The organism is Rhodococcus sp. ACS1, from assembly GCF_002300155.1.
GTDB lineage: Bacteria > Actinomycetota > Actinomycetes > Mycobacteriales > Mycobacteriaceae > Rhodococcus_F > Rhodococcus_F koreensis.
The window spans coordinates 1639388-1822329 of sequence record NZ_NSDZ01000004.1 but is presented as its reverse complement, the minus strand read 5'-3'; the positions used below and the strand labels follow the sequence as shown (position 1 = coordinate 1822329).

At 68.3% G+C, this 182942-nt stretch carries 166 protein-coding genes, 4 tRNA genes and 1 pseudogene (1 of these 171 cut by a window edge); 64 read left to right on the top strand and 107 right to left on the bottom strand.

Features of this window, described 5'->3' with window-relative positions:
* From CJ179_RS20710 to CJ179_RS20685, 6 genes are all read left to right on the top strand, one after another.
* Positions 1–222: sarcosine oxidase subunit gamma family protein (locus CJ179_RS20710; protein WP_306454246.1), on the top strand; the 222-nt coding region annotated here is incomplete at its 5' end.
* Between the two features lie 89 nt (positions 223–311).
* Entirely contained in the window at positions 312–1208 is an 897-nt protein-coding gene (gene folP, locus CJ179_RS20705; RefSeq protein ID WP_095862642.1) for a dihydropteroate synthase, read from the top strand.
* The gene (locus CJ179_RS20700; protein ID WP_095862641.1) at positions 1205–1864 is read left to right on the top strand and encodes an aminotransferase class IV; all 660 of its coding nucleotides are present in this window, start codon (positions 1205–1207) and stop codon (positions 1862–1864) included. Before folP ends, CJ179_RS20700 begins: the two co-directional genes overlap by 4 nt.
* A 153-nt stretch (positions 1865–2017) precedes the next feature.
* Positions 2018–2437: a glycine cleavage system protein H gene (locus CJ179_RS20695; RefSeq protein ID WP_072940372.1), complete on the top strand. Its 420-nt coding sequence runs from the start codon at positions 2018–2020 to the stop codon at positions 2435–2437.
* Complete coding sequence (locus tag CJ179_RS20690) at positions 2434–3816, top strand: L-serine ammonia-lyase (RefSeq protein ID WP_095862640.1); 1383 nt, start codon at positions 2434–2436, stop codon at positions 3814–3816. Before CJ179_RS20695 ends, CJ179_RS20690 begins: the two co-directional genes overlap by 4 nt.
* Before the next feature lies 1 nt (position 3817).
* Entirely contained in the window at positions 3818–4510 is a 693-nt protein-coding gene (locus CJ179_RS20685; protein ID WP_095862639.1) for a hypothetical protein, read from the top strand.
* Here CJ179_RS20685 and CJ179_RS20680 read toward each other — a convergent pair.
* From CJ179_RS20680 to CJ179_RS20660, 5 genes are all read right to left on the bottom strand, one after another.
* Positions 4479–7904: a serine/threonine-protein kinase gene (locus CJ179_RS20680; protein ID WP_095862638.1), complete on the bottom strand. Its 3426-nt coding sequence runs from the start codon at positions 7902–7904 to the stop codon at positions 4479–4481. The two genes, CJ179_RS20685 and CJ179_RS20680, sit on opposite strands and share 32 nt — an antisense overlap.
* Positions 7905–7970: 66 nt before the next feature.
* Positions 7971–8783 carry an IclR family transcriptional regulator gene (locus CJ179_RS20675; protein ID WP_095862637.1) on the bottom strand — a complete coding sequence of 271 codons (813 nt, stop codon included), beginning with the start codon at positions 8781–8783 and terminating at the stop codon, positions 7971–7973.
* 74 nt (positions 8784–8857) lie between these two features.
* A complete protein-coding gene (locus tag CJ179_RS20670; RefSeq protein ID WP_072940359.1) occupies positions 8858–10078 on the bottom strand; it encodes a M24 family metallopeptidase in 1221 nt (406 codons plus the stop codon).
* 64 nt (positions 10079–10142) lie between these two features.
* Complete coding sequence (locus CJ179_RS20665) at positions 10143–11477, bottom strand: MFS transporter (RefSeq protein WP_072940358.1); 1335 nt, start codon at positions 11475–11477, stop codon at positions 10143–10145.
* A 297-nt stretch (positions 11478–11774) separates the two neighbouring features.
* Positions 11775–13280, bottom strand: coding sequence for a PucR family transcriptional regulator (locus CJ179_RS20660; protein ID WP_095862636.1), 1506 nt, complete (start codon positions 13278–13280; stop codon positions 11775–11777).
* 108 nt (positions 13281–13388) lie between these two features.
* Here CJ179_RS20660 and CJ179_RS20655 point away from each other — a divergent pair, with 108 nt between their 5' ends.
* Positions 13389–14882, top strand: coding sequence for a cytosine permease (locus CJ179_RS20655; protein WP_095862635.1), 1494 nt, complete (start codon positions 13389–13391; stop codon positions 14880–14882).
* 22 nt (positions 14883–14904) lie between these two features.
* The gene (locus tag CJ179_RS20650; RefSeq protein WP_095862634.1) at positions 14905–15831 is read left to right on the top strand and encodes a polysaccharide deacetylase; all 927 of its coding nucleotides are present in this window, start codon (positions 14905–14907) and stop codon (positions 15829–15831) included.
* 7 nt (positions 15832–15838) lie between these two features.
* On the opposite strand, the gene CJ179_RS20645 is transcribed toward CJ179_RS20650, so the two are convergent.
* Positions 15839–17626 carry a TerD family protein gene (locus CJ179_RS20645; RefSeq protein WP_095862633.1) on the bottom strand — a complete coding sequence of 596 codons (1788 nt, stop codon included), beginning with the start codon at positions 17624–17626 and terminating at the stop codon, positions 15839–15841.
* Between the two features lie 302 nt (positions 17627–17928).
* Here CJ179_RS20645 and CJ179_RS20640 point away from each other — a divergent pair, with 302 nt between their 5' ends.
* The 4 genes from CJ179_RS20640 (at position 17929) to CJ179_RS20625 (ending at position 20106) form a co-directional block, all read left to right on the top strand.
* Positions 17929–18318 (top strand): excalibur calcium-binding domain-containing protein, encoded by a 390-nt coding sequence (locus CJ179_RS20640; protein ID WP_095862632.1) that lies wholly within the window; start codon positions 17929–17931, stop codon positions 18316–18318.
* 128 nt (positions 18319–18446) lie between these two features.
* On the top strand, positions 18447–18935 hold the full coding sequence (locus CJ179_RS20635; RefSeq protein WP_095862631.1) for a pentapeptide repeat-containing protein: 489 nt from the start codon (positions 18447–18449) through the stop codon (positions 18933–18935).
* A gap of 130 nt (positions 18936–19065) precedes the next feature.
* Positions 19066–19557: a DUF4188 domain-containing protein gene (locus CJ179_RS20630; RefSeq protein WP_095862630.1), complete on the top strand. Its 492-nt coding sequence runs from the start codon at positions 19066–19068 to the stop codon at positions 19555–19557.
* An 18-nt stretch (positions 19558–19575) separates the two neighbouring features.
* Complete coding sequence (locus CJ179_RS20625; RefSeq protein WP_095862629.1) at positions 19576–20106, top strand: DoxX family membrane protein; 531 nt, start codon at positions 19576–19578, stop codon at positions 20104–20106.
* Here CJ179_RS20625 and recD read toward each other — a convergent pair.
* From recD to CJ179_RS20605, 4 genes are all read right to left on the bottom strand, one after another.
* Entirely contained in the window at positions 20024–21892 is a 1869-nt protein-coding gene (recD, locus tag CJ179_RS20620) for an exodeoxyribonuclease V subunit alpha (RefSeq protein ID WP_095862628.1), read from the bottom strand. The two genes, CJ179_RS20625 and recD, sit on opposite strands and share 83 nt — an antisense overlap.
* Positions 21889–25191 (bottom strand): UvrD-helicase domain-containing protein, encoded by a 3303-nt coding sequence (locus CJ179_RS20615; protein WP_257015656.1) that lies wholly within the window; start codon positions 25189–25191, stop codon positions 21889–21891. Before CJ179_RS20615 ends, recD begins: the two co-directional genes overlap by 4 nt.
* A complete protein-coding gene (recC, locus tag CJ179_RS20610; RefSeq protein WP_095862626.1) occupies positions 25188–28454 on the bottom strand; it encodes an exodeoxyribonuclease V subunit gamma in 3267 nt (1088 codons plus the stop codon). Before recC ends, CJ179_RS20615 begins: the two co-directional genes overlap by 4 nt.
* 118 nt (positions 28455–28572) lie before the next feature.
* Positions 28573–29670 carry a GIY-YIG nuclease family protein gene (locus CJ179_RS20605; protein ID WP_095862625.1) on the bottom strand — a complete coding sequence of 366 codons (1098 nt, stop codon included), beginning with the start codon at positions 29668–29670 and terminating at the stop codon, positions 28573–28575.
* A 135-nt stretch (positions 29671–29805) separates the two neighbouring features.
* Here CJ179_RS20605 and CJ179_RS20600 point away from each other — a divergent pair, with 135 nt between their 5' ends.
* Both CJ179_RS20600 and CJ179_RS20595 read left to right on the top strand, forming a co-directional pair.
* Positions 29806–30075 carry an ANTAR domain-containing protein gene (locus CJ179_RS20600; protein WP_072940340.1) on the top strand — a complete coding sequence of 90 codons (270 nt, stop codon included), beginning with the start codon at positions 29806–29808 and terminating at the stop codon, positions 30073–30075.
* A 113-nt stretch (positions 30076–30188) separates the two neighbouring features.
* The gene (locus CJ179_RS20595) at positions 30189–30695 is read left to right on the top strand and encodes a hypothetical protein (protein ID WP_072940337.1); all 507 of its coding nucleotides are present in this window, start codon (positions 30189–30191) and stop codon (positions 30693–30695) included.
* 13 nt (positions 30696–30708) lie between these two features.
* Here the strand turns inward: CJ179_RS20595 and CJ179_RS20590 are convergent, their stop codons facing one another.
* Positions 30709–30981, bottom strand: coding sequence for a hypothetical protein (locus CJ179_RS20590; RefSeq protein WP_072940334.1), 273 nt, complete (start codon positions 30979–30981; stop codon positions 30709–30711).
* 54 nt (positions 30982–31035) lie between these two features.
* Between CJ179_RS20590 and CJ179_RS54045 the strand changes: the two genes are divergently transcribed.
* The gene (locus CJ179_RS54045) at positions 31036–31194 is read left to right on the top strand and encodes an Rv1535 domain-containing protein (protein WP_371851548.1); all 159 of its coding nucleotides are present in this window, start codon (positions 31036–31038) and stop codon (positions 31192–31194) included.
* A gap of 53 nt (positions 31195–31247) precedes the next feature.
* On the opposite strand, the pseudogene CJ179_RS54040 reads toward CJ179_RS54045, so the two are convergent.
* The 15 genes and pseudogenes from CJ179_RS54040 to CJ179_RS20515 all read right to left on the bottom strand — a co-directional run.
* A pseudogene (locus CJ179_RS54040) lies at positions 31248–33527 on the bottom strand (cation-translocating P-type ATPase); the annotation flags it as partial.
* Between the two features lie 2003 nt (positions 33528–35530).
* Positions 35531–35854, bottom strand: coding sequence for a hypothetical protein (locus CJ179_RS20580; RefSeq protein WP_072940329.1), 324 nt, complete (start codon positions 35852–35854; stop codon positions 35531–35533).
* Between the two features lie 121 nt (positions 35855–35975).
* Positions 35976–36773 carry a hypothetical protein gene (locus CJ179_RS20575; protein ID WP_072940327.1) on the bottom strand — a complete coding sequence of 266 codons (798 nt, stop codon included), beginning with the start codon at positions 36771–36773 and terminating at the stop codon, positions 35976–35978.
* A gap of 125 nt (positions 36774–36898) precedes the next feature.
* Entirely contained in the window at positions 36899–38632 is a 1734-nt protein-coding gene (gene dhaL, locus CJ179_RS20570) for a dihydroxyacetone kinase subunit DhaL (protein ID WP_095862623.1), read from the bottom strand.
* A gap of 9 nt (positions 38633–38641) precedes the next feature.
* Entirely contained in the window at positions 38642–40588 is a 1947-nt protein-coding gene (locus tag CJ179_RS20565; RefSeq protein WP_095862622.1) for an FAD-dependent monooxygenase, read from the bottom strand.
* A gap of 1 nt (position 40589) precedes the next feature.
* A complete protein-coding gene (locus CJ179_RS20560) occupies positions 40590–41903 on the bottom strand; it encodes an MFS transporter (RefSeq protein WP_095862621.1) in 1314 nt (437 codons plus the stop codon).
* Positions 41904–42037: 134 nt separating this feature from the next.
* Complete coding sequence (locus CJ179_RS20555) at positions 42038–42949, bottom strand: LysR substrate-binding domain-containing protein (protein ID WP_095862620.1); 912 nt, start codon at positions 42947–42949, stop codon at positions 42038–42040.
* Between the two features lie 22 nt (positions 42950–42971).
* On the bottom strand, positions 42972–43799 hold the full coding sequence (locus CJ179_RS20550) for a sugar phosphate isomerase/epimerase (RefSeq protein ID WP_095862619.1): 828 nt from the start codon (positions 43797–43799) through the stop codon (positions 42972–42974).
* On the bottom strand, positions 43796–45520 hold the full coding sequence (locus CJ179_RS20545) for an FAD-dependent oxidoreductase (RefSeq protein WP_095862618.1): 1725 nt from the start codon (positions 45518–45520) through the stop codon (positions 43796–43798). The genes CJ179_RS20550 and CJ179_RS20545 overlap by 4 nt, the downstream gene beginning before the upstream one ends.
* Positions 45517–46608, bottom strand: coding sequence for a Gfo/Idh/MocA family protein (locus tag CJ179_RS20540; protein ID WP_095862617.1), 1092 nt, complete (start codon positions 46606–46608; stop codon positions 45517–45519). The genes CJ179_RS20545 and CJ179_RS20540 overlap by 4 nt, the downstream gene beginning before the upstream one ends.
* Positions 46608–47405: an aldo/keto reductase gene (locus CJ179_RS20535; protein ID WP_095862616.1), complete on the bottom strand. Its 798-nt coding sequence runs from the start codon at positions 47403–47405 to the stop codon at positions 46608–46610. The genes CJ179_RS20540 and CJ179_RS20535 overlap by 1 nt, the downstream gene beginning before the upstream one ends.
* Positions 47402–49351: an FAD-dependent oxidoreductase gene (locus tag CJ179_RS20530; protein ID WP_095862615.1), complete on the bottom strand. Its 1950-nt coding sequence runs from the start codon at positions 49349–49351 to the stop codon at positions 47402–47404. Before CJ179_RS20530 ends, CJ179_RS20535 begins: the two co-directional genes overlap by 4 nt.
* The gene (locus CJ179_RS20525) at positions 49348–50250 is read right to left on the bottom strand and encodes a shikimate dehydrogenase (RefSeq protein WP_072940300.1); all 903 of its coding nucleotides are present in this window, start codon (positions 50248–50250) and stop codon (positions 49348–49350) included. Before CJ179_RS20525 ends, CJ179_RS20530 begins: the two co-directional genes overlap by 4 nt.
* Before the next feature lie 24 nt (positions 50251–50274).
* Positions 50275–51639, bottom strand: a complete 1365-nt coding sequence (locus tag CJ179_RS20520) for an MFS transporter (RefSeq protein ID WP_072940297.1) — start codon at positions 51637–51639, stop codon at positions 50275–50277.
* Between the two features lie 152 nt (positions 51640–51791).
* A complete protein-coding gene (locus tag CJ179_RS20515) occupies positions 51792–52685 on the bottom strand; it encodes a LysR family transcriptional regulator (protein ID WP_072940294.1) in 894 nt (297 codons plus the stop codon).
* Positions 52686–52819: 134 nt separating this feature from the next.
* Between CJ179_RS20515 and CJ179_RS20510 the strand changes: the two genes are divergently transcribed.
* Entirely contained in the window at positions 52820–53512 is a 693-nt protein-coding gene (locus CJ179_RS20510; protein WP_072940292.1) for an SDR family NAD(P)-dependent oxidoreductase, read from the top strand.
* 3 nt (positions 53513–53515) lie between these two features.
* On the opposite strand, the gene CJ179_RS20505 is transcribed toward CJ179_RS20510, so the two are convergent.
* From CJ179_RS20505 to CJ179_RS20490, 4 genes are all read right to left on the bottom strand, one after another.
* Positions 53516–54229: a maleylpyruvate isomerase family mycothiol-dependent enzyme gene (locus tag CJ179_RS20505; RefSeq protein WP_072940289.1), complete on the bottom strand. Its 714-nt coding sequence runs from the start codon at positions 54227–54229 to the stop codon at positions 53516–53518.
* 11 nt (positions 54230–54240) lie between these two features.
* Positions 54241–55068, bottom strand: a complete 828-nt coding sequence (locus CJ179_RS20500; RefSeq protein WP_072940285.1) for a fumarylacetoacetate hydrolase family protein — start codon at positions 55066–55068, stop codon at positions 54241–54243.
* Between the two features lie 6 nt (positions 55069–55074).
* Positions 55075–56154: a cupin domain-containing protein gene (locus CJ179_RS20495; RefSeq protein WP_095862614.1), complete on the bottom strand. Its 1080-nt coding sequence runs from the start codon at positions 56152–56154 to the stop codon at positions 55075–55077.
* A gap of 64 nt (positions 56155–56218) precedes the next feature.
* Positions 56219–57025: an IclR family transcriptional regulator gene (locus tag CJ179_RS20490; RefSeq protein ID WP_095862613.1), complete on the bottom strand. Its 807-nt coding sequence runs from the start codon at positions 57023–57025 to the stop codon at positions 56219–56221.
* 48 nt (positions 57026–57073) lie between these two features.
* Between CJ179_RS20490 and CJ179_RS20485 the strand changes: the two genes are divergently transcribed.
* The 3 genes from CJ179_RS20485 to CJ179_RS20475 all read left to right on the top strand — a co-directional run bounded on the left by CJ179_RS20485 (position 57074) and on the right by CJ179_RS20475 (position 60634).
* Positions 57074–58303, top strand: a complete 1230-nt coding sequence (locus tag CJ179_RS20485) for an aromatic acid/H+ symport family MFS transporter (RefSeq protein ID WP_095862612.1) — start codon at positions 57074–57076, stop codon at positions 58301–58303.
* Between the two features lie 68 nt (positions 58304–58371).
* A complete protein-coding gene (locus tag CJ179_RS20480; RefSeq protein WP_095862611.1) occupies positions 58372–59574 on the top strand; it encodes an FAD-dependent monooxygenase in 1203 nt (400 codons plus the stop codon).
* Positions 59575–59611: 37 nt separating this feature from the next.
* On the top strand, positions 59612–60634 hold the full coding sequence (locus tag CJ179_RS20475; protein ID WP_072940271.1) for a magnesium transporter CorA family protein: 1023 nt from the start codon (positions 59612–59614) through the stop codon (positions 60632–60634).
* Between the two features lie 5 nt (positions 60635–60639).
* Here the strand turns inward: CJ179_RS20475 and CJ179_RS20470 are convergent, their stop codons facing one another.
* The gene (locus CJ179_RS20470) at positions 60640–61245 is read right to left on the bottom strand and encodes a TetR/AcrR family transcriptional regulator (protein WP_072940269.1); all 606 of its coding nucleotides are present in this window, start codon (positions 61243–61245) and stop codon (positions 60640–60642) included.
* A gap of 83 nt (positions 61246–61328) precedes the next feature.
* Between CJ179_RS20470 and CJ179_RS20465 the strand changes: the two genes are divergently transcribed.
* The gene (locus tag CJ179_RS20465) at positions 61329–62264 is read left to right on the top strand and encodes a patatin-like phospholipase family protein (protein ID WP_095862610.1); all 936 of its coding nucleotides are present in this window, start codon (positions 61329–61331) and stop codon (positions 62262–62264) included.
* Entirely contained in the window at positions 62261–63742 is a 1482-nt protein-coding gene (locus tag CJ179_RS20460; protein WP_095862609.1) for an NAD(P)/FAD-dependent oxidoreductase, read from the top strand. The genes CJ179_RS20465 and CJ179_RS20460 overlap by 4 nt, the downstream gene beginning before the upstream one ends.
* A gap of 110 nt (positions 63743–63852) precedes the next feature.
* Here the strand turns inward: CJ179_RS20460 and CJ179_RS20455 are convergent, their stop codons facing one another.
* The 4 genes from CJ179_RS20455 to CJ179_RS20440 all read right to left on the bottom strand — a co-directional run bounded on the left by CJ179_RS20455 (position 63853) and on the right by CJ179_RS20440 (position 69769).
* Complete coding sequence (locus CJ179_RS20455; protein WP_095862608.1) at positions 63853–65034, bottom strand: thiolase family protein; 1182 nt, start codon at positions 65032–65034, stop codon at positions 63853–63855.
* 92 nt (positions 65035–65126) lie between these two features.
* Positions 65127–66683: a GMC family oxidoreductase gene (locus tag CJ179_RS20450; protein WP_095862607.1), complete on the bottom strand. Its 1557-nt coding sequence runs from the start codon at positions 66681–66683 to the stop codon at positions 65127–65129.
* The gene (locus tag CJ179_RS20445; RefSeq protein ID WP_072940255.1) at positions 66680–68239 is read right to left on the bottom strand and encodes an APC family permease; all 1560 of its coding nucleotides are present in this window, start codon (positions 68237–68239) and stop codon (positions 66680–66682) included. Before CJ179_RS20445 ends, CJ179_RS20450 begins: the two co-directional genes overlap by 4 nt.
* A gap of 27 nt (positions 68240–68266) precedes the next feature.
* Positions 68267–69769 carry an aldehyde dehydrogenase family protein gene (locus CJ179_RS20440; protein WP_095862606.1) on the bottom strand — a complete coding sequence of 501 codons (1503 nt, stop codon included), beginning with the start codon at positions 69767–69769 and terminating at the stop codon, positions 68267–68269.
* Between the two features lie 226 nt (positions 69770–69995).
* Here CJ179_RS20440 and CJ179_RS20435 point away from each other — a divergent pair, with 226 nt between their 5' ends.
* Positions 69996–70943, top strand: coding sequence for an aldo/keto reductase (locus tag CJ179_RS20435; RefSeq protein ID WP_072940250.1), 948 nt, complete (start codon positions 69996–69998; stop codon positions 70941–70943).
* Positions 70944–70945: 2 nt separating this feature from the next.
* On the opposite strand, the gene CJ179_RS20430 is transcribed toward CJ179_RS20435, so the two are convergent.
* Entirely contained in the window at positions 70946–71863 is a 918-nt protein-coding gene (locus CJ179_RS20430) for a tyrosine-protein phosphatase (protein WP_072940247.1), read from the bottom strand.
* 224 nt (positions 71864–72087) lie between these two features.
* Here CJ179_RS20430 and CJ179_RS20425 point away from each other — a divergent pair, with 224 nt between their 5' ends.
* The 4 genes from CJ179_RS20425 to CJ179_RS20410 are packed head-to-tail and all read left to right on the top strand — an operon-like array spanning position 72088 to position 74993.
* Positions 72088–72864 (top strand): SDR family oxidoreductase, encoded by a 777-nt coding sequence (locus CJ179_RS20425; protein ID WP_072940244.1) that lies wholly within the window; start codon positions 72088–72090, stop codon positions 72862–72864.
* Between the two features lie 34 nt (positions 72865–72898).
* A complete protein-coding gene (locus CJ179_RS20420) occupies positions 72899–73690 on the top strand; it encodes an SDR family NAD(P)-dependent oxidoreductase (RefSeq protein WP_072940241.1) in 792 nt (263 codons plus the stop codon).
* 45 nt (positions 73691–73735) lie between these two features.
* Positions 73736–74548 carry an SDR family oxidoreductase gene (locus CJ179_RS20415; RefSeq protein WP_072940238.1) on the top strand — a complete coding sequence of 271 codons (813 nt, stop codon included), beginning with the start codon at positions 73736–73738 and terminating at the stop codon, positions 74546–74548.
* Between the two features lie 34 nt (positions 74549–74582).
* Positions 74583–74993: a hypothetical protein gene (locus tag CJ179_RS20410; protein WP_072940235.1), complete on the top strand. Its 411-nt coding sequence runs from the start codon at positions 74583–74585 to the stop codon at positions 74991–74993.
* A gap of 6 nt (positions 74994–74999) precedes the next feature.
* On the opposite strand, the gene CJ179_RS20405 is transcribed toward CJ179_RS20410, so the two are convergent.
* Entirely contained in the window at positions 75000–75611 is a 612-nt protein-coding gene (locus CJ179_RS20405) for a maleylpyruvate isomerase family mycothiol-dependent enzyme (RefSeq protein ID WP_095862605.1), read from the bottom strand.
* Positions 75612–75737: 126 nt separating this feature from the next.
* On the opposite strand from CJ179_RS20405, the gene CJ179_RS20400 reads away from it, so the two are divergent.
* The gene (locus CJ179_RS20400) at positions 75738–77060 is read left to right on the top strand and encodes an HNH endonuclease signature motif containing protein (RefSeq protein ID WP_095862604.1); all 1323 of its coding nucleotides are present in this window, start codon (positions 75738–75740) and stop codon (positions 77058–77060) included.
* A 23-nt stretch (positions 77061–77083) separates the two neighbouring features.
* Here CJ179_RS20400 and CJ179_RS20395 read toward each other — a convergent pair whose 3' ends face one another.
* Positions 77084–78259 (bottom strand): hypothetical protein, encoded by a 1176-nt coding sequence (locus CJ179_RS20395; RefSeq protein WP_072940450.1) that lies wholly within the window; start codon positions 78257–78259, stop codon positions 77084–77086.
* Between the two features lie 95 nt (positions 78260–78354).
* On the opposite strand from CJ179_RS20395, the gene CJ179_RS51390 reads away from it, so the two are divergent.
* Positions 78355–79014: a hypothetical protein gene (locus CJ179_RS51390; protein ID WP_179377615.1), complete on the top strand. Its 660-nt coding sequence runs from the start codon at positions 78355–78357 to the stop codon at positions 79012–79014.
* Between the two features lie 6 nt (positions 79015–79020).
* Here the strand turns inward: CJ179_RS51390 and CJ179_RS20385 are convergent, their stop codons facing one another.
* Both CJ179_RS20385 and CJ179_RS20380 read right to left on the bottom strand, forming a co-directional pair.
* Positions 79021–80256, bottom strand: coding sequence for a type II toxin-antitoxin system HipA family toxin (locus CJ179_RS20385; RefSeq protein WP_072940229.1), 1236 nt, complete (start codon positions 80254–80256; stop codon positions 79021–79023).
* Positions 80256–80504 carry a helix-turn-helix transcriptional regulator gene (locus CJ179_RS20380; protein WP_072940226.1) on the bottom strand — a complete coding sequence of 83 codons (249 nt, stop codon included), beginning with the start codon at positions 80502–80504 and terminating at the stop codon, positions 80256–80258. Before CJ179_RS20380 ends, CJ179_RS20385 begins: the two co-directional genes overlap by 1 nt.
* Before the next feature lie 199 nt (positions 80505–80703).
* Between CJ179_RS20380 and CJ179_RS20375 the strand changes: the two genes are divergently transcribed.
* The gene (locus tag CJ179_RS20375) at positions 80704–81474 is read left to right on the top strand and encodes a deoxyribonuclease IV (RefSeq protein WP_095862603.1); all 771 of its coding nucleotides are present in this window, start codon (positions 80704–80706) and stop codon (positions 81472–81474) included.
* On the opposite strand, the gene CJ179_RS20370 is transcribed toward CJ179_RS20375, so the two are convergent.
* A complete protein-coding gene (locus CJ179_RS20370; RefSeq protein ID WP_072940220.1) occupies positions 81471–82934 on the bottom strand; it encodes a SulP family inorganic anion transporter in 1464 nt (487 codons plus the stop codon). The two genes, CJ179_RS20375 and CJ179_RS20370, sit on opposite strands and share 4 nt — an antisense overlap.
* A 99-nt stretch (positions 82935–83033) precedes the next feature.
* Between CJ179_RS20370 and CJ179_RS20365 the strand changes: the two genes are divergently transcribed.
* From CJ179_RS20365 to CJ179_RS20355, 3 genes are read left to right on the top strand one after another with little or no spacing between them, the layout of a single operon-like run.
* The gene (locus CJ179_RS20365; protein WP_072940217.1) at positions 83034–83822 is read left to right on the top strand and encodes an amino acid ABC transporter substrate-binding protein; all 789 of its coding nucleotides are present in this window, start codon (positions 83034–83036) and stop codon (positions 83820–83822) included.
* A 10-nt stretch (positions 83823–83832) separates the two neighbouring features.
* Positions 83833–84501 (top strand): amino acid ABC transporter permease, encoded by a 669-nt coding sequence (locus tag CJ179_RS20360; protein WP_072940214.1) that lies wholly within the window; start codon positions 83833–83835, stop codon positions 84499–84501.
* On the top strand, positions 84498–85259 hold the full coding sequence (locus tag CJ179_RS20355; protein ID WP_072940212.1) for an amino acid ABC transporter ATP-binding protein: 762 nt from the start codon (positions 84498–84500) through the stop codon (positions 85257–85259). The genes CJ179_RS20360 and CJ179_RS20355 overlap by 4 nt, the downstream gene beginning before the upstream one ends.
* A gap of 4 nt (positions 85260–85263) precedes the next feature.
* On the opposite strand, the gene CJ179_RS20350 is transcribed toward CJ179_RS20355, so the two are convergent.
* Complete coding sequence (locus tag CJ179_RS20350) at positions 85264–85758, bottom strand: GNAT family N-acetyltransferase (protein ID WP_072940209.1); 495 nt, start codon at positions 85756–85758, stop codon at positions 85264–85266.
* A 120-nt stretch (positions 85759–85878) separates the two neighbouring features.
* Between CJ179_RS20350 and CJ179_RS20345 the strand changes: the two genes are divergently transcribed.
* Positions 85879–87126, top strand: coding sequence for a lipase family protein (locus CJ179_RS20345; protein ID WP_095862602.1), 1248 nt, complete (start codon positions 85879–85881; stop codon positions 87124–87126).
* A gap of 3 nt (positions 87127–87129) precedes the next feature.
* On the opposite strand, the gene CJ179_RS20340 is transcribed toward CJ179_RS20345, so the two are convergent.
* From CJ179_RS20340 to CJ179_RS20330, 3 genes are read right to left on the bottom strand one after another with little or no spacing between them, the layout of a single operon-like run.
* A complete protein-coding gene (locus CJ179_RS20340; RefSeq protein ID WP_072940204.1) occupies positions 87130–87981 on the bottom strand; it encodes a patatin-like phospholipase family protein in 852 nt (283 codons plus the stop codon).
* A 17-nt stretch (positions 87982–87998) separates the two neighbouring features.
* On the bottom strand, positions 87999–89798 hold the full coding sequence (locus CJ179_RS20335) for a long-chain fatty acid--CoA ligase (RefSeq protein WP_095862601.1): 1800 nt from the start codon (positions 89796–89798) through the stop codon (positions 87999–88001).
* Positions 89791–90312 (bottom strand): MarR family winged helix-turn-helix transcriptional regulator, encoded by a 522-nt coding sequence (locus tag CJ179_RS20330; protein ID WP_095862600.1) that lies wholly within the window; start codon positions 90310–90312, stop codon positions 89791–89793. Before CJ179_RS20330 ends, CJ179_RS20335 begins: the two co-directional genes overlap by 8 nt.
* 193 nt (positions 90313–90505) lie before the next feature.
* Between CJ179_RS20330 and CJ179_RS20325 the strand changes: the two genes are divergently transcribed.
* Both CJ179_RS20325 and CJ179_RS20320 read left to right on the top strand, forming a co-directional pair.
* Positions 90506–91009: a GNAT family N-acetyltransferase gene (locus CJ179_RS20325; RefSeq protein WP_095862599.1), complete on the top strand. Its 504-nt coding sequence runs from the start codon at positions 90506–90508 to the stop codon at positions 91007–91009.
* A 69-nt stretch (positions 91010–91078) separates the two neighbouring features.
* The gene (locus tag CJ179_RS20320; RefSeq protein WP_072940196.1) at positions 91079–91435 is read left to right on the top strand and encodes an antibiotic biosynthesis monooxygenase; all 357 of its coding nucleotides are present in this window, start codon (positions 91079–91081) and stop codon (positions 91433–91435) included.
* Between the two features lie 10 nt (positions 91436–91445).
* Here the strand turns inward: CJ179_RS20320 and CJ179_RS20315 are convergent, their stop codons facing one another.
* Entirely contained in the window at positions 91446–91961 is a 516-nt protein-coding gene (locus CJ179_RS20315) for an SRPBCC family protein (RefSeq protein WP_095862598.1), read from the bottom strand.
* A 128-nt stretch (positions 91962–92089) separates the two neighbouring features.
* On the opposite strand from CJ179_RS20315, the gene CJ179_RS20310 reads away from it, so the two are divergent.
* From CJ179_RS20310 to CJ179_RS20290, 5 genes are read left to right on the top strand one after another with little or no spacing between them, the layout of a single operon-like run.
* Entirely contained in the window at positions 92090–93406 is a 1317-nt protein-coding gene (locus CJ179_RS20310) for an SWIM zinc finger family protein (RefSeq protein ID WP_095862597.1), read from the top strand.
* On the top strand, positions 93403–94878 hold the full coding sequence (locus tag CJ179_RS20305) for a DUF5691 domain-containing protein (protein ID WP_095862596.1): 1476 nt from the start codon (positions 93403–93405) through the stop codon (positions 94876–94878). The genes CJ179_RS20310 and CJ179_RS20305 overlap by 4 nt, the downstream gene beginning before the upstream one ends.
* Positions 94875–95978: an AAA family ATPase gene (locus tag CJ179_RS20300; RefSeq protein WP_072940182.1), complete on the top strand. Its 1104-nt coding sequence runs from the start codon at positions 94875–94877 to the stop codon at positions 95976–95978. The genes CJ179_RS20305 and CJ179_RS20300 overlap by 4 nt, the downstream gene beginning before the upstream one ends.
* Positions 95979–95989: 11 nt before the next feature.
* Positions 95990–98167: a DUF5682 family protein gene (locus CJ179_RS20295; protein ID WP_072940446.1), complete on the top strand. Its 2178-nt coding sequence runs from the start codon at positions 95990–95992 to the stop codon at positions 98165–98167.
* Complete coding sequence (locus tag CJ179_RS20290) at positions 98164–99324, top strand: VWA domain-containing protein (RefSeq protein ID WP_095862595.1); 1161 nt, start codon at positions 98164–98166, stop codon at positions 99322–99324. Before CJ179_RS20295 ends, CJ179_RS20290 begins: the two co-directional genes overlap by 4 nt.
* An 8-nt stretch (positions 99325–99332) precedes the next feature.
* Here CJ179_RS20290 and CJ179_RS20285 read toward each other — a convergent pair whose 3' ends face one another.
* The 3 genes from CJ179_RS20285 to CJ179_RS20275 all read right to left on the bottom strand — a co-directional run bounded on the left by CJ179_RS20285 (position 99333) and on the right by CJ179_RS20275 (position 102034).
* A complete protein-coding gene (locus tag CJ179_RS20285; protein WP_012688808.1) occupies positions 99333–99536 on the bottom strand; it encodes a hypothetical protein in 204 nt (67 codons plus the stop codon).
* A gap of 185 nt (positions 99537–99721) precedes the next feature.
* On the bottom strand, positions 99722–100849 hold the full coding sequence (locus CJ179_RS20280) for an acyl-CoA dehydrogenase family protein (protein ID WP_095862594.1): 1128 nt from the start codon (positions 100847–100849) through the stop codon (positions 99722–99724).
* 9 nt (positions 100850–100858) lie between these two features.
* Entirely contained in the window at positions 100859–102034 is a 1176-nt protein-coding gene (locus CJ179_RS20275; RefSeq protein ID WP_095862593.1) for an acyl-CoA dehydrogenase family protein, read from the bottom strand.
* Positions 102035–102183: 149 nt separating this feature from the next.
* Between CJ179_RS20275 and pnuC the strand changes: the two genes are divergently transcribed.
* The 3 genes from pnuC to CJ179_RS20260 are packed head-to-tail and all read left to right on the top strand — an operon-like array spanning position 102184 to position 104614.
* Positions 102184–102825, top strand: a complete 642-nt coding sequence (pnuC, locus tag CJ179_RS20270; RefSeq protein ID WP_095862592.1) for a nicotinamide riboside transporter PnuC — start codon at positions 102184–102186, stop codon at positions 102823–102825.
* 5 nt (positions 102826–102830) lie between these two features.
* The gene (locus CJ179_RS20265) at positions 102831–103916 is read left to right on the top strand and encodes an AAA family ATPase (protein ID WP_072940442.1); all 1086 of its coding nucleotides are present in this window, start codon (positions 102831–102833) and stop codon (positions 103914–103916) included.
* 2 nt (positions 103917–103918) lie between these two features.
* Positions 103919–104614: an NUDIX domain-containing protein gene (locus CJ179_RS20260; protein ID WP_174705474.1), complete on the top strand. Its 696-nt coding sequence runs from the start codon at positions 103919–103921 to the stop codon at positions 104612–104614.
* A 32-nt stretch (positions 104615–104646) separates the two neighbouring features.
* Here CJ179_RS20260 and CJ179_RS20255 read toward each other — a convergent pair whose 3' ends face one another.
* Genes CJ179_RS20255 through CJ179_RS20245 form a run of 3 tightly spaced genes read right to left on the bottom strand, consistent with a single transcriptional unit; the run spans position 104647 to position 106243 of the window.
* Positions 104647–105096, bottom strand: a complete 450-nt coding sequence (locus CJ179_RS20255; protein ID WP_072940167.1) for a hypothetical protein — start codon at positions 105094–105096, stop codon at positions 104647–104649.
* An 11-nt stretch (positions 105097–105107) separates the two neighbouring features.
* Entirely contained in the window at positions 105108–105623 is a 516-nt protein-coding gene (locus CJ179_RS20250; protein WP_072940164.1) for a twin-arginine translocation pathway signal, read from the bottom strand.
* Positions 105620–106243: a hypothetical protein gene (locus CJ179_RS20245; RefSeq protein ID WP_306454247.1), complete on the bottom strand. Its 624-nt coding sequence runs from the start codon at positions 106241–106243 to the stop codon at positions 105620–105622. Before CJ179_RS20245 ends, CJ179_RS20250 begins: the two co-directional genes overlap by 4 nt.
* 145 nt (positions 106244–106388) lie before the next feature.
* Between CJ179_RS20245 and CJ179_RS20240 the strand changes: the two genes are divergently transcribed.
* Genes CJ179_RS20240 through CJ179_RS20215 form a run of 6 tightly spaced genes read left to right on the top strand, consistent with a single transcriptional unit; the run spans position 106389 to position 109189 of the window.
* Positions 106389–106850 carry an Asp23/Gls24 family envelope stress response protein gene (locus tag CJ179_RS20240; RefSeq protein WP_072940161.1) on the top strand — a complete coding sequence of 154 codons (462 nt, stop codon included), beginning with the start codon at positions 106389–106391 and terminating at the stop codon, positions 106848–106850.
* The gene (locus CJ179_RS20235; RefSeq protein ID WP_072940158.1) at positions 106847–107161 is read left to right on the top strand and encodes an Asp23/Gls24 family envelope stress response protein; all 315 of its coding nucleotides are present in this window, start codon (positions 106847–106849) and stop codon (positions 107159–107161) included. The genes CJ179_RS20240 and CJ179_RS20235 overlap by 4 nt, the downstream gene beginning before the upstream one ends.
* Positions 107158–107337, top strand: a complete 180-nt coding sequence (locus tag CJ179_RS20230) for a hypothetical protein (RefSeq protein WP_005252219.1) — start codon at positions 107158–107160, stop codon at positions 107335–107337. The genes CJ179_RS20235 and CJ179_RS20230 overlap by 4 nt, the downstream gene beginning before the upstream one ends.
* Complete coding sequence (locus CJ179_RS20225) at positions 107330–108310, top strand: DUF6286 domain-containing Asp23/Gls24 family envelope stress response protein (RefSeq protein ID WP_072940155.1); 981 nt, start codon at positions 107330–107332, stop codon at positions 108308–108310. The genes CJ179_RS20230 and CJ179_RS20225 overlap by 8 nt, the downstream gene beginning before the upstream one ends.
* Positions 108307–108882, top strand: a complete 576-nt coding sequence (locus CJ179_RS20220) for a hypothetical protein (protein ID WP_072940153.1) — start codon at positions 108307–108309, stop codon at positions 108880–108882. Before CJ179_RS20225 ends, CJ179_RS20220 begins: the two co-directional genes overlap by 4 nt.
* 46 nt (positions 108883–108928) lie before the next feature.
* The gene (locus CJ179_RS20215; RefSeq protein ID WP_241031307.1) at positions 108929–109189 is read left to right on the top strand and encodes a YciI family protein; all 261 of its coding nucleotides are present in this window, start codon (positions 108929–108931) and stop codon (positions 109187–109189) included.
* A 69-nt stretch (positions 109190–109258) separates the two neighbouring features.
* Here the strand turns inward: CJ179_RS20215 and tuf are convergent, their stop codons facing one another.
* From tuf to CJ179_RS20145, 14 genes are all read right to left on the bottom strand, one after another.
* Positions 109259–110449: an elongation factor Tu gene (gene tuf / locus CJ179_RS20210; protein ID WP_072940147.1), complete on the bottom strand. Its 1191-nt coding sequence runs from the start codon at positions 110447–110449 to the stop codon at positions 109259–109261.
* Positions 110450–110538: 89 nt separating this feature from the next.
* Positions 110539–112641, bottom strand: a complete 2103-nt coding sequence (gene fusA / locus CJ179_RS20205; RefSeq protein ID WP_072940144.1) for an elongation factor G — start codon at positions 112639–112641, stop codon at positions 110539–110541.
* 161 nt (positions 112642–112802) lie between these two features.
* Complete coding sequence (gene rpsG, locus CJ179_RS20200; RefSeq protein ID WP_005252199.1) at positions 112803–113273, bottom strand: 30S ribosomal protein S7; 471 nt, start codon at positions 113271–113273, stop codon at positions 112803–112805.
* Positions 113273–113647 (bottom strand): 30S ribosomal protein S12, encoded by a 375-nt coding sequence (gene rpsL / locus CJ179_RS20195; RefSeq protein ID WP_005252198.1) that lies wholly within the window; start codon positions 113645–113647, stop codon positions 113273–113275. Before rpsL ends, rpsG begins: the two co-directional genes overlap by 1 nt.
* A gap of 362 nt (positions 113648–114009) precedes the next feature.
* A complete protein-coding gene (locus CJ179_RS20190; RefSeq protein ID WP_095862591.1) occupies positions 114010–114549 on the bottom strand; it encodes a DUF3558 domain-containing protein in 540 nt (179 codons plus the stop codon).
* A gap of 11 nt (positions 114550–114560) precedes the next feature.
* A complete protein-coding gene (locus CJ179_RS20185; RefSeq protein WP_095862590.1) occupies positions 114561–115085 on the bottom strand; it encodes a DUF3558 domain-containing protein in 525 nt (174 codons plus the stop codon).
* Positions 115086–115123: 38 nt separating this feature from the next.
* Positions 115124–115765 (bottom strand): TetR/AcrR family transcriptional regulator, encoded by a 642-nt coding sequence (locus CJ179_RS20180; RefSeq protein WP_072940135.1) that lies wholly within the window; start codon positions 115763–115765, stop codon positions 115124–115126.
* Positions 115766–115824: 59 nt separating this feature from the next.
* Positions 115825–116625, bottom strand: a complete 801-nt coding sequence (locus CJ179_RS20175; protein WP_095862589.1) for an enoyl-CoA hydratase family protein — start codon at positions 116623–116625, stop codon at positions 115825–115827.
* The gene (locus tag CJ179_RS20170; protein ID WP_095862588.1) at positions 116625–117815 is read right to left on the bottom strand and encodes an acyl-CoA dehydrogenase family protein; all 1191 of its coding nucleotides are present in this window, start codon (positions 117813–117815) and stop codon (positions 116625–116627) included. Before CJ179_RS20170 ends, CJ179_RS20175 begins: the two co-directional genes overlap by 1 nt.
* Positions 117812–119806: a biotin carboxylase N-terminal domain-containing protein gene (locus tag CJ179_RS20165; protein WP_072940437.1), complete on the bottom strand. Its 1995-nt coding sequence runs from the start codon at positions 119804–119806 to the stop codon at positions 117812–117814. The genes CJ179_RS20170 and CJ179_RS20165 overlap by 4 nt, the downstream gene beginning before the upstream one ends.
* Positions 119807–119814: 8 nt before the next feature.
* Positions 119815–121413, bottom strand: coding sequence for an acyl-CoA carboxylase subunit beta (locus CJ179_RS20160; protein WP_072940130.1), 1599 nt, complete (start codon positions 121411–121413; stop codon positions 119815–119817).
* Positions 121410–122558: an acyl-CoA dehydrogenase family protein gene (locus CJ179_RS20155; protein ID WP_095862587.1), complete on the bottom strand. Its 1149-nt coding sequence runs from the start codon at positions 122556–122558 to the stop codon at positions 121410–121412. Before CJ179_RS20155 ends, CJ179_RS20160 begins: the two co-directional genes overlap by 4 nt.
* Positions 122555–124261 carry an acyclic terpene utilization AtuA family protein gene (locus CJ179_RS20150; RefSeq protein WP_072940125.1) on the bottom strand — a complete coding sequence of 569 codons (1707 nt, stop codon included), beginning with the start codon at positions 124259–124261 and terminating at the stop codon, positions 122555–122557. Before CJ179_RS20150 ends, CJ179_RS20155 begins: the two co-directional genes overlap by 4 nt.
* A complete protein-coding gene (locus tag CJ179_RS20145) occupies positions 124258–125049 on the bottom strand; it encodes a TIGR03084 family metal-binding protein (RefSeq protein ID WP_095862586.1) in 792 nt (263 codons plus the stop codon). Before CJ179_RS20145 ends, CJ179_RS20150 begins: the two co-directional genes overlap by 4 nt.
* A 91-nt stretch (positions 125050–125140) precedes the next feature.
* Between CJ179_RS20145 and CJ179_RS20140 the strand changes: the two genes are divergently transcribed.
* The 4 genes from CJ179_RS20140 to pepN are packed head-to-tail and all read left to right on the top strand — an operon-like array spanning position 125141 to position 130272.
* A complete protein-coding gene (locus CJ179_RS20140) occupies positions 125141–125995 on the top strand; it encodes an SDR family oxidoreductase (RefSeq protein ID WP_255314964.1) in 855 nt (284 codons plus the stop codon).
* A 57-nt stretch (positions 125996–126052) separates the two neighbouring features.
* Complete coding sequence (locus CJ179_RS20135) at positions 126053–126853, top strand: crotonase/enoyl-CoA hydratase family protein (protein ID WP_072940117.1); 801 nt, start codon at positions 126053–126055, stop codon at positions 126851–126853.
* A gap of 19 nt (positions 126854–126872) precedes the next feature.
* Positions 126873–127727 (top strand): DMT family transporter, encoded by an 855-nt coding sequence (locus CJ179_RS20130; protein WP_072940114.1) that lies wholly within the window; start codon positions 126873–126875, stop codon positions 127725–127727.
* 37 nt (positions 127728–127764) lie between these two features.
* Positions 127765–130272: an aminopeptidase N gene (pepN, locus tag CJ179_RS20125; protein WP_072940111.1), complete on the top strand. Its 2508-nt coding sequence runs from the start codon at positions 127765–127767 to the stop codon at positions 130270–130272.
* Here the strand turns inward: pepN and CJ179_RS20120 are convergent.
* Complete coding sequence (locus CJ179_RS20120; RefSeq protein ID WP_095862585.1) at positions 130262–131704, bottom strand: FAD-dependent oxidoreductase; 1443 nt, start codon at positions 131702–131704, stop codon at positions 130262–130264. The two genes, pepN and CJ179_RS20120, sit on opposite strands and share 11 nt — an antisense overlap.
* Before the next feature lie 104 nt (positions 131705–131808).
* On the opposite strand from CJ179_RS20120, the gene CJ179_RS20115 reads away from it, so the two are divergent.
* Entirely contained in the window at positions 131809–132369 is a 561-nt protein-coding gene (locus tag CJ179_RS20115; RefSeq protein WP_072940105.1) for a TetR/AcrR family transcriptional regulator, read from the top strand.
* Positions 132370–132374: 5 nt separating this feature from the next.
* Here CJ179_RS20115 and CJ179_RS20110 read toward each other — a convergent pair whose 3' ends face one another.
* Together CJ179_RS20110 and CJ179_RS20105 are read right to left on the bottom strand one after the other, a co-directional pair.
* On the bottom strand, positions 132375–132680 hold the full coding sequence (locus CJ179_RS20110) for a hypothetical protein (RefSeq protein WP_072940103.1): 306 nt from the start codon (positions 132678–132680) through the stop codon (positions 132375–132377).
* A gap of 83 nt (positions 132681–132763) precedes the next feature.
* Positions 132764–133966: an adenylate/guanylate cyclase domain-containing protein gene (locus CJ179_RS20105; protein ID WP_072940100.1), complete on the bottom strand. Its 1203-nt coding sequence runs from the start codon at positions 133964–133966 to the stop codon at positions 132764–132766.
* Between the two features lie 89 nt (positions 133967–134055).
* On the opposite strand from CJ179_RS20105, the gene CJ179_RS20100 reads away from it, so the two are divergent.
* The 3 genes from CJ179_RS20100 to CJ179_RS20090 are packed head-to-tail and all read left to right on the top strand — an operon-like array spanning position 134056 to position 136027.
* A complete protein-coding gene (locus tag CJ179_RS20100; RefSeq protein ID WP_072940098.1) occupies positions 134056–134619 on the top strand; it encodes a TetR/AcrR family transcriptional regulator in 564 nt (187 codons plus the stop codon).
* A 4-nt stretch (positions 134620–134623) separates the two neighbouring features.
* Positions 134624–135052, top strand: a complete 429-nt coding sequence (locus CJ179_RS20095; RefSeq protein WP_095862584.1) for a PaaI family thioesterase — start codon at positions 134624–134626, stop codon at positions 135050–135052.
* A gap of 30 nt (positions 135053–135082) precedes the next feature.
* Positions 135083–136027 carry a serine/threonine dehydratase gene (locus CJ179_RS20090; RefSeq protein WP_072940092.1) on the top strand — a complete coding sequence of 315 codons (945 nt, stop codon included), beginning with the start codon at positions 135083–135085 and terminating at the stop codon, positions 136025–136027.
* 12 nt (positions 136028–136039) lie between these two features.
* Here the strand turns inward: CJ179_RS20090 and CJ179_RS20085 are convergent, their stop codons facing one another.
* From CJ179_RS20085 to CJ179_RS20055, 7 genes are all read right to left on the bottom strand, one after another.
* Entirely contained in the window at positions 136040–137017 is a 978-nt protein-coding gene (locus CJ179_RS20085) for a pirin family protein (RefSeq protein WP_095862583.1), read from the bottom strand.
* 19 nt (positions 137018–137036) lie between these two features.
* The gene (locus tag CJ179_RS20080; protein ID WP_072940086.1) at positions 137037–137483 is read right to left on the bottom strand and encodes a MarR family winged helix-turn-helix transcriptional regulator; all 447 of its coding nucleotides are present in this window, start codon (positions 137481–137483) and stop codon (positions 137037–137039) included.
* Positions 137467–138564 (bottom strand): LLM class flavin-dependent oxidoreductase, encoded by a 1098-nt coding sequence (locus CJ179_RS20075; RefSeq protein WP_072940083.1) that lies wholly within the window; start codon positions 138562–138564, stop codon positions 137467–137469. Before CJ179_RS20075 ends, CJ179_RS20080 begins: the two co-directional genes overlap by 17 nt.
* A gap of 145 nt (positions 138565–138709) precedes the next feature.
* Positions 138710–140239, bottom strand: a complete 1530-nt coding sequence (locus CJ179_RS20070) for a DHA2 family efflux MFS transporter permease subunit (RefSeq protein ID WP_072940080.1) — start codon at positions 140237–140239, stop codon at positions 138710–138712.
* Complete coding sequence (locus tag CJ179_RS20065) at positions 140236–140706, bottom strand: MarR family winged helix-turn-helix transcriptional regulator (protein ID WP_095862582.1); 471 nt, start codon at positions 140704–140706, stop codon at positions 140236–140238. The genes CJ179_RS20070 and CJ179_RS20065 overlap by 4 nt, the downstream gene beginning before the upstream one ends.
* A 107-nt stretch (positions 140707–140813) precedes the next feature.
* A complete protein-coding gene (locus CJ179_RS20060) occupies positions 140814–141779 on the bottom strand; it encodes an NADPH:quinone oxidoreductase family protein (RefSeq protein ID WP_095862581.1) in 966 nt (321 codons plus the stop codon).
* 37 nt (positions 141780–141816) lie between these two features.
* Positions 141817–143478, bottom strand: coding sequence for an FAD-dependent oxidoreductase (locus CJ179_RS20055; RefSeq protein WP_072940072.1), 1662 nt, complete (start codon positions 143476–143478; stop codon positions 141817–141819).
* Positions 143479–143629: 151 nt separating this feature from the next.
* Here CJ179_RS20055 and CJ179_RS20050 point away from each other — a divergent pair, with 151 nt between their 5' ends.
* Entirely contained in the window at positions 143630–144409 is a 780-nt protein-coding gene (locus CJ179_RS20050) for an acyl-[acyl-carrier-protein] thioesterase (RefSeq protein ID WP_072940069.1), read from the top strand.
* Here CJ179_RS20050 and CJ179_RS20045 read toward each other — a convergent pair whose 3' ends face one another.
* Positions 144410–145246, bottom strand: a complete 837-nt coding sequence (locus tag CJ179_RS20045) for a helix-turn-helix transcriptional regulator (RefSeq protein ID WP_095862580.1) — start codon at positions 145244–145246, stop codon at positions 144410–144412. It lies immediately after the preceding gene.
* Positions 145247–145380: 134 nt separating this feature from the next.
* Here CJ179_RS20045 and CJ179_RS20040 point away from each other — a divergent pair, with 134 nt between their 5' ends.
* Complete coding sequence (locus CJ179_RS20040; RefSeq protein WP_072940435.1) at positions 145381–146394, top strand: aldo/keto reductase; 1014 nt, start codon at positions 145381–145383, stop codon at positions 146392–146394.
* 9 nt (positions 146395–146403) lie between these two features.
* On the top strand, positions 146404–146916 hold the full coding sequence (locus CJ179_RS20035; protein WP_072940064.1) for a histidine phosphatase family protein: 513 nt from the start codon (positions 146404–146406) through the stop codon (positions 146914–146916).
* A 5-nt stretch (positions 146917–146921) separates the two neighbouring features.
* Here the strand turns inward: CJ179_RS20035 and CJ179_RS20030 are convergent, their stop codons facing one another.
* The 4 genes from CJ179_RS20030 to CJ179_RS20015 all read right to left on the bottom strand — a co-directional run bounded on the left by CJ179_RS20030 (position 146922) and on the right by CJ179_RS20015 (position 156198).
* A complete protein-coding gene (locus CJ179_RS20030; RefSeq protein ID WP_043826362.1) occupies positions 146922–147122 on the bottom strand; it encodes a hypothetical protein in 201 nt (66 codons plus the stop codon).
* A 96-nt stretch (positions 147123–147218) separates the two neighbouring features.
* On the bottom strand, positions 147219–148451 hold the full coding sequence (locus tag CJ179_RS20025; RefSeq protein WP_095862579.1) for a M23 family metallopeptidase: 1233 nt from the start codon (positions 148449–148451) through the stop codon (positions 147219–147221).
* A 165-nt stretch (positions 148452–148616) separates the two neighbouring features.
* Complete coding sequence (locus tag CJ179_RS20020; RefSeq protein ID WP_072940061.1) at positions 148617–152573, bottom strand: DNA-directed RNA polymerase subunit beta'; 3957 nt, start codon at positions 152571–152573, stop codon at positions 148617–148619.
* A 118-nt stretch (positions 152574–152691) separates the two neighbouring features.
* Positions 152692–156198 (bottom strand): DNA-directed RNA polymerase subunit beta, encoded by a 3507-nt coding sequence (locus tag CJ179_RS20015; RefSeq protein WP_012688855.1) that lies wholly within the window; start codon positions 156196–156198, stop codon positions 152692–152694.
* Between the two features lie 409 nt (positions 156199–156607).
* Between CJ179_RS20015 and CJ179_RS20010 the strand changes: the two genes are divergently transcribed.
* Positions 156608–158770 carry an MMPL family transporter gene (locus CJ179_RS20010; RefSeq protein WP_072940058.1) on the top strand — a complete coding sequence of 721 codons (2163 nt, stop codon included), beginning with the start codon at positions 156608–156610 and terminating at the stop codon, positions 158768–158770.
* 109 nt (positions 158771–158879) lie between these two features.
* On the opposite strand, the gene CJ179_RS20005 is transcribed toward CJ179_RS20010, so the two are convergent.
* From CJ179_RS20005 to rplJ, 13 genes are all read right to left on the bottom strand, one after another.
* A complete protein-coding gene (locus CJ179_RS20005; RefSeq protein ID WP_095862578.1) occupies positions 158880–159809 on the bottom strand; it encodes a hypothetical protein in 930 nt (309 codons plus the stop codon).
* Positions 159810–159888: 79 nt separating this feature from the next.
* Positions 159889–160485 (bottom strand): hypothetical protein, encoded by a 597-nt coding sequence (locus CJ179_RS20000; RefSeq protein WP_072940052.1) that lies wholly within the window; start codon positions 160483–160485, stop codon positions 159889–159891.
* Positions 160486–160619: 134 nt separating this feature from the next.
* Complete coding sequence (locus CJ179_RS19995; protein WP_095862577.1) at positions 160620–161867, bottom strand: MCE family protein; 1248 nt, start codon at positions 161865–161867, stop codon at positions 160620–160622.
* Entirely contained in the window at positions 161864–163150 is a 1287-nt protein-coding gene (locus CJ179_RS19990; protein WP_072940048.1) for an MCE family protein, read from the bottom strand. Before CJ179_RS19990 ends, CJ179_RS19995 begins: the two co-directional genes overlap by 4 nt.
* Positions 163147–164403: an MCE family protein gene (locus CJ179_RS19985; protein ID WP_072940045.1), complete on the bottom strand. Its 1257-nt coding sequence runs from the start codon at positions 164401–164403 to the stop codon at positions 163147–163149. Before CJ179_RS19985 ends, CJ179_RS19990 begins: the two co-directional genes overlap by 4 nt.
* Positions 164403–165398 carry an MCE family protein gene (locus tag CJ179_RS19980; protein ID WP_072940042.1) on the bottom strand — a complete coding sequence of 332 codons (996 nt, stop codon included), beginning with the start codon at positions 165396–165398 and terminating at the stop codon, positions 164403–164405. Before CJ179_RS19980 ends, CJ179_RS19985 begins: the two co-directional genes overlap by 1 nt.
* On the bottom strand, positions 165395–166474 hold the full coding sequence (locus CJ179_RS19975) for an MCE family protein (RefSeq protein ID WP_095862576.1): 1080 nt from the start codon (positions 166472–166474) through the stop codon (positions 165395–165397). Before CJ179_RS19975 ends, CJ179_RS19980 begins: the two co-directional genes overlap by 4 nt.
* Positions 166471–167829 carry an MCE family protein gene (locus tag CJ179_RS19970; RefSeq protein WP_072940037.1) on the bottom strand — a complete coding sequence of 453 codons (1359 nt, stop codon included), beginning with the start codon at positions 167827–167829 and terminating at the stop codon, positions 166471–166473. The genes CJ179_RS19975 and CJ179_RS19970 overlap by 4 nt, the downstream gene beginning before the upstream one ends.
* Positions 167826–168686 (bottom strand): ABC transporter permease, encoded by an 861-nt coding sequence (locus CJ179_RS19965; protein ID WP_005258256.1) that lies wholly within the window; start codon positions 168684–168686, stop codon positions 167826–167828. The genes CJ179_RS19970 and CJ179_RS19965 overlap by 4 nt, the downstream gene beginning before the upstream one ends.
* Positions 168687–168690: 4 nt before the next feature.
* Positions 168691–169485 carry an ABC transporter permease gene (locus CJ179_RS19960; protein WP_005252107.1) on the bottom strand — a complete coding sequence of 265 codons (795 nt, stop codon included), beginning with the start codon at positions 169483–169485 and terminating at the stop codon, positions 168691–168693.
* A gap of 9 nt (positions 169486–169494) precedes the next feature.
* Positions 169495–170589 (bottom strand): ABC transporter ATP-binding protein, encoded by a 1095-nt coding sequence (locus CJ179_RS19955; RefSeq protein ID WP_072940034.1) that lies wholly within the window; start codon positions 170587–170589, stop codon positions 169495–169497.
* Positions 170590–170895: 306 nt separating this feature from the next.
* The gene (gene rplL / locus CJ179_RS19950; RefSeq protein WP_005252104.1) at positions 170896–171282 is read right to left on the bottom strand and encodes a 50S ribosomal protein L7/L12; all 387 of its coding nucleotides are present in this window, start codon (positions 171280–171282) and stop codon (positions 170896–170898) included.
* Positions 171283–171360: 78 nt separating this feature from the next.
* Positions 171361–171921 carry a 50S ribosomal protein L10 gene (gene rplJ, locus CJ179_RS19945; RefSeq protein WP_005252102.1) on the bottom strand — a complete coding sequence of 187 codons (561 nt, stop codon included), beginning with the start codon at positions 171919–171921 and terminating at the stop codon, positions 171361–171363.
* A gap of 463 nt (positions 171922–172384) precedes the next feature.
* On the opposite strand from rplJ, the gene CJ179_RS19940 reads away from it, so the two are divergent.
* Entirely contained in the window at positions 172385–174004 is a 1620-nt protein-coding gene (locus CJ179_RS19940) for an MFS transporter (protein ID WP_095862575.1), read from the top strand.
* Between the two features lie 66 nt (positions 174005–174070).
* On the opposite strand, the gene rplA is transcribed toward CJ179_RS19940, so the two are convergent.
* The 11 genes from rplA to CJ179_RS19885 all read right to left on the bottom strand — a co-directional run bounded on the left by rplA (position 174071) and on the right by CJ179_RS19885 (position 178930).
* Positions 174071–174787 carry a 50S ribosomal protein L1 gene (gene rplA, locus CJ179_RS19935; protein WP_005252097.1) on the bottom strand — a complete coding sequence of 239 codons (717 nt, stop codon included), beginning with the start codon at positions 174785–174787 and terminating at the stop codon, positions 174071–174073.
* Between the two features lie 157 nt (positions 174788–174944).
* Positions 174945–175379 carry a 50S ribosomal protein L11 gene (rplK, locus tag CJ179_RS19930; protein WP_005252095.1) on the bottom strand — a complete coding sequence of 145 codons (435 nt, stop codon included), beginning with the start codon at positions 175377–175379 and terminating at the stop codon, positions 174945–174947.
* A 59-nt stretch (positions 175380–175438) separates the two neighbouring features.
* Positions 175439–176326, bottom strand: coding sequence for a transcription termination/antitermination protein NusG (gene nusG, locus CJ179_RS19925; protein WP_095862574.1), 888 nt, complete (start codon positions 176324–176326; stop codon positions 175439–175441).
* Between the two features lie 58 nt (positions 176327–176384).
* Entirely contained in the window at positions 176385–176837 is a 453-nt protein-coding gene (gene secE, locus CJ179_RS19920) for a preprotein translocase subunit SecE (protein ID WP_072940020.1), read from the bottom strand.
* 31 nt (positions 176838–176868) lie between these two features.
* Positions 176869–176941 (bottom strand) — tRNA-Trp (locus tag CJ179_RS19915).
* A gap of 184 nt (positions 176942–177125) precedes the next feature.
* Positions 177126–177551 (bottom strand): (3R)-hydroxyacyl-ACP dehydratase subunit HadB, encoded by a 426-nt coding sequence (gene hadB / locus CJ179_RS19910; protein WP_005252091.1) that lies wholly within the window; start codon positions 177549–177551, stop codon positions 177126–177128.
* Complete coding sequence (gene hadA, locus CJ179_RS19905) at positions 177538–178101, bottom strand: (3R)-hydroxyacyl-ACP dehydratase subunit HadA (RefSeq protein WP_072940017.1); 564 nt, start codon at positions 178099–178101, stop codon at positions 177538–177540. The genes hadB and hadA overlap by 14 nt, the downstream gene beginning before the upstream one ends.
* An 88-nt stretch (positions 178102–178189) precedes the next feature.
* A complete protein-coding gene (gene rpmG / locus CJ179_RS19900; RefSeq protein ID WP_005252089.1) occupies positions 178190–178357 on the bottom strand; it encodes a 50S ribosomal protein L33 in 168 nt (55 codons plus the stop codon).
* Between the two features lie 61 nt (positions 178358–178418).
* Positions 178419–178491 (bottom strand) — tRNA-Met (locus CJ179_RS19895).
* A gap of 45 nt (positions 178492–178536) precedes the next feature.
* Positions 178537–178609: transfer RNA gene (locus CJ179_RS19890), tRNA-Thr, on the bottom strand.
* 238 nt (positions 178610–178847) lie between these two features.
* A tRNA-Tyr gene (locus CJ179_RS19885) sits at positions 178848–178930 on the bottom strand.
* Positions 178931–179129: 199 nt separating this feature from the next.
* On the opposite strand from CJ179_RS19885, the gene CJ179_RS19880 reads away from it, so the two are divergent.
* Positions 179130–179621, top strand: coding sequence for a YajQ family cyclic di-GMP-binding protein (locus tag CJ179_RS19880; RefSeq protein WP_007298080.1), 492 nt, complete (start codon positions 179130–179132; stop codon positions 179619–179621).
* A 68-nt stretch (positions 179622–179689) separates the two neighbouring features.
* On the opposite strand, the gene htpX is transcribed toward CJ179_RS19880, so the two are convergent.
* Positions 179690–180550 (bottom strand): zinc metalloprotease HtpX, encoded by an 861-nt coding sequence (gene htpX / locus CJ179_RS19875; protein WP_072940014.1) that lies wholly within the window; start codon positions 180548–180550, stop codon positions 179690–179692.
* A 143-nt stretch (positions 180551–180693) separates the two neighbouring features.
* Positions 180694–181749, bottom strand: a complete 1056-nt coding sequence (locus tag CJ179_RS19870) for a polyprenyl synthetase family protein (protein ID WP_072940011.1) — start codon at positions 181747–181749, stop codon at positions 180694–180696.
* A 129-nt stretch (positions 181750–181878) separates the two neighbouring features.
* On the opposite strand from CJ179_RS19870, the gene CJ179_RS19865 reads away from it, so the two are divergent.
* Positions 181879–182942: the 5' portion of a geranylgeranyl reductase family protein gene (locus tag CJ179_RS19865; protein ID WP_072940008.1), read on the top strand. The gene runs 199 nt beyond the window's last position; 1064 of the gene's 1263 nt are visible here — the first part of the coding sequence; its start codon is at positions 181879–181881; the stop codon falls past the right edge of the window.

Here is a 182942-nt window from a genome sequence, read left to right as displayed (position 1 = left end):
GCCCGCGACATCCTCGCGAAGGGCTGCTCGATCGACCTGCACCCCACCGTGTTCCGCCCCGGAACCGCCGTGCAGACGATGCTCGGACTCGCCGGCGTCATCCTCACCGCACTCGACGACACCGGCACCGACTACCGCATCCTGGTACGAGCCTCCTTCGCCCGCTACCTCGCGGCGTGGCTCATCGACGCCGCCGAAGAATACGGAACCCGCCCCGAATAAACGCGGCAACGAAGGCAATCCTCGGCCCCGGGGGACGACATGGCGCCGTCCCCCGGGGCCGATTTCCACCCACAAGGAGGTGCACCCCGATGCCGTCCCCCACTCTCACCGCCACCGGCCCCCACCGGCTGCTCGCCGCCCTCACCCGCCACACCCCCCTGGTCTGCGGCATCGTCAACGTCACCCCCGACTCCTTCTCCGACGGCGGCCGTTACACCGACCACCACCACGCCATCGACCACGCACTGTCACTCGTCGCCGACGGCGCCGACCTCCTCGACATCGGAGGCGAATCCACCCGCCCCGGATCCACCCCACCACCGGTCGCCGACGAAATCGCCCGCGTCATCCCCGTCATCGAGGCACTCGCCCGGCACACCACGGTCCCCATCTCCGTCGACACCTCCCGCCCCGAGGTGATGCGCGCCGCCGTCGCCGCCGGCGCCACCCTCATCAACGACGTCCGCGCCCTCCAGCTCCCCGGCGCCCTGCACACCGCCGCCGACCTGCAGGTCCCGGTCTGCCTCATGCACATGCTCGGCGACCCCACCACCATGCAGCACGCACCCCGATACCGGAACGTCGTACACGAGGTCCGACGCTTCCTCCTCACCCGGATCGAGGCGTGTCTGACCGCCGGCATCCCGTCCGAGCACATCCTGCTCGACCCGGGCTTCGGATTCGGCAAAACCCTCACCCACAACCTTCAACTACTCAGCGAACTCCGGCAGATCACCGAGATCGGCCTCCCCGTCATGGCCGGACTCTCCCGCAAAGGCATGCTCGGCGCCATCACCGGCCGCGACGTCGACCACCGCCAGGCCGCATCCGTCGCTGCAGCCCTCATCGCCGCCCAGAACGGCGCCGCCATCCTCCGCGTCCACGACGTCGCGGAGACGGTCGACGCCGTCGCGGTGCTCCGCGCACTCGTATATCGTGGTCCCGCCACCTCCAGTCACGCGCCGAATCGAGACTCCGCCCTGTGAACACTTCCGTGTCCGCCGCAGTGGGGCTCGCGACGATCGACACAGCTGAGGTTCAGCTGATGGAGACGATGTATCACGATCCCCGCACGGGCTTGCGGCATCTCGACCGTCACCTGTCGCGTCTGGCCCGTTCCGCGGCGGTCCTCGGGTACGAGTTCGGGGAACGAGAGGTCCGGCGCCACCTCGCGCACCAGCTGTCGTGCGCCGGAGCGGCCCGGGTCCGGGTGCGCCTGCACCGCGACGGCGGCGTGGACGTCGACGTCTTCGCTCCCCCGGTCGCGCCTGCCTGTGTATCCCTCGTCCTCGACGACGAGCCCGTCGATTCCCTCGACATCCTCCTCGGGCACAAGACGACGTTGCGCGAGCGGTACGACCGCAGGCGTCACCGCAATCCCGATGCCGACGACGTCGTGCTGGTCAACGAATTCGGGCATGTCACCGAGACCACGATCGCGAACCTCGCCGCCCGGATCGACGGCGCCTGGTGGACGCCGCCGTTGTCGTCGGGATGTCTGCCGGGTGTCGAGCGGTCGTGGCAGCTGGACCGCGGGTTGATGCACGAGCACATGCTGACGCCGAGCGACCTCCGGGGTGCCGATGCCCTCGTCGTGATGAGTTCTCTCAAAGGTGTGCTGCCCGCGACGCTCCGGCCGTAGCCGCCACATTTCCCAACGTTTTCCCGATCCCCTCTTGACCCATGTCGCATACTGACCTACCGTTATTGCACTGACTGATATATCAATTTCGAATCTGTTGGATCGCAGACGAGTGGTCCGCGACCGCAAGGCCCGACTGTCAAAGGAAAAGGCATGAGAGCTCGTAAGATTCCCTCGGACCGACGGTATACGGCCACACACAGCTGGGTGGCGCTGACGCCGGGTGCGAACTTTTCCGATTTCCCCTTGCGCGCAGGCGTCACCGACCGCGCACTCGACGACATCGACGTGGTCGGAGTGGACCTGCCTGCCGTGCGAAGCACTGTCGACGCGGGTTCCCCCTGCGCTGTGATCTGGTCGTCGGCGCGGACGGCCATCACGGTGTACGCCCCGATCGGCGGTCTGATCACGATGACGAACCGCGACGCCACCGCTGATCCGGCGCTCGTCGCCGAAGATCCGTTCCACGCCGGATGGTTGTTCGCCATCCTGCCGGTGCCGTCGTCGTCCACGTACGGCCTCCTGACCCCCGCGCAGTACGCGACCGAACTCAACGAGACGGTGACCCTGTGACCATCAGCGTGTTCGACCTGTTCTCCGTCGGTGTCGGCCCCTCGAGTTCTCATACCGTCGGACCCATGCGCGCGGCCGCGCGTTTCGTGTCCGACCTGCACACGCTCGGCGCGTTCGAGGACGTCACCGGCGTCCGCGTCGACCTGTACGGCTCGCTCGCCGCGACCGGCGCCGGCCACGGGACGATGTCCGCAGTCCTGCTCGGCCTCGAGGGGTATCGGCCCGAGACGATCGAAACCGAGGAGATGGAGCAGCGACTCGAGGCGATGCGGACCACGCGGCGCATCGCGCTCGGCGGTTCGCACCACATCGCGCTGGCCGAGGACGAGATCGTGCTTCATCCGCTGACGATCCTGCCGTTCCACCCGAACGGGATGACGGTGACGGCCTATGCGGCCGGGAACGTGGAAATCCATCGGGAGACGTACTTCTCGATCGGTGGCGGGTTCGTGGTCACCGAAGCCGAGAGCACGGAACACCGGCCGACGCCGGCGAGCGGGTCGTCGTTCGGGTCCGCGAAGGAACTCCTCGACATCTGCGCGCGGCACGGATGCCGCGTCAGCCAGGTCATGCTCGAGTTCGAAAGCGAAACCCGCGCGGCCGCGGAGATCCGCGACCGGCTGCTCCACATCCGCGACGTCATGGTCGAGTGCGAGCGACGCGGCATCTCCCGCGACGGACTCCTTCCCGGTGCGCTGCGCGTCCGGCGGCGCGCCCGTGACTGGTATCTCCGGCTCGATCAGGAAGACCCCCATCGTGATCCCGCGTTCGCGGAGGACTGGGTCAACCTCGTCGCGCTCGCGGTCAACGAGGAGAACGCCTCGGGTGGGCGCATCGTCACCGCCCCCACCAACGGCGCCGCGGGCATCATCCCCGCCGTCCTGCACTACGCCGTCCACTACACGCCCGCCGGCCGGGCCGACCCCGACGAGACCGCGGTCCGGTTCCTCCTCGCGGCCGGCGCGGTCGGATCCCTGTACAAGGAGCGGGCGTCGATCTCGGGCGCCGAAGTCGGCTGCCAGGGCGAGGTGGGCTCGGCGGCGTCGATGGCCGCCGCAGGACTGGCCGAGATCCTCGGCGGCACACCGGAACAGGTGGAGAACGCCGCGGAGATCGCCATGGAACACAGCCTCGGCCTCACCTGCGACCCCATCGAAGGCCTCGTCCAGATTCCGTGCATCGAACGGAACGCGATCTCGGCAGGCAAGGCCATCAACGCCGCCCGGATGGCCCTGCGCGGCGACGGGACCCACCGCGTAAGCCTGGACCAGGTGATCGAGACGATGCGCTCGACCGGCGCTGACATGCTGTCGAAGTACAAGGAGACGTCCACCGGCGGTCTCGCCGTCAACGTCCCCGTCAACTACGTCGAGTGCTGACATGATCACAGACGAACTTCGACTTCTCCCGGCCCGCGCCGCTCATTTCATCCGGCAGCACCCGGTTCCGGCGCGCGGCGCGTACGCGCCGGAAACCCGACTGTCGGTGCTCGACATTCTCGTGCATTGCGCGCCGGTGCGCGGCGACGCGTTCGTGGCATTCCAGTTACTGAGCCGAAGCGCCCTGCCGGACTCGTACCTTCTCCGCCTCGATGTGCTGGACGACGCGCTGTCCGCCCTCGACTCGTTCACCGTGACCGAGGACGAATGCGAACAGGCCTTCGGTCCGAACTGGGAGGACGTCGTGCGGCACGCCGTCGATGCGGCAGCACTCGTCGACGAACAGTTCGGAGCACTGACGCGGACGAGCAGCGCCGTCGACGGCCGCCGGCGGCTCGGCGCCTGGATCTGCGCACGAGACGCGGCGTCGGAAGCCGGCCGGATCAGGTCCTGGTACCGCGCCCAGGACGCCGCGTGGGAACGCCACTACATGGACGGGGTGACCCTGCGCGAGGACGAGCGGATGCGTGCCGATCTCGCGACCGCCGTGCGCGACGCGGCGGCTGCGCACGCGGTGTCGGATCTCGTCGGAACACACGATTTCACCAGGGCACACTACGAAACCCTGCTGGAACCGTGGCGCCTCTGTTCGCCGGAGGGCGCTAGTGGACTGCCGCGAGCACTGCATCGGTGAACGTCCGCGGCAGGCCCTGATGACCGCTCTCCCGCAGCGCCGACAGCGCTGCGACGACGTTCGGGCCGCCGTCGGGTAGGAATCGGATCAGTTCGTGCCGAGCGCACTCCACTGCCGCGGGAAGAAGCGTCGCCTGCGCCTCCTCGCGACGTCCGGCCGCCCAGAGACACGACACCAGCAACCGGACCGCCTGCAGCCCGGCCCGGCGCCGCCCGGTGCCGTCGAGTTGCCGCACCCAGTCGTTCGCCCACTCGCACGCCCGATCCGCGGCCGCCGAATCGCCCTGCGCCTCGAGCAACATGATGGCCGCCTCTTCCTCGAGCTGCGCCGTCGCCAGGTCGAGCCCGTCCGTCGGGGTACGCCGGGTCTCGCGCGTGACGGGCACGAACCCGGGCGCCGGGGGCAGCCCGATCCGCACCCGCTCGTTGTCGACGGCGGCCCGCAGACGAGGCAGGGAGAACGTCTCGGCAGTCCGAACCCCCTCGTCGAGCTGTCGTGCCGCGGCGCCGGGATCGCCACGCAACGCCATGATCCGCGCCCTGAGGCAGTAGTGCCGGATCATGAAATCCGCTGCGCCACCGAGCGCGGCGGGGTCGAACGTCTCGTTGAGCAACTCGTCCGCTTCGTCGATCCGGCCCTGCTCGTAGTGGACTTCGGCGAGAAGCGTACGCGTGAGCCGCGCATGCTGCGACTGCGTATTCTCCGCCTCCCGGACCAGCCGGCACGCCTTGCGGTACAGCTCCATGGCACCGCCGACGTCGAGCTGTTCGAACTTCGCGAGCCCGGCAAAACAGTACCCGTACGCGACGGAGTACGGCCCCGTGTTCTGCCGGTGGTACGGGGCCGCCCAGCTCTGCCTGCGGTACGCGTCCTCGAACCGGAATTCACACGTGTCCACGAACGTCTCGATGAGAGCGGCCATCGACACCACGAAGGGGTGATACTCCGTGGGACGGGCGAGGCACTCGGCGACGAGCTCGCGCACACCCTCGATGCGGTCGGCGGTCGCCTCGATGTCGGCCTGCAGGACATCCGCTTCCACCCGGAGCTGGGCGGCGCTCTCGGACATCTCCCCGGCGTCGATCTGCTCGAGTGCGCGGGTTCGGGCGGCCTGCGCGAGTTCGAGTCGCTGGAGTTCGCAGTTCGCCCATCCGATGGTGAGCTGCAGCCGCGGGCTGGCGGCCACCAGGTCGGCGGGCAGTTTCCCGATCAGGCCGAGCAGCGTCGACATCTGCGACCGATCGAGGAGGTAGAGGTCGTCCTCCTCGAGCAGTTCCACCGCTCGCTGCGGTTCACCGGCCGCGAGGATGTGGTCGACGGCCTCGCCCAGCAGGTGCCGCTCCCGGAACCAGTCGTACGCCCGGCGGTGCAGATCGGTGATGCGCCCGGGGTGATCCCGCTCGAGGCGCTGATGAAGGATCTGGGCGAACAGGTGATGGTAGCGATACCACTGACGGTCGTCCCCCGTCCTGCCGAGGAACAGATCGCGTGCGGCGACCTGCTCGAGTCTCGCCTGCCCGTCCCGCACACCGCCCAGCGCCGACGCCAGGTCGCCGCACACCTTGTCGGGGACCGAGGTGGTGAGCATGAAGTCGAGCATGTTCGGCTCGAGAGCGTCGAGCACGTTCTCGGCGAGATACTCACCGATGGCGTCGGTCCCCGTCCGCAGCTGTTCGATCAGGTTCTCCGGACTCCCGGCTTCGCGCAACGACAGTGAGGCCAGCTGCAGTGCCGCGATCCAGCCGTCGGTCGATTCCCGGAGTTGCTCGATCTCGGTGTCCTTCAGCGGAACCTGCACCCGGTCCGCCAGGAAGTTCTGTGATTCACCGAAGTCGAAACACAGGTCTTCGGAGGCTATTTCGTTGAGTTCGTCGAGCACCCGCATCCGGCTCAGGGGCAGCCCCGACCTGTTCCTGCTCGCGACGACGATCTTCAGGTGGTGACAGCCGTTGTCGAGCAGGAACGTCATCGCCTCGATCGGCCCGGAGTCGGAGATGCGATGCCAGTCGTCGATCACGACTACGAGCGCCTCCGCGCTGTCGTGAAGCCGGTTGATCAGCGACGTGAGGACGAACCGTTCGACCGCGTCCCCGTGCTCTTCCAGGGATTGCCCCAGGTCGGTGACGACGTCCGGGCGGACCCGCCGGATCGCCTCGACCAGATGGGAGAGGAACCACACCACGTTGTTGTCGTCCCGGTCCACGGTCAGCCACGCGACCGCGGTCCCGGCCTCGACCAGGTCGTCGCGCCACTGGGCGACGAGACTGCTCTTGCCGAACCCGGCAGGCGCGTGGACGAGTGTCAGCCTGCGGTCCCGTCCCGCGCGCAAAGCGGCGAGCAGCCGGCGGCGAGGCACGAGCTGCCGGGTAGTCGTGGGTGGGCGGAACTTCGTCACCGGCGCGGGCGGGGTCGGCGGCGTCCGCACGTTGTATGGGAGCCCGGGGCGCCGGGACGGGGTGGACTCGCCCGCATGATCGTGCGGCTGCTCGGGCGCCCGCTGAATCGGGATGTACATGTCGTCGACGGCCACACCGTTGCGACGCTCGACGGCGCGGAGCTCGTTGCCGAAGTCGGCGGCACCGCCCGGCCTGTCCTCGACCGCGCGGGCCATGGCATGTTCGACTGCGCTGCACACGTCGTCGGGGATTCCGGCGTCCCGCAGGTCGGGGACCGCCTGCGTGGAGATCCGCAGGAACTGACCGACGACCTGTTCACCGCTGCGGCGCTCGTACGCGGCATGACCGGTCAGCGCGCAGAACAGCGTGGACCCGAGGCTGTAGACGTCCGACTCGACCGTCGGCGGCCTGCCTTCGAGTACCTCGGGCGCAGTGAACGCCGGTGAGCCGGTGATGGACCCTGCCGTCGTCTCGAATCCACCCGAGACGCGGGCGATACCGAAGTCGGTCAACTGCGGTTCGTCGTATTCGGTGAGCAGGATGTTCGCCGGTTTGACGTCGCGGTGCAGCATCCCACCGCGGTGCGCGGTCTCGAGGGCGCCGGAGATCTTGATCCCGAGCCGCAGCACCTCCTGCCACCCGAGAGGGCCCGAACGACGGATCTGCGCGTCGAGGGAACCGAACGAGTGGTACGGCATGACGAGAAACGGGCGACCGCTCCGGGTGACCCCGACCTGGTAGACCGCGACGATGTTCGGGTGCCCGGACGTCCGGCCCATCGCCCGTTGCTCCCGCACGAACCTCGTCACGTTGTCGGGATCGAGGTTCGACGTCAGGACTTTGACGGCGACCGTGCGCTCGAGATCTTCCTGCAGGCAGCGATACACGACCCCGAACCCGCCGCGGCCGATTTCCACGGCATCGTCGAACCCTGCCGCTGCCAGCTCGGACGTGATCTCCGGCTGACGCTGGGTTGCCCACGGATCGTCGTTCGCCATCGGCCTGCACCACCTCCGACACGCTCCACCCAGGATAGTCCGCGGGGACACCCGGAGATCGGGTCGTCAGTCGCGCGTCGCGGCAGGTGCACCGAGCCGCGCGGACACCGTGCGGGCCGACTCGGCGACGGTGCGGCCGAGCGAGTCGAGCATGGTGTGGGGAACCCGGAAACGGGGTGCGGACAGCATCACCGCGCCGACGAGGACGCCGCGGTGGTCGTGAACCGGCGCCGAGATGCCGACCTCCTCGATCGACGTCCGGCCGTCGTTGACGGCGTACCCGCGATCACGGATCTCGCCCAGTTCGTCGAGGTACTCGCTCACCGAGTCGCCGTCGTCGGGCCCCAGCAGCAGCCGCCGTTCGAACAGCCGCTCCACCTCGGCGCGCGGCATGTCGGACAGGAAGACCTGGATCGACGAACTCGCATACGTGTCGTATCGCGTGCCGACCGCGGCCGTGTGCTTGACCTGCTTGGGACTCGGAACCTGTTCGACGACGACGGATTCGTGGCCGTTCCACACCATCAGGGCACTCGTCTCCTCGGTCCGCCGCGTCAGGCCTTCGAGTTCGGGCAGCGCCACCCGCCGAACGTCGAGGTTCGCCAGCAACGGCCCGGCCAGGCCGATCACGCCGAGACCGAGCCGGTACCGCCCGGTCCCCTCCTCCCGTTCGACGTATCCCGCTTTCTCGAGGGTCGCGAGCATCCGGGACACACTGCTCTTGTGCAGATCGACCTTCCGCGCGATCTCGGTGACGCCGAGCACCGGTTCGGTGATCGAGAACGCCTCCAGAACGCGCAGCCCGTTGAGCAGAACCGACGGCGACGGCTTCGTGTCACCGTTCTGATCGCCGAGCTGATCGACGTCGTCCACACTCATGTCCGCTGCGCTCCTTCGACTCGGCTGGTACTTCTGCCGACCCTGCCACACCTGCGGCAGGGTCGGCGTACCGGTCAGACGCCGAGGATGTTGTGTTCGGGTCCGAACGGGAACCGGGTGATGTTCTCCGCGTCGTCCTCGCCGACGACCAGGATGTCGTGTTCGCGGTAGCCACCGGCACCAGGCATTCCCTCGGGAACCATGATCATCGGTTCCATCGACACGACCATGCCAGGTTCGAGGACGGTGTCGATGTCCTCGCGCAGCTCGAGGCCCGCCTCGCGCCCGTAGTAGTGCGAGAGCACGCCGAAGGAGTGCCCGTATCCGAACGTGCGGTTCGGCAGCAGACCCTCGGCCTCGTAGATCTCGTTCAGCTCGGCCGCGATGTCCTTGCAGACCGCGCCCGGCTTGATGAGCTCGAGGCCGCGGCGATGGACCTTGACGTTGACCTCCCACAGTCGCAGATGTTCCGCCGACGGCTCACCGTAGAACAGCGTGCGCTCGAGCGCCGTGTAGTAGCCGGCGATCATCGGAAAACAGTTCAGCGACAGGATGTCTCCGCGCTCGACGCGACGGCTGGTGGCCCAGTTGTGGGCACCGTCGGTGTTGACACCCGACTGGAACCACACCCACGTGTCGCGCAGTTCGGCGTGCGGGAAGGTGGCCGCGATCTCCCGGATCATCGCGTTCGACCCGGCAATCGCCACCTCGTACTCCGGGACGCCCTCCGTGACGGCGTCGCGGATCGCCTCGCCGCCGAGGTCGCCGATCCGGGCGCCGTGTTTGATCAGTTCGATCTCCTCGGGCGACTTCACCATGCGGTGCCGCATCGTGGCCTTGGCGACATCGGTGAACGTCATTCCCGGCAGGACCGCGGCGACGCGGGACCGCAGGTCTGGGGTGAGGTGGTCGTCCTCGACACCGAGCGTGCCGCGCGAGATACCCTGGTTCGCCAGCACCTGCTGCACTGCGTACTCGAAGTTGTCGCGTCGCCAGTCGGTGTAGACGACGTTCTCGCCGAACGTGCGCCGCCACGGCATGCCGGCGTCGATGTTGGCGGACACGGTGGTCGAGCTGTCCTGGGTGACGACGAGGGCGTAGGGGCGGCCGAACGCGGTGTAGAGGAAGTCGGAGTAGTAGTTGATGTTGTGGTAGCTGGTGAACAGCACGGCGCCGACCCCGTTGTCCGCCATGTGCTTACGCAGCGCGACGAGCCTGCGGTCCATTTCCACCGGGGAGAACGTGGGAACGACCTTCTCGCCGTTCGGGATGCTCTTGATGCGCTCCAAGTTCATGATGTTCCTTTCGAATTGCCGGCGGCATCGCGTGATGCCGCATTTCTGTGGGAGGTACGGGTGGTCAGACGTCGGCCAGGGGTCTACGGGAGGTTTCGCGGGCCATAAGCATCGAGCCCATCGCGACGAGGGCTGCGGCGACGAGATACCAGGCGGGCGCCAGTGGGCTGCCGGTGATCTCGATCAGTAGGGTGGCGACGAACGGCGCGGTGCCGCCGAACAGGGCATTGGCGGTGTTGAAGCTGAAGGCGAACCCGCTGTAGCGGACCTGGGTGGGGAAGATCTCGGACAGGAAGGTCGGGAGGGTGCCGTCGTTCATGGTGAGGAACGCGCACAGCACGATCTGGATGACGACGACACCCACGATCCCGACGGCCCCGAGCACGCTGAACAACGGGACGGTGAACACGGCGAAGCAGATCGACGCGCCTATGAGAACTCGCTTGCGGCCGAATCGATCCGAGAGCGCACCCATCCCGAAGATGAAGACGATGTAGCAGGCGAGGGCGATCGACGCGGCGACGAACGAGGCCGTGTGCCCGACGTTCAACACCTCCGACAGGTAGGTCGGCATGTAGCTGAGAATCAGGTAGAAGCCGACCGCGTTGAGGCACGTGACCCCGAACGCGATGACGATCGCACGTCGATGATGGGTGAACAGGATCGACAGCGGCGCGTTGGCCTCCACTTTCTGTTCCATTTCCTGGAACTTCGGGGTGTCCTCGAGCTTCAACCGGATGTAACGGCCGATCAGACCCATCGGCGCCGCGAGCAGGAACGGCAGCCGCCAGCCCCACCCGTTGATCTGTTCCGTCGAGAGCACCGCGGTGAGCAGTGCCGCGATCAGCGATCCGAACAGCAGTCCGGCGGCCGTGGACGCGGGCACGACACTGGTGAAGAGGCCGCGCTTGCGGTCCGGGGCGTATTCGGCGAGGAACGCCGAGGCGCCCGCGTACTCGCCGGCGGCCGAGAATCCCTGCACCATGCGGACGAGTAGCAGCAGGACCGGCGCGACGTACCCGATCTGATCGAAGCCGGGGATCAGGCCGATGCAGAACGTCGACGCCGACATGATGAGGATCGACAGCGACAGCGCGGTGCGGCGGCCGATCTTGTCCCCGAAGTGACCCCAGACCAGGCCGCCGATCGGGCGGATGACGAACGAGATAGCGAAGACGGCGAACGTGGCCAGCAGGCCCGTCGTGGGCGCGGCCTCGGGGAAGAAGACCACCGCGATAACCGTTGCGAGGTAACCGTATACGGCGTAGTCGAACCATTCGACGAAGTTGCCGACGAAGCTCGCAGCGACGACGCGCCGGAGCACTCGGGGCGAGGGGTTCACCGCGCCGGCCTCGTCCGTTTGCTGCGCAGCTGAGGGGGAATTGAGGTTTTGGGCCATGCCCACTCCTTCTCGGGGCGTCGGCGCCTGCCGACTGCGACGAATGGCATTTGTTGCTGTCAGTGCAACTGCAATTCGATTAGTGACGATATTGTGCGCACCGTCACATGTCAACGGATCACGTCGCCATTGCAATCGAATCGGGGTTGTCGAGGATGAATCGGACCTGAAACCGCAGTAAACGCGTCAAATCGGAGATCGAGCCACCTCCGTGCGCGATTCCCGGTGAAGTTCACGAGAATGCAACCCTGTTGCAACAGACGATCCGCTGCGTGGGTTCCGCAACCCCGCAGACTGTCAGTTCGAGTCGACCACACCACCGAGGTAGAGGCGCGTCGCGAGGTGCAGGGCAGCGAGCCGCGGCGAACCCGTCGGATCCTCGCCGAGCAGCGCGAAGATCTGCTCGAGCCGCTGGTACAGCGTCTGGCGCTGCACGTGCAGCCGGGCCGCCGCCTCGGTCTTGTTGCACCCGCACTGCAGGTAGACGTCCAACGTGTCGATCAGGCGGCGACCACGTTCCACACCCACCGCGAGCAGCGGCCCGAGAACTTCCCGGACGAACGCGGCCAGCAACGCAGGATCGTCGATCCGCCGGACCAGGCGTTCGAGAACGAGGTCCGCGGCGACCACCGCGGTGTCGGCGATGCCCAGATCGCCCGCGAGGTCGAGCACGAACCGCGCCTCCGCCAGCGTCCCGGGCAATCCGGTCAGACCGGTGACCACCGGCCCCACCGCCACCCGAGCCTGCTCCGCCCGGGACGTCGTGCGCAACGACGCGACCAGCGCAGCGCACGACCCGGACCGGTCGTCGGCCCGGACAACGACGATCGCGTGCAACTCGTCGCCGGCCACGGACGACACCGTTCCGGCCGAGTACCGATGCAGCGTCGCATCGACAGCGGCGAGAGCCACCGGACCGTCGACCGAACGGCCGACGACCCCGACGTACGACACCCCGTCGGCCAGCCCCGCCGCGCGGGCCGCCGCAACGAGACGCTCGGGCGCAGGATTCGGCTGGCCGGCGATCCGCAGCAACGCCTGCGCGGCGCGGACCGCGGCCGACGGCGGAAAGGATCGCAGGAGCGAGATCGCCAGCGCTGCCGGCGCTCGCTCGACGATCGCCTCCGCGGTGACGTGATCGGCCGGGTCGTCCGGAGACACCACGAGCGTCGCGACGCCGACACCTTGAACCGCCACCGGTACCGAGAACAGCCCCGAATCTGCAGCGGGAGCGGCGATCCCGTTCCCGAGGGCCGCGATCACGTCGCCGGCCGCGTCGAGCAGGGTTACGTCGCCGGGCAGGAGTCGCGCGAGCACCGCAAGCAACTCGTCGGGACCGCCACCGCGCGCCAGTTCCTCCGACAACGCGTGCGCGACGGCGTCACCACGACGCAGTCGCTGCACCGATTCGTTGACCAGCAGGCCGTTGATCGCCTCGGCCACCTCGACGAACGGCACGACCCCCCGCAACTCCACCACCGGCAACCCCGCCGCCGACGCCTCCTCGATCAGTTCTGCGGGGATCCGCGGCAGTTGCGTCCCGGTCTCGATGGCCACTCCGGCGACGCGGCGAGCCGACAATTCACGCACGTAACGCCGCAGTCGGTCCGGATCGGCGGACGCGAGCGCGAACCCTGCGGTCAGCAGCAGTTCGCCGCCGCGAAGAAGGTGCGCGATGTCGATGACTTCGCTCGAATGCACCCAGCGCACCGGTTGCGTCAGAAGCTGGGCGCCGACGCGAACGACGGGGCGTCCGGCAGCCAGGCTCGGGTGCGCGAGGACGTCGGCTAACGACAGCGACATGACATTCCGTTCGTTGACAACCCGATTTTATTGGCAAAGTGTAAATGGTGTGATGTGGGTCACGCACCGGAAGATGGGAAGCCCACATGGCCTCACAAAGGGAGTCCGATGGTCAAGAACATTCCCACCGACAGTCCTCACATCCACGACTTCGAAGAAGTACTGCAACCCATCCCCGAGGAAGCACGCACGACGCGTGTCTCCGGCCAGTTCTGGATCTGGGCGGGGGCGAATATCGCGCCCATCAACTGGGTTCTCGGCGCTCTCGGCATCGGTCTCGGACTCGGTCTCCGCGACACGCTCATCGTTCTTGTCGCCGGAAACATCGTCGGCATGGCACTTTTCGGCGTTTTCGTTCTCCTCGGCCAGCGTACCGGCGTCACCGGCATGGTGTTGTCGCGGGCGGCGTTCGGCCGGCGCGGCGCGTATCTGCCGGCCGCAATCCAGGCCTGCCTGGCGGTCGGGTGGTGCGCCGTGAACACCTGGATCGTCCTCGACCTGGTCATGGCACTGCTCGGCAAGTTGGACCTCGTCGACCCGCACGAGCGGAACCTGGCAGCGAAGGTCCTCGTCGGAGCGGTCATCATGACGATCCAGGTGACCATCGCATGGTTCGGGTACCGCGTCATCGCCGCATTCGAGCGCTGGACCGTTCCCCCGACGCTGGCGGTACTGGTTCTGATGTCCGTCGTCGCCTGGTTCCACCTCGACATCGACTGGTCGTATGCCGGGCCCACCGGTGAAGTCCTGCACGGCGGCGCCCGGATCGCGGCCATGTCGACGGTGATGACCGTGATCGGAATCGGCTGGGGAATCACGTGGTTCACCTACGCCTGCGACTACTCACGGTTCGTGAGCCGGACGGTGTCGCGGCGCAAGCTGTACCTGACCAGCACCCTCGGTCAGTTCGTTCCCGTGGTGTGGCTCGGAGTGCTCGGCGCGAGCCTCGCCACGACCAACGGTTCCGTGGATCCGGGTGAGCTGATCGTGTCGAACTTCGGCGCGCTGGCGCTGCCGGTGCTGTTCCTCGTCATTCACGGGCCGATCGCCACCAACATCCTCAACATCTACACGTTCTCGGTCGCCGCGCAGGCCCTCGACATCAAGGTGCACCGCCGGAAGCTGAACCTGCTGGTCGGCATGTTCGCCCTGGTCGTGGTCGTCTTCTTCATCTTCCAATCGAGCCTGGCCACCGTGCTGGAGACGTGGCTGGCGGCGATCGTGGCCTGGATTGCGAGCTGGGCAGGCATCATGCTCGTCCACTACTTCCGGGTCGAGAAACGACAGATCGACGCACGCCGGCTCTTCGACCCGATCGGATCTCGCCGACTGCCCGACGTCAACTGGACCACGATGGGATGCTTCGTCGCCGGAATCGCCGCGACGTGGCTGTTCATGTACGGCGCCACGAGCCTCACACAGGGCTTCGTGGCACGCGCCCTCGGCGGGCTCGACCTGTCCTGGCTGGCAGGTGGCGGAGTCGCCGCCGCCCTCTACGCAGTCCTCGGCCCCCGCGCGCACCGCCCTTACCGCATCACCGGTCAATCCCCGACACGATCGGCCGCGACCACCGACTCCCTCGACGTCCTCACCGGCAACTGACCCCCTAACACCAGGAGCACTCGTGAACAACGACTTCACATGGCCGCAGGGCCACACCGCAGCCGCCGCCTTCACTTTCGACGTCGATGCCGAATCCTGCGTCCTCGCCCACGATCCCACCTCGGCGAACCGAATGTCGCTGATGAGCCACCAGTCCTACGGGCCCCGCGTCGGCGTCCCCCGCATTCTGCGACTGCTCGAGCGCCAGGGCGTGCATGCGACGTTCTTCGTGCCGGGATTCACCGCCGAGTGTTATCCCGACACGGTTCGCGCCATCATCGACGGCGGCCACGAGGTCGGACACCACGGGTATCTGCACGAACCCATGAAGGGCCTCGACGCGGCCACCGAGGCACGCTACCTCGACCGGGGACTCGACGCGCTCGAAGAGGTCGCGGGCATCCGCCCCGTCGGCTATCGCGCACCCTGGTGGGAAATGAACTGGCACACACCCGAACTCCTCGCCGAACGAGGTTTCGTCTACGACTCCAGCCTGCTCGACGGCGACGAACCCTACCTGATGGCGACCAGCCCGGAATCGGGACGGACCCTGATCGAAATTCCCGTCGACTGGGCACTCGACGACTGGGAACAATACGCGTTCTACCCGGGTGTCACCGGCAGCGGCGTCATCGAAAGTCCCGCCAAGGTCCTCGAGATGTGGACCCTGGAAGCGGAGGCCCAGCACGCCGAAGGCGGGTGCTTCGTCCTCACGAACCACCCGTTCATCTCCGGACGGCCCTCCAAAGCAGCAGCACTGGAACGGCTCGTCGAGAACGTCAAGGCAATGGACGGAATGTGGGTGACCACCCTCGGCGAGATCGCGGCACACGCCCAGCGCGTCTGCACCGAACCCTTCACCCACACCCGATTCGAGATCCCCACCTTCCCCGACGTGCAAATCCGACGGACGCCCCCGGCCCGCGCCACACTCCGGTCCGAACGGTGAGGGATCCTCAATCGTCGACCATCACCCCGTACTCGGTGGCGAGCGTCGCGAGGTCGTATTCATACCCCTGACCCACCGCGCGGAGGCGCCACCGCCCGGCGCGTCGGTAGATCTCGGCGAAATGCATCGTCCGTTCGGTCGTGCCGGCGTCCAGTACGAACGGTGCGATTGTGTGGTCCGGAGCATCCACGGTCACCGAGATCGGACCTAGTTCGCCGAAAGTACGATCGCCTCCGATCGCCGCGGATACGGACACGCACTGGTAGTCGGAGTGCAGGGCAGTCAATTCGATCCGAACTCCCTGCTCGCTGCTGCCGTCGCAGGACAATTCCACAGTGCCGTCCGCGCTCGTCGGCGAGTTGTAGAAGAGGAAGTCCTCGTCGCAACCGACTCGGCCGTCTTCGCCGAGAAGAAGCGCAACCACATCCACGTCGAACGCGTCGCCCTCGACATGGGCGCGCCACGACGCGTTGACCGTCAGCGACGTCGTCTGCGGCGGCAGGTCGATCACCTCTCCGCGAGCGAGCAACGGCGCAACCCATTGTGGTCGGATCGGTTCGAGGGACGCCACCGCCTCGACTTGCGGCACCTCGTCGCGTGGTGCCGCCGGGTCGAGTGCGGTGTTCACATCGGTGGCGGTGAGCAGCGGCAGCTGACGTGCCGAGACTCGGTCCATGCGGGGATCGAGTTCGCCACCATCGAGAACGAGGACATCGGTGACTCCCGCGGAGAGATTGACCGACGGCTTGGCACCCAGCTGCACGATTCGGGAGCGCATCAGAACGGAGTCCGAATGCGAGCCACCGACGATGAGTACTCTCCTTCCGTGCCAGGGTTTCTCGGAGGCGACAGTTTCCGGAGGTCGATACTTCCGGCCTTCGGACGGTGTGGCGGCCGCCTTCGGCTCACCCGGCATCACATGTTGCAACATCTCGCCGAGTTGCGACTCGGTCAGGACCGGGATCCCGTCCGCCACGGCGCGCCGCGCCTTTGCACTCGACGAATGCGGATCGTTGCAGACGACGACACTCGTCTGGCGGCTGACCGAATTCATGACGTCCAGGCCGGCGGCTGCCAGCCGTGCGGCGAGCGCAAGACGGGGAACATCCGTACTGCCACTGATGACCAGTTTCATGCCCTGGACCAGTCCGGTCCCGGGGTCGAGTCGACCCGGATTCCGCCACGGAGACTCCACGCGCGGAATCCGATCCGGGTACACCGCCCGCCGATCGGCGCAGCCGACGACAGGCAGAGGCAGTCGGAGAGACTCTGCCAGCGAGGCGCTGTGCGCGAAGACCTCCGTCAGCACGAGGGCATCGTCGTAGGCGTCGTGTGCCCGGTTCTGACGAACCTTCCAGTGCGCAGCCAGAGTGGACAACTTGTGGTTGGGGACGTCGATCTCGAGGCGTCGCGACAGAGCAAGGGTGCAGAGCCGCTGCCGCGTCGGCATCGTCATCCCCGCCCGCCGTATCTCGGCATCGAGGAAGCCGTAATCGAACGACGCGTTGTGCGCGACCAGCGTCCGACCGTCGAGAAGCTCCAGCAGATCTTTCGCGACCTCTTCGAAGCGAGGTGCCCCCGCCAGACGCTGTGGCGTGAGATTGTGGATATGAACCGGCCCCGGGTCGCAGCCCGGGTTGAGCAGAGTCACCAATTCTCGCTCCACCGAACCGTCTTCACGCAATGCCAACGCCGCGACGCTGAGCACTCTGTGCGTGAACGAACGAAGACCGGAGGTCTCGACGTCTACGACAAGCCAGCGGTGCCCTGTCGGCAATCGCACCGGCCGGGTCATGGTCGAGGAGGCAGATGACAGCACAGAGCGACTATAGAGCGCGTTTCTCACCGTTCTGATCGACGACACGGATATCTCCGGCTCATATCGTGCTTGATCCGAACTTCTCGGTAGTTTTCTGTTCAAGTACAGGTCGAGGGTTGTGTCATTCGCGTGAATGACACAGAGGAACATTGCGCTTCAACGACTTTCGTAGTTCGTTACCCGTTGGCTACTATTCCCACTACACCGAATGAGTTGGCCGCCGTGGCATTTCTCGACCATTCCGCGGAAGCCCTGCCCCACCCCTGAACGAGGTAAATATGAAGGCTCGACGGCTAGTTCTCGGCATCCTCGGCTGTGCCGCCATATCGATGGCGGCCGCACCTTCCGCGCAGGCGGCGACAATCTTCGATCTCCTTCCCCCGGAGATCGCGTCCCTGATTCCGAGCGGATCGGCCGACGCCGTGAACCCACTCCTGCCGCCCGCACCCGCCGCTCCGGCAGCACCCGCTCCCGCACCGCAGGTCGCACCGGCTCCGCAGGCAGCCCCCGCGCCGCAGGTGGCTCCGGCACCGCAGGCCCCCGCACCGCGGGCGGGCTACAAGAACTGCACCGAGGCCCGCAACGCCGGCGCCGCTCCGATCTACCGCGGACAGGACGGCTACGCGTCGCACCTCGACCGCGACAACGACGGCATCGCCTGCGAGTAGCCGATCACCGACCGCTCCACCCGTCTACGCTTCAACGTGCCGGTGTCGCCGTTCCCCGTGCGGCGCAGGGCGGCCGGCACTAAGTTCGGCGATGACGGTTGAGGTTCTACGCGAGGGGGCGGTCCGGCATGGGCAGGACAATTTTCAGGGCGCTGGGCGCGGTCGCGCTGGCCGGAGGTGCCGCACTTTCTGCGGGCGCAGGCACGGCCGGGGCGGACGTTCTCACCGAGATCAACGGCTGCAGGATCGTGGCGAATCCGAGCCCCGAGGACCGCACGACCTGCCCGGGCGCCGATCTGAGTTCCGCGAACCTGGCGGGCCTGAACCTGAGCTTCGCCGACCTGGCGGGCGCGAACTTGAAGCGGGCGAATCTCACCGGCACCAACTTCGCGGCCGCGGATCTGTCGCACGCCGACCTGAGTGACGCGAACATCACCGGCACGAACTTCACGGACTCGCAGCGCAACGCGGTGATCCTGTACAGCACGGACATCGACCTCTTCGGCACGATCGTCGGGGACCTGAACATCACGACCGAACCCGAATGGTCCACCGACGCCCACGAGCGCGCGCTCGCCGCGGTCGTGCCGGTGACACCGCAGGTCCCGTTGCCGTAATCCACTCCGCACCATCCACCCGGGTCGCGCTCTGCGCGGTCCGGGTTTTCGTGTGCCCGCACCCTTGACATTGGATACTGACACTATCCATTATTAGATAGTTCCAATATCCAACCTTGGGAGGCGCCAGATGACGACGATCGAACCCACCCGTTCGACGCACCACTACGACGGCGAACTGGTGGTCTTCCTGATCGGGATGACCATCAACCGGCCGTGGCGGCCCGACCTGTGGTTGCCCACTCTCGTCGCGATGCCGAAGATGCTGCGCGAACTCTCGGAGGACCCCGATTCGGGTCTGCTGGGTTACCGCCTGACATTCGAGGGGCGCGGACCGACGGTGATTCAGTACTGGAACTCCGTCGACAAGTTGTACGCCTACGCCAGTGACAGTCAGGCGAAGCACCGCCCGGCCTGGGCCGCGTTCAACCGGCGGGCCCGCAAGGCGCCCGGTGCCGTCGGCGTCTGGCACGAGACCTATCCGGTGGACCGCGCCGAGTCGATCTACGTCGGCACACCGGTGATGGGCCTGGCCCGGGCCACCACCCGTGTGCCCGTCGCACGGAAGTTCAGCGCCGCCCGCGACCGGCTGTCGCGCAGCGGTCACACCCACGAACACTGATCGATTCAGGAGACTGGCATGGAACCCTTGATCGCCCTCGTCACCGTCACTCTGGCACTGCTCGCCGCGGGCGCGGCCGGCGTGCGCCGGTTCCGGCCGTGGCCTGTCGCCCTGCGGGGTGGGCTCGCGGCCATGTTCACACTGACCGGGATGGCCCACTTCTTCGGACTGCGGGCGGAACTCGTCGCCATGGTTCCGCCGTCCCTGCCGAACCCGGGCCTGCTGGTGACCCTGACCGGTCTGCTCGAACTGGCCGGCGCCGCGGGACTGCTGATCCGGCGCACCGCGCCGTGGGCAGCCGGGTGCCTCACCGCCCTGCTGATCCTGATGTTCCCGGCGAACGTGTACGCCGCCGCGGAAGGACTGTCGACGGGACCGTTCGAAGCGCTGATCCCCCGCACACTTCTGCAGGTCGTGTTCCTGTCGGCGACGCTCGCCGTCGTGATCTCGTCCGTGCGGGGCCGGGCTACGGAATCGCTCTCCGCAGCCCACTCGCTCGCAGCACCCGGCGCTGCACTCCCGCCCGCACCGCATCCTCGGTCCCGATGATCCGCACGTGCTTTCGCGCACGGGTGATCGCGGTGTACAGCAATTCGCGGGTCAGCAGCGACGACGCCGCGCCGGGCAGCACCACGGTCACGGTGTCGTACTGGCTGCCCTGGCTGCGGTGAATCGTCATCGCGTACACCGTCTGCACCGCGGACAGATGCGTCGGATGCAACAGGAACGGTTCGCTGCCCCGAACGAATGCGGCGAACAGCTCATCGTCGTCCCGACGCACGATCACCCCGGTGTCGCCGTTGTAGATCTTCGTTTCGTGATCATTGGCGGTCACCATCAGCGGCTGGCCCGGATACCAGCGATCCGGGTCCAGTCGCTGCCCCGTCGACTCCCCGATCCACTCCATCGCCTGCCGCGCCCACCGCTGCACGCCGTACGGACCTTCCCGGTGCGCGCACAACAGCCGGTGTTTCTCCGAATGCTGCAGTGCAGCAATGACATCGCCGGATTCCGCGGACCCCGTGACCGCGGCAGCCGTCGCCACCACGTCCGTCCGCAGTGCGTCCAGATCTTCGGGACCATGGAACGACACCTCCGGGGCACCGCGCGACAGGATCTCCACGACCTCGTCCGGCTCGCCATCCCGCACCGCGACGGCAAGCTGGGCAATAGCGCCGCCGAAGCGCCGCCCGCGGCTGAGCCGGACCACTCCGCCCCGCAACCTGTCCCGTTCGCCCGCACTCAGGGCGGCTTCGAGTGGATCGTCGGCGGCGTCGAGGTCGTCGCCGACGATCCTGGCGAGCACCGGATTCTCGGTGCCCGACACCGGCCGGGCGACGAGATCGGCCAGGACCGCGCCCGCGTCGACGGACGTCAGCTGATCCGGGTCCCCGACGAGCACCAACTGTGTGTCCGGGCGGACGGCCTCGAGGAGCCGGCACATCATCGTCAGCGACACCATCGACGTCTCGTCGACCACGATCACGTCGTAGGGCAGGTGGTTGTTCGCGTTGTAACGGAAGCGGCTGCCGCGTCCACGCTGCCAGCCCAGCAGCCGATGCAGCGTCATCGCTTTCAGTTCGCGCGGCAATCCGAGTGCGTCGGCCTGCTCGCGCACCGATTCCTGCAACCGCGCCGCGGCCTTCCCGGTGGGTGCGGCGAGCGCGATACGCCGTCCCGGCCCGGGCTGCCTGGTCAGCAACGCCAGCACCCGGGCGACGGTGTGGGTCTTGCCCGTTCCGGGTCCGCCGACCACCACCGACGTCCATTGCGTGGCCGCGACCGCGGCCGCGATCCGTTGCCGATCCGGCGACGGAGCCGGCGCCGTGTCGTCGTGCTGGTCGCGGAACAACGCGTCCAGCCCGTCCCGCAGCGACTGCTCGTCGACGACGGGATACCCAACGGCGCGCTGGTCGAGAACCCGCCGCATGGTCGCCTCCTGCCGGAAGTACCGGTCGAGGTAGAGCAGCCCGCCCTCGGCCGTGTCGACGAGCCGCAGCGGTCGGAGCGGTCCCGCGGGACCACCCGTGACCAGCGGGCTCCGGCGCAGTGCCGCGACGACGGTGTCGTCGTCCGGCCAGGGCAGGGCGTCGAGATCGACCTCGGATTCCTCGTCGACGGTGACTTCCCGGAACCGCGTCAGGTCCAGGCACACCGAACCGGACCGGACCGCACGCACCGCCAGCGCCGTCGCCAGCACGACGTCTTCCGAGGATTCGCCGCCGAGCGCCGACAACCGCAGCGCGACGTGCACGTCCGCGGCGGCCAGGACCCCGGCCTCGTTGAAGATCCGCAGCATGCCCTTGCCGCGCTGCGCCACCTGCACCTCGGTCATCGCGCCGCCTCCGGCGTGGAGGCCGACCCGGACAGCAGGTCGGACAGCTCGGTGATCAGCGCGGCGGGCGGTGCCCAGTCGAAGACTCCGCAGCCCGGTGGCGTGCCGGGCCCGACCATCCCGCGGACGAACAGGTACTGCACACCGCCGAGGTGCACCGCCGGATCGTAGTTCGGCTGCCGCCAGCGCAGGTAGCGATGCAGCGCAACGGAATACAGCAGGGCCTGCAGTGGATAGTGCGCCCGCAGCATTTCCGCGGCCATCCTCTCGCGGGTGTAGTGCGCGGTGGTCAGGTCGCCCTGCGCGAGACGGTTGGTCTTGTAGTCGACCACGACGTACCGCGGTCCGGGCAGTCGCAGCACCGCGTCGATGCTGCCGGTGAGGTATCCGCGCAGCGGTGTCGGTTCGAGTGTCTGCACGGCGTCGGCGTACGACCGCAGCGAATCGTCGTCGGGAAGGTGGGTGCGCAGCAGTCTGCCGACGCCGTCGAGCATCACGGTGAGCGAGGGCGTGTCGCCGCCGGCGAGGGGCAGTTCGAAGTCGAGTTCCGCCAGCAGGTCTGCGGGTGCCAGGTCGGCGAGTGCCCCTGCGCCGAGCGGAGTACGCAGCACCGGTACCAGTGCCGCGGCGAGCTGGGCCGGATCGACGTCCGACAGGGTCGACGCGATCACGTCGCGGCAGCATCGCAGGACTTCGTCGTCCAGATCGGGTGCCGCGGTGTCGACGATCTCGAAGACGGCGTGGACAAGCGTGCCGAATGTCGCGCCGCCCGGCAGTTCGTTCATCGTCGACGGCAATCCCGCGGTGACGTCGTCCGGCGCGTGCAGCGGCGGCTCGTCCGGCTCGTCCGTCTTCTCCTCGACCTCCGCTTCACTGCCGACGGCAGGCGCGTCGTGTGCGGACGCCGTCAGCGCCGAATACGACGTGCGACGCCACCGCGTGTCCAGCAGCCGACGGAAGCGCGCGGCCTCGAGGTCTCCGCTGACCTCACGCTGCGGTGTCCAGCCGACGCGCGGGATGGGTTCGGAACCCACCGCCTCGACGGTCACCGTCTCCGGCGCCGCCGTGCCCCAGTCGGACAACCGTTCCGCGACAATAGGATCCTCGGGGACGGTGACCTTCTGCGGGACGTCCCGCTGCCCGGACTGCCGACCCAGGATCATCCGGTGCAGCGGCGCGCCTGCCGTGGTGAACGCCGGCGCCCACCACATCACGAGCCCGCACATCGCCCGGGTGACCGCGACGTACAGCAGCCGCAACTCCTCCCCCGCCTCTTCGGCGTCGTGCCGGTTCCTGCGGTCGGCGTAGCCGGGGCTGCCCGGGCCGCCGACGTCGAGGACGCGGCGCCCGTTGTCGTCGTGCAGAAGCAGTTTGCTCGGTTTCGAGATCGTGGCGGCGTCCCACGCGTACGGCAGGTAGACGAGCGGGAATTCGAGGCCTTTGCTGGCGTGGACGGTCGCGATCTGCACCGCCGCGGCGTCGCTGTCGAGCCGTCGGCTGCGGTCCACCCCGCCCGAGGTCGGATCCTTCATGCGTTCGGTGAGCCAGCGGGTGACCGCCGTCAGGCCGAGCGACTGCTCGACGGCGGCACCGTTGAGCAACTGCGCCACGTGCCGCAGATCGGTCAGCGCCCGCTCGCCCACCGCCAGCCGGAGCAGTCTCGCCTCCAGCGCGCCGACCGCGGACAATCGTTCGAACAGCGCCGCGAAACCGGACTGCGCGAACACCGAGCCGAGCTCCCTCAGCTGACCGCCGACCTCCGCGACGATGTCGTCGCCGCGGGCGTCGAGTTCCTCGGCCGTGTGGCCGAGCAGTGGGGTGAGCGCGGCCAGCCGCACCCGGTCGGCGCGGTGCGGCTGCTCGATGGCCTGCAGGATCCAGAGCCAGTGCTGCGCAGCGGGAGTGGTGAAGACGCTGGCCCCGCCGGCGAGGACGGACGGCACCCCGGCGCGGTCGAGGGCGTCGTGGACCAGGGTGATCTGGGCGTTGGTGCGCACCAGGACCGCGATGTCGCCGGGCTCGACGAGTCGGACGCTCCCCCCCACGTCGAGTGTCGCGCCGCCGTCGAGGAGGGCCACGACGTCGGCGGCGAGGTCTGCGGCGATCCTCTTCCGGAGCGGCCCCACCGCCGGATATCCCGACTTGTTGATCGGCCCGGCGCCGGTCCGCGGCAGGTATCGCAGTCGCAGTGGCACAGAGCCCGTCAGGCGCGACTTCGGCCTCGCACCGTCGACGCGGTGCACCACGATCTCAGGATGCCCGAGTGCGGCGCCGCCGTGCAGATAGTCGAGGCCGTCGAGGAGTTCCTGATCGCTTCGCCAGTTGGTGGTCAATTCCTGGTGCCGGTCGGCGGAGCGCACCGCGTCCAGGTAGCTGAGCACCTCGGCGCCGCGGAACGCGTAGATCGCCTGCTTCGGGTCGCCGACGAGCACCAGCGTTCCGCTGTCGTGGAACGTTCGGCGCAGGATGTCCCATTGCAGGGGGTCGGTGTCCTGGAACTCGTCGACGAGCACGACGCTGTAGCGTTCGCGGACCCGCCTGCAGGCCGCCGCACCGTGCTCGGGATCGCTGAGGACGCGGTGGAGGAGCATGGGCAGATCGTCGAAGTCCCGCAGCCCCACCGCGCGTTTGCGGCGCTCGACTTCGGCGCGGACCGCCTCGGCGAGCGCGACCCGATCTCCGGCCGGGGTGCCCCGCGCATCCTCCGGGGCGAGCACGGCCTGCGGGTCGAAGATGGCGGCGCGGGCAGCGGTGGTGGCCTCCGCGGGTGTGAAGGGCGCGGAGTCGGCACGACCGTACGCCCGGAGGTACAGGTCGGCGATCACCTCCGTCGTGAGGTCGTCGGCGGCCTCGACGAGCACCGTGTCGGGGTCGCGTTCGCCCGCGATCCCGAGGCCGTCGAGCATGCGCTGGCAGAAGCTGTGGGTGGTGACGATGGTGGCGGCGTCGAAATCCGACAGTGCCTGCAGCAGGCGCCTGCGCCGGAGCGTCACCTCGTCGGCTTCGGCCTCGGCGAGGTGCCGGATCACGTGGTCCGCGCTCAGCCGCGCGGTCGCGGGGTCGGCCAATGCGGCTGCGGCGGAACCGAATCGCTCACGGGTGCGTTGCCGCAATTCCTGCGTCGCCGCGCGGCTGAACGTCACCAGCAACAACTGCGACAAGTCGACACCGCCCTCGGCGACGAAGCGGGCGGCCAGCCCGACGATCGCGTACGTCTTGCCGGTACCGGCGCTCGCCTCGAGCACCGTCGTGCCCTCCGGCAGCGGACCGAGCAGGTCGAAGCCTCGCGCGCCGGTCACGGCTGCGCCACCGTCTCCGCAGCGAGCAGTGGCGCCCACAGTTGCCGGGCGTAGTTCTCGATCGTCACCGCGTCGCCGAGGACGTCGATGCCGGGCGAAGCCCCGTACACGTACGTGATGTGGCGGTCGCGTGCGTCACCGAAATCACTGCTCCATTCCTTCCGGGCCGCCTCGATCGCGTCCTCCATGCTGCTGCCGCCGAACCGTCGCTCGGCGTAGGCAGCCGACGCGCCCGTGGCGATCGGCAACGGCGCGTGCAACCCGAGATCGCGCAGTTCGACCAGTCGCACGAGTTCCTCCAGCGCGTTCTCCGGCGCCGTCAGAGTCGAGCGCCACGCCGGGCGGCTGTACGAGCCGCGGCCGGTCGTCACGGCCGTCCAGTCGGTGTCGCCGTCGCGGTCGGAGGCCGCGACCGCCAGCAACTGGGCCCACGCGGTGAGGCGGTGTTTCGGACCCAGCCTCGAATACGTGGTGCTCGCGATCACCGATCCGTGCACACCCCCCACGGTGCCGGTGAGGCGCCGTCCGTTGCCGAGATCGACGTCGACGTCGACGGTCTCCGCGCGTCCGACGTGTACGGACCCGCTGACCGCGACGAGCGATTCGACCGCGTGCTCGATGTCGCCGAGCACCGCCTCCCCCAACTTGAACGGCGGCAACGTGCCCCGGCGCCACTCGGCGGCGCGGAAGTCGGCCGGTTCGGTTCCCGACAGGCGCGCGACGAGCATCCTCTGGCCGAGGTCCCAGCGGGCGAGCGGATCGGGCGCCACGTCCAATGCGTCGGCGAGGTCCTCGTCCACGTCGGGGACCCGCAACCCGAGCCGTTGCCGCAGGAACGCCTGCGTCGGGTGCACCAGGAACGCGACGAGTTCCGCGAGATCGACGTCCCCCGGCGTCGGCGGCACCAGCGGCGACCGCAGGAACGCGGGTTCCGGTTCGGGTGGGTGCTGCGCGGCGCGGGCACCGGCCAGCGCCGCCCGGTCGAAACTGAACGGACGCTCGGGCCGGAAGTTGCGGGCGTCGAACGGCTGCAACGGATGCCGGGTCACGATGCCGGGGAGGGCATCGCTCCCGACGGTGGCCGCGACCGCGTCGAGCAGTTCGGACAGCGGGATCGCAGGAGGCCGGGACATGCCGGTGACGGGGTCGGCGCCCGTGTAGAACAGCAGGAGCTTCTCACTGGCGGACATGACGGCGTCGAGCAGCAACTGCCGGTCCTCGCTGCGCGGATCACGTTCGCCGAGAAGAGGATTTCGGGCCAGCACGTCGTCTCCGTCCACACTCACGCCCCGCGGGAACACCTCGTCGTCGAGCCCCAGGAGGACGACGACGCGGTGCGGCACCGAGCGCATCGGCACCATCGTGCACACCGTCAGCTCCCCGGTGCGGAAATTCGCGCGGGTGGGTCGTCCCGCGAGCCGGGTGGCGAGCATGGCGCGCACGTCCGACAGTCGCAGGACCGTGTCGCCGCCGTGCTCCGTCGCCGCCCCCAGTTCCCTTCCGGCCTGCGCCAGTTGCCACGTGTCGGCGGCGCCGACGTCGACGAGCAGGTCCAGCGCCCGGGTGAGCGCGCTCGACCAGTCCGCGACCGACTGCGGCCCGGCGAGCCCGCGCAGCGCGACGTCGAGGCGGTCGACGAACTCGGCCAGCCTCCCGGTGAGGTCGATGTCGTTGCTGTCGACGTCGTCGAGCGGAAGAGCCAGGGCGAGCCATTCGCCCGCGGACTCGTCTGCCGCGGCGCCGAGCAGGATGCGGTCGAGTGCGGTGGTGAACGTGTTCTGAGGGAAGTCACCGAGACCGAACGCCGCGCGCTGTCGCGGCCCGATTCCCCAGCGGGCACCCGTCGCGGACACCCACTCCCGGATCCGTTCGAGGTCGTCGTCGCCGAACCGGAACCGCCTGCGCACCGGGGCGGCCGCCGACAGGTCGAGAATCTGACTCGCCGTCACCCTCGCGTCGGCGAGTTCGAGGAGGCCGGACACCACGGCGAGCACCGGGTTGGTCTGGTGCAGGGCCCGATCAGCGAGGCGGACCCGCAGACGGTGACCGGGGTGCCCGAGCACGTCCTGCCCGAACGCGGCCCGGATCAGCGGCGCGTACGACTCGACGTCGGGGCACATGACGAGCACGTCACGCGGTTCGAGAGTCGGATCGTCCTCGAAGAGATGCAGGAGGCATTCGCGCAGGACCTCCACCTGACGGGCAGGCCCGTGGCACGCGTGGACCTGCACGGACGCGTCGGCGGTGCACTCGGCGAGCGCCGGCGCCCGGTCGTCCCGGACATCCGCCTGCAGGCACCCCAGCAGAGAGTCCGACGGCGGGGGTCCCGCGTGGTGGAGGTCCTCGACGTCGAGGCGGGTCAGTCTCGACTCGAGTTCGCGGACGTCCCGCGCCAGGCTCGACAGCAGCGGGTGGGCGACGGACAGGGCGGTGTGGTCGTCGGCGCGCGCGAGGACGCCGTCCGCCGTCGACAACGACGACCACAACGCGGGACTCGGATGCGGAAGCCACAGGTGCACATCACGATTGACGGAAAGGGCGGCGAGAACGGCGATCTGATCGGTCGCGAGGCGGGTCGGGCCGAACAGCGACAGCCTGCCGGGCAGTTCGACGCGGCCCGGTTCCTCACGCAACCGGGCGCACGCGGAGTCGAGGCGCTCGGCGGGCGCGGGGCCGCCGATCCTCGCACGCAGCCGCCGCCACAATTCGGCTTGCCAGAGCAGGTCGTCGTCGAGTGGGCCGCTCGCACCGTCGGTGTCCCGGCCTGCCGCCCAGTCGACCAGCATCGCCGGCCGCTGCGCGGCGTAACTGCGGAACAGTTCGGTCAGGTGCGAGGCGGTGGCGTAGCGCCTGCCGGGCCGGTGATCGTCCGGGTCGCCGTCGGGGCGGCCGTGCCCGAGGTGTTTCGCGAGGACGGCGCACCAGGGCTCGCCGAGGCAGTCGTCGACGACACGGAGCAGCGCCCACAGCACCCGGGACGAATGCCACGGGTCGTCGTCGGCGGACACTCCGGTGGCGGCGGCGAGGCACTCGTCCACGAGCCGGGCGGGTGACGGGAAGTCGATGTTCGCGGCCACCCCGTCGCCGACGCCGGGCCGGGCACCGAGCGCGGTCGAGAGTCGCTGGGTGAGCCAGCGCTCCACACCCTTCGCCGGGACGGCGACGACCTCACGGGCGAACGGATCGGACAGCGGGGTCGCGAGCACGTCGCCGAGAGCCGACGCGAGAGTGGTGGAACGCTCGGCGCGATGCAGTACGAGCACGTGGCCTCCCTTCGCTCCCCAACTCCGGTCGGCTCAGACTTACCACACCCCACCGACTCGGGAGGCCCACTCCGCAGGTGAGCGGCAAAGTGTGCCGGGGCACGCTTTGCCGCTCACGTCAGCGGCCGGGGCGGGCCTGGGTGAGGTGCGGGACCCAGCCGTGGGTGGGCCACTTCTTCAGGCCGACCTTGGCGGGGACGATCCGCTTGTTCACGAATTGGCTCTCCAGTTCGGTGTCGGACTCGCCCGTGAACCGCCACAGCGCCGCATCGCCGGGTCGTGCCACCGACGACCAGGACCTGGCGCGGTACGCGGCCCGAACGATGTTGTCCGCGAACACGATCACGGGGATGTCGTCGGTGTTGCGGACGGCGGCGCCCGCCGCCCAGGCACCGCGGGACAGTTCGTACACCTCCTCCGACGTCACGCCGCGCCGGGACGCGGCGGGCACCTCGAGGACGACGCACGGAGTGGGCAGGTTCGGCACGGGTTCTGCTGCGTACTGCAACACGAGGTCGTCGACGGGTACGGCCCGCTGCTCGCCCGCGCCGCCGGCGAGGTTGCCGAGCTCGGCGCCCTCGACGAGCCCCAGCGCTCCCACGACTCCACCCCGCACCGCGTCGGCGACGCCACCGGTGTCCGCGACGCGATGCGCCACGATGTAGTGCTCGACCTCGTGGCCGGAGTCGTAGATCTCCCGGATGCGGGCGATCGTCGCCGCCTTCACCTCGGCGCCGTCGGTCTCCGGATCCTCGAGCGTCTGCCGGTGCTCGTTCTCCGCGAGCGCCTCCCACACGTAGCCGTACACCCGGGTGCCCCGTCCGGAGCCGACGTAGAACACCGACCTGTTGCGGGGGTCGAGGAGCGCGTAGACGTAGGTGCCGAGTTCCTCACCCACCCGCTTCGGGAACGGCTGCGGCGCATGGCGGGTCTGATACACCTCTTTGAGGATCAGGCGCAGCGCCGCCAGTTTCAACGCGACGGGAGTACCGCCGTCGATGCCGTCGAACAGTGCGGTGGCGGCGCCCTGCACGGAGGAGAAGGTGTGCCCGATGTGCCGTTCGAGGGACTTCGTGACGTCCGCGAACTGCGCGAACCGCACCCGCGGGTCGGGGGACGCGTTGTCCAGGTCGTTGGACGCGAGGAAGGTCTGGACCTCGGCATTGTCGAGCCAGCGAGAAGTGATGTCGATCGGGATCGTCCAGACGGTAGCCATGCCCCTACCGTAAGGGAAAACCTCGGTGAAGAACTCGGACGACTAATACACCGGGCGATTCGAACTCTTTCGACGTCGTACCCGGTGCGGGAAGATGGAGTGGTACCCGTTCCGACGCAGGTTGGGAGAACATTCATGACGACGCCCAGCTACTCCACCCGCACGGCGGTCGACATCGCTGTCGGCATCCTCATCGCCTTCCGCGGCTGCTCCGAGAACGACGCGTTCACCGAACTCGCGGAGACGTCCCGGCAGCACAAGGTTGCCCTCGCCCGCACCGCCCGCGCGTTGATCGCGTTCATCCAGACCCATCACGACGACCTTCCCGCGTCCGACGTCACCGTTGCGGCCCTGCAGTGGAGCCACGCCACGCCGTACCGCGGCGCGTTCGGCACGGCGGCATGAATTCGGGCGAAGTCTGAGAATTCTCTGGCTTCGACGGCGCGACGCTCCGCAAACCTTCAGACTCGATGTGAGACCGAACGACCTGCGCACCGAGATACGAAGAGGTAACTGAGTTGACGATCCGCAAGATCACGGTTGCCGCGGTAGCGATCGCCGCAGCCCTCACGATGTCCTCCTGTGGTTCCGACGAGTCGTCCGGCTCGAGCGGGACCACCACGTCCACCACCACGTCGGCGACCGAAACGACGGCCGACCTCGTTCTGCCGACAGCCGCCGACCTCAACGCCCTGCTGGCGAAGGGCCTCGACCCGGCCACTCCGCTCGACCAGAAGATCGCCATGGTGGAGGGTTCGGAGCAGGATCCGAACCTGTTCAACCAGGTCGCGGCCGCCGCTCAGCAGGCGGGTGCGCAGGTTCAGGTGCTGGACCCGGTCATCGACAACGGCGACGGCAGCGCCAGCGCGCAGCTGCAGTTGACGATCAACGGCCAGGTGCAGCAGAACACCCTGCCCGCCATCTTCGTGCCCGGCGAGAACGGGACGTGGAAACTGTCGAAGGCGACGGCCTGCTCGATCGTGGCGATCGCGCAGTTGACGTCGCCGGCCTGCCCGCCCGCCTGAGCCGGATTCCGCGTCACACGCCTTCCAGCGCCTCCCCGATCTCCTGGACGGCCCGGTTGTGCTGATCGGTGATCAGCACGTGTCCTGCTGCGATGGTCAGCGCAACCGGCCATTCGATGATTTCGACGGCGGCGAGCAGGCCGATCGCCGCGAAGAATGCCAGCTGCTCGGGGCGCGGCAGCGGCACCCTGCCGAGGATCGGCAGCTGCACGGCGAAGCTGTGGGCCGCCTGCACCCGCTGGACGGCATCGCTGTGCGACTGCGCCTCCGACGTTCGTTGGGCCATAGTTCGTCTCCCTTGTGCGTGCCGTTTTCCGGTCAGCCACCTTGACCGTGAACCGTGTCGGGTGTGCTGAGTGCCGTCGCCCAGACCGCTGCCGGTGTTTTCTCCGGCGCCGCGGACCCGTTGACCGGGGTGGTCACCCGGGTACTCACCCCACCGCTCCGGGAGGTGTACGCCGTGCTGCTGCGGGCGGGCGTGATCGAGATCGTCGACTGATCGCCCGCAAGCTTCTCCACCAGTCCCGGTGCGAACGCGGCTGCCGCGGTCGCCGCACCCGCGCACCCCAGCGCCTGGGCCCACCCGATCGGTCCGAGCGGGGTGCATCCCAGGAGCTGACTGACCCCGGGCGTACTGACCATCACGGTGAGCGCGGCGAGTGACCCACCCGCGGTGAGGACGACGAGCGGGCTGCGCGAATCGATGAGCGTCTGCCCCAGCTGCGTTCCGACCAGCGCGACCAGCCCGACCGTCGACGCCCGGCGTTGCCTGCCGGTCACGCTCGCCAGCGCCCACGCCGTCGTCGCGCCTGCCGCGGTGGCGGCGCCGCGGATCGCGACGGTCCGCCACAGCGCCGCACTGTCCGGTCCGCGGCCCTCTCCCCGGGTCTGTTCGTTGGGCGGGCTCACCGCGAGTGCGGCTGCCGGCAAAGCGTCGGTGAGCACGTTCACCAGCAGAAGCTGACGCGCGGTGAGCGGTGACCGTCCGGCGATCGCGCTGCCGATCAGGGCGAACGCCACCTCCCCGGCGTTCCCGCCGAGCAGCACCGCCACCCCGGCCTGGACCCGCCGCCACAGCTGGCGGCCTTCATCGAGGGCGTCGCGCAACGCGTCGACGCGGCCGTCGAGGAGCACCACGTCCGCGGCGCTGCGGGCGGGGTCGCTACCGCGCGAGCTGACGCCGATCCCCACACTGGCGGCCCGGATCGCGGCGGCGTCGTTGGCACCGTCGCCGACCATCGCGCAGACGTGACCGACACGTTCGAGGGTCTGCACGATCTGCACCTTGTGCTCGGGCGTCATCCGGGCGAAGACGACGCACTTCTCGACGGCGTTCTCCTGCCCCCGGTGCGACAGGGTGTCCCATTCGGTGCCGCTGATCACCTGCTCGGACGACACGGGCAGTCCCAGCTCTCGCGTGATGGCGGTGGCCGTGACGGGATGGTCGCCCGTGATCAGCCGGACCCCGACCTGGAGGCGTTCGAGGTCGGGAAGCAGTCCGGCCGCCTCGGGGCGCGGGGTGTCGGCCAGCCCGAGTAGTCCGACGAGTTGCAGCCCGCCGCCGCACAGTTCGTCGAGTACGTCGGCGTCGTCGGCCGCGCGTCGCGATTGGAATGTCGTGACGGTCCGGCGGGCGACGGCGATGACGCGCAACCCGTCGGCGGCCATCCCGAGCACGGTGTCGTGGACCTCGTCGGCGTCGATTCCGGCGCAGGCGGCGACCACGACCTCCGGTGCACCCTTCAACGACAGGTGCGTCCCCGACAGCGAGGCCGAGTAGGGCCGTCCGGATCGGAACGGAAGATAACTGCGGTGCTCGCCCTCCGGTGGCAGCAGGTCCGTTGCGGCGTCGGCGATCGCGACGTCGGTGGCGTGCGCGGCCGGACTGCCGTCGCGGGTGACGGCGCTGCGGCCCGCGCACGCGAGCACGTCGTCGCGGTCGAAACCCGGCTGCGGAACGGCGGAGACCACCCGTAGGCGGTTCTCGCTGAGGGTGCCCGTCTTGTCGAAGCACACCACGTCGACGCGGCCGAGCGCCTCCACGGACCGCGGCGCCCGCACCAGCGCGCCCGATCTCGTCAGTCTGCGTGCCGCGGCCTGCTGTGCCAGGGTCGCGACGAGCGGCAGCCCCTCCGGAACCGCGGCCACCGCGACCGCGACACCACTGGTGACGGCCTGCCGCAGTCCGGTGCCGCGCAGGAATCCGACGGCGGTCACCAGCGCCCCGCCCCCGACGCTGACGGGCAGCACCCGGTCGGTGAGGCTTCTGAGCTGCGCCTGCAGACCGACATGCGCCGCACTCGCCGGGGTGATCGCACCGGCACGTCCCGCTTCCGTGGCGTCGCCGACGGCGGTGACGATCGCCGTCGCCGTGCCGGTGAGGATTGTGGTGCCCGCGAACACCATGCAGGCACGTTCGCCGATCGGTGCGCCCGGGGTCGGCGACGTCTGCTTGCTCACCGGCAGCGATTCCCCGGTGAGCGAGGATTCGTCGACCTCGACCCCCGAAGCCTCGACGAGCCTGCCGTCGGCGGGCACCACCTCGCCGGGGCAGATCTCGATCACGTCGCCCGGCCGCAACCGCGACGCCTCCACCCGCTCCGTCACCCAACTGTTCGGGGATCCGGCGACGCGGTGGGCGGGCGGATCCCCCGCCGCCAGCAACCTGTTCAGCAGTCGTTCCGCGTGCAGGCGTTGCACGGCCGACAGCGCGGCGTTCCCCGCGAGCACCGATCCCACGAGCACCGCGTCGATCGGCGAACCCAGTAGCGCGCTCGCCGCCGATCCGGTGGCGAGGACGGGGGTCAGCGGATCCGACAGCTCCGTGCGCATCGCCCGCCCGAAGTCCCAGGCCAGGCCGACCGGCCACGCGGTGAGCCGCCCGATCGCCTCCACCGGGGTCAGCACCAGACGCACCGAGCGGCGGCGGGACGTCGCGGCGTCCACGTCGTTTTGCACGGGCAGTAGCCGGCGCACCTCCGTCGCCGGCATCTCGTGCCAGGCGTGAACCGGGGCGGCCGGGGGAATTTCGGCCCGCAGCACACTGCGCGCGAGAGAATGTCCCGTCCACAATCCTGCCGCCGCACCGACCGTGACGGGCCCGGGTCCGCGGCCGCGCACTCCCGGCAGCATCACGAGCGCACCGAGCATCGACGCCGCCGTGGCGATCTCGACGCCGCGCCGGCTCGCCGTCCGGGCGTCGGGCAGGGACCGCAGCACCCGCCACACCCCGGCGAGGTCGTCGACCAGCAGGTCCGCACACCACGGCGGCGGGGCGCCGCCGGCGAGAACACCGATGCCGACGTCGGCCGCCGACAGGGCGTGCGGCGCGTGGCCGGCCACCACCGCGACCGTCGCGCCGTTCGCCTGCAACTGCGCGACGGCGTCACGGAGGTCCGCATCCGGCGATCCGCTCGACGGGAGCAGGTCGTCGAAAGCCGAGCGGAGTCCGCCGAGTCCGTCCACGTTCACCGACATCACCTGGGCGCCCGACGTGCGGGCCTGCGCGAGCACGGCCGCCGCGTTCGCGTGGTGGGCGGGCGTCACGAGGACGGCGGAATCCTCGTCCACGGCGGCCGAGGCGACATCGCCCGGCAGGTCGGAGAGCGCGTGCCAGCCCACCCCGAGCGCGCCGGCCTCGACGGCGGACCTCGCGGACTCCCACACCCGCGTCCGGTCGGCGTCCCGAACGGCACGGAGTCCGCTCACCCGCAGTTCCGCCGTGTGCAGCACCGACGGGTCCACGACCACCGCGTCGACCCGGTCCAGGCGGCGCAGCGCGGCGGGTCGCAGCACCAGCACGGAGTGCCGGTCGGCGAGTCCGCGCCCGAGCGTCGCGGCGAAGGTCTCCCGTGCGGTGCGGGCCGCCTTCGGCGCGGCGACCAGGGCCGCGTCCGCGGCGCCCGCGACACTGCGGGTCGCGACCCCCACCGCCGTCGCCCCTGCGAACTGCGCGATCGCCGCCCGGTCGACGTCCCGCTCCACCGGTCCGGACGTGCCGCGCACGCGGGGGCGGCTGGCCGAGTCATCCGCGGGGTCCCGGGCCAGTTCGGGTTCGCGGCGGTGCCACACCCGCCGGCCGGACCACGCCTCCGCCGTGATCGCCGACCGCAACGCCACGTCGACGGCGAGAGACGCCGGCGCGCGCCGCAGCACGTCGCCGACGGCCTGAGCGGTGGCGAGCAGCAGTTCGGCGGCGTCCGGCCCGAGCCGGTTCTCGACCATGCCGCGCAGTCGCGGCTGATAGTTGACGAACGTGACCGCGGCGGCGGGCACCGCCGCCGGCAGGCTGGGCATCGGAAGCAGCCGGACACCGACCGCTGCGACCAGGCCCGTCGTCGCGGCGGCCAGTGCGAGAGCCCGTTCGGCGAGTGCGACGTCGTCGCCGGGCAGTTCCCTGGGCCGGTCCCGGACGCCGCCGCGAACGAGAGGGCGGGCGGCATCCTCCGCGCGCGCGACTACCTGGCACAGCACGGCGACCGACGGTCCGTGGTCGCCGACCGTCACCACCAGGCGGGACAGCGCGCAGTTGAGTTCGGCTCCGTCCACACCGGCGGTCGCCCGGACCGCGCCGAGGACGGACGCGGCCACGTCGGCGCCGCGCGGTCCGTCGAGTCCGCGGATCTCGATCCAGGCACGGCCGTGTCCGGAACTCGTGCGACGGGCCGGGGTTCCGCCCAGCACCTCGGTGGTGATTTGAGTCGCGGTCCGCGCGGTGGTGGCCACCAGATCGGCGGCGACGGCGCCGCCGTAGGACGCCACCCCGAGTCCGATTCCGGCGCAGCGCACCGGCAGGGACGCGGCAGCGGAGACGTATCGACCGAGTCCCACGGCAGCTACTGTGCGGCCGACGTCGGGGCTTCGGTGTCGCGTGAGGTCCGGGACCCCGCGCCGAACTGTCGCAGCACGAGCGCCGCCCCGCCCGCGGTGACCAGCACCGGCCACTCGACCAGTCCCGCGGCGCCGACGGCGGCCAGGGTCAGCGCTGCGGCCGGTGTGGAATGACTTCCGCTCTCCATGCCGGCCCGGGCCCCGCTCGCCGCCCCGCGGACTCCGCCGACCACACCGCCGAGTGCCGCTCCTCCGACCGCGCCGACCGCACTCGTCGTCGCGTTCGCAGCACCTGTCACGGCGTTCACTGCGCCGTCGACGATTCGCATGATGAGCTCCCATCGGCCGTGGCCACTCCCGCCGGGGCACGGCGGATCATGTCTGCGATACCCACCTCAGGGTATTCTCAACCGCCGCGCACCGGAACAGATTTCAGGGAACTCTCAGATATTACCGAATAACGTTCTGCTCCAGAGGAATTCGTTCACCCTGTTCGGTGCGCCAGAATTCCCATCCGTCGCGGGTCTCGACGTCGCCGCTGATGTGACTGGCAACGGCGGTCGCCGCGGTCGTGGGGTCGGGGAACCGGCGGCCCTGCATCGGACCGCGGGTGATCTCCAACGTCCCGGTGCCGGAATCGAACCGTCCGACCAACCGATATCCCTCGAAGTCGGCGACCACCTCGAGCCGGGCATCGACCAGTTCCTCCAAGGCTGCGGTCGCCTTGGCCGGCTTCTTCCTGGCGGAGGCGCGGGCGGCGGCGTCGGCACGCAACGTGGCCGCCGTGGTGGCGCGCTGCGCGTCGCTGTAGCGGCTGGGGTCCTTCTCACCGGCGAGCCCGAGCAGGTCCCAGCGCCCGCGGCCGTGCGCGACCCGGCTCAGCGGAATCGCGTGATGCCCGGTCCGCGTGCGCCCCGGGGTGTCCATCATCCACAGGTCCACCTCGGCGCGGATGTCGTCGGCGACCTCGGACGAGGGCACGACGAAGAACTCCTCCGGGGAACTCGCGAGATCCACGAACACCCAGAATTGCGATCCGGTGTCGTCGTCGTCGAGCGACTCGTCCTGTTTGCGGGCCTGCCAGTCGCCGCTGAGTTTGGAACGCACCCGCACGATGCAACTCGTGCCGTCGTCGCCCCACACCTGGACGGGGTTGCGCCGCGAGTGGGTGAGCCGGACCGCTTTGCCACCCCGCTCCACGACATCGGCGATGAAGGCCTGGATTCCCCGGCTGGCGGTGTCTTCCACTGTCTACTTGTCCGTCCGTGATTCTGCGTCCCGTACGCAGGTCGGGAGAGGTGTGGCGACGGGATTGCGCAGCACGACTCGGCGTTCTCCTCCTCACCCTACGTGCCGTGCCCGGTGCGCGGTGACTACCCGGCGCTGCGGGCCGCTTGCGCGCCCTCGGCGAAGAACCACGACAGCACGAGGGCGCCGGGGTCCACGACGCCTCGCGCCGCCTCGCCGATGTAGCTGGCCCGGCCGCGTCGCGCGGTGATGCCTGCGGTCGCCTCGGCGCCGTGGCCGGCGGCGTCCGCGGCCTCGGCCAGGGCGTCGGCCGGATTCTTGCCCTGCTCGACGGCCGACTCGAGGGCGGTGACGGCGGGGTCGACGGCGTCGATCATCGTCTTGTCACCGGGTTGCGCCCCGCCGAGTTCCTGAATCGTGTCGAGGCCCGCCCGTGCCGCGGCGGCGATCGCTTTCGTGTCCAGACCCTGCGGTGCGTCGACGGCCGCCCGGTAGAACTGCCGGAACCAGACCCCGAACAGCGCGCCCGACGTGCCGCCCGCGTGACCGAGATAGGCGTCGGACAGCGACTCGAACACCGTCGCCGGGGAGTACCGGTCGCGGATCCCGGCGACGTCGACGTGGTCGAGTGCGGCCACCATGTTGGTGCCGAAGTCCCCGTCGCCGGCGCGGCGGTCGAGGTCGGTGAGGTTCGGCTCCTCGGCGAGCACCTTCTCCACGAACGCGCCGAACCACGCCCCCACCGCCGCCCGGCCCAACGTGTCGGCGGTGCCGGACACCTCCGGTTCGTCCTCACGGGAGGCGACATCCGACCGAAACTGCACCGCGGATCGGTCTGCGATGCCGCGGAATTCACCGGCCGGGGCGTTCGGCCATCCCGGTGCGGCGGTCGGTGCGTCCCACAGGTCGAGGAGTTCGTCGTCGCAGCGCACCAGCGTGACGGACGCGCCGTCCATGTCGAGGGCGGTGACGAAACTGCCGACCAGCGACCGCCGGATCGCCACGCCCCGCTCCGCGAGATGGTCGGCGAGTTCACCGAACAGCAGTTGCAACTCCAGCGGATGGGCCGCGCCGAGGCCGTTGACGATCGCGATCACCGACTCGCCCCGCTGCACGCCGAGCGAGTCGAGCACGGGGTCGGTGAGCCGGCGGACCAGTTCGGCGGCGGGCAGTGCGTCGACCCGTTCGGTTCCGCGTTCGCCGTGGATGCCGATCCCGAGTTCGATCTGCCCCTCCGGCAGGTCGAACGACGGCGAGTCCGACCCCGGCACGGTGCACGCTCGCAGTGCCACCGCCATGCTGCGCGAATTCCGGGCCGTGCGTCGCCCGAACTCCGCGACGGCGGCGAGGTCGTCTCCGCGTTCGGCCGAAGCGCCGCAGATCTTCTCGACCGCGATCGTGGCCGCGGTGCCCCGACGTCCGGGTCCGTCGTCCCGTTCGGATGCGACGTCGTCGTCGACGAGCACGTGCTCGACCGTGATGCCGTCCTCTGCCGCCAGGTCACCGGCGATGCGGAAGTTGAGGACGTCGCCGGTGTAGTTCTTCACGATGTGCACGACTCCGCCGCCGGCGTCGACGGCCCGGGTGGCGGCCCGCACCTGCAGCGCGTTGGGCGAGCTGAAGATCAGGCCGGGGCAGGCTCCGGTGAGCATGCCCCGGCCGACGAACCCGGCGTGCAGCGGTTCGTGCCCGGACCCACCGCCCGACAGCAACGCGACCTGCCCGGACGGCAACGGTTCCCGGCGGGTGAGATAGCCCGGTTCCGGATGCCATTCGAGGTCGTCGGTGGTGGCGACGGCCCCGCGGAGTGCGTCGACGACGAAGGTCTTGGGTGAGTTCAGGAACTGTGCGTGCGCCATGCCCCCAGGCTAAGCGCCCACATGTGAGTGCCGTGGCGTGCCGGAGCACACTTTGCCGCTCACGTGGGTGGCGGCGGCGAGCGCTTCCTCGAACTCCCGCCTGCCCGACTGCGATCCGAGCAGCAGCGCGAGCCGGGTCAGGAATCCCTCACGGTCCGACTCCTCCGCCTGGTCCATCGCCTCCGACAGTCCCGTCCACACGTTCTCGCGCAGCAGTTCCTGCGGCGTCGCAATCGTCTCCGTGTGTGCGGGGACGACACCGTGCGCGGGGGCGGTCGCCGCCCGCAGGTGCCCGGGCACGTCGCCGAGCAGCGACAGGTCCCGGACCCGGCACAGGACGAGCCCGTCCGGACGGATCACGAAGCATTCCCCCGCGGACGCGCCGAGGGCCGTCGCCAGCGTGCCGTCGGGGTCGTCGAGGACCGTCAGGTCGTCCGCCGCGTCCACCGCCACACCCGGCGCCGGGACGACGACCGCGCGCACCGACTCGGGCGCCAGCGCCATCGACATCGCGGCGGCGTGGGCGGCGACGACGTCGGCACCGGCGGCGTCGACCCCGATGCCCAGCACCGCGAAACCCGTTCCGCGGACACGGTTCAGCGAAGACTCCACCGATCCCCCGGCGGTGACGACCCCAACGCGGCGGTCCTCCATCGGATCCCCGGGCAGCACACCGGTCGTCCCCTCGGCCACCGGCCAGGTGAGCGGCGACAGGTGCGCGTGCGTGGCACTCGACTGCCGCGGGTTGATGAGGTGACCGAACTCCGGGCGGGTCGTGGCCAGCGCCAGTACGGCGTCACGGGTGGTGCGGTAGCCGTGGCTGCCGGGCGACATGATGAGCGTCGACTTGCCCGCGTTGTCGACGTTCTGCTGCCAGGCCCCGCGACGCTCGGCCGAATACGCCTGCAGCAGTGAATGGTCCGCCGTTCCGTGGACGACGGCGGACAGGGTCCAGGCGAGGGTCTCAGCGTCCTCCATGCCGGAGTTCAGCCCGCGGACGCCGAAGATCGGAACCAGGTGGGCGGCGTCGCCGGCGAACAGGATCCGACCATGGGTGAAGTCGTCCAGTGCGAGCGCATGCGCGCGGTAGAAGCCGTGCCATTCGAGGGTCCACGGCACGTCGTTCTCGAGCCAGTCGAGGTGCCGGGTGATCCGGTCGCGGATGCGGTCTTCCTGCGTCTCGAGTTCGGCGTCGTCGGAACTGTCCAGTTGGTAGTCGATGCGCCAGATGTCGCGGGGCTGCCGATGCATGATGATCGTCGAGCCGGGGTTGCTCGGCGGGTCGAACCACACCATCCGCTCGGCGGGCAGCGCCGATTCCCAGTGGATGTCGGCGATGACGTAACTGCCCTCATAACTGTTTCCCTGCAACCGGATTCCCGCCAGTTCGCGCATCCGGCTGCGACCGCCGTCGGCGGCGACGACCCATCGTGCGCGGAGCCGGCGCACACCGAACGCGGTGTCGACGTCGAGGGTCACGTCCTCGTCCGACCGCAGGACCCCGGCGACACTCGACGACCAGTGGAACGTGATCAGCGGGTGCGCGAGCAGGGTGTCGGTCATGATCTGCTCGATCTCGGACTGCGACACGTTGACCATGGGCCCGCGGACGTCATGCTCGCCGTGCGCCATCTCGAAGTGCAGCACCTGCTCGTCGCGGTAGAAGCTGCGCCCTCCCACCCACGGGAGCACGATCTTCTCGAGTTCGGGTCCGAACCCGAGCCGGGCCGCGACCTCGAGGCTGTGCCGGGAGATACAGATGGCGCGGCTGCCGAACGACACCTGGTCGGCGGCTTCGAGCACGGTGACGGGGATGCCGCGCTGCGCGAGGCCGAGCGCGACACCCATGCCGACCGGGCCGGCGCCCACGACGACGACGGGCAGGGCCTCGTCGGTTGCGGTGGTCGACGCGAAGTCCGTCGCCGCGTATTTCCGGGGTTGGAAGTAGGTGGACATGTCAGGCTGCCTCCGCATTTCGTGCGATCTTGTTCGTTTCCGGCAGCATCAGGATCGAGCCCAGGCTGACGACCGCGATCACCACGAAGTACGCGCTGATCGCGACGGAGGTCCCGAAAGCCCCGAACAGCCACGTAGCCAGGAACGGTGCGAGCCCGCCGCCGAGGATGGCGCCGATCTGGTAGCCGAGCGACGCACCGCTGTAACGGATGTGGGCGGGGAAGAGTTCCGCGAACAGTGCCGACTGCGGCCCCGCGGTGGTGCCGAGCACCGCCGCCATCACGATCATCGCGAGCAGCATGACGGGAATCGACGCCGTGTCGATCAGCGGGAAGAACACCGCCGCGACGATCACCAGCGCGATCGAACTCCACGTGTACACGCGGCGCCGGCCGAGGACGTCGGACTTCCAGGCCGACACCGCCATGCCCGCCATCCAGACCGGGCACGCGACGATCAGCAGGGTGAGCATCGTGGCGCGGCTGTAGCCGAGTTCCGTGGTGCCGTACGTCAGGACGTACACCATGAACACGTAGGCGATGCCGTTGGTCGCGATGAACGTGCCCGCCGCGAGCAGCACCGTCCGCCAGTTCTTCGTCAGCACCTCGACGATCGGCATCTTCACGATCGTGTCGCTCTCCTTGGCCTCCGCGAACGCCGGGGACTCGAAGACGCCGAGGCGGATCCACATCGCGACGCCGACGAGCACGGCGCTCATCAGGAACGGCACCCGCCAGCCCCACGTCTGGAACGCGTCGTCGGACAGCAACTGGGTGACGGCGAGGAACACGACGTTCGCCATGATCACTCCGGCCGGAACGCCCATCTGCGGCGCGGCGCCGTACAGTCCGCGCTTGCCTTCCGGGGCGTGTTCGGTGGCCATGAGCACCGCGCCGCCCCATTCGCCGCCGACGCCGATGCCCTGCACGAACCGCAACGCCACCAGCAGGATGGGTGCGGCCACCCCGATGGCCTCGAAGTTCGGGAGCAGTCCGATGCCGACGGTCGCGGCGCCCATCATCGTCAGCGACAGCACCAGCATCGACTTGCGTCCGATGCGGTCACCGAAGTGACCCATGACGACGCCGCCGATGGGGCGGGCGACGAAGCCGACTGCGAAGGTGGCGAAGGCGGCCAGGGTTCCGGCGAACGTCGACGCGCCGGGGAAGAACTGCGGTCCGATCACCAGGGCTGCGGCGGTGCCGTAGATGAAGAAGTCGTACCACTCGATCGCGGTACCGACGAAGCTCGACAGGACTGCCCTGCGTGCTTCCTTGTGAGACACCGGCGGTGTCGCCTCGGTGATTGCCGTCATCGTCTGCCTTCCCGGTTCTGCTGCGCCACACTCATCGCGCTACGGAAAACAATGACCCCACTCACATACGTCTGAAAAGCGGGACTATCCCCACATGAATTGCAGAAAATCCGTGGAAGACCCGAAGGCGCAGTTCAGGCCGTGACGAACCGGATGAACGCCCGCGCGACCCGGCTCAGCGTCGTTTCCTGATGCCACGCGACGACGACGGCCACCGACGCCGGTTTCGGTTCGGCGATCGGTTTCACGACGACGGGCAGGCCTTCGTACGTGACGTCCACCCGGGGCCGTTGCAGCAGCAGCGTCCACCCCAGGCCGCGCCCGACGAAGGCCCGCGCCGTCTCGAAGTTCGCGGTGCGGTACGCCACCCGGGGCGCGAACCCGGCCTGCCGGCAGACGTCCATCGCATGGTTGGTGCTCGGCGGCGCGTCGAGGAGCACCATCGGGTGCTCGGCGAGATCCGCGAGGCGTACCGGCCCGTCGACGCCCGCCAGCGGATGTTCCGCCCCGAGCACCACCATCGGCTCGCGGGTCATCAGCGGCACGGTCTGCCAGTCCTGGGGCAGGTCGAGGTCGTAGACGATGGCGACGTCGAGTTCGCCGCCCTCGAGCTGCGTCCGCAACCGGTTCTGGGTGTCTTCGCGGAACTCCACCGACGCGCGCGGGTACTCGGTGGTGAACGCGTACAGCATCGACGGCAGGATCGTCGGGCCGAGTGCCGGGTAGCAACCGACGGCGATCGGCCCGGCGACGACCCCGCCCGCACCGGACGCGTCGGCCTGTAATTCCCCCGCCTGCTGCAACAGGGCGCGCGCCCGCGACAGCACCGCCTCCCCCGTCGGGGTCAGCTGCACACCGCGGGCCCGCCGGCGGACGCACAACTGCGCCTTCAGTGCCTTCTCCAGATCCGTCACCGCAGCGGACAACGCCGACTGCGACAGGTGCATCCGCTCGGCCGCACCACTGATCGTCCCGGTCTCCGCTACCGCGACGAACGCCGCCAGCTGGCGCATCGTGTACACGGGGACGTTGTCGGGGCGCGGCATGCAAGAACGGTAGCGCGGACGATCAGCCGCCGGTGGCCGCCGGAACCTGCGCGAGCACCTCCCGGGTGGCGGTGACCAGCCGCTCGAGCCACGCGTCCGTGCCGACGGCCCGCCGGAGCGGCTCGTTGGGGAGTTCGATGCTCACCGGCAGGCCTGCCGGCAACGTCGACCAGATGTCGGCGAGCGGGATGCCACCCGCCCCGGGAACGAGGCGCTCCTCGCGCGCCTGACGGATCAGTTCGGCGTCGTCCGTGGGCGCGGGCACCGAGCCGTCGCACATCTGCGCGTAGTGCAGCCACTCCCGCGGGATCGCCGCGAGGTCGGCCGCAGTGGTGCTCGACCGTCCGACGTGCAGGGCGTCCACCAGCACGCTGCGGGCAGGCCCGTCGGCCTGCGACACGATCTCGACCGCGGCGGTCGCGTCGGGTACGGCCGTCCACGGCATGAACTCGAGGCTCGCGACGATGCCGTAGTTCGCGCACAGTTCCGCCAGCCGCGCGTAGGAGTCGGTGAGCCGCGAGCGGTCGCGGTCGTCGCCGCCGACGAGCACGGCCTTCGCGCCGAGCCGTGCGCCCGCCTCGAGCAGAGGAACGTACGACTCCGGAGCGAAATCTGTTCCCAGCCGGATGATTTCGAGGTCAAACACCTCGATCGGCGAGTCGTCGAGACGGCGCACCAGCGCGTCGAGGGCGGCCGGGTTCTCATGCAGCGGGTAGGCGGTGGTGCCGGGTGCGGCGGGCAGCAACCGGATGCCGATCGTGTCGAAACCGTGTTTCTCGGCGAGGTCCACCTGCTCGAGCGGCGCGGTGTCGAGCACCGTGAGCGCGGCAAGGCCGAGTGGGGCGGTCATCGCAGTTCTCCTGTCGTCGAGGCGAGGCGGCGACCGGTGAGGTAGCCGAAGGTCATGGCCGGGCCGAGGTTGATGCCGCCGGACGGGTAGTGACCGCCCATGACGCTGGACTGGTCGACGCCGACGGCGAACAGTCCGCCGATCGGCTGGTCGTCGTCGTTCAGCACCCGGGACGTCGAATCGGTGACCAGGCCCGCGAATGTGCCGAAGCTGCCGGGGACCACCTTGACCGCGTAGAACGGGCCCTCCTCGAGCGGTGCGAGGGCCGGGTTGGGCCAGGGGTTGTCGGCGTCTCCGGACCCGACGGTGAACGGTGTGGTGCCACGGCCGAATTCGGGGTCGACGCCGTCGCGGGCGCCCTCGTTGAACGCCGCGACCGTCTTCTCCAGGCCGTCCGGGTCGACGCCGATCTTCTCGGCCAGTTCGCGCACCGTGCGGCCGCGGGTGAGGTAGCCCGACTTCAGGTACGGCCACGTGGGGATCGGCAGCGGCTTGGCCATGCCGAGCGGGAAGTACCGCAGGTACCGCTGGTCGGCGATCAGCCAGGAGCACACCTCCTCGCCGTCGGGCACCTGCTCGACCATCGCGAGCGTGTAGTCGTGGTAGCCGAGCCCCTCGTTGACGAAGCGTCGTCCGTCCGCGAGAACACCGATGGCGCCGGGCTTTCCGCGGTCGAGGATGTGCGGGAACACGCCCTCCTTGCCGTTGCGGTACCGGATGATCGACACCGGGCAGTACGCGACCGGGGAGGCGACCGAGTCGTCGAGTCGGCCGCCCGCGGATTCGCCGAGCGTGATGCCGTCGCCGGTGGTCGTGGACGGGGTCAGCGTCCAGTGCTCGCGTCCGGTGGGGGTGCGGGGGAACAGTTCGCGGCGCCGGTCGACGTCGCGACTGAAGCCGCCGGTCGCGAGGACGACGCCGCGTCGGGCGTGCACGGTGTAGGCGCCGTCCGGGCCCGCCAGCCGGACACCGGTGACGCTGCCCGCGGAGTCGGTGGTCAGTGCGGTGGCCGCCGTGCTCACGCGGATCTCGACGCCGGCGTCGAGCGCCGACCGCAGCAGCCTGCCGACGAGCGCGGTGCCGTTGACGAGTTGCTGCCCGCGACGCTTGGTGGCGAGGTCGAGCAGGTGGGTGGACACCCGTTTCGTGCAGTGGAGAAACGCCTTCGCCGACCGGGTCGAGTGCAGGAACGCCTGCAGGTCGGGGCCGGCCATGATGCCCATGCCGAGGAACGACGTCTCGTAGAGTTGCCGCCGGAGCAGGGCCGCGACGTCGGGGCCGAGTTTCCGCAGGCTCACCGGTTTCGGTCCGACCGAGCGGTGGCCCGTTCCGGCACCGGGTGTGTCGCCGTGGATGTCGGCGATCTTCGCGCCCGGAACGAACTGCAGCGCCGTCTTCTTCTCGAAGAACTCCACCATCTCGGGCGCGCCGTCGAGCAGGGCGTCCACCTTGGCGGCGTCGAAGTTCTCGCCGAGCCGGTGTTCGAGATACGTGCGCGGCGCCGAGCGGTCCTCGTTGACACCGTCCGCGTGCGCGAACAGATTCCGCGGCGTCCACATCCACCCGCCCGACCACGCCGTGGCGCCGCCGCACGTGTCCGCCTTCTCGACGACGAGGACGGACGCTCCCCCGTCGGCGGCGGCGACGGCGGCGGACAGGCCGCCCGCGCCGGAGCCGATGACGACGACGTCGTAGGCCGGGGTGGAAGGGTCGGGGGTCATGCGTTCTCCTTGGTGGTGACGGGGGCCGGGGTGGGCGTGAGGTCGACGACGCGGCCCGTGCGGGACGACTCGTAGACGGCGGCGACGATCGCGAGCGAGGCGCGGGCGTCGCGTCCGGTGACGGCAGGCGCCCGGCCGGTCAGGACGGCGTCCGCGAAGTCCTGCACCTGGAGGGTGTGGAAATCGGCGAGTCCGGCGTTGACCTCGGTGACGTCGAGGTTGGCGCGGACGTCGGAGGTGTAGGGCGCCCGGAACTCGTTGTCTCCCGGCACGGTCCAGATTTCGTTGACACCCTCCTGTCCTTCCGGGAACTCGAGGACGCTCGCGATCGCACCGGTCTGTCCGAGCACGGTGACACGGTTGCCGAGGTTGTGGTTGGCGCCGGTGGTCGCGGTGACGGTGGCGGTGCCGCCCGACGCGAACGACACGACCGCCGACGCGCTGTCCTCGGTCTCGATGTGCTCGCCATGCGTGTGGGTGCGGATGAAGCCGCTCACCTGGACGGCCTCGCCCATGAACCACTGCAGCATGTCGATCTGGTGCACGGCCTGCGTCATGAGGACACCGCCGCCGTCGGTGTCCCACCGTCCGCGCCACGCGTCGGCGGAGTAGTAGGACGACGGGCGGTGCAGGATCACCGACGCCTCACCGAGTACCGGAACACCGATCCGGCCGTCGTCGATCGCATCCCGGATGCGGCGGGCGGCGGGCCAGAAGCGGCGCTGGAACAGCACCCCGAACGTGATGCCCGCGCGGTCCGCGGCCTCGACCATCCGGTCGGCGGCGGCGACGTCGACGGCGATCGGCTTCTCGCACAGCACGTGGATGCCCGCCTGCGCGGCCGCGACGACAACCTCCTCGTGGACGGGATGAGGCGTGCACACGGTGCACGCGTCGAGCCCGAGGGTGAACAGTTCCGCGACCGACCCGACGGCCCTCGTGATGCCGTGCGCCGCAGCGAATGTCCGGGCCCGTTCCAGGTCGGGGTCGCAGCACCCGACGACCTCGACGCCGGGCACCTGCTGCAAGGCCCGGGCGTGGTTGCCGGCGATCTTGCCGCAGCCGACGATGCCGATTCGTAGTGCCATCAGAAGTGCTCCTCGGTTTCGACGTCCCGGGCGGCGGACTCGCCGCGGTCGAGACGGTTCAGGGCGTCGACGTCCCCGGCGGTGAGCCGGACGTCGAGGGCAGCCAGGTTCTCGGCCTGACGTGCGGGATCGGCCGACCGGACAATCGGGACGACACCCTGCGCGCGATGCCAGGCCAGGACCACCTGCGCGGGCGAGTGGCCGAGGCGTTCGGCGATCGCGGTGACCACGGGTGCGCCGAGCACGTCGCCGCGGCCGAGCGGACTCCACGACTGCGTGGACACCCCGAGTTCGTCGTTCGCGCGGCGCACGGGCAGCCGGGCGAGCGACGGATCCATCTGAATCTGGTTGACGGCCGGGGCCTCTCCGGTCTCGGCGACGACACGGCGCAGGTGCGTGCCCAGGAAGTTGGAGACGCCCACGTGCCGCACCAGCCCGGCGTCCCGGCAGGCGAGCATCGCCTCGAACGCCGCGACGTATGTGTCGTGGCGTGGCAGCGGCCAGTGGATGAGGAACAGGTCGAGCCGATCGAGCCCGAGACTCTTCAGGCTGCGTTCGACGGCACCGCGGATGTCACCCGACACGTGATCGCTCCCCCGCAGTTTCGTGGTGACGAACAGTTCGTCGCGGGGCAGACCGCACTCCGCGAGGGCGGCGCCCACGGCGTCCTCGTTCCCGTAGATGGCGGCAGTGTCGATCAGCCGGTAGCCCGCCTCGATGCCGGACAGCACGGCCCGGGTGGCGTCCGGACCGGTCAGCGGCCAGGTCCCGAGACCGAGGGGCGGGATCGCCATCATGCGCTGACCACCTCGCAGGCCTCGGCGGCCGCCGTGATCTTCGCGGCGACGTCGGCCGCGGTCACCAGAGCGGCATGGATGGAGCCGCCGTCACCGCTCGCGTCACCGACCGGGTGGACGCCGAGCCGGGGTGCCAGCCCCCTCAGCGCGGCGAGCAGGTCGGCGCGGGGCTCGACGCCGTGCGAGATCAGCAGTTCACCGGGAGCGTCGACCACCCGCTCCTCGCCGCCGGTCGAGATCACCACCCGGTCTTCCTCGATCCGCGTCACGATCGACGACAAATGGGTGGTGAGGTTCTCGCTCGCGGCGAGCCGCGGCAGCAGCACGATCTTTCCGCGCCGGCCGACGTCGTGGGCGATGGCCTCCTGCGGGCCGATCATGACGACCGTCGTGCCGTGCTGGAGCAGGTCGTCGGCGACCGCGGCCGCTTCCCGGTCGGCGCCGAAGATCGTGATCGCCTCGGGGGCAGGGTCACCGGATGCCAGGAACTCCCGGACGTCGCGGACCCTGCGGGTGCCGGCCCCGGGGAGGTCGACCGCGGGTCCGCGGCCGCCGGTCGCGAGCACGATGGCGTCGAAATCCAGGCCGGCCAGTGCGGCGGCGTCGACCCGCGTGCCGGGGTGGCAGGTGACGTCGAGGTCGGTGAGTTCGGCGAGGTACCACTCGACGATCCGCGAATACTCGGGGTACTCGTGGAGCCGGGACGCCAGCGCGAAATCCCCACCGAGGCTGCCGCGTTCGTCGTAGAGGTCCACGCGGTGCCCGGCGAGGGCGAGGTCGCGGGCGGCCGCCATGCCGGACGGTCCGGCCCCGACCACCGCGACGCGCACGGGCACGTCCGCCGGCGTCGACGGCTGCTCGAGTTCGCGGCCCACCCACGGGTTGACCGAGCACGGGACGGGTCCGGCTGCGAGGCTGTCGATGCAGTAGTTGCAGGCGATGCACGGCCGGTACCGGCCGCCGTCCAGCGCGCGGTTCGGGAAGTCGGGGTCGGCGTGCAGCGTGCGGGCCATGCTCACGAAGTCGGCCTGCCCGGATTCGATGATCTGCGCGGCGATCTCGGGTGAGCTGATCCGGCCCGCGACGCCGACCGGGATGTCGAAGTCCCGCGTGTACTGCCGGGAGTAGGGGGCGAGGAGGCCGCGCGGCCACTCACCGGGCTGGATGATCCACTGCCCGGATTCGTAGTTGCCGGCGGAGACGTCGAGGAAGTCGAGGCGGTCGGTGTCGATCGCGTCGATGCGGGCGCGCGTCGTCTCGGCATCGAGTCCGCCGTCGATCGCCTCGAACGCCGAGAACCGCAGTCCGAGAGCGATACCCGGGGCCATGGTGCGGACGGCGTCGATGACGCGGTTGACGAACAGCGTCGGGTCGGCCCACTCGTCGTCGCGGTGGTTGTACGCCGGTGAGAGGAATTGGTGGATGAGGTAGCCGTGCCCGCCGTGCAACGAGATGACGTCGATTCCGGCTTGCTGACAGCGCGCGGCGGCCTCGCCGAAGCATTCGACGATGTGCTCGATGTCGTCGCCGTCGAGTTGCTCGGGCATGTCACCGCCGACCACCGCGCACGGAATCGGTGACGGTGCGACGGGGACGAATCCGCTGACGGCGCCCTGCGCGGTGCGGCCGCCGTGGTTGAGTTCGACACCCACCAGCGCGCCCTGCGCATGGATCGCGTCGGCCAGCTTCGCGATGCCCGGGAGGCGTTCGTCGACGTCGACGCCCATCTGCCGGATGCGGCCCTTGCCGTCGGCGCGCACGTAGCTGGCCTCGGTGAACACGACAGCCGCGCCGCCCGCCGCGCGGCGTTCGAGATACGCGATGTACTCGTCGGTCATCGTGCCGTCGACCTCGCAGTAGTTGCGTTCCATCGGGGCCGACACGAAGCGGTTGCGCAGTCGCACGTTGCCCAGGTCGAGGGGCGCGGCGAACGGGTGCGCGGTCATCGGGACTCCTCCAGGACGGTCGGGGCGGACTGCTCGGCGAGCAGGTCGCCGAGGTGGCGTCGCATGCGGTCGGGGTCGGGGGTGACGCCGGTGAGGAGGGCGAATGTGTCGGCCGCCTGCGCGACGAGCATCTGGCCGCCGTCGAGGACAGCGCAGCCGAGAGCGGATGCCGCCAGAACGAGTTCGGTGCGCAGCGGGCGGTAGACGATGTCGGCGACCCACAGCCCGGGATGGAGCGCGCCGGTGTCGAACGGCGTTCCCGGATATCCGACCATGCCGATCGGGGACGCGTTGACGACGCCGTCGCAGCGCGCCAGGTTCGCTTCGATCGCGTCGAGTCCGATGGTCGTGACCGTCGTCTGCGGGAACGCGGCCTCGAGGCGGGCGCAGACGTCCGCGGCACGGGACGGGTCGACGTCGGCGATCCGCAGGTCCCGCACCCCGGCGGCGGCGAGCGCGTAGGCGACGGCCGAACCGGCACCGCCGGCACCGGCGAGAACGACGCGTCCGAGCGCGGCGTCGGGCAGTCCGCGGCGCAGCGCCGAGAGGAATCCGCTGTGGTCGGTGTTGTGCCCGATCAGGCGGCCGTCGCGGACGACGACGGTGTTGACGGCACCGAGAAGACGTGCGTTGTCGGACAATTCGTCGAGGGACTCGACGATCGCCTGCTTGCACGGGTGGGTGATGTTGAACCCGGTGCAGCCTGCCGCGACGGCACGCCGCAGTGTGTCACCGGACCTGTCGACGGGGATGCCCTCAACGGCGACGTCGATCAGGTCGTAGCGGTAGTCGGGGAGGCCGAGCGCGGCGGCCTCGTGTTCGTGCAGCGCCGGGGACAGGGACGTGGCGATCCCTGCCCCGACGAGGCGGATCCGGTGCCGGGTGGATTCGGGGTGCATGAAGATCTCCTGCAGAGGTGTCGGTCAGGCGTCGTTGCGGACGAGCGCCTGCTCCCGCGTGCCGGCCGTCGTCGCGTCGGGTTCGCCCAACTGCTCGGTGGGGGTGCGGTAGGTCTCGGGACCGGTGAGCGCGGCGGCCGAGGACAGCAGGGCGAAGCCCAGGCACATCCAGGCGACCGGCGTCCAGTTCGCGGTGTCGCCCGCCGACAGCCACTGCGCGATGGCCGGAGTGAAACCGGCGACCAGCAGTCCGAGCATGAGGCTCACGGCCATTCCGGTGTACCGGACCTTGGCAGGGAACTGCTCGGGGAAGTACGCCGGGTACACGCCGTTGGGCATCGCGTAGAACAGGCCGATCAGGACGATGCCGGCCGCGAACACCATGGGCGCACTGCCGGTTCCGATGGCGTGGAAGAACACGAACACCATGCCTGCGGCGCCGACGGCGCCCGTCACGAACACCGGCTTGCGGCCGATCCGGTCGGCGAGGATGCCGAACAGTGGCTGGGTGAGCACCGCGACGAAATTGGCGGTGGCGATCGCCCACAGCATGGTGGAGCGTTCGAGCCCGGCGACCTGCACGGCGTACGCCAGCGCGAAGACGTTGACGATCGTGTTGATCATCGCGAATGTCGCGCTGAGGCTGATGCGGATCACGGTGCGCCAGTGCGAGCGGAACATCTCGACGACGGGAATGCCTGCCGTGTCGTCCTGTTCCTTCAGCTCCTCGAAGACTTCCGGCTCGTCGAGCTTGCGACGCAGCCAGACCGCGACGCCCGTCACGACGATGCTCAGCAGGAACGGCACCCGCCAGCCCCACGAGTAGAGCGCGTCGTCCGGCAGGGCCGCCACGGGAATGAACACCAGACTCGAGATGACGATGCCGAACATGATGCCGCTCATGGTGAAGGAGGTGAAGAATGCGCGGCGACCGTCGGGCGCGTGCTCGAGGGTCAACGCGGAAGATCCGGGAGATTCTCCGCCCGCGGACAGGCCCTGCAGCAACCGCAGGAGCACCAGGATGATGGGCGCGGCCATTCCGATCTGCTCGTACGTGGGAAGGCAGCCGACGACGACCGTCGCGATGCCCATGAGGAGCAGGCAGGCCAGTAGGGAATTCTTGCGGCCGTATCGATCGCCGAGGTGCCCCCACAGCACGGCGCCGAGCGGACGCGCGATGTACGCGACGCCGAGCGTGCCGATCGACAGCAACGTCGCCGTCGCTCCTCCGCCGGGGAAGAAGATCTTCGGGAAGACGAGCGCTGCCGCGGACCCGTAGATGAAGAAGTCGTAGTACTCGAGCGTGCTGCCGAGGAATCCCGAGACGGCGGCCCGGCGGGCGTTCTCGTTCGGTTGTCCCCCGGTGTCGCGTGTAGACGTGCTTGCCATGGTGTTCCTTTCGTCCCAGGATCCGGTGTCGCCGCGAGGCGTTCTTCGGAGGTGACTCACCTCACACGAAGTTCCGGACCGTGACGAGCGTGTCATGGCGGACTATGCGCAGTCCAGCGCAAAAAAAGTCTTAGATATAGATCGAAAACGTCCTAATCGGGAGTCGGCAGGATCTCCTCCGACACCGCGAGCGCCACCCGGAGCGCGTCGGAGACACGACGGGGCGACCAGGCGAGGCCGTGGTTCATGTAAATGGGCTCGCCGGTGAGGGGAACGAACACCGTGCCCGGGGGCGTGATCGCGGCGATGCCCGACGTCATCAGCGCCACGCCGACACCCGTCGCCACCAGCATCAGGATCATGTACGGGTCGGTGATCTCCTGAACGACGCGGGGACGGAACCCCGCATCGACGCAGGCGCGCATCGCCACCTCCTGCAACGCCGAACCGGCCGACAGCGGCGTCGTCACGAACCCGTCCTCGGCGAGGTCGCGCAGGTCGATCTCCGACTCCGACGCGAGCGGGTGATCCGCGGGCAGCACAGCACCGAACGGCTCCCGGCGGATCAGCCGCGTCGACACCGATGCCGTCTCGACGGGAAGCCCGACGAACGCGAGATCGAGTGCACCACTGTCCAGTTGGGTGATGGCGTCGCGGGTCATGATTCGCCCGACGAGGGTGAGTTCGATGTCGGGGTAGCGTTGCCGGAGCGCGCGGGTGAGCGGCGGCAGAGACAGATGGTTGAGCACACCGGTGAAGCCGATCTTGATGCGGCCGTACACACCCCCGGCGGACGCGCGGGTGGCCTGACGCGCGATGTCGACGCTCTCGAGAATGCGGTAGGCGTGTGGCAGGAACGTGTGGCCCGCCGACGTGAGCGCGACGCTGCGGGTGCTCCGCTCGAACAACGGCACGCCGATGTCCTTCTCGAGTTTGCGCACCGTCTGACTCAGCGGCGACTGCGCCATCTGGAGTCGCGCGGCGGCCCGGCCGAAATGCAGTTCTTCGGCGACGGCGACGAACGCCTGCAGCCAGCGAATCTCCATCGGATTCCCTTCGGCGAGTTTGACGAGTGTGGCTCAGCCCATATATTCCAATTCGTACACAGTGCGAAATAGATCATTCCGATTTCGCACATAGAACAAGACTAATGCGCACACAGTCGCGAGGAGAAACCACCATGGTCACGTATCCCGAGGGCGCGACCGCGCTCGTCACCGGCGGCGCGAGCGGAATCGGTGCGGCGTGCGCGAAACGCCTCGCCGGCGCCGGGGTCCGCGTCGTCACCGCGGACGTCGCCGCCGGGGCCGACGAGCGCCTCGACGTCACCGATGCCGACGCCGTCGAGAACCTCGCCGCACGCCTCGGCCGCGTCGACATCCTCGTCAACAGCGCCGGTGTGGTGGGACCGTCGGCGCCACTGGTCGACGTCGAACTCGAGGACTGGCGCCGCACGTTCCGCATCAACGTCGAGGGGACGTTCCTCGTGTGCCGCGCGTTCGTGCCCGCCATGACCGACGCCGGCTGGGGACGGGTCGTGAACATGGCGAGCATCGCGGCCAAGGATGGTAATCCCGGGCAGAGCGCCTACTCGGCGTCCAAGGCAGCGGTGATCGCGTTGACGAAATCGCTCGGCAAGGAGGTCGCGACGACCGGCGTCCTCGCCAATGTGGTCGCCCCGGCGGCGGTGGAGAGCCCGATGAACGCCGGCACCGACCCGGCGATCCTCGCGCGCTCGCAGAGTCTCACCCCGATGGCCCGGATGGGACGGCCCGAGGAGATCGCCGAACTCGTCGCATGGCTGTGCTCGGAGGCGCTCAGTTTCTCGACCGGTGCCGTCTACGACGCCAGCGGTGGCCGGGCGTCGTACTAGCGCTCACAACCAGTGCGGCGGCTCGGGGATGTCCGGGCCGAGCCCGACCGCGCCGCGGCCGGCGGCCCACCGCACCACTGCGGCGAGAGGGCCGGACACCTTGCCGGCGGGTGCCGAATCCGGCTGCACCGCAACCGGTTCACAGCCGTCGACCGTGAGCACGAGGCCCGCGCCGAGGTCCTTGCGACGCCACATGCCGGTGATGTCGGTGAGCAGCGACTCCAGCACGACGTCGGGGAAGTCGCCGAACCGGCCACCGTTCCCCAGGTCCACGGCATGGATCCACACCTCCCGGGTACGCATCCACGCCGTCTCCGACACCGGCACCGTACGGCCCTGCGCGGTCCGCACCTGCGCCTCCCACGCCGAGTCCGGCAGGTTCCGCCACTTCTCGTCCAACCGGGCGACGGTGTGGTCGAACAGGTTCCGCAACGCCGCCGCCGACAGGGTGGCGCCCTCGGCGATCTCCCGCCCCCGCTGCTCCGGCGACGCATACATCGGGGTCTCGATCCCGGTGGCCGCCCACTCCAGCAGCCGGCACAACGCGGCCGCGTTGTAGCCGACGTGCGCCACCAGGTGCGCACGCGACCACCCGGACAGCGCCGTCGGCTCGTGCAGTTGCTCATCGGTCAGCTCGGCAAGACGCTGCGCGAAATACGCCGTGCCGCGGCGCGCGACCAGCAGCCGCTCGGCCAGGGGAAGGTCGTGTAAACCCACTGGGTGCGTCCTTACTTGACGATCGTCTTGTTACGCACCGAACCGAGGCCCTCGATGGTGACCTCGACCGTCTGCCCGTCCTGAATGTAGAGACCGGGCTTGCGGGCGTGCCCGACGCCGCCCGGGGTTCCGGTGATCACCACATCACCCGGCTGCAGCGTCACGATGTGCGAGATGTACTCCACCAGCTTCGCCGGGGTGAACACCAGATCGTCGGTGGTGGTGGTCTGCACGACCTGCCCGTCGAGCTTCGTGACGAGTGCGCCGCCGAACGTGTAGGAGTCGGTGGTCGTCAGGAACGGCCCGAAACCGCTGGTCTTCTCGAACGTCTTGCCCTGATCCCACTGCAGCGTCCGGTACTGGTAGTCGCGCATCGTGTAATCGTTCATCACCGAGTACCCGGCGATATACTGCTCGGCGTCCGACTCGGACACCTGGTATGCCTGCCTGCCGACGACGAACGCCAACTCCCCTTCCCAGTCCAGCTGGGCGGCGGCGTAGGCGGGGACGATCACGTCGTCGTACGGGCCGGTCAGCGCCTCCCGGAACTTCGCGAACAGGGTCGGGAACTCGGGCAGCTCCCGGCCCATCTCCTGGATGTGGTTGGCGTAGTTCAACCCGACGCAGATGATCTTCCCCGGATTCGGGACCACCGGGGCGTAATCGGCGTCGTCGAGATTCACGGTGTCCCCGGACGCGTTCTCCGCGATCGACTTCCAGTCCGGGTCGTTCAACAGCACGGACAGATCCGGGTAGCCGTCGATGACGGTGGCGGCGGTGTCGGAATCGACACGGACGGCGACGGTCGCACCGGCGCGGCGCAGGGTGGCAAGCTTCATGAGATTTCAGGCTCCTTCGGAAATGTACGTGCGATGAAAGTGCAGGCGCTCGACGATGGGGGCGTCGGAGAACGCGAACAGGTCGAACTCGGTGCCGGCCTCGATCGACCACTCCGTCCAGGACGGGACCACCACCATGTCGCCCTTGCCGACGGTGCGGGTCTGCCCGCCGAGGACGAACCGGCCGGACCCCTCGAACACCTGGTAGACGGTCGATCCGACGTCGCGGCGGGGCCTGGTGCGGGCGCCGGCGCGCAGGCGGTGGAACTCGGCCCGGATGGTGGGCATCACGTCGCCGCCGGTGGTCGGGTTGGTGTAGCGGACCGCGGCGTGACCGGGTTCGGTGGTCGCCGCGTAGCCCTCGTCCTCGAGTGCCAGCTGCTCGCGCAGCGCGGCGTCGGTGTGCTCCCACCGGTACGCCGCGATCGGCGACGACGTCTTCGCGTCCAACCCGACCAGCGGTCGCAGTCCCGGATGCGCCCACAACCGCTCCGAGCGGGACACGTCCGGGGTGGAATCGTCGGTGACGTTCTCGGACCCGAATTCGAAGAACCCGGTGTCGGTGTAGTGCACGAACGGGATGTCGAGGCCGTCGATCCAGGCCATCGGCTGATCGGTCTCGTTGTGGTGGCCGTGGAAATGCCAGCCCGGGGTGAGCAGGAAGTCGCCGCGTCGCATCGCGACCGGGTCCCCGTTGACGACCGTCCACACCCCCTCGCCCTCGACGACGAAGCGGAATGCGTTCTGCGCGTGCCGGTGCTCGGGGGCCACCTCCTTCGGGCCCAGGTACTGGATCGCCGCCCACAGCGTCGGCGTCACGTACGGAACCCCGCCCAAACCGGGGTTGGCCAGGGCGATCGCCCGCCGCTCCCCGCCCCGGCCGACCGGCACCAGGTCCCCGGCCCGCTGCGCCAACGGGTACAGCGTCGACCACTTCCACACGAACGGCACCGCCCGCGACGTCGGCGTCATCGGCATCAGATCGCCGAGCTGAGTCCACAACGGATTCAGGTGTTCGCTCTCGAAATCTTGGTAGAGCTGCTTCAGCTCCGGGTCGTCGTCGACGTGCGGTTCGGTAGCGGTCATGTCATCGACGCTAGGAGTGCCTGCCGCCCCGTCGATACAAAATTCTTGTGTGCAGAATCATCGGTCAGGGTTCGAGGTCCGCGATGTCCACCTCGAGTTCGCGGATCGCGTTCTTGATCTGCGACACCAGCGGGCCCTGCGAGTGCTGACGGAAGCGGGTGATCGGCACGGCCACGGTCAGCGCTCCGACGGCGGTTCGGGCCCGGTTCCGGATGGCGACACCGAATGCGGCGACGCCTTCCTCGGTCTGCTGCACGTTGACGGCGAACCCGACGGCGCGGGCGGCGGACAGTTCCCGGTAGAACTGCTCGAACTCGTCGGCAGGCAGACGGCGGTCGCCCCACTCGCGTTCGTCGTCGGCCAGATCCGCGGGCCGCAGGTACAGCTGCGCGAGGGTGTCCCTCGGTAGCTCCGCCAGCAGAATCCGTCCTCCTGCAGTCAATTCCGCGTCGAGGACCTGCCCCTGGCGGTCGCCGACCCGCAAGATTCCCGCCGACTCGGCGGACGACAGGAAGCGGGCCTGGGTGCCGACGCGGATCACGAGGTTGACGGTCTCGCCGCACAGGATCGCGAGCGCCTCCATGTGGGGCCGGCAGAGGTCGTTGAATTCTCGGGTCCACCCCCGCTGCGCCGGGCCGGCCCCCATCGCCGCCCCGGGGTGGTACCGGCGTTTCTCGCCCTGAACAGCGAACCCCCGGTACACCAGCATCGCCATCAGCCGATGCGCGGTCGACGGTGCGATGCCGAGTTCCTCGGCGGCGTCCTTGATCCGCAGCGCTCCGACGTCGCGCAGCATCTGCAGCAGGCGCAGCGCGTTGTCGACGGACTCCAACATGTACGCCGGCTTCTCGATGGTCTTCTTTTTCTGCACAGCAGAACTTTATTGCACGGGTGCTGTGCGCCGCATCACCCTCGATTCATGCCCCTCACCGCCACCACCGCGGCGCCGACGACGAACCGCGTCGGACTGGACCGCACCGCCACGATCGCCGTCGTCGTCTGCTGGCTCTTCGTGGTCTTCGACGGCTACGACCTCATCGTCTACGGCAACGTCATCCCGAGCCTCCAGAACGAATGGGGCATCAGCGCCGCGACCGCGGGCACTCTCGGCAGTCTCGCGTTCCTCGGGATGATGATCGGCGCCGTGCTCGCGGGCCGCCTCTCCGACGTCGTGGGACGCAAGCGGGCGGTGATCGGCTGCGCGATCGTCCTGTCGGTGTTCACCGCGCTGTGCGCGCTGGCGACCGGACCCGTCATGTTCGGCGCGTTGCGTCTGATCGCCGGGCTCGGCCTGGGCGGCCTGGTTCCGACGTCCAATGCGCTTGCCGCAGAACTGGTCCCCGCGAAGTGGCGCGCCGCGGTGGCCACGATGATGATGTCCGGGGTTCCCATCGGCGGCTCGATCGCGGCACTGCTCGGCATCCCCGTCATCCCGAACTGGGGCTGGCAGCCGATGTTCGCGTTCGCGCTCGTCCCACTGATCCTGCTGGTGCCGATCGCGTGGAGGACGCTGCCCGACCACACTGCGGCGGTGACGTCGACGGAGGTGCGGCCGGCCACCGGCTTCAGCGCACTGCTCGGTACCCGATTCCGTTCCGTCAGCATCATGTTCGCGCTCGCCACGATGGTCACCCTGCTCGCCTGGTACGGCCTCGGCACGTGGCTGCCCAAACTCATGCAGGGCGAGGGCACCGACCTCGGCAGCGCGCTCACGTTCGCCCTCGCGCTCAACCTCGGCGCCGTCGCGGGCTCGTTCGTCACCGCCTGGGGCGGCGTCCGGTTCGGCACGATCCCCACCAGCATCGTCGCCGCGCTCCTCGCGGGCCTCGCGCTGCTGTCGTTGCTGACGAGCCCGCCGGTCGCGCTGGTCTACGTCATCTTCGTCCTCGCCGGCGTCGGGACCCACGGAACCCAGTGCCTCGTCATCGCCGCGGTCGCATCCCACTATCCGGATTATCTGCGCGGCACGGCCCTCGGCTGGGCGCTCGGCGTCGGCCGTGTCGGGGCCGTCGCGGCACCGCAGATCGGCGGCTTGCTGCTGGCCGCCGGGCTCGGCGCGGATTCCAACTTCATCCTCTTCGGCGTCAGCGCGCTCGTCGCCGCACTGCTGCTCACCGTGATCTGGCGCCGCTTCCCCTCCCCCACGTGAGTGCCGCCGTGTGCCCCGGCACGCTTTGCCACTCACCTGCCCCGAACGCTCGAAACGAAGGAACTGTCATGTCGAACCTGCAGGACGCACGCATCATCATCGCCGGAGGCGGGATCGGCGGCGCGGCCAACGCCCTCGCCCTCGCCAGGAAGGGCGCGAACGTCACGCTGTTCGAACGGGCCACCGAATTCGGTGAGGTCGGCGCCGGACTGCAGGTCGGGCCGCACGGCGCCCGCATCCTCGCCTCCTGGGGCGTGCTCGACGACGTTCTCTCCCGAGCCTTCCTGCCCAAGAACATCGTGTTCCGCGACGCGATCACCGCGGAGGTGCTCACCAAGATCGACCTCGGCGCCGAGTTCCGGGCCCGCTACGGCGGACCGTACTTCGTGACCCACCGAAGCGACCTGCACGCGACGCTCGTCGACGCCGCGCGGGCGGCGGGCGCCGAACTGCACACGGGCGTCACCGTCTCCGACGTGGTCACCGACGGCGACCGGGTGCACGTGAGCACCGACGACGGCCGCACCCACGAGGCCGACATCGCCCTCGGCATGGACGGCCTCAAATCCCGCCTGCGGGCGAAGATCTCGGACGACGAACCGGTGTCGTCCGGCTACGCCGCCTACCGCGGCACCACGCCGTACGCCGAGGTCGACCTCGACGAGGACATCGAGGACGTGGTCGGGTACATCGGACCGGGATGCCACTTCATCCAGTACCCGCTGCGCGGCGGGCAGATGCTCAACCAGGTCGCGGTGTTCGAATCGCCCGGCTACAAGAACGGGGTCGAGAACTGGGGCGGCCCCGAGGAACTCGAGCAGGCCTATGCGCACTGCCACGAGAACGTCCGCCGCGGTATCGACTACCTGTGGAAGGACCGCTGGTGGCCGATGTACGACCGCGAGCCCATCGAGAACTGGGTGGACGGGCGGATGATCCTGCTCGGCGACGCCGCGCACCCCCCGCTGCAGTACCTGGCGTCGGGAGCGGTGATGGCGATCGAGGATGCGAAGTGCCTGGCCGACTATGCCGACGAGGACTTCTCCGCCGGTGGTGGCAACTCCGCGTGGCCGCAGATCCTGAAGGAGGTCAACACCGAACGCGCACCGCGCTGCAATCGCATCCTCACCACCGGACGCATGTGGGGCGAGTTGTGGCACCTCGACGGCACCGCCCGCATCGCACGCAACGAACTGTTCCGCACCCGGGACACGTCGAGCTACAAGTACACCGACTGGCTGTGGGGTTACTCGTCCGATCGCACGTCATAATCGCCTCCCCGCCCCGAGGGTTCGGCAGACTGGGTGAGTGACCCTCAACCTGGTGCGAACCCGTGTGTGGCGTGATGGCGAGTGCGTGGGCAAGGACTTTCCGCTTGCCGACGTGTCCGAGAAGGTGCGGGACGAGAACGCGCTCGTGTGGGTCGATCTGTGCGACCCCGACCACGAGTGCCTGACCGAGTTGGCGAACGAATTGCTCCTCGATCCGAACGCCATCGAGGATGCCGTCGCCCGCGGTGAGCGACCGAAGGCGACGCGTTACGCCGGCCACGCATTCGTGACCGCGTACGCAACCTGGTTCGACGCCGACGACGTCAGCACGCTCGGAGTCCTCGACTCACGGCTTCGGCTCAGCCGCGTCTCGGCGTTCGTACTGTCGAACGGGATCATCACGGTGCGGCGGGACGACCGGTTCGACATGTCGCAGGTGGTGGAGCGCTGGGAGGAGGACCCCGCGCTGCTCACACCGGGTTCGGGCGCACTCGCGCTCCTGCACGGCCTGCTCGACGCCGTCGTGGACGGCCAGTTCGAGACGATCGAGACGATCGACGACGCGATCGAAGCGCTCGAGGAGGGACTGTTCGACGAGTCCGCGCGGACCAAGGAGATTCAGCAGCGCACGTACCGGTTGCGGAAGGAATTGGTGCAACTGCGTCGCGTCGTGCTGCCGATGCGGGAGGTGGTGGGCGCCGTCATCCGGGGGCGCGCCGAATCCGAACACGATCGGTCGCCGGTTCTCGACAGCTTGTACACCGACCTCTACGACCATGTGACGCGTGCGGCCGAGTGGACGGAGTCGTTGCGTGACATGGTGGTGACCGTGTTCGAGACGAATCTGTCGCTGCAGGACGCCCGGCTCAACACCGTCATGAAGAAGCTCACCGGCTGGGCGGCCATCATCGCGGTCCCCACCGCGGTGACGGGGTGGTTCGGTCAGAACGTCCTGTTCCCTGGGGTCGGGCAGGTGTCGGGGACGATCGTCAGCACCGTCGTGATCGTGACGTCCGCGAGCCTGCTGTATGTCTTGTTCCGACGGCGCGACTGGCTCTGACGGATCTAGAGTTCGCTCGGCTGCGACACGGCCAGCAGCACCCGGAGGTTGTCGGTGACCACCCTGGCCGAGATGGTGGGATCGATGGCGCGCTGAATGCCCAGTCCGACACCGAGACTGAGGATGCTGCTGGCCGCGTCCTGCGCGGGCACGGGCAGGACGACCCCGAGTGAGTCGGTGAACGATTTCAGCAGCGTGACCGTGATCTCCCGCGCGACACCGAGGGTGGCGGTGAGGGCGTCGCGGAGTTCGGGGTCGTGACGGGACAGCACGATCAGTTCGAATTCCAGCATGGTCCATCCGACGTCGCCGAGCGTCTTCTCCGCCCAGGCCTGGAACGCCTCGAGTCGCTCCTCCATCGTCTCGCCGCCGCCGAGCGCCTCCGCGATCTCCTGCCCCTTGGTGGCGTGGATGAGCCCGAGCACCTCGAGGCACAGTTCCTTCTTGTTCTTGAAGTTGGAGTACACCGCGCCCTTGGAGTAGCCGGCCTCGTCGGCGACTTTCTCGAGTGAGGTGGCCGCGTACCCGTCGGCGAGGAAGAGGTCGCGCGCGGTCGCGACGAGATGCGCCCGCGTCCGCGCCTGACTCTCCGACCTGGTCAATCGCGCCATGCTCACCCTTTCTCCGAAGCCCCTGCGAGAATATTCTACTTTTCATATACCGCCGGTATCTGGTTTCTGATAGCTTCCTAGGTATGACTTCGAGTGACACACAAATCAGCCGCGGGCTGGTGCTCGGTTGCGGCGGCACGCTCGGCGCAGCCTGGACGGTGGCGGCCCTGGTCGCCGTGAGCGACGCCCTGGGATGGGATCCACGCGACGCCGACGTGCTCGTGGGCACGTCCGCGGGCGCCGAACTCGTCACCATGCTGGGCGGCGGCGCCGGCGTCGACGAACTGCTCGCGATGCAACTCGGTGGGGCCACGCATCCGGCGCTCGACGGGCATCTCGCCGCCGCACCGGGACGGTTCCCGCCGCTCCCGGCGCCAGGCCTCGGTTCGCCCGGCCTGCTGCGCCGCGGACTGCCGCCCGTCACCGCCGCGAGCGGACTCCTTCCCCGCGGCCGCGGCGACACCGCCTGGCTCGACCGGCTCGCACAGCGGTTCACGGGCGCGCCCGGCTGGGTTCGCCACCCGGCGACATGGCTGGTGAGCATGGACTACGACACGGGCGAACGCGTCGCATTCGGCTCACCCGGCGCACCGGCCGCGACCCTGTCCGAAGCGCTGCGGGCGTCGTGGGCGATTCCCGGCTGGTTTCCCCCGGTCCCCATCGGGCCCCGCCGGTTCGTCGACGGCGGGGCGGCGTCCACCGCATCCGCCGACCTCGCGCTCCCCCTCGCACTCGACGAGGTGATCGTGCTGGCACCGATGGCATCGACCGGCCGCATCCCCGGCCGCCGGGCGGCCCGCATCGAACGCCGGATGCTGCGGAACTGGATGAGTGCGGGCCTGGACGCCGAAGTCGCGAGGCTGGAGGCGGCCGGTACGCGGGTGCTCCGGCTCGACGCGACCGCCGAGGACCTCGCCGTCATGGGCCCGAACTTCATGGACGGCCGGCGCCGGCTCGCCACCCTCGAACATTCCCTCGTCACCACCCGAGCCCAGCTCGCGAACGGAGTCCGCGCATGAACCACTACGACATCCTCATCGTCGGTGCCGGGATCTCCGGCATCGGGGCCGCCATCCGCCTGAAGCAGAGCGGGATCGACAACTTCGCCGTTCTCGAGAAGGGGGACGCGCTGGGCGGGACGTGGCGCGACAACACCTACCCGGGCTGCGCGTGCGACGTCCCCTCGGCCCTGTACTCCTATTCGTTCGCACCGAACCGGGAGTGGTCGCGGTTGTTCGCCGGGCAGGAGGAGATCCGCCGGTACATCGAGCGCACCGCCACCGATCACGGGGTACCCGCCCACGTGAAGTTCGGAACCGAGATGCAGCGCGCCGAGTGGAGCGAGCAGACGAGGCGCTGGACGGTGGACACGTCCGCGGGCACGTTCACCGCGAACGCCGTCATCGCCGCCGCCGGGCCGTGGAACGAACCGCTCGTTCCCGCGATTCCCGGTCTCGACACATTCACCGGCGAGGTCTTCCATTCCTCCCGCTGGAATCACGACTACGACCTCGCAGGCAAACGCGTGGCGGTCGTCGGAACCGGTGCGTCCGCGGTGCAATTCGTCCCGGCCATCCAGCCGAAGGTCGGGGAACTCCATCTGTATCAGCGGACCGCGCAATGGGTGCTGCCGAAACCCGACCACTCCCTGCCCGGCGTCGAGCGCACGATCCTGCGCCGCGTACCGGGCGCGATCCGCGCGTTGCGACGCCTCGAGTACGCGATCATGGAATCTCTCGGGCTCGGCTTCCGGCACCCGTGGATCCTGCGGGTGATCCAGCAGGTCGGCAAGGCGCAACTGCGTACCCAGGTGCGGGATCCGAAGCTGCGCAAGGCGTTGACGCCCGACTACACGCTCGGATGCAAGCGGCTGCTGCTGTCCAACACGTACTATCCCGCACTCACCCGCCCCAACGTCGAGGTGCACGCCACCGCCGTGCAAGCGGTGCGCGGCAACGTCGTCGTCGGCAGCGACGGCGCCGAACGGGAAGTGGACGCCATCATCTTCGGCACCGGCTTCCACATCCTCGACATGCCCATCGGGTCCAAGGTGTTCGACGGCGAGGGCCGCAGCCTCGACGACCACTGGAAGGGCAGCCCGCAGGCGTACCTCGGCACGACCGTCGCGGGCTTCCCCAATGCGTTCGTCCTCCTCGGACCGGCCCTGGGCACCGGCCACACGTCGGCGTTCATGATCCTCGAGGCACAACTCGAATACCTGATCCAGGCCGTCACCGCGGCCCGAAGCAACGGATGGACCAGGATGGAACCGCGCCGGGACGTGCAGGACGCGTTCAACGCCCAGGTCCAGGAAGCCCTGGCCACCACCGTCTACAACGCCGGTGGCTGCCAGAGCTACTTCCTCGACGTCAACGGCCGCAACAGCTTCAACTGGCCGTGGTCGACCGACCGCATGCGGCAGCGACTCGGCCGGTTCGACGAGGCGGCGTACGACGTGTCGCGTGAGCCGGCGACGGCTACAGCGACTTCGCGATAATTCCCTTCATCACCTCGTTCTCGCCCGCATCGATCTTCTGCACGCGGGCGTCGTCACCTGACGTGAGTGGCAAAGCGTGTGCGGGCACGCTTTGCCACTCACATGCGGGGTCAGATGCGCTTGAAGAGGGCGGCGAGGGCCTGGCCGCCGCCGATGCACATGGTGACGATGCCCAGTTCGAGGTCGCGGCGCACCATGTCCTTCGCGATCCGCAGACTCAGGATCGCCCCGGTCGCCCCGACCGGGTGACCCAACGCGATCGCCCCACCGTACGGGTTGGTCTTCTCCGGGCTGAGCTTCGCGTCCCGGATCACCGCGACCGCCTGCGACGCGAACGCCTCGTTCAACTCGATCACATCGATATCACCCGGGGTGGTCCCGGTCTGCTCGAACAGATTCTGCAACGCCAGCACGGGGGCGTATCCCATCAGCGCCGGGTCCATCGCCGCCGTCGCGACCGCCTCCAGCGTGACCAGCCCGGTCAGGCCCCTCTCCCGGGCGGCGGACTCGGTGGCCAGCACCAGCGCCGCGGCGCCGTCGTTGATCCCCGACGCATTCCCCGCGGTCACCGACCCGCCCTCCTCGAACGCCGGCCGCAACTTCGCCAAGGTCTCGAGGGTGGTGTCGGGCTTGGGGTGCTCGTCGACCTCGACCGTCTGGGGACGCCGGCCCCCGATCTGCACCGGGGTGATCTCCTCCGCGAACGCCGCCCGCGCGGCGTCGGTGGCGGCGCGGCGCTGGGATTCGACGGCGAACTCGTCCTGCTGCTCCCGGCTCACGTCGTACGTGCGGGCCACGGCCTCGGCGGTGCGGCCCATGTGCACCCCACCGAACGGGTCGGTCAGAATCGCGACCGTGCCGTCCACCAGTGCGCGGTCACCGAGCTTGTACCCGGAGCGCGCCGAGAAGTCGTAGAACGGCATCCGCGACATGCTCTCGTCGCCGCCGGCGAGGGCGAAGTTCACCCCACCCCACCGCATCTGCTGCGCCGCCGACCACACCGCCTGCAGGCCGGACCCGCACAGCCGGTTGACGGTGTACGCCGGCGTCTTCTCCGGAAGTCCGGCGGCGAGGGCGACGCGGCGGGCGTTGTAGGCGTCCGGCCCGACCTGACCGATGCAGCCCATCACCACCTCGTCGATGTCCGCACCCGGCACCCCGGCACGATCCAGTGCCGCCTTGACGGCGGTGGCACCCAGTTCGTGGGCGGGCACGTCCTTGAACGCACCACCGAAGCTGCCGATCGGGGTCCTCGCGCCGTCGACTACGACGATCGGTTCGGGAGAATTCATGACGTGCCCTTCCGTCTCTCTGCCAGTACGGGGAGATAGTAGGACTTCAAAGTACCTGGCGGTTCACGCAGGGCCTCCCGCACGTCACCGGGTCAGCGTCCGCGAATCAGATCGGCGCACTTCTCGGCCATCGTCATGACCGTGATGTTGGGGTTGACGTACGGCAGTTTCGGCATGGCGGACGCATCCACCACCCGCAGATTGCGCACCCCCTTCACCCGCAACTCCGGGTCGAGGACGGCCGCCGGGTCGGTGGCCGCACCCATCCGGGCGGTCCCGGCGGGGTGATACACCGTGTTGTGGGTGCGGTGCGCGTAGTCGATCAGTTCGTCGTCGGTCTCCGCCTCCGGCCCGGGAGCCAGTTCCCTCCTGATCCAGCCCCGGAGCGGTTCCTGCTCGGCGATGCGGCGCGCCAGCCGGAACCCGGCGAGCATCACGGCCTCGTCGTGACCGTCGGGGTCGGTGAAATACCGGGGGTCCACTCGCGGACGATCCCGGAAGTCGCGGGAGCGGAGCCGCACCGTTCCGCGGGAGAGTCCCTGCGTGACGTTCGGGGTGAGGCAGAAACCGTTGTCCGTGGTGGGGTAGCCCCATCGAAGGGTGTTCATGTCGAACGGCACGCTGCCGTAGTGCATCATCAGGTCCGGATGATTGAGCCCCTCCTCGGTGGTGGCGAACAGTCCGATCTCCCACCACTGCGTCGACTCGGTGACCATCGGCCGGGACGCCTCCCAGAACACGAGGCCCTCGACGTGATCGTCGAGGTTCTGCCCCACGCCGGGGGCGTCGACCCGGACGTGCACGCCCATCTCACGCAGGTGCACCGTGGGGCCGATACCCGAGAGCATCAGCAGTTTCGGGGTGTCGATGGCCCCGGCGGTGACGATCACCTCGCGGCGCGCCGAGACGGTGTCGTATCCGGAGAGGTCGGGACGCTGGTAGCGCACCCCGGTCGCCGCCATCTCATCGTCGATGACGATCTCGGCGACCCAGCAGTCGGTGCGCACGTCGAGGTTGGGCCGGGATCCGAGAATCGGGTGCAGGTAGGCGTGCGACGACGACATGCGGGTGCCGTCCTCGGACGCGTTGATCTGGAACCACCCCGCGCCGTCGAGGACGCTCGTGCCGCGGTTGAACTGCACGGTCGGCAGCCCGACCTTCGCCGCAGCCTCGAGCAGGGCGACGCCGCAGGGGTCCTTCGGGGGGACGTCACGCAACCGCACGGGACCGCTGCGGCCGTGCTGGTCGCCGGGGGCGTCGTTGTTCTCCACCCGCGCGACGAGCGGTAACACGTCCTTTGCGCCCCAGCCCGTCGCACCGGCTTCCGCCCAGTCGTCGAGCGTCTCGGCGGGTGGCCAGAACGCGATACACGAATTGTGCGACGAGCAGCCGCCGAGCACCTTGGCCCTGGCGTGCCGCATGAAGCTGTTGCCCCGCTCCTGCGGCTCGACCGGGTAGTCCCAGTCGTATCCGGAGTCGAGCAGGTGCATCCACTGCGACAACTCGAGGATGTTGCGGTCACCGACGTCGGACGGCCCCGCCTCCACGAGGCACACGGTCACCGACGGGTCCTCGCTGAGCCGGGCGGCGAGCACGCATCCCGCGGTTCCTCCGCCGGCGATCACGTAGTCGAACACGGTGTCCGTCATGGCAGTTCACTCTCCGCCTCGTCCTTCGTCGTCGCCGCGTGCGAGGCGAGGCAGCCGATGTGGTTGCGGCCCTTCACCGCGTACCAGAGGAGGCCGAGCCCGAGGATGATGCCGATGTAGACGAACGCACCCCACGTGTTGTACCAGGGGGTTCCGTAGACCTCGGGGCGTGGCCACGCCAGGTTGAGCGCCATTCCCACGCCCCACAGCACGGCGAAGATGTTCACCGGAAGCCCCCAGCGGCCCATCGTGAAGTAGCCGCTCTCGGCGAGTTCCTTCGGCGGCCACTGCCCCTGCAGTCGTTTCTTCAGCAGCGGACCGGTGACCATGAGGTACGCCAGGTAGATCATGATGATCGCGATCGACGTCAGCACCGTGAAGATCTGCGGCTGACCGATGTTGATGACGAGGATGAACGCCGCGAGCAGACCGATGACGATGGCCGGGACCACCGGCGTCTGATGCTTCGGGTTGACGTGCGCCAGCCGCTCCCCGAAGGGCAGGGCGTTGTCGCGGGCCATCGCGAACGTGAGCCGGATGGCCGCGGCGTGCACGGCGAGCGAACACACGGTCACCGCGACGACGATGCAGACCAGGAAGATCTTGCCGAGCGGTCCCCACATCACCTGCTCGACGATGTACTGCAGGCCGCCCTCGCTGCTGCCGATCAGCGGATCGTCGAGGTCGGGGGCCGCCATGACGGCGAACACCAGGATCGCCCCGCCGATCACGAAGGACGCGAGGATCGCCCGCAGGATCGCCTTGGGTGCCGTCCGCCGCGGGTCGACGGTTTCCTCGCCGAGCGAACTCGCGGTGTCGAAGCCGTACATCACGTACCCGGACGCGAGGGATGCCACGAGGAAGACGGTCAGATACCCGCCGGCCTCCCCGGCGCCGTACCCGTGGGTGGAGAAGAACACCTCCGGGCCGCGGGTGATGTTGGCGGCGAGGATGACGGCAATGAGGACCGCGGCGATCAATTCGACGAACACGCCGGTGCTGTTGATGAGGGCCATCAGCTTGACGCCGAATGCGTTGACCGCCGTGGTGAACGCGATCATGATGGTGCCGAGAATGACGGCGTTGGTCGCGAAGTCGTACTCACCGCTGCCGTCGCCGACGATCTGGAAACCGCTCCACAACCGCGGCAGGTTGAGTTGCAGCGCAAGCACGACCGCGGAGAGGGTCACGATCGACGCGGTGAGCATCAGCCAGCCCGACGACCAGCCCACGATCCTGCTGCCGAGCAGCTTGGCCCAGTTGTAGACCGAGCCGGCGACGGGATACTTGGCCGCGAGTTCCATGAAGCACAGGGCGACGGCCATCTGCCCGACGAACACCATCGGCCACGACCACAGATACGCCGGCCCCGCCGTGCCGAACCCGAAATAGAACAACTGGAACGTGCCGGTGAGAATCGAGATGTAGCTGACTCCCGCCGCGAAACTGGCGAACTTGCCCAGACTGCGGTCCAATTCTTGTTTGTACCCGAGTTCGCCGAGTCCACTGTCCCCCGGCTCATCTCCGTCACCCACTGCTCCGTGCCGAGTAGCCATCGTTCTCTCGCCTCTCCGTGCGCCGGACTAGCCGTTGTCGAACCACCCCGCCGCCGTGGGCGAGGTGTTGTGCCAGATGTGTTTGGTCTCCTGGTATTCCGCCAGACCGGCGGGGCCGAGTTCGCGCCCGTTCCCCGACATCTTGAAGCCGCCCCACTCGGCGGCCGCGGTGTAGTAGCCGAAGTCGTTGAGCCACACCGTTCCGTGGCGCAGGCCCCGCACCATGCGCTCGCCCCGGGCGCTGTCGGCGGTCCGGACGCCCGCGGCGAGGCCGTACTCGGTGTCGTTGCCCAGTCGCAGCGCCTCCTCTTCGGTGGTGAAACGCTCGACGGTGAGGATCGGCCCGAACGTCTCCTCCTGCACGAGGCGCATGGTGCGGTCGCAGTGGTCGAAGATGGTGGGCAGGTAGAAACTCCCGTTCGCCAACGCGGGACCCGACGGCCGGGCTCCCCCGGTCACCAGCCGGGCGCCCTCGGAGCGTCCGAGTTCCACGTACTTTTCGACCTTCTCCCGGTGGGCCTCGGATACCAGCGGACCCGTTCGGCTCGCCGGGTCGAGACCGTTGCCCATCCGGATCTTCTCCGCCCGGGCGGCGAGCGCGGCCACGAACCGGTCGGCGATGGATTCCTCGATGATCAGGCGGGTTCCCGCCGAGCACACCTGACCGGAGTGCAGGAACACTCCTGTGAGCACCTGGTCGACGGAGTCGTCTCCGTCGGCGTCGGCGAAGACGATGTGCGGATTCTTGCCACCGAGTTCCACGGCCACCTTGGTGACGTTCTTCGCCGCGGTCTCGAGGATGACGCGTCCGGTGGCCAGCCCGCCGGTGAAAGAGATGAAGTCGACGTCGGGGGTTCCCGTGAGGGCGGCGCCCAGGACGGCGCCGCTGCCCTGCACGAGGTTCACCACCCCGGCCGGAACACCGGCTTCGGCGATCAGCGCGGTGAACGCGATGGTGCTGAGCGGGGTCACCTCGCTCGGTTTGAGGACCATCGTGCACCCGGCCGCCAGTGCGGGCGCCACCTTCCACGAGATCTGCAGGAGAGGGTAGTTCCACGGTGCGATGAGCACGCACACACCGATCGGCTCGCGCACCACCCGGCTGATCACGTCGGGACGGCCGACGTCCACCAGACGGTCCGCCTCGACCGCGGCGAGTTGCGCGTAGTACCGGAACACCGACACCACGTCGTCGATGTCGATCCTGCTCTCCTCCAATGTCTTTCCGGTATCGAGCGTCTCGATGCGCGCCAAGGTCTCCTTGTCGCGTTCGAGCAGATCGGCGATCCGCGCGACGATGGCGGTGCGCTCGGCGACCGGCGTGTGCGGCCAGGTGCCCTCGTCGAACGCTGCGCGGGCCGCGGCGACAGCGCGGGCGGCGTCGTCCGGGGAGGCTTCGTCGACGGTGGCGACCACCGACCCGTCGGCCGGATTGATGCAGTCCCGGGTCTCGCCGGAGCTGGAGCGGATCCACCGCCCGTCGACGAACAGGCCCGTGTTCAGAAGGTCATCGATCGACTGGTCCCGCATCACTCAACTCCGTGTCTCGCCGGAACGAACGCACCCCCTCCACGGTATGCCGTCGGAGTCGCGGTGGGCGGGGTTCGCCCGACACATGTCCGATTCGCCTGGGAATCCGCGACCGGGAAGGGTGTGTCCGGTAGCCGGACGCGCGTGCGCCTAGCGGCTGCGATAGCGTCGTCAGGCGAACTCTTCGCACATTCCCGGACAGGACACACCTAGAAACGGAGCACCCGTGGTCGCGATCGGCAACTCGGATCTGGACATCTTTCCCCTGGCCCTCGGTGGCAACACCTTCGGCTGGACCAGTGACGAACCGACATCGTTCGACATCCTCGACGCGTTCGCCGCGGGCGGCGGCAACTTCGTCGACACGGCGGACTCGTACTCGGCGTTCGCCGACGGCAACTCCGGCGGCGAGTCCGAGACCGTCCTCGGCAATTGGATGGCGTCCCGCCGCAACCGGGACCACATCGTGATCGCCACCAAGGTCAGCCAGCACCCGGAGTTCAAGGGACTGGCCCCCGCCAACGTGCGGGCAGCGGCGGAGGCGTCCCTGAAGCGGCTGCACACCGACTACATCGACGTGTACTACGCACACTTCGACGACGCCGACACGCCCCTCGTGGACACCCTCGGCGCATTCGACAAACTGGTCCGCGACGGACTCGTCCGGCATGTCGCCATCTCCAACTACTCACCCGAGCGCATCCGCGAGTGGCTGTCGCTGACTGCCGAGCACGGTTTCGCCGCGCCGATCGCGCTGCAGCCGCATTACAACCTGGTGCACCGCCACGACTACGAGCCCGAGGTGGCCGCGATCGCCACCGAGAACGGCCTCGGCGTCTTCCCGTACTACTCGCTCGCGGCGGGTTTCCTCGCGGGCAAGTACCGCACCCAGGCCGACCTGGACGGTCAGCCTCGCCAGCGGATGGCCACCCGCTACTTCTCCGAGTCCGGCCTCGCCGTCGTCGACGCCCTGGCCGAGATCGCCGAAACGCACTCCGCCGAGATCTCCACCATCGCGCTCGCGTGGCTCCTCACCCGGCCCGGCATCACCGCACCGATCGCGAGCGCGAGCCGCCTCGAACAGCTTCCCGCCCTGCTCGACGCCCCGACCGTGACGCTGACCGCGTCCGAGATCAGCCGGCTCACGACCCTCTCGGACGCGATCGGGGCCTGACCTCAGCCCAGCAGCTTGCTCCGGAGCCGGTCGACCGTCGCCGAACTCAGACCCAGCCCGTCGGTGAGGTACCGGTCGACCGTGCCGTACTGCTCCGCGAGCCGGCCGAGCCCGGCCTCGAGGTAGCTGCGGTCCACACCCAGCAGCGGCTGGTAGATCTTCGCCACCGCCTCGCCGCGGCTGGCGGCGATCTGGTCGTACGTGACCTTCATCGACGCCGCGGTGTATTCGTTGGTGAGCAGATAGTCGTCGAAGATCGTGTCCTGCGAAACGCCGGCGATGGAGAGCAGCAGCGCGGACGCCCAGCCGGTGCGATCCTTGCCCGCGGTGCAGTGGAAGATCTGCGGTCCGTCGGTGTCGGCCAGTGACGTCAGGAGTTGCGCGAACCCGGCCCGGGTCGCCGCGTCGTCGACGAAGCTGCGGTTCATCTGCTGCATGAACGCGACGGCGTCGGCGGGCGACTTCAACTGCGCGACAGCGGCACCCAGGTCACCCGACAGGATCGGGATACCCTGATACCGCGGCCCGGCCGGGAGCCGGTCGGGTTTCGCCGCCACCTCTTCGACGGTCCGCACGTCGTACACCGCGGTCAGCCCGAGCCCGGTGAGGACGGCGAGATCCTGATCGCTCGGAACCAGCGCGTTCGAACGGTAGAACAGCCCCCGCGTGACGTGTCCCCCGCGGGGGGTCGCATACCCCCGGCCCGATCCCCCGACGTCGCGGAAGTTGTCGACCGACGCCAGTCGCGGCGTCTCGACGACCGGGCCCGCGCTCCCGAAATCGGACGAACCGAAATCCGGGAGGCTGATTCCGGGCAGCGAGAACGGGTCCGCCGACGCGAGCGCCGGCGCGCCGAGGCCCGCGAACAGGACGCTGCCGGTGATCAGCACCGCGGCGGTGGAAGTGACACGTCGAGACATGGGAAGCCTTTCGATGGTCTGTCGGGGAGATCCGCTCATCCGGCATGTCCGGAACGTCAGCGGGTAATCCACATCACAGTGGTCCGGCGTTTCCCGTGGCTACGAGTTGTTCCGATCACCGGGAGAACCCGTTTCCCGCGGAGGCCGACCACAGCAGACTCGGGCCGTCGGCAGCCGAGGTGCCCGACGAACGTGACTTTTCGACGACGAGGATGTGAGCTGAGATGACCGAGACCGCACAGCAACTGGCGGGGAAGGTTGTGATCGTGACCGGGGCGGCGCGGGGGCTCGGCGCAGCCTTCGCCCAGCGCATCGTCGACGAGGGCGGCAGCGTCGTCGTCGGTGACGTCCTCGACGACGACGGCCGCGCGACGGTCGACAAGCTGGGTGACCGGGCGCGGTACTGCCACCTCGACGTCACCGACCCGCAGCAGTGGCAGGCCGCGGTCGACGTGGCGACGAGCGACTTCGGACGCGTCGACGGCCTCGTCAACAATGCGGGCATCTCCACCGGCCAGTACATCGAGCACGAACCGCTCGAACACTTCCGGACGGTCCTCGACATCAACCTGACCGGCGTGTTCAACGGCCTGCAGGCCGTCATCGGCCCGATGCGCGCCGCCGGCGGCGGATCGATCGTCAACATCTCCTCGGCCGCCGGGCTGATGGGACTCGCCCTGACCGCCGGCTACGGCGCATCCAAGTGGGGCGTGCGCGGGCTCACGAAGATCGCCGCCGTGGAACTGGGCACCGACCGGATCCGCGTCAACTCCGTCCACCCCGGCATGACGTACACCCCGATGACCGCGGGTCTCGGAATCCAGCAGGGCGAGGGCAACTACCCGAACACCCCCATGGCAAGGGTCGGGGTACCCGAGGAGATCGCCGGCGCCGTCGGATTCCTGCTGTCCGACGCGGCCACGTACGTCACCGGGGCCGAACTGGCCGTCGACGGCGGCTGGACCGCCGGACCGACCGTGAAATATGTCATGGGCCAATGACATCGAATTCGGAACCACACGAGGAGCACAGACGATGAATCGATTCGACAACCGGCGGATCCTGGTGACCGGCGCTGCGTCGGGTATCGGCCAGGCCACCGCCCTCCGCCTGCTCGAGGAAGGCGGCACCGTCGTGGCAGCCGACGTCTCCGAGGACGGCCTCGCGCGGACGACGGAACTCGCCGAAGCGGCAGGCACGGCGGGGCGCCTCAGCGTCGCCGCCATCGACATCGGCGACGAGACGTCCGTCGTCGACGGTGTGAGCCGCAGCGTCGAGAACCTGGGCGGATTGGACGTGCTCGTGAACGCCGCGGGCATCCTCCGCGCCTCACACACCCACGAGACGCCCTTGGACCTGTGGAATCAGGTGATCGGGATCAACCTCACCGGCACCTTCCTCATGGTTCGCGAATGCTTGCCCGCGCTGCTGCGCAACGAGCGCAGCGTGGTCGTGAACTTCAGTTCCACGTCCGCCGCGTTCGCGCATCCCTACATGGCCGCGTACGCCGCGAGCAAGGGCGGCATCCAGTCGTTCACCCACGCGCTGGCCCTCGAATACGGCAAGCAGGGCCTGCGCGCAGTCGGTGTCGCCCCCGGCAGCATCAAGACCGGAATCACCGATGCCACCTCCGGATACGTGCCGTCCGACGCCGATTGGGGCCTGTTCTCCAAGCTGTCACCGATCCTCCCCACCACCCTGGAATCGGGTGGCGCGGCCATGGGCGGACCCGAGCAGGTCGCCGGAGTCGTCGCCATGCTCGCCTCCGACGACGGCGCATTCGTCACCGGAACCGAGATCCGCATCGACGGCGGCACCCACGCCTGAGCGGTGAACCCTTGCGCCGGCGACGGCGGCACGTAGGTTGGACGCATGAGCCTCCCCACTCCTGCCGCCGATCGCACCGCGCTCGTCACCGGAGCCTCGTCCGGGATCGGCACGGCCCTCAGCCGTGAACTCAGCCGACGCGGCCATCAGGTGGTGCTCGTCGCCCGCCGGGCCGAGAAGTTGGAGGAATTGGCCACCGAACTGCGGGCCGCGGGCGGCCGGGCGCACGTGCTGGGCGCCGACCTCTCCGACCGCTCGACCCGGGCGACCCTGCTCGACCGGGTCGGCGAACTCGGACTGACCCTGGACATCCTCGTGAACAACGCCGGCCTGTCCACGCTCGGCCCGGTGGCCGCATCCGATCCGGACGCCGAGATGAACATGATCGAGGTCGACGTGACGGCCGTCGCCGACCTGTGCAGCCGCGCCCTGCCCGGCATGGTGCACCGGCGCCGGGGAGCGATTCTCAACGTCGCGTCCACCGGGGCGTTCCAACCGCTGCCCGGCCAGGCGGGGTACGGCGCCTGCAAGGCGTTCGTCCTCTCCTACACCGAAAGTCTGACCGGGGAATTGAAAGGCACCGGGGTCACCGCGACCGCACTCTGCCCCGGACCCGTGGACACCGGATTCGGCGAGACGGCAGGTTTCGCGAAGGAGGACGCGGAGGCCGCGCTGCCCAGCTTCATGTGGGAGAGCCCCGAATCCGTGGCCAAGACCGGTATCGACGGACTCGACAAGGGACAGATGGTCGCCATCCCCGGTTTCGCGAACCGGGCGGCGTCCGTCTTCGCACGCCTCGCGCCGAACAAGTTCCTCGTTCCCGTCCTCGCCAGCCGTCATCCCGGTTTGCGGCCGTAGGCGCCGCCCGTCGGTTTACTGTGGGCTGGTGGAGATGACTACCGCTACGCGCCGATTCGCCCAGATCACCGCGACCGTGGCTGTCGCCACCGCCGCCGTTCTCGGGTGCGCCGGTGTGGCCGCCGCCGACGAATGGCCGCCGATACCCACCGAGCCCAGTCCACTCGCGCCGTTCGACAACCAGAACTTCCTCACCCCGACCGATCTCGACTACTGGAATCCGTTCGTCAGCGCGAACCGCCTCACGTCGCCGTTCGGGACCGCCAACCGCATCGTCTGCACCGGATTCCACGGCGTGCTGCTCGATTGCTGGCAAGCCGACCAGAACGGGCAACCCCACAAACTCGTCAAACTGTCCCTGGACTTCCCCGGGTCGCTCGGCGCCTCGCTCCCCGGCGGAGGTCCCGGGCACTTCGTCTACCCGGGTTTCATTCCGGGCAGCTGAGACCGACTACAACGGGTCGCCCTCGACCCGTCCGGCCGGAAGCGTCCGGCCACAGATCGTGAGAGCGAGATCCTCTCCCGCTCCGCGCAATTCGGCACCCGACCCGTACGACCAGCCGAGGTCCGTGGCCCGCAGTCGGCGACCCTCGATGTCGACACCGAAATTCGAGTGCCCACCGCCCGCCGTGAGGTCGTTGAGGACGATGCGGATCGTCGCCTCGGGTACGCGTCGCGGCACCCCCAGCGGCACCGTGACGTCGAGGCCGTGGATCACCACATGGTTGAGCGCGCCGTGATAGCCGCCGCCCGGCGGAGTCCACGCGCGCATGGTGTCCGAACGCAGGTCGGCGACAAGATCAGACGTTGCCAATTCGGCGTCACTACGGGCGATCTCGTTGGACAGCCGGGTGAAATCGAACTCGCACTCGCGCAGGCGCGTCATGAACTGCTCCTCGGAGTAGCGCGCCGCCATCGTGACATGTGCGACCACTTCGCGAATCCGCCAGCCCTCGCACAGCGAAGGCGTGTCCCATTCCGCATCCGAGATCCCGTCGAGGACGTCGGCCAGGGCCGAGAACTCGTTCGCGACCGCACGCTGCAGGACGGCATCATCGGTCATCGCAGTCAGCTCCCATCAGATGTGTTCTCCAGGATCACCGTAGACCGAAACCGCCGAGTATTGCGCCAGTCGAACATGATTGATAAAGTCGAACGTATATTCGAATGACCTCGGGGGAGGCTGGTCGTGGGGGATGTGGTGGCACCGGATCTGGAGGAGTTGCGGGCGTTCACGGCGCGGCTTCGTGTGGTTTCTGCGAGTGGTGATCCCGGGTTGGGGATCGAGTGGATCGACGCGGTGGAGTCGTTGAAGTCAGTGGGGTGCGCGGTGCAGGCGGTGGTCACCGACGATGTCGCCACGTGCATGCGGGAGGACCGCAAGGCCCGGCGGTTGCCGCGGGCGGAGTGGGACCGCGGTATCGCCTCACAGATTGCGTTGGCGCGCAGGGAGTCCCCGAACCGCGGTGGGCGGCATCTGGGGTTCGCTCGGGCGGTGGTGCACGAGATGCCGCACACGTTGGCGTTGTTGCGGTCGGGCCGGTTGAACGAGTGGCGCGCCACGCTGCTGGTGCGGGAAACAGCGTGTCTGTCGGCGGCGGATCGCGCGGTGGTGGATCGCCGGTTGTGTTCGGACCCGAACAGTCTCGACGGGGTCGGGGACCGCGGCCTGGTCGCGAAGGCGAAGGCCCTGGCGGTGGAACTCGACGCGGCCGCGGTCGTGGCCCGGTACTGCAAGGCCGTCTCCGAGCGGCGGGTCACGACGCGGCCGGCGCCGGATTCGATGGCGTATCTGAGTGTGCTGATGCCGATGGAACAGGCCGTGTGCCTACACGCCACATTGGGGCGGGGTGCGGACAGCCTCATCGCGACCGGGGACAGCGGTGGCCGCACCCGCAACCAGCTGATGGCGGATCTGTTGTTCGACCGCGGCACCGGGGCATCGGTCGCCAATGGTGTGCCGGTGGCGGTGAACCTGGTGATCTCCGACGAAGCACTGCTGGCGGGTGAGAACGAGGCGGCGGATCTGGCGGGGTTCGGGCCGGTGCCGGCGGGGATCGCCCGGAAACTGGTCGCCGACGCCCTTGATAGCGATACCGCGGTGACCTTACGAAACGTGTACTCGTGCCCGGTGTCGGGGTCGTTGACGGCGATGGAGTCGCAGGCGCGGACGTTCCCGAAAAGTCTTGCGAAGTTGATCGATCTCCGGGACCGGACGTGCCGCACCCCGTGGTGTGATGCGCCGATCCGCCATCACGATCACATTCTCTCGCGCCGCAAGAAGGGGGCCACCACCGCACATAATGGGGCCGGGTTGTGCGCGGCGTGCAATTACGCGAAGGAGGGCGACGGCTGGACCGCGCGCCCCGTCAGGAGGCATGGCCGAACGCATCTCTTCGACCTCGGCACTCCGACGGGGCACCATTACCGGTCCGCGGCCCCGCGATTGCCGTCCGCGGCGCGGCGGTCGGAGATCGAAGCGATCCTCATCGCACACCTCCGTGCGTCATGAGGTGGTGGAGGTTAGCCCTTCGGTCATCCTCGTCCCCCCGACCACGATGTGAGTTCGGCGATGTCTCCGTGCAGGGCCGACTGGTACGTGAGCATCAGCTCCTCCACGCCGCCGAACTGGTCTCCGACGTTGTGGGTGTTCTCCGCCGACAATTCGCGGTCGCCGGAGCGTGCGATGAGTTCGTCGATGCGGCTGTCGAGGCTCATCGCCCGGTTGACGGCCAGCACGGACCGCAGCTGCACCTCGGCCCGGGACAGCAGGTCGCCGATCCTGGCGAGTGCGGCGACGCGGTCGACCAGTTGATCCCATACCGGCTTCAGCGCGTTGCTCCTGGCCTCGATCTGTTGACGCGCGCCGTCGGAATGGGTGGCGCGCAGCGCGTCGTCGAGTTCGATCCGGATTCCGCGCAGCGCGACGGTGTCGACGGCGATCTGGGTCAGTTCCTCGGCGAGGTCGAGTTGGTACCGCTGGATCGCGAAGTGCTCCGAATGCCAGACCGGGGAGCCGTCAATCCTGTCGAAGAGCATCCCCGCCAGGTAGAGCAGGGTGTCGTACGAGTCGGCGAATCTGTCGTTCTCGAGATCGGCGCCCTTGCCGATGGCGTCGGCGACACGTCGCCCGACCGCGGCCATCGGGGTGTTCTCCGCTGCGTGGACGAGGCGTTCCGCCGCGGTGCCTCGGGCGTAGTTGCCCGCGCGTTCGAGCGCGGTTCCGGCAATCGGCGCCGGTGTGCGTTGCAGTGCCCGGAACAGCGCCTCACGCTGATCGAGATCGAGATGGACCCCCTCGCGCCGATCCCGGCGCATCGCTCGGACACCGTTCCCGTAATGGGCGGGCGACATCACCACCGCAGACCGATAGGACTGCAGTTTGCGGCCGAGTTCGGTCGCACGGTATTTGAACAGCAGCTGCGCAGGTCCGGGACGCAGGCTGTCGGTGCGGCGCCCCATCTGGTGGTATTCGTCCGTGAGCAGACGCAGCGCTCCGAAGCCGCCGATCGACGGAATGGTGCGACCCGCGCGACGCCGGTTGGTGAGCACCTGCCGGGTGGGCGGATCGAGATGTCCGACAGCGATCAGTACGGCGGCGGCGTCCGACAGCGGGGCATGCGTGCCCGCGATCGTGGACCGTTCACACCAGTCGCGGACCTGGAAGGAGATGCGGGCACGACGCTCCTCGTACTGGGCGCTTTCCGACATCGGACCTCCTGGCAGTTCGCTGATCACCACTGTCCCAGAATTTCGTCGGACGCGCCGCGACCGATCGAGACGGGCGCGGTTCTAGGCTCTCCACCATGACCTACACGGTGCGTGCGGTACGTCTGTTCGCGGCGGTGGCAATGGTGGCAGGGGTAGCCGGTTGCGCCCGCTCCGTCGACGGCTCCCCCGAGACCGGCGCCGTCGCGGGGCCCGCGACCACATCCGCAACCACATCGGCTGTGACGACCGCCCCGAAGACCACCACCACCACCACGAGGTCCACAACGGGCACCACCACCGCAAGCGCACCCCCGTCGACGACCAAGACCACGACGAGCACCCCGACCCCGGCCGACCCGCAGGCGTTCGCCGGCGCCGCGGCGGGGAGTTACTACTTCACTACGCCGAGCACCAAGTTCCACTGCGCGATCCTGACGGGCGGCGACCTCCCGACCGCCGGCTGCCACGGCCCGATGCCGGCGTCGGCGCCGAAGGTCCCGGGCGCGGGTGCGTCCGGGACCGCGGTCACGCCCAACGCGATCGAGGTCACCGGCGGTCGCCCCGGTCAGTTCGCCAGTGCCGGCGACCCGCGGTTCTATCCCCTCGACGGATCGGCCGCCCCCGCACTGTCGTATGGACGTGCGTTGCAGGTGAACGACCTGACGTGTCTCGTCGACGAGGCCGCCGGGGTGACGTGCCGCAGCGACGCCGGTCACGGATTCACGCTCTCGGACAGCGCGTTCCGGGTGTGGTGAGCCGGTTCAGCCCAGTTCGTCCGAACGCCGTTCCATCAGTGTGCGCAGCAGCGTGTTCTCCTTCGAGGCGAAGCCGATCGACTCGATGTCTCCGATTCCACGCCCGATGCCCTTGCGGACGCCGTCGAGCATTCTGGTGACGGCGCGTTCGGGAACACCGAGCCTGCCCCCGCATTCGACGAAGTGCCTGCGGTTGAGTTTGTTCGCCTTGCCGTAGAAGTCGAGGGCCATCGGGTCGCGCCACCCGAGGTACGGCTGGGTGCAGAGCAGGTCGTAGGCGGGTGTGACGCTCCACAACCCCGATTCGGCGAGTTGCACCGAGAAGTTCTTGCCGTGCAGGTCGCCGTTGCCGATCGCGTACGAATAGGCCACCAGCCGAAGTAGTTCCAGGGTGGCGACCCGCGCCGAACCGCCGCCGCGCTCACACACGCCTGCGAGTGCGGTGATCACGTTCTCGGTCTTCAGCCGGTACTTGGCTGCGGGGAACATCCCCATCACCTGGCACGCATCCTCCTGCGGGGTGCGGATGACACGGCCGGACGCATCGACTCGCCGGTCGAAACGCGCGACGAGCAGGCCGGCATTGCCCTTGCCGTCGTGCACCAGTTGGTGGTCGGCGACGGGCAACCCGCACTGCGCGGCGAGTCCCATGAAGAAGTGCTCGTTCTCGACCAACTGCGGGTACCCCTGCGGGGGTGAGAGTTTGAGAATGGCCGGACCCTTCTCGGTCGCGATCGGTGTCGAGTACATCTGGGCCGACACCTTCGCCTGCACCCCGGGCAGCGAGGTGGGGTCCAGTTTCACGGCCTCGTGCCCCGACATGTGCTCGAACAGCGCCCGCAGGTCCTGTCGTTCGACCGCGTCGGGGTCGAACACGGGTGCCGTCTCGGGCGGCGGCACCCCGGCGGGCAGGACGCGCACGTCGCCGATCGTGTCGGCTCCGACCGCCATCAGGATCGTGAGGTGATCGTCCTCGGACGTCTTGGTGGCCGCGACCGCTCCCCGGAGCCGGATCCCCTCCGGGAGCAGACCCGCGAAGAACGGCGGGACGCTGCCCCCGCTGGCACGCACCTCGGCCGACGTGGTGGGGATCGTCCACGCGACCTGCGGGGCGCCGGGGTCCTGCAGGTAGGAGGGGTCGTAACGGAAGACGACGTCCCCGCCCTCCCGCACGAGAGTGCCCGCGAGGCGGTCACCCTTGTAGACGTCGGCCCGGTCGACGCCGCTGAGGTTCTCGACCATCAGACTGTCACCTCCACGCCCGCGCGAGTGACGAGCGCCAGGCGGCATCCCATGGCGTCTGCGACGGCGTCGACGAGATCCAGCTGGACTGTCCCGCGGCCCGATTCGATCGACTGCACACTCGACCTCGACACTCCGGCCAGGTCGGCGAGCTCGGCCTGCGTCAACCCGAGCTGGTGTCGCCGTGCCACGAATCCGTCGGAGATCCCGCCGGTCTCGGTTCGCTCGCGGCGGCGTGGGGTAGCCATGGCAGCCTCCTGATCATGTCAATGCTTGTCGTCGGATGCTTAACGCCAGTGTGCGCCGATTCTGCCCCGAAGTCCATGTCTATGACTGCGAACGCAGGCTTAACGCTGGAAGTCGATGAAAACAAGCACACACCTCCCCTTTACGCTTGCGATCGCAAGCACAGGCATTGTCGCGGCACCCACCCCCTACCCTGGTTACATGCGCATAGGAGCACACGTCCGCCAGGACGAAGATCCGATCGGATACGGCGAACGGCTCGGCGCCGACGTCATTCAGTTGTTCCTCACGGACCCGCAGAAATGGGAGAAGCCCCCGACGCATCCGCGGACCGACGAGATCCGCGACAGCCCCATCGACGTGGTCGTGCACTCGTCGTACGTGATCAACGTGGCCAGCCTCAACAACCGGCTCCGGATGCCCTCCCGCAACGCCGTCGCGCAGCAAGCCCAGGCCGCCGCCGACATTGGTGCGTTCGGACTGGTGGTCCACGGCGGGCACGTCCGCGACGGCGAGGACGTGAACGCGGGAATCATAAACTGGCGCAAACTGTTCGAACGCCAGGCCGACAAGGGCGGATTCCCCGTCCCCATCCTCATCGAGAACACCGCCGGCGGCGACTTCGCGATGGCGCGGCACTTCGACGCCATCGACCGGCTGTGGCAGGAGGTCGGCGATTTCGGCGCCGGCTTCTGCCTCGACACCTGCCACGCGTGGGCGGGCGGCGAGGATCTGGTGGGAGTCGTCGAACGCATCAAGGCCATCACCGGCCGCATCGACCTGGTGCACCTCAACAACTCCCGTGACGAGTTCGACTCGGCACGCGACCGGCACGCCAACCTCGCCGACGGAACCATCGACCCCGAACTGCTCGCCGAGGTCGTGCGGACCGCCGGCGCACCCGTCGTCCTCGAGACGCCGGAGGAGGGGCTGTCCGAGGACCTCGTGTATCTGCGGGAGACCGTCGGTTAGTCGCCCAGCCGGCCGGTCAGCCTGCGGTACCGCTCCTCGCTGACCGGATTCAGGCCCTCCACGGTGACGTCGGTGCCGCGGCTCGCGTACTTCGTGGTGATGCCATCGAGCGCGGCCACGGTGGAGGCGTCCCAGATGGTGGCGCCCGACAGATCGATGACCACGCGGCCGGGGTCGTCCGCGTAGTCGAACGAGAACACGAGGTCGTTGGACGAGGCGAAGAACAGCTGACCGCTCACCCGGTACGTCTTCACGTCGCCGTCGAGTTCGCCGCGCACGTCCACCATGTGCGCCACCCGGCGCGCGAACAGCACCATCGCGACGAGCACACCGACACCCACGCCGATCGCGAGATTGTCCGTCGCGAGGGTGCCCGCGACGGTGCTGAGCATCACCAGCGTCTCGCTCAGCGGCATCCGCCGGAGTGTGCGGACGCTGTGCCAGTCGAAGGTCGTGGCGGCCACCAGCACCATCACGGCGACGAGCGCCGCCATCGGAATGGTTCCCACCACGTCGCCGAGACCGACCACGAGAATCAGCAGAAACGCACCCGACAGGAACGTCGACAGCCGGGTTCGCGCCCCACCGGTCTTGACGTTGATGATGGTCTGCCCGATCAGCGCGCACCCGCCCATGCCGCCGAAGAGCCCGGTCACGATGTTCGCGACGCCCTGCCCCCACGACTCACGCGTCTTGTCCGAATGCGTGTCGGTGACCGAGTCCACGAGTTTGGCGCTCATCAACGATTCGAGGAGTCCGACGACGGCCATCGCCAGCGCGAACGGCGCGATGATGCGCAGGGTGTCGACCGTGAGCGGAACGTCCGGCAGCCCGATGAGAGTCGGCAGGCCGTCGGGCAGTTCGCCCTGATCCCCGACGGTGGGCACCGCGACACCGGCGAGGACGGTGAACGCGGTGAGTCCGACGATCACGAGCAGCGGCGCGGGCACGGCCGTGGTCAGCCGGGGGATCCACACGAGCAGCGCGAGACCGGCGGCGAGGAGCGCGTACACCGCCCACGGCACGTTCGTCAGATACGGGAACTGGTGCACGAAGATGAGGATTCCCAGCGCATTGCAGAAGCCGACCATCACGCTGCGGGGCAGGAACCGCATGAGCCGCGCCACGCCGAGGACGGCGAGGACGATCTGCATCGCACCGCCGAGGAAGACCGCCGCAATGAGGTACTGCAACCCGTGCGACGCCATCAGCGGGGCGAGCACCAGCGACACCGAACCGGTAGCCGCGGAGATCATCGCGGGACGGCCGCCGGTGAACGCGATGGTCATCGCCATGATCGCGGCGGTGAACAACCCCACCCGCGGATCGACCCCCACGATGATGGAGAACGACAGGGCCTCCGGGATAAGCGCCATCGCCACGACGAGCGCGGACAACGACTCGATACGAAACACTGTCGGATGCAGCCACACCGGCCGTCGGAGAGCGAGAGAGGGCACGGTGAGACAATCCTTCTTCCTGAACGGGACTCGGAAGATCCTATCCGGGCGGCGTTCGACCAGTACGGTTAGCTGATCCGCCGACAGAGGAGGAACACCGTGCGACGCACACTTCCGGCCGCCCTGATCGCCGTCCTGACCGCGCTGTCGCTGGCGGGGTGTGGGAACTCCGATTCGGGGCCGGTCATCGACCAGGTACGCGAATCGGGCGTCCTGAAGGTCGGCACCGAGGGCACGTACACACCGTTCAGCTACCAGGGTCCCGACGGTCAGCTCACCGGGTACGACGTGGATGTCATCCGCGCGGTCGGCGACAAACTCGGCGTGTCCGTCGAGTTCACCCAGACCCCGTGGGACTCGATCTTCGCGGGCCTCGAGGCGAAACGCTACGACCTCGTCGCCAACCAGGTGACCGTCAACGACGAGCGCACCCAGAAGTACGACCTGTCGACGCCCTACACCTACTCGGAGGGTGTGATCGTCACCCGCGCCGACGACAACGCCATCACCTCGCTCGCCGACCTGAACGGCAAGACGACGGCGCAGTCCGCGACGAGCAACTGGGCGCAGGTGGCCAGGGACGCGGGCGCGAACGTCGAATCCGTCGAGGGCTTCGTGCAGGCCATCACGCTGCTCAAGGACGGCCGGGTGGACGCCACCGTCAACGACAATCTGGCCGTCGCCGAATACCAGAAGCAGACCGGCGACACCGGGGTGAAGATCGCCGCCGAGACCGGGGACACGAGCGAGCAGGCGTTCGCGGCCCGCAAGGACAGCGGCCTGATACCCGACATCGACAAGGCCCTGGACGAACTGCGCGCCGACGGAACGCTCGCACAGATCTCGCAGAAGTACTTCGGCACCGACGTGTCGGCACCGACCAACTGAGAGCCTGCCCGTGGACGACGCAACGGTCCAGCTGATCCTGGACAACCTGTGGCCGATGCTGAAGGCCACGATCACCATGACGATTCCCCTGACGATCATCAGCTTCACCATCGGTCTGGTGATCGCGTTGCTGGTGGCGCTCGCCCGGATCTCGTCGATCAGACCGCTGTCGATGCTGGCCCGCTTCTACGTCTCCATCATCCGCGGCACCCCGCTGCTGGTGCAGTTGTTCATCGTGTTCTACGCACTGCCGCAGTTCGGTGTGACGCTCGAACCGTTCCCGGCCGCGGTGATCGCGTTCAGCCTCAACGTCGGCGGCTACGCGGCCGAGGTGATCCGGGCGGCGATCCTGTCGATCCCCAAGGGACAGTGGGAAGCCGCGCAGACCATCGGCATGGGCTACACCACCACGCTGCAGCGGATCGTGCTGCCGCAGGCCACGCGGGTGGCCGTCCCGCCGCTGTCCAACACGCTGATCTCACTGGTGAAGGACACATCGCTGGCGTCGACGATCCTGGTGACCGAACTGCTGCGCGTCGCCCAGCTCGCGGCCGCGCCGACGTTCGACTTCTTCGCCCTCTACGGCATCGCGGCGCTGTACTACTGGGTGATCTGTATCTTCTTGTCGGCCGTCCAGGTCCGGCTCGAAGCCCGACTCGACAGGTATGTGGCCCGATGACCGACACCCCTCCCCTGCTTCAGGTATCCGGCGTCGAGAAGTCGTTCGGCGACCATCACGTTCTGCGCGACATCAGCTTCGACGTCGGGGCGGGCACGGTGACCGTCATCATCGGACCGTCGGGCTCCGGCAAGACGACGGTGTTGCGGACCCTCAATGCCCTGGACGTGGCGGACCGCGGGGTGATCTCCATCGGTGACGAGTCGGTGGACTTCGGCGCCGAGGTGGGCCGGTCGGCGCTGGCCAGGTTCCGCGCGCAGAGCGGCATGGTGTTCCAGGCCCACAATCTGTTTCCGCACAAGACGGCGATCCAGAACGTCACCGAGGGCCCGATCGTGGTGCAGAAGCGGCCCAAGGCCGAGGCGCGTGCGGACGCGATGCGGTTGCTGACGCAGGTCGGTCTCGCGGAGAAGGCGGACCAGTACCCGTACGAGTTGTCGGGCGGTCAGCAGCAGAGGGTCGGTATCGCCCGCGCGCTCGCCCTGAAGCCGAAACTGATGCTGTTCGACGAGCCCACGTCCGCGCTCGACCCGGAACTGGTCGGCGAGGTGTTGCGGGTGATCCGGGATCTCGCGACCGAGGGCTGGACGATGGTGATCGTGACCCACGAGATCCGGTTCGCGCAGCAGGTGGCCGACCAGGTGCTGTTCGTCGACAACGGTGTCGTACTCGAACGCGGCACCCCGAAAGACGTACTCGTCAATCCGACCAGTCCACGACTACGACAGTTCCTTCACCGGATCCTCGACCCGCTGTGAACGGTCAGCGCAGCGATTTCTCCATCAGCACGACGCTCGGCCACTCCACATCGAAGTCCCGGCGACCCACCAGGAAGAATCCCTGCTCCTCGTAGTAGTCGCGGAGCCGGGCGTTGGTTTCGACGCATTCGATCCGCACGACGGACGCGTCCTCGGAGCGGGCGTGCTCGTCGACCCACCGCAGCAACTGGGCGCCCAGTCCGGCGCTGGCGTGCCTGCGGTCGGTCATGACCCGGGCGACGTAGGCGGCCGGAATGTCGTCCTCGAGCCACACGTCCGGATCGGATCGCAGCACCCGGAGCGCCCCCACCACGATCCCCGCGAACAGCGCGACCCGCCATTCCCCGAACTCGATCTGCTCACGCACGTCGGCGAGCGAGACCTCACCGCGGGCGGGCGGATCGATTTCCCTGGCCAGGAGCCAATCCTCTGCGTCCCAGTGCATCTGAACGATGTCTTCAGCCTGCTCGAGTTCTGCCCGCTCCACGGTGACCGCCATGCACACACAGTAACCATCCCGCTGCGAAAACAAACCACCGCTGTAGCCGTGTCTATCTGCGACGATGTGACTGGAGTTACAGTTACATCCTGGGACAGTTACCTCAGGGCGGTGGTAGCGATGAACCTGTTTCGTGCGGTGGTCCTGATGACACTGTCCACCTGCGCGGCCGCGTATGTGTACACCCACCCTCCGCGCGCGGCCGCCCAGCCCCTCGGGCCCGAATCCATTCTCCCGTCCCCCATCCTGGACGACGACTTCTTCGTGTGGCCGCCGAACGTCGCGGAGTTCGCGGCCGGCGAGATCATCCGCTCACGGGAAGTGACGCTCCGGGCGGTGCCGAACCCGCTGGTGCCGCACCGGGCCCACCAGATCATGGTGCGTTCCAACGATTCCAAGGACCGCCCCGTGCCGGTGACCGCGACGGTGCTGGTGCCGACGGCGGAGTGGACCGCGCCGGGTCCGAGACCGGTGGTCGACTACAACATGCCCATCGACTCGCTGGGCGCCCGGTGCACACCGTCCTACAAGATGGTGCACGACTGGCAGACCCTCGACCTGGACATCCCACCGGTGCTCTCGCTCTTCCTCGCGAAGAACTACGCGGTGCTCGTGCCCGACCACCAGGGACCACGGATGGCGTACAGCGCGGGGCGGATGGCGGGTCATGCCGTGCTCGACAGCATCCGCGGCATGAGGCGGCTTCCCGGCCTCGGGCTCTCGGACAGCCCGGTTCTCGCGACCGGATACAGCGGTGGTGCGATCGCCACCGGCTGGGCGGCGCAACTGCAGCCGACGTACGCACCGGACGTGCAACTCGCCGGCGCCGCCGCGGGCGGAACCCCCGCCGATTTCGGGTTGCTCCGCAGGACGATGAACGGCCAACTCGGTTCGGGTGTGTACCTGTCCGCCGTCCTCGGGCTCGCCCGCGAATACCCGGAGATGCTGATGCTGGCGAATCCGCTCGGTGTGGTGCTGGCGACGTCGCCGCTGAAGGACCAGTGCATCCTGGCCCTCGCACCGGCCGGGGTCGCCTCGCTGCCCGCCGAACTGTTCGCCGCCGTCCCCGACCCGTTCGGCAATCCCACAGCCCGAACGGTGGTCGCCGAGAACAGGATGGGCGCGCTCACCCCGACCGCGCCGGTGCTGCTGTATCACGGGTCGTCGCGAGTGTTCCTCGGCGACGAGTGGATCCCGGAGGACGGGGTGATCACACTGCAGCAGGAGTGGTGCCGCGGCGGTGCCGACGTCACCTATGCCCCGCAGGTCGGCGAGCACCTCACCGCCGCCGTGTTCGCGTTGCCCGAGGTGGTGCGCTGGATCGACGACCGGCTGGCCGGAGTGCCTGCGCCCACGGGGTGCCGCTGACGGCTACCCGTGCCCGTGCGGCAGCAGCAGATCGGCCTGCCCGACCCCGGCGACGCGTGCCTCGTCGAGCCACGTCGCGGTCTGCTCCCGTGCCCGCGTGATCAGTTCGTCGGCGTCGCCGAAATCGGCGGGACTCGTGTCGAGCGGGCACAGCGGGGGCACCACCCGGATGTCCGCGACGCTCTCGTACCGCTCGATGTCGAGGGCGAGCCGCTGATTGATCGCGAGCGTCACGCCGAGCAATCCCATGCCCAGCGCACTTCCGGGGACCTTCGACAGGGTGCAGGCATATCCGGTGGGAAGCACCCACACGGTCGTCGCCCCCAGTTCGATCGCATGGGAGATGGGGGTGTTGTTGACGACCCCGCCGTCCATCAGCGCCCGGCCGTCGATCACCACGGGTGGGAGGATGCCGGGCAGCGACGCGCTGGCGGTGACGGCGTCGACGGCAGGCCCCGTCGACAGCCGGACGTCCTTGCCGGTGAGCACGTCGACGGCGATGACGTGCAGCGGGATCGGCGCATCCTCCATCCGTTCGAACCGCAGATGCTGCGCCAGCAACTTCCTGATGGCGCGGTTGGAGACCAGGTGGTTGCGGAGCCCGACGAAACCGGTGAACCCGGTGAGCAATCCGGCGGGAAACACCGCGCTGCGGGTGAGACCGCGCCACAGGTCGGCCAGTTCGCGCAGGTCCGCGTCGGAGGAACCGCCGGCGAGCCAGGCGCCGTTGAGCGCACCGACGGACGTGCCGACGATGAGGTCCGGCCGAATTCCCCTGCCGATCAGGGTCTGCAGCATTCCGACCTCGATTGCCCCGAGGCTCGCCCCACCCGACAGAACGAAAGCTGTTGTCATGCCGCCACCGTAGCCGGTCAGCCCCGGCGGTACAGGCTCGCGATGTCGTCCGCGAAGCGCTCGGTCACCACGGGCCGCTTGATCTTCAGGGTGGCGGTCAGCTCCCCGCCGGCCTCCGTGAGGTCGCGGTCCAGCACGACGAACCGTTTGATCGACTCCGTGTGCGAGACGGTGGTGTTCGCGTCGTCCACGGCGTCCTGCAGGTCTCCGCGCAGTTCCTCGTCGTCACGCAGGTCCGCCACCGTGGCTTCGGACGGCTTGCCGTGCGCGGCCTTCCACTTGCCGAATTCCGGCGGATCCACGGTCAGCAGGGCCCCGATGAACGGGCGGCCGTCGCCCACCACCACCGCCTGCGAGACGAGGGGATGCGAGCGCAGCCGGTCCTCGAGCGGACCCGGTGACACGTTCTTGCCGCCGGCGGTGATCAGCAGATCCTTCTTCCGGCCGGTGATGGTGAGATAGCCGCCCTCGTCCAGGTCGCCGAGGTCGCCGGTGCGAAACCAGCCGTCGTCCAGCACTTCCCGGGTGGCGTGTTCGTTGCGCCAGTAGCCGCCGAACACGACGCCGCCGCGCAGTTCGATCTCGCCGTCCTCGGCGATGCGCACACTGTTGCCGCCCAGCGGCTGACCGACCGTCCCGATCCGCTGGGCGCCGGGGACGTTGACGCAGTGCGCGGCCGTCGATTCGGTGAGTCCGTAGCCCTCGTAGACCGGAACCCCGATGCCGCGGAAGAAATGGCCGAGCCTGGGCATGAGCGCCCCGCCACCCGAGATCGCCCACCAGCAGTCGCCGCCCAGGGCGGCACGGAGTTTCGCGTAGACGAGTTTGTCGGCGACCGCGTGCTCGAGCCGGAGCCGCAGCGGCGCACCGCCGGTGTCCTGGGCCTCGCTGTACGCCACCGCCGTGGCCTCGGCGAAGTCGAAGATCCGCTTCTGCAGGCCTCCACCCGACGCCGCCTTGCGCGCCGCGCCGTCCCGCACCTTCTCGAACACGCGGGGAACACCGAGGATGGTGTTGGGCCGGAAACGTTCGAATTCACCCGTGACCGTGCCGAAGTCGGACCAGTGCGCCTGCGTCGCCCCGCCTTCGAACATCGCCAGCGACACCGCCCGCGCCAGCACGTGCGCCAGCGGAAGGAACGTCAGCACGCGGTTGCCCGGCCGGGCGACGTCGCCGATCGGCGCCGCGAGCAGCGACCGCACCTCCGACAGGAAGTTCCGGTGGGTGAGGATGCAGCCCTTGGGACGACCCGTGGTACCGGACGTGTACACGAGTGAGGCGAGATCGTTGGCGGTCAGCGCCACCACCCGCTTGAACACCTCGGAATCGTCGATCGACAACCCGTCCGTGATGAGCGTGCCCACCGCGTCCTCGTCGATGGTGAGGATGCGCTTCAGCGTGTAGGGGATGCCGTCACCCTCGAAACTCGACGCGTGGGCGGGGGTCTCCACGAGCGCGGCCACGGCCCCCGAATCCTCGATGATCCACCGGATCTGGTCGTGCGAGGAGGAATCGTAGATCGGGACGGACGCCGCGCCCGCCGCCCAGATCGCGTAGTCGAGCAGCGACCATTCGAATCTGGTCGACGACAGCAGTGCCACCCGGTCGCCGGGGCGTACCCCGTTGGCGATCAGACCCTTCGCGACCCCGGTGACGAGTGCACCGAAGTCCTTGGCCGTCACGTCGACCCACCCGCCGGACTCCGGACGCGTGTACATCACCCGATCCGGGTAGCTCTCGGCGTGCGCGAACACCCGGAGCACGGCGTTCTCGTGGTCCGACACGGTGAACGTCGGGGCGCTGGTGTACTCACGCACGGGTGCCGTCTCCGATGCTGTCGTCTGTGTCGCCGCCCTGGCGGAACTTGCGGAGGTGCCGGGCGAACGCGGCGATCTCGGCGTCCGACCACGAGGCCACCCGGTCGCGGACTTCCTCCACCCGGCGGGCGTCGGCGCCGGCCAGCACCGCGACGCCGCCGTCGGTGAGGCTCAACGGGTGACCGCTGCGCAGCGGTCCCGGTTCGGCGTGCACCCAGCCCTCGTCGATGCAGCCCCGGAGTTGACGCGACACGGTGGAGCGGTGCACGCCGAACGCGTCCGAGATCTGGGTGGCCCGGCAACCCGGATTGCGGGCGACGAAGGAGAGCAGCGAATGTTGAGCGAACGTCGGGGATCCGACGGGAGGGCGGTCACCGGCGACCAGTTGACGGACGAGGCGGACGAGTTCGTCATGGACGGCCACCACGCCCGACGCGGGCGTTTCCTCCGGCTCGACCTCGTTGTGTTGCACACCGCAACTGTATCCGACCACCCTGGCGTCGACCACCCGCACCCCCGATTCCCGTTGCCCTTCGCTCGACTCACGTTCTGCCCATACTGCTACCGATGCGCCGGAAATTCATTCGGCCACAAACGTCACACGGTCACAATTGGAGAACGCTTTTCGCGCACCGCTACCGGCCGGACAACGGCCGGCGCCGGAAAATCCGTTGCGGCCTGCGGCCCGGCCGATGCACTGTGTGCGCATGCTGATCAGACGCGAGAATGCAGGCGACGTCGACGCGGTGGCCGAGGTGCACCGGCAGGCTTTCGACGGCGACGCTCCCGTCGAAGTCGGACTCGTGACCCGGTTGCGGTCGAGCGACGACTGGATTCCGCAACTGGCCCTCGTCGCCGAAATCGACGGAACCGTCGTCGGCCACGTCTGCCTGACCCGCGCAACCGTCGACGCCACGGACGTACTCGCACTCGGCCCGATCGGCGTCCTCCCCGGTCTCCAGCGCGACGGGGTGGGTTCGGCGCTGATGCACGCCGTGCTCGGCGGCGCCGACGCCAGGGACGAACCGCTCGTCGCACTGCTCGGTCACCTCGACTACTACCCGCGGTTCGGCTTCGTCTCCGGAACGTCGGTCGGGATCGAGCCGGACCAGCCGTCGTGGTCGTCCCACTTCCAGGTACGCCGGCTCGCATGCTGGGATCCGTCCATCACCGGCACGTTCCGGTACGCCGCGCCCTTCTACGACCTGTGACGTCGAATCCGCTGGTAGTTTGAGGTGGAACATGTCACGGGGGTGAGCCGGAACCGAGGTAGGGAAACGATGGAGAACGCGGCCGACGGCGCCAGGGCAGGCGAGCCTGTGGATGCGTCCGTCACGACGACCATCGTCCGCCGGGTCCTCCGCGGCTGCGACGAGGAGTTCGCCGACTGGATTCAGACCGGGCTCGGACTCGCCCGCCTGTTCCCCGGGTTCCTCGGCGGGGGGTGGCTCAAGGAGAGCAGCACCTCCGATGTCTGCGTGATCGTCCTGAAGTTCGAAACCCAAGCCGCACTCGACAACTGGTTGACGTCGTCGCTGAGGAACGGGTGGCTCAGGACCGGCGGCAACATCGCGGTCGAGGCGCCGAACGAGCCGGCGTCGAACGTAGAGAGCCTGTTCGAGCGTCCCCGGCTCTGACGAACCGCCGTCAGGCGGACTCCCCCGGGATCGGGGCCCCCGCCGGCATCCCCTCCCCCAGATAGGTCTGATAGAACGGCCGCCAGTCCGCGGACGCATCGCGACGGTGGCCTGGCGTGTCCGCCCCGTCGAGGTGCCGGTCGAGGTCGGCGAGACAGACACTCCACCCGGCGGCGTTCCTGGCCGCCGTGTTGCGGACCTCGAGAACATTCACGAGCGTCAGTGCGCACCCCTCCGCGGTCGGCTCGACCTCGAAGTGGATCTCGTCCCCGCCCCAGGTGAACGCCAGGGTGTACGGCGCGCCGTACACCAGGACCGTCCCCGTCTCGGGGTCGCTGTGCGGGTCCGGGAAGAATTCGATGTCGCCGCCGGCGTAGGTGTCGAGCCGGACCCGAGACGGAAACCAGTGCGCGAGTTCGTCCGGCTCCGACACGGCCTCCCACAGCCTCTGCACGGCGAACGGGTACGTGCACCGGAACCGCACGGCGGGACGACCCTTGAACTCGAAATACCTTCCGTGGATCACCGGCCCACTCCTCGCTGTCGCACCTGACGACAGCTTGACACGCGAGACCGGCGTCCACACCGAAGTTGGCGGACAATTCCGCGCACCCTCCTCACCTTTCTGTCGGACAACTCCCCTACGGTGGCGGAGTGACGTCGCCTTGGTCGGAGGGACAGGTCGCATCGGTGGCGCCCGATGCCGGCTCGCTCGCTGCCGCCGCAAAGCTGTCGGCCGCGTGGACGCAGACGGGCGGCAACGGCGACGCACTGTGGGGACTGTGCCAGGGCAGCGGCAAGAGCGCCTACCGATCGGTCGTCGACCTCACCGGTCCGGCGTTCCACTGCTCGTGCCCGAGCCGGAAGTTTCCGTGCAAGCACACGCTCGGGCTGCTGCTGATCTGGTCGCAGGGCCGGGTTCCGGAGCAGTCCGAACCGCCCGAGTTCGCGAACGACTGGCTGAGCCGGCGGGCCCGGCGGGCCGTGGCCGCGGCGGCCACGAGGACGGCCGGTGCGAAGGCCACCGAACGCCGAGCGGAACGAGTGGCGGCAGGACTCGACGAACTCGACCTGTGGCTCACCGACCAGATCCGGGGCGGGCTCGGTGCGGCCGACATCTCGGCGTCCGCGTTCGACGCCATCGCGGCCCGAATGGTCGACGCACAGGCGCCGGGCGTCGCGTCCGCCCTGCGCCGCCTTCCGATCGTCGTGGCCACCCGCGCCGACTGGCCGGACCGGTTGCTCCGCGAATACGCCAGGCTGCACCTTCTCGTCGTCGCTCATCGCCGCCTGAGCGAACTCCCGGAACCGTTGCAGGCGTCGGTGCGTTCGCACGTCGGCTACCCGGTGGCCACCGACAGTGTGCGCGGCGAGCCGGGAGTCCGCGACCGGTGGATGGTCCTGGGCATGCAGACCACCGAGGAGAAACGCCTCTTCACCCGCAAGGTGTGGTTGCTCGGCCGCGACCACGGTCGGCGCGCGATCCTCCTGGACTTCGCGCACGGTTCCGGCAACTTCTCGACGGTGATCCCGCCGCTCGGATCGCTCGTCGACGCCACCCTGCACTTCTACCCCGGCGCCGCGCCTCTGCGCGCCCAGTTCGGCGACACCCACGAGCCGCCCGAACCGTTCACGACGGTCGCACCGAGCGACATCGACACCGCACTCGACGACTTCGCCGCCGCGGTCGGAGCCGACCCGTGGATCCGCTCGTGGCCCGCCCTGCTCACCGGAGTCACCCCGGCATACGACGGCGGAAGCTGGTTCGTCGTCGACGGGCAGGGACGCGCGCTGCCGCTGTCCGGCGAGGATCCGGTCCTGTGGCGGCTGCTCGGAATGTCCGGTGGCAGTCCCGTCACCGTGTTCGGGGAGTGGACCAGCGACTCCCTCGTTCCCGTGTCGGTGTTCGATCGTGGCGACGTGTACCCGCTCGTGGCCGCCGCGCCGTCGACCGCGGGGAGTCGGCGATGAGCGAACTCCTGTCCGCCGCACTGCTCGGCACGGCACGTTCCACTCCCTCGTTCGAGGGTCTGGCCACCGGCGAACTGGCGCAGTCGGTCGGTGGTGACCCGGCGGAGACCCTGCTGGGCGCCGCCGCGCTCGAGAACGCGTACCGCGACGGCGGAGTCGCCGCCTCCACCCGCGTGCTGCCCGCGCCCGCCGAGGACGATCCGCGGCTGCAGTTGCCGTCCGCGTCCGCCGCGCACCTGATGCAGTTGCTCGCCGCCAAATCGTGGACGCTCACCGAGTGGTTTGCGGTGGTCGCCGAGCGGGGATACCGCGCGCCCGATCATCTCGTCGCCGACCTGATGGCGGTGGCACGCACGAACGACACCCACCGCGAGAGCATCCTGCGATTGGCAGGCCCCCGCGGCCAGTGGCTCGCCGCCCAGAACCCGGACTGGTCGATGCTGGTCCGGCGGTCCGATCGCACCGACGTGTGGACGCACGGCGCGCACCAGGAACGGCTGCTGTGGCTCACGACGATGCGGGCGGTGAACCCGGCGATCGCGATGGCCGAACTGCGTCGCACCTGGGATTCCGAACGGGGCGAGCACCGGGCGGCGTTCATCGCGGTCCTGGGCACGGGGCTCGGCGACGCGGACTCCGACCTGCTCGAGCACGCACTCGACGACCGGCGGAAAGAGGTGCGGCAGCAGGCGGTCCAGTTGCTGCGGCAGCTGCCGAACTCCGCGTACGCCGAGCGGATGGCCGCCCGCGCCCGCGCGTGGGTGCGGGTGGAGAAGAAGCCGTTGCGCACCCGCCTCGTGGTGAACATGCCGGGCTCCCTGGACGATTCGGCCCGTCGCGACGGAATCGAGGACGTCCACTTCAAGAACAAGGGAATCCGCAGCTGGTGGTTGCGGATGGTGGTCACCGCCGCCCCCTTGCCGGTGTGGGAAGGCATGATCGGCTCGGCCTCCGGCGCGTGGGAGATCCGGATCGAAGACCAGTGGCGGGAGGTGATGATGGAGGCGTGGACCAACGCCACCGTGCTCCAGCGCAATCCGCGCTGGGCGTCCGCCCTGCTGCACCGTGAGGGACGGAAAACCGAACGTCGCGTGGTGCCGATCGTCCCTGCCCGCGAACGGCTCGCCTACATTCTGTCGGGCCACGCCGACAGCTACCTGCTGGGCGTCGACGGCGCCGCACTGTTCGAGGGGCTCCCCCACCCGTGGCCGCTGGACCTCGCCGAACGGGTGATCGCCCGCCTCGAGGACGTGGCCGGGCGGCACGCCGAGACCGGCAAGGACCTCGGTCAGTTCTCCCGGCACAGCCACTATTCGACCCTCCGCAGCGCGGAGACACACTTCCCGTTCGCTGCGGCGCCGCTGCTCCGGGCGGCCGCCGAACGCACCCGTGACCCGGGCTGGCAGCAGGCGTTCGCCACTGTCGCCGCCAACATCGACCATCGCAGAACAGTCCTGAAGGAGTTCGAGTGACCGAGATCGCGGCCGGCCCGGCCGACCTGCTACGACCCCACGCCGAGCAGGCCTACGCCGACGAACTCGCCGCCCTCGCCGCGCAGGACACCCGGCCCCGGCCACCGTCGTGGAAGTTGTCGCCGTGGGCGGTCGTGACGTACCTGCTCGGCGGCGAACTCGACGACGGCACGGTCATCACCCCCAAGTACGTCGGTCCCCGGCGGCTGATCGAGGTAGCGGTCGCGACGCTCGCCACCGACCGCGCACTGCTTCTGCTCGGCGTGCCCGGAACCGCCAAGACGTGGGTGTCCGAACACCTGTCGGCTGCGGTGTCCGGCGAGTCGACCCTGCTCGTCCAGGGAACGTCGGGCACACCCGAGGAGGCCATCCGGTACGGCTGGAACTACGCGAGGCTCCTCGCCGAGGGTCCGACCGCGGGCGCACTCGTTCCGTCCCCGGTGATGACGGCCATGCAGGGTGGCCGTATCGCGCGCGTCGAGGAACTGACCCGCATTCCCGCCGACGTGCAGGACGCGCTCATCACCGTGCTGTCGGAGAAGACGCTGCCGATCCCCGAACTGGGCACCGAGGTGCAGGCCACCAAGGGTTTCAACCTGATCGCCACCGCCAACGACCGAGACCGCGGCGTCAACGACCTGTCCTCCGCGCTGCGCAGGCGTTTCAACACGGTCGTCCTGCCCCTGCCCGCCGACGAGGAGGACGAGGTCGCCATCGTCGCGCGGCGAGTCGAGCAACTCGGGTCCTCCCTGGAACTGCCGGCAGTCCCGGCGACGGACGACGAGATCCGGCGTGTGGTCACCGTGTTCCGGGAACTGCGGTCCGGCGCCACGAGCGACGGTCGCACCAAGCTGAAGTCGCCGTCCGGAACGCTGTCGACGGCGGAGGCGATCTCCGTGGTCACCAACGGACTCGCCCTCGCCGCGCACTTCGGGGACGGGGTGCTCCGTCCCTCCGACGTCGCCGCAGGCATCCTCGGGTCCGTACTGAAGGACCCGGTGGCCGACCGGGTGGTGTGGACGGAATACCTCGAGGCCGTGGTCCGCGAACGGGAGGGCTGGGCCGACTTCTACCGGGCGTGCCGCGAGGTCACCGGGTGAGCACCAGGGCGATGAGCCCGCCGGCGGGCGACGTCCGAGTCTTCGGCATCCGCCACCACGGGCCCGGTTCCGCACGATCGGTGCGTCGCGCGCTCGACGAGTTCGTCCCCGACGCCGTGCTGATCGAAGGGCCCGCCGACGCCGATCCGCTGGTCGCGCTGACCGCGTCCGGCACCATGGAACCCCCGGTGGCGCTGCTCGCGTATGCCACCGGCGAACCCCGGACGGCGGCGTTCTGGCCGTTCGCCGTGTTCTCCCCGGAGTGGCAGGCGCTGTCGTGGGCGGCCGGACACGGCGTCGACGTGCGCTTCTGCGACCTTCCGGCCGCCAACACCCTCGCCGCCGACCGCGCCGAGTCCCGTTCCGAGGATCCACTGGCGGCGCTGGCCGCGGCGGCCGGCTACGACGACACCGAACGCTGGTGGGACGCCGTCATCGAATCCGGTTCGGGGGCCGACTCGTTCGACGCGATCACCGACGCCATGACCGCGCTGCGCGGCACCGTCGAACTCGACGAACCCACCAGCAGACGCGAGGCGTACATGCGCCAGACCCTGCGGAAGGTGATCAAGGGCGGTGCCGTGCGGATCGCGGTGGTGTGCGGCGCCTGGCACGCCCCGGCACTCGCCGGACCCCTCGGACCGGCCACCGCGGACGCGCGAATCCTCAAGGGAATCCCCAAGATCAAGACCTCGCTGACGTGGGTGCCGTGGACGCATTCGCGGCTGTCCACGGCGTCCGGATACGGCGCCGGCATCACCTCCCCCGGCTGGTATCACCACCTGTTCACCGCCCCGGACCGCACGATCACCCGGTGGCTCACGAAGGTCGCGCGGGTGCTGCGGGACGAGGACCTTCCCGTGTCGAGTGCACACGTCATCGAATCCGTCCGTCTCGCAGACACGTTGGCCGCGTTGCGGGCGCGGCCGCTGGCCGGACTCTCCGAGGTCACCGAAGCCACCCGCGCCGTGATGTGCGACGGGGACGACGTCCTGCTCGACCTGATCACGCGTCGCCTCGTCGTCGGCGAGGCCCTCGGCGCCGTCCCCGACGACACCCCGACCGTTCCGCTCGACGCCGACCTGCGTGCCCGGGCGAAGACCCTGCGCCTGAAGCAGCAGGCCACCGAGAAGACCATCGACCTCGACCTCCGCCGGGACAACGACGTCGCGCGGTCCCGGCTCCTGCACCGCCTGCAGATCCTCGGTGTCGACTGGGGCACCCCGGCCGACAGCGACGTCCGCGGCACCGGCACGTTCCGTGAGACGTGGTCGCTCACCTGGCAACCCGAACTGGCGGTGTCGATCATCGAGGCGTCGCTGTGGGGCACCACCGTCGAGGCCGCGGCGACGGCGAAGGTCCGTGAGGAGGCGGCGGCCGGCGACGTCTCCCTCGCCCGGCTCACCGGGCTGCTCGAGCAGGCGCTGCTGTCGGATCTCGGCGACGCCCTGGCCGAACTGTTGCGCGCGCTGGAGACCGCGGCCACGCTCGACCACGACGTCATGCACCTGATGGACGCGCTGCCCGCGCTGACCCGCACCCTGCGGTACGGCGACGTCCGCGGCACCGACGTCTCGTCCCTCACCCGCGTCACCGACAGCCTCCTCGTCCGTATCTGCGCGGGACTGCCGTCGGCGATGTCCGGTTTGGACGACGACAGTGCCCTCGACCTGCGCCGCGCCGTCGACGACGTCCACGCGGCGGTGATGTTGCGCGACGACGACCGTGCGTCGGCGCGGTGGCTCGGCACGCTCACCGGCCTCGTCGACCGCACCGACGTGAACGGCCTCGTGATCGGGCGCATGGTCCGACTACTCCGCGACGCGGGCGCCGTCAGCGAAACCGAGGCCGCCACCCGGCTGTCGCGGGCGCTGTCCGTGGGCGCCGACCCGTCGGCCAAGGCCGGGTGGGTCGACGGCTTCCTCGGCGGCGGAGGGCTGCTGCTGGTCCACGACCGGCAACTGCTGCGACTGCTCGACGGGTGGGTGTCGGGGCTGCGCGAGCAGGATTTCGTCGACGTGCTGCCGCTGCTGCGGCGCACGTTCGGCAGCTTCGAGACCGGGGAACGCCGGGCCATCGGACAGTCCGTCGAGGGTGGCTCCACGGCCGAGACCCCCGCCGAGGTCGATGCCCGGCGCGGCACCGTCGCGATCCGCACCGTCGCCGACATCCTGGGGGTGACGTCGTGACCGAAGACGCGGAGCGGCTACGTCGGTGGCGACTCCTGCTCGGCAACGCCGCCGAGGAATCCACCGGTGGACTGGCGTCCAGGACGGACGCGGCGATGGACGGCGCACTGGCCGCGCTGTACGACACCAGCAGCGACGGGTCGAAGAGCCGCCGGCGCACTGCGGGTCTCGGCGGATCGGCACCGAAGGTCGCACGCTGGCTCGGCGACATCCGCACCTACTTCCCGAGCAGCGTCGTGCAGGTGATGCAGAAGGACGCCATCGACCGGCTCGGCCTCACCCAACTGCTCCTCGAACCCGAACTGCTCGACGCCGTCGAACCGGACGTCCACCTCGTCGGCACCCTCCTGAGCCTCAACCGGGTGATGCCCGAGACCAGCAAGGCCACCGCCCGGATGGTCGTCGAGAAGGTGGTCCAGGAGGTGGAGGACCGGATCGCGCAGAAGACCAGAACCGCCGTCACCGGTGCCCTCAACCGTTCCGCCCGAATCACCAATCCCCGGCACCGCGACATCGACTGGAATCGCACCATCCGCGCCAACCTCGCGCACTACCTGCCCGAGCACAAGACGGTGGTGCCGGAGCGGTTGCTCGGCTACGGCCGCCGATCGCAGGCCGTGCAGCGCGACGTCGTCCTCGCCATCGACCAGTCCGGCTCGATGGCGTCGAGCGTCGTGTTCGCGTCCGTGTTCGGCGCGGTGCTCGCGTCGATGCGCGCGCTGAAGACGTCGCTGGTCGTGTTCGACACGGCAGTCGTCGACCTCACCGACAAGCTGTCCGATCCCGTCGACGTGCTGTTCGGCACGCAACTCGGCGGCGGCACCGACATCAACCGGGCAATCGCCTACAGCCAGTCACTGATCGACAGGCCGGCGGAATCGTTGTTCGTGCTGATCTCCGACCTGTACGAGGGCGGGATCCGCGCGGAGATGCTCCGCCGGATGGCGGCGATGAAGAACGCGAGTGTCCAGGTGGTGGTGCTGCTCGCTCTGTCCGACGACGGCGCCCCGTCGTTCGATCACGACAACGCGGCGGCCCTCGGTGCGCTCGGCATTCCCGCGTTCGCCTGCACACCGGACACATTCCCGGAACTGCTGGCGCTCGCACTGGAACGCGGCGACATCGGCAGGTGGGCGGACGGGCTCCAGCAGGGGTGACGGCGGGGTCAGCCGGCAGCCATCCGGCGCTCGCTGTGCAGTTCGGGGTGTGCGTCGGCACGGATCCTGAGCAGGACCAGGCCGGACACCGACGCGACGATCAACGACGCGACCGTCCACGGGACGTGCAGTTCGGAGATCCCGACTCCCGCACCGACGAGTCCCACGACGAGCAGGCTCCACATGATCGCTTTGACTGGACCGGACCCCATGACAACGCTCCTTCACCGAGATACGTACATCCCCCGTGAGTTCTGATGTGCGCGCAGAACGTTAGCTGCGTCACACGGGGGTCCTCGTGCGACACGTCGAAAACGCTCTTTCCGATACCAATCCGAGACCTGCCCCCGTGAGTACTTGTTAACCGCCCGCGGTTAACAAGTACTCACGGGCGCAGCTAAATGATGCTGACGGTGCCCTGGGTCGTCGCCGCCGCGAGCACGCGCAGGTGGTCGTCGGAGCCGCCGAGGGTGTGCTCGATGGCGGTCAGCCGGCTCACGTAGTGCCCGACCGGGTACTCGGCTGTCATGCCGATGCCGCCGTGCATCTGGATCGCTTCCTGCCCGATCGTCCGGGCCGACCGGCCGATCTGCAGCTTGGCGCGGGACGCGACCACCGGGTCCACGGTTCCGTCGGCCAGCGACATCGTGGCGTAGAGACTCATGCTGCGGGCCAGTTCCAGCAGCACGTACATGTCTGCCGCACGGTGGGTGAGTGTCTGGAACTTCGCGATCGGGACGCCGAACTGCTTGCGGGTCTTCAGGTACTCGGTCGTCAGCCGCAACGCCTCCTCCATCGCGCCGACGGCCTCCGCGCACAGTGCCGCCTGCGCCCGGATGTGTGCGCCCTCGATCGCCGCAGCCGCGTCGCCGCCCGCACCGAGCGGCTCGGCCGGGGTGCCGGACAGTTCCACCTGCGCGGCCCGCAGTCCGTCGTGGGTCGCGTAGGGGGTGCGGGTCAGGCCGGCGGCGTCGCCGTCGACGAGGAACAGTCCGACCCCGCCGTCCGGGAGTGTCGCGCTGACGACCAGCATGTTCGCGCCGCCACCGTGCGGAACAGGATTCTTCGTACCTGTCAGGGTCCACGCGTCGCCATCCTTCGTCGCGGTCGTGGACACCCGGGCCGACGGCCAGCGCACGCCCGGTTCCCGATCGGCGAAGGCCAGCAGGAGGGTGCCCTCGGACACGTCCGGGAGAATCCGGCGACGCTGCTCCGTACTGCCGGCCGCAGCGATCAGACCGCCCGGCACGAGCACGGCGTCGAGGACCGGTTCGGGGGCGAGGCGGCGGCCTATCTCGGTCATCACCGATGCCACCTCGACGGGTCCGGCGCCCATTCCCCCGTCTTCCTCGTCGAAGCTCAGGCCGAGCAGCCCCACCTCGGCGAGTTGCTTCCAGACCTGCGGGCTCCACCCCTGCTCGGTATCGGTGACAGCGTTGCGCTTCTCCGCGTCGTAGCTGCGCCCCAGCAGTTCGCGGATGGTGTCGCGCAGCAGTTTCTGTTCGTCGGTCAGGTCGAAGTCCATGTCACGCCCTCACAATCCGAGGATCGAGGAGGCGATGATGCTGCGCTGCACTTCGCTCGATCCGCTGTAGATGGAAACCTTGCGGTAGTTCAGATAGGTCGGTGCCGTCCGCTGCGCCCAGAGCGGTGAGGAGATGCCGTCACCGGCGGCGAAGGGTAGGGAGTCGGGGCCCGCGACGTCGGTCAGCAGTTCGAGTGTCGCCTGCTGCAGTTCGGACCCGCGCAGCTTCAGCAGCGACGACGCCGGGTTCGGCTTGCCGTCGGCCGAACTCGCGACGACCCGCAGCTGGGTGAGCTCGAGCGCGATGATCTCGTTCTCCAGTTCCGCGATGCGGGCGGCGAACAGCGGGTCCTCGAGCAGCGTCCCCTCGCCGACCGAGATCTCCGCGGCGCGCTTCTTCGCCTGCGCGAGCCGGACCTTGGAGAATCCCAGGCGGGTGACGCCGGCGCGCTCGTTGCCGAGCAGGAACTTGGCGTAGCTCCAGCCCTGGTTCTCCTCACCCACGAGATTCTCGGCGGGCACGCGCACGTCCTCGAAGAAGACCTCGTTGACCTCGTGGCCTCCGTCGATCAGCTTGATCGGGCGCACTGTGACGCCGGGCGTCTTCAGGTCGACGAGGATGAACGAGATGCCGGCCTGCTTCTTGGGGGCATCCGGGTTGGTGCGGGCGAGGACGAAGATCCAGTCTGCGTGCTGCGCGAGGGTGGTCCACGTCTTCTGGCCGTTGATCACGTAGTCGTCGCCGTCGCGGACGGCGCGGGTCTTCAGCGACGCGAGGTCGGAACCGGCCTCGGGCTCGGAAAATCCCTGGCACCACCAGATGTCGAGGTTGGCGGTCGCGGGAAGGAACTTCTCCTTCTGCTCCTGCGAACCGAACGCCGCGATGACGGGGCCCACCATGCTGGTGTTGAACGCGAGCGGCTCGGGCACCGACGCGAGCTGCAGCTCGTCGAGCCAGATGTGCTTCTGCACCGGCGTCCAGTCGCGGCCGCCCCACTCGACCGGCCAGTGCGGCGTCGCGAGCCCGTTGGCGTTCAGAATCCGCTGAGACTCGATGAAGCCTTCTTTCCCCACTTCTTCGCCCCGCGCATACCGCTCGCGGATCTCCGCCGGAATCTGTGTGGTGAAGAACGTTCGCATCTCGTCGCGGAACGCCAGCTCCTCGTCGGTCAGGGCCAGATTCATCGGAATTCCTTCGCACTCGAGGTCGGATTCATGTTCTGGTCCCGACGGTACCCCCACCTCCCGCGGGACACCACGACATCCCCAGTTGTAGTCACAATGACCACATCAGTGATACCGTTTCGTAGTCACTACGACTACAAGGAGTTCCCGTGATCGCACTACTCGTCGACTGGCTCAATTCGGCCGCGGTGACGTCGTTCGGGACGACGACGAGCTGGGCCGAAGTGCTCGGTTTCGCGTCGGGCGCCGTGTGCGTCTGGCTCGTCGCCCGGCAGTCCACCTGGAACTGGCCGATCGGAATCGCGAACAACCTGGTCTGGATCCTGCTGTTCTACGCAGCCGGACTCTTCGCCGACTCGGCCCTCCAACTGGTCTACATCGCGCTCGCCGTGGCCGGGTGGATCCGGTGGATCCGCGGTCGCGCCGGCAACCCGTTGCCCGTCACCGGGACGTCGCCGGAGGAATGGAGGTGGCTCGCCGGGACCGGCATCGTCGGCACCGCCGCCTTGACCGTGCTCCTGCACACGGCGACGTCGTCCACGGTCCCGTTCTGGGACGCCGTCACCACAGCCCTCTCGCTGCTGGCCACCTGGGGACAGGTGAACAAGCGCTGGGAATCGTGGCTGCTGTGGATTGCGGCCGATCTGGTCTACGTCCCGCTCTACCTGCACAAGGGTCTGACGCTGACGGCCCTGCTGTACGTCGGCTTCCTCGTGCTCTGCGTCCGCGGTCTCCTCGAGTGGCGCAGGTCGTCGGGACTCCCCGCCCTCGCGACGACCGCGAGCAGGTGACCGCAATGCGCGACCACGCGCTCGTGATCGGAAAGTTCTATCCCCCGCACGCCGGGCACCACCTGCTGATCCGGGAGGCGGCGCGGGTAGCCGCCCGGGTGACGGTGGTGGTGATGGCGTCCCGGGTCGAGTCGATTCCCTTGGCGGACAGAGTGTCCTGCCTCGCCGAATCGCATGCGGGCGACCGCACGGTGACCGTGACCGGCATCGCGTGCGACGCCCCGATGGACCTGGCGTCGCGACCGGTGTGGGCCGCCCAGGTGGCGTGCATGCGCGCCGCGGTGCGCCAGGTCACCGGAATCGCCGTCGACGTGGTCGTGTCGAGCGAGAAGTACGGCGACGACCTCGCCCGCTGGTTCGACGCCGTCCACGTCCCCGTCGACCCCGAGCGGGTCCGGTTCCCGATTTCGGGAACCGCCTGTCGAGGCGACCTCGCCGGCAATTGGGAACACCTCGACGCGCCCGCGCAGGCACTGCTCACCACCCGGATCGTGGTGCTCGGCGCGGAATCCACCGGGACCACCACCGTCAGTCATGCGCTGGCGCAGCGCTTCCGCGCCCGCGGCGGGATCTGGCGGCGCACGCACTGGGTTCCCGAATACGGTCGCACGGCAACCGCCGACAAGCTGGCGAGAGCCCGCGTCGCCGACGCGTCCGCCGGCGTCGACGACCTCGTCTGGATCGGGCAGGATTTCGCCGACATCGCCCGCATCCAGAACGAGTGGGAAGAGGCGGCGGCGCGGTCGGGGTCGCCCCTGACGATCTGCGACACCGACGCAGAAGCCACCACCGTGTGGGAGCGGCGCTACCTCGGCCCCGACAGCACCCGGGCGCACGACCACCGGCCGGGCCGCCATGCCCTGTACCTCATTACCGACCACGTCGGTGTCCCCTTCGTGCAGGATGGGTTGCGTGACGGAGAGTCGATCCGGGAGGAGATGACAGAGTGGTTCGTCGATGCACTCACCGCCGCCGGGCGGTCGTGGGTGATGCTGACCGGGAGCCAGGCAGAGCGTCTCGACCTCGCGACGCAGGTCACTGAACAGGCACTCGCCCACCGATCGACGTTCGCCGCACCACTGGGAGGCTGACAGTGTACGACGCAACCGAGTACCCACCGTTCGCCGTGACCGTCGATCTCGCGATGTTCACGCTGCGCGGCCCCTCGCTGTCGGTCCTGCTGGTGCGGCGGGGAGAGGAACCGTTCCAGGGGATGCCCGCGCTGCCCGGCGGTTTCGTTCACGCCGACGAATCGGCGGACGTCGCGGCGCGACGCGAACTGGCGGAGGAGACCGGACTCGACAGCTTTCCCGGTCACCTCGAGCAGTTGGCGACGTACAGCGAGCCGGGCCGCGACCCGCGCATGCGCGTCGTGTCGGTGGTGTTCGTGGCGTTCGCGCCGAACCTGCCGGAGCCGTCCGCCGGTTCCGACGCCGCCGACGCCTACTGGATGCCGGTCGAGGACGCGTCCCGCGAGTCGCTGGCGTTCGACCACGCGCAGATCCTCGCCGACGCCCTCGAGCGGGTGCGGTCGAAACTCGAATACACCACTTTGGCAACCCATTTCGTGGAGTCTCCGTTCTCGATCCGGGACCTCCAGACGGTGTACGAGGCCGTGTGGGACGTGACGTGGGACCGCGCGAACTTCCGCCGCAAGGTCCTGGGAACGCGGGGGTTCGTCGAACCCGTCGAGGGCGTCGCCGACGCCGCATCCACGGGCGGCAGGCGCGCCCAGCTGTACCGCCCGGGCGACGCCACCACCCTGCACCCGCCGATCCCCCGCCCGTGAGTACTTGTTAACCGCAGGCGGTTAAGAAGTACTCACGGGTGGCGGAGCCGCAGAACGAGCAGAAACGCGCCACCGGCCGCGTCGATCTGCGTCTCGACGTCCAGTTCCGGTGCGAGACGGGACAACCGGTCGAGCAACCACTCCGACGCGTCCTCCGCATCCGACTTGCCCGGGCACCGCGCCACGGCCACCCGGCCGCCCTTGCGGCCGAGTTGTTCGACGACGCCGATGATCGGGGCGGGGTCGACGACGAACAACCGGTCGGGCCACGGCACCACCGGTTTGACGGCGCCCTTCTTGGTGTTGCACGCGCGGTGAGCGAGGCGTTCGACGCCGCCCTTCGCCTTGGCCTTCTTCGCGGTGACGACACTGTCGATGCTGGGGCCGCGCGGGTCGTTGACCGACATGTCGGGATCCACCGGTTCGTCACACAACCAACAGCGCCACGACTCGCGGTCGCCGACCTCTCGAAGAGTGCTCATGGGCGCCAACGCTACCCGTGGGCCTGGACGGGATCGAAGCCGGAGATCAGCCAGTCGTCGCCGGATTTGGTCAGCTCGACGGAAATGCTCGTCGCCGTCACCGCCGGTTCCGGTTTCCCGGCGCTGGTGGTGCTCTGGTTGACGAACAGCAGCACCGTCGCCGTGTCGGCCGCCACCTCGACCGGACCGGACGCGGCCACCGTCGCCTGCGTGGCGACCCGGCTCTCCTTCGCCGCCGGGACGACGACGTCCGTCGTGAACTGCGTGTAATAGTCGAGGAACTCCCCCGTCAGGCGCTCCTTCGCGGCGCCGACGTCGTTCTCCACCGTGTCCGGACCGTACGACAGCAGAGCGATCGCGCCCTGCGAAGCGGTGTCGGTGACGGCGGCGCGGACGGTGTCGTCGACGCGCTGGCCGGGCCGGTAGAGCGTGAAGTACAGCACCCCGGCCAGCACGGCCGTGACCACGGTGAGCGCACCCAGGATCAGGAGGAGCCTGCGCGACTTCGGCGATGCGTCGGTACTCACTGCACGAACCCCGCCTTCACGATCTTGTACGTGCCGTCCTCGAGTTGCATCGTGACCCGCATTCTCTGACTACGCGGTTCCTCTGCGGCCCCGCCCGCATTCGACACCTTCTGGGCGACCGCGACGAGCACGTCGGCGGAGTCGCCGTCCTGCCTCTCGATCGCGGCCTGGCGCACCTCCCCGACCGATTTGACCTGGGCCTCCTGCATGACGGCGATGAGATCCTTGGACCGGGCCTCGAATTCGTCGCGGAATTCTCCCGCCGAGCCGTCGAGCACCTTCTGCACGTCTTCGTCGGCCCGCTGGAAGTCCATCGTCGTCAGATTCACGACGCCCTGGCTCGCGGCGTCCACGATCTCGGACCGCTGCTGCGCCGCCCGCTCCGCCTGCCGGTGCGTGTAGCCGAAGTAGCCGCTCACCGCGAGGAACGCGAGCGCGAGAACGGACAGAACCGCCACACCTGCGGTGACGGCCGGCGTCCGGGGCCCGGGGGCAGTGCCCTCACCGGAAGCAGCGTCCTCACTGGAAGCGGCCTCCTCACTGGGGGCAGCGTCCTGGTCGGGGGCCACTTCCGCCATGGGATTCCTTCCGTCGTGCCGTACCTCTGTTACCTGGATCACGCCATGGTACCGGGTAGTCATATCAAATATTTTCCGCACCGGTATCCGGACAGATCCGCGGGCGGAAAGGCGCGTGGGAGACCCCGCGTACCGTCGGTGATCATTACTGTTGAGGAGAAGGCAGGCGACTCGAAGGGGATCCACGATGACCAGCGATTCAGGCGCACGCAGCCGCGTGCAGTTCGGTGCCGGGGCGACTCCGGAACTCGTCAGTTCCCAGGGACGGACCATCATCGCGGACGCCGTCGTCGCCAAGATCGCCGGTATCGCCACCCGTGAGATCAACGGCGTCTACGACGTGGGCGGCGGCACCGCACGCGCCGTCGGCGCCCTCCGGGACCGGATCCCCGGCGCCCGCGTCAACCACGCCCAGGGCGTCGCCGTCGAAGTCGGGGAGAAACAGGCCGCCATCGACATCGGCATCGTCGCCGAATACGGTGTTGCACTGCACGAACTCGCGGTCGGCATCCGACGCAACGTCATCGCGGCCGTCGAGCGCATGACCGGACTCGAAGTGACCGAAGTGAACATCACCGTCTTCGACGTCATGCTCTTCGACGAATCCGAGGCCGCGTCCGAACTCGACGGCAAACCGAGGGTGCAGTGACCGGACCGCTCCCACCGGACACTCACGCGGAGGACATCTCCGAACGCATCGTGGCCGCCGTCCTCGCGACCCCCGGAGTGGCAGCGATGCACGGCGGCGCGTTCGGCGAAGTCGCGACGTACCTGCCCGGACGCCGGGTGACCGGGGTGACCGTCGGCCCCACGTCCTGTGCCGTCCATCTCGCGGCGCGCTACCCCGCCAACGTCGTCGACACCGCCGAAAGGGTGCGGGCCGCAGTGGAATCACTGGTGGACGTCCCCGTCGACGTGATCATCGAAGATCTCCTGACAGAGACAGGACACGCTCAATGAACAGCACAATCACAGGCCTGATCGTTGGATTACTCCTCGCCATCGCCGGCATCCTCGGCGGTTTCAGCGGATTCGTCTTCGCCGTCCTGCTCGGCGCACTGGGCATGGCCGTGGGCGCGCACCGCGACGGGCACCTCGATCTCGGCGCCATCCTCCGAAGCCGCGGCCGTGGCTGAACCGTCCACCGCACCCCCCGCCGGACCCCGGGACGACGCTGCGCTCGACGACACCGCCCAGCGCGGCGAATTGGTCATCAAGGAACGCGCCGTCGTGAAGATCGCCGTCGCCGCAGCGCTCCAAGTACCCGGCGTCGTCAAGCAGTCCGGCGGACTGTCCCGGCTGACGGGCAGAGAACTCCCCCGCGCCGACGTCTCGACGGGTGCGGACGCCGTCGCGATCAACCTGTACATCGCGGTGCAGTGGCCGTGCCGGCTCGATCTCCTCAACCGCAGGCTCCGCGCACAGGTGCACCGCCAGGTCGAGCAGATGACCGGCATGCCGGTCATCGAACTCAACATCGTGGTCGTCGGAACGGAATCCGCGGCACCCGAAGACAGCGGCGCCGACAGCCTCTACTCCGAACAGGGCGATCCGGCGGTGCCGCCCCTCCCGGTGGCGCCGATCCGGCCCCGCACGCCGCGCGCGACACCCGCCGCCGTGCCCGCCGCGATCATCGTCGCCGTCGCCGCCCTCGGCCTCGCGGTCGTCGCCGCGCGTGAACTGCTCATCATGCGCGGCACGTTCGCCAACGCGCCCTGGATCCGCAACACCGCGCAATGGCTGGGCAGGCTGCACTGGTCCGATTGGATCGTCCCCGTCGCCGTCGGCGCGATCGTGCTGGGAATCGTGTTCATCGTCGCCGCCCTCAAACCGCGGCCGCGCACCCATCTGCCCCTCGCGGTGGGCGACACCCCGATCGTCTGGCTGCGCCCCACCGACCTCGCCCGCAATTCCAGTAGTCACGCCAACACGGTCCCCGGGGTGCTGTCGGCGCACACGACAGTCGACCGCAAGCACGTCACCGTCCGCGTGGTGCGCACCGAGTCGACACCCGCCGCAGACGTGGCCATCTCCGTCCGCGAGGCCGTCGAACCGACGCTGTCGCTGCTCGGCACGTCCCCCGAACTCCGAGTGCAGGTGAAGCCGTGACGCATCGGACCGCCGCCGTCAACCGGCTGATCGTCCTGCTCGTCGGGCTCGCGCTCCTCGGATTCGGCGCCTACGCCATCGCCTGGGACCTGCAGGTTCCGATCGTCCGGGAATGGGTGTCGCGGTACGACCGCGCACGCGTCACCGCGCTTCCCGACCAGGGCTGGTGGGGCTGGGCCCTCGCCGCGACGGTCGTCGTGGGACTGGTCTTCGGGATCGTGGTCCTCGCGCTGGACCTCACCCGGCGACGCACGTCCGCCGTCGCAGTCCCGGATCGCGAATCGGGCACCTACGTCACCGTCGACCTGGGCTCCCTCGCCAACGGGGTCGCCAGCGAACTCGCCCAGTACCCCGGAGTCCGGCAGACGCGGGCCCGCGCCGTCGTCGAACGCGGACTCCCCACCCTGTCGATCGTCGTGACCGCCGACCCCACCGTCGACATCCACGACTTCACCCGCAAGTCCGAGGACGTCGCATCATGGGTCGCGTCGACGCTCGGCGGTGAGCAGGTCGCCACCCAGGTGCTGCTCCACCTCGACCGCGCCGACCACCCGGTACACGTCGAAAACTGACACGGGACGTCCCGGTCTCGGTAGGTTCTCCGCCATGGAGTACGTCGTGTTCTACACAACCGATCCGTCCGCCGCCGCCCGGATCCCGGAAGTCTATCCACGGCACCGTGAGTACCTCGACGCGTTCGCCGCGGAAGGCGGAATCCTCGGAATCGGACCGTTCGACGACCCGGCGAGCAACGGGTCCATGGCGCTGTTCACCAGCCGTGAGCGGGCGGAACAGTTCATCGCACGCGACCCGTTCGTCCTCGAAGGGATCGCCCATCCCAGCGACATCCGGGAATGGGACGCGCTGAACTACCGCTGACGCAGAACCCCGAAACGCCGATGGCGCCCACCCCGGAGGGTGAGCGCCATCGGCGTTGGTGAAGCTAGATCACTTGTTGATCTTCGTGACCTTGCCGGCGCCGACCGTACGGCCGCCTTCGCGGATCGCGAAGCGCAGGCCCTCGTCCATGGCGACGGGCTGGATCAGCTTGACGGACATCTCGGTGTTGTCACCGGGCATGACCATCTCGGTGCCCTCGGGCAGCGTCACAACGCCCGTCACGTCCGTCGTACGGAAGTAGAACTGCGGACGGTAGTTGTTGAAGAACGGCGTGTGGCGGCCGCCCTCGTCCTTGGACAGGATGTACGCCTGGCCCTCGAACTCGGTGTGCGGGGTGGTGGTGCCGGGCTTGACGACAACCTGTCCACGCTCGACATCTTCGCGCTTGATACCACGAACCAGCAGACCGACGTTGTCACCGGCCTGGCCCGAGTCGAGGAGCTTGCGGAACATCTCGATACCGGTGACCGTGGTCTTGGTGACCGTCTCCTTGATGCCGACGATCTCGACCTCTTCGTTGACGTTGACCTGGCCACGCTCGATACGACCGGTGACGACGGTGCCACGACCGGTGATCGTGAAGACGTCCTCGACGGGCATGAGGAACGGCTTGTCGGTCTCGCGGACCGGGTCCGGGATCGACTCGTCGACCGCAGCCATGAGCTCGAGGATGTTCTTGGTCCACTCCGGGTCGCCCTCGAGCGCCTTCAGTGCGGAGACCTTGACGACGGGAGCTTCCTCGTCGAACTCCTGCGCAGCGAGGAGCTCACGGACCTCCATCTCGACGAGCTCGATGATCTCGTCGTCGTCCACCATGTCGGCCTTGTTCAGGGCGACGAGGATGTACGGCACGCCGACCTGGCGGGCGAGCAGCACGTGCTCACGCGTCTGGGGCATCGGGCCGTCGGTGGCCGCGACCACGAGGATGGCGCCGTCCATCTGCGCCGCACCGGTGATCATGTTCTTGATGTAGTCGGCGTGACCGGGAGCATCGACGTGCGCGTAGTGGCGCTTCTCGGTCTGGTACTCAACATGCGAGATGTTGATCGTGATACCGCGAGCCTTCTCCTCAGGAGCCTTGTCGATCTCGTCGAAGGCCGAGGCCTCGTTGAGATCCGGGTACGCGTCGTGCAGAACCTTGGTGATGGCCGCGGTCAGCGTGGTCTTGCCGTGGTCGACGTGACCGATGGTGCCGATGTTCACGTGCGGCTTCGTCCGCTCGAACTTCGCCTTCGCCACTGTGTGTCCTCCTGGACTGATTGATGCTTGCGGTATGCAGCAGTGCGGTTGTTATTACTGGGTCGTGCTTCGGCCGGCTGGAACCGAGGTTACTCGCCGGTCGCCTTGGCGATGATTTCCTTCGAGACGTTCGCGGGAACCTCTGCGTAGGAATCGAACACCATGGAGAAGTTCGCCCGGCCCTGGGTCTTCGACCGCAGATCACCGATGTAACCAAACATCTCCGAGAGCGGAACCAGCGCCTTCACGACACGGGCACCACTGCGTTCCTCCATGGCCTGGATCTGGCCACGGCGGGAGTTCAGGTCGCCGATCACGTCACCCATGTACTCCTCGGGTGTGGTGACCTCGACAGCCATGAGCGGCTCGAGAATGACCGGGCCGGCCTTGCGGGCGGCTTCCTTCAGCGCCTGCGAACCGGCGACCTTGAAGGCCATTTCCGACGAGTCGACGTCGTGGTACGCACCGTCGAGCAGCGACAGCTTCAGGTTCACCAGCGGGTAGCCGGCGAGAACGCCGTACTGCATCGCGTCCTGCGCGCCTGCATCCACGGAGGGGATGTACTCGCGAGGGATGCGGCCACCGGAGACCTTGTTCTCGAACTCGTAGGAGGCACCGTCTTCGCCGACGAACGGCTCCAGCGCGATGATCACCTTGGCGAACTGGCCCGATCCACCAGTCTGCTTCTTGTGGGTGTAGTCGTGCTTCTCGACCTTCTTGGTGATGGTCTCGCGGTAGGCGACCTGCGGCTTGCCGACGTTGGCCTCGACCTTGAACTCGCGACGCATACGGTCGACGAGGATGTCGAGGTGGAGCTCGCCCATGCCGCCGATGACGGTCTGGCCGGTCTCTTCGTCGAGTTCGACGGAGAACGTCGGGTCCTCTTCGGCGAGCTTCTGGATCGCGGTGCCCAGCTTCTCCTGGTCGGACTTCGTCTTGGGCTCGATCGAGACCTGGATGACCGGGTCCGGGAAGCTCATCGACTCGAGCACGATCGGGGCGTCCTGTGCACACAGGGTGTCACCGGTCGTGGTGTCCTTCAGGCCGATCATCGCGTAGATGTGGCCGGCCACGGCCTCGTCGACCGGGTTCTCCTTGTTGGCGTGCATCTGGAAGAGCTTTCCGATGCGCTCCTTCTTACCCTTGGTCGCGTTCATGACCTGGGCGCCCGGATCGATCCGGCCGGAGTACACGCGGACGAACGTCAGCTTTCCGAAGAACGGGTGCGAAGCGATCTTGAAGGCCAGAGCCGAGAACGGCTCTTCCTTGCTCGGCTTACGCGTGAGGATCTCTTCCTCGTTGCCGAGGGCGTGACCCTGGACCTCGCCGATGTCCAGCGGGTTCGGCAGGTAGTCGATGACCGCGTCGAGCATGGGCTGAACACCCTTGTTCTTGAACGCGGAACCACACAGCACCGGGTACAGCTCGGAGGCGACCGTCATCTTGCGGATGGCGCCCTTGATCTCCTCGATGGAGAGTTCCTCACCGGCGAAGTACTTCTCCATGAGAGATTCGTCGGACTCGGCAACGGTCTCGAGCAGCTTCTCGCGGTACTCGGCAGCCTTGTCGGCCAGATCGGCCGGGATCTCCTCGATGGTGGGCTCGGCACCCGTCGGCACGACTCCACGCCAGGTGATGGCCTTCATCTCGACCAGGTCGACGACACCGTCGAAGTCGTCCTCCGCGCCGATCGGCAGCTGCAGGACGAGCGGCTTCGCGCCGAGGCGGTCGATGATGGTCTGGACCGTGAAGTAGAAGTCCGCGCCCATCTTGTCCATCTTGTTGACGAAACAGATGCGCGGAACGTCGTACTTGGCGGCCTGACGCCACACCTGCTCCGACTGGGGCTCGACGCCCTCTTTGCCGTCGAACACTGCGACGGCGCCGTCGAGCACGCGGAGCGAACGCTCCACCTCGACGGTGAAGTCGACGTGGCCCGGCGTGTCGATGATGTTGATCTGGTTGTTGTTCCAGAAGCAGGTCACCGCGGCAGAGGTGATCGTGATGCCGCGTTCCTTCTCCTGTTCCATCCAGTCCGTGGTCGAGGCACCGTCGTGCGTCTCACCGATCTTGTAGTTGACACCGGTGTAGAACAGGATGCGCTCGGTGGTCGTGGTCTTGCCGGCATCGATGTGCGCCATGATGCCGATGTTGCGGACCTTGTTCAGGTCGGTCAGCACTTCCTGTGCCACAGGATTCTTCCCCGCTCGTAGCTCGTGTATCGGGTGTCGGCCTCCCCGGTGTTCCACCAGCGGGGCCATTGTCTCGAGTTGTAGATCAGCCGGTCCCCGGTAGGGGCCCGACGTGCGACGACGCCGGAGCAGTCACGGTTGGTGACTGCTCCGACGTGACGTCACCAGCGGTAGTGGGCGAATGCCTTGTTGGCTTCGGCCATCTTGTGAGTGTCCTCACGGCGCTTCACAGCGGCACCCAGGCCGTTGCTGGCATCGAGGAGCTCGTTGGCGAGACGCTCGACCATGGTCTTCTCACGACGCTGCCGGGAGAAGGTCACGAGCCAGCGGAGCGCGAGGGTGGTGGAGCGGCCCGGACGGACCTCGACCGGCACCTGGTAGGTGGCGCCACCGACACGGCGGCTGCGAACCTCGAGGGCAGGCTTGACGTTGTCCAGTGCGCGCTTGAGGGTGACGACCGGATCGGTGCCGGTCTTCTCGCGCGCCTGCTCGAGTGCTTCGTACACGATGCGCTCGGCGGTGGACTTCTTGCCGTCCAGGAGAATCTTGTTGACGAGCTGCGTCACCAGGGGCGAACCGTAGACCGGGTCGTTGATGAGCGGACGCTTCGGAGCGGGGCCCTTACGTGGCATTAGCTCTTCTCCTTCTTGGCGCCGTAGCGGCTGCGGGCCTGCTTGCGGCCCTTGACACCCTGGGTGTCGAGGGAGCCGCGGATGATCTTGTAGCGCACACCGGGGAGGTCCTTCACACGACCACCGCGGACGAGCACCATCGAGTGCTCCTGCAGGTTGTGGCCCTCGCCCGGGATGTAAGCGGTGACCTCGACGGAGCTGGTCAAGCGCACACGCGCGACCTTACGGAGCGCCGAGTTCGGCTTCTTCGGGGTGGTGGTGTACACGCGGGTGCACACGCCACGACGCTGCGGGCTGCCCTTGAGGGCTGCCGTCTTGACCTTCGCGGTCTTGTCGCGGCGGCCCTTGCGGACCAGCTGGTTGATGGTTGGCATTTACCGGCTTTCTTCGTGTTGAACAGACTGCTCTGGACAAGCAACCTTGGCTGTTCTGAAATTAGGGATCTAGCAGTTGGGGCAAGAGAGCTGCTGCCCCTCACCCGCACCTCGAGCTGCACCCGAGGTCGGGTGTGTCGCATACCCCCACACAGGCAGCCGGATGCTCGTTCCATGCAGAAATCTGCACGAACGCGCGCACGGCAATACCTCGCTAGGCACACAGATCGGCCCGGGCATGCCGGACACGACCCACAACGATACCCGGCGGCGCGCCGGAAGGTCAAAGTGGGCGGGCAATGGTAAGGGCTGACCTGCGATGTGGGGTACTGCTTGGAGCTGTCGGTACGGACACGGGCACATCAACTACTCAGATTGAGCGTCAGATCCGCAAGCGTCGATGCCGCCTGGCACGGGTCTGCCGCCCCCGTCTGGAACTGTACCCACCAGCCGACGACCCCCGATGAGGGCGACCCGACCGTCACTCCGCACGCCCCCGGATCGCCGGGCGGACGCATCACGACGGCCCTGCGCCCCTGGATGGTGGACGCTTCCACTGTGTAGCCGAGCTTCTCCGCGGTCGACTTCTCCGTGTCGAGGGAACCCGTCTCGAACCAGTTGAACGTCACCTTCACGGGACCGTTGGCGCCGACCGCGTCCCAGCGGCAGATCGCGCCGAAGAAGCCTCGTTGGATGGCGTCGGCGCCGACGGTCTGCGCGATCTGTTCGTCGGCGACCGCGTTGCACTCCTCGAGCAGGGCCGTGAACTGTTCGGTGTCCCCCGAGGAGGAACTGCCCTCCACCCTCGGTGAGCCCTCGATCGTCGACCCGCACCCCACGATCAACCCGATCGCGGTGGCCGCGGTCAGCACCCGCACGGCGCGCCACGTCCGCCTGCCCATCACTCCCCCGCTCACTTGGCCCTCGACACGCTGAGTTCGGCGAGGTCGCGCGCCACCTTGCACGGATCGGCCGCGGGTTGCGCGTCCGCATACATCACCGACCAGTGCACGAAGTCACCGCCGAACTCCACACCGAGTTCACACAGAATTCCTTCGGACGACGCGATGAATCCGGGATGTCCCTGGACGTCGATGTCGGTGGCCGGCCTGCCGATCAGCTCCGAACCCGCCCGCTCGCGGCCGATCGGACTGCCGCGGTACCAGGAGAACGTGACGCTCGGGCCGCCTATTCCCGCGGTTTCCCACTCGCAGCCGACGGAATTGCGCGTCACCCCGGTGAAGGGAGGCATGCCGAACGCCTTCGCCACCTCGTCGTCGGTGACCGAACCGCACTGGCCGAAGAACGGGCCCGGATCGGTCACCTGCGGAAGACTCTGTGCGGCGGGTGCGGTACCGGAATCGTCTCCATCTCCCCCACAGCCGGCCAGACCGGCCGCGACGGTGATCAGGACGAGCGCTCCCCATTTCCGGCCCATGGTCGGTGACTCTACCGATCGCCGCGATCTTTGCCCGGTCAGTCGAGAACGGCCACGTCGAGGCGCCTGGGCTCTACAGATCTGCCGCCCCGCGGTAGTGCCGCGTCCAACTGCGCAGCCCACTGCCGCACGATCTCCGCGCGCCTCTTGGAGTCGTCCGTGAGCACGTCGGCCAGGCCGAGTCCGCGGGCGAGATCGAGGGTGGCCTGGACGAGCCGGTGCGCCACCGGATCGGCGTCGTCGAACCCGAAGTGTTCGACGGCGGTGCGGTGCGCGACCCGCCCGAACCGTTCCTCGAGCGGCACGATCCGGGCCCGCAGTTCCGGGTCGGCGGCGGCCGCCGTCCACACCTGCAGCGCCGCCTTGAACAGGGTGCCGGTGTAGTAGTCGACGAGCCGCGACACCACCGCCTCGGTGCGCCCCTCCCCGGTCGGCAGGTCGGTGGCCTCGCGCCGGGCCTGCTCCATCCGGGCGTCGAACATGACCTCGAGCGCCGCGGTGATGAGGTCTTCGCGGGTGGGGAAATGGTGCTGGGTCGCGCCGCGGGACACGCCGGCGCGCTGGGCGACGAGGCTCACCGTCGTCGCGCCCCAGCCCAGTTCCGCGAGGCAGTCGATGGTGACCTCGAGGAGATGTCCGCGCGTGACCCGGCTACGGTCCTGCTTCGGTTCGCGGGTCATGTGTCACTTCCTCTCGTCGCGCTGCGCGCCCGTGAGTGGTTGACGAGTCCAGAGACTCGTCAACCACGCACAGGGCCGGAGGCCCATCTCGGCGGCCGCTTCTGCAGAAACGCCATCATGCCTTCCCGCGCCTCCTCGGATTCGAACAGCCTCGCCGACTGGGCGGTCAGCGCGTCGGTGTAGCGGTCGAAGTCGGCGAGCACACCGCGGGTGGTCAACGTCTTCGATTCGGCCAGACCCTGCGGCGACGCCTGCCGTAACTGGTCCAGCAATTCCTCGACGGTGTCCTCCGGGTCCTCGGCGGACTCGCTGATCAGCCCGATCGCCTCCGCCTCGTGGGCGCCGAACTTCTCGCCCGTGAGCAGGTAGCGGCTCGCGGCGCGCGAATCGATGCGGGGCAGCACGGTCAGCGAGATGATCGACGCGGCGAGCCCGAGCCGGACCTCGGTGAGCGCGAACGTGCTGCGCGGGCCGGCGACGGCGAGGTCGCACGCCCCGACCAGCCCCATGCCCCCGGCCCGGACGTGACCGTCGATCCGGGCGATCACCGGTTTCGGCAGCTCCACGATGGCGCGCAGCAGTTCGGCCATCTGCCGGGTGCGCGAGCCGACGTCGCCGGACGTCTCGCTCAGATCCGCCCCGGCGCAGAACGTGCCACCGGTGTGGGTGAGGACGACGCCGCGGACGTCGATGTCCGCGGCGGCGTCCCGCAATCCCTGCAGCAGCTCGTCCACGAGCCTGCCGGAGATCGCGTTCCTGTTGTGGGGCGAGTCGAGGGTGAGGGTGGCGAACCCTCGATTCACCTCGTACCGGACGTACCGGTCGGCTTCCACGTCGGTCATGTGCTGTCCGTTCGACATCAGTACGACTTCGGCAGCCCGAGCGAGTGCTGGGCGACGAAGTTGAGGACCATTTCCCTGCTCACCGGCGCGACGCGGCCGATGCGGGCCGCGCCGAGCATCGCCGCGAGACCGTATTCCTTGGTCAGTCCCGCGCCGCCGTGAGTCTGGACGGCCTGGTCGAGCGCCTTGATGCTGGCCTCGGCGGCGGCGTACTTGGCCATGTTGGCGGCCTCGGCGGCGCCGAAGTCGTCGCCGCTGTCGTAGAGGACGGCGGCCTTCTGCATCATCAGCTTGGCGAGTTCGAGTTCGATCTTGATCTGCGCCAGCGGATGCGAGATGCCCTGGTGTGTGCCGATCGGCTCCTTCCACACCGTGCGTTCCTTCGCGAACCGGACCGCGGCGTCCAGCGCGTAGCGGCCCATGCCGATCGCCATCGACGCGCCGAGGATGCGTTCGGGGTTGAGTCCCGCGAACAGCTGCATCAGGGCCGCGTCGGCCTCGCCGACGAGCGCGTCGGCGGGCAACCGGACGTCGTCGAGGAACAGCATGAACTGGCGGTCGGGCTCGACGATGTCCATCTCCATCGGCGTCTTCACGAAGTTCTCGGCGTCGGTGGGGACGATGAACAGCGCAGGCTTCAGCTTGCCGGTCTTCGAGTCCTCGGTCCGCGCGACGATCAGGACGGCGTCCGCCTGGTCGACCCCGGAGATATAGATCTTGTTCCCCGACAGCAGCCAATCCTCGCCGTCACCATCACCCCTCGCTCCGCTCGACCGGTCCCGCCGCGCAGTGGTCGTGATCTGATGCGAGTTCGACCCCGCGTCGGCCTCGGTGATGCCGAACGCCATGATCTTCGAGCCGTCGGCGAGTCCGGGGAGCCACTTCTGCTTCTGGTCCGCCGTGCCGTACTTGCCGATGATCGTGCCGCAGATGGCGGGCGAGACGACCACCAGCAGGAGTCCGGCGCCGTGGGCGGCGAGTTCTTCCTGGACGAGCGCCAATTCGTAGATACCCGCGCCGCCGCCTCCGTACTCCTCGGGGAGGTTGACGCCGAGGAAGCCGAGTTTGCCCGCCTCGTTCCATAATTCGGTGAGCGGTTCGCCGCGCCGCGCCCGCGGAAGCACGTAGTCGACGTAGTTGAAGCGCTCCCCGAGCCTCGACACGGACGCGCGGAGTTCCTTCTGTTCTTCTGTCTCGATGAAGCTCATGATTCTCCTTCAGCGTGCGCTGCTTCGACTACTGCCAGGACTGTTCCCACGTCGACCTGCGTGCCGACGGTCACGGAAAGTTCGGTGAGGACACCGGACGCCGGCGCCTTGATCGTGTGTTCCATCTTCATCGCCTCGAGCCACACGATCGGCTGACCGGCGGTCACCGCATCACCGACCGCCGCGCCGACGCGGATCACGGAACCCGGCATCGGCGCGAGCAGCGACCCCTCGGCGACGACGGCACTCGGATCGGTGAATCGCGGTGCGGCGTGCAGGCTCACCGGGCCCAGCGCGGAATCGACGAAGACGTCGTCCCCGTACCGGGACACCTCGAACGAGCGGCGCAGCCCCGCCGCGTCGAGTGCGACGTGCCGTGCCGTCGCGGACACGAGTGAGACGTCGTCGAAACCCTCCGCCTTCAGCCCGTACCGGGTGAGCAGGTACCGGATCTCGACGTCGCCGCCGGTACCGGTGAACGTCTTTGACTGCGGCGCGGACGCCAGGTTCCGCCACCCGCTGGGGAGCGTCGAGTCGACCGTCGCGACGTCACGGTTGTGCGCGGCGTCGGCGAGGGCGGCGGCCAGCGCCGACAGTCGCTCGGTCTCCACCGACGCCAGTGGCTGCGCCAGCACGTCCAGTCCGTGGGTGTCGAAGAAGGCGGTGTCCGTGTCGCCCGCGAGGAACGCCGGGTGGCGGAGCACGTTGACCAGGAGGTCGCGGTTGGTGCGCAGACCGTGGATCTGCGTGCGGCCCAGTGCCGTCGCCAGCCGGGTCGCTGCCTGCGTCCGGGTGGGCGCGAACGAGATGACCTTCGCGAGCATCGGGTCGTAGTGCACGCCGACGGTGGACCCGTCGACCACCCCGGAGTCGAGGCGGATGCCCGGCGTGCGGAGAACGTCGAATTCGACCGCGGTGCCGGGTAGCGCCAGGCGGTGGACCGGCCCGCTCTGCGGCTGCCAGTTCTGCGCGGGGTCCTCGGCGTACAGCCGGACCTCGATGGAATGGCCGGACACGGCGGGCGAATCCGCGTCGAGTGCCAGACCCGACGCCACCTCCAGTTGCAGGTCCACCAGGTCGAGACCGGTGGTGCATTCGGTGACCGGGTGCTCCACCTGCAGGCGGGTGTTCATCTCCAGAAAGAAGAAGTCCCCACCGTCGGTGTCCGCTCGTCCGGTCGCCAGGAACTCGACCGTCCCCGCCCCCTCGTAGTCGATGGCCTTCGCCGCGAGCCGGGCGGCCTCGAACAGCCGCTCACGCATTCCGGGGACGGCCTCGACCAGCGGCGACGGCGCCTCCTCCACCACCTTCTGGTGCCGGCGCTGGATGGAGCACTCACGCTCGCCCACCGCCCACACGGTTCCGTGCCGGTCGGCCATCACCTGGACCTCGATGTGCCTGCCCGTCTCGAGGTAGCGCTCGCAGAACACGGTCGGGTCGCCGAACGCCGATTGCGCTTCGCGCCGCGCGCCTTCCAGCTGTTCCGGAAGGTCCGCGAGTTCACGCACCACGCGCATGCCACGTCCGCCGCCGCCGGCGGACGCCTTGACGAGCACCGGCAGATCGGCTTCGGTGACGGCGTCCGGATCGAGTTCGGCCAGCACCGGGACCCCCGCGGCGGCCATCAACTTCTTGGACTCGACCTTGGAACCCATCATCTCGATGGCGGGCGCGGGCGGTCCGATCCACGTCAGCCCAGCATCGTGGACGGCGCGCGCGAATTCCGCGTTCTCGGACAGGAACCCGTAGCCGGGGTGGATGGCGTCGGCACCGGCGAGGAGCGCTGCCTCGATGACGAGGTCACCGCGCAGGTAGGTGTCGGCTGGACTGTTGCCCGGCAACCGGACCGCGGCGTCGGCCTCGGTGACGTGCGGGCTGAGTGCGTCGGCGTCCGAGAACACGGCGACGGTCCCGATGCCTGAGCGGCGGCAGGTGGCGAAGATGCGGCGGGCGATCTCGCCGCGGTTGGCAACCAGTACGGACTGGATCATGTCGTGCCTCACATCCGGAAGACGCCGAAGTTCTCGGCGCCTTCGATCGGGGCGTTGGCAATGGCCGACAGGCACATTCCCACCACGGTGCGGGTGTCGCGCGGGTCGATGACGCCGTCGTCGTAGAGGCGACCGGACAGGAACATCGGCACGGATTCGGCCTCGATCTGGTTCTCGATCATGGCGCGCATCCCGGCGTCGGCTTCTTCGTCGAACGCCTGCCCCCGCGCCTCGGCGGAGGCCCGGCTGACGATGGAGATGACGCCGGCCAGCTGCGCGCCGCCCATGACGGCGGATTTGGAACTCGGCCAGGCGAACAGGAATCGGGGGTCGAACGCGCGTCCGCACATGCCGTAGTGGCCGGCGCCGTAGGACGCGCCGAGCAGGATCGAGATGTGCGGGACGGTGGAGTTGGAGACGGCGTTGATCATCATCGACCCGTGCTTGATCATCCCGCCTTCCTCGTACTCCTTGCCGACCATGTAGCCGGTCGTGTTGTGCAGGAACAACAGTGGGGTGTTCGAGCGGTTGGCGAGCTGGATGAACTGGGTGGCCTTCTGCGATTCCTCGCTGAACAGCACGCCGCGCGCGTTGGCGAGGATGCCCACCGGATATCCGTGCAGTTCGGCCCAGCCGGTGACGAGGGACGATCCGTACATCGGCTTGAACTCGTCGAAGTCGGAGCCGTCGACGATGCGGGCGATGACCTCGCGGGGGTCGAACGGGATCTTGAGGTCGGCGGGGACGATGCCGAGCAGTTCCTCGGGATCCTCGAGCGGCTCGATCACCTCCGCGCGCGGCGCCGGGCCCTGCTTCTTCCAGTTCAGGCGTTTGACGATGCTGCGGCCGATCCGGATGGCGTCCTGCTCGTCGACGGCGAAGTAGTCGGCGAGACCGGACTTGCGGGCGTGCATTTCGGCGCCGCCGAGGGTTTCGTCGTCGGATTCCTCACCGGTGGCCATCTTGACCAGCGGCGGCCCGGCGAGGAACACCTTGGACCGTTCCTTGATCATGACGACGTGATCAGACATGCCGGGGATGTACGCGCCGCCGGCGGTCGAGTTGCCGAAGACGAGGGCGATGGTCGGGATACCCGCCGCGGACAGCTGGGTGAGGTCGCGGAACATGCGCCCACCGGGTATGAACACTTCCTTCTGCGTGGGAAGGTCGGCGCCGCCGGATTCCACGAGGGAGATGACGGGGAGCCGGTTCTGCCGGGCGATGTCGTTGGCGCGGAATCCCTTCCGCAGCGTCCACGGGTTGCTGGTTCCGCCGCGGACCGTCGGGTCGTTCGCGACGATCAGGCATTCGACGCCTTCCACGACGCCGATGCCCACCACGGTGCTGGCGCCGACCGGGAAGTCGCTGCCCCACGCCGCGAGCGGGCACAGTTCGAGGAACGGCGAGTCCGGGTCGAGGAGCAGTTCGATGCGCTCTCGGGCGAGGAGTTTGCCGCGCTTCTTGTGCCGCTCGGTGTATTTCTCGCCGCCGCCCGCGAGCGCCTTGGCGTGCTCGGTCTCGATCTCGGCGAGTTTTTCCGTCATCGCGTTCGCGGCGGCGGCGTACTCCTCGGAACCGGTGTCCAGGGCGGATTTCAACGTGGTCATGACTGATACCCCAATCGCTTGGCCGCGAGCCCCGTCAGGATCTCGGTGGTGCCGCCACCGATTCCGAGGATGCGCATGTCGCGGTACTGTCGTTCCACTTCGCTCTCCCGCATGTAGCCGAGGCCGCCGAACAGCTGGACGGCCTGGTTGGCCACCCACTCGCCCGCCTCGACGGCGGTGTTCTTCGCGAAGCAGACCTCGGCGATGAAGTCCTCGTTCGACACGAGCGAGCGCTCCACCAGCGCCCGGGTGTAGACGCGGGCGACGTCGGTCCGGCGGGCCATCTCGGTGACTGTGTTCTGCACCGACTGCCTGCTGATCAGGGGACGGCCGAACGTCTCCCGGTCGCGTACCCACGCCAGCGTGAGGTCGAGGCACCGCTGCGCGCTCGCATAGGCCTGCGCGGCGAGGGCGATGCGCTCGGTGAGGAAGGCCTGGGCGATCTGCGCGAACCCGCTGTTCTCCTCGCCGACCAGGTTGGCGGCGGGTACCCGTGCGTCGACGAACGACAATTCGGCCGTGTCCGACGCGCGCCAGCCCATCTTGTCGAGTTTGCGCGCCACCTCGAATCCGGGTGTGCCCTTCTCGATCACGAGGAGGGAGACCCCGGACGCGCCAGGGCCGCCGGTGCGGACGGCGGTGACCACGAAGTCGGCGCGGACGGCGGACGTGATGAACGTCTTGGACCCGTTGACGACGAAGTGGTCGCCGTCGCGGACCGCGGTGGTCCGCAGATGCCCGACGTCGGAACCGCCACCGGGTTCGGTGATGGCGAGCGAGCCGATGAGTTCGCCGCGCAGGGTGGGGCGGACCCACTTCTCGATCTGCTCCGGATCGCCCGCGGTGGCGAGGTGCGGCAGCGCGATTCCCGAGGTGAACAGGGAAGCGAACACACCGCCCGACGCACCCGCCTGGTGGAATTCCTCGCAGATCAGCACCGCGTCGACGAGGTCGCCGCCCTCGCCGCCGACGGATTCGGGGAAGCCGGCGCCGAGCAGTCCCAGTTGGGCGGCCTCCCGGTGGAGGGTACGGGGCAGTTCACCGTCGCGCTCCCACTCGTCCAGGTGCGGCAGTATCTGTCGTTCGACGAAGCTGCGCACCGTCTTGCGCAGTTCCTGCCGCTCGGGTGTGTCCCACACGCTCACAACGGTGTCCCTTCGGGGAGGAGTGCTTTGGGTATGTCGAGGTGCCGGGATCTCAGCCATTCGCCGAGGCCCTTGGCCTGCGGGTCGAACCGGGCCTGGGACGCGACGCCCTGCCCGAGGATTCCCTCGATCACGAAGTTGACGGCGCGCAGTTTCGGCAGCACGTACCTCGTGACGGTGAGATCGGCGGCCTCCGGGAGCAGGCGCTTCACCTCGTCGACGGTCAATGCGTGGACCAGCCACCGCCACTGCTCGTCGGTGCGCACCCACACACCGACGTTCGCGTTGCCGCCCTTGTCGCCGCTACGTGCCCCGGCGATGGTGCCGAGCGCGACCCGGACCGTGGGTTCCGCCGCCCGCGGCTCCGGGAGCGCGGGCTCGTCGACATCCGCGAGTTCCCGGACGTCGGTGGCGGGTTCGATGTCGACGCGGGTGCCGTCCGGCAGCACCGCGACGTGCGGCACCTCCTTGGCGTACACGTAGCCGGGGGTGAACACCCCGTAGGGCTGCCCCTGCCCGGGCGGCGCCGTCAGCGTGAATCCGGGGTAGCTCGCGAGGGCCATTTCGACTGCGACGGAAGAGAATCCGCGACCGACAGCGTTGGCGTCGGGGTCCCGGACCACGCAGCGCAGCAGCGCGCTCGCCGCTTCCTCGGTGTCGGCGTCCGGGTGGTCGGTGCGGGCGAGCGACCAGTCGAGTTCGGCAGGCCGGGTGGGCAGCCACCCTTCGAGTTGCCGCTTCACGAGCGCCGCCTTGGCCTCGATGTCGAGGCCGGTGAGCACGAACACGGCCTCGTTGCGGAAGCCGGCGAGCGTGTTCAGCGACACCTTGAGCTGCGGCGGCGGCGCCTCCCCGCTGACGCCGCTGATCCGGACCCGGTCGGGGCCGTCCTGCGACAGTGCGGCGGTGTCGATCCGCGCGGTCACGTCGGGTCCGGCGTACCGGCCGCCGGTGATCTCGTACAGCAACTGCGCGGTGACGGTGCCGACGGTGACGGCGCCGCCCGTGCCGGGATGCTTGGTGATGACGGACGATCCGTCCGAGTCGATCTCGGCGATCGGGAACCCGGGGCGGTCGAGGTCGTCGATCTCGGTGAAGAACGCGTAGTTGCCGCCCGTCGCCTGAGTGCCGCACTCGATGACGTGTCCCGCGACCACGGCGCCGGCGAGCTGATCGACATCGTCTCGCTGCCAGCCGAAGTGCGCGGCGGCCGGGCCCACGATCACGGACGCGTCGGTGACCCGTCCGGTGACGACCACGTCGGCGCCGGCGTTCAGACATTCGACGATGCCCCACGCCCCGAGGTAGGCGTTGGCGGTCAGCGGGCTACCCAGCCCCAGTTCGGCGGCCCGGCCGATCAGGTCGTCGCCTTCGACGTGGGCGATCTTCGCCTGCAACCCCAGCCTGTCGTTCACCTCCCGCAATGCGTCCGCGAGGCCGGCAGGGTTGAGCCCGCCGGCGTTCGCGACGATGCGAACCCCGCGGTCGAGGGCGAGCCCGAGGCAGTCCTCCGCCTGACGGAGGAACGTCTTGGCGTAGCCACGGTTCGGGTCCTTCATGCGGTCGCGGCCGAGGATCAGCATGGTGAGTTCGGCGAGGTAGTCGCCGGTCAGGTAGTCGAGTTCGCCGCCCTCGAGCATCTCGCGCATCGCCGACAGGCGGTCGCCGTAGAAGCCGGAGCAGTTGCCGATCCGCACGGTCATCGGGTTCCCGCCTGACGGCCGCCGCCCGCCGGGCCCGCGAAGGCCTGAGCGATGTTCAGCCACGCGTCGGCGTCCGCGCCGGTGGCCGCGAGGGCGAGGTCGGCACGGTTCGCGCGCTGGGTGACGAGGAGGCAGAAGTCCTCGGCGGGTCCGGTGACCTTCTGCGCGGCGCCCTCGGGACCCCACGTCCAGACGGACACTCCGTCGGGGGCGGTGAGTTCCACGCGGAACTCCTCCGCGGGCGGGGCGAGTTCGTTGACGGCGTAGGCGAAGTCGCGGGTGCGGACGCCGAGGTGGGCGATGCTCTTCAACCGCTCGGTGGGTTTGCGCGGCACTCTGAGCGCGTCGGCGACGTCCTGGCCGTGCGCCCAGGTTTCCATCAACCGGGCGGTAGCCATCGACGCCGCCTTCATCGGCGGGCCGTACCAGAGGATCTTCTGTCCCGGCGGCACGGCCAGGAGGGCCTCCGCGAGCCGTGTTCGGGCCGAACGCCACGCCGCCAGGAGTTCCGCGGGTGCGCGCCGGGCGTGTTCGGCGGCGCCGGCGTCGACGAATCCACCGGGGTTCGCGGCGGCCACCGTCAGCTGCTCGGTGAAGCCGTCGGGGTCGGTGATCGCCAGCAGCGCGGCCTCGTCGGTCCACAGCAGATGCCCGATCTGGTGGGCGATGGTCCAGCCCTCGGCCGGTGTCGGATCGGCCCAGCGGGTGTCGGGGAGGTCGGCGACGAGCGCGTCCAGCGAGTCGCTCTCGGCGCACAGATCATCGATGAACCTCTGCAGTTCAGCCATGCGACCAGCATCACACCGACCCGATAAAAAAGCAAGCACGATTGATTGTTATTTGGCTGCGCATCGCTCGGCGAGCTGACATCCTGGTCACGTGATCCGACAGATGCTCACCCAGGCCGCGCTCAACCCACTCCCCACCCCGCGCACCCTGGCAGCCCGACTGGTCCCGGGAACCGGCCACACCATCGCCGGGAAGCGGATCCTCGTCACCGGCGGTTCCTCGGGCGTCGGCGAAGCGGCGGCACGCCGGCTCGCGACCCTCGGCGCGGAGGTCGTCCTCGTCGCCCGCGGCTCCGACGCCCTCGAGTCGGTGCGCGACGACATCCTGCGATCGGGTTGCGACGCCCACGCCGTCCCGTGCGACCTCACGGACCCGGAGTCCGTCGACGCCCTCGTCGCGCGGGTGCTCGGGGAGATCGGACCCGTCGACGTTCTCGTCAACAACGCCGGACGGTCGATCCGGCGGACCGTGGAGGACTCGCTGGACCGCTTCCACGACTTCGAACGCACCATGGCCGTCAACTACTTCGGCTCGACGCGGCTGACCCTGAAGTTGCTCCCGTCGATGCTCGAGCGCGGCGAGGGGCACGTCATCAACGTCGCGACGTGGGGTGTGCCGGCCGGGGTCATGCCCAAGTTCTCCGCCTACCACGCGTCCAAGGCGGCCGTCGGCGCGTTCGGCCGCAGCCTCGGCGCCGAACTGCGCGACCGCGGGATCTCGGTGACCACCCTCGACTTCCCCTTGGTCCGCACTCCGATGATCGCGCCCACCGCGGACTACGACGCGATGGCGGCACTGACTCCCGAGCAGGCGGCGGAATGGTTCGTCACGGCGGTGCGCACCCGCCCGATCGAACTGCTCCCCAGTTACGCCGAATTGTTCCGGCTACTCGGCACGTTCGCGCCGTCCGCCACCGACGCACTGGTACGGCGCACCGGCATCTGAGCGCAATGACAGACTGGGACGGTCTCGAATCCGCGCTCACACCCGAGGGAGTCGTCCATGACCGACGCCGTGCTCACCACCCGCGAAGGCGACATCGTCACCTGGACGCTCAACCGCCCGGAGGCCCGCAATCCCATCTCCGAGCCGGACGTGATCGAGGCGCTGGAGAATGCGGTGGCCGACGTCAACGGTGATCCCAGTGTGCGCGCCGCGATCGTCACCGGTGCCGGTTCGGCGTTCTCCTCCGGCGGCAACGTCAAGCACATGCGCGACCGCGCGGGAATGTTCGGCGGCTCCCCCGCCGACCTGCGTCAGGGCTACCGGCACGGCATCCAGCGCATCCCGCTCGCGCTCTACCACTGCGAGGTGCCGACCATCGCCGCCGTCAACGGACCCGCGATCGGCGCCGGCTGCGACCTGTCGCTGATGTGCGACATGCGGATCGCCTCCACGGCCGCCGTGTTCGCCGAGAGCTTCGTCAAGGTCGGACTCGTTCCCGGCGACGGCGGCGCCTGGTTCCTTCCGCAGGCGGTCGGGATGGCGCGGGCCAGCGAGATGGCGTTCACCGGCGACGCGATCGACGCCGCGAAGGCGCTCGAATGGGGACTCGTCTCGCAGGTCGTCGAACCCGGGGAACTCCTCGACGCGGCACGGGCACTCGCCGACCGGGTGGCGGTCAACCCGCCGCAGGTGCTGCGGATGACCAAGAAACTGCTGCGCGAGGGCCGTCACCAGAGCCTCGAGAGCCTCCTCGAACTGTCTGCGGCCATGCAGTCGCTCGCCCACCACACCGCGGACCATCACGAGGCCGTCGGCGCGATGCTCGACCGCCGCACTCCGAACTTCACCGGCCGGTGACCCCGGGCAGCGCACACCCGTGACAGCCGAACCGCGCAGTCAACTTCTCCCCGTCGTCTCGGTCCTCGGATCGGTGCTGTCCGTCCAGTTCGGTGCCGCGTTCGCGAGCACCCTGTTCGATGCGGTCGGCGCAGGCGGCGCCGTGTCGCTGCGCCTGACGATCGCGGCGATCATCCTCGGGGTGATCGTGCGGCCGCGGTGGCGACGGTGGACACGCACGCAGCGGCAGGGTGTTCTCGCACTCGGAGTGGCGCTCGCCGTGATGAACTCGGCGTTCTACGAGGCCCTCGCGCGGCTCCCGCTCGGCACCGCGGTCACCATCGAATTCCTGGGTCCGCTCACCCTCGCCGCCGTGCTGTCGCGGAGACTGCAGGACGGCGTGTGGGTGCTCGCGGCGCTGACCGGCGTGGTCCTGCTCGGTCTGCGCGAGAACTCGGGCGCCGAGCCCCTCGACCTCGTGGGGGTGGGGTTCGCGCTCGTCGCCGGCACGGCCTGGGCCGGCTACATCGTCGCCGGCTCACACCTCGCCGCGAGGGTACCCAGCGCGGACGGCCTGGCCGGGGCGAGCATCGTCGCAGCGGTGCTGACGATTCCGCTCGGCGCTGTTTCGGGCGGCACCGCGCTGTTCGACCCCCGGATCCTGGCCGTCGGCGCGGTGGTGGCCTTGCTGTCCTCGGTAATTCCGTACTCGCTCGAACTGCGGGCGCTGCAGGTGATGAGCAAGAAGGTGTTCGCCGTACTCATCGCGCTGGAACCGGCGGCCGCGACCCTCGCCGGGGTGATCGTGCTCGGGCAGGTCCTCGGACTGCAGTCGCTCGCCGCGATCGCGCTCGTCGTCGCGGCGGGCGTCGGATCCGTGCTGGGCAACCGGTAGCGGCACGGACGACGGGCCCGGCTGGCAGGATCGACCCGTGAGCACCGCGAACCTGACCCGAGCCGAAACCGCCGAACGTTCCCGCGCGATCGAGGTTCTCGGCTATCGGGTGGAACTGGACATACTCGGCGCCGTCGACCCGGAGGTCGGGACGTTCGCGACCACGACCACCGTCGAGTTCACCGCGAGCGCGTCCACGACCTGGCTCGACTTCCTCGGGGCCGGCGTGGAATCGGTGACCGTCAACGGCGCCGGCGTCCCCGTCGACTACGACGGCGCCCGCATCGCGTTGACCGGGCTGCGGGAATCGAACGTCGTGACGGTCGCCGCCCGGGGCGAATACAGCCGTTCCGGTGAGGGACTGCACCGGTTCCTCGACCCGGCCGACGACCGGACGTACCTCTACACGCAGTACGAACCGGCGGACGCGCGGCGGGTGTTCGCGTGCTTCGAGCAGCCGGACCTGAAGGCGCCGTTCACGTTCGTCGTCACCGCGCCGCACGGGTGGGAGGTGATCTCCAACCAGCAGGTCGCCGAGCGGGAAGACACGACCGGCGGGCAGGTCGTCACGTTCGCGCCGACCCTGCCGATCTCCACGTACATCACCGCGGTCGTGGCCGGGCCGTACCACCGGGTGGACTCGGCGTGGAGCGGCGGCGATCTCACGATCCCGCTGGGCGTCCTCTGCCGGGCGTCGCTCGCGCAGTACCTCGACGCCGACACGATCTTCGAGATCACCCGGCAGGGGCTGAGCTTCTTCGCGGACGGCTTCGACTACCCGTACCCGTTCGGCAAGTACGACCAGGTGTTCGTTCCCGAGTACAACCTCGGGGCCATGGAGAACCCGGGCTGCGTGACGTTCACCGAGGCGTACGTGTTCCGCGGCGCCGCCACGGATTCCCAGTACGAGGGCCGCGCGAACACGATCCTGCACGAGATGGCCCACATGTGGTTCGGCGACCTCGTGACGATGGTGTGGTGGGACGACCTGTGGCTCAAGGAATCGTTCGCCGACTACATGGGCGCCCTGGCGAACGCGGAAGCCACCCGGTGGACGGACGCGTGGGTGGCCTTCGCCAACCGCCGCAAGGCGTGGGCGTACCTGCAGGACCAGCTGCCGACGACGCATCCGATCGTGGCGGACATCGTCGACCTCGAGGCCGCGAAACTGAACTTCGACGGCATCACGTATGCGAAGGGCGCCAGCGTCCTCAAGCAACTCGTCGCGTACGCCGGGCGGGAGGCGTTCTTCGAGGGGGCGCGCCGCTACTTCCGTGCCCACGCGTTCGGGAACACCACCCTCACGGATCTGCTGACGGAGCTGTCGGCGACGTCGGGCCGGGACCTGACGAGCTGGGCACGCGCCTGGTTGCAGACCACCGGGGTGTCCGCGCTGAGTCTGGAACGGGACCCCGACGGGCGCGCCGCGATCGTGCAGACCGATCCGCGCCCACATCGGCTCGGCGTGGGGCGCTACGACTTCGACGCGGCCGGCGATCTCGTGTGCGCGGCGCGGGTCGAAGTCGACCTCGCGGTCGCCCGCACCCCGATCGACCTCGACGACGCGCCGCTCGTGGTGCTCAACGACGCCGACCTGACGTATGCGAAGGTGCGGTTGGACGATCGATCGCTGAGCACCGTCGAGCAGTCCCTCGACCGGGTGCGGGACCCGCTGGCGCGTGGCCTGATCTGGTCGTCGCTGTGGAACACGACCCGCGACAGCGAACTGGGCGCGAAGCGGTATCAGTCGATGGCCCAGCGGTTCTCCCCGGCGGAATCGCACCTGACCCTGCTCACGTCCGTGCTGGCCAACGCCCCGTACGCGATCGAGCACTATCTGCCCGAGACCGCGCGCGCCGCCGCTCGTCGCGAGTGGCTCGACCACACGTGGCGTGCATTGTGGGATGCCCCGCCTGCGTCGGGGAGCCAACTCGCCTGGGCACGTGCGGTGGCGGCCGCCGCCGAGGTGGACGACAGTCGCGCGGAGGACATCCGGTCGCTGCTCGACACCGACGGGCGGGCACCGGCCGGGTTGTCGCTCGACCCGGACCTGCGGTGGGCGCTGAGGGGCGCGCTCGCCGCCACCGGGCACGCCGACGACGCGGACCTCGACGGTGAACTGCGCCGCGACGACACCGGTTCCGGCCGCACCGCGTACCTGCGGGCGACGTTCTCACGACCGGACCCGGACGTGAAGGCGAAGGCCTGGGACACGATCTTCCACGACCGCACACTGTCCAACGACCACCTCGGCGCGATCATCGCCGGATTCCGCGCAGGCGCCCGGCACGACCTCGTCGCCGGCTACGCCGCCGACTACTTCGCCGCGATCCGCTCGGTGTGGGAGACGCGCAGCATCGAGATCGCCCGGCGGATCGTGGTCGGGCTGTTCCCGGCCGCGCCGGGTCTCGACGCCGCCGACGAATGGCTCGCAAGCAACACCGATGCGCCCGCCGCGCTACGCCGGCTGGTGCTCGAGCAGCGGGATCACCTCGCCCGGGACCTGCGGGCGCAGGCCTTCAACAGCTCGGAGGTCACCGGCTGACCGGCCCGGCCCCGATCGCGGTGCGGGCGGTCCAGCGTTCCAGGGCGCGGCGCCACAGCCCCGACGCACTGTCGCCGGCCCACGCGACGTACCCGTCGGGACGGACGAGCAGTGCGGGCCCGGCATCGGTCCGGGTCACCGCGTGAATGCCGCAGGGAACGGGCGCCCCCGGCTCGGTGACCAGGACGAACCCGCCCGAGCGCAGCACCTCGTAGAGTCGGCCGGCGTCGGTGGGCACGTCCTCGGCCCGTCGGCCCACAAGAGCGCTCTCGCCGGCGTCGTGGCCGTAGCCGATACCGATGCCCGAGAACATCCGCGCCACCGCGTCGCCGATCGGCGGAATGCCGAGAAGCGCTGCCACCGCGCCGTTCCGGAGCTTCCGCAGAATCCACGTCCGCACGGTCATCATGCGCATCGTGGCACCACTCGACCGCAGCACCAGCCGCCCCACCGGGTGCCGTTCGGAGTGATACGTGTCGAGCACCGCGTCGTCCGCGCCGCCGAGAACGGCCGCGAGTTTCCAGCCGAGATTGATCGCGTCCTGAATGCCGGTGTTCATCCCCTGGCCGCCCGCCGGTGAATGCACGTGGGCGGCATCGCCTGCGAGGAACACCCGGCCCGTCCGGTACTGCGGGACCTGCCGTTCGTCGCTGTGGAATCGCGACTGCCACCGCACGTCGCCGAGTCCGTAGTCCGTGCCCATCGCGAGTCGGATGGTGCTACGCAGTTCCTCCCGGTCCACGGGGGCGCTGTCGTCCACCTGGTGGCTGCGATTCCAGGCGATCACGCGAAACAGGTTGTCGCCGTAGGGCGCGATGAAGGCGAATCCGTCGCGGACGGCGTTGACGGTCACGAGGTTGTCCGGCGGGTTCTCGAGTTCGACGTCGGCGAGCATGATCGACCGCAGCACGGCCTTGCCCGGGAACGGCTGCCCGATCAACGTCCGCACCACGCTGTGCGCGCCGTCCGCACCGACCGCATACGCCGCGTGAAACGTGCCGGCGCGTCCCGAACCGTCGTGGCCGTGAACGCAGACGCCGTCCCCGTCCTGCTCCACACCGGTGACGGTGAAACCCCGGACGAAGTCGGCGCCGCGCTCCCGGGCGTGCGCCTCGAGGAGGGCGTCGACGTTCTGCTGCGGGGTGACGAGGACGTACGGGAAGCGGGACCGCAGGCGCCCGAGGTTCAGCGCTGCGCCGCGCCACAGTTTCAGGCCCGGTGAGGCGGCACCGGTGGCCACGAGACGGTCGGCGAGTCCGCGGGCGTCGAGCAGTTCGAGAGTGCGGGCGTGGACGCCGAATGCGCGGCTGAGGGTCGACGGCGCGGCGCGTTTGTCGAGCACCGTCACGGATCGGCCCGCCGTCGCCAACTCGGCCGCGAGCATGCATCCGGTGGGTCCCGCGCCGATCACCACCACGTCGATGTGCTTCATGACGTTGCCTCCGATCGAAAGGTTCCCAGCAAGTCAACAACTGTTGACTTTGACGGTAGACGCATCCCGACGCCAGGTCAACAGTTGTTGACTACACTTCGGGAATGCCTGAACGCCGCGCCCGCTCCGCCGTCGCCACCCGCGCCGCGATCCTCGACGCGGCCCGTGCCCGGTTCGGCACGAACGGCTACGAACGCACGACGATGCGCGCCGTCGCGTCGGACGTCGGCGTCGACCCCGCACTCGTGGTCCGGTACTTCACCAACAAGGAATCGCTGTTCGCCGAGGCCGCCGAATTCGAACTGCACCTCCCCGACCTCCGCGACGTTCCGGTGCGGGAACTCGCGACCGTGCTGATGCCGCGCTTCTTCGCGGTGTGGGAGAACGACGGCGCGTTCCTCCCCCTGCTCCGCGCGGCGGCCAGCAGCCCGCGGGCCGCCGAGGCGATGTTGCAGGTCTTCGCCCGCCAGGTGGCGCCCGCGCTCGCAGCGGTCGCGGCCGATCACGCCGACGAGCGCGCGGCCCTCGTCGGGTCGCAGGTCCTCGGACTCGCCTTCTCCCGCTACGTACTCCGGGTGCCGCCCCTCGCGGATATGACGCACGAACAGCTGATGCGGTGGGTCGGGCCCGTGCTCGAGTACTACCTCACCACGGAACCGCAGTAGCCGCCCTACCGGTGATGTCTGCCGCCGTTCAGCATCCAGCGGGCGTCGATTTCACTCGTGCTGCGGCGGTGCCGCCGGATGGTGAACGACGTGATCGGCAACCGCTCGACGACGCTCGCGTCGGCCCGCGGATCACCCGCAATCCCCTGTTCGAGAACCGAATACGCGGTGTGGTTGACCGAATGGACGGCCAGCCGGAGGGCGTCGAGCGCCGTCGGCCTCGGCCCGAACGCGGCGAGCGTGTGACCGCCGTCCACCGCGGTCTCCACCACTGCGTAGAAATGCCAGTCTGCGCCCGAATCGCCAGTCATGTTGCGCCTCGCTCGATGTGCTTCTGTGAGCTGTGCCATGACCGTATCGCGAGGGTACGACACGTTTTCCGGCGGCGCGCCGGTCAGGCCACGGACCGGCGGCCGATCCCGAAAAGCTTCTGCGGGGCGTCGATTCCCTCGAGCCGGTGACTGCCCGCCGGTTCACCCCAGAACTCGTCGCTGTCCAGTTCGTCGTAGAACTCCCCCGTCACGACCACCTCCTGGGACGGCGCGACCGTGACGACGCGACCGGCCATGGCGACCGGCCTGCCGAACCAGTCGCCGGCGCTCGGTACCGCCGTGCCCCAGGCGATCCCGGCCCGCAACTGCGGAAGCCCCTCGGCGCGCGCGGCTTGCACGAGGTCGAGCGCGACATGCGCCAGCGCGTTGGGATCGGGCGAGACCATCATGACGGCGTCCCCGATCGTCTTCACCAGACGCACCGGCGGCGACACCAGATCCGTGGCCACCAGGTCGAGGCGCTCGGCCACCCGGCCCAGATCGGCGGGCTCCGCCTGCTCCCCGAGCAGCGTGAATCCGACGAGGTCCGCGAAACAGACCCCGACCTCCTGCGCTCCCCGCACCTGGAGGTTCGCGTCGCCCGCGATTCCCACCGCGTCGGACCGGAGTTGATGGCGCAGAGCGGTGGCGATGAGATGAGCCAGGATCTGCGCCTCGAAATCCACGATGCGACGCATCTCCACCGCGTACCGCAGGGCCACCTCGGGATGCTCGCGCGTCGCCTCGAGCCGCTCCTGCAGGAGCGAGTCCGCGGCGCCGGCGACCGTCCAGAGGTTGCGGCCGAGCACCCGGGCGGCCGCGAAGATGGCGCTCTCGTCGAGACCCAGATCCCGGTACTGCTCCAGTCCGCGCGCGAGGTCGAGGTCGCCGTCGTCGTAGAACGTGCCGTCCGCCGACGCACCCCGCCCGATGGCGCGGAACCACCGGCGGGCGTCGTCGACGGTGACGCCCACCTTCCGGGCGATGTCGTCGATGCTGTACCGGCCTTTCGGCGACAGCGCGTGCTCGAGCAGCACGTGTGCGAGGCGATCGCCCCGCGCGGCGCCGCGGAGATCGTCGACCGACGCCCCGTCCTCGATGAGGGTGTTCAGCACCCCCATGCGCGCGGACCGGTCCGGCCCGCTGAGCCCGTCGAGGAGGCCGGCGCGCTCGAACTCGTGGAGCAGCGACGGCGGCGGACCGGGGCGTCGCAGCGGGCGGGTCGGTGGGGACACCAGACGTCCCGTCCGGGGCGTGATCCGTCGGGGCTGTCGCGGAGTGCGCACGTCCCCATCGTCCCAGGAACGACGTCGCCCTTCGCCGTAATCCTCCGAACTCCCTGTCCCCGCGACCGGGACCGAACTATATTCGGTGTGTGCCGATTCAAAGTCTGTTACTGGACGTGGCGGAGGGCCATTTCGCCCGCCGCGGCGTCCTCGGCACCCGGCTGGCCGACATCCGGCAGGAGGCCGGGGTCAGCGTGGGAGCCGTCTACCACCACTTTCCGAACAAGGAAGAGCTGTACCTGCAGGTCTGGTTGCGCGCACTCGCCGACTACCAGGGCGGATTCCGGGCCGCACTCGCGGAATGCGCCGATGCCCGGTCCGGGGTGGAAGGTGCCGTCGTCCGCCACCTGCACTGGGTGTCCGGCAACCCACAGCGGGCCACCATCCTCGCCGCGCCGCGCCCGCCGGGCGTCGACGAGCGGGCCGACACCACCAATGCCGCGTTCTTCCGCGACGTCACCCACTGGTGGCGGGTCCACGAACACTACGGAACGGTCCGCCGATTCGACTTCGACGTGCTCTACGCGTTGTGGCTCGGCCCGGCGCAGGAGTACTCGCGCCAATGGCTCGCGGGCGCCATGACCACCGACCCCACCACGGTCGCGCCCGAACTGGCGCGCGCCGCGTGGGATTCGTTACGAAACCAGGAGTAAAGGGATGACAGTCGACGTCGCGCTCACCGCCGACACCGCGCAGGCCGTGCTGGAGGCCCAGCCGTTCAGCGTGCTCGTCGGCGCACGGATGACGCAGTTCGGCGAGGGCGGCACCACCCTCGAGATCCCGGTCCGGGACGAACTGCGGCAACAGAACGGCTTCGTGCACGGCGGTGTCCTGTCGTACGCCGCCGACAACGCCCTCACGTTCGCCGCGGGCACGGTCCTCGGCGCGAACATCATGACCGCGGGCTTCACGATCACCTACCTCCGGCCCGCGCAGGGCGTACTGCTGCGAGCGGACGCCCGGGCCGACGCGTGCACTCGCCGCCAGGCGCTGTGCCGGTGCGACATCTACGCGGTGCAGGAGGACGGTTCGGAGGTACTGTGCGCCGCCGCCCAGGGCACGGCGACAGTCAAGCAGCCGCGATAGTCGCGGCACACGGGATGGAACGATGAGACCATGGCTGATTCCGTCGATCGCGCATCCGTGGACAGGGCGCGTGAACGTATCACCGGCCTGATCCGCCGGACCCCTACGTTCCGCACCACCGTGCCCACCGTCCACGGCGCCGTGCCGGTGATCTTCAAACTCGAATTCCTGCAGTACGGCGGCTCGTTCAAGGTGCGGGGCAGTCTCAACGCGCTGCTGCACGCCGAGGAGGACGGACGCCTAGACGACGCAGGCGTCGTCATCGCGTCGGGCGGGAACGCCGCCATCGGAGCGGCGTGGGCGTCGCGGCTCCGGGGTGTGAAGTGCACCGTGGTCGTCCCCGTCACGGCACCCGACGTCAAGATCGACAAGCTGATCGCGCTCGGCGCGGACGTGCGCAAGGTCGGCGACCGGTACGCCGAGGCGGCCGAGTACGCGACGGAACTCGCGGCGTCGTCGAGCGCCCTCGCCCTGCACGCCTACGATCTCCCCGACATCGTCGCCGGCGCGGGCACCATCGCGCTCGAGATCCAGGACGACGTCGCCGAGCCGCTGTCCTACGTGATCGCCGTCGGCGGCGGCGGACTGCTGTCCGGCGTCATCGCCGGCAGCGGCGAGGACGACAGCATCTTCGGTGTGGAGCCGAGCGGAGCGGCGACGCTGCACTCCGCGGTCGCCGCCCGGCAACCCGCGGACATCGACATCGACAGCATCGCCGGCGATTCCCTCGGCGCCACCCGGATCGGCTCCATCGCCTGGGAGACGGTCCGCTCGCGGCCCGTCTCCAGCCTGATCGTCGACGACGACGCCCTGATCGACGCGCGAACGCTGCTGTGGGAGGAGTTCCGGATCGTCGTCGAACACGGCACCGCAGCGGCGCTCGCCGCGATCGTCACCGGACAGCTCCGCCCGACCGGCGACAAGCCGCTCTGCGTGGTGCTGTGCGGCGCCAACACGTCGCTGACCAGTTACTGATCCGGCCGCCCGTCAGCTGCGCGGTTTCAGGCGGCTGTTCGGCAGTTCGGGAGCGGGCAGCGGATCGCCGTCGTAGCCCTCGACCGTGCCGAACCGGGGGTCGGCGTGCGCCGCGCCCCGGAGTTCGGACTGCCATTCGCGGCGGTAGCCGACGATGTCCTCGTGGCTGCGGCCGAGGAAGTTCCACCACATGATCACCTGCTCGCCGAGCGGCTCGCCGCCGAGCACCAGCAGCCGCGCCCGGGTACCGCCCGTGTTGCGCAGCGCCACCAGCGACTCGCCGGGCGGCTGATAGCCGAGTTCCGCCCAGCGCAGCGTGGTCCCGCGCAGCTGCACCTCACCCTCGTCCACGAGCACCCCCACCTCGAAGCCGCGCTCGATGTCGAGGGTGATGTCGGCACCCGGCTCCAGCAGGATTTCCGCACCGAGCAGCGGCGTGAACGTGCGCACCGGCGACGTGGAGCCCACCGTGCTTCCGAGGAACACTCGCACCGTTGCACCGCCCCGGACGACCGGATCGGGCGCGTACGTCTCGAATGCCGGCTCCGCGTCCTGCGCCGACGCCGGCAACGCCACCCACAGTTGCGCGCCGTGCAGGATCCGCGTCTGCGGTGTCGAGACCTCGGAGTGCGCGATCCCCCGCCCCGCGGTCATCAGGTTGACCTCACCGGGACGCACCATCGCGTGCGAGCCGATGCTGTCGCGGTGTTCGATCTCGCCGGTGAACAGCCAGCTCACCGTCTGCAGTCCCGTGTGCGGGTGCGGTGGCACGTTCATCCCGCCCGTCTTCGCGACGTCGTCCGGACCGTAGTGGTCGGCGAAGCACCAGGCTCCGATCAGCGAACGGTCGCGCTGCGGGAGGGTGCGCCGGACCGGCATCGCGCGGGGGCCGCCGAGCGGGACCTCGCGCGCGCCGAGCACCTGGATGCCGCCGCCGTCGGGGTGCGATTCGCACCGCTCTTCCACCGTGTTCGTCTCCAGATTGCTCACTGCTCCATCGTGCCTTTCGTCAGTCCTGTGCGCCGCGCAGTTTCGCGCAGAGTTCGGTGAGCGTGTCGAGTTCGTCTTCGGACAGTGCCGGGCCGACGTGCCGCCGGATGCTCGCCGCGTGCCTGCGTCCGACGGACTTCTGCACCCGCACACCCTCCTCGGTCAGTGCGACGACGGTCCCGCGGCGGTCGCCGGGATCGCCCTCCCGGGTGACGTACCCGGAGCCGGCCAGCCGCTCGACGAGCCTGCTCAGCGACGGCTGGCTGAGCAGGATCTCCCGATTGAGGTCGTGCAGGCGCAGCCTGCGCCCGGGTGCCCGGCCGAGTGTGAACAGCACGTCGTACTCGCGCATGCTCAGCTCGTCCCACACGTCGTCGGCTGCGAGGTTCCGCATCACCGCGACCTGCGCGCGGAACAGCGCCTCCCACGCCTCGGCCGCCCGTTCGGTCCTACTGGCGGGCGGCATCGACCGGCTCGCGATCGGACTTCATCGACGCGTGCGTCGGCGGGTTGTCCGGCACCCCGGCAGGCCTGCGGGCGTCGAACTCCTTGCGCAGCACGGGCACGACCTCGCCGCCGAGCAGGTCCAGCTGCTCGAGCACCGTCTTCAGGGGAAGTCCCGCGTGATCGACGAGGAACAACTGCCGCTGGTAGTCGCCGAAGAAGTCGGCGAACGTCAGGGTCTTCTCGATCACCTGCTCCGGGGTGCCGACGGTCAACGGGGTCTGGTCGGTGAAGTCCTCGAGGCTCGGCCCGTGGCCGTAGACCGGGGCGTTGTCGAAGTAGGGCCGGAACTCGTCGACGGCGTCCTGGGCGTTGCGGCGCATGAACACCTGCCCGCCCAGGCCGACGATCGCCTGGTCCGCGCGGCCGTGGCCGTAGTGCTCGTACCGCTCGCGATAGAGGTTGATCAGGGCGATGTAGTGCTCCTTGGGCCAGAAGATGTTGTTGGCGAAGAAACCGTCGCCGTGGAATGCCGCGATCTCGGCGATCTCCGGGCTGCGGATCGACCCGTGCCAGACGAACGGCGGGACGCCGTCGAGCGGGCGCGGCGTGGAGGTGAAGCCCTGCAGCGGAGTGCGGAACTGCCCCTGCCAGTCCACGACATCCTCGTCCCACAGTCGGCGCAGCAACCGGTAGTGCTCGAGCGCCAGCGGGATGCCCTGCCGGATGTCCTGGCCGAACCACGGATAGACGGGGGCCGTGTTTCCGCGGCCCATCATCAGATCCACCCGGCCGTCCGCGAGGTGCTGCAACATCGCGTAGTCCTCGGCGATCTTCACCGGGTCGTTGGTGGTGATCAGCGTCGTGGACGTGGACAGGATGATCTTCTCGGTCTGCGCGGCGAGGTAGCCCAGCATGGTGGTGGGTGACGAAGGCACGAACGGCGGGTTGTGGTGCTCGCCGGTGGCGAACACGTCGAGCCCGACGTCCTCGGCGTGCTTGGCGATGGTCGTCATCGCCTTGATGCGCTCGTGCTCGGTGGGTGTGCGGCCGGTAGTGGGATCGGCCGTGACGTCGCCGACGGTGAAGATTCCGAACTGCATAGCTGTTCCTCTCACGTCAGAACTCCATGCATTTGCATGAACCTATTGCAACATTCAACCACTTCGGCCTATTCCGGAAACGGCCGAGGGCGGCAAGCGCAGTGCGCTTGCCGCCCTCGGCGACGTTCGGTCGGGACGAGCCCGATCAGTGCATCATGACCGTCGGGGCACCCTCGGCCTCGAGACGCGGGTTGACCGACTTCTTCCGCGGCAGCAGGAACGCCGGGATGAGCGTCAACGCGATCAGCACGGTGGCGACCAGGAACGTGTTGCCGAACGCGTCGGCGGCCTGGCTCAGGACCTGGTCCACCATTCCGGGAGGCTCCTGTGCGGCGACCTCGGGCACGTGCTGCATCGCGACCGTCTGACTGTCGAGACCGCGATCGAGCAACTGGTTGGTGAGGACCACCGACATGACGGCGGTACCGATCGAACCCGCGGTCTGCTGGACGATGTTCATCAGCGTGGAACCACGCGCGACCTGGTCGTTGGACAGCGTCACGATCGCCGCGGTCATCAGCGGCATCATGGTGCAGCCCATGCCCATACCCATCACGAACAGCGCACCCATCAGCAGCCAGGTCGGCGAATCCGCCGCCACCTGCGTGAAGACGCCCAGCCCGATGAGGATCAGCGGCAGACCCGTCAGCACGATCTTGCCGGGGCCCATCTTGTCGACGAGTCGTCCGGCCACCGGCATCGTCAGCATCGCGCCGATACCCTGCGGAGCCATCAGCAGACCGGCCGCGAGCGTGGTGTGCCCGCCGACCTGGATGAAGTAGCTCGGAAACAGCAGACCGGCACCCATGAACGCGACGATGAACAGCGAAGTCGTGATGACCGCGACCGACAGCTGCCGGTTCTTGAACAGGTGCAGGTCGATCAGCGGGTGGTCCTTGCGCAGCGCGTGGAAGATGAACGCGACGATCAGGACCAGGCCGATCACACCGGGCGCCAGCACGCGGGCCGAGGCGACGGTGCCCACCTCCGGGATGGACGACACACCGAACAGGAACAGCGCCAGACCCGGCGAGAGCAGCAGCATGCCGAGGAAGTCGAAGGACTCGGACGGCGAGGCCTGGTCGGACGGCAGGATGATGAACGCGGCAGCCAGGGCGATGATGCCGATGGGCAGGTTGATCAGGAAGATCCAGTGCCAGCTCGCCGCCTCGATCAGCCAGCCGCCGAGGATCGGGCCACCGATGGGTCCGAGCAGCATGGGGATACCGAGAACCGCCATGACCCGGCCGACGCGGTCGGGGCCTGCAGCCTTCGTCATGATCGTCATGCCGAGCGGCATCAACATGCCGCCGCCGAGCCCCTGCAGGACGCGGAAGCCGATCAGCGACGTGATGTCCCACGCGAAACTACACAGCACCGAGCCGAGCACGAACAGCACGAGGGCCGTCATGTAGAGGCGTTTGGTGCCGAAGCGGTCGGCCGCCCACCCGGTGACGGGGATGACGGTCGCCAGGGCGAGGGTGTACGCGGTCATCGTCCATGCGACGGTGGCGTACGTGGTGTCGAACTCGGTGGCGAACGTCGGCAGCGCAACGCTGACGACGGTCACGTCGAGGATCGACATGATGGCACCGAGCACCACCACGGACGCGATCTTGAGGACCGTGCCGTCGAGCTTGTCGGGCGCCGCGTTCGCGGCGGTCGGCGATGTCATCCGAATATCTCCTGGTTGAGTTCTCGCAGGGACTCCCCCGCGAGGATCGGTTGTAGTGCCTCGATCAGCCGAGTCCGCTCGCTCTCCGGAACCCGCCATGCGAACCGTCGCAACTGATCACGCTTGCAGTCGATGTGCTGGTTGGCGACCTTATGCCCGGCCTCCGACAGGGAGACCCGTTTGACCCGCCGGTCCCGCTCGTCCTCCCGGCGGACCACGAGACCCAGCTTCACGAGTTGATCGACGTTTCGACCCGCCGCGGCAACCGAGAGCCGCAACCGCTCGGCCACTTCGTTGATCGGAAGCGGCTCACCGTGCTGAGCCAGCGCGAAGAGCATGCGCACCTGCGAAAACGTGAGGTCGAGCTCGATGAGGTTGTCCATTGACTCCGACTCCCCCGCACTCAACAGTCGGGTGAAGAAGTCGTTGAGTAGTTCGAAGAGAAGATCAGGAGAATTGTCGGGCACCCTCGAATGCTAGCGCTTATGCAACTATTGCCCAAGAGCAACTAAGGCGCAACCGAATAAATGGTGTCCGGTATCACATTCCCCGGCAGCGCCCACGACCTGCGGGTTCAGTCCTGGACGAGGACCGCCTTGCCCAGCACGAGGCCGGCCTCGAGATCGCGCAGCGCATCCGCGGCATGCTCGAGCGGGTACCTGGACGTGACGACCGGGCGCAGTCCGCGCTCCACGTGCCGGATCAGCGCGGCGTGCACCTCTTCCAGCGCATTCGGTTCGGTGCGGAGGAACTCGCCCCACGCCGCCCCGACGATGCTGATGTTGCGGAACAGCACGCGGTTCACCTTCACCTCGGGGATCGCACCGCCGGCGAAACCGATCACGACCAGACGCCCTTCCGGGGCCAGCACTCGGACGGCCTCGTCGAATGCGTCGCCGCCGACCGGGTCCACCACGATCTGCGCGCCCCGGCCGCCGGTCAGCTCACGCGCCCGGGCGCCCCAGCCGTCGTCGAGGCGGACGACCTCGTCGGCCCCCAGTTCGCGGAGGAAGTCGTCGGCCCCGTCCCGGCGCACCACCGCGATCACGTGGGCGCCGTGCGCCTTGGCCAGCTGGATGCTGGACGTCCCCACGCCACCCGCAGCGCCGAGGACGACGACGGTTTCGCCGGCCCGCAGTCGTGCCCGGCGCTCCAGCGCGAATTCCATCGTCTGGTAGTTGACGATCAGCGACGCCGCTTCCTCGAAACCCAGCGTCGACGGGATGGGCAGCACCTGCGCGGCAGGCACCGCGGCCCGTTCGGCGTAACCGCCGACCTGCGGTGCCGCCAGCACCCGGCGGCCCGGCTCGAGTCCGCTCCCGTCGGGCGCCGACACCACGACACCCGCGACTTCGGAGCCGGGGACGAACGGCGGTTCGGGCCGGAGCTGATACTTGCCGTAGCTGATCAGCAGGTCGGGAAAGCACACGCCGCTCGCCTTGACGTCGATCAGGACCAGCCCCTCGGCCGCCGGTTCGGGAACGTCCCGCAGCGTCATGCCGCCCGGCCCCGACAGCTCCGTCACCACCACTGCGCGCATGCTCGAAACACTAGACGCGCAGGGGTGGCGGGAGGCGTCAACGAGCGAACAGTCGCTTCCGTCTGCGGGCGACGGTCACCATCTCGACCTTGTCGGTCATCTTCACGCGCGGCCGGGCCGATCCCGCCGCGCGCGATGTCTCCGCCTTGTCGATCGCACGCCAGCCGGCGAAGCCGATCTGTTCCGGCTGGCGCCGCTCGACGAGCTTCTTCACGTCCTTGCGGGTCCCGACCGTGCCGAGGAGTTCGCCGGCCTCGAAATCCGCGAGCAGCGAGGACACGGTCTCCTTGGCACACGCCTTGTTGGTGCCGATGACCCCGCTGGGACCGCGCTTGATCCACCCGGTGACATACACCCGGTCGGTGACCCGGCCGTGCTCGTTGGGGATCACGCCGCGCCTGTCGTCGAAGGCGACGCCGCCGACGGGATTTCCGCGGTACCCGATGGAGCGCAGCACGAGCGAGGTCTCCAGCGAACCCTCCTCGCCGCGGGCCCGGGCGGACAGCGCGCCGGATTCGTCGACCACCAGTTCGTTGCGCCCGTAACGCAGGGCCTCGGCGTTGCCGGTGCCGGTGACCTCGATCGGCGACGTCAGGTAGCGGAACACGATGCGCTTGTGACCGGGTCGGGGCGCGCGCTGCGCGAACTCTCGCGCCAGCCGGACCTTCATCGCGGTGGCCGGATCGTCCAGCAGCGCCGCGCTGGCCGGGTCGAGGTCCAGGTCGGCGTCGTCGATGACGAGGTCCACGTTCTCGAGGTCGCCGAGCGCCAGGAACTCCGGGTTGCTGTATGCGGCCTGAGCCGGTCCACGACGGCCGAGGAGCACGACCTCCTCGATGTTGCTGCGCCGCAGCGCGGCGAGGGCGTGATCGGCGATGTCCGTCCGCTCCAGCTCCTCGACGTTCATCGTGAGGATGCGGGCCACGTCGAGCGCGACGTTGCCGTTGCCGACGATCACCGCGCGCTTCGCGGACAGGTCGAACGTGCACCCCGCGTAGTCCGGGTGGCCGTTGTACCAGGCCACGAACTCCGTGGCGGCGTGCACGCCGGGGAGATCCTCACCCGGGATTCCCAGCCGCCGGTCGCTCGACGCCCCGACGGCGTAGATGACGGCGTGGTGATTCTCCAGCAGCTCGTCGTGGGTGACGTGCTTGCCGACCTCGACGTTGAGGTGGAACTCGAAATTGGGCCGGTCGAGACTCCATTCGAACATCCGGGTCACCTCCTTGGTGCCGGGATGGTCGGGCGCGACGCCGGCGCGGACGAGTCCCCACGGGGTCGGCAGCTTCTCGAACATCTCGACCTCGACGTCCGAACGTTCGAGCAGTTCACCCGCGGCGTAGCAGGCGGCCGGGCCGGCCCCGACGACGGCGACCCGCAGCGTGCCCAGGTCGCGCCGCGGCGGGGTCGCGGGCGTGAGCGGGATCCACCCGGTCGGCATGGGGTTGGTCGTGTAGTACTCGGCGTTGATGTCCTTGTAGCGGGTGAGCGAGCCGAGGAGCTTGTCTTCGGGGAAGATCGCGTCGACCGGACAGGCGTCGACGCAGGCCCCGCAGTCGATGCAGGTTTCCGGGTCGATGTGCAGCATCTCGGTCTGCGCGAATTCCCGTTCCTCCGGCGTCGGATGGATGCAGTTCACGGGGCATGCGGAGACGCAGCTCGCGTCGTTGCAGCACGCCTGGGTGATGACATATGCCATTGCGGTTTCCTCACACCTGTCCGGACCATCGAACTAATTTGTGTTACACGTGGTAACAGTTATATGAACTGTACTGAGAATCGCGTCCGCAAACAAGCACCGGCGCCGGATGAAAGAATCAGGGCCCGTCCACGAGCGAAGGAACCGCATCTTGGCACTCGACCGCCCCCTCGCCGCTCCGCCCTCACGCGGCCGCTTCTTCGAGACGTCCTGGCCGGTTCGCACCGGCGACATCGACGCCGCCAAACGACTCCGCCTCGACGGCATCGCGCGCTACCTGCAGGACGCCGGTCTGGACAACCTCGACGCGGTCGACGCCGCCGACAGCCACCCGCTGTGGATCGTCCGGCGCACCGTCATCGACGTCCTGCGGCCCGCCGTGTGGCCCGAACGCGTACACCTCCGACGCTGGTGCTCGGCACTGTCGACGCGCTGGACGAACATGCGCGTGCAGATCCAGGGTGAGGCGGGCGCGCTGATCGAGACCGAGGGGTTCTGGATCCACATCAGCGGCGAAACGGGCATGCCCACCCGCATCGACGACGGGTTCATCGAACGCCTCGGGGAGTCCGCAGAGGAACACCGGCTGAAGTGGAAACGGTGGCTCGTCGAGAACGCGCCGGCCGCCGACGAGGACGGGATCGAGGACAGCGAGTTCGTTCTGCGCCGCACCGACATCGACCCCTTCGACCACGTCAACAACGCCGTCTACTGGCAGGCGGTCGAGGAACTGCTCGCCGACCACGAGCATCCCGGCGGCGGCCGCCTCGTCGACAACCCACACCGCGCAGTGCTCGAATACCTCGCGCCCATCGTGTCGACCGACAGGATCGTCCTGCGCAGGCGCCGGGACGACACGTCGCTGACGGTGTGGTTCCTGGTCGACGACGCGCTGCGGGCGGTGGCCCACGTCGGGCCGATCACCACCTGATCACACCATCTGCTGGGTGCCGATCACCCGCAACAGGTCGAGCTTGGCGCGCGCATCGGAGCCCGGCTGCGGCATGTACACGAGCAGGTGCTGATAGGCGCCCTGCGTCAGCAACGTCTCGCAGACGAGGTCGATGCGCCCGACCTCGTCGTGGAGAACGCTCTTCGTGTCGGATCGGCGGACGGCCACGTCGTGCCGGTCCCAGAGCGCCGCGAATTCGGTGCTCGTCTCGTACAGCCGGGCGACGAGTTCGGTGACGTCGGCGTCGCCCGCGCGCCGGGCCGCTGTCGCCCGCAGATCCGCGACGTGCTGTCCGGCGAGACGATCGTGATCGTCCGCGGGGAACAGTCCGCGCTCGGCGGGGTGCGCGAACCACCGCCACGTGATGTACCGGTCGAGTCCCGCATACCGGGTCACGTCGCCGAACAGGATCACGTGCATCCGGCTCTGGATCAGCACTTCCCCGAGGTCCGAGATGACGCAGCCGGGGGTGTCGTCGAGTTTGTCGAGTAGGTGCAGCAGCCCCGGCCCGACGTGCTTGTTGCCCGCGGCCCGCATCGGCGGCACCTGCCCGGACAGCAGATACAGGTGATCGCGCTGATCGTCGGTGAGCCGCAGAGCCCGCGCCATCGACGCCAGGACCTGCGTCGACGGGTGCGGACCGCGAGCCTGCTCGAGTCGCGTGTAGTAGTCGGTGGACATTCCCGCCAGCAGCGCCACCTCGTCGCGCCGCAGTCCCGGCGTCCGCCGCCGCACTCCCGGCGCCAGGCCGACGTCCGCAGGCACCAGCTGTTCCCGGCGACGGCGGAGGAAGTCGGCCAGCTCGGAACGGTCCATGACCCAACTGTGCCGGACCGGCCGGGGCGCTGCCAGGGATCGCCGGTCCCCCGATGAACGGTCTCTGGTTGCCGGGCCCGCCGACGGCGACGCTGGTGTCGGTCAGGAACACACACCGATCATCGGAGCAGAACATGATCAGCACCACCGCACTCGGAACCACGGGTCCGGCCGTCGGCCGGCTCGGCCTCGGCGCAATGGGAATGTCCGGGACGTACGGCGCTTCGGACGACGTGGAGTCCGTCGCCACGATCCATGCGGCCCTCGACGCCGGGATCGACCTCGTCGACACCGGAGACTTCTACGGCTCGGGCCACAACGAGTCCCTGATCGGCACGGCCCTGCACGGCCGTCGGCGCGAGGAGGTGGTCCTCAGCGTCAAGTTCGGTGGGCTGCGCGGGCCCGGCGGAACGTGGGCCGGTGTCGACACGAGACCCGACTCGATCCGGAACTTCCTCGCGTACTCGCTGCAGCGGCTCGGCGTCGACTACATCGACATCTACCGCCCCGCCCGCCTCGACCCCGACGTGCCGATCGAGGACACCGTCGGCACGATCGGTGAACTCGTCGACGCCGGCTACGTGCGCCACATCGGACTGTCCGAGGTGGGTCCCGAAACGCTGCGCCGAGCCGCGGCGGTGCACCCGATCACGGACCTGCAGATCGAGTACTCGCTCATCTCCCGGGGCATCGAGGCCGAGATCCTGCCGCTCTGCCGGGAACTCGGGATCGGCATCACGGCCTACGGCGTACTCTCCCGCGGTCTGCTCAGCGATTCGCTGCACACCGGCCAGGCCCTCGCGGCCGACGACTTCCGCGCGCACAGCCCCCGGTTCCAGGGTGAGAACCTCCGGCAGAACCTCACCCTCGTCGACTCGCTCGCCGCCGTCGCCGCGCAGCACGGGGTGAGCGCCGCACAACTGGCGATCGCGTGGGTTCTCGCCCAGGGCGACGACATCGTGCCGGTGATCGGGGCACGCACCGTCGCCCGGCTCGAGGAGACCCTCGGCGCGCTCGACGTCCACCTCGGCGCCGGCGACCTCACGGCGATCGCCGCGGCGGTCCCCGACACCGCTGTCGCCGGGGAGCGCTACGCGCCTGCGCAGATGGCCCAGCTCGACAGTGAACGCGCCGGCGTGGGGCGCTAGCGTCTAGCCATGGCCTCGCACAGCTCGTCGCGGAATCGCACCCTCATACTGATGCGCCACGGCAAGTCGGCGTACCCGGAGGGGGTCGCGGATCACGAGCGGCCGTTGGCGCCGCGCGGACGGAAGCAGGCGGGTCTGGCTGGTGAGTGGCTGCGGTCGACCCAGCCTCCGATCGACGCCGTGCTGTGTTCGACCGCTCGCCGCACCCGGGAAACACTGGAGGCGACCCGGGTCGGCGCTCCCGCCCGGTTCGCCGAGGAACTCTACGGCGCGTACCCGTCCGAGGTGCTCATGGAAATCGTGCGGATCGAACCGTCGGTGCGCACGCTGCTCGTCGTCGGGCATGTTCCCGGCATGCCGTCGACGGCTCTGGATCTCGCAGGCAACCCCGACACCGGGGACGCCGACCTGATGCGGGAGAAGTTCCCGACGTCCGCGCTCGCGGTCCTCACGGTGCCGTGCGAGTGGGACGAACTCACGTCGAGCGCGGCGTCACTGGCCACGTTCCACGTTCCGCGGTAGCGGCCTCAGAACAGCTTCCGGCCGACGACGGCGACGACACCGAGGATCAGGACCAGCACCAGCGCGGACCAGAATCCGAACAGCCACCAGACCACGCCGAAGACGACCAGCGCCGGCGCGACGGTGATGAGCGCGATCGTCGGGCTCTCCCGCACGACTTCGAGTGCCGACTCGGCCTTCACGCGATCGATCTTCTTCTCGGACATCTCGTCTCCGTTCAGCGAACCACGCATATCGGACAGGTGATGTCGAGGATAGTCTTCACGGGGCGAGTGCCGTCGTGCTCGGGCGCCGCTCCTCGGCTAGCTGCCCGGGAACGTCACGACGTCGAGGTACAGCGGCATCTCGTCGGTGCGCGATCCGGTCTGCGTTCCCGTCGCGTCGACCACCGGGGCGCCGGCAGTGGCAGCGGCCTCGAAGCTCTCCCCCGTCACCCGACCGTCGAGGTCGAAGTTCTCGAACTCGAACGGAATGCCGTTCGACGCCAGGAAGTCCGGCCCGTCCATCACATGGAAGTGCAGGTGCGGCGCGTCGGTGTTTCCGCTGTTGCCGAGCAAACCGATCTGCTCGCCCGCCCGCAGGTTCTGGCCGACGCTGATGTTGTCCACGCTGCCGGGCTGCAGGTGCGCGTAGAACGCGAACCGCCCGTCCCCGATCGCCTGCACGACGTGGTTTCCGCCGTACTGGTCGAGCGGCAGTCCCTGTGGAGTGGCCCCCGGAACCTGTTCGGACAGATCGCCCACGACGGCGATGATTTCGCCGTCCGACACGGCGCGGACCGGTGCGCCGTAGTACGCGTAGCTCGACAGCTGCTTTTGGTCGCCGGTGTAGATGCGACCCTGCTCGTCGAGTTGGACGAAATCGATCGCGAAACGCTCGGCCGCCAGCATCCGGCCGTTGATCGGCAGCACGGCGGCGCGGTGGGAGGTGACCGTGCAGCAGCCGGTGCCGTCGAGCCAACGCGGACCGTCGAGCGGCGAGCGGATCCGGACGGCCTCGCGGGTGTCGACGTTCGTGTCCGCCACGTTCTCGGCGAGTTGCTTCGGCACGAGCGACGTCGCCTGCGGGAAGTCGACGTTCACGACGTGGTCGAGGCTGCGCGGCACGTCGTCGGGACTGTCGAGGGTCGCGTCGATCCACACCAGCCCCTGCTGTCCGGGGGCGAGGACGTTGCCTGCCTTCGGACCGCCGCCCAGGGCCTGGAACCACGGTGTCAGCGCATCGCCGCTCAGGTCCACCAGTGTGCGGCCGTCACCTTTCACCTGCAGCGATGTGATCGTCGCCGGCTGCGAACCGGTGTTCGTCAGCCGCAGTTCGTAGGCCAGGTGCACGCGGCCGTCGCTGCCCGTCACCGGGATCGGTGCGGCCACCACGTCCGCGACCACCGGGGTGATCACCGCGGGGGTGCCGGACGAGGCCGGCGCCGCAGGCGACGTCGCCTCGCTCTGCTGGGTGTCCGAGGCCGTGCAGGAGGTCGCGACTCCCACGACGGCGGCGAGTGCGAGCGCGACGGCGAACCTCGACCGGGCCATCATTCGACGCTAGCAACGCTGAACATCCTGCGACAAGGCTCGAAACGGCTGGAGGCACCGAAACCAGATGAAGGCCCCACCCCCGAAGAGAGAGGGGTGGGGCCTTCGTCCGTTGGTGAGTGCTCAGCGAGTCCGGGGACTCGTCAACCACTCACAGGCGCGGAGCGCCTACCGGTAATCGTTGCTGAAACCGTAGTCGTCCAGCGGCACCGCGGCACCGGTGTTCTGGCCGAAGCCGTCCGGGCTGTAGTACTGGTCGTCGTAGGACGGAACCGCGTACGCAGCAGCGCGGGCCTCTTCGGTCGGCTGAACCTGGATGTTGCGGTAACGGTTGATACCGGTACCGGCAGGGATCAGCTTTCCGATGATCACGTTTTCCTTCAGACCGATCAGCTTGTCGCTGCGGCAGTTGATCGCCGCATCGGTCAAGACGCGAGTGGTCTCCTGGAACGACGCCGCGGACAGCCACGAGTCGGTCGCCAGCGATGCCTTGGTGATACCCATCAGCACCGGACGTCCGGCTGCCGGCTCGCCACCTTCGGCGACGACACGGCGGTTGGCCGCCTCGAAGTCGGCACGCTCGGTCAGCGAACCGGGCAGGAACTCCGTGGCGCCCGAATCGATGATCGTCACGCGACGCAGCATCTGGCGCACGATGACCTCGATGTGCTTGTCGTGGATCGACACACCCTGGCTCCGGTACACCTCCTGGACCTCGTTGACGAGGTGGATCTGCACCTGACGGGGGCCCATGACACGCAGCACCTCGTGCGGATCGGCAGCACCTTCCATGAGCTGCTGACCGACCTCGACGTGGTCACCGTCGGCCAGAAGGCGTTCGGTGCCGTCGTCGTGCTTGAAGACACGCAGACGCTGACGCTTCGAGAGCTTGTCGTAGACAACCTCTTCGCCACCGTCGTCCGGGACGATGGTGATCTTGTAGAAGCGGTCGCCGTCCTCGAGCTGCACGCGTCCGGTGACGTCGGCGATCGGGGCCTTGCCCTTGGGGACGCGGGCCTCGAACAGCTCCTGGACACGCGGCAGACCACCGGTGATGTCTTCTCCGGCGACACCACCCTGGTGGAAGGTACGCATGGTCAGCTGAGTACCGGGCTCACCGATGGACTGGGCGGCGACGATACCGACGGCCTCACCGATGTCGACCAGCTTGCCGGTGGCCATCGAACGGCCGTAGCAGGTGGCGCAGACGCCGGTGCCCGTGGTGCAGGTGAGCACCGAACGGACCTTGACCTTAGTGATGCCTGCCTCGAGCAGTGCGTCGATTGCCGGGTCGCCCAGGTCGTGTCCGCGCTGGACGATGACGTTGCCGTTCTCGTCCACCGCATCGGCTGACAGGGTACGAGCGTACGTGCTCGTCTCCACGTGAGCGTCGCGGATCATCGAGCCGTCGGCCTGCTTCTCCGCGATCGTGGTGATGATGCCCCGCTCGGTTCCACAATCCTCCTCGCGGACGATGACGTCCTGCGAGACGTCCACCAGACGACGGGTCAGGTAACCCGAGTCGGCGGTGCGGAGCGCGGTGTCGGCCAGACCCTTACGGGCACCGTGCGTGTTGATGAAGTACTCGAGAACGGTCAGGCCTTCCTTGAAGGAAGACTTGATCGGACGCGGGATGAACTCACCCTTCGGGTTGGTCACCAGACCCTTCATACCGGCGAGCGAACGAACCTGAGTCATGTTGCCGGCGGCGCCGGACTTCACGATCATCGGGATCGGGTTGTCGTCGGGGAAGTGGGCCTCCATGGCCTTACCGACCTCGTCGGTGGCCTCGGACCAGATCTTGACCAGAGCGCTGTTGCGCTCGGTCTTGTTCAGAGCACCACGCTGGTACTTCTTCTCGATCTGATCGGCCTGAGCTTCGAAGGACTCCATGATCTGAGCCTTCTCCGGCGGCACGAGGACGTCGGAGATCGAGACCGTGACACCCGAACGCGTGGCCCAGTAGAAGCCGGCGTCCTTCAGCTTGTCGACGGTCTGCGCGACCACGATCATGGGGTAGCGCTCGGCGAGATCGTTGATGATCGTCGCCTGACGCTTCTTCGGCATCTGCTCGTTGACGAACGGGTAGTCCGCCGGCAGCAGCTCGTTGAAGAGCACGCGACCCAGCGTCGTCTCCGCGGTCCAGCCGTCACCGTAGTTCCAGCCTTCGGGGAACAGCTCCGACTCGATGTCGCGGGGCGGGCGCTGCTGCGTGAGCCGCACCTTGATCTTCGCCTGCACGACGAGCGCGCCACGATCGACGGCCATCTGAGCCTCGGCGGGCGAGGAGTACACGCCCTGCTCCGCCTCGTCGTTCGTCGACGCGGCGAGTTCGCCGGTGGCACCCTCGTCCAACCGGGTCAGGTGGTACAGACCGGTGACCATGTCCAGACGGGGCATGGCGAGCGGTCGACCCGACGCGGGCGACAGGATGTTGTTCGACGACAGCATCAGGATGCGTGCCTCGGCCTGCGCCTCCGCGGACAGCGGAAGGTGCACGGCCATCTGGTCACCGTCGAAGTCGGCGTTGAAGGCCTCACACACCAGCGGGTGGAGCTGAATGGCCTTGCCCTCGACCAGCTGCGGCTCGAAGGCCTGGATGCCCAGGCGGTGCAGCGTCGGTGCACGGTTCAGCAGCACGGGGTGCTCGGCGATGACCTCTTCGAGGACGTCCCACACCTGTGCGCGCTGACGTTCCACCATGCGCTTGGCGGACTTGATGTTCTGCGCGTGGTTCAGGTCGACCAGGCGCTTCATCACGAACGGCTTGAACAGCTCGAGAGCCATCAGCTTCGGCAGGCCGCACTGGTGCAGCTTGAGCTGCGGACCGACGACGATGACGGAACGACCCGAGTAGTCGACGCGCTTACCGAGCAGGTTCTGACGGAAACGACCCTGCTTGCCCTTGAGCAGGTCGCTCAGGGACTTCAGCGGGCGGTTACCGGGACCCGTGACGGGGCGGCCGCGACGGCCGTTGTCGAACAGCGCGTCCACGGACTCCTGCAGCATCCGCTTCTCGTTGTTGACGATGATCTCGGGGGCACCGAGGTCGATCAGTCGCTTGAGGCGGTTGTTGCGGTTGATGACGCGGCGGTACAGGTCGTTCAGGTCGGAGGTGGCGAAGCGGCCACCGTCGAGCTGAACCATCGGACGCAGCTCCGGCGGGATCACCGGGACGGCGTTCAGAACCATGCCCATGGGCGAGTTCTGGTTGACCTGGAAGGCTGCGACGACCTTGAGACGCTTCAGTGCGCGGAGCTTCTTCTGCCCCTTGCCGCTGCGGATGGTCTCGCGGAGGTTCTCGGCCTCGGCGTCGATGTCGAAGCTCTCCATGAGCTTCTGGATCGACTCGGCACCCATGGCGCCCGTGAAGTACTCGCCGTAGCGGTCGACGAGTTCGCGGTACAGCAGTTCGTCGACGATGAGCTGCTTGACGCTGAGCTTGGTGAACGTGGTCCAGATCTCGTCGAGACGATCCAGCTCGCGCTGCGCGCGGTCACGGAGCTGACGCATCTCGCGCTCGCCGCCGTCCTTGACCTTGCGGCGGACGTCGGACTTGGCGCCCTCCGCCTCCAGCTCGGCGATGTCGGCTTCGAGCTTCTGAGCGCGGGCCTCGAGGTCGGCGTCGCGCTGATCGGCGACGGTCTTCTTCTCGACCTGCATCTCGGCTTCGAGCGTGGACAGCTCGTTGTGACGCAGTTCCTCGTCGACACCGACGATGACATACGCGGCGAAGTAGATGATCTTCTCGAGATCCTTCGGCGCCAGGTCGAGCAGGTAGCCGAGACGGCTGGGCACGCCCTTGAAGTACCAGATGTGGGTGACCGGGGCAGCCAGTTCGATGTGGCCCATGCGCTCACGACGAACCTTGGCGCGGGTCACCTCGACGCCGCAGCGCTCACAGATGATGCCCTTGAAGCGGACACGCTTGTACTTGCCGCAGTAGCACTCCCAGTCCCGGGTGGGGCCGAAGATCTTCTCGCAGAAGAGGCCGTCCTTCTCGGGCTTGAGCGTGCGGTAGTTGATGGTCTCCGGCTTCTTGACCTCGCCGTAGGACCAATTGCGGATGTCCTCTGCACTGGCGAGGCCAATGCGGAGTTCATCGAAGAAGTTGACGTCGAGCACGTAACTTCCTTTCCCCAGAGGGATTGTGGATCAACGGTCACCCGCCGATTCCTGACTGCCAATTCAAATGTGAACTACGCCCCCGGGGCACGGATTTCCGTGACCCGGGGACCGAAAACTAGTTCGCGAGGTCGTCGACCGTCGCCGCCTCGTTCCGGGACAGGTTGATGCCCAGGTTCGCTGCGGCCCGCTCCAGGTCCTCGTCGTCGCCGTCCGCCATCGCGATGGCCGCGCCGTCCGAGGACAGCACCTCCACGTTGAGGCAGAGCGACTGGAGCTCCTTCAGGAGCACCTTGAACGACTCGGGGATACCCGGCTCGGGGATGTTCTCGCCCTTGACGATGGCCTCGTACACCTTGACTCGACCCACCACGTCGTCGGACTTGATGGTGAGCAGTTCCTGCAGCGTGTATGCCGCGCCGTAGGCCTGCATCGCCCAGCACTCCATCTCACCGAAGCGCTGGCCACCGAACTGGGCCTTACCGCCGAGCGGCTGCTGGGTGATCATCGAGTACGGACCGGTCGACCGAGCGTGGATCTTGTCGTCGACCAGGTGGTGCAGCTTGATGATGTACATGTAGCCGACCGAGACCGGGTACGGGAACGGCTCGCCGGAACGGCCGTCGAACAACGTGGCCTTTCCGTCGGACGCGACCATGACCTCGCCGTCGCGGTTCGGCAGCGTCGAACCGAGGAGACCGGTGAGCTCGTCTTCCTTGGCGCCGTCGAACACGGGGGTGGCGATGTTGGAGTCGGAAGGCGCCGACAGCATCTCCTCCGGCAGCTGCTCCGCCCAATCGGGCCGGGAGCCGTCGCCGGCGATCTGAACGTTCCAGCCGGTCTTGCCGATCCACCCGAGGTGGGTCTCCAAGATCTGACCGATGTTCATACGACGCGGAACACCGTGGGTGTTCAGGATGATGTCGATCGGCGTGCCGTCGGGCAGGAACGGCATGTCCTCCTGCGGGAGGATCTTGCCGATGACGCCCTTGTTGCCGTGGCGGCCGGCGAGCTTGTCGCCGTCCTGGATCTTGCGCTTCTGTGCCACGTAGACGCGGACCAGCTCGTTGACACCGGGGGGCAGATCGTCGTCGTCGTCGCGCGAGAACACGCGGATGCCGATGACCTTGCCGGTCTCACCGTGGGGAACCTTCAGCGACGTGTCGCGAACCTCGCGGGCCTTCTCACCGAAGATGGCGCGCAGCAGGCGCTCCTCCGGGGTCAGCTCGGTCTCGCCCTTCGGCGTGACCTTTCCGACCAGCACGTCGCCGTCACGAACCTCGGCACCGATACGGATGATGCCGCGCTCGTCGAGGTCGGCGAGGACCTCGTCGGAGACGTTCGGGATGTCGCGAGTGATCTCCTCGGCACCGAGCTTGGTGTCGCGGGCATCGATCTCGTGCTCCTCGATGTGGATCGAGGTGAGGACGTCCTCTTCCACGAGGCGCTGCGACAGGATGATCGCGTCCTCGTAGTTGTGGCCTTCCCACGGCATGATCGCGACGAGCAGGTTCTTGCCGAGCGCCATCTCACCGTTCTCGGTGCAGGGGCCGTCGGCGAGGACCTGTCCGGACTCGACACGCTGTCCCTCGTCCACGATCGGACGCTGGTTGGCGCAGGTGCCCTGGTTGGAACGCGCGAACTTGCGCATCCGGTACGTCTTGCGGCTGCCGTCGTCGGCCATGACCGTGACGTAGTCGGCGGAGACCTCTTCGACGACACCGGTCTTCTCGGTGACGATGACGTCGCCCGCGTCGACGGCGGCACGCAACTCCATGCCGGTACCGACCAGCGGGGCCTCGCTGCGAACGAGCGGCACCGCCTGACGCTGCATGTTCGCGCCCATCAGGGCGCGGTTGGCGTCGTCGTGCTCGAGGAACGGGATCATCGCGGTCGCGACGGACACCATCTGCCGCGGCGAGACGTCCATGTAGTCGATCTCGGCGGACGAGACGAACTCGACCTCGCCGCCCTTACGACGGACCAGAATGCGATCGTCGGTGAAGTGACCGTTGGCGTCGACGGCCGAGTTGGCCTGTGCGACGACGTGGCGGTCCTCTTCGTCCGCGGTCAGGTAGTCGACCTGGTCGGTGACCTGGCCACCCTCGACCTTGCGATACGGCGTCTCGATGAATCCGAACGGGTTGACCCGTGCGTACACCGACAGCGAACCGATCAGACCGATGTTCGGACCTTCGGGGGTCTCGATCGGGCACATGCGGCCGTAGTGCGACGGGTGAACGTCTCGCACCTCGAGGCCGGCACGCTCACGGGACAGACCACCCGGGCCGAGGGCGGACAGACGACGCTTGTGCGTCAGCCCCGACAGCGGGTTGTTCTGGTCCATGAACTGCGACAGCTGGGACGTTCCGAAGAACTCCTTGATCGCAGCCACGACGGGCCGGATGTTGATCAGCGTCTGCGGCGTGATCGCCTCGACGTCCTGGGTGGTCATGCGCTCACGAACCACGCGCTCCATGCGGGACAGGCCCACGCGGATCTGGTTCTGGATGAGCTCACCGACCGTGCGCAGACGACGGTTGCCGAAGTGGTCGATGTCGTCGACCTCGACGGGCACCGCGACGCCGCCGGGGGCGGTCATCTCGGTGTCACCGGCGTGCAGGCGCACCAGGTACTCGATGGTGGCGACGATGTCTTCCTCGGTGAGGGTCGACGCGACGATCGGCTGCCCGGTGTTCAGGCCCAGCTTCTTGTTGATCTTGTAGCGGCCCACGCGAGCCAGGTCGTAGCGCTTGTCCTTGAAGAACAGGTTCTCCAGGAGCGTCTGGGCGCTCTCCTTGGTCGGCGGCTCGCCCGGACGCAGCTTGCGGTAGATGTCGAGCAGCGCCTCGTCGGTGCCTGCGGTGTTGTCCTTCTCGAGGGTCGCCATGAGGATCTCCGAGAAGCCGAAGCGCTCGGCGATCTGCTCGGTGGTCCAGCCGAGGGCCTTCAGCAGCACGGTGACGGGCTGGCGGCGCTTGCGGTCGATGCGGACGCCGACCGTGTCGCGCTTGTCCACGTCGAACTCGAGCCATGCACCACGGCCCGGGATGACCTTGACGCTGTGCAGGTCCTTTTCGGTGCCCTTGTCGACGGAGTGGTCGAAGTAGACGCCGGGGGAACGCACCAGCTGCGAGACCACGACACGCTCGGTGCCGTTGATGATGAACGTGCCCTTGTCGGTCATCATCGGGAAGTCGCCCATGAAGACCGTCTGGCTCTTGATCTCACCGGTGTTGTTGTTGATGAACTCCGCGGTGACGAACAAAGGCGCCGCGTAGGTCATGTCCTTGTCTTTGCACTCGTCCGTCGAGGCCTTCACCTCGTCGAAGCGCGGGTCCGAGAAGGACAGAGACATCGAGCCCGAGAAATCCTCGATCGGGGAAAGCTCCGCGAGAATGTCCTCGAGACCGCCGGAGATTGCGCTGTCGCCACGAGCGGCGGCGCGTTCGCGCCAGCTCTGCGCACCGATCAACCACTCGAACGAATCGGTTTGTAGATCAAGAAGCCCGGGAACTTCGAGGGGTTCGCGAATCTTTGCGAACGAAACCCTCTTCGGGGCTCCGGGGATTCCGGAAACTGCCTTGGTCTGGCTAGAGACTGCCAAGATGCGTCCTTCCAGCACCTCACGCGGGCCGCTCTTGCTGTTGCGACCGCCGCTGTATCTGCTTCGAATTTCGCTGGTCACAACCCGAACGAAACTCGTCACAGTTGCTGAAGAGTGAATCACTTCGCAGCGGTACGGACGAGAGGTGGACAGGAGGCAGCCAGCGCAACGTCCAAAAGTACACCCAAACTCGGTAGATGTCGAGTCGGGCACCCGAAACAGCACCCAGCCGGGCGCTCGGCCACGCGTCACTGCGCATGTTCACGCATCAGAGTGACGCGTGATCATCGCGGCGTCAAGAGTCTGAGGGCGTGTCGTGTCGTTTCGCGAGGCCCGCGGCTCGTCCCGGCACCCCTTTCCAGCTGCGGACGGGCGGTGAACAATATGCCCACGCGATCGCCGTCGATTTCTCGAGGGAAGCAGAGCCGTGACGCGCTGGAGTTCGTTCGTCGTCGCCAGACCGAAGCTGGTTCTCGCCGCCACGGTGCTGCTGGTGCTGCTCGGCGGGGCGTGGGGTTCGGGGGTGTTCGACCGGCTCAGCCTCGGCGGGTACACCGACCCGGGCAGCGAGTCCGCGCGCGTCGAGCGCCTGATCGAGGGGGCTTTCGGCAGACAGACCCCCGATCTGGCGGTGACCTACCACGCGCGTCCGGGTTCGACGATCGACGACCTCGGCCCCGAAGTCGCCGCCCACCTCGCGCGGATCGACCCCGGCGTGCTCGCCGACACTCCCCTGTCGTACTGGTCCGCGCCGCCCCAGGCGAAGGAGTTCCTGCGGTCCACCGACGGCACCGAGGGACTCGTGGTGCTGTCGCTGAGCGGCGACGAGAACACTCGGATCTCCGCGTACCACGACCTCCGGCCGCTGCTGGTCATCGACGGCACGGCCGCGGAGTTCAGCGGTTTCAGCGCCGCCGCCAACGCCTTCAACGAGGTGTCCGAGAGCGACCTATTGCGGGCCGAGGCGGTGTCGTTCCCGATCCTGCTACTCCTGCTCCTCGTCATCTTCGGCGGCCTCGTCGGCGCGGCCGTACCGCTGTGCGTCGGCGGTCTCGCGATTCTCGGCGCCCTCGGCGCTCTGCGGGTGATCTCGTACTTCACCGAGGTCAGCGCATTCTCGGTGAACATCGCGAGTCTCGTCGGGCTGGGCATGTCGATCGACTACGGACTGTTCGTGGTGACCCGGTTCCGTGAGGAGCTGCGGTCCGGCGCCGGCACCGACGACGCCGTCCGCCGGACGCTCGCCACCGCGGGCCGGACCGTGGGGTTCTCCGCTCTCCTGCTGGTGTGCGGTTTCGTGGGCATGCTCGTGTTTCCCCAGGCCATCGTGCGGTCCTTCGCCTACGGCGGGATGGCGGCCATCGCGATTGCCGCGGTGCTGACGCTGTCGGCACTGCCCGCCGCCCTCGTACTGCTCGGGCCTCGCATCAACTCGCTGACCTGGCGACGGGGAGTGGTCGAACGCGGCGAGGACCGGGCGCACCGGTTCTGGGGCGGCGTCGCCGAACGCGTGATGCGGCGGCCCGTCCCGATTGCGACGGCGATCGTCGCGGCGCTGCTGGTGCTTGCCGCGCCCCTGGCAGGCGCGTCGCTGGGTGATCTCGATCACACCGGACTGCCGGCGGGTCATCCACTCCGGGTCGCCGTCGACGATCTCGCCGCAGATTTCCCGCTCGCCAACAACGGGGCGACACTCGTGCTGCAGGACAGCGACGGCAAGGCGCCGCCGCCGGCCGCCACGGCAGAGTTCTTCGCAGCGACCGCCGCGGTCGCCGGGGTCCAGCGGGTGGTGCCGGTCGGCGCCACCGACACGTTCGTCGCCATCCGGGCCGTCTTCGACGACGCGGACCGGACCGCGGGGGCCATGGCGACGGCCGCCGCCCTGCGCGACCTCCCCACCCCGGACGGAACCGAGAAGATGCTGGGTGGCGTGAACGCCCTGACCGCCGACGGACTGGACGCGATGGGCGCCCGGCTGCCGTGGATGATCGGAATCATGGTGGCCGTCACCTTCGTGCTGATGCTGCTCGCGTTCCGGTCCGTGGTGCTCCCCCTGAAGGCGATCGCCATGGCCACCCTCAGCCTCGCCGCCTCGTTCGGTGTGCTCACGTGGATCTTCGAGGACGGTCACGGCGCAGATTTTCTCGGCGTGACGCCGGGGCCCCTGCCCGCGACGATGGTGGTCCTCATCATCGCGGTGGTCTTCGGGCTCTCCACCGACTACGAGATCTTCCTGTTGTCGCGGATGGTCGAGGCCCACGACGCGGGCGCGTCGACCGAGGAGGCCGTGCGGATCGGCACGGCGCACACCGGACGCATCGTGACGGCGGCGGCCGCGCTGCTGATCGTCGTCACCGGAGCGTTCACGCTCTCGGAACTGACGATGATGCGGTTCATCGGTCTCGGCATGATCATCGCGCTGCTCATCGACGCCACCGTCATCCGCATGATGCTGGTGCCCGCGCTGGTGAAGTTGATGGGCGAGGCCAATTGGTGGGCACCGGGATTCCTGGCACGGAAGCCGGCCACCCCTGGGCCATCCGACCGCCCGAAACCGTCACCACAGCAAGGGATTCCCATTCAATCGTGAAGACGTCCCGATTCCCGGAACCGATTCACTCTGCCCGAGAACTCAATTCGACGCGCGAAATCATCCGGCATACGAATCTCGCTCCGGTTCAGTCTTTTCCGGAAGCCGGTCAGCCCTCGCTGTCGGAGATGTCGGACAGCACCCATTTGCCGTCGATCTTCTCCATCTTGATCGACAGCGGCGTGGCGGCACTGCCCTGAGCAACGGCGTCACCGGTGGCGCTGACGTTCATGTGCGCGAGCAGTTCGGCGCGGTCACCGTCGAGCACCGTGACCCCGATGTCGGTGACGGACGCCTGCGTGGCCGTCTTGGTCTGGATGGCAGCTTGCTTGGTCGTGTCGGCGGTCGAGTCGAACTCTTCCCGCTTGGCGTCATCGAGATAGCCGCGCGCCTTGTCGAAGTCCTGATCGATCGTCTCGTAGCTGTAGGTGTACAGCGTCTCGATCGCCTCGGTGCCCGCCTTGGTCACCTCGGCGGTTGCTCCCGCGTCGACCCACGCGGTGTTCGTGATGTTCGCTCCGGGTTTGAACGCCGCGACGACCGCGAACACGCCGAACACCACCGCGACCGCTCCGAGGACCCCGACGAGCTTCCACGTGACGCGACCGGTCCCGCTGCCTGCGTCGGTCGCGTTCTCGGCGACGGCGGGAGCCTGTTGCTTGCTGATGCGCGGTTGAAGGTTGGGAACCTTCGCCTTCCCCGCCGACGCAGCCTTCCCCGTCGACGCAGCCTTCACCGTCGACACCGTCTTGGCCATCGATACGGTCGTGTCCGTGTCGGGCTTGTCCGCGACGGGAGCCTTCGTCGTCTCGGGAACCTGTGCCGTGCCGGTGGAGGCCGCGGTCACCACGGCGGGCGTCTCGGCCTTCTCGACCGGTTCCGGCTTCTTCACCGTGTCCGGCTTTTTCACCGGTTCCGTCTTGTCGACCGGGGTGTCCGCTCGGGGAGGCTTCGGCGTTGTCTGACGGGTCCCCGCTACGCGCGGACGCCTGCCCTTTGCAGCGCTGTCCGGCACGTTGTTTCGGCGCTTGGGGGGCATAGTTCACCACTTTCTCATTGCACGACGAGCTGTCGTCGACGTGGACACCACGGCAGCACGCCGCCGCGGCACATCAGGACTACTGGCCGCTGCTGTCGCCCTCGGGCACCTGTTCGGCCGGCGCCTGCTCGGCGGGAGCCGGTTCGGTGGGGGCCGGGGCTGGGGCCGCGCCGGCGGCGGGCACCGGACCGCTCTCGAGCGGAATACGTCCGCCCACCGGTTCGACCGACGAAGCCTTCCAGACCCCGTCCACGTCCTGGACGTCCATCCGCATCGTCACCTTGGCCTTGTCGAAGCGGTCCGGCCACGTGGTGGTGACGGCCACGACGACCAGCGCCTTCGCGGTGCCGTCGTCCGTGTTCAGTTCCGTGAGTGTGCCCTGGATCAGCTCGGCCTTGCTCGCCGCTCCCGATTGACGCATCTGGTCGGTGAACCCGTCCACGGTCGCCTGGAGGTCCTGGTTCATCTTGTCGCCCGTGATCGACGACTTCATGTTCTCGAACGATCCGTCGAGGTCCGCGGAATCGACCGAGTTGAGATTGATCGCGGCCTGCTGGGCGCCCGTCAACGCGGAATCGCGTGCGTCGGCGATCGGCTTGTCCACGAAGAGCGCTCGCGCCCACCCGAAGCCGAACCATCCGGCTGCGACAACCGCGATCACCACCAGTGCGGTCACCGCAGCAAACGAGGCCTTCAGAGTTCTGTCCTTCCCCGGAGCCGGTTGTCCCGACTCCGGGGGCGTGGTAATTCGCGTCACACCAATACCCTACTGATTGTTTTCTTCAACTCGCCCTCGGCCGGAACCGAATGCTACTTGGGAGTAACCCCGAGGAGCGGCGCGAGCTGCGTTGCGATGGGATTCAAGTTGAGAGTGTCAGGCATGACCTTCGGCTTGAAATCCCACGGCTGGATCGTGTCCGGATCGGCGAACACGATGCGGTCTGCACTTCGCACACCCGTCACGCTTCCCTGGGGAGCGTCGCAGTTGGCCTTCACGTTGAACGGGAAGTCCTGCTGGGTGTCGTCGAAGTTCGGGTCCTGCCGCTTCATCTCGGCCAGGATCTCCTGCGTCCCTTCGTAACCGAGTGTGCACGACGGCGGATTGTTGGTTTCCAGGACGATGCCCTGATGCACCGTGCCGTCGCCGGGGGCCACGGTCGACGCGGACGCCGCGATGGCAGGCAGGAACATCAGGATTGGCCGCAGCGCGATCGCCTGCGGAGCCAGCTTGTCACCGACCGCGGCGAGATTCGTCAGGTCGGTGGTGAGGCTCGGACCGATCTCGTTGACCAGCTGACCGACCTCGTTGCTCGCCGGAATTCCCTTGTCGATGATCGCGCGGAGATCGGGGTCGCTGGTCCGCAGCTGCGCGGCGACCGCGTCGAGGTCCGAACTGAACTGCACGATCGCGGACGATTGATCGGACTGCGTCGCCAGCACCGTCTGACTGTCCCTGACGAGTGCCAGTGTCTGGGGCAGGACGTCGAGCCCGTCCTTCGTCAGCGTGGAGAGTGAATCCGCGAGCGTCTGCAGATCCTCGCCCTTGCCGTTGAACGCCGTCCCCAGCTGGGTGACGACGGTGCGCAGCGAGTCGACCGGAACCGACCGGACCAGACCGTCGGTGGCCATCAGCACCTGCTCGACCGGAACGGGTGTCGACGTGTCGGCCTCGGTGATCACCGAGCCCTGTTCGAGGTACGGCCCCTGGTCTGTGTCGGGCTGCAGGTCCACGTACTGCTCACCGATCGCGGACCGGTTGGCGACGACGGCCTTGGCCGACGCCGGGATGTCGGGCCCGCCCGAGGAGATCTTCAACTCGACGTTGATGCCGTCCGCGGTCAGCGACAGGTCGCCGACGCGGCCGACGGGAACTCCGCGGTACGTGACCTCGGCGTTGGTGAAGATGCCGCCGGAGTCCTTGAACTGCGCGTTCACGTCGTACTCACCGAATCCGAGCAGATTGTCGAGGCGGACGTACTTGGCGCCGACGTAGACCAGCCCGAGCATCGCCACGATGGCGAATGCGACGAGCTGGATCCTGACCAGTCGTGACCTCACTGTCCACCCCCGATTCCGAACTGCTCCAGCAGTCCCCCGAGCGGGTTCTGCGGCGGCGGTGCTGCGCCGTTCCCTGCGCCACCGTTGCCGGCGGGCGCGGTGCCGGGGAGCCCCGGGATCCGCAGGCCCGTCGGGGCGGGGACGATCGGCGGAATCGGCAGCAGGGACACCGTCGGCCACCCCGGCTTCGGCCCGTTGCCGTTGTAGTACGGGTTCGACGGGTCGACGATCGGCTTGGGCTCACCGAACTTCGGCGGCACGTACACCGGGTCGCCCTGGCCGACGCCGAGTGCGCTCAGCGCATCGCCGATCTGCAGGTCGACCGTGAGGAACAGGTTGACCGACCCGCCGAGCGCGATCTTCTCGACGCCGTCCGGGAACGGCACGGTCGGAATGAACGCGAGCGAATTGGGCAGGTTGTCGCCCGAATCGGCGAGTGCCTTCAGGGTCGGCCGCAGTGCGAGGAGATCCGCGATCAGGTTGTCCTTCGACCTGTTGATCACGTCGGTTCCGACGGTGCCGAGCCGGTCCAGTTGGGTGAGCATCTGGGTGAGCTGTGGACGCTGCTCGTTGAGCACTTCCGCCGCGATCGGCAACTCGTCGAGGATCAGTCCGATCTTCTCGTTCTGTTCGTTCACGCGCGTGGTCAGTGCGTCGAGGCCGTCCAGGGCGCGGGTGATGTCGTCGCGCTGCTGGTTGAGACCGTCGATGAGCGTGTTCGTCTGTTCGAGGAGTCCCCGGACCCGATCCTCGCGCCCGTCGAGTGCGGTGGTCAGTTCGTGCACGATCGGCTGCAACTGGCCGACGCCGCCACCGTTGAGCAGCAGCGACAGCGCGCCGAGAACCTGCTCGATCTCGGTGGCGTGCCGGGTGCGGTCGAGGGGGATCGTGTCGCCGTCCTCGAGGCGCGCGGGATCCTTGTCCTCCGGCGGCTCGGACAGCTGGACGAACTTCTCACCGAGCAGGTTCGTCTGCTCGATGGCGGCGACCGCGTTGGCGGCGAGATCGACCGACGAGTCGAGGACGACCTCCACGTCCGCCGTCCAGCCGTCCGGTGCCACTTTGATCGTTTCGACCCGGCCCACCGGGACACCGTCGACCTTGACCGCGGACTGCGGGACGAGGTCAAGGACGTCGTCGAACTGGATCGTCAGATGCATGGGGTGGTCGCCGACATCGGGACCGCCCGGTAGTGGAACCCCGTAGATCCCCTCCGACGAGCAGGACGTCACTGCGATGGCGACGGCGCACGCACCGGCGCCGAGGATTACCGACCGCTTCATTCGCCCTCACCTCCCGTTGCGCCTTCGAATCGCGGCGACACGACACCCGGCACCGTGCCGGGCGTGACCGTCCGCTGAATGTTGTCCGCACTCATGATTCCGAACGGAAGCACGAGCGACGGAGTCTTCGCCGATTGCGTGATCTGCGACGTGATGTTGGCGCAGTTGTCGATCAGCGGCTGCATCTGACGTCCGAGTTGCTCGAAACGCGGATCGCCGGGAACCAGCTTGCCGAGGTCGATCAACTTGCACCCGACGCCGGCCGGATCCTGCAGGTCCGGGAACGCCAGGCGCGAGGCCAGAGTGCCGGACTCCGCGTCGTAGGAGTTGGCCAGGTTGCTGATCGCCAGCGGCAGCAGGGTCAGCGAGTTGACCAGTGACTCCCGGTTGTCGGCGAGGGTCTGCGTCACCGGGACCAGATCGTTCACGTTCTCGGCGAGGATCTCCCGGTTGTCGGCCACGAACTTCGACACGTCGCCCAGGGCGATCGCCAGCTGGTTCAGTGCGGCACCGAGGTTCTCCCGCTCCCCCGCCAGGAATCCGGACAGGTCGGAGAGCTGCGAGTTGAAATCGCGGACCTGCTGATCGTTGGCCGCCAGCGCACCCACGAACACCTGGAGGTTCTTCACGGTGTCGAAGAGGTCGCCGCGACTGTCGTTGAGAGTGCGGGCAGCGTCGGACAGCTGGGTGATGCTCTGCCCCAGCGCTTCACCGTTGCCGTCGAGGTTGGCGGCGCCGGTCTCGACGAACTGCGACAGCGCACCCTCCTTGTTCGCCCCGTCCGGGCCGAGCGCGGTGGAGAGCTCCTCGATGCTCGCGTACAACTGGTCGACCTCGACGGGGGTCGCGGTGCGGTCGCGCGAGATCACCGCGCCGCTGGCCATCTTCTCGCCGCCCGTGTAGGCGGGCGCGAGCTGGATGTAGCGGTCCGACACCACGGACGGCGTGACCTGCGCGGCCTTCGCGTCGGCGGGAATGTCGACGCCGCGATCGACGCGCATGTCGACCTTCACCTGATCGCCCTGTGGCTCGACGCCGTCGACGGATCCGACCTTCACACCGAGGACCCGCACATCCGAGCCCTCGTAGATGCCCACCGACTTGTCGAAGTACGCGGTGATCTTCGTGGTGCCCGCGCGGGTGAACACCCACCACAGGGCGCCGGCGATCACCAGCGCGACGATGACGATTCCCACGATGAGGGCGATCCCGCCGCGTCCTCCGCGGTCGGCTCCGTTGTCGACGTCTGCCATCAGTTACCCCCCAACGTGCGGACGGGTTCGCGCGGACCGGGAATGTCGGGCAGCCCCGGCGGCAGGAGGTTCACCACGACCTGGTCGAACCAGCGACCGTTGCCGACCACGTTCGTGTACAGGCGGACGAACGGCTCGTACAGTTTCATCGCCTTGTCCAGGTTCTCGTTGTTGGCCTTCAGGATCTCGACGACACCGTCGAGTTGTTCGAGCGCGGGACCGATGGCGGCCTCGTTGTCGCGCACGAGTCCGGTCAACTGTTGCGACAGCCGTTGAGTTCCGGTGAGCAGCTGGGAAATGGACTGCTGACGGCTGTTGAGCTCACCGAGCAGCAGCCCGGCGTCGCTGATCAACCGGTTGAATTCGACGTTGCGATCGGCGAGGACCTTGGTGGTCTTGCCGGTCGCAGCGAACAGCTTCTGCAGTTCCTGATCGCGGCTGGCGATGGTCTGCGACAGCCTGCTGACACCGTCCAGCGACGCGCGGATCTCCGTCGGAGTCCCCTCGAACGCCTGCGACAGCGTCACCATGCTCTGCGCGAGCTGATCGGAGTCGATGTCCCCCACCGTCTGCGCGGCGGCCGAGAACGCCTCGATCACGTCGTACGGAGACGTGGTGCGGTCCAACGGGATCGTGTCACTCGGGTTCAGTGTGTCCGAGCCGCGGGGGTCGAGGGCCAGGTACTTCTGCCCCAGGATCGTCTTGATCTGGATGGACGCGGACGTCTCGTCGCCGACCCACGCATCCGACACCTTGAAGGCGACGTCCACATGGTCGCCGTCGAGTTCGACGGAACTGACCTTGCCGACCTTGACGCCCGCGATCCGGACCTCGTTGTCGGGCTTGAGGCCCGCCGCCTCGGTGAATTCGGCGTGATAGGTCGACCCGGCGCCGATGAACGGCAGCGAATCGAGGAAGAAAGCCGACAGGGTTGCCAGCAGCACCACGAGAATGCCGAGGGCACCAGCCACTGCCGGGCTGCGACGTCTGCTCATCGTGTCTGCAACTCCTGTAGGCCGTCCTGCGTGCACCGTTTCGCCGAGTTCGTATAGATCGGCTGGTTGACGGTGGGCAAGCCCGTGGGCAGGTTCAGTTGGGGCGCGGTACCTGGTCCTGCGACGATGTCGACTCCACAGAGGTAGAACTGGAACCAGGATCCGTAACTGGCTGCCCGGCCGAGCTTCTCGAGCTTCACCGGAAGCGTCTGGAGAACGCTGTTGACCGTGTCGGAGTTACGGTTCAACGTCGTCGCCAGCGTGTTCAGCGACGTGATGGATTCCTGGATGGACGGTCGGGTGGGTTCGAGCAGATCTGCCGTCGCGTCGGTGAGTCCCGCGAGGGACGTCACCGCCGATCCGACGGTTCCCCGCTCGTTCGCCAGGCCCGTGACGAGCTGCTGGGTGTTGACGATCAGCGAATCGAGTTGATCGTCACGCTGATTCACCGTGGCGAGCACGTCGTTGAGGTTGTTGATCACCGCACCGATCACCCGATCCTTGTCGGCGACGGTGTTGGTGAGGCTTGCCGTGTTCTTGACGAGTTCCGTGATGGTTCCCGACTCACCCTGGAACACCTGGATGATCTGGTACGACAACTTGTTGACGTCTTCGGCGCTGAGGGTCTGGAACAGCGGGCGGAAGCCGTCGAACAGCGTGGTGAGGTTGACGGCAGGCTTGGTCCGCTCGATCGGGATCGTGTCGCCGCCGCTCATCTTCATGCCCTGCTGGCCCTCCCCCTGTTCGAGCGCGATGTAGCGCTGCCCCACGAGGTTCCGGAAGCGGATGGTCGCGGTGGTGCTGGCCGGCAGCCAGTCCCGTTCCGACACCGTGAACTGGACTTCCGCCTCGCGGTCGTCGTGGATCGCGATCTTCTCGACCTGACCCACGCGCACACCGGCGATGCGGACCTCGTCACCCTCGTTGAGCGAGGTGACGTCCGAGAAGATCGCGTTGAACTTGGTGCCACCGCCCCCGCCGAGGTTGGCGATGGTGGCCGCCAGCAGACCGGTCGCCAGGATAGTGACCACGGCGAACACGATCAGCTTGACCAATGGTGCGGTCAGACCCCTCACTTGAAGCTCACCTCAGTCCCCCTCATGGTCGGCGCGCCGACGAGTGTCGTCCAACTCGGCACGTCCTCCGGTGCCATTCCCCCGGCCTCGCCGTAGACGACGTCCAACGTGTCCTGCTCCATCTTCGAACCCGCGTAGCTCGCGGGCGTGACCTGAGCTCCGTACCCGGGGACCTGATCGGGGACGCCGGCGGGCGCCGGGAAGAAGTCGATGGTCGACGGTCCGGGGTTCCGCGACGGGACCTGGTAGGCGCCGTCGTTGTAGGACGACCCGCCCGGGTACTGCGGGAACTTCCCACCCGGTGCGGTGACGTTGTCGTAGCAAGCCGGTCCGCGGTTGTCGAGCAGGCGCGGCTCGTCCTGGTTGGGCACGTAGCGGCCCTTCGGGTTGACGAACTGCACGCTGGCACGCACACCGGGGTACGGATCGTCCGGTGCCAGTAGTTCACGGGCAACGGGAGCAGACTTCGCGAAGCCCGCGAACGTGCACTCGAAGCTCGGCGAGTAGCGGCCGAGAATCTGCAGCGCCTCACGCGAATCGGCGGCGATGCTGACGATCGACTCGGCGTTGGTCTGTAGCAGATCCGCGGTGCTCGACGCGGTTGCGGTCAGCGACACGAGCAGCGTGGAGATCTCATTCTGCTTCTCCACCACGGTATTTCCGGTGGTCCGCAGGCTGTCGAGGGCGTTGACCAGATCGGGCGCCGCCTCGGAATACGTCTGCGAGAAGTCCGCCAAACCTCGCAGATCCTCCTGGATGGCGGGAAGTTCGGTGTTCAGCCCACCGAAGATCTCCTCGAGCCGGTCGAGCGTCAGGCCGAGTTCGGCGCCGCGGCCGCTGAGTCCCTGGGACAGCGCGCCGAGCGTGTTCGCCAGGTCCTGCGGCGGAATGGCCTGTAGGAGCGGCAGCAGGCCGTCCAGAACTTCGCCGACCTCGACGGCGTTGCCGCTCTTGTCCTGACGCAGCGTGTCACCGGCCTGGATCGGCGGAGCCGTGTCGCCCTCCGGAACGATCAGCGACACATAACGTTCACCGAACAGTGTCTTGGGCAGCAGCCGCGCCGTCGCGTTGGACGGGATCAGCGGTGCCTTGTCCGGCTGGATCGCGAGAGCGAGAGTGACCTCGCCCTCCTGGGGGGTCGCCGAGCGCACCTCGCCGACGATGAGGCCGCGGACCTTCACGTCCGCATTGGGCGGCAGGGCATTTCCGGCGCTGTCGGTGAGGAGGTCGATCTTGACGACCTTGGTGAAGCTCTTGTTGAACATGCCGATGGTGAAGGCCAGGAACAACGCGAGGACGAGGAAGAACACCAGCCCCAGCACCCGTCGTCCCACAACAGATGTCGTGTTGGTCATCCGGCCACCCTCACTGTGGTCGTCGTGCCCCAGATGGCGAGGCTCAGGAAGAAGTCGAGCACGGCGATGGTGACGATCGCGGTGCGGACCGCCCGGCCCACGGCCACACCCACACCGGCGGGACCACCCGACGCGTGATAGCCGTAGTAGCAATGGATCAGGATCAGCACGAACGCGAAGATCAGCACTTTCGCGAACGAGTACAGGACGTCCTGCGGTGGCAGGAACAAGTTGAAGTAGTGGTCGTACGAGCCGGTCGACTGTCCGTTGAACACGGTACTGATGACGCGGGAGGCGAGATAGGCCGCGAGCAGACCGACGATGTACAGCGGGATGACGGCGACGAATCCCGCGATCATGCGGGTGGTGACGAGGAACGGCACACTCGGCACCGCCATGACCTCGAGCGCGTCGATCTCCTCCGAGATCCGCATGGCGCCGAGCTGCGCGGTGAAACCACAGCCGACGGTGGCCGAGAGCGCGAGTGCCGCAACGATCGGCGCGATCTCACGCGTGTTGACGTAGGCGGACAGGAAGCCGGTGAGGACCGAGCTGCCCAGCTGTTCGAGCGCGGCGAAACCCTGCAGTCCGACCACGACGCCGGTGAAGCCGGACATCATCGCGATGACGCCGATGGTGCCGCCGATGACGGCGAGCGCGCCACTGCCGAAGGTGACCTCGGCGAGCAGCCGCAGCACCTCCTTGCGGTAGTGCACGAGAGTGTGGGGTGACCAGGCGATGGCCCTGGCGTAGAACGACATCTGCTCGCCGGCCCGGTCGAGCACGTTGAGCGGCGCACGACCGACTCGGCGCGCCGCCATCAGGGTCCGGTCACCGCGTCCCTTGGCGATTGTCATAGGGTCACGATCCCTTCGCCGGAACGATCTGCAGGTACACCATGGTCAGGATCAGGTTCGCGAAGAACAACAGCAGGAACGTGATCACCACCGACTGGTTCACCGCGTCACCGACGCCCTTGGGTCCACCCTTCGGATGGAGCCCCTTGTACGCGGCGATGACACCGGCGATGACACCGAAGACGGCCGCCTTGAGCTCGCCGACCCAGATGTCGGGAAGCTGCGCGAAGGCCGAGAACGATGCCAGGTACGCACCGGGATTACCCCCTTGGAGAATGACGTTGAAGAAGTAGCCACCCGCGATGCCGACGACCGACACCAGGCCGTTGAGCAGGATCGCGACGAGCACCATGGCGAGCACCCGGGGCACGACGAGTCGCTGAATCGGGTTGATGCCGAGCACTTCCATGGCGTCGATCTCTTCGCGGATCGTCCGCGCGCCGAGATCCGCCGTTACAGCCGAGCCCGCAGCTCCGGCCACCAGTAGTGCCGTCACCAGCGGGGACCCCTGCTGGATGACGGCGAGCACGCTGGCCGCTCCCGTGAACGACTCTGCACCGAGCTGTTTGATGAGCGATCCGGTCTGCAGTGACACCACTGCGCCGAACGGAATCGCGACCATGGCCGTGGGCAGGATCGTCACGCTGGCGATGAACCAGGCCTGTTCGATGAACTCGCGGAACTGGAATGGCCGTTTGAACGTGTTTCGTGCGACGTCGACGAAGAGCTCGACGATGTTTCCGGCCTGCGTCAGCGCACCGTTGACCGGCCGCAAGACCGAGCTGCGGGTAACCCCCATCCGATATGCCTACCCTTGCCCGTGAGTGGTGTTTTCGTATCCTTCGCCCCGGTATGCGGGGATGACCTGTGTGTCTTCCTGGCTGTATGCGTAGTCGTAACCGCCGCCGCCGTTTCCGCCGGAGGTCTCGTCGAGGCTTTCCTGGATCGCGATCTGCGCGTTCTCGGGCAGGGTGTGCATGATGTGCCGGACCCGTTCCTGACGACGGGCCACGGCCTGCCGGAACGGCATCCCCGGCGTCGCCTTCATCTGCGGTACGATCCCCTCGACGTCGTCGACACCACCGGCATGGTGACCGGCATCGACCATCGCCTGCTCCTGCGCCATCTGCGCCTCGTCCTTCTCCTCCGACATCCCGATCGGACCGATCATCGTGCCGTTCAGGAACTGCTTGACCACCGGCTCCTCGCTGGTGAGCAGCACCTCCCGCGGACCGAACATCACCAGATGCCGGCGGAACAACATCCCGATGTTGTCCGGCACCGTCCGAGCCAGATTGATGTTGTGCGACACGATCAGAATCGTCGCATCGATCTCCGCGTTGATGTCGATCAACGTCTGCGAAATGTAGGTGGTGCGCACCGGATCCAGACCCGAGTCCGGCTCGTCGACGAGAATGATCTGCGGATCCAGCACCAGCGCCCGCGCCAGCCCGGCACGCTTGCGCATACCACCGGAGATCTCGCCGGGCAGCTTGTCCTCGGCCCCGAGCAGGCCGACGAGTTCCATCTTCTCCATCACGATCTTGCGGATCTCGGACTCGGACTTCTTCGTGTGCTCGCGCAACGGGAACGCCACGTTGTCGAACAGGTTCATCGACCCGAACAGCGCACCGTCCTGGAACAGCACCCCGAACAACTTCCGGATCTCGTACAGCTCCTTCGAGGAGCACTCGAGAATGTTGGTGCCGTCGATGACGATCGACCCCTGCTCCGGACGGAGCAGACCGATCAGCGACTTCAGGAACACCGATTTACCCGTGCCCGACGGCCCGAGCAACGCACTGACCTCACCGGCCGGAAGGGTCAACGTGACGTCCTGCCAGATCCTCTGCGAGCCGAAGGACTTGGTCAGTCCCTCGACGGATACCTCGACTCCCACCATTACCTCCGCGACCGTTCGATGCACTCACCCCGTGTGGGTTGGGTCACTCTATCGCATCGACGTGTTACCTGTGACAAGGGATGCTACTCATGAGTAAGGAAGCATGCCAACTGCGGGTCTCACTATGCAAAACAACGCGTCTGAACTGGGATAACGGTAGCGAAATTTTTGATCGCGCGTCCCGCTTTCGGTCAGGAATCTCGACACTCCGAAGCCCCCCGAGGACGCAAAAAAGAGGGCCACTCCCCACGGATGGGGAGTGGCCCTCTTCGTCTGCTCGGTGAGCAGCGCGGGTGAGAGACCGTCTTACTTGACGGTGATCTTCGCGCCGGCAGCCTCGAGCTTCTCCTTGGCGGCGTCGGCCGCGTCCTTGGCAACCTTCTCCAGGATGGCCTTCGGAGCACCCTCGACGAGGTCCTTGGCTTCCTTCAGGCCGAGGCCGGAAACGACCTCGCGGACGACCTTGATGACCTGGATCTTCTTGTCGCCGGCCGACTCGAGGACGACGTCGAACTCGTCCTGCTCCTCAGCAGCCTCGGCGGCAGCCGGTGCTCCGCCTGCAGCGGCAACGGCGACCGGGGCAGCGGCGGTGACCTCGAAGGTCTCCTCGAATGCCTTCACGAACTCCGAGAGCTCGAGGAGGGTGAGCTCCTTGAACTGGTCCAACAACTCTTCGGTGCTGAGCTTCGCCATTGTGGCGGTCCTTCCTGTAAGTCCCATGTCGCTGATCCGCGACCGGGCGGGGTTATAGCAGTGATGCGCGGGTGCGGATCAGCTTTCGGCTGCAGCCTCGGCGGGAGCTTCGGCAGCTCCGCCTTCTGCGGCCTTCTTTTCCTGCAGAGCAGCGGCCAGACGGGCCACCTGCGAAGCAGGAGCGTTGAACAGGCCTGCGGCCTTTGCCAAGTTGCCCTTCATCGCGCCGGCAAGCTTGGCCAACAGGATCTCGCGGGACTCGAGGTCCGCGATCTTGTTGACCTCGTCCACGGACAGCGCAGCGCCGTCCATGTAGCCGCCCTTGATGATGAGCGCCTTGTTGTCCTTAGCGAAGTTCTTCAGAGCCTTCGCAGCATCGACGGGCTCGCCCTTGATGAATGCAATGGCGGTCGGACCGACGAAAAGGTCATCAAGGCCCTCGACGCCCGCCTCAGCAGCGGCACGCTTGACCAGGGTGTTCTTGGCGACGGAGTAGGTGGCACCTTCTCCGAGAGCGCGTCGCAGTGTCGTGATGTTGCCCACCGTCAGACCACGGTATTCCGTGATCACAGCAGCGGTCGAACCCTTGAACTGCTCGGTGATCTCCGCAACTGCGGAAACCTTCTCAGGCTTTGCCATACTTCGCCTCCTCTCATGACAGTCGTTATCCCACTTCGGAACCGCTGCGCACCGCCGGGTATCCCGGAGCACACAATCCACGACATGCAAAACGCCCCGGTGCAGGGCACACGGGGCGTGAAAGGAAGCCATTCGGCCAGGGCGCGAACCCACAACCGAAACGCATCCCCCTACCTCGTCCTCCTGCGTGGGCCGCCGGACATTCCCGGACTTTCAATCACACCCTTGCGGGAGCGATCACCAACGGTCTTGGGTAGAACATGATTTGGGGTGAAGCTCGAATAGTGCATCGAACTCCGCAGGTCAGATTACGGCATGTCCTGCTCAACCGCCAAATCGCGGCCGGACCCTGACGTAGAGACGTGACCGGCGTCACCTTTCGGACGGGACTGTGACCCATCAGACCGAAGTTGGGATCAATTACCTGTTACGTCACGTAACATGTATGAGCTAGCTTTTTCTCATGACAATCCTCGAAGCCCGAGCCGTCGTGGCCGGGTCCCGGACGCGCCGCTTCCTCGCGCTCGCCGTGATCTGCCTGGCCGAACTGCTGGTCGTGCTCGACAACACCATCGTCAACGTCGCTCTCCCCTCGATCGGCGTCGAACTCCGTACCAGCGTCAGCGGCCTGCAATGGGTCGTCGACGCCTACACACTGACGTTCGCCGGGCTGCTCCTGGCGTTCGGCAACCTCGGCGACCGCTATGGGCGTCGACGCGTCATGGTCATCGGCCTGATCGGCGTCGCCGTCATGTCGATCGCGGGCGCCAACGCCGAGAGTCTGGGCCAGGTCATCGCGGCCCGCGCCGCGATGGGTGTCTTCGCCGCCGCCGTCTTCCCCGCGACCCTCGCCCTCGTCATCAACATCTTCACCGACGTGCGGGAACGAGCGCTGGCCATCGCCGCCTGGACCGCGATGGCCGGATTCGCGATCGCCATCGGCCCGATGGCCGGTGGGTGGCTGCTCGAGCACTTCAGCTGGCACTCCGTCTTCTGGATCAATGTGCCGATCGCCGTAGTCGCGGCGATTGCGACGCTCATGTTGGTGCCGGAATCGCGTGCCTCCGTCATCGGGCGCATGGACCTCCTCGGCATCGCAGCCTCGATCACCGGCATCACCGTCCTCGTGTGGGCGATCATCGAAGCCCCTCACCACGGGTGGACGTCGGCCGTCACCGTCGGCGCCGTCGCGCTCTCGATCGCGGTACTGACCGGATTCGTCTTCTGGGAGTTGCGCACCGACCACCCCGTCCTCGACCTGCGACTGTTCCGCAACCGACGGTTCTCCCTGCCCGCCCTCGCGATCGCCATCGGGTACTTCTCGATGTTCGGTTTCCTGTTCCTCATCACGCAGTACTTCCAGGGTGTCCGCGAGTACACGCCGTTCGAGTTCGGTGTCGCCTCGCTGCCGTTCGCGGTGTCGGTGGCGGTCGGCGCCCCGATCGCCACACTGCTGGCGCAGCGGGTCGGGACCACCCCGGTGATCGTGTTCGGTCTCCTCCTGACCGGGGTCGGCCTGTACCTCGGGGGCCAGGTTGCCGTCGACAGCAGTTACCTGACGGACGTGCTCCCGTCGATGGTGTCGATGGCGCTGGGCCTGGCCATCGTGCAGGGACCGGCAACCGAGTCGATCATGGCGTCGCTGCCACTCGACGAGGCCGGAGCGGGGTCGGCCGTGAACGACACGACCAGGGAAATCGGAGGAACGCTCGGGGTCGCCGTGCTCGGATCGATCGTCGCGTCGTACTACGCGACGACGATGAGTCCACTGCTCGACCGCATTCCGGCCGCATTGATGAACGACGACGAGAAAGGTTTCGCCGGCGCCACGGTCCTGAGTGTGCTCGAGATCCGCAAGCGCGAGATCCCGCCGTTCCTCGAGCAGCAGCGTGAGAATCTCATCCTCACCATGAAGACAACGGTCCTGCAGGGTTCGCACACCGCATCGCTCGTCGCGGCGGGCGCCGTCGTGGTCTGCGCGGTCGTCGTCGCGATCTTCATGCCCTGGGTGCCGGCCCGCACGGACTCCGTGATGCTGGCGTGGCGGAAGAAGACCGAACCGGAGACCGCCGACGAGAACTGAACCCGGAAAAAGCAGTTCGGCCGGTACGGAAGATTTCCGTACCGGCCGAACTGTGTGTAGCGAGACTTACGCGTCGGCATCCTCGAGAAGGTTGCGGGTGCGGTTCGGGTCCACCGGGATGCCCGGGCCGGTGGTGGTCGAAACGGTGACCTTCTTGACGTAGCGGCCCTTCGCGGAGGACGGCTTCGCACGCAGGATCTCGTCCAGCGCGGCGCCGTAGTTCTCCACCAGCTTGGCGTCGTCGAACGATGCCTTGCCGATCACGAAGTGCAGGTTGGCCTGCTTGTCGACGCGGAAGTTGATCTTTCCGCCCTTGATGTCCGCGACGGCCTTCGTGACGTCAGCCGTCACGGTGCCGGTCTTCGGGTTCGGCATCAGGCCACGCGGTCCGAGGACGCGGGCGATGCGGCCGACCTTGGCCATCTGATCGGGAGTCGCGATGGCGGCGTCGAAATCGAGCCATCCACCCTGGATCCGCTCGATGAGGTCCTCGGCGCCGACGGCGTCGGCTCCAGCTGCCTCGGCCTCGGCAGCCTTCTCTCCGACTGCGAACACGATGACGCGGGCGGTCTTACCGGTGCCGTGCGGCAGGTTGACCGTGCCGCGAACCATCTGGTCCGCCTTGCGGGGGTCGACGCCCAGACGAACTGCAACCTCGACGGTCGCGTCCATCTTGCTCGACGACGTCTCCTTCGCCAGCTTCGCAGCCTGCAGCGGGCTGTACAGCTTGTCGAAGTCGATCTTCTCAGCGGCGGCGAGATACGCCTTGCTGCGCTTTGCCATTTCTTCTGTCCTAACTTCTCACCGCAGTGTGTGTCTTGTCTGCGGTGGTGAATGGTTCAGTAGTGGTCTGGGCCTGGCCGGCCCTCCCACGCTTTCTTCGACGGCGGTGCCGTCAATCGATCTTCGACGGCGGTACCGTCGATCGATCAGGGCTGACTCAACCGTCGACCGTGATACCCATCGAGCGTGCGGTGCCGGCGATGATCTTCGCGGCCTGCTCGATGTCGTTCGCGTTGAGGTCTTCCTGCTTGGTCTTCGCGATTTCGCGCACCTGATCCATGGTCACGGAAGCGACCTTGGTCTTGTGCGGCTCGCCGGAGCCCTTCTGCACGCCAGCAGCCTTGAGCAGCAGCTTGGCAGCCGGAGGGGTCTTCAGCTTGAAATCGAAGGTCCGGTCTTCGTAGACCGAGATCTCGACCGGCACCACGTTGCCGCGCTGGGACTCAGTCGCCGCGTTGTAGGCCTTGCAGAACTCCATGATGTTCACGCCGTGCTGACCAAGCGCGGGACCCACGGGCGGTGCAGGGTTAGCCTGACCGGCCTGGATCTGAAGCTTGATGAGCCCTGCGAGCTTCTTCTTCTTGGGGGGCATCTCGTTTTCCTAATTCTTGCTGGGTGTGTTTCTTGCTACTGCAGTGCAAGTATGTGCCGCTAGATCTTCGCGACCTGCGTGAAGGACAACTCGACCGGAGTCTCGCGACCGAAGATCGAGACGAGGACCTTGAGCTTCTGCTGCTCGGCGTTGACCTCGCTGATGCTGGCGGGCAGCGTGGCGAACGGGCCGTCCATGACGGTGACCGACTCGCCGACCTCGAAGTCGACCTCGATGAGCGGTTTCGCGAAGCTCTCTCCGCCGGTCTCGCCGGCCGACACGGTTGCCGCGGCAGCCTGCTTCTTCTGCTCCTGCTGCGGGAGCAGGAACTTGGTCACCTCGTTGAGGGTCAGCGGGGACGGACGCGACGTCGCACCGACGAATCCGGTGACGCCGGGCGTGTTGCGCACAGCTCCCCAGGACTCGTCGTTGAGATCCATGCGGACCAGGATGTAGCCGGGCAGAACCTTGCGGTTGACCTGCTTGCGCTGTCCGTTCTTGATCTCGGTGACCTCTTCGGTGGGAACTTCCACCTGGAAGATGTAGTCGCCGACGTCGAGGTTCTGGACACGGGTCTCGAGGTTGGCCTTGACCTTGTTCTCGTAGCCCGCGTAGGAGTGAATGACGTACCAGTCACCGGGTGCGCGACGCAGCGCGGCCTTGAGTTCCGCAACGGGATCCTCGGGCTCTTCGGCGGTCACAGCCTCTTCGGCGGTCACGGCCTCCTCGTCGGCGACAGCTTCCTCGTCGGCTTCTGCCTCGTCCTCGGCTTCAGCCTCGTCCTCGATGATCTCGTCGGCCGGGGCGTCGTCGGCGACGTCGTCACCGAAGAATTCCGCGGCTTCGGTGCCCTCGTCGGCAGCCTCGACATCCACTTCGGCTGCCGCCTCGGCAGAAACACGCTCTTCGGCCAAGGCCTCATTCGTGTCGTTCTCGGGGGTGCTCACTGGGGCACTCGCTTCCTCTCGTCACTCACATACTTCGGATCCACCGGGGCGGATTCCGTCAACCGAACAACCAGGTGACGCCCTTGATGACCGCCAGATCCAACACGCCGATGAACGTCACCATGAACACCACGAATGCCAGGACGACGCTGGTGTAGGTGATCATCTGCTTGCGATTGGGCCAGATGACCTTGCGCAGCTCGGCGATGACCTCGCGGAAGAACCGGCGCAGGCGCTTGAAGATGTTTTCCTTGCGCGGCTTGTCGGCGCGATCCTTCTTCGCCGGCTTGACCTTGGTGGTCGTGTCCGACTTCGACTGTTCCGGTGCCTTCACGGAACTCGCGGCGACCTCGGTGCCTGCCGGAGAACGACGGCCCTGGCGCTTACCGCTGGGCTTTCCCGAGGGAGTGGCGGAACGCGTGGTGGTGGCGTCGGCCGCGGTGTCGTCGGCACCGTCCGGGCGCGTGGACCCTGAAGTGTCGCCGTCGCGCTTGGCGCGCTCCTCGCTCACGTCGTTCCTCTCAGTCGCTGGCATCCGGGGGCAGGGGCGACAGGACTTGAACCTGCAACCTGCGGTTTTGGAGACCGCTGCTCTGCCAGTTGAGCTACGCCCCTTTGGTCGGGAGAGCTGGTCCGAATCTAGCCTCGGACCAATTCTTGACCGACCTCTCTGTGATTACATGACACGCGCGCCACCCTTGCCGGCCGTACAGCACCGTAGGGCAGCGCGCAGCGCTGAGTAATCCCAGAAATCTCAGTGTACTTCAAAGCCCCGGAACAAACCCAATCCACCCGGCCGTCAGGCCAGACGGACCGTTGCGGTGGCGCGACCGAAGATCTTCTTCCCCTCGGAACGCGCCACGATCGCGACTACTGCTGTCTTGCTTTCTTCGTCGAGCGACTTCACCTTACCGGTGTACTCGACCTGCGCGGCCTCGTCCTCACGGACGTAGACCGAGCTCGTGAAACGAACGTTGTATTCCTTGACCGCACCCGGATCGCCGAGCCAGGACGTGACGAAACCGCCGCCGAGACCCATGGTGAGCATTCCGTGCGCGATCACGTTGTCCAGACCGGCGAGCTTGACGACCTCGTCGCTCCAGTGGATCGGGTTCGGATCGCCGGACACGCCCGCGTAGTTGACGAGGTCGCCACGCGTGAGCTTCACGATGCGCTCGGGGAGTTCCTCACCCACCGAGACGTCCTCGAACTTACGAAGCGCCATGCATGATCACGTCCTTGACTGCGTGAGCGATGTTCTCGTCGACCTCGCCACCGGTACGCGCGACCAGCGTCGTCCACGTGGTCTGGACGAGTTCGTCGTACTGATCGGTGACGATGTTCTTGGTGACGATGATGTCGCTGCCACCCATCTGACGGAACGACTCCAGGTAGACGTCACAGACCAGTCGGTCGCCGACCTTGATCGGCTTGTGGAATTCGAGCCGCTGGTCGGTCTGGAGGATCTGACTCGGGTCGTAGCCGGTGACGATCTCCTTGAAGAGGCGTCCCTGAGCGATGATGCCGACGAGCGAGATGAACGTCAGAGGAGCGAGGAGACCGTCGTAGCCGAGGCCCTTGGCGGCTTCCTCGTCGTGGTGAGCGGGGTGCCAGTCCTGCACGGCACGCGCGTACTCGCGCACCTTCTCGCGTCCGACCTCGTAGAAGTCGTCGACGCGGTAGTGGTGCCCGACCATCGCCAGTGCGTGCGCGGCAGGATCAGCAGGAACAGCCGCGGGCGCGTAGGCCTCTGTCTCTGTCACAGTGTCAGTCACGCGAAAGAACCTCTTCTACCCTTGACGTCAGCGCGTGAGGGCAGCCTAGAGGACTCCCTTCGCGAACGCAGCCCTTGTCCGGACCGTGTTACTTGGACTCGCGATGTGACTGGTGAGTTCCGCAGTTCGGGCAGAACTTCTTGATCTCCAGGCGATCGGGGTCGTTACGCCGATTCTTCTTGGTGATGTAGTTGCGGTGCTTGCATACCTCGCAGGCCAAAGTGATCTTGGGCCGAACGTCAGTCGAGGAGGCCACGGGATGCCTTCTTTCGGGTGAATCTGATTACGAACAATCAGGGTGGATCATGCATATTGTGTAGCGGTGACCGGACTTGAACCGGCGACGCAACGATTATGAGTCGTTTGCTCTACCAACTGAGCTACACCGCCTCGGTGTCGAGTGTCGCGCACCAGGCGCTCCACTTCAATCCAGCGAGCCCCCTAACGGAATCGAACCGTTGACCTTTTCCTTACCATGGAAACGCTCTGCCGACTGAGCTAAGGGGGCGTGCTTCGCTCGCACATCGCTGCGCGCTGAAGCCTTGACGAGATTACACAGAAGTTCCGACCAGAAACAAATTGGCTGGTCAGCGGCTTTCGTAAGTCGCTGCACCCGACACTACGCGTCTCCGGCCCGGTCCGGGCCGGGTCGGCGGGCCCGGCACCCCGTCTCACCCACGAACGGCCCGGCCTCACCCACGAACGACAGAACCCCGGTGAGCTGTCGCTCACCGGGGTTCTGTGTGTGGCAGATGTAGGATTCGAACCTACGTAGGCATAAGCCGACGGATTTACAGTCCGCTCCCATTGGCCGCTCGGGCAATCTGCCGGGGTTGCACGAGGAGCGCGAAATCTGTGGGAAATCGCTCTCCGCTGCGGAAAGAAGAATACAACGAACGGCCCCCCGTTTTGCAAACCGGGTGGATACGGGCGGTTGCGAACCGATAGCGTCGAATCTGCTCGCCGGCATTCGGCGGGTCCCCGGCCGGGTCGCGGCGGGGAGAACTAGACGAAACCGGGAGTGTGAAGTGGCTGATTCGTCCTTCGATGTGGTGAGCAAGGTCGAGCGTCAAGAGGTGGACAACGCCCTGCATCAGGCCGGCAAGGAACTGTCGACCCGGTTCGACTTCCGGAACACGGGAGCATCGATCGAATGGTCCGGCGAGGAAACCATCACCCTGACGGCCGACACGGAGGAGCGACTGCTCGCCGCCCTGGACGTCTTCAAGGAGAAGCTGATCCGGCGTGACATCTCTCTGAAGGCGTTCGACGCGGGCGAGCCGGCGCAGTCCGGGAAGATCTACAAGCTGTCCGGCAGCCTCGTCCAGGGCATCACCACGGAGAACGCCAAGAAGATCACCAAGAAGATCCGCGACGAGGGCCCCAAGGGCGTCAAGGCGCAGATCCAGGGTGACGAGCTGCGCGTGAGCAGCAAGAAGCGCGACGACCTGCAGGCCGTCATCTCCCTGCTGAAGGGTGAGGACTTCGGGATCGCGCTGCAGTTCGTGAACTACCGGTAGGCGCTGCGCGCCCGTGCGTGGTTGACGAGTCCCTGCACTCGTCGACCACGCACGGGCGGCGAAGCCGCCTACCTGCCTGCCATGCGCTCGAGGCGCTCGATCCGCTCGGCCATCGGCGGGTGGGTGGAGAACATCCGGCTCATCTTCTCGCCGGTGCGGAACGGGTTGGCGATCATCAGGTGCGACTGCGCGGCGAGCTGAGGCTCCGGCGGCAGAGGCGCGGCCTGCGTGCCACGCTCCAGCTTCCGTAGCGCCGACGCCAGCGCCAGAGGGTCGCCCGTGAGTTCGGCGCCCGACTGGTCGGCCTGGAACTCCCGGGACCGTGACACCGCGAGCTTGACGACGGTCGCGGCGATAGGCCCCAGCAGCGACACCAGGAGCAGCGCGATCGGGTTCGCGCCCTGTCCCCCGCCGCGGCCGCCGAACATGTTGGCGAACATGGCGAAGTTCGCGAGTCCCGACACGACGGCCGCCATCGCGCCTGCGACCGACGAGATCAGGATGTCGCGGTTGTAGACGTGCGACAGCTCGTGCCCGAGCACGGCCCGGAGCTCCCGCTCGTCGAGGATCTGCAGGATGCCGCTGGTGCAGCAGACCGCCGCGTGACGGGGGCTGCGCCCGGTGGCGAACGCGTTGGGCGCGCTGGTGGGGCTGATGTAGAGCCGCGGCATCGGCTGGTGCGCGGTGGTCGCCAGTTCCCGGACGATGCGGTAGATGACCGGTGCCTGCACCTCGGTGATCGGCTGGGCATGCATGGCCTTGAGCGCCATCTTGTCGCTGTTGAAGAACACGTACGCGTTCATGCCGACTGCGAACACGATGGCCAGCAGCAGGATGGTCGGGTTGCGGAACAGGGCGCCGATGAACACGATCAGCGCCGACATGCCGACCAACAGAACCAGAGTCTTCGCCCCGTTTGCGTAGCGCACGTCACGCCTTCCTTGTCGTTGTCACCCGATCACGGTCGTCCGAGTTTCGAGATCTTGATCATTCAACGAAACACGGTGGCGGGACGGTTCCCGTTCGGCGAACGAGATCGGGTGAAGACGAGTCCGGGTACTGACGATACGGCTCAGCCGACGCGCTCGATCGTGTAATCGACGAGCTTCACGAGGGCGTCGTTGGCGGGGCCCTGCGGCAGTTCGGCGAGCTGGGCGCGGGCCTGGACCGCGAACTCCTCGAGCTTCGCCTTGGCGGCCGCCATGCCGGGTGAGCGTTCGAGGAGGGCGAGCGCCTCCGCGACGTCGTCGTCGTTGGTGACGGGGCCGTCGAGGAGCACGCGCAGGCGGTCGGCCTCGGGACCCTCGTCGCGCAGCGCGTACAGGACGGGCAGCGTGTGCACGCCCTCGCGCAGGTCGGTTCCGGGGGTCTTGCCGGACTGTGCCGAGACCGACGAGATGTCGATGATGTCGTCGGAGATCTGGAAGGCGGTGCCCACGGCGTCACCGAGCCGTTCGAGCCGCTTCACGTGATCGGCGTCCGCACCGGAGAACGTGCCGCCGAAGCGCCCGCACGCCGCGATCAGCGAACCGGTCTTCTCCCAGACCACCTTGAGGTAGTGCTCGACCGGATCCTGCTCGCCGCGGAGCCCGATCGTCTCGCGCATCTGGCCCGTCACGAGTTCGGCGAACGTCTCGGCGATGATGCGCACCGCCTCGGGGCCGAGGGTCGACACGAGACGCGACGCGTGGGCGAACAGGTAGTCGCCGGCGAGGATGGCGACGCTGTTGCCCCACCGCGAGTTCGCGCTGGGCGCACCGCGGCGCATCGTGGCCTCGTCCATCACGTCGTCGTGGTACAGGGTGGCGAGGTGGACCAGTTCGACGACGGTGGCCGCCGTGACCACCGACGGGTCGGAGGCCTTCGGTCCGAGCTGGGCGGTGAGCACCGTGAAGAGGGGGCGGAAACGCTTGCCTCCCGCCTTCGCGAGATGCAATGCCGCCTCCGTCAGGAAATCCTCCCCGTCGGAGAGTTCACTGACCAGCAGTTCCTCGACTTGCTTCAGTCCTTCACGGACCGTGGCGGCGAGCTGCGGGTCGCCGAGATCGATCCCGGCGACCGTAGTGCCCACTACAGCGTCGGCAGCGGTGTGTGCTGCGCCCTCGGTGCTCACGTTCTCAGTACCCATTCCTGTCGTCAGTGACGGCGCGGCTCCGCGCCGTCGGTGGCGGCTCGGCTACCACGGTAGTGAACCTAGCGGTTCCGCCGCCCGTCGGCCTCGCCGCGGTCGTGTAGCGGAGCCTGACAGGATGTAGGCGTGGTCGCAGCAGAACAGTCGCCCGCGGGATCCCCGCTTCCCACCGCCACCGACGTCCTCGTCATCGGTGCTGGTCCGGCCGGGTCCTCGGCCGCCGCCTGGGCGGCACGCGCGGGACGCGACGTGGTCCTCGCCGACGCGGCGGTGTTTCCCCGCGACAAGACGTGTGGCGACGGACTCACCCCCCGCGCTGTCGCCGAGCTCGACCATCTCGGCCTCGGCGACTGGGTGCGGTCGAAGGGCACCAATCGCGGGCTGAGGCTCAGCGGGTTCGGGCAGGAGCTCGAACTCGAGTGGCCGGGCAGGTCGTTCCCGGCCGTCGGCAGCGCCGTGGCCCGCACCGAGCTGGACGACCGGATCCGCGCGACCGCCGTCGACGCCGGCGCCGTCATGGTGCAGGGCGCCAAGGCGATCGGCGTCGAACGCGGCGGTGACCGGGTGACGGCGGTGACCCTGAAAACGTCCGACGGGACCCACACCGTCGGCTGCCGGACGCTGATCGTCGCCGACGGCGTCCGGTCGACCCTCGGCAAGCAGCTGGGTCGCGAATGGCACCGGGACACGGCGTACGGTGTGGCCGCGCGCGCCTACATCGCCACCGACCGCAGCGCCGACCCGTGGATCACGTCCCACCTCGAACTGCGGGACGCCGCCGGGACGCTGCAGTCGGGCTACGGCTGGGTGTTCCCCCTGGGCACCGGCGAGGTGAACATCGGCGTCGGCACCCTGGCCACCGCCAAACGTCCGGCCCCGGGCGCGCTACGCCCCCTCCTGGACCTGTACACGGCGCAGCGCCGCGAAGAGTGGAACTGGGACGGGGAGTTGCGGGCCGTCGCGTCGGCGTTGCTGCCGATGGGAGGTGCGGTGTCGCACATCGCAGGCCGGAACTGGGCGATCATCGGCGACGCGGCCGCGTGTGTGAATCCGCTGAACGGCGAGGGCATCGACTACGGGCTCGAAGGCGGGCGCCTCGTCGCGGAGATCCTCGACGCCGACGACCTGACCCAGCTGTGGCCGTCGATCCTGAGGGAGCGGTACGGCCGGGCGTTCTCCGTGGCCCGGCG

Bases quoted from the DNA above. Each gene is read 5' to 3' on its own strand.
- folP (WP_095862642.1), top strand. From the start codon at position 312: ATGCCGTCCCCCACTCTCACCGCCACCGGCCCCCACCGGCTGCTCGCC.
- CJ179_RS20695 (WP_072940372.1), top strand. From the start codon at position 2,018: ATGAGAGCTCGTAAGATTCCCTCGGACCGACGGTATACGGCCACACAC.
- CJ179_RS20685 (WP_095862639.1), top strand. From the start codon at position 3,818: ATGATCACAGACGAACTTCGACTTCTCCCGGCCCGCGCCGCTCATTTC.
- CJ179_RS20680 (WP_095862638.1), bottom strand. From the start codon at position 7,904: ATGGCGAACGACGATCCGTGGGCAACCCAGCGTCAGCCGGAGATCACG.
- CJ179_RS20675 (WP_095862637.1), bottom strand. From the start codon at position 8,783: ATGAGTGTGGACGACGTCGATCAGCTCGGCGATCAGAACGGTGACACG.
- CJ179_RS20670 (WP_072940359.1), bottom strand. From the start codon at position 10,078: ATGAACTTGGAGCGCATCAAGAGCATCCCGAACGGCGAGAAGGTCGTT.
- CJ179_RS20665 (WP_072940358.1), bottom strand. From the start codon at position 11,477: ATGGCCCAAAACCTCAATTCCCCCTCAGCTGCGCAGCAAACGGACGAG.
- CJ179_RS20660 (WP_095862636.1), bottom strand. From the start codon at position 13,280: ATGTCGCTGTCGTTAGCCGACGTCCTCGCGCACCCGAGCCTGGCTGCC.
- CJ179_RS20655 (WP_095862635.1), top strand. From the start codon at position 13,389: ATGGTCAAGAACATTCCCACCGACAGTCCTCACATCCACGACTTCGAA.
- CJ179_RS20645 (WP_095862633.1), bottom strand. From the start codon at position 17,626: ATGACCCGGCCGGTGCGATTGCCGACAGGGCACCGCTGGCTTGTCGTA.
- CJ179_RS20640 (WP_095862632.1), top strand. From the start codon at position 17,929: ATGAAGGCTCGACGGCTAGTTCTCGGCATCCTCGGCTGTGCCGCCATA.
- CJ179_RS20635 (WP_095862631.1), top strand. From the start codon at position 18,447: ATGGGCAGGACAATTTTCAGGGCGCTGGGCGCGGTCGCGCTGGCCGGA.
- CJ179_RS20630 (WP_095862630.1), top strand. From the start codon at position 19,066: ATGACGACGATCGAACCCACCCGTTCGACGCACCACTACGACGGCGAA.
- CJ179_RS20625 (WP_095862629.1), top strand. From the start codon at position 19,576: ATGGAACCCTTGATCGCCCTCGTCACCGTCACTCTGGCACTGCTCGCC.
- recD (WP_095862628.1), bottom strand. From the start codon at position 21,892: ATGACCGAGGTGCAGGTGGCGCAGCGCGGCAAGGGCATGCTGCGGATC.
- CJ179_RS20605 (WP_095862625.1), bottom strand. From the start codon at position 29,670: ATGGCTACCGTCTGGACGATCCCGATCGACATCACTTCTCGCTGGCTC.
- CJ179_RS20600 (WP_072940340.1), top strand. From the start codon at position 29,806: ATGACGACGCCCAGCTACTCCACCCGCACGGCGGTCGACATCGCTGTC.
- CJ179_RS20590 (WP_072940334.1), bottom strand. From the start codon at position 30,981: ATGGCCCAACGAACGTCGGAGGCGCAGTCGCACAGCGATGCCGTCCAG.
- CJ179_RS20580 (WP_072940329.1), bottom strand. From the start codon at position 35,854: ATGCGAATCGTCGACGGCGCAGTGAACGCCGTGACAGGTGCTGCGAAC.
- dhaL (WP_095862623.1), bottom strand. From the start codon at position 38,632: ATGGCGCACGCACAGTTCCTGAACTCACCCAAGACCTTCGTCGTCGAC.
- CJ179_RS20565 (WP_095862622.1), bottom strand. From the start codon at position 40,588: ATGTCCACCTACTTCCAACCCCGGAAATACGCGGCGACGGACTTCGCG.
- CJ179_RS20560 (WP_095862621.1), bottom strand. From the start codon at position 41,903: ATGACGGCAATCACCGAGGCGACACCGCCGGTGTCTCACAAGGAAGCA.
- CJ179_RS20555 (WP_095862620.1), bottom strand. From the start codon at position 42,949: ATGCCGCGCCCCGACAACGTCCCCGTGTACACGATGCGCCAGCTGGCG.
- CJ179_RS20550 (WP_095862619.1), bottom strand. From the start codon at position 43,799: ATGACCGCCCCACTCGGCCTTGCCGCGCTCACGGTGCTCGACACCGCG.
- CJ179_RS20545 (WP_095862618.1), bottom strand. From the start codon at position 45,520: ATGACCCCCGACCCTTCCACCCCGGCCTACGACGTCGTCGTCATCGGC.
- CJ179_RS20540 (WP_095862617.1), bottom strand. From the start codon at position 46,608: ATGGCACTACGAATCGGCATCGTCGGCTGCGGCAAGATCGCCGGCAAC.
- CJ179_RS20535 (WP_095862616.1), bottom strand. From the start codon at position 47,405: ATGATGGCGATCCCGCCCCTCGGTCTCGGGACCTGGCCGCTGACCGGT.
- CJ179_RS20530 (WP_095862615.1), bottom strand. From the start codon at position 49,351: ATGACCGCGCACCCGTTCGCCGCGCCCCTCGACCTGGGCAACGTGCGA.
- CJ179_RS20525 (WP_072940300.1), bottom strand. From the start codon at position 50,250: ATGCACCCCGAATCCACCCGGCACCGGATCCGCCTCGTCGGGGCAGGG.
- CJ179_RS20520 (WP_072940297.1), bottom strand. From the start codon at position 51,639: ATGGCAAGCACGTCTACACGCGACACCGGGGGACAACCGAACGAGAAC.
- CJ179_RS20515 (WP_072940294.1), bottom strand. From the start codon at position 52,685: ATGGAGATTCGCTGGCTGCAGGCGTTCGTCGCCGTCGCCGAAGAACTG.
- CJ179_RS20510 (WP_072940292.1), top strand. From the start codon at position 52,820: ATGGTCACGTATCCCGAGGGCGCGACCGCGCTCGTCACCGGCGGCGCG.
- CJ179_RS20500 (WP_072940285.1), bottom strand. From the start codon at position 55,068: ATGAAGCTTGCCACCCTGCGCCGCGCCGGTGCGACCGTCGCCGTCCGT.
- CJ179_RS20495 (WP_095862614.1), bottom strand. From the start codon at position 56,154: ATGACCGCTACCGAACCGCACGTCGACGACGACCCGGAGCTGAAGCAG.
- CJ179_RS20485 (WP_095862612.1), top strand. From the start codon at position 57,074: ATGCCCCTCACCGCCACCACCGCGGCGCCGACGACGAACCGCGTCGGA.
- CJ179_RS20480 (WP_095862611.1), top strand. From the start codon at position 58,372: ATGTCGAACCTGCAGGACGCACGCATCATCATCGCCGGAGGCGGGATC.
- CJ179_RS20470 (WP_072940269.1), bottom strand. From the start codon at position 61,245: ATGGCGCGATTGACCAGGTCGGAGAGTCAGGCGCGGACGCGGGCGCAT.
- CJ179_RS20465 (WP_095862610.1), top strand. From the start codon at position 61,329: ATGACTTCGAGTGACACACAAATCAGCCGCGGGCTGGTGCTCGGTTGC.
- CJ179_RS20460 (WP_095862609.1), top strand. From the start codon at position 62,261: ATGAACCACTACGACATCCTCATCGTCGGTGCCGGGATCTCCGGCATC.
- CJ179_RS20455 (WP_095862608.1), bottom strand. From the start codon at position 65,034: ATGAATTCTCCCGAACCGATCGTCGTAGTCGACGGCGCGAGGACCCCG.
- CJ179_RS20450 (WP_095862607.1), bottom strand. From the start codon at position 66,683: ATGACGGACACCGTGTTCGACTACGTGATCGCCGGCGGAGGAACCGCG.
- CJ179_RS20445 (WP_072940255.1), bottom strand. From the start codon at position 68,239: ATGGCTACTCGGCACGGAGCAGTGGGTGACGGAGATGAGCCGGGGGAC.
- CJ179_RS20440 (WP_095862606.1), bottom strand. From the start codon at position 69,769: ATGCGGGACCAGTCGATCGATGACCTTCTGAACACGGGCCTGTTCGTC.
- CJ179_RS20430 (WP_072940247.1), bottom strand. From the start codon at position 71,863: ATGTCTCGACGTGTCACTTCCACCGCCGCGGTGCTGATCACCGGCAGC.
- CJ179_RS20425 (WP_072940244.1), top strand. From the start codon at position 72,088: ATGACCGAGACCGCACAGCAACTGGCGGGGAAGGTTGTGATCGTGACC.
- CJ179_RS20420 (WP_072940241.1), top strand. From the start codon at position 72,899: ATGAATCGATTCGACAACCGGCGGATCCTGGTGACCGGCGCTGCGTCG.
- CJ179_RS20415 (WP_072940238.1), top strand. From the start codon at position 73,736: ATGAGCCTCCCCACTCCTGCCGCCGATCGCACCGCGCTCGTCACCGGA.
- CJ179_RS20410 (WP_072940235.1), top strand. From the start codon at position 74,583: ATGACTACCGCTACGCGCCGATTCGCCCAGATCACCGCGACCGTGGCT.
- CJ179_RS20405 (WP_095862605.1), bottom strand. From the start codon at position 75,611: ATGACCGATGATGCCGTCCTGCAGCGTGCGGTCGCGAACGAGTTCTCG.
- CJ179_RS20395 (WP_072940450.1), bottom strand. From the start codon at position 78,259: ATGTCGGAAAGCGCCCAGTACGAGGAGCGTCGTGCCCGCATCTCCTTC.
- CJ179_RS51390 (WP_179377615.1), top strand. From the start codon at position 78,355: ATGACCTACACGGTGCGTGCGGTACGTCTGTTCGCGGCGGTGGCAATG.
- CJ179_RS20385 (WP_072940229.1), bottom strand. From the start codon at position 80,256: ATGGTCGAGAACCTCAGCGGCGTCGACCGGGCCGACGTCTACAAGGGT.
- CJ179_RS20380 (WP_072940226.1), bottom strand. From the start codon at position 80,504: ATGGCTACCCCACGCCGCCGCGAGCGAACCGAGACCGGCGGGATCTCC.
- CJ179_RS20375 (WP_095862603.1), top strand. From the start codon at position 80,704: ATGCGCATAGGAGCACACGTCCGCCAGGACGAAGATCCGATCGGATAC.
- CJ179_RS20355 (WP_072940212.1), top strand. From the start codon at position 84,498: ATGACCGACACCCCTCCCCTGCTTCAGGTATCCGGCGTCGAGAAGTCG.
- CJ179_RS20350 (WP_072940209.1), bottom strand. From the start codon at position 85,758: ATGGCGGTCACCGTGGAGCGGGCAGAACTCGAGCAGGCTGAAGACATC.
- CJ179_RS20345 (WP_095862602.1), top strand. From the start codon at position 85,879: ATGAACCTGTTTCGTGCGGTGGTCCTGATGACACTGTCCACCTGCGCG.
- CJ179_RS20340 (WP_072940204.1), bottom strand. From the start codon at position 87,981: ATGACAACAGCTTTCGTTCTGTCGGGTGGGGCGAGCCTCGGGGCAATC.
- CJ179_RS20325 (WP_095862599.1), top strand. From the start codon at position 90,506: ATGCTGATCAGACGCGAGAATGCAGGCGACGTCGACGCGGTGGCCGAG.
- CJ179_RS20320 (WP_072940196.1), top strand. From the start codon at position 91,079: ATGGAGAACGCGGCCGACGGCGCCAGGGCAGGCGAGCCTGTGGATGCG.
- CJ179_RS20305 (WP_095862596.1), top strand. From the start codon at position 93,403: ATGAGCGAACTCCTGTCCGCCGCACTGCTCGGCACGGCACGTTCCACT.
- CJ179_RS20295 (WP_072940446.1), top strand. From the start codon at position 95,990: ATGAGCCCGCCGGCGGGCGACGTCCGAGTCTTCGGCATCCGCCACCAC.
- CJ179_RS20285 (WP_012688808.1), bottom strand. From the start codon at position 99,536: ATGGGGTCCGGTCCAGTCAAAGCGATCATGTGGAGCCTGCTCGTCGTG.
- CJ179_RS20280 (WP_095862594.1), bottom strand. From the start codon at position 100,849: ATGGACTTCGACCTGACCGACGAACAGAAACTGCTGCGCGACACCATC.
- CJ179_RS20275 (WP_095862593.1), bottom strand. From the start codon at position 102,034: ATGAATCTGGCCCTGACCGACGAGGAGCTGGCGTTCCGCGACGAGATG.
- CJ179_RS20265 (WP_072940442.1), top strand. From the start codon at position 102,831: ATGCGCGACCACGCGCTCGTGATCGGAAAGTTCTATCCCCCGCACGCC.
- CJ179_RS20255 (WP_072940167.1), bottom strand. From the start codon at position 105,096: ATGAGCACTCTTCGAGAGGTCGGCGACCGCGAGTCGTGGCGCTGTTGG.
- CJ179_RS20240 (WP_072940161.1), top strand. From the start codon at position 106,389: ATGACCAGCGATTCAGGCGCACGCAGCCGCGTGCAGTTCGGTGCCGGG.
- CJ179_RS20230 (WP_005252219.1), top strand. From the start codon at position 107,158: ATGAACAGCACAATCACAGGCCTGATCGTTGGATTACTCCTCGCCATC.
- rpsG (WP_005252199.1), bottom strand. From the start codon at position 113,273: ATGCCACGTAAGGGCCCCGCTCCGAAGCGTCCGCTCATCAACGACCCG.
- rpsL (WP_005252198.1), bottom strand. From the start codon at position 113,647: ATGCCAACCATCAACCAGCTGGTCCGCAAGGGCCGCCGCGACAAGACC.
- CJ179_RS20190 (WP_095862591.1), bottom strand. From the start codon at position 114,549: ATGGGCAGGCGGACGTGGCGCGCCGTGCGGGTGCTGACCGCGGCCACC.
- CJ179_RS20185 (WP_095862590.1), bottom strand. From the start codon at position 115,085: ATGGGCCGGAAATGGGGAGCGCTCGTCCTGATCACCGTCGCGGCCGGT.
- CJ179_RS20180 (WP_072940135.1), bottom strand. From the start codon at position 115,765: ATGACCCGCGAACCGAAGCAGGACCGTAGCCGGGTCACGCGCGGACAT.
- CJ179_RS20175 (WP_095862589.1), bottom strand. From the start codon at position 116,625: ATGTCGAACGGACAGCACATGACCGACGTGGAAGCCGACCGGTACGTC.
- CJ179_RS20170 (WP_095862588.1), bottom strand. From the start codon at position 117,815: ATGAGCTTCATCGAGACAGAAGAACAGAAGGAACTCCGCGCGTCCGTG.
- CJ179_RS20165 (WP_072940437.1), bottom strand. From the start codon at position 119,806: ATGATCCAGTCCGTACTGGTTGCCAACCGCGGCGAGATCGCCCGCCGC.
- CJ179_RS20160 (WP_072940130.1), bottom strand. From the start codon at position 121,413: ATGACCACGTTGAAATCCGCCCTGGACACCGGTTCCGAGGAGTACGCC.
- CJ179_RS20150 (WP_072940125.1), bottom strand. From the start codon at position 124,261: ATGACCGTGCGGATCGGCAACTGCTCCGGCTTCTACGGCGACCGCCTG.
- CJ179_RS20145 (WP_095862586.1), bottom strand. From the start codon at position 125,049: ATGGCTGAACTGCAGAGGTTCATCGATGATCTGTGCGCCGAGAGCGAC.
- CJ179_RS20135 (WP_072940117.1), top strand. From the start codon at position 126,053: ATGACCGACGCCGTGCTCACCACCCGCGAAGGCGACATCGTCACCTGG.
- CJ179_RS20120 (WP_095862585.1), bottom strand. From the start codon at position 131,704: ATGAAGCACATCGACGTGGTGGTGATCGGCGCGGGACCCACCGGATGC.
- CJ179_RS20115 (WP_072940105.1), top strand. From the start codon at position 131,809: ATGCCTGAACGCCGCGCCCGCTCCGCCGTCGCCACCCGCGCCGCGATC.
- CJ179_RS20110 (WP_072940103.1), bottom strand. From the start codon at position 132,680: ATGACTGGCGATTCGGGCGCAGACTGGCATTTCTACGCAGTGGTGGAG.
- CJ179_RS20095 (WP_095862584.1), top strand. From the start codon at position 134,624: ATGACAGTCGACGTCGCGCTCACCGCCGACACCGCGCAGGCCGTGCTG.
- CJ179_RS20090 (WP_072940092.1), top strand. From the start codon at position 135,083: ATGGCTGATTCCGTCGATCGCGCATCCGTGGACAGGGCGCGTGAACGT.
- CJ179_RS20080 (WP_072940086.1), bottom strand. From the start codon at position 137,483: ATGCCGCCCGCCAGTAGGACCGAACGGGCGGCCGAGGCGTGGGAGGCG.
- CJ179_RS20075 (WP_072940083.1), bottom strand. From the start codon at position 138,564: ATGCAGTTCGGAATCTTCACCGTCGGCGACGTCACGGCCGATCCCACT.
- CJ179_RS20070 (WP_072940080.1), bottom strand. From the start codon at position 140,239: ATGACATCGCCGACCGCCGCGAACGCGGCGCCCGACAAGCTCGACGGC.
- CJ179_RS20060 (WP_095862581.1), bottom strand. From the start codon at position 141,779: ATGCGCGCAGTGGTGGTGACGGAGCTGTCGGGGCCGGGCGGCATGACG.
- CJ179_RS20055 (WP_072940072.1), bottom strand. From the start codon at position 143,478: ATGGCATATGTCATCACCCAGGCGTGCTGCAACGACGCGAGCTGCGTC.
- CJ179_RS20045 (WP_095862580.1), bottom strand. From the start codon at position 145,246: ATGGACCGTTCCGAGCTGGCCGACTTCCTCCGCCGTCGCCGGGAACAG.
- CJ179_RS20040 (WP_072940435.1), top strand. From the start codon at position 145,381: ATGATCAGCACCACCGCACTCGGAACCACGGGTCCGGCCGTCGGCCGG.
- CJ179_RS20035 (WP_072940064.1), top strand. From the start codon at position 146,404: ATGGCCTCGCACAGCTCGTCGCGGAATCGCACCCTCATACTGATGCGC.
- CJ179_RS20030 (WP_043826362.1), bottom strand. From the start codon at position 147,122: ATGTCCGAGAAGAAGATCGATCGCGTGAAGGCCGAGTCGGCACTCGAA.
- CJ179_RS20025 (WP_095862579.1), bottom strand. From the start codon at position 148,451: ATGATGGCCCGGTCGAGGTTCGCCGTCGCGCTCGCACTCGCCGCCGTC.
- CJ179_RS20005 (WP_095862578.1), bottom strand. From the start codon at position 159,809: ATGCCCCCCAAGCGCCGAAACAACGTGCCGGACAGCGCTGCAAAGGGC.
- CJ179_RS19990 (WP_072940048.1), bottom strand. From the start codon at position 163,150: ATGAAGCGGTCGGTAATCCTCGGCGCCGGTGCGTGCGCCGTCGCCATC.
- CJ179_RS19985 (WP_072940045.1), bottom strand. From the start codon at position 164,403: ATGGCAGACGTCGACAACGGAGCCGACCGCGGAGGACGCGGCGGGATC.
- CJ179_RS19980 (WP_072940042.1), bottom strand. From the start codon at position 165,398: ATGAGCAGACGTCGCAGCCCGGCAGTGGCTGGTGCCCTCGGCATTCTC.
- CJ179_RS19970 (WP_072940037.1), bottom strand. From the start codon at position 167,829: ATGACCAACACGACATCTGTTGTGGGACGACGGGTGCTGGGGCTGGTG.
- CJ179_RS19965 (WP_005258256.1), bottom strand. From the start codon at position 168,686: ATGACAATCGCCAAGGGACGCGGTGACCGGACCCTGATGGCGGCGCGC.
- CJ179_RS19960 (WP_005252107.1), bottom strand. From the start codon at position 169,485: ATGGGGGTTACCCGCAGCTCGGTCTTGCGGCCGGTCAACGGTGCGCTG.
- CJ179_RS19955 (WP_072940034.1), bottom strand. From the start codon at position 170,589: ATGGTGGGAGTCGAGGTATCCGTCGAGGGACTGACCAAGTCCTTCGGC.
- rplL (WP_005252104.1), bottom strand. From the start codon at position 171,282: ATGGCGAAGCTCAGCACCGAAGAGTTGTTGGACCAGTTCAAGGAGCTC.
- rplJ (WP_005252102.1), bottom strand. From the start codon at position 171,921: ATGGCAAAGCCTGAGAAGGTTTCCGCAGTTGCGGAGATCACCGAGCAG.
- CJ179_RS19940 (WP_095862575.1), top strand. From the start codon at position 172,385: ATGACAATCCTCGAAGCCCGAGCCGTCGTGGCCGGGTCCCGGACGCGC.
- rplA (WP_005252097.1), bottom strand. From the start codon at position 174,787: ATGGCAAAGCGCAGCAAGGCGTATCTCGCCGCCGCTGAGAAGATCGAC.
- rplK (WP_005252095.1), bottom strand. From the start codon at position 175,379: ATGCCCCCCAAGAAGAAGAAGCTCGCAGGGCTCATCAAGCTTCAGATC.
- hadB (WP_005252091.1), bottom strand. From the start codon at position 177,551: ATGGCGCTTCGTAAGTTCGAGGACGTCTCGGTGGGTGAGGAACTCCCC.
- CJ179_RS19870 (WP_072940011.1), bottom strand. From the start codon at position 181,749: ATGGGTACTGAGAACGTGAGCACCGAGGGCGCAGCACACACCGCTGCC.